A 230,686-nucleotide genomic window follows, 5' to 3' on the forward strand; every position below is an offset into this window, starting at 1 on the left:
GCGTCCGTAGCTCAGTTGGTTAGAGCACCACCTTGACATGGTGGGGGTCGGTAGTTCGAGTCTACTCGGACGCACCATTCAACGATGTTATTCACTGTTTCTCCCTTGTTTTCTTATCTGCTCCACCGTTTTTGTGACCACCTTCTCGTGTTGCGCAACAGCACCGATAAAATCTTCAATTATTTTGATCTGAAATATCTCTTCACTCAATTTTGCAAAATTTGATTTGTCTCACAGTTTTTTGTTGTCTATAATAATCGCACAAGCTGAAAGGTTTCATCAAAAATAAATCAGTAAGTTAGCTTTAGTGCATTAGGTTACAATCATAATAATTAGCATAAAAAATGTGATCTAATCCACAACATAATTGCATTGAACACCAGACTGTCGCCTATTCTTAATACAATGCGTTGCGCAACAAAACGTATTCATGAATCGACGACAATACCGATTTCCTTTATAACCTTTAGATAGACTGCCATGAAAAAAACGAAAATTGTTTGTACCATCGGTCCAAAAACCGAATCAGAAGAAAAATTGAACCAACTTCTTGATGCAGGCATGAATGTCATGCGTCTCAACTTCTCTCACGGCGACTATGAAGAGCATGGTCAACGTATCAAAAATCTACGTGCAGTCTGTGCGAGAACTGGCAAACAAGCCGCTATCCTGCTTGATACTAAAGGGCCTGAAATCCGCACTATGAAACTTGAGGGCGGTAACGATGTTTCTCTCGTTGCTGGTCAAACTTTTACATTCACTACAGATACCTCAGTTATCGGTAATAAAGACAGAGTTGCTGTAACTTATGCCGGTTTGACCGCAGATCTTAACGCGGGTGATACCGTTTTAGTCGACGACGGTTTAATTGGCATGAAAGTGAAAGATGTCACCGCGACAGAAGTGATCTGTGAAGTCTTGAATAATGGTGATTTAGGTGAGAAAAAAGGCGTTAACCTACCCGGCGTCTCTATTGGTTTACCTGCTCTCGCTGAAAAAGATAAAGAAGACCTGATTTTTGGTTGTGAGCAAGGCGTCGATTTTGTCGCCGCGTCGTTTATCCGTAAACGTTCTGATGTGGAAGAAATCCGTGCTCACCTGAAAAAACACGGTGGCGAAAATATTCAGATCATCTCCAAAATTGAAAACCAAGAAGGTTTGAATAACTTTGATGATATCCTAGAAGCGTCTGATGGTATCATGGTTGCCCGTGGTGACTTGGGTGTTGAGATCCCTGTAGAAGAAGTTATTTTCGCCCAAAAAATGATGATTGAGAAATGTGTTGCTGCACGTAAAGTCGTGATCACCGCAACGCAAATGTTAGATTCAATGATCAAAAACCCACGCCCTACTCGCGCTGAAGCAGGCGACGTGGCAAACGCCATCCTTGATGGTACGGATGCTGTGATGCTTTCAGGTGAAAGTGCTAAAGGCAAATACCCTGTTGAAGCCGTTACTATCATGGCAACGATTTGTGAGCGCACAGATCGCATCATGCCAACCCGTATTGATAACCAAAAACCAGGCCAACGCCTACGTGTCACCGAAGCGGTTTGCCGTGGCGCCGTTGAGATGTCTGAGAAGTTAGACGTTCCACTGATTGTCGTTGCTACTTTCGGCGGTAAATCAGCCAAATCAGTCCGTAAATACTTCCCTACCGCGCCTATTTTAGCGCTAACCACTAACGAAGAAACCGCTCGTCAGTTGTTATTGGTAAAAGGTGTAGTACCAATGATGGTTGGTGGTTTCACATCAACAGATGATTTTTACCGCGAAGGTAAACGTGCAGCTTTAAATAGCGGCTTGGCGAAAGAAGGTGATGCTATTGTGATGGTATCTGGTGCATTAGTTCCAAGCGGAACAACCAATACATCTTCCGTACACGTGCTGTAATTAGCAATAGCTTAAAATCCATAACGTCTTAAGACATCGTTTAGGGCGTAATTAAAACGGGGAGAACTTTGTTTTTCCCGTTTTTGTTTTTTTAAGTCATGTTTCAATAAATGAATGTTTGTCATTCTGCCTGAGCACAATAAATGGTTGCCATTTTCGCTCATCCAACACTTATACTATTAGTCGAATAAGGTAGGATGTTTTGTTTTAACATAAAATGCTTCCGGTAGAGAATATTTTGATTTATGGCGTTATTGCAATCTATTATTCATTTGCTATATTAGACTAATATCTCAAAGAGAGTTTGATTTGATTGAATAATAGCCTTGAGAGTTGAGAATACATTTTTTCTTATTTTTCCTACTGTCTGGCTAAAAGTATTTCTAGCAAAACTGGAAATTAAGTACTAGCATAAGAAAAAGTAAGTACCATTCCTGAACACATTGCGTTGTTCATATGGAATAAGTAGATGTAGAAACAATCTGATATCTATTTTACTGGTCGCTTACTTTGGTATTTTCAAGATAAATCTATCTAGAGGGTAAAATAATGATTCGTACTAAAATTGTTCTGGGCTCTATCGTTCTAGCTTCAGCATTACTGGCGGGTTGTTCTAACAGCACTGAAGTGCAAAAACTCTCTTCAGACGTGCAAACTCTGAATGGTAAAGTTGATCAACTGAGCAACGATGTCCAGACTATTCGCGCTGAAGTTCAAGCTGCACAACAAGAAGCAGCTCGTGCTAACCAACGTCTTGATAACCAAGTTCGTTCTTACAAAAAGTAAGTTTGAATTAGCAACGGTATAACAGTCTACTGTTTTATACCGCATAATCTTATATGTAGAGGGCCTAGATATTAGGCCCTTATTTTTTACCTGTTATTCGTTTTCAGATCCCTGATAGACAGGTTGAGGCTGTGAAATAGTAAACTCATCAATCGGATTCAACGCTGGATATTTACCCTGTTCATTGATGACTTCATCGGTTTGACTGCCACTCACGCTGTACTCCGGTTCATATTGCCTTTCAACCCCCTGCTCCTTGTTAACCCTCACAGGCAACCCTGAACGCCTTGCCAGCTCTTTTTCCACTAATGCTTTATCAATCTCTTCATTTTCAAGGAAACGTTTAAAATCATCAGAGAGCGGTATCGGCATTGTTTGTGGATCATCTGAGGCTTTCTTGGAAAGAGGTTGGTGTACTTCGATGTAATAGCTACCATCGGCTTCTTTTGAATATTTAACCGGTTGATTGATCACTTGCACTCGCGTTCCTTTAGGAACCGTTTTAAACAGAGCTTCAATATCATCTGGGCGTAGACGAATACAGCCTGAGCTAACACGCATACCAATACCAAAATCAGCATTCGTGCCGTGAATTAAATATTCACCTCTGCCATATGCTAAACGTAACGCATAAAGCCCCATTGGGTTGTCTGGTCCTGCGGGTACCACCGCAGGCAAAGTGATCCCTTCTTTGGCATAATTTTTACGAATATTCGCCGTTGGCGTCCATGTGGGATCTTTAATGGATTGGCTCACAGATGTCACCATTTCCGGTGTATCACGCCCTAATTGACCAATTCCGATAGGATAGACCACCACTTCTTTACTACCTTCAGGATAGTAATACAGTCTTAATTCGGCGAGGTTAATAATAATCCCCGTCCGAGGTGTTGCTGGCAATAACATTTGCGTCGGAATAATCAACTCTTTGCCAGCTTCGGGTAAATAAGGATCCGTACCGGGGTTCGCTTCTAGCATCGCCAGTAAACCAATTTGATATTCGCTGGCAATCATTTCTAATGAACGACCATCATTGGGAACAACATAGTGTGTATTTTCCCCGATAAGGCGCGTATTGCTATCTGGTAATGGATAATCCTTCGCTTGTACTGGCGATAGCAATACACTTGCCACAAACAAACTTGCCACAGTTAACGCTTTCTTCATACCGACTCCAGGGAATACCAAACTATGCTCTAATAACTTGAGGGGTAGCTAGGCAGCAAAAAAGCAGCCACGAGAAATTCAAATGGAGCTTAGCCACAACTCGACGATTCGAAGCGGATAGACATCGCTTCTCATTCAAGATGTACATAATAGCAACTATATTGCTTATCTTTAATACCCGTTGAATATTTTGTAAGTAGTAATCGTTATATCATTGATGAAACAATGAGTTAAGCTAAATCGAAGAGTTAATCATGAATACAAGGGATGGCTGCTCAGAACAGTTCAAAAAAACAAGCAGGGAAATAGTATTCCCCGCGAGATAATTATTGTAGCTGTGTTGCTCGGGAAAGGATTGTCCGGATCATCGCATTAAGGCCCTGAGTACGCGACGGCGTCAAATGCTGCTCCAAAGCAAGTTGAGCGAAAAATGATTTGACATCTACTGACAAGATCTGCTCAGCCGTTTTCCCCTGAAAAAGAATAATGACTATTGCAACTAACCCTTTCACGATCGCCGCGTCACTATCACCAGCAAAACAAATGCTACCATCTGGCTGTTTTTGCATATCTATCCAGACTTGGCTTTGACAACCTGCAATCAAGTTACTATCGCTACGTTGTTGCTCTGTTAATGGCGTTAAGCGCCCACCAAGCTCTATCATGTATAGATAACGCTCTTCCCAGTCTTGGCAACGTGCAAAATTCCGTAGCAATTTATGTTCATCGGGTAAAGCTGGCATACTTCTTTCCTTAATTAATCACAAATGTCTCTAAGGTTAGTCAACCTGATTCGTTTTCTCTGCTGATTAGCAAATCGTTCAGTTAATAGGAGCAGGGTTAATAAATGAAAAAGCCAATAACATATTGGCTTTTTCAGTCAATGATAACAAAAACAATCAGGCTTTAACGCCTAGCCTAACAATTTTTTAATGCGCTGTAATGCATTGAATAAGGAATCTATCTCTTCTTTGGTCGTATAGATACCTACCGAAGCGCGACACATTGCAGGAACATTATAGCGGTCCATCAATGGTAATGCACAATGGTGCCCAGTACGGATAGCAATACCATATTGATCTAAAAAAGAGCCAACATCGTAAGCATGATGTGTGCCGAGGTTAAATGCGATCACCCCTTCACGTTGATCGTTACCGTATAGGGTTAATGAGGGAATTTCTTTTAATTTTTTAGAAGCATAGGACATCACTTCCTTTTCATAAGCAAAGGCTTCTGCTCTCCCTAACGCATTGAGATAATCAAAGGCCGCCCCTAAGCCAATAATGGCGCTAACATTGGGGGTTCCTGCTTCAAAACGCCATGGCGCATCCGCATAAGTGATCCCGTTTTTAAGACTGACATGGCGGATCATTGCTCCCCCCCCTTCCCACGGAGGCATCTTATCTAAAAGTGATTTTTTGCCATACAGAATGCCAATCCCTGTCGGCCCATACAGTTTATGCCCTGAGAAAGTATAAAAATCACAGTCTAACTCTTGCACATCAACAACACTGTGCATCGCACCTTGAGCGCCATCGACTAGCACATACAACTCAGCCCCACAATTAGCCGCTAAAGCCCTCGCTTGCTGAATAATCTCTTTAACGGGGTTAACGGTGCCTAGCACATTAGAGATGTGAGTAAAGCTCAATAACCGTGTTTTGGCATCAATGAGTTCACCAAGTTGCGTTAACAGTAACCGCCCATCATCACTAACAGGAATGACCCGAATTTCAAAGCCTATAGATTCGGCTAATATGTACCAAGGTACGATGTTGGCGTGGTGTTCCATCTCAGTAATGACAATATTATCGCCTTTACCGATAAATGTTCGCCCGAAGGTATTGGCAACAAGGTTGATTGCTTCGGTTGTGCCTTTAACAAAAACTATTTCTTCTGCTGAAGAGGCATGAATAAAATCGGCCGCTTTTTGGCGTACCTCTTCCATCATGCTTGTCGCTTGCGCGCTGAGGGTATGTATCCCACGATGTACCGCAGCATATTGATGCAACGTAAACTCGCTCTCTTTTTCAATCACTTGCAGAGGCTTCTGTGCGCTTGCTGCACTATCAAGATAGACCAAAGGATGATTATTCACACTTTGGGATAAGGCAGGAAAATCCTGCCTAACTGCTGTTACGTTGTATGTCATACGCGTATTAGACCTCTGCTAAGCGTTGGCGAATATTCGCCATGACGGCTTGTTTGAGTTCTTCATTTTCAATCGACTCAGTCAACTCCGCTGCAAAAGCAATGATAATCATATGTTTTGCGGCTTTGCCATCAATCCCTCTGGAGCGCAGGTAAAATAACTGCTCATCATCAATACGGCCTACCGTTGCACCATGCCCACACTTCACATCATCAGCATAAATTTCTAGCTGAGGCTTAGTGTCAACTTCGGCTTTATCACCCAATAATAACGTGTGATTGCTCATTTGACCGTCTGTTTTTAAGGCATTTGGCGCCACTTTGATCATGCCATTGAACACGGCTTTACTTCCGTCCATGGCAATGACTTTATGTAATTGCCGGCTTTCACACTGACCTACATTGTGTTCAAGGTAAGTCCGAGTATCGACAATTTCACTGTCTTTTGGCAATAACAAGCTATTGAGTGAAAAATACCCATTTTCACCCATCAGTTGTGCGCTCGTATGATGGCGCGTTAGTGCTCCACCCAGCAAAAAGCTGCTGCTTAATACTTGGCTATCGCGACCAACCACGATGTCATTATGAGCAAAATGCTGAGCCACATTGTTTTCGTTATTCAGTTTGAAGTGCTGATATTGCGCATTATCCCCCACTTCAACTGTTAAACGGCCCCCAGTAAAATGGGCTTTATCGTTAAAACTGACAAAATGCTCGATCACTTGCGCTTTGCTGTTTGCATCTAACGTGATGTGATAGCGATATTGGCTAGTATTCACCGTATCGCCATCACTACCGCTGGATATATTCAGTAGATAAAGGGGCTTTTGTGCAATTTGATTTGCACCTAGGTGAATAACAATTGGCTGTTGAGCAAGACTTTCCGTTAAATGCAAAAAGATCTCACTATTAACCGCATCGGGCAGCATATCTTGGCTATCTAATAGCGCAACTTGAAATGGCCCCATATCGATAGAGCTAAGTGTTGAGCTATAGCGGCCATCAACAAGTACGATTCGATAGGCATCAATCGGAAGCGCTAAAGCTTCACACGCTTTTTCGTCAAGATCTTGTTCTGCAAAACGATAATGTGTATTCAATACCGAATGCAACGGCGTATAGTGCCAATCTTCATGACGAAAAACCGGTAAACCGACTTGTTTAGCTTTTTCCCAATGTGCCGCCGCATGATGCGATTTCGCCCCAGAGCGTTGCTCAAAAAGTGTTGCAAAACGCGCCATCGCTTGCTCATTTAATGCAGCTACCTGAGCACGTTTTCCTGCTCTTTCACTGTTGGTCAATAAGCCAGCCATAACCTTGCTCCTCCAGTTTTTTCGCCAAGCTGAAATCACCTGATTTGATGATTTTCCCCTGATACAGCACATGCACAAAATCAGGTTTGACGTAATCCAGAATGCGCTGGTAATGCGTCACAATGATAAATGAACGGTCTGGAGAGCGCAGTGAATTGACACCATTGGCAACGGTTTTCAGTGCATCAATATCTAACCCTGAGTCAGTTTCATCTAAGATGCAGAGTTCTGGCTCAAGAGCAGCCATTTGCAGAATATCATTACGTTTTTTTTCACCGCCGGAGAAGCCCACGTTAACAGAGCGTGTCAATAAATCTTGAGGCATCTCCAGTAAGTTAATTTTATCTTCAATAAAATCTTGGAAATCAAAACGATCTAAAGGTTCTTGCTGACGATATTCACGAACCGCATTGACGGCCGTTTGGAGGAAGAATTGGTTACTCACCCCTGGAATTTCTACTGGGTATTGGAAGGCTAAGAAGATACCCTCACCAGCTCGCTCTTCTGGGTCCAACTCTAGCAAATCTTTACCTTTGAAAATGACTTCGCCACTGTCGATGTCATACTCTTCACGACCAGCGAGTGTTGCAGATAACGTACTTTTACCTGAACCATTCGGACCCATAATGGCGTGAACCTCACCCGGTTTCACTTCCAATGATAAGCCCTTTAATATTTCATTGCCTTCTACACTTACATGTAAATTTTTAACACTTAACATATCAACATGCCTTTAGCGCTTTTGCGCATATAAACCTGATTGTGATCAGCCCACACTGTGCTCTAGGCTGATTGCCAGCAATTTCTGTGCTTCTACCGCAAACTCTAACGGAAGTTCCGAGAAAACGTCTTTACAGAAACCATTTACGATCATTGAAATCGCATCATCTTCACTAATTCCACGCTGTAAGCAGTAAAAAAGCTGATCTTCGCCAATGCGAGAAGTGGTCGCCTCATGTTCTAGCTGAGCGGTGTTATTTTTGACTTCAACGTAAGGGAATGTGTGTGCTCCACACTGAGTACCAATAAGCATCGAGTCACATTGAGTGAAATTGCGTGCATTATGTGCGCTTGGTAAGATTTTCACTAAGCCGCGATAGCTATTTTGGCTTTTACCCGCTGAGATACCTTTAGAGATGATCGTCGAACGCGTATTTTTACCAATATGGATCATTTTAGTGCCGGTATCGGCTTGCTGGTTACCGTTTGTCAGTGCCACAGAGAAAAACTCACCAACCGAGTTATCCCCTTTTAAGATAACACTTGGGTATTTCCAGGTGATCGCAGAACCCGTTTCAGATTGAGTCCATGACATTTTCGAATTCTCACCTTCGCACAGCGCACGCTTAGTCACAAAGTTAAGAATACCACCTGCTTCACTGTCGCCACCGGAGAACCAGTTTTGAACCGTTGAATATTTCACTTCTGCATCTTTATGGATGATGACTTCGACGACCGCAGCATGTAACTGATAGCTATCACGGACAGGTGCTGAACAGCCCTCAATGTAGCTGACATAGCTTCCTTCGTCGGCGATCAAAATCGTCCGTTCAAATTGCCCTGTTTTTGCAGCATTAATACGGAAGTAAGTGGAAAGCTCCATCGGACAACGTACCCCTTTCGGGATATACACAAAAGTGCCATCCGATGCCACCGCCGCATTGAGCGCAGCAAAGAAGTTATCGTGACTAGAAACGACAGTGCCAAGGTATTTTTGCACCAACTCAGGGTACTCTTGGATAGCTTCACTGAATGAACAGAAAATAATGCCGTGTTTAGCAAGATCATCACGATATGTTGTAGAAACAGATACTGAGTCAAAAATAGCATCGACCGCCACGGCCTTCCCTTCACGAACAGGAACACCGAGTTGGTTGAAGGCCTCTTCAACTTCAGCCGTTAGATAATTATTGGTTTCTGTAACACCAGTTCCTTGCTTCGCACCGGATTGTGACCCGCAACTGTCATCACAAGAACCACAAGATGGCGCTGAGTAATAGCTGTAGTCTTGATAATCTAAATTTGGATAATGGGCTTTTAACCAGTGTGGCTCTTCCATTCCTTTCCAGTGATGATAGGCATCAAGGCGGAATTTTAGCATCCACTCTGGCTCATTACGTTTTGCAGAAATCGCTCGGACAACATCTTCGTTGATCCCTTTAGCCATTTCATCTGTGGCGACATTCGTAAAAAAGCCTTCTTTATAACGCTGGTCATTTAGCCAGCTTTGAACTTCATCGCCAATTTCTACATTGCTCTGAGACATAATCTGACTTCACATATTAAACACCGAAGCTTTCACCACACCCACAGGCATGTTGCGCTTTCGGATTATTGAATTTAAATATCCGATTAAGCCCTTCTTGGACATAATCGACAACTGTACCATCGATAAATGGCATGGCTTCTTTAGGTACATACAGACGTGCACCATCATGTTCAAAGAGTAAATGATCCTCTGTTGGGTTCTCGATCATCTCGAAAACATAGCCAAAGCCAGCGCATCCAGACTGTTTAACACCCAGCGAAAGCCCTTTAGTTTCAGGATTTTGCTCCATCAATTTTTTGATTTGTTTCGCCGCGCTATCAGTTAGGCTGACACCTTGCCAATTCGTTTCGTCTATAGAAAAAGTTTCTACGCTGTCATTCACATTTGCAGTCATATTGACCCCACAATTCTCATGGCTTTTCAGCCAGTTATCAGGAGATTAACTCCGTTTATCCTATGGTAACGATAACCTTTGTCACTTCAACCATTTGTTTTGAAAGGTTATACCTATTCTAGCTCATTTTTTACGCATTTTGCGCTTATTTATACGCCATCGCGTGTAAAAATGTACACTAACTCATTAAAATATAACGATTAAAAAAAGTTACATTTTTTTTAATATTATGTACTCATCAATACACTTAAATGGCACAAATTAATAAAGATACATTTATTATACAACTTAATCGGCAAGACAAAAATTGAAATTCTGATGAAATTGTTGAAGGAACCTCAACCCTATTCGAGTTGAGGTTAATGGGTATCAATCGGAGAGTACCGCGGTCGTTAAACGAGAAGTACAACACAGTTGCCCTTTCTCATTGAAAATATCAATATTCCATACCTGCTGGCGGCGCCCTAGGTGAACAGGCTTACAAACGCCTTTCACTACACCTTGGGTTGCCGAACGAATGTGATTAGCATTAATTTCAAGGCCAACAACACGTTGTTCCCCTTCACTGCATAGGTAACCTGCTATTGAGCCTAATGATTCCGCCAGCACAACAGAAGCGCCCCCATGTAATAAACCAAATGGCTGTTTTGTTCGTTGGTCGACTGGCATAGTGCCTTCAAGGTAATCATCACCATACCCCGTGATCTCAATACCTAGATGGCCTAACATACAGCCTTTGGCCATTTCTGCCATGTGGTCAAGCGTAAATTTACGTCTCCAAATCATTCAACTATCTCCAATAACGCCTGTATAGGGTGTTTTATTTGTGTATTTTCCATACGTTTTACTTGGCTGCGACATGAATACCCTGTGCTTAAACAACGCTCTTTGGGTAATTTCTCTATCGCGGGTTTCCACGATAAATTATAGATACCTTTCGAGTTTTTGATATTCGCCACTTCATGACCATAAGTCCCAGCCATACCACAACACCCTACACTGATGTTTTTAAGCTCTTGACCATAACGTTTAAACAAATTTGCCCACTGAGTCGCACTATTTGGCAATGCGGTTGTTTCCGTGCAATGACCAAAGAAATACCATGGGGCAGACGACACCTGACGATGCTCGGTAGGCTCAGGCAATGTCACTAGCCACTCATGAGCAAGTTGTACGGTAAAACGGCACTGCTGCACCCCTAAAATCTCACGGTATTCATCGCGATAACACAACACTAATGCAGGATCGACACCAACCATAGGTAACTCTAATTTGGCGACCCGATTTAGAAAATCAGCGGTTTTCTGCGCTGTTTTGGCAAAGCGAGCAAGGAACCCTTTGACATGTTGCGCCTTACCATTCGGTGAAAATGGTAATAAAACAGGTTTAAAGCCCAATTTTTCGATTAATTTGACAAAATCCGCCACGACTTTTGCATCGTAATAACTGGTGAATGGGTCCTGTACTACCAACACATGGTTTTCACGTTGTGCAGGAGACATCGACTCTAACTGCTCCAGCGTCACTGTCATCGCCGCATGCCCTGATAGCTCTTGCTTTAAGGTAGGTTGAGAAAACAGCGGGAGATCGACCATTCCAATCGTCTGCTCACTTAATTTCTGTACCCATGGCTGACGTAAGAAAAAGTTAAATACACCCGGCGCTTTCGACATCAAGGGGGCGCTATTTTCCACTCCCGCCACAATATGATCCCGCACAGGCCTTAAATATCGGCTGTGATATAGCGCTAAAAATTTGGCTCTAAATGAAGGCACATCGATTTTGATCGGGCATTGTGTTGAGCAAGCTTTACAAGCTAAGCACCCAGACATCGCGGCTTTAACTTCATGAGAAAAGTCATAATCCCCTTTTTTCGCCTGCCATGTATTGCGTGTTTTCTCAATCAAGCCGCGTAGTGATGGACGGTTTTCTTGTATTCCTTTTTCTAAGCTTTCTGGCGTGACGCCTTGGTTAGAAAGAAGCCGTAACCATTCACGAACGAGGGTCGCACGCCCTTTTGGCGAATGGATCCGCTGTCCACTTATTTTCATTGATGGACACATAGGGCTTTTCACATCAAAGTTAAAACATAGCCCATTACCGTTACACTCCATCGCCCCACGGAACGTTTGGCGTACCTGTACAGGTATTTGGCGATCATAGGTGCCTCGCTTAACTGCATCCACCTGTTTCATTGGCGCATCAATACCGGCTGGCGGACAGATTTTACCTGGATTCAGACGGTTATCAGGGTCAAAAGCGGCTTTGATATTCCGTAACTCGTTATACAACACTTCACCGAAAAACGCCGGGCTATATTGAGCGCGGAACCCTTTACCGTGCTCCCCCCATAATAACCCGCCATATTTGGCAGTCAGCGCGACAATGTCATCTGAAATTTGCTTCATCAACACTTCTTGTTGCGGGTCACACATATCTAAAGCAGGACGTACGTGTAAAACCCCCGCATCCACATGCCCAAACATCCCGTAATTCAGATTGTGGCTATCCAGCAGTGCTCTAAACTCTACTATGTAATCCGCTAGGTGTTCAGGTGGTACGCAGGTATCTTCAACAAATGGGATCGGTTTAGCAGCCCCTTTACTATTTCCTAATAAACCAACCGCTTTTTTACGCATATTGTAAATACGGTTGATGTCATCCAAATCATGACAGACTTGATAGCCAATCACACCCGCTTGATGACTTGCCATTAACTCATCTAAACGCTGGCACAGGCTCGTGGTTAAGTGATTGATTTCGTCCTCATCATCCCCACTAAATTCAACAATATTAAGGCCCAGCATCTCTTTGTTTGGTACATCGGTGATTAATGCTTTCACGGAATGCCAAACGATATCTTCCCGTGCTAAATTCAGTACTTTTGAATCGACGGTTTCGACAGACAGAGCTTTTGCCTGCACCATAAACGGCGCATTACGTAGTGCAGATTCAAAAGAGTCATATTTAACGTTCACCAAACGGCGTACTTTTGGTAAAGGGGTGATATCCAACGTGGCTTCGGTAATAAAAGCCAGTGAACCTTCCGACCCCGTTAAAATACGCGTCAGGTCGAATTCACTAAGGTCATCATTAAACACATGACGTAAATCATAGCCCGTTAAAAAACGGTTCAATTTTGGAAACTTTTCTTCAATCAAAGGGCGCTGCTCTAAACAGCGTTCAAGTACGGTTTTGTAGATACGCCCTGTGACAGAATCCTCTGACGCAATCGTTTGGGCGAGTGCGATAGGCATAGCGCGTGTTTCAAGGCATTCCCCTCCCAGCAAAACCGCTTTAACACCCAGCACGTGATCTGAGGTTTTACCGTACACCAAAGAGCCTTGCCCCGATGCATCGGTATTGATCATCCCCCCTAATGTGGCTCGGTTACTGGTGGACAACTCAGGTGAGAAAAAATAGCCATAGGGTTTGAGAAATTGGTTTAGTTGATCTTTCACCACACCCGCTTCTACTTTAACCCAGCCCTGTTCAGGGTTAATTTCTAGAATGCGGTTCATATAACGTGACATATCAACCACAATCCCTTCGGTCAATGATTGACCATTCGTTCCTGTGCCACCACCTCGTGGGGTGAAGGTTAATTCTCTGAATTTTTCTAACCCGGCAACACGGGTTATAATTTGGACATCCGCACTCGAACGAGGAAATACCACCGCCTGAGGTAATAATTGATAAATGCTATTATCGGTCGCCATCGATAAGCGTTCCGCATAGCTAGTGCCATTATCGCCTGTAAAGCCATGTGCCTGTAGTTGGTGCAGAAATTCAATAACTAGTTTACTTAAATGAGGTGCTTCAGTTATACGCGGGATCATTATTAACGATGACTCTTGTTGTTTAGTGTTCGCATTACTCGTTATGTACTATCTTTATTTTAAGTAGCACAATAGTGCCTGATTGGTTTACGGAGCTTCCCCCTGCAAAACCCGTTTTCCTTAAAGAAGGTACAACCGCTGATGACATTGTCAGTGATGGAACCATATCACAATATTGTTTTTTTTGATCGTGAAAAAGAAATTACGTTATTTTCACCTGAAAAAATGGCTCACTTGCAGTGTTTTTATTTGTTAAGGATTAGGCATTAATGGAAAAATCGCAAAAACGTCTCGACTTACCCAAACTTATTTTTGGCTTCGCATTTATCATTTTAATGATAGCGGCCTGTTTTTGGGTACTGAACCCGTTTATTCTTGGTTTTGTATGGGCTGGTATGATGGTGATAGCAACATGGCCACTACTCCTACGCCTTGAAGCAAGGTTGTGGAACAAGCGTTGGTTGGCGGCTTTAGTCATGGTCTCCTTAATACTTTTACTATTCGTTATACCGCTGGGTATTCTTATTGGCAGTATTATTCAAAATAGCACTCCGCTAATTGAACTCGCTAAGTCACCTAACAGTTTGCGCTTGCCTGATCTAGAATGGCTTAACAGCGTCCCTTTCGTTGGTGAAAAAATTTATTACGCTTGGCATAGTTTGGTTGCCAGTGGCGGTAATGCACTGTTAGCCAAAGTCCAACCCTATTTAGGACAAGCTGCTGGTTGGTTCCTCGCACAAGCCATCAATGCCGGCCGTTTTATGTTCCATCTCGCCTTAATGTTGCTATTTAGCGGTTTACTCTACCTTAAAGGCGAATCTGTGATGTTAGGTATCCGTCATTTTGCCGTTCGATTAGCAGGGATACGTGGCGATGCAGCGGTAGTCTTAGCCGCACAGTCAATCCGCGCCGTTGCATTAGGTGTCGTCGTCACCGCCCTTATTCAAGCTATTGTTGGCGGTGTAGGGCTTGCCTTATCGGGTATCAGCTATGCGGCTATCTTAACCGTTCTCCTCTTTATCTGCTGCGTTGCTCAGCTTGGCCCGCTACTGATTATGGTACCATCCGTCATTTGGCTATTCTGGACAGGGGATACAACATGGGCAATCATCCTCGCTGTTTGGGCTGCTGTTGTCGCAACTATGGATGGCGTTTTACGTCCATGGCTGATCAAAATGGGGGCTGACTTGCCGATGGTGCTCATACTTGTTGGGGTTATCGGTGGTATCCTCTCCTTTGGTATGATTGGTTTGTTTATAGGTCCGGTCGTACTTGCGGTGTCATACAGTCTATTAAAAGCCTGGATGAATGAGGTCGCCATACCAAATGAAAACCTTGAAGAAACAGAAAAGTTTCTCGAAGAAGAGTTTATGAGTAAAAAATAAATTTACTTTAAACTAACCAACAGTATGCTCTCTATTAAGCATACTGTTGGATTATCGATTATGTTCATTAATATTTAGAAACAATATTTAACAGACTAATGTTAGTATTCAAGCTCATTTGTGATATTATCTTTTTCGTTGAAACGAATTCTCTTTATGATACAGCGACTAATAAATATATTAAGAGTGTTCTTAGTGATTATAATTTTTAATTAATTTATTATCTTCACATCGAATTACGTTTTGATTAATACGAATCTCAATATCATGCTTATTTAATTTAATGCGTGATTATCCCAATAGAATTGCTGTGTGTAGTCTTTGCCTGTCAGCCCATGATAGGCTTTTTTTTTTTATTTTTTTCTCAACATGAATTTTGTTCATCATCCTAGGCCTCGCCGGCTGGCCTGCAACTAAGGCAATGACTTCATCTTTTATTACTCCCATTTTGAGTAAGTAATATCACCTTATAATTCTTTATATAGTTATTTATATAGCATCACTTATTGATTTAACTCAAAATGATTAACACTAATGGATCGGTTTATTAACTTTCTAATATTACTTAATCCGTGTAAACACCTATTAATTCTCATCCAGTATTTAAATTTACTTATATTAGATATTAATTAATAACTGATAGCTTCTATTGAAGTTGACAATCGGTATATTCAATTTGATTTATAAAAAAAGCCGACAATTATAATTGTCGGCTTGAGACTCTCGTCTTAAATAATAGATTAATTCATTATGAATCAGCTAATTTTAACCAAGTTTGTACAACGGTATCTGGGTTAAGAGAAAGACTATCTATTCCCTCTTCAACTAACCATTGCGCAAAATCTTGATGATCCGATGGGCCTTGACCACAAATACCGACATATTTGTTTTGACGTTTAGCCGCTTGAATCGCCATCGATAACATGGCTTTTACGGCATCATTGCGTTCATCAAATAGTTCAGAAACGACTCCAGAATCCCTATCTAAACCTAAGGTCAATTGGGTCATATCGTTAGAACCAATAGAGAAGCCATCAAAATGTTCAAGGAATTGGTCTGCCAGTAATGCGTTTGATGGGATCTCACACATCATAATGACTTTCAAGCCGTTTTCACCACGTTTGAGGTCATGCTTCGCTAATTCAGCCACTACGGCTTCCGCCTGAGCGACAGTCCGCACAAATGGGATCATCACTTCAACGTTTGTTAGCCCCATCTCATTACGTACCCGCTTAACGGCTTCACACTCAAGAGCGAAACAATCTCGGAAGCTATCTGAGACATAGCGCCCTGCTCCACGGAAACCTAACATTGGGTTCTCTTCTTCCGGCTCATAAATATCCCCACCGACAAGGTTGGCATACTCATTAGATTTAAAGTCAGAAAGACGCACGATAACCCGTTTTGGCCAGAATGCTGCCGCTAACGTCGAAATCCCTTCAGTCAACTTACCAACATAGAATTCAATGGGATCATCATAACCTGCCATCATGGTGCGAATTTCATTTTGTAGCTCAGGAGTTTGTGAATCGAACTCCAGTAAAGCTCTTGGGTGAACACCAATCATTCGGTTAATAATGAATTCTAACCTCGCTAAGCCAACCCCTTCGTTTGGTAAACAGGCAAAATCAAATGCACGATCTGGGTTACCCACGTTCATCATGATCTTGACATCAAGCGCTGGCATTTCGTCAACGGCGGAGCTATGAATTTCAAATCCTAGCTCACCTTCATAGACAAACCCTGTATCCCCTTCAGCACAGGAAACAGTCACCTGACTATTTTCCAGCAGGCGCTCTGTCGCATCACCGCAACCGACCACAGCGGGGATACCCAATTCGCGGGCAATAATCGCCGCATGGCAGGTACGACCGCCACGATTGGTCACAATCGCAGCCGCTTTTTTCATGATAGGCTCCCAATCTGGGTCTGTCATATCAGTAACGAGTACGTCGCCAGCTTGGATCCTATCCATCTCATTTAAGTTATGGATCACTTTAACATGGCCTGAACCGATACGATGCCCGATAGCACGCCCTTCAACCAACACATTCCCTTGTTGTTTTAATTGGTAACGTTCCATCACTTGTTGATTCGAGCGAACGGTTTCTGGGCGAGCCTGAACAATGTACAGACGCCCATTATGACCATCTTTAGCCCATTCGATATCCATTGGGCGACCATAATGTTTTTCAATCTGTAATGCTTGGCGCGCCAGCTCTTCAACTTCGTGATCAGTCAAAGAGAAACGATTGCGTAGTGCTTCTGGCACATCTTCAATCTGTACTTGCTTACCGTGCTCTTGACTGTTCGCATAAACCATTTGTAATTTTTTCGAGCCAAGAGTACGACGCACAATAGCTGGACGATTATTCAGCAAGGTGGGTTTATGCACATAAAACTCATCTGGGTTTACTGCCCCTTGCACAACCATCTCGCCTAAGCCATAAGCTGAGGTGATGAAGACGACTTGGTCGAACCCTGATTCAGTATCAATGGTGAACATCACGCCAGAAGATGCTAAATCTGAGCGCACCATTCTTTGAACACCCGCGGAGAGTGCCACTCCACGGTGGTCATAGCCTTGGTGGACACGATATGAAATCGCGCGGTCATTAAATAAGGAAGCGAATACGTGTTTAATAGCAACCAATACAGCATCGATGCCTTGAACGTTCAAGAAAGTCTCTTGCTGCCCTGCGAATGAAGCATCAGGCATGTCCTCTGCTGTTGCAGATGAACGTACAGCAAACGAGGCATCTTTTTCACCTTCAGACAGTGTTTGGTATGCCGCACGAATATCACTTTCTAACTGTGGTGTAAAAGGGGTGTCGATAACCCATTGACGGATCTTTTCCCCCGCCGCAGCGAGTTGATTAACATCATCAATATCCGTTTCATCTAGCAGCTGATAAATGCGCTGATTCACGCCGCTCTGCTCAAGAAAATCATTAAACGCCTGTGCGGTTGTCGCAAATCCGTTAGGTACGGATACACCAAGATCGGACAGGTTGGTAATCATTTCACCGAGCGAGGCATTTTTGCCGCCAACACGGTCAACATCATTCATCCCTAATTGGTTATACCAAAGTACATTACACGGAGTGAGGCCATTTGTGGACATTGAAAGCGATCCTTTATCTTTATCTAGCAATTTAGTGACAAGGTACAAATCGTAAAAAATCTCATTGGCGATAATTCGCCTCACGAAATAGACTAGCACAGACAATATCTGAATATAGACTGGTGAATCGTTCCAACTAGCAAGAAAAAATTTTTGTTCTAAAAATTGTTCAAATATTGGCTATACTTTCCCCTATAAACTATTTTTTAAACTTTAATCAAATATAATATCTCTCTAAAACCAACGAAAAATACAACAAAAGACACTATATATGAGCGAAATAACCGCAACTAATCATAAAACAAACCTCACAGAACGAACTGTTTTTTTTATTTCAGATGGAACCGCAATAACCGCAGAAACGCTAGGACATGCTGTTTTGTCGCAATTTCCCTTAGTTTTCAATTCCTATACGCTACCTTTTGTCACCACAGAAGCACGTGCGCAGGAAATAAAACAGAAAATTGATACGATTTATCAAGAGACTCAAAACCGTCCACTGGTGTTCTATTCCATCATTTCCCCCTCCGTAAAAAAAATTATTACCGACAGCGCCGGTTTTTGTCAGGATATTGTGCAAACCTTGGTTGCCCCTATTCAGCAAGAAGTGGGGTTAGAGCCTGAGCCTAAACTCAACCGTACCCATGGCTTATCGCTACAGAATATCAATCAATATGATGCTCGCATTGCTGCTATCGAATACACATTAGCCCATGATGACGGTATTTCCTTGCGCAATCTAGACCAAGCACAAGTGATTTTGTTAGGCGTCTCCCGTTGTGGTAAAACCCCTACCAGCCTCTATTTAGCCATGCAATTTGGTATTCAAGCCGCTAACTATCCATTTACGGCAGACGATATGGATAACTTGCAGTTACCCGCTGCACTACGCCCTTATACGCATAAATTATTTGGTTTGACGATAAGCCCGGAAAGACTAGCCGCTATTCGTGAAGAGCGACGTGAAAACAGCCGCTATGCATCATTACGTCAATGCCGCATTGAAATTGCTGAGGTCGAGGCACTATTTAGACAAAACAAGATCAACTATCTCAATACAACCAATTACTCAGTAGAGGAAATTTCTGCCAAAGTCATTGACACGATGGGGCTAAAACGGCGTATCTTTTAGTCGAAATGTATTTTTTAAAAAATCTTTCATTCAATCTCACGTTGTAGGTTGAATTCGAGCCATTTTCGTTTATTGTGATCCTAATCACTGATACGGCTCTGCCTATTAAAGCTTTTGAGAAGAAAGAATGCAAAAAACTGACGAACTACGTACTCAGCGTGTGGATAGCTTAATTACCCCACAGACACTCGCTGACGAATTTCCTATTTCTGAGAAAGTGGCTGAAAACGTGACAGCGTCACGTAAACGGATAGAGAAAATTTTATCGGGGGAAGATCCCCGTTTATTGGTTATTGTTGGCCCATGCTCTATTCATGATATTGATGCGGCTCTGGAATATGCTAATCGGCTGAATGTCTTACGTGAACGCTATCAAGACCGTCTTGAAATCGTTATGCGTACCTACTTTGAAAAACCCCGTACCGTTGTAGGTTGGAAAGGCCTGATCTCCGATCCTAATTTAGATAACTCTTGCCAAGTCAATACGGGGATACGGCTCGCCCGCAAATTACTTATTGATGTCAATCAGCTTGGGCTACCTACCGCAACAGAATTTCTCGATATGGTCACAGGGCAATATATTGCTGATTTGATCAGTTGGGGAGCGATTGGCGCAAGAACAACAGAAAGCCAAATCCATCGAGAAATGGCATCGGCACTCTCTTGCCCTGTTGGTTTTAAAAATGGTACTGATGGCAATATCCGCATTGCTATCGATGCCATCCGCGCAGCCAGCGCCCAACATATGTTTTTATCGCCCGATAAAAGTGGCCAAATGACCATCTACCAAACCAGTGGTAACCCACATGGTCATATTATTATGCGTGGTGGAAAGCAGCCTAACTACTCTGCCGGAGATATTGCAGCGGCTTGTGATAAGCTACGTGAATTTGAATTAGCTGAACATTTAGTCGTTGATTTTAGCCATGGTAACTGCCAAAAAATCCACCGTCGCCAACTTGAAGTCGCCCGCGATATTGCCGAGCAAATCAAAGGCGGTTCGACCGCAATTAGTGGTGTAATGGCTGAAAGCTTCTTACTTGAAGGCACTCAAAAAATTATTGCAGGTCAACCTCTAACTTACGGGCAATCCATCACAGACCCCTGTTTAGGCTGGGATGATACCGAGCAACTCATTGATATCTTGGTCCAAGCAGTAGAAAGCCGCTTTAAATAAGCTGACATTTTATTCCCCCACCGACTCTTTCACTCTCTCTGATAGGAAAGAGTCGAGTTCCTTTCCGCATAAATATTCACCAAATATTGACCTAAATCGATAAGCAACTCATGCATTGTAGTGATTTTGTCATCTAAATGTAAAAACCCCTTGATGTTACTTAGCAACTTAAAGATAATGATTCTCACTCTTAGTTTTATTATCAATTGGGCCAAATATGACTGATAACATCACTAAACCACCTATTGAAAATATCGCCAACTCAACCCTTCCGCCCGTAAAAGTTGACGTTATAGATAGTCATCAATTATTAGGCTCTGAAGGTAAATTAGCGATCCAACATCGCGGCGAGATATACCAGTTAAGGCAGACTCGTGCTGGTAAACTGATTTTAACCAAATAGTTTTTATTCAAAATTTATTCACAGCAAGCCACCCAGATCTTGTATCAAGGCAGCCAGCGATATTCACCACATAAGGAAAGGATTTCCTATGGAGTTTAAACTGATGTCTGTTACACCCACCATATCGTTAAATGGATCAAAAATAACCGTTTCCGCACTTGCGACAACACTCGCTATTTCAGGATTTAGCGCGGTTGCAACAGCAAAAAAGACGATAGGTGATACTGTTCATGTTACGACCCACCCTTTTCATCACGAAAATATTGCGGTGGCCGAGCAAGTCGATGTCATTGATGCTCAATCCCCTGAATATCAATCAGTAAGCTCTGCCTTAGATTTATTAAAAGGCCAACCCGGTATTTTTGTTTCTGGTACTGGTGGAACCTACGGTCAAGAGGTTCATCTACGTGGCTATGATTCTCGTGGTGTAAAAATCACAGTGGATAACGTCACTCAAGATTTTAATTCTGGGTTATACAATGCGACATTTATTGACCCGTCACTGGTAAAAAAAGTCTTTGTCCATAAAGGTGCTTCATCCGTTGCTCATGGAAGTGGCGCGCTAGCGGGTGTCGTAGCGATGAAAACCGTGAATGCAAAGGATTTATTAAAGCAAGGGCAGGCATTAGGAGGCCGCGTTTTCAGTGGGGTCAACCGCAATGACCACAGCTACCTTGCCGGGGCATCGGTATATGGACATACTGGCCCTCTGGATATGCTATTAAGTTATAGCCAACGTAAAAAATATTCACTCGCATCTGCGGATTTTCCAACTCAAGATAATCATGAGAAAGTGCATAATTGGTTATTAAAAACCACTTGGTATGCACACCCTAATTATCATTTAGCCTTACAGCTACGTGATTATCGTAATGATGGGTTAGGTCTCAAACAACCTACAGTAAACAACTCCGCTGATACGCGTTTTAAAAACACGCCCCACGAGCGCGATAGCCACCAGCGGGATGTTTCAATTAGTCAATATATTACCTCAAACCGTTTCCCTAACTGGCAAGCAAATTGGGATCTGTACTATACCGACCTATCTTTGAGTCAATTAGATAGAGAAAAAGCTAAGGCTGATAATCAATATCAACGCGAAAAGCGTACGCAATATACCTATGGTACCAAATTGACTAATCACTTTATTGTTCCTATTGAGGGCTGGGTGAATAACCAAATAGAAAGTGGTATCGAGTATTATCAACAACAGCAAAAACCCAATAAACACGCGATCAGCTACCCCCCTGCTCGACTAGCTAATATTTCGGGCTGGGTTAACAATGATATGACGTTACACCACCTGCCTATTACACTCTCAGCAGGAACCCGTTTCACAAGCTATGAAGCTTCACGTCAAGGGTTTGCAAAGAATAGAGACACGAATTGGTCATCACGTTTTGCGGTCAGTATCACGCCGGCACATTGGTTAAACCTATACTCCTCTTACTCCGAAGGTTATCGGACGCCTCGTATGGCAGAGCTGTATAACAATTCTAATCACTTTTCGGTGATGGGCGGCTGGCTAACTTCCGATTTTAGACCTACGCCTGACTTACAACCTGAGACAAATAAAACAGTAGAAGTTGGTTTAAAAGCAAGTTTTGATGATCTGTTATCAAATGGCGATGAACTGCAATTTGGGTCAACGTATTTTGATACCAAAGCGAAAAACCATATTGCCGTTGAAGGTCGTTACACCAAAAAATACCATTTCATGAAAGGGCAATATCAATGGTTCCCTAATGAAATTTATTTTAGCAATGTTCCTTCCGCCACCATTCGAGGTATTGATAGCTTTATTCGCTACAAAACCCACTGGTTTGATTTAAATATCAGTCATAACAAAACAACAGGTAAAGAGGACGGCACAGGCTATTCTCTCTCTTCCATTCGCCCTGAAACGCTACTCATTCGCTTCAATGCCCCCATTGCAACTACTGGCCTTAGTCTTGGCTGGGTAGGTGAATTTGCGGCTAAAACACAGTTCCAAGGCAATGCTAAGTACCAATTAAAACAACATAAATCTCAGCATGGACTCGATCGTTACCATAAAGAAGTCATCCAGTATGCAGGCTATAGCCTTCATGACTTTTATGTGAACTATCAAGCTGACCAATTTATAAAAGGGTTGAATACGACATTAACGATGAAAAACGCCTTTGATCGTCAATATGTCTCTTCGATGGGGGTTCCCCAAGAAGGCCGTAATTTCTATTTCAATGTGAGTTATCAATGGTAACCATTTAATAATTATAAAATAAATAATACTCGCCGGTTTGTTTCCCTGCATACAGATTTAGGCAAAATCGAAACTTAGGGAGCAAACCGGTAACACTTTATGGAGTATAACAATATGTCTCATGTTTTACGTTTATCCGTTCTGACAAGCGCAATACTTTCCGTTATGGCAAGCGCTCATGCAGAAACAACACCATCAAATCGCAATGATGTGATGACCGTCTATGCAACAGGTACTGAAAGAGATAGCTTCGATGCCCCAATGATGGTCACTGTGATCAAAAATGACTCACCTGAAACAAAAACGGCAAGTACGGTCAACGATATCTTGCGTAAAATTCCGGGGATCGGTGTTACTGGTACTAGTCGCACTAATGGTCAAGATATCTACATGCGTGGTTTTGACCGTCGCGGTATTTTAACCCTCGTCGATAATGTACGCCAAGGTACTGATACTGGTCACGTTAACGGCACATTTATTGATCCTGCACTGATAAAACAAGTCGAAATTGTTCGTGGCCCTTCAGCTCTACTGTATGGTAGCGGCGCGATGGGAGGTGTGATCGCTTGGGAAACCGTAGATGCTAAAGATCTATTACGTGAGGGTCAAAACAGTGGCTTTCGTGTCTTTAGCCAAGCTGCTACAGGGGATCATAGCTTTGGTTTTGGCGGTACATCTTTTGGGCGTACTGAGCAATTTGATGGTTTGTTTAGTTTTGTTACCAAACAAGTCGGAGATGTTCGCTTAAGCAATGGCGATGATATGGAAAACAAAGAAACCATCTCAAACCTACTCGCCAAAGGGACATGGCAGTTTGATGATAAGCAAAAGCTATCAGGGCAACTGCGCTATTACAATAACAATGCATATGAACCCAAAGACCCACAACAAATCGATATTACTAAGGATAATCTAAAGGTTAACCGCACTACACGTCAACGTGATGCCCAAGCGACTTACCAGTTAAACCCAGAATCAAACGATTGGTTAAATCTTAAAGCAACCACTTACTATTCTGACGTTAATATTACCGCTAAAGGTAAAAATACTCACTATGAAGGCCGTACCCAAAAAACTTATGGTCTGAAAGTTGATAATAAAACACACTTGTATGATTTACCTATCGCAGCCCATAACTTTACTTATGGCGGCGAAACATACAAACAAAATCAAACACCTTACGCTTCAACAACGCAATTCCCTGATGCTGATATCACCTTTGCTTCAGGTTTCTTGCAAGATGAAATCGCCTTAAAAGATTTACCTGTATCGTTTATTGTTGGCACTCGCTATGACCATTATAAAGCAACCGCTAAAGATAATGAGGACGTGAAAGAAGGCAAATGGTCTTCTAAAGGCGCCGTTAGCATTACACCAACAGACTGGTCAATGCTATTTGCCTCTTATTCAGAAGCTTTCCGAGCACCTTCTATGATGGAAATGTATAACGATGAAATTCATTTCCAAATGGGCCCAATAGTAAATAAATGGCGACCAAATCCGAATCTCAAACCAGAGTCTACACGTACTGCTGAATATGGGGTTGGGCTACGGTTTGATGATCTATTCACTGAACGTGACAATCTACAATTTAAAGCAAGTTATTTTGACACTAAAGCAAAAGACTATATCAATACCTATGTGAACGTTGACTTTAGAAATCCTCAGAATAACTACACAACCTCCATCAATACAAAACGAGCTAAAATTTGGGGTTGGGATGCTTCAATGGACTATAAAAACGACTATTTGGGTTGGAATTTAGCTTATAACCACACCGAAGGTAAAGATGAATCAAATGGTAAATCAATTACCTCCATTAAACCTGACTCGATAACCAGCAACCTTAACGTACCAATTTCAGACAGTGGTTTTTCTGTGGGTTGGTTAGGTGAATTTACTCGTCATACCGATTTCAACGATGCATCCAAAGCACCGCGCCAAGCAGGCTACGCTGTTCATGATTTTTACGTTAGCTACCAAGGTGAAGGCCAATTAAAAGGCCTAGGAACCAGTGTCGTTTTAGGCAATGCCTTCGATAAAGAATACTACTCGTCACAAGGCGTCCCTCAGGATGGGCGTAATGCCAAGCTGCTCGTCAGCTTCCAATGGTAATTTATAGTTAATTAAGGAGATACACTGTGAGTTCAACACTTTTCGAGCGTTACCAACAAGCAAAAGCAGAAAACAAAGCAAAATACGCTCGTGATCTGGCTGCCTACCTTAATGTTTCAGAAGGTGAACTATTGCATTGTCGTGTAGGTCATGACAAAGCACAAAGACTGAATGTTGATGCCCCAACACTGCTGAAAGCGCTAGCATCTGTCGGTAAAGTTAAGGCCATCACCCGCAATGAGTATGTTGTTCATGAGCAAGTTGGTCGCTATGACAATGCAAAATTTAGCGACCATGCAGGGTTAATTTTAAATCCACGCGCCTTAGACTTACGCATGTTCTTCTCTCATTGGGATGCCATTTTCACGCTGACTGAAGATTCAAAAAATGGTGAACGCCATAGTATTCAATTTTTCGATAAACAAGGCGATGCGCTGCATAAAGTCTATACTACAGATGAGACTGATATGGCGGCATGGAACTCTCTCATTGCACAATATGCAACGTCAGACAATCCACCTCTTGCTATTGAAGCCGCTGTGCCATTCTCTGAGCAGCCAATCAGTGATGAATTGAAACAGCAGCTAGAACAAGAGTGGCGCAACATGACCGATGTCCACCAGTTCTTTATTTTATTGAAAAAAAATAATCTTAGTCGCCAACAAGTCTTCCGTGCCGTTAGTGATGATTTAGCATGGCAAGTTCCTGTTGATTCATTCAATCAATTAGTCAATACCGCGTTTAATGACCAAAATGAAATCATGATTTTTGTTGGTAATCGTGGCTGCGTGCAGATTTTTACTGGTCAATTAAAACGCCTTATGCCATACCAAGCAGAAGGTTCGGACATTAAATGGCTCAACATTTTTAATCCAGACTTTACGTTGCATATGATTGAAAACGGCGTTTCAGAGTGTTGGGTAACACGTAAACCTACTCAAGATGGTTTCGTCACAAGCCTTGAAGTCTTCGATAAAGACGGTAATCAAATCGTACAAATGTACGGGCAACGTACTGAAGGTACTCCAGAGCAAGAACAATGGCGTAATCAGGTTATGGCGCTACCGCACATTTAATCGTTAGGTAAATAAAAATGAAACAATGGCTTCTAATTGCAGTGACATTAATCATGAGCTTTTCCGCTCAATCAGCCGAACGGATCATCACGTTAGGTGGTGATGTTACGGAGATTGTTTTTGAACTTGATGCAGGCTCTCAAGTGGTTGCTCGAGATAGCACCAGCCTTCATCCTGCTCAAGCTGTTAAGCTACCCGATGTCGGTTATATGCGAATGCTCAACGCTGAAGGTGTGCTTTCTATGCGCCCAACGCTTGTGCTTGCCAGTGAACTAGCAAAACCCTCAATGGCACTTTCCCAGATAGAAAAAAGTGGTGTAAAAGTCATCAAGGTGACTGGTAAGCCTGCATTAGAAGCCATTCCAGAAAAAATTACAACGGTGGCTAATGCTGTCGGTAAAACAGAACAAGGTAAACGGTTAGTTGAGCAATTTAATCAACAGATTGCCAAAGTAAATACCTCACCCATAGATAAAAAAATTCTGTTTATCATGAGTCATGGTGGCGTAATGCCGCTTGCTGCGGGGCAGCAAACCGCTGCGGATAGTCTTATCAAAGCGGCGGGAGCTAAAAACGCCATGAACGGGTTTAATAGTTACCGCCCATTATCACAAGAAGGTGTGATTGCAAGTCAACCTGATTTGATTATCGTCACCCATGAAGGCATCAAATCATTAGGTGGTGAAGATAAAGTCTGGAAATTGCCAGGCCTGGCAATGACACCTGCCGCAAAAAATAAGGCACTAATCGTTGTTGATGATATGGGAATGCTTGGATTTAGCCTTGGTACCCCTAAAGTCATGCAACAGATACGCGAGGCATTAGAGAAGTTTCAATGAGTCGAATTAAATACCCTCTGTTCGCTATCATTGCGTTATTGTTCGTTTTGATGGCGATTGCCTTACTTGCCTCCAACGCTGGCGCAATGAATGTATCGTTTAAAACTCTGTGGCAGACGCCTGCCACAGACCCTCTTTGGCAGATCTGGCTCAATATCCGGCTACCACGTATTTTGCTAGCGATTTTAGTCGGTCTTGCTCTTGCTGTTTCAGGTGCCATCATGCAGGGGTTATTTCGTAACCCGCTTGCTGATCCCAGCTTATTAGGGATCAGCAGTGGCGCGGCCTTATGTGTCGCTGCATTTATTGTATTCTCTTTTTCATTACCTACCGCCCTACTTAACTATGGGCATATTGGCGCCGCTTTCGTCGGCAGCCTTATTGTTTCAATTATTATTTTTAGCTTAAATCGCTACTCAAATGGGAATTTAGCACGCTTACTTCTCGCTGGGATTGCGATCAATGCCTTGTGTATGTCATTCATCGGCGTACTAAGCTATATCAGCGATGACCAACAGCTGCGTACTTTTAGCTTATGGATGATGGGAACACTTGCGAATGTCGACTGGACTTCCTTAACGATTGCCGCCAGTGTTATCTTACCGACCTGCTTTGTCTGCCTTTGGCAAGGTAATAGACTTAATCTACTGCAACTAGGTGATGAAGACGCTCACTATCTCGGGTTAAATGTGGAGCGAACAAAATTTATTTTACTATTCCTTAGCGCCTTACTGGTAGGTTGTGCTGTTGCAATGAGTGGCGTGATTGGTTTCGTCGGCCTCGTGGTGCCCCATTTAATCCGTATGACGCTAGGCCCTGATCACCGCTGGCTAATACCTGGCTCTGCGATTGTTGGAGCGACCTTACTTTTAATTGCCGATACCATTGCTCGAACTGCGGTTTCTCCTGCTGAAATTCCTGTTGGATTACTAACAGGGCTCATTGGCGGGCCTTACTTTTTATGGCTAATTTTACGTCAACCAGCAGGGAGAGTTTAAACATCATGAATACACAAACTCTACTTGAAGCACGTAACCTCAGTTTTCACGTTGCCGATAAGGTATTAATAAAAGATATCAGTTTATCCATACAGCAACATGAAATGGTCGTCATTATTGGTCCAAACGGTGCAGGAAAATCCAGTTTATTAAAACTACTGACTGGTTTTCACTCTCCCACTCACGGGGAGTGTCTGTTAGAAGGTTTAGATTTACGCAAATGGCAACATAATGCATTGGCGAAAAAACGTGCGGTGATGAAGCAACAAAGTAGCTTATCATTTGCCTTTACTGTTGAAGATGTCGTGGCGATGGGGCGTAGCCCGTATGGCGCTGAGCATAAGCAACAAGCCATTGAAGAGGCGTTAGCACAAACAGATTGTTTGGAATTACGCCAACGCGATTTCCGTCAGCTTTCTGGTGGTGAACAACAACGCGTTCAGTTAGCACGAGTACTTGCTCAAGTCTGGCAACCCAACCATAGCCCTGCTTGTCTTTTTCTTGATGAACCAACTTCAGCTCTTGATCTTTACCATCAACAACATAGCCTACGGTTATTACACCAATTAACACGTGAGCGGCCTTTTGGCGTGTGTTGCGTCTTACACGATCTTAACCTTACCTCACTGTATGCTGATCGCGTGTACTTAATTCACCAAGGCCAACTTGCGGCGGCAGGTACGCCTGAAGAAGTTCTGACGACAGAAAATCTAACTCGTTGGTATAAAGCAGATTTAGATGTGATCTCACATCCTGAAACAGCCACCCCACACATCTACTTGCGTCGTTAATCACCTATTAGGTTTCTTGGGTCTTCTCAAGAAACCTAATAGTCTTCCCTTTGCATAATTTCATCTCCAGCTAACCTCTTTGCCAAAACAGGACATGAATGCCACACCATGTATTTCTTGCTTATACCATGTTGAGTCAAGTGATTTTTTTAAATTGTTAAAGATACGTTAAGTAAATTGACTTATTTGATAGTTCAACTAAAGTTAAACAATCAACCATTAGCATCAAAAATCACAGATTATTGAGCATTAACCCCCGTCACTATTACCTCGGTATTTCCTAAGTATTGATGGTAAAAATCAGCACACCTGTCACAACTTAAGTTAAATTAATTTTTCAATATTTTACTTGGTTAATAATTTCGAATACATCCAACAAAAAAATTGAACTTGATATATCCGACTGATTTTTTGATATATCAACCCCTACCATTTACACTCAGCTATTTGATTTTAATAGGTAAATAACATACACTCTTGTATGTATAAGTTTGAGTTATTAATAAAATCTATCGTATCAATAACTATTCTCATTAAAAAAAAGCACGTTATGCCTATCGATATATCGGAAAAATGGGAAGAATAGACAGTAATTTCTTTAGTTATTATTAGTTATTAATGAACAATAACCCATAGAAGTGGGAGGTAAATATGTCTGAGAGTGTAGTCAACGATATTGTTAAATGGCTGGAAAGTCAGTTACAGCGCAATGAAGGCATCAAAATCGACACAATTGCCGATAAAAGTGGTTATTCAAAGTGGCATTTACAGCGTGTTTTCAAAGAAATGAAAGGTTGCACGCTTGGCGAATACGTTCGTAAACGCCGTTTATTAGAAGCTGCTAAATCATTACGCAATGGTAACCTGCCAATTTTAGATATCGCTCTGCAATATGGTTTTAGCTCACAAGCCACTTTTACACGTATCTTTAAAAAACACTTTGACATTACCCCAGCAAAATTTCGTCAAAGTGGTCAGTTGCCTGAATGTAAAACATTTATGTCTTGCAACTGCAACAACTAAATAAATTTCAGTTGTATAGTTGAGTATTAATAGTCCCCTTAATTATTTTTTCATTCCCTAAACATTGAAGTCTATGTCCGAGCCGGTAAATACCGGCTCTTTTTTTGAAATTTGCCCATATCGCTAACAAGTTTATCCTCAATACCGCCTTATATAGCAACAAAAGAAAGCTATCTTCTCTTAAAAGATCATTTCAGAACGGATAATAGAGTGATGTCATGCCTTTAAAGCACACACGTCCAATGTGTATTTTTTTGACATTTATTGAAAAAAAACATAATCTGCGGCAACTCATTTATGAGTGTTATAGTTAAATTATTATTAATATTATTTTCTTATTGTTATAAAGGCTGTTTTTGTGGGACATTCCAGATTATTTGCATGGTATAAAAATAGAATGCAAAATAAAATCTTAAAAATAAAACACTATTTTGTATACATTATACCACTCATCATTCTTATCGTTTCATCAAAATTAATGTTGAAAGGTTCTGGGTATGCTCATCCAACTCCGAGAGACATTACGCTCGTCTGTGCTCTTTATATTATCCTTTACGCTTCAAAAAAAGCTTATTATTGGATAGGTGTACCAATAGCAATATTGTATGCTATTTATACGCCTATTGGACTGACCTTTGATAAACCAACCTACCAATATTTTGCTTCGGTTATTGCAACTGATGCTATTGAAGGCATTGAGTTTTTCACACAAATTCCATTTACTCATTATCTTTATGCCGTCCTCATTATTGTTGGAATATTCGCCTTCCAAAAATTATGTACAAAATTAAATATTAATTATTATCGAAACAAAACACTGATGATAATTCTGGTGATAATTGCCTTGATTAATCAATCGCCATTTGATTATTTCTACAATATTTATGAATCCGTATCTAAGGTTAAGGGTGAAGTTAGCGCACTACATGATTTTACCAAACCCAGCGAATGGGGAAAATCAACGTTAAATAACAACAGCCGTTATGATGACTATGTATTAGTGATCGGAGAGAGTGTTCGCCGTGATTATATGGGTGTCTATGGATACCCTATAAATAACACCCCCTTCTTAAGCCGTGTGAACAGTACCATTATTGATGGGTTAAACAGTGCTGGAAATAACACTATTGGCTCATTAAGATTAATGTTAACACAGTCAGATAAAGAAAAATTAGAACCTAATTATGGCTTAAATCTAGTTGGACTCGCCAAATCAGCCGGTTTCAAAACATACTGGATATCGAATCAAGGTTATATCGGTAAACACGACACTCCAATTACCTTTATAGCAAAGCATGCTGATGTGAAAAAATTCAATAAACTCGGTGCCTTCAATTCTAATGATGAAAGTGATTTTTCCCTTATTCCTATCTTTCAAAAAGAATTAAATGCCCCTATCCAAAAGAAACAGAAAAGATTATTTATTATACATCTTTATGGTTCACACCCGAACCCATGCGGTAGAATTCAGGATTATGAAAATCATTTTATTACCCAAGATAGGCAATATCATAATATCTCCTGCTATGTTGCAAGCATTAATAAAACAGATGAGATCCTTGAGTCAATTTATTCATTGTTAGAGACGCAATACCAACAAAAAGAACGTAAATTCTCAATGATTTACTTTGCTGATCATGGTCTTTCCCATCAAGAAGAGGGAGACCAAATAAAGCTCCTACACGGAAAAACAAAATATGCGTACCGTGTTCCATTAATCCAGCTCTCTTCCGATCACCAATCAACTCAATATATTGTTGCTAACAAATCTGGGATGATGTTTATTGATGGTATTGCTAATTGGTTAGGCGTTTCTAATCCACTTCTAAATGAAAATTATCATTTATTTAATTCAGAAAATTATATAGAAGATTTTGGTTTGAGTGAAAAAATAGAAGACAAACCGGATGACGCTATTAATATTCATGGTAAATAACGCTTAATGTTACCTACCCCTTACCTATTTTTATTTCGGGTTAGGTAACATTTAAGCAGCATAGAAACAAAGCGTATTTAGCTTAACTCATGCACTAGCCAGCTTTCAAGATCAGATAACTGTTCGGTTAATTCAGGCCATATTTGATGCATTTCTAATATTAATTTACGAATGGTTTCTGTTTGGTAAACTTGATCGGTAAGTTTCTGGCTTAACCATTCTAATGGGGATGGGTCAAGACTGTCCGTAAAAAATTGGCAACGTTTAATAACCCCTTTTTCGATATCAAAATGAAATTCGATACCTCCCCATGGGAAACGTGTATCACTATAATGGGTAAAAGCAGGTGCTTGACCGAAATTCCATTCCCAACTACTTTGCTTCGCAAAAGTTTCACGAAAATGCGGTAAGTCCGGTAATTTCTCAGGTGAGATAAATTCAGCCTCAACGGTTTCACCATAATAATCGAAAAAGCTTTTTACGATACCCTCGCACACTTTTTCATGACTGATATCTGATACCAGTTCACATAAATTCGTGACTCTTGAGCGAACTGAAGTGATCCCTTTAGCCTGTAATTTTTTAGGGTCAGGGTTAAGATAATCTGCAAGCCGATTTAAATCAGAATTGATAAGTAAAGTACCATGATGGAATCCTCTGTCACGGGTTTCTCGGTAAGCAGATCCTGATATTTTCCTTGGCCCATCATCGGTGTTTAATACCAAATCATTGCGACCAGAAACCTCAGCATTGATCCCCACCCTTGCTAAGCCATCCACAATAATTTTTGTCGAAATACTTTTATCATATTCTGGTTTGCCCGCCATGAAGGTAAAACACGTATTGCCGAGATCTTGAAAAACGGCACCGCCCCCGCTACTACGGCGAGCTAAGCGTACATTATCCTCTTCCATACGACGCGTATTACACTCTTTCCATGGGTTCTGTGCTCGCCCAATAACGACCGTGTCAGCGTTACGCCATAAAAACATAACACGTTGATCGGCGGGCATTTGACGAAAAATCGTCTCTTCAACCGCAAGGTTAAACCAAGGGTCGAAAGATTCTGAAATCAGTAAACGTAAGCGAGACATTAAGCTATCCTAGAAACAAAAGTTGCAACTAAGATAGCATAATTGAAGACAAAAATGAGGGGATCACACGGGAAATCAGATACGCCGCGCTTGCCAAAACACTTTTCGCCAATACACATTATCCATTGACGAACGGATCACACCCTTACTGGTCGATGCATGAATAAAGGTATTATCTGTATCATAAATTCCGACATGTAAACCATTTTCACCGGACCCCGTTTTAAAGAAGACGAGATCACCCGGCATCAGATCGGATTTATCAATACGCGTTCCCAATCGTGTTTGATCTATCGTTGTACGCGGCAATTGGATAGCAAAACGGTCGCTAAATGTACGGTAAACAAACCCAGAGCAATCAATACCGCTTTGACTCATCCCACCATAATTATATGGCGTACCATACCATTGTTCTAACTGTTCTTTAAGTTGTGCAATGGTCATTATAGGGTCAGATAATTGCGTTTTTAGTGGCGGTGGTGGCGTTCTTTTTACCGACGTGGAAGAGCAGCCAATCAACACTAATGAAAGCAATAATGGTAGGTGTTGCCATTTTATTATCATGTTGCACCCTTAAATAAACAATCGACACGCTTAATTTATTATCATAGTTGCTCAAATATGAAAAATAAATTATCACGCAACCAAATTATTCTACTTTTGAGATTGTCCTTTTGTTGGACGGCTAATTAACCAAACACCAAGGATAATAAATGCAACGCCCCCTGCTTTTAGCCAAGTCGCGGGTTCATGATACCAAGGTAAAATAACCGCCAATAGATAAACAAATACATAGCTTAAACTAATCAGCGGATAGGCTTTATTAAGCGGGATGGATTTTAGTGCAAACAACCAACATAACATTGATAAGGCATAGCAGACTAACCCCACAAACACTATGCTAAGATTTGCCAGATTTGCGAGTAGCCATTCAGATTGTAACCAATGCCATCCTAATGTAAACGAAGGCAACCCCACTACACCTGCTTTTAAGCTTAATTGTGCAATGGTGACTAATAGCGCACTTCCTATTACCCAAAAATAGCCTTTGTTCATCCGCTTATACTCATCAAGAAAATACCAAACATAATTGCCGCCACACCTAACCAATGATTAAGCCCTGTCTGCTCATGGTAGACAAACTGACCAATCAAAGTAACCAACACAAAATTAATACTAAGCATTGGATACGCAATGCTAAGCGGCATGCTTTCGAGCAATTTAAGCCAAAACAGCATACCTAACCCAAGCATTAGCAATGCCAGCACCAGCCAACGAATGGCTGATGCCGTTTTATTATGTTTATCACCCTGCCAGCATACCACCGCTTGCTTTTGCGCTATTTGCCCAAGGCAAGTGAGTACACTAACTAAAAGCAGTAATAATAATTGAGCAATCATTGTTTGTGATACACCACTATCGCAATTCGCGAATTACTGATCACCTCATCTGGCTTAGGAATATCCGGTAATCCTTCTTTACGTCCAAGTAAGAAAACCACTGTCACTTGGCCTTCTTGGCGAGCTTTTGCCAACCAAGCCGCAAATTGATCAGGCTTCACTAAACGGTGTTGGCTATCCGGGTATTCCAAACCATAAGTCAGCTCACCGCTGCTATTATACAGGTAGATATTAGCGTTTTTCGTTTCCCACGCTAACCCGGCTGCAATGCCCACATTACTCGCCATAAGATATTTGCTATCCATCAACAAGTCATGGTTTTGGTGGATAAAGCTCTGTGGCAGTTTGGAATTTATCGTGTTATTTGGCAATGCACTACCGATACACAGGCTCACCGCCAACGAGCAAGAGGCGGCCCATAGCCAATATTTGGCATTTAACACGGTACATAGGTAACCGATGATACCCCAAATCGAAAAAGCAACGATACCAAGAACCATTTTTGACCATTCGTCGGCTTCGTATAACGGACGCTTAATCACCGTACTGACAACAATGACAGCGATTACGGCGAGCACCCCAATCGCAACGTTGATCATGCCATTGGCCTTTAATGCTTTCATCTTCCCACTGCGTACACAATCCACCCCATATTTAGCCATGAGCAGTGCTAGTGGAGCCATAAATGGCAGCATATATGTTGGCAATTTGCCGCGTGAAATGCTGAAGAAGATCACGGGCACAATAAACCAACAGAGTAAGAAAAACATATCTGGACTTGATTTGCGCTCTCTCCAACCTTTCAGCAAAGAGCCAGGTAATAACCCAACCCAAGGTATACTGCCTAATAAAATAATCGGAATGTAATACCAAAAAGGAGCAATGTGTTGCGCATCATCGGCGGTAAAACGTTTAATGTGCTCTATCCAGAAGAAGTAATTCCAATAGTCAGGCTCCTGTTTAGCGATGGCTAGTGCCCAAGGTAAACTAATGATAACCGCTGATATAATCGCCAATGGCCCATACTTCACCATCTCAAGAAAGCGCTTTTGGTAGATTGTGATAGGTAACATTACAATCACAGGAATGGCAAGCGCAAGGAACCCTTTGGTCATAAAGGCCATCCCACACGCTAAACCAAGACATATCCATGCAGCAAGTTTTTCTTTTACGCCACGCGCCTTCATCGCCCATAGGCAACAATACATACTGGCTGCTATCCAGAGTGATAGCATAGGGTCAAGTACACTATAGGTGCCGACAGCAAATACCAAGAACATCGACACATAAATAAAACTTGCGACATAAGCGACATGGTTGTTACGCCACATCATTTTTGCCATTCGGTAAACAAGTAATGCACTGAGCAAAATACAAAATACCGAACCAAAACGAACTGCAAAGTTAGTATCGCCAAAAATCATTTGGCTAATATTGTTGATCCAATAGCCTGCTACTGGCTTTTCAAAATAGCGTATATCCAGCATATATGGCACGATCCAATCACCGCGTTGTAACATTTCACGGCTGATTTCTGCATATCGTGTTTCGTCAGGTTGCCAGAGTAAACGGCTATTTAACGGTAGCAGATAAGTTAAGATAAAAAAAAGAGCCAGCAGAGAGGCTCCTACTTTGCTCGCTCGATTATTCAACATGCTTATACTATCCCTCTTCTTGGCAGCCAAGCCAACCCTCACGCCCTGGGAATGGCGCTCTCACGACTTTCCCTTTAGGTAAAGTGCTAATGTCTTCTGGCAGCAAATCACTCAATGTACAGAATTGGATTTCTTCTTGGGCAATTCGTTCCAATAATTGTGAAAATTGTTCTGATTTAGACATACCTTCAACTTCAGTATGAATGGTGTAAACGGGAACACCTTGATCCTCTTTTATCGCTTGAAGGATAAAATCATTATAATTTTCATCACTGACAACGGTGCCAACGACTTCATCATAAGTCGGTAATGTGACTGGAATTTGTACCGTGCCTATTGAACCATCACGTAAAATGGGTCTAAATGGATACTTACCGCGACAATCGCTGTTGTAGTTAAAACCAAACTTTTGTTTAACCTCAAGCACACGTTCATCGCCTCGCCAGCCAGCAACTGCCGAACACGTAACAGGCTGACCGATGGCTTGCTGCAAAGCATCAACTCCCAATTTAACCTGCTCCGTTAATTGGGCTTCGCTCCATTTAGCCACTTTGGCTTGCCAACCTTGGTGATCCCAAGCATGCAACCCTACTTCATGACCTGCATCTAGCGTTTGTTTCATCAAATAGCCTAAATCTTTGGCTATTTTTTTACCTGGCCACGCTGTACCCGCCAATAAAATATCTAGCCCATATAGGGAGGCGGCATTTGACCTCAGCATTTTCCACAGGAATTTAGGACGCAAAAGGCGCCATAAATGGCGCCCCATGTTATCGGGTCCTACACTGAAGAAAAAGCTGGCCTGAATGTCATGCTGTTTCAGCACGTTGAGTAGTTGTGGTACACCTTCTAATGTGCCTCGATAGGTATCCACATCAATTCTCAAGCCAACTTTTTTCATTAGTTCTTACCTAATTCTTCTACCGCACCTTGCAAGAAGAAATCCAGTGTCTCTTCAATAGTATCTTTCATATCGATTGTTGGAACCCAATCAAGCAGACGACGTGCATTTTCCACACTTGGTTTACGGTGCTCAACATCTTGATAACCTTTACCATAGTAGCTGCTACTTTCGATTTCACGGAAACCTGCAAACGGAGGGAAATGGCCGCGTAGAGGGTGTTTTTCGAAACTTTCAAGTAACATTTCAGCTAATTGGCGAATGCTTGCTTCGTTTGTTGGGTTACCGATATTGATGATCTGACCGTCGCATTTGCCGTCTTTGTTTTCAATAATACGGAACAGTGCTTCGATACCATCTTTAATATCAGTGAAACAGCGTTTTTGCTCACCACCATCAACCAATTTAATTGGCGAACCTTCAACTAAATTCAAGATTAACTGAGTGATCGCACGAGAGCTACCAATACGTGCTGAGTTCAGGCTATCCAAACGTGGCCCCATCCAGTTAAACGGACGGAATAACGTAAATTTCAAGCCTTCTTTCGCGCCATATGCCCAAATTACTCGGTCTAACAGCTGTTTAGACACAGAGTAGATCCAGCGCTGTTTATTGATAGGACCAACAATCAAACGTGACTCATCTTCATCAAACTCTTTATCATCACACATACCATAAACTTCAGAAGTCGATGGGAAGATAATACGTTTGTTATATTTCACGCAGTAACGCACGATTTTCAGGTTTTCTTCAAAGTCTAATTCAAAGACACGCAGTGGGTTACGGGTATATTCGATTGGTGTTGCAATCGCCACTAATGGCAGAATAACGTCACATTTCTTAATGTGGTATTCGATCCATTCGGTATGAATACTGACGTCACCTTCGATAAAGTGGAAACGTGGGTTACCAATAAAGCGGTCAATCGCCGATGAGCTGATATCCATACCATAGATATCATAATTATCATCTTGCAATAAACGCTCTGTTAAATGGTTACCGATAAAACCGTTAACACCTAAGATCAGAACACGCTTACGACGTTTAATTTGTGCAGTCGGTTTTGGCCCTACACGAACATCAGTCACGATACCCATTTCATTTGCTAGACGGTTGCCTTGCATATATAAACCGGAGTCACCCTGACCACTAACAACTTCAATAGCCCCTTCGCCACAAGCAATACGCAGAGGGTCACTTGATAATACTGTACCCGCGCGTTTACCTTGATTATCATCGAGCACACGTGCACGCCAAATTACCATTTTACGCTCACCTAAATAGGTAAATGCGCCTGGGTATGGCTCAGTAACAGCACGAATTAAGCAATCAATTTCTTTTGCAGAACGGTTCCAGTCGATCAAGCCATCTTGAGCGGTACGACGACCGAAATAGCTTGCTTGGCTCTCATCTTGCGCCACTGTTTTATAGCTACCCGCTTCAATCAATGGCAGTGTTTTATCTAACAGTACTTCAGCCGCTTCACGAACTTTTGCGTGTAACGTTAATGCAGTATCAGTATCGGTGATTGTGACTTTTTCTTGTGCAACAATGTCACCAGCGTCGGCTTTAGTGACCATTTTGTGCAACGTCACGCCTGTTTCTTTCTCGCCGTTCAGCAATGCCCAGTTAATTGGCGCACGACCGCGGTATTTAGGCAGTAAAGAGCCATGCAGGTTAAATGCACCTTTAGGGGCCAATGCCAGCAATTCTTCACTGAGCATATCGCGGTAATAGAATGAGAAAATTACATCAGGTTTTAATTCGCGAATACGTTCAATCCATAGCGGATGGTTTACGTTTTCTGGCGCGTAAACAGGAAGTTCCATGTCCGCGCTGACACGCGCTACTGAAGAGAAAAAGTGGTTTTCGTTAGGATCATCAGTATGAGTAAATACTGCTTGAATATCGAAACCTGCTTTTTTTAGCGCTTTCAGCCCTACACAGCCAATATCATGATAGGCAAAAACAATAGCTTTCATTAGTTTTCTTCCTGGTTTTTGTCAGTCTTAGCCTTAGCACCGACGACTTTTTGAATAAAATAACGGGGTCTCGCGCGCACATCATTATAAATCCTGCCGATATATTCACCAAGCAAGCCCATAGCAACAAATTGTGCACCGATAAACATAAAGAGTATTGCAAACAGTGTGAATACGCCGTCAGCGGCCCATGTTGCACCAAAGAGCAAACGTAATACGATTAACAACACTGCAAGCAAGAAACCGCCTGCTGCAATAATACTCCCAACAACACTTAACAAACGCAAAGGTGCTGTTGTTAAACACGTCAACAGGTCATACATTAAATTAATCAGCTTCATAAAGCTGTATTTAGAATCGCCAAACTCACGTTCAGCATGCGCTACATCAATTTCAATGGTTCTACGAGCAAACGTGTTGGCTAAAATTGGAATAAATGTACTTCTTTCATGGCATTGTAACATCGCATCAATAATATGACGGCGATAAGCACGCAACATACAACCATAATCGCCCATAGAACGACCGGTCGCTTTTGTGATCATCGCATTAATCATTTTAGATGCCGTTTTACGGAACCAAGAATCTTGACGGTTAGCACGACGCGTGCCAACAACATCATAGCCTTGTGCCGCCGTTTGCACTAAGCGAGGGATCTCTTCTGGAGGGTTTTGTAAATCAGCATCCAGTGTAATCACCAAATCACCATCCGCTTGATTGAAACCAGCCATAATTGCAGAATGCTGCCCATAATTACGATTCAAAATAATCGCGATAACATGGTTATCAGGATTTTCTGCTGCCTCAGTCAACATTTTAGCGGAACGGTCACTACTCCCATCATCCACTAAAATCAACTCATACTCTTGCGTAAGTTGTTTACACGCTTTAATTGTACGCTCAAGTAACTGAGGTAGACTTTGCTCTTCATTATAAACAGGGATTACAACAGAGACTTTTTTTATCTCTTCAAATTCATCTACAAATGACACTATTTTGACTCCAAAAGGATTTCATTTATCGCTTTAACAACCCGATCAACATCTGCATCAGACATATCAGGGAAGAGAGGCAGGGAACAAAGGGTCGCGGTGTTCCATTCTGACTCTACGAGTGAGAGCTCTGGGTATTTCTCACGGTAATATTTCTGTGTATGTGCGGCACGGAAATGTAAACCTGTACCGATATCATACGCTTTTAGTTTTTCCATAAAGCTATCACGATCAATACCGCATACACTTTTATCGACACGCACCATAAATAAGTGGTTAGCATGCAAATGTGAATATTCAGGAACTGAAAGCATTTGTAATGGGGAGTCTTTCAGTGCGGCACGATAACGCGCTACCAATTGTGCACGACGTTGATTCATTTCTTCAACACGAGACAACTGAACAACAGCAATCGCTGCATGAATATCAGATAAATTATATTTTAAACCAGGTTCAACCACTTCTGCTTGTGGTTTTCGACCTTGCATTTGTCTATCAAAGGCGTCAACCCCGAGACCATGGAATTTTAAGGTACGAACGCGCTGTGCTAATTCATCATCATCAGTGACGACTAATCCACCTTCCGCACACGTCACATTTTTAATTGCATGAAAAGAGAAAATAGCGGTTCCCTGCTGACCAATCCATTCTTCTTTATAGCGTGTTCCCACCGCATGAGCCGCATCTTCAATCAACGCCACTCCCGCTTTTTGCGCGATAGCACGCAAAGCGTCAAGATCACAAGGAGCACCTGCGTAATGTACAGGAATTATCGCTTTCGTTTTCACAGTAAGCGCTTTTTCTACCGCATCGGGTTGTACCATTAATGTATCACGGTCGACATCAATCATAACGGGTGTCGCGCCTAATAACTCAATCATATTAATGGTGGATACCCATGTCTGCGACGGGGTGATCACCTCATCGCCTGGGCCGATACCCAATGCCATTAAAACAACATGCATACCCGCAGTGGCTGAACTTAGCGCTATTGCATGCTTACAACCATAACGTTCACAAAAATCTTGTTCCAACTGATGGTTCTGAGGCCCTGTCGTAATCCAGCCTGAACGTAGAACTTTCTCTACTGCCTTAACCTCTTCGTCACCGATTGCCGGTTTTGAAAACGGAAGGAAATTGCTCATATAATCTGTAGCCTAATTTTTTATTAAGAAGAGAGTATTCTAGTTAAAGTTACTTTAACCGAACATCAACACCTGAAAACATTTCTTATATCGTAAAGCATAATGAAACCGACGATTAAAACAATTTTTCTGCTACTCGTCAAAACTAATTACTTGCCAAGTTTTCGTTTCGCTATCTGTACTTGAAATAATTTTACTTGCAAATATCTCAGATAAATTAAAGTCAGTCATCACTTGCTCAGGTTTACCTGAAAAAATAATTTCACCTTTTTTTAACATCCATATACGACTTGCATGTCGATATGAATGACTCAAGTTATGCCCACTCATTATAACCGTTCCTTGGCAATCACAAAAATATTTCACCCATTTATCAAGCTTGGATTGTTGAATAATATCTAAATTGTTTGTTGGTTCATCAAATAGAATAAATTTTCCACTTAAATCTTGACGATCCCAAACTTGCAAAAAAGTTGCAATAATACGGACTCGCTGCCATTCACCACCCGAAAGTTGTGTAATAGGTTTCATTAACAAGCACGCTAATTGGAAATCTTCAGTTAATTGGTTAAATAACGCTATTTGATACTCATTTGATGAATAAAACAGCGCCAGATATTGAAAGACTTTTAAAATAGGTTGCGTTGATACTTGCTGAGGAAAATAGGCTCTCTGCTGACGCAAAGCTTGCACCCGATACTCGTTGAGCGCCCGACCATTAATATTTAATTGTCCTTGAAAAGCTAAAAAACCACTCATTCCACTGAACAAAGTACTTTTCCCCGCCCCATTTGCACCAAGTAAATGAATTTGCTCTCCCGCAAACACAGTTTCATTAATATTGATAAGTCGGCTATCAATGGAAAACTGAATTAGCTCAATGATAGGTTGTCTATTCATCATTTTATTTTATCGCCATTGATTGTTACGCGCTAATAGCCAAATAAAGATAGGTGCCCCTAATGTCGCGGTTATCACACCAATAGGTACCTCAGCATTAGCAATCAGTGTGCGTGAAAGCATATCGGCTAATAATAACCCTCCCGCTCCTGTGATAGCACACCCCGGCAATAATGTTCGGTGGTCGGTCAATCCTGCCAACCGTAAAATATGGGGAATGACTAACCCAACGAAACTAATAGCACCCGCAATAGCAACGCTCAAACCAATTAGCACCCCCGTCACGATAATCAGAGCAAGACGCCAGCGATGGTGAGAAAAACCGAGTTGATAAGCTTGCAATGATCCAAGTGATAAGTAATTGAGTGTATTACCTTGGCAAATTGCCCACAATAAAAAAGGAATACAAGCAATGACTAGAGCAAATTGACGCCAATCAATACCGCTAAAGCTTCCCATCATCCAATAGAGGAGTTGACGTAGGTCTAGGCTGCTACTCATATAGACCATCCAAGTCATTATCGCACCACAAATCACACCAAGCGCCACGCCAACTAGCAGTAAGCTCGTGTTATTAAAATGCTTTCGTTTGGCAAAAAACAGCAGTATCGCGGTTAATAATAATGCACCAACAATTGCACCTGAACTTATTAGCCAATACTGAGTTACCCCATGAGAGAGCAAAACAATCAGAACGACGGCGACACCAGCACCATTGCTGATCCCCAATAACCCAGGTTCAGCCAGTGGGTTTTCGAATAAGGCTTGCATGATAGCCCCTGTTACCGCAAGGGCTGCACCAATGGTAATGACTGCCAATAATCGAGGAAAACGAATTTGCCAAATAAATAATTGTGCCGATTCGCTCGCCCATTGGTTAGGCCATAACCCTATTTCGCCGACACTCAAAGCCAAGACACTGACAACGATTAAAAAACAGACCAATACACACAGTAGCCGTATATCGGCGTGCCTCTGACGTTTTTGAAGGGTAAGCAATTGATTATTCATTAAGTAGAAAATGTCTTAAATATTAACAGTATTGCCCAATTATAGCTTTTTGTGCAAGCGATACCAATGCAGCAAATTTATACTGCACATCCATTTTTATTTGAGCATTTGAAGGGACAATATGAAATCGACTTTATCAACATCAACGCCCGACTTCACTTCCACAACTAAAATAACCGATACACCCCTTAAGCCTATCAATCAACCCAAAACAAGCCTCTTTGCTGCATCAATCCAACGAGTGACTAATGTTTTAAAAAAATTTTTAGGGTTACCTTCGCAACACCAACATGAATCTATTGAAATAAAAAACAAAAATATTGATGTATTAAATTACAAAAAATTAAGCGATAGCGATCAAGAAAATGCGCTCCCCCCTTCTCAATACAAAACCCCGGCTGAATTAAACGCAATGCAAATGCGGATAGCGCAACAACAAACAGCAAAACTCATTGAAAAACAGAATATAGATGCTATCAATGAGTATATTGGTATCGCTTATGAAGATCGCCTTAAATACCAGCAAATTAATGAGATTGGTACTGCTATCTTATCTCATCCAAATTACTTACATGAAACAGGACCATTTCGAATATCAGGCAACAAACAGAGAGTTGAAATAATATTAGAGCATCTCGCTAGCAATAAATCTATTGATATCTTTTTTATTCAAAAAAATAACATTGACGTATCTGATCTAACATCAGCATATAAAAGATTAGTTGGCAACGTTTTAGATAGTTCATCGAGTGAACAAAAAACATTATCGACTCTCTTCACAAAATATCATGATGCAATCGGAAACAAAGCTACAGTGAAACGTGCTATTGAAACAAACCCAACATTGGCAACGAGCGAAAATAATATTTTAGCCGTTTCTGATACAAAAATTTTAGACTCACTGCCACCGCTAAAAAAACTGCCATTGATATTGCAAATAGCGGTGCCCCTACTTACCGAAATCAGCCGTCATGCAGAAAAACACCAGATGACCCCAGAAAATTTATCGATCGCCTTTGCCCCGACTCTCGATAGAACCGATTATTCTAAAACGGCGGGAAATCCTCTTGATCAACTCAAACAAATAGGACTTGCACAATTACCTATTAATTATTTTACCGCATTGTTGCAAAGATAAGCGACCGAATATAAATTTTTCCGCCTTAAAATCTATAGCTACCGATACCATAGGTAGCTATTTAAAATATCGATAAATACATCAGTGTGATCAATCCTCAATACCCTCTAAATATTTTCTAGCTGATAGTGTGGAAACCCTATTCTGCATCCAGATAGATAGCATAAAATATATTGAAATAATGCTGTGCCATGAAAAACAAAAGACCGCCTAAACGGCGGTCTTTTACTCGCAATGCAAGTCTACTATCACTCTTTTGGTGTCGCTTTTTCGACGCGGCTCTTCAATTTTTGGCCAGGACGGAAAGTGACAACACGGCGTGCAGTAATTGGAATATCTTCCCCAGTTTTTGGGTTACGACCGGGACGTTGATTTTTATCACGTAAATCAAAGTTACCGAATCCAGATAATTTCACTTGCTCACCATTTTCTAAGGAGAGGCGAACCTCCTCAAAGAAAGATTCCACAAGGTCTTTAGCATCACGTTTGCTAACACCCAGTTTTTCAAACAAATTTTCTGACATTTCAGCTTTAGTAAGCGCCATAGTTTTAGTCCCTCAAGGAGGCTTGGAATCGCTGTTTTAATGCAGCAATACACAGATCAACGGTCGCGGTTATCTCTTCTTCTTCCATGGTACGCGTTGTATCTTGGAAGACGAGACTGATAGCGAGACTCTTATAACCGTCTGCTATCCCTTCACCACAATACACATCAAACAAGTTTATGCCAACTATATGATTTATGCCAACTTTTTTACATTCTGCCAAAACATCTGCGGCGGCAACGTTTTCTGGCACAACAATCGCAATGTCGCGACGGTTCGATGGATAGCGTGAAATCGCCTTCGCATCAGGGATTGCACGGTGTGCTATCGCATCACAACGAACCTCAAATACCACAGTTCGACCATTTAAATCGAGTTTACGTTCTAGTTCTGGATGAACAACACCAATAATACCAATATGTTCATTTTCCAGATAAATCCCAGCACTTTGACCAGGGTGCAATGCCGGATGTACTTCAGGTTTAAATGTAATTTGATTCAGTTTGCCAGTCAATTCCAAAACAGCTTCAAGATCACCTTTTAAATCAAAGAAGTCCACAACTTGTTTATCTAATGACCAATGTTCATCGAATCGGTTACCCGCAATCACGCCAGCCAGCATGGTTTCCTGACGGATTTGATATTCTGCTTGATTATCAGGGATAAAGCGCAAACCTGTCTCAAATAATCGAATTCTATTTTGTTGACGATTTTGATTATAGACTACCGTAGTCAAAAGACCTGTTAAAAGTGACAAACGCATCGCCGACATATCAGCAGAAATTGGGTTTGGTAACACTAATGCTTCCTGCTCTGGGTGAAGCAAAGCTTGCACTTTCGGGTCGACAAAGCTGTAAGTAATTGCTTCTTGGTAGCCTTTATCAACTAACATCGCCTTAATACGCTTAAGCGGCAGATTAGCTTCTTTGTGCTTAGTCATGACTAAATCTGCACGCAGCGGTACATCTGGAATGTTGTTATAACCATAAACCCGTGCAACTTCTTCAACCAGATCTTCTTCGATCTGCATATCGAAACGCCAGCTTGGTGCAACCACATCCCAACGCCCTTCAGAAGCTTTCACTTGGCAACCTAAACGGGTCAAAATATCTGTCACAACATCATCCGCAATCGCATAACCAATCAATCGATCGAGTTTATTGCGAGTCAGAGTAATATGAGCGACTTTCGGTAAATGAGCTGAGCTTGTGACATCAATAATGTCACCAACTTCACCACCACAAATATCCAGAATCAATTGTGTCGCACGTTCAATGGCTTTGAACTGTAATTCAGGATCAACACCACGCTCAAAACGGTGAGAAGCATCAGTGTGCAAACCATAATTACGTGCACGGCCTGTAATCGCTAGTGGATTAAAAAACGCACATTCTAGAAGGATGTTTTTGGTTTCGCTGTTAACACCTGAATGCTCACCACCAAAAATACCCGCAATACCGAGTGGATTTTTCTCATCAGCAATCACTAGCGTATCAGCGTTCAGCGTCGCTTCGCTACCATCTAACAGAACCAGCTTTTCATCTTGTTTTGCCATACGCACCACGATAGCGCCATTTAGGCGATCGAGGTCATAGGCATGCTGAGGTTGACCCAGTTCAAGTAATACATAGTTTGTGATATCAACAACAGCATCGATTGAACGCACGCCACCACGGCGCAATTTCTCTTTCATCCACATTGGGGTTGGTGCAGAGACATCAATATTTTTGATAACTCGACCAAGAAAACGCGGACATGCTTCAGGTGCTTCAACGCGGATTGGGAAGGTATCGGTTGTAGTGGCTTTCACCGCCTCAATCTTAGGCGCTGTCAGTGCTTGTTTATTGATTACAGCCACATCACGTGCTACACCAAGAATGCTTAAACAGTCCGCACGGTTTGGCGTAATGCTAATTTCGATGATGCTGTCATCAAATTTCAAATAATCACGTAAATCAGTACCAATTGGCGCGTCTAATGGCAGCTCAATAATACCGCTATGATCATCAGAAATACCTAACTCAGAGAATGAACAAAGCATCCCTTCTGACGGCTCGCCACGGAGTTTTGCTGCTTTGATTTTAAAATCGCCGGGTAGAACTGCACCAACCGTTGCGACAGCTACTTTCAAGCCTTGACGGCAGTTAGGTGCCCCACACACGATATCAAGCAGGCGATCGCCGCCAACATTGACTTTTGTGACTCGTAGTTTATCTGCATTTGGATGCTGACCACATTCGACCACTTCACCAACGACAACACCTGTAAATTGCCCCGCCACCGGTTCAACACCATCAACTTCCAAACCGGCCATCGTGATTTGTTCGGATAATGCTTCACTGCTAATGGCTGGGTTCACCCATTCACGTAACCAAAGTTCACTGAATTTCATGAGAAAGTCCCGCCTTATTTAAACTGTTTGAGGAAACGAAGATCATTTTCGAAGAATGCGCGCAAATCAGAAACACCGTAGCGCAACATTGTAAGGCGCTCCATTCCCATGCCAAATGCAAAGCCTGAGTAGATTTCTGGATCAATACCCACATTGCGTAGTACATTTGGATGAACCATGCCGCAGCCTAACACTTCTAACCACTTACCATTTTTCCCCATAACATCCACTTCAGCAGAAGGCTCTGTGAATGGGAAATAAGATGGACGGAAGCGGACTTGGACTTCTTCTTCAAAGAAATTATTTAGGAAATCATGCAATGTGCCTTTTAGGTTAGTAAAGCTGATATCTTTATCAACAATCAACCCTTCTGTTTGATGGAACATTGGCGTGTGTGTTTGGTCGTAATCGTTACGGTAAACACGACCAGGTGCGATAATACGGATTGGCGGTTGTTGCCCATTCATGGTACGAATTTGCACACCGGAAGTTTGGGTACGCAGCAAACGCTTCGCATCAAACCAGAAAGTATCATGATCGGCACGAGCTGGGTGGTGGGCAGGAATATTTAATGCATCAAAGTTATGGTAGTCATCTTCGATTTCAGGCCCTGTCTCAACACTAAAGCCTAACTCACCAAAAAACTCTTCAATTCGCTGAATGGTACGGGTAACTGGGTGTAATCCCCCATTTTCCATACGACGCCCAGGTAATGAGACATCAATTTTCTCCGATGCTAAACGTGCATTCAGTATTTCAGCCTGCATGGCTGCTTTACGCATATTCAGTGCATCTTGAACCTGTACTTTGGCTTCATTAATCACAGCCCCTGCTGCTGGACGTTCATCAGCAGGCAGATCACGCAACGTTTTCATCTGTAGTGTGAAGTGGCCACTTTTGCCTAAATATTCAACACGAACTGACTCTAACGTAGCAACATCTTGGGCCTGTTCAATGGCTGCTTTTGCCTGTGCAACCAACTCAGCGAGATGTGGCATTATTTCCCCTTTATGACCTTACGGTCGTTTTGCTAGTTATTCACCGATTTATTAAGTTCTCACTTGCCATTTATTGAATGGATAAGCACTTAACTGATTTTACTGTATTTTTCTTCAATCAAAAACAAAAAAGCCTCCTGACGGAGGCTTTAGCGTAACTTTTCGTTTCTTTTCTTACGCGCGCAAGCCCCCGAAACTCAGGTGCTAAAGTAAAAGAAGAAACGAAAAGCGACGATTTGCATATAATTAATTCACTAAACAGACTGTATTACTTAAGTATTAACATAAAACCACATAAATGAAAAGAGGAAGTCTCCTTCCTCTTTTCAAGCAAACATTAAGCTAAAGCGCCTTTCGCTTTTTCAACTAAAGCAGTGAATGCTGCTTTGTCGAATACGGCGATGTCTGCCAGGATCTTACGGTCGATTTCAATTGAAGCTTTTTTCAAGCCATTGATGAAACGGCTGTAAGACAGACCGTTTTGGCGAGCCGCTGCGTTGATACGCGCGATCCACAGTTGACGGAACTGACGTTTACGTTGACGGCGGTCACGGTAAGCGTATTGACCAGCTTTGATTACCGCCTGAAACGCTACGCGGTAAACACGAGAACGTGCACCATAGTAACCTTTCGCCTGCTTCAGAATTTTTTTGTGACGTGCACGGGCGATTACACCACGTTTTGCGCGAGCCATAGCTATCTCCTATCGTCTTTAATCTTATTAACCAATGTTTACTTATGCGTAAGGCAGGCAGGCAACTACCAGACCCAGATCGCCCTTAGATACCATTCCTTTCGGACGTAAATGGCGTTTACGCTTAGTAGACTTTTTAGTCAGAATGTGACGAAGGTTTGCATGCTTGCGCTTAAAGCCACCGCCTGCAGTTTTTTTAAAGCGCTTTGCTGCGCCACGTACAGTTTTAATCTTTGGCATTTCTTTAATTTCCAACTTCGCATTGTGATAAACTACGAATTAATTAGGCGAATAGCATCTACATTACTGTAAACACAATTACTTGATGGCCTAATTATTTCTTCTTAGGTGCCAGCACCATGATCATCTGACGCCCTTCAATTTTTGAAGGGAATGACTCCACAGACGCCAGCTCATCCAAATCGGACTTAATACGGTTAAGTACATCCATACCGATTTGTTGGTGAGCCATTTCACGACCACGAAAACGCAGTGTAACTTTGGCTTTGTCACCATCTTCGAGAAAGCGAATCAGGTTGCGTAGTTTGACCTGATAATCACCTTCATCTGTACCAGGGCGGAATTTAATTTCCTTCACCTGAACAACTTTTTGCTTCTTCTTCTGTTCTTTTTGAGACTTGCTCTTCTCATAAAGGAATTTGCCGTAATCCATGATACGACAAACTGGCGGTTCGGCATTTGGGCTGATTTCAACAAGGTCTACCCCTGCTTCTTCGGCTTTTTCTAGTGCATCACGCAGGCTCATAATGCCGAGCTGTTCGCCGTCTAAACCGGTTAAACGGACTTCATTCACACGAATTTCATCGTTAATACGATTTGGACGTGCTGTTGGGATTCTTTTTCCGCCTTTAATACTTTATTCCTCCAACTGGATAAAGAGATTTGCTTATATTCTCTAAAGCATACACCCTAGTTACCGTTTAATCTAATAGATTCAATATGTTGATAACTAAAGTGCCATATTCTTTGCCTACGTCACCTCGGGTAATTACCGAATGATAAGGCGATTCGACCGCGGATTTTAATGCTTATTGCCCGATTACTCAAGTAGATAATCAATTTTTTCGCACAAACCCATGTCTTTTCATATTATCAAGCCTATATTCAGCGCATCCAATATAGGTTGTTAGATATTTTCAATGATTGGTTCAACAGGATATAGCACCCGCTTTTATGCGGGTGCTGTTCATAATGATAAACTTACTTTTTCTTTGGTGCTAAGACCATGATCATCTGGCGACCTTCAATTCTTGAAGGGAATGACTCCACAGACGCCAGTTCATCCAGATCGGCTTTAATGCGGTTAAGCACTTCCATACCGATCTGTTGGTGAGCCATTTCACGACCGCGAAAACGCAAGGTAACTTTGGCTTTATCACCATCTTCCAAAAAGCGAATCAGACTACGTAGTTTAACTTGATAGTCGCCTTCATCTGTTCCTGGACGGAATTTAATTTCCTTCACTTGAACAACTTTTTGTTTTTTCTTTTGCTCTTTCTGAGACTTACTCTTCTCATAAAGATATTTGCCGTAATCCATGATCCGGCAAACAGGTGGCTCAGCATTAGGGCTAATTTCAACTAGGTCAACACCAGCCTCTTCCGCTTTCGCAAGTGCTTCACGCACACTCATGACACCGAGTTGCTCACCGTCAAAACCGGTAACTCGAATTTCAGTTGCACGGATTTCTTCGTTAATACGATTTGGACGTGCTGTTGGGAGTTTTTTTCCGCCTTTAATACCTTATTCCTCCATCTGATTAAGCTGACGACTGCGAATTTCTTCTAGCAGTTTGTTTGTAAATTCATTGACATCTAGGCTGCCTAAATCTTTACCGCGACGGGTACGTACAGAGACTTTACCTGATTCAACTTCTTTATCGCCGCAAACTAACATGTAAGGAACACGACGCAAGGTGTGTTCGCGGATCTTAAAGCCGATTTTCTCGTTACGTAAGTCCGCTTTCGCACGAATGCCAACACTTTGTAGCTTGCTGACTAATTCTTGAACATAATCCGCCTGAGTATCAGTGATGTTCATCACAACCACTTGTTGTGGCGCCAACCATGTTGGGAAGAAGCCTGCATATTCTTCTGTCAAAATACCGATAAAGCGCTCAAGTGAACCTAATACCGCACGGTGGATCATCACAGGCACAATACGTTCGTTGTTTTCACCAACATAAGATGCATTGAGGCGGCCTGGCAAGAAGAAGTCTAACTGTACAGTACCACACTGCCATGCGCGGTCTAGACAGTCATACAGTGTAAATTCAATTTTAGGACCATAGAATGCCCCTTCGCCTGGCTGGTATTCAAACTCAATACCTTGATCTTTTAACGCCTGAGCCAGATCCGCTTCTGCGGTATCCCACATATCGTCAGTACCGATACGTTTTTCAGGACGTGTAGACAATTTAACAACAATTTTTTCAAAACCAAATGTTGCATAAACGTCATAAATCATTTTAATACAGTCGGTGACTTCACTTAAGATTTGATCTTCAGTACAGAAGATATGAGCATCATCTTGTGTAAAGCCACGTACACGCATTAAACCGTGTAACGCGCCGGATGGTTCATTACGATGGCAGCTACCAAACTCAGCCATTCTTAATGGCAGATCACGGTATGATTTCAAACCTTGGTTGAAAATTTGTACGTGACCTGGGCAGTTCATTGGTTTCACACAATATTCACGGTTCTCAGAAGACGTTGTGAACATCGCGTCTTTGTAGTTTTCCCAGTGCCCAGTTCTTTCCCAAAGTACCCGATCCATCATAAATGGACCTTTTACTTCTTGATAGTTATAGGCTTTCAGTTTAGTACGTACAAAAGTTTCTAATTCACGGAAGATTGTCCAGCCATCATTGTGCCAGAACGCCATACCCGGCGCTTCTTCCTGCATATGGTATAAATCTAATTGCTTACCAATTTTACGGTGGTCACGCTTAGCCGCCTCTTCAAGGCGTAATAGATAGGCATTTAGCTGCTTTTTATCTGCCCAAGCGGTACCGTAAATACGTTGCAGCATTTTATTATCGCTGTTACCACGCCAGTATGCGCCCGCCACTTTCTGTAATTTAAAGTGGTGACAGAAACGCATATTAGGTACGTGCGGACCGCGACACATATCAATATATTCTTGATGATGATATAAGCCTGGGCGGTCGTCTTGACTAATATTTTGATCAAGAATTTCAACTTTATAATCTTCGCCACGGGCAACAAAGGTTTCGCGAGCTTCGGCCCAAGAAACACGTTTTTTAATTACATCATAATCTGTTTTGGCAAGCTCAAGCATACGCTTTTCAAGCTTTTCCAAGTCTTCCTGCGTCAGCGCATAATCTAGGTCAATATCATAATAAAAACCATTATCGATAACTGGACCAATTGCCATTTTGGTGTTTGGCCACAATTGTTTGATTGCATGACCTAGCAAGTGAGCACAAGAGTGACGAATGATTTCTAACCCTTCATCATCTTTGCTGGTAATGATAGCCAAATTGGCATCATGCTCGATCAGTTCACAGGCATCAACCAATTCACCGTTTACACGGCCCGCAATACACGCTTTTGCGAGACCTGCTCCAATATCACGCGCAACATCCATCACAGAAACGGCATGGTCGAACTGACGCTGACTTCCATCAGGAAGAGTAATAACAGGCATTAATAAATCCTTATCAGCAGTGGTGACCCACACGAAAGATCACTTGCTTGATTATTCCAAGTTTATAAAACAATACGTTACGATTAATTCCTCACTTCACTATGCGAGATATGTACACAAATGACTAACTGACTATGCACATTAAAAGTAACTCATTGACAATGATAACACAGACTGATTTATTCGCGATAGATGAGTGGTTATTATCGCCGAATAGTTCAAGCTTGCTCAAATAGAGCGATGGACACAATTTGAATAGTGCAACATAGAAAATGGTGAGTTTATATGAAGTACCAATCAATACGAAAATGAGCGCAATAAAAATACTGAGTCTATTTTCTACAATTAAAACAAGATATGCCGCATTGCCACAACAATATAAATAGGTATAAATACTAAAATAATCAACCTTTGGCTTTGCTCAACTGGAAAAATATTTGGGTTGTCACCACAGGTTGCTAATAGCTGCTTCCCATTTAAGGCCGCCTATTTTTCAAAATGACGAGTGAAAAACTGAGCCTATATATTAGCGCAATGATAATCACAATTCAGTCAGCCCCCGTTTCACTAATGCTGACTTTCTATCCGATTTATTTAATCGTAGGTTTGCTCAATATTCATTCCCGTTTCGATTGGTTTAATTAACTCAATTGTGCGCGTGGAGGTATATAGCGGAATGTATAGCTGGTATGCGTCTTTCCACCAGCCTGCCTACACTCCCCATATACACCATAATGCTGTATATCCACTATCACTTATCCGATAACCCAATATTTCCCTTTTTGCCTTACTGTTGAGGCGATAAGATATTATTGGAATATCACTGATATCGCACTTGCCGCAAGCAATAGCCCCATAATTAAATTAAACTTTTTCAAAACATTAGGGTTCTTCAATCGTTCGCGCAACTCACTACCAAACATAGCCCAAATCGTGACAGATGGAAAATTAATTAGGCTAAAAATAACCGCCACAAGCAACATTGAGCTATAAGGGTTCGTTGAGTCTGTGTAGAGGGCCATACCCGATATCGCCATCATCCATGCTTTTGGGTTTACCCATTGAAACAGCGCTGCTTCTAACAACGTTAGCGGTTTTTCATTACTGTTTTTTGCTGATCCAACTGAACGGCTGATTGTCGTCTTCCAAGCTAGCCATAATAAATAGGCTATCCCTAGATACTTCAAAATATTATAAACGATCTCTGACGACTTAATTAAAGCCCCCACTCCCATTCCCACTGCAATTAACATCACCAAAAAGCCTATTGAGACCCCTAATGCGTGTGGCATAGTTCGCTTTAGTCCAAAATTCATCCCCGATGCAAGTAACATGATGTTATTGGGGCCTGGGGTAATGGACGTGACAAAAGAAAACATCGATAACGAAATGAAAGTTTCAATATTCATAGTGTGTGCATCTATTGAGCAAATGGTTAATAAAAAATAGCAATGGATTGTTTACTCAATGCATTGGCCTTCAGGCCGCTGAATACTGAGTGAAGAGCAGTGTAAAGTGATCTGAATTCACTTTTTTTATCTCTGCGTGCGCATGCCTCGTTTTACGTCATCAACCAGTAAATAGATACCTCTAGTCGTGATACGCTCCGCTGATAAATAAACAAGACAATATGATAAACAACGATATTTTGCGCTAGTTGTTAAGAACAAAATGCATATTTAACGGTTATTTTAAAATACACACCGTATTCTTAAGTTACAGCCAGCGTCGTGTTTGTTGGCTATAACGTTGCCACTCCTCTTGAAAACGTGCTGATAGGAACTTTTCTTCTTGAGGGATAGTATACAGATCGGTCACCAGCCAAAATACAAGGCCTGATACAAGAAAATACGGTGATTGGGTAAACAGTGCCAAACTGACACACAAGGATGTAAACGCCAAATAGAGTGGATTACGAGAGAATTTAAATGGCCCCTCCGTGATCAACGCTGTTGCCTGAACGATGGGATTAGGGGATGTCTTGTAACGATAAAAATAATATAAACTGGCGGCTATCCACCCAAAGCTTTCCAACGCAACCAGTATCGCCAATATTCCCATCCAACCAGAGAAATTCCAAGACAGGCTATTTTTCGTATCAAGATAATAGAAGGCGATGGCGTTGAAAATTAGCCAATTTAAGAAAGGAAGTCTAAATATGCGCATGATACGCTCCCTAAATCAACACGGCATACTTAGACTAACACAGATCATGTAAGATGTTTTAAATAACAAATTTTGCTTTCTATCCCTGCGATATTTTCTGCACTATTTTGATTAAGTTAACGCTAATTATTTCCCAAAAAGAACACACTTTTTAACCCTTCTAAGCGTGCATATTCTTGTTGGCAAACTAATTTCCGTACTTGTACTGGCATACTCTCAACCCGTGAGCGTATGGCATTCAATTGGTCGTCCAGTCCATTCATACCTTTAACGTTGACAACATCTTCATTTGTCTTTAAATATTCGGCAAAGGTTTGCAAATTACTTTCTAAACTGTCACATGCATTATAATCCGCACCCCAGCTTGGCATTAGCGCATTAATAGATTCAGGCAAAATACTTGCTACACTAGGATAGATGTCCTGCTTCCATTGCTGCGGAAAAACAATAAGCAGTGCAGCTATTGCGACTCCCATTAGCATGACGAATGCCGTCAGAGCCGTCATTACATTTTTCATTTACAACCCCAAAACTTACCTGTTTGACTTTAGTTAGCATAGTGCATAGGGCGTAAAGCAATATTTATAATAAAAAATAGTTTGTAAAGAAAACTCTAGCAATATTAATAGGCTAATAAAAGCAAGCAAATTAAGATGATACGTTTACGCTTAAGTGCTTATAGAAAATAGTTGTACTCTCAAACTCCTGTTGAGCATTCGATACAAAATGAGGAATTTCGCCCACCTCGATATAATCTTGTTGGCGATACAGATGTGCAGCAACATCACCTGTACGAGTATCTAATACAAGTAATGTTCGTTGATGGCTTAGCGCTACCTGCTCCACAGCGAGAAGTAACTGTTTAGCTATGCCTTGCTGACGAAAAGCTGTGTGTACCATGAGTTTTTCAACTTCTGCCCGATGGCGACCATTTGCCTTTGCGCAAAATGAAAGTTGAATTGCCCCAGCTAACTGTTTGTCGACTAATTTTACGAGTAATAAACGTTCACCGGTTTGCAAGCCTTGATCAACTGTTTGCCAATAATTGCGCGCTTCAACCTGTGTTATTGGAGCAATAAATCCAATCGAAGCCCCACTGTTCACACAGTCGATTAATAACCAATCTAATTGTTGTTCCAATCCACCAACAGTCGCTACACTTTGAATAGACATAATGTTTCCCTATAACTTTCACCTGTGTTATCACCTATTCGCCGCGGTGTATTGACTATGAATAAAATACCATTCCGTCGTACGGCTTTTTGCGGCAACTCTTTAATCTATCTATTAATGAACCAACATGAATTTCTAATTGATGACCATCTGGATCTAAAAAATAGAAGGAGTCACCTTCACTGCGGTTATCTTTCCAGACAGTCACGCCGGCTTGATGCAATTTTTCAACGATATCCGAAAAATCCTCAGCTAACACCGTAAAAGCATAATGGGTGTAATCACGACGCTTTGCAGCAGCAACCTCTTGTCTCATCGGATCATAAGAAAGGCATACCCATAGTGCACCACAGGTTAAATAAGCCCCTCGCTCCCAACTTGCATGTAACTGCATTCCTAATACCGTCTGATAAAAAGAAATACTTTTTTGTATGTCACTAACGGCTAGAGTTAAATGATTGATTCCAATTAGCATTTTTTCTCCCACGCTCACTAATAAATAATTGTACACGTATTCTTTTAATGAATTTACATAACCAGTAAGTAAATAACAAAATTAACGGTATAACTTAACCATATCGAAATTTTGACAACCTACTAATAGATGCCCTTTCCCTTTTTATGTCCCCCATAAAAAGGGTTTTTTTTATCTTAAAAATTGAACATTTTTTAGCTCACTGTTATATCTCACTGTTATAAAAAGAGTAAATCAACTTATTCACAATAGAATGCGAATGTTATCCACAGTTAATGTGTACAACTACTTCTTTTTAAATCTTAAAAAAATCATCGCAATAAGATTGGTAACTTTATCGCGTGATATATCAGAGATTGTGTAGCGAGATAAGCGGTTTTACGGGGCATCTGTGCATAATTTTTGCTATAGTGCCAATTCGCACTGAATTTTAACCTCCATTAAGAGCTTAATTTGCCTATTATGAATGATTTTCTTCAGCTATTTCAGGCCATCGGTATTGGATTGGTTTTAATACTTCCTCTTGCCAACCCATTGACAACAATTGCAGTGATGCTGAGTTTGTCTGGCAACATGACCAAAGAGCAGCGAAACCATCAATCACTTTTGGCTTCTATTTATATTTTCGCGATCATGACTATTGCCTTCTACGCAGGGCAATTAGTGATGAGTACATTTGGTATTTCGATTCCCGGATTACGCATTGCTGGTGGGTTAATTGTGGCATTTATTGGTTTTGGTATGCTATTCCCTAGCGGTGAGAATAACGATGATACCAGTGCCTTAACACCTGATGACACAACCGTCTCTAAAAAACGTCAAAAATCACCTAATATTGCGTTTGTTCCCCTTGCCATGCCGAGTACTGCCGGGCCAGGTACCATCGCTATTATCATTAGCTCAGCGGCCTCTTTACAAGGTGATGTTGGCTTTGCCCCTTGGGTATTAAAAGTCGCTCCGGTAATCACCTTTTTCATTGTTAGCTTAATTGTTTGGTTAGCATTACGAGGTGCCACTTCTATCATGAAATGGTTAGGTAATGGTGGAATTGATGCGATATCAAGGGTAATGGGGTTCTTATTAATTTGTATGGGAGTGCAGTTTGTTATCAACGGTATCGTTGAGATTGTCGCGCAACTCCCACATTTAGTGGCGGCACATCATTAATTCATGGCTAATGAATTATAGGCATTTTTGACTTTCCATAAATAACGCGGAGCTTGAGGCGCTGGGTGTTTCGTTTGAACGTGTTGATAAAACTCTTCAGGTGTCAATCGATTAATCATCGCGATAGCTCTGCCTTTATCATTATCAAATGTCCTTAACAAGGCGCCAGCACCATTGACGTAAGCCACGACAGTCGCATAGTACATCGTTTGGGGATTGTTAATCCCAGCAAGGTGTTGCTCTTTTAATATCCGAATATAAGCTGTGCCAATATCAATATTTTTTCTCGGATCTTTTAAATCTCGCGTTGAAGGCTCCCCTGATTTCCCTTGGTAACGATATGCATCACGCCCCGCAGTTGAAGCTTTGATTTGCATTAAACCAATCGCATTCGACTTACTGACGACATCCGGCCGGAAATTTGATTCAACCTCAATGATGGCCCGAATTAAGGTTTCATCGACATTATAACGACTCGCAGACTCTCGAATGAACTCATCAAATGGCGTACGAGGAAAGGAAATATTTTGCTGCACTGTTGATAAATTGCTACTTTTATTTAACATCCGTTGTGTTGATACTTGTTTTTCTGGTTCACTAGAGCAACCCGCTAGCAACAGAAATACCAATGCGCCACTGATATTTTTTTTCACCGAGATATCCTCTGCTAATAAAACTGACGGAAGAATAACTAATAGTAAGAAAAATAAAATAATTTTTACTTAACTTTTACTTCAAGACATGTTTTAGTCATTGAAAAAAGTAATCACAATAATAGAAAAATCACACACTTTTTGTCTTGACTTTATCCAATTGATATTGATAATCATTATCAATTGAATTTTGCTCCTGCTATTCTTTTTATGCGTAACAGGGTAATTAAAAAATCCACTAAGCCAATGATGTCAGGGTCTGAATAATGAAGAAAACACTATCTCTACTGTCTAAACCACTACTTTCTGCTGTCTTTGCTTTATCTACTATTTTACTAATCAGTCAACCTGCATTAGCTAAAAAGTTTAAGGTCGTCACAACTTTTACCATTATTCAAGATATCGCACAAAACGTCGCAGGGGATGCCGCCGTTGTGGAATCGATAACCAAGCCTGGCGCTGAAATCCACGGCTACCAACCAACACCAAAAGATATCATGAAGGCCTATGATGCCGACCTGATCTTATGGAATGGCTTAAACCTTGAAGTCTGGTTCCAACGCTTCTTTGAAAATTTCCAAAATGTTCCTGCTGTTGTCGTCACTGAGGGGATTGACCCTATGCCAATTCGTGAAGGCGAATATAAGGGGAATCCGAACCCACACGCATGGATGTCACCTGCAAACGCCCAAATTTATATCGAAAATATTCGCAAAGCATTGGTTAAGTATGATCCAGAAAACGCAGAAATCTACAACCAAAATGCGAAAAAATATGCTGAACAGATTGCACAACTTGATGCTCCACTGCGTGAGCGACTCAACCGTATCCCTGAAGAGAAACGTTGGTTAGTCTCAAGTGAAGGCGCTTTCAGCTACTTAACAAAAGATTATGGCTTTAAAGAAGCTTATCTCTGGCCAATTAATGCGGAAGAACAAGGAACGCCACAACAAGTTAAAAATGTGATTGATACTGTACGTAAATATAATATCCCTGTGGTATTTAGCGAAAGTACAATTTCAGACAAACCAGCACGCCAAGTTAGTAAAGAAACTGGGGCAAAATACGGTGGAGTCCTTTATGTAGATTCACTATCAACCGCAGATGGCCCAGTACCAACCTATATCGAACTGTTAAATACAACCGTTGACACTATAGCGAAAGGATTTGATCAGTAATATGAGTAACTCGAAACGCTTTGAACACCCTAATTTGGTTGTGGATGATGCCACTGTCACTTACAACAACGGTCACACTGCAATTTATGATGCAAGTTTTGATATTACAGGCGGATCAATATGTGCATTGGTTGGCGTCAACGGCAGTGGTAAATCCACCTTATTTAAAACGATCATGGGGTTAGTCACCCCATCATCTGGCAGTGTCACGCTCAATGGTGAGCCAATCAAAGAGGCTCTCAAAGAAAACATTATTGCCTACGTTCCTCAAACAGAGGAAGTGGATTGGAACTTTCCTGTGCTTGTCTCCGATGTGGTGATGATGGGGCGTTACGGCAAAATGGGCTTTTTTCGTATTCCTAAAAGTGAAGACAAAGAAGCGGTAAAAAAAGCACTTGAACGTGTAGATTTGGCAGGGTTAGAGCATCGCCAGATTGGCGAGCTTTCTGGCGGGCAGAAAAAACGCGTCTTTTTAGCTCGTGCGCTAGCCCAACAAGGTAAAGTGCTCCTACTTGATGAACCCTTTACAGGGGTCGATGTTAAAACAGAAAACGCCATTATTGACCTGTTACGTAGCCTACGTGATGAAGGCCACCTGATTTTGGTGTCTACTCACAACTTAGGGAGTGTGCCTGAGTTTTGTGACCAAGTCATTTTGATTAATCGCACCGTACTCGCAAGTGGTCCGACTGAAACCACATTTACCCAAAAGAATTTGCAAGTGGCTTTTGGTGGTGTGCTACGCCATATCAATCTTTCAGGTCAAGAGCTGCATGACGACGACGATCCACGCTCTGTCACGGTGATTACCGATGATGAACGCGCCGCCGTTTTCTATGGCCATGACCACAATGCCCCCGTTAGAACAAACCAGCCTAAGGATCCAGTATGATCGAGTTGTTACTGCAACCTTTCGAGTACAACTATATGGTTAAAGCCATTTGGGTAAGCGCTATTGTGGGTGCCGTTTGTGCATTTCTTTCAGCTTACCTAATGCTCAAAGGTTGGTCATTAATGGGCGATGCCCTCTCTCATTCCGTTGTACCGGGTGTTGCCGGAGCTTATGCGTTAGGCTTACCCTATGCCGCCGGCGCCTTTTTTACGGGGATCCTCGCGGCCCTAGCCATGACCTTTATTAAGCATATTACTCGGTTACGTGAAGATGCCGTTATCGGCTTTATCTTTTCAACTTTCTTTGCCGCGGGGCTATTAATCGTCTCTTTAAACCCAACCTCAGTGAATGTGCAAACCATCATTTTCGGTAATATTTTAGGTATCGCCGACGCCGATGTATTGCAGGTTGAAATTATTATCGCCATCTCCTTTATCGTGCTACTGGCTTTATGGAAGGATTTACTCGCCGTGTTCTTTGATGAAAGCCACGCTCGTTCAATTGGCTTGAATCCATTGCGCTTAAAAATTATCTTTTTTACTCTACTAAGTGCTTGTACGGTAGCTGCATTACAAACGGTTGGTGCAATCTTAGTTATTGCTATGGTGGTAACTCCCGGGGCAACAGCTTATCTACTCACTGACCAATTTAAGCGTTTATTAATCATTGCAGTCGCTATTGGTACTGCCACCAGCGCGATTGGTGCTTATGCCAGCTATTTCCTCAATGGGGCAACTGGCGGCTTAATTGTGACGCTTCAAACGGTTATTTTCTTGTTGGCATTCTTCTTTGCGCCAAAACACGGCATTTTTGCTTCTCGTCGTAAGGCAAAACAGGAAGTCGAGAACCTGCATAAAATAAAACAACAAGGAGCCTCTAATGAGTGATTTTATTGACTTACTAACGGCACCGTTTATTTTCCCGTTTATGCAGAAAGCGATTATTACGGCTATCGTGACAGGTGCAGTCTGTGCGATTTTATCTTGCTTTTTAGTGCTTAAAGGCTGGTCATTAATGGGGGATGCCATCTCCCATGCTGTATTACCGGGGATTGTTATTGCTTCTGTTGCGGGTATACCACTCGCTATTGGGGCATTTGTTTCGGGCCTGTTTTGTGCATTTGCCACCGGATACCTCAAAGAGAATAGTCGTATCAAAGAAGATACCGTGATGGGAATTGTCTTTTCAGGCATGTTCGCCGTCGGCTTAGTGATGTTTGCCAAAATCGATACCGAGCAGCATCTTACTCATATCCTATTTGGGGATATTCTTGGTATTACCGATGCCGAATTTAAGCAAAACCTATGGTTTGCAGGCATTACCATCGCTATTATCTTACTAAAACGTAAAGATTTTATGCTGTATTGCTTTGATCCTAATCAAGCGCGTGTGATTGGCCTGCCTGTGAAGTTGATCCATTATGGTCTGCTCTCATTGCTCGCCCTTACCATTGTCGCCTCGCTTCAAGCGGTTGGGATCATCTTAGTCATTGCGATGCTTATCTCCCCAGGCATCATCGCTTTTGTCCTGTGTCGAAGCTTTGGGTGGATGCTCTTTGTGGCCGTGATTGCCTCCGTCACCTCTAGTGTGATTGGAACCATTGTCAGTTTCCACATTGACGGTGCTACAGGCCCTTGTATTGTTATTACTCAAGCCATCTACTTCATCATTGCCCTGCTCTATAGCAAAATGGTCTTAGCGCGTAAAAAAGCGAAATTGCCGCAAGAAAAGTTACAGTCGGCCTAATGCGCTGTTAGCGATAATAAGCAAAATAAAAAGCCACCCAATCATCTAAGGGTGGCTTTTGTCTCTATGTCATCAAGAGATGGTGTTAAGACGCTACATCCACTTTTTCTAGTACCACTGGAATGTTTTTGTAAGCCGGAATACCACTTTGCGGGTCAAAATTATCCAACGCAATTAAGTTATTCGCTTCTGGAAAATAGGTCGCCACGCAGCGATCAGCCATATCATGGATAACCACTTTTAAGTTATCTAAGCGGCGATGAGTGCGCTTTTGTTCACTATCCAGTGCAATAATATTGACTCTATCGCCTGCGGCTAAGTTCTGTTTCTTAGCCTGTGCTTCGCTAATAAACATCACATCACGTTGGCCAAAAACACCGCGATAGCGGTCATTGAGTCCATAGATAGTGGTGTTATATTGGTCATGGCTACGTACTGTCGCCAAGACTAATTCACTATTCACCGCTGATTTAGGGTCTTCAATAACGCCTTGCGTCGTAATGAAGTTTGCTTTTCCTGATGACGTCAACCAGCGCCGCTCTGCAGCCGCATTGGTTAAGTGAAAACCACCGGGCACACGGATCCGCGCGTTATAATCTTCAAAACCCGGTAACACCGCCTCCATCGCGTCACGAATTTTATCGTAGTCATCGATAAACTCATCCCATTCCACTTTAGTATTTGGCAATGTAGCCTTAGCCATACCGGCTACGATGGCACACTCTGATTTCAAGTGAGGGCTAGCCGGTTTTAGCTTACCGTGCGAGGCATGTACCATCGACATAGAATCCTCAACGGTAATACTTTGTGGTCCGGTTTTTTGTTCATCCCGTTCAGTACGCCCTAATACGGGGAATAGGAATGTGTTTTTGGCTGTCAACAGATGGGAGCGATTAAGTTTAGTCGCTGCATGCACTGCTAAGTCTAATTTTTTCATACCGCTATAGCAGGCATCCTGATCCGGCATCGCAACCGCTAAATTACCGCCCATACAGATCAATGCACGCGCACTTCCTTGAGAAATAGCTTGCATACTCGCGACAGCGGCATGGCCAAATTTAGCTGGGGGTTTAAAACCAAACCGTTGTTCGATTTTATCGAGAAAAGCTTGGCTTGGTTTTTCGGTGATCCCAACAGTACGGTCTCCTTGTACATTGGAGTGCCCACGTAAAGGACAGATGCCGGCCCCTTCACGTCCAATGTTCCCTTTGAGCAGCAGCAGATTCACTAATTGCTGAATATTTTGTGTACCGTGCTGGTGCTGAGTGATCCCCATTCCATAACAAATAATCGTGCTATCCGCCTCAATATATAATTGGGCTATTTGTTCGATTTCATCACGAGTTAGACCGCTAACACGTAATATATCTTCCCAACGCGTCGACATCACATCATGTTTGAGTGCCTCAAAACCGGCAGTGTGAGACTGAATAAACTCATTATCTAATATAGGCGATTTACCTTGTGCGACCGCAGCCTCATGCTGCTCAATAACAACACGCATCACGCCTTTTATTAATGCGGTATCGCCACCGATGCGTACTTTATAATAGTGTTGAGCTAATTGAGTTGACTCTAAAGTCAGCATCTCAACAGGATCTTGTGGGTACTCAAACCGTTCCAACCCACGTTCTTTTAACGGATTGATCGCGATAATTTTTGCACCACGTTTTGACACTTCACGCAATGAGCTCAGCATTCTTGGGTGGTTAGTGCCGGGGTTATGACCAATACAGATCACTAAATCGGCTTTATCAAAGTCTTCCAATAACACAGTGCCCTTACCCACCCCAATAGATGCAGCAAGTCCAACACTCGTTGGTTCATGGCACATATTGGAACAATCAGGGAAATTATTCGTTCCGTACTCTCTTGCAAACAGTTGATATAAAAACGCAGCTTCGTTTGAGGTGCGCCCAGAGGTATAAAACTCGACCACATTAGGGTCGGCATAGCCAGATAAATGTTTACCTATTTGTGCAAAGGCTTCTTCCCATTCAATCACTTCATAATGGTCAGTTTGCGGATTATATTTCATTGGATGCGTTAAACGACCTTCATTTTCTAAATCGTAATCATCCCACTTTAATAATTCAGTTACTGAATGTTTTGCAAAAAATTCAGGTGTGGTTCTTTTCGATGTTGCTTCCCATGACATGGCTTTTGCGCCATTTTCACATATATCGAAGGAGGCATAATGTTTAGGATCAGGCCATGCACAACCAGGGCAATCAAACCCCTGAGGCTTATTCATTTCAAACATAGCAATCACATCATGACCAATTTCCATTTGGCCTCGAATAGCTTCAGCCACGGCTTTTACCGCGCCCCAGCCAGCGGCAGGACCAGTGTAATTTTCAATTTTCTCTTTCATTTTCATTACTCTTTTTAATTTAAATATTGCAAAAAATAAACATCGAATAATTACAATCTAATTATGTATAAAATTAATTTTATTATATTCATTAGAAAATATAGCAAATAATAGTCATTACAATAAGGCTTTATTTTTTAAAAAAGAAAAATAACATTTGAAATATATTCATAGTCTTATTTCAATATTTATTTATGACTAGTTATTAATTTAAAAACAATATATCGATAATAATGAATATCTAAAATAATCCATTCAACATAATGTTATAGTTGAGCCATTTCGTGATAGGCTCTTCTTTTTAAATAATTATTGCTGTTAATTCCTAAACTGTCGCTATAGAATCGTGTTAGTGAAGACCAAAGCAAAGCGAGGTGTATCATGTGGCAAGCAATGTACCGTTTATTAAGCGAACACTTAGGTGAAGCAGAACTTCATAACAAAGAAATACTTTCTGGGGGTGATATTCATCACACGATGAAAATCGATTACGGTGACCATACCATTTTCGTCAAACAGAATCTGCGTGAATTTCTGCCTTTATTTAAACAAGAAGCCGAACAGCTTGAAATGCTTGCCAAAAGCAAAACCATCACCGTGCCTAAAGTGTATGGTGTAGGGAGTAATAAACACCACAGCTTTCTGCTATTAGAATATTTTCCTTTAAAAAGTTTTGATGCAACTAACGCATGGCGTTTCGGCCAGCAATTAGCCCACCTACATCAATGGGAAGAGCAACCGAGCTATGGTTTTGACTTTGATACAATGTTAGGCACCATCACTCAGCCAAATGGTTGGGAAAAACGGTGGAACTCTTTCTTCGCCGAAAAACGTATTGGTTTGCAATTACAAATTGCCGCTGAGAAAGGAATGGTCTTTGGCGATATTCAGCAGATCGTTGATATTGTCAAAGAGCGCCTGACAGGACATCAACCGCAACCTTCCTTACTTCATGGGGATTTGTGGCCTGCCAACTGCGCTATGACACAAGAGCAGAATGGTATTTTATATGATCCCGCCTGCTATTGGGGGGATAGAGAATGTGATATGGCAATGTTGCCTTTATACCCAGAGTTACCCATCCAAATTATTGACGGATACCAAAGTGTGTGGCCTTTACCTTCGGGCTTCCTCGAAAGGCAACCTATTTATCAACTTTATTATCTACTTTGCCAATCCAATATTTTTGGCCTTGAAAAAAGCTATTTGCACGCACGTACCATTATCGATGAGTTAATTGGCGAGAAATAATGACGGTGTTGGCCCAGCGATGCCTGACTGGGCCAGATAATTACCAATTCAGCAACTTTAATGCCAAATAGATAACTATACCGAATGCGATTGGCGAAAAATAAAGAATAAAGAATTGGGTAAATATGGTGTGTCGAGGGATCGTCACTTTAGCCTCAAGCTCTTCTTTCGAGACTTCATTTCCTTTGGCTTTTTCCAATATCACGTGATCTTCGAGGCTTTCACGAATAAATTTAATTTGTCGATACATGCGTAAGCCAGAAGCGCTTAGTGCTAAGCCAACAAAGATAAAAAGAAAGATAATGATAAAGCCGATATTCGCGCCTGAAAAACCATTGGCAACTTGAGGTACTGGGGAGTTGTTCCAGAAGACATTAAGAAACGGTGTACTTTGGCGCGTCATTTCAGCCATTAATTTAATAAAATCATTGGCTACTGCATTAATACCCTCTCCTTCTAACCCTTTCATACCCGCCAATTTGACTAATGACGCTAAAGTGGAAATCAATGCTACAAGAAAAACAATCCAACCGATAATACGCTTGCCGATTGCGACATAACTTGCAGTCTGGTAATTCATTATTGACCCTCTAAAAATTTTTTTATAACTAATCATAACTGAATTTTTATAAAGCCACCAAATTTACCACAAGGAATAATACGGATACTCGCAATTTCAGATTATTTAACTTGCGCTTTCGTGACTGCCCATTGTCGTCAGTGGCAAAGCTGCCCACTTCTTAGACCGCAACCGCGATATGACGGATTTAGGGGGCTTGTCATTCCCATATTCCCGTGTGTCGGATATGGATTGCTGTGTTGATATCTCAGCCATGTTATCGAGCATTTTCAATCCATAACTGAATAGTTTCATAAAGATCCAACTTTTGGGGAACGTTCACACTCAAGATAAAGATGACCGTTTCGATATATATAATCAGTCAGTGACTTGCTACAATACTCATCGCAATAAAGGGCTATCAGTTTCAGATGATATGCAATACCTTGAATTGATACGGTGACAAATTAATTGGGTCAATCCTGTTACTGCATACAACACCTTGAAACATGGCAAGGTCACACATACATGAATGGAGTTTTGACATGTACCACAACTTATCCATCCAGTCTGTTATCTTTGATATGGATGGCTTGCTGATTGACTCTGAGCCTTTTTGGGCGCAAGGGGAGCGTGAAATTTTTACTCAATTAGGCATCGACCTATCCATCGCTGATAAACTACCCGATACACTAGGCTTACGAATCGACCATGTCGTAGAGCTTTGGTATCACGCTTCTCCGTGGCAAGGACATAGCCTAAAAGCAGTCGAACAGATGATTATTGATCGTGTTATTGGCTTAGTTGAAGAGCAGCGTCCCCTCCTTCCCGGTGTGCATCACGCATTAGAACTATGCCGTTCAATGGGATTGAATATCGCCCTTGCGTCTGCCTCGCCGCAATACATGTTAGAGAAAGTACTGAACTTATTTGAGATCCGTGATTATTTTTCGGCGGTTGTTTCGGCGGCTGATTTACCTCACAGTAAACCGCACCCTGAAGTTTATCTCAATGCAGCTGCTTTACTGGAGACAAAACCCATCCACTGCGTATCACTAGAAGACTCCTTTAACGGTATGATTGCTGCAAAAGCGGCAAGAATGCGCTCAATCGTTGTTCCTGACCAACAGCATTTTCATGATCCGCGTTGGGGATTAGCGGATGTTAAACTCGCATCACTTAATGAACTCACCGAAAAATATTTGCGTTAATTATCTATTGCCGCTTTTTTCGCCCGTCCCTATCACGTTTTGATAGGGATATTACATAAAAGTATAAAACTCTGATGTTATTTGCTAATAACTAAGAGTTTTTTGCATTTCTAGCCCTATCATATTCTTTTTAAACGCTTTATACTGCCCTCCTAACTGTATAGATAAACAGATGGTAATTTATCCACCATGACCGCTGAAGGGCACCTGCTATTTTCTGTCGCCTCATTAATAATGGCACATAAGCTAGAGATCACACCTGAGCTTGCTCAAGGTGATTGGCTGCATATGGTGCCAGGTGCGCTATTGGGGGCATTACTCCCCGATATCGACCACCCTTCATCGATACCCGGTCGGATGTTAAGGATCCTTTCCCTGCCGATTTCCAAATTATGTGGGCATCGAGGTTTTACACACAGTTTAATCGCATGGCTACTATTAGTGCTCGCCTGTTACCAATGGCTACCGGCCAACTGGCCTATTCCTAATGATTTGATCCAAGCATTTTTACTGGGTTATATGAGCCATTTAGTGGCTGATATACTCACCCCTTCAGGAGTTCCCTTCTTATGGCCTCTGCCTTTTCGCTTTTGTTTTCCGTTACTACGTAGCAAGTCAAATAAACGTGCAGAACGTTTTATCGCGATCGTTTTGGCTGTTTGTGCTTGCTTTATACCCGTTAGTTATAGCTTTGATTTTCATAGTCAATTTGAAAGCATAATAAAATATATTCATAATCAAATAGATATACGCATGTCTACATAGTCATCTATTTTGTAATATACTGTAAGCATCATTCATCATAAGTTATTACTTTTCAGTATAAGAATTGTCTTTTATCTGCTGATAACATATAACCAGTTGTTAGGATGAGCTAATTCCTTATAACCTTTAAGGTTTACAGCGCTAATAACATAATTCAAAAAACTGCGATTGGAGTTCGGAATGAATATTCCTTTAATTATTAATGTGCTTGTCTTTGTAGCACTGCTCATACTACTGGCAAAACTAGGGGCAAAAGGCTGGAGCCTGTCGAAAAAAGTTCTATTAGGTCTGGTTTTTGGTGTGGCATATGGCGTCGCTCTCCATTTGGTGTACGGTACTAATCACCAAACACTGAAAGACTCTATTCTCTGGTTTAATATCGTGGGTAATGGCTATGTACAGCTATTGCAAATGGTGATTATGCCATTAGTTTTCGCATCGATACTGAGCGCGGTCGCACGTCTGCACAAGGCATCATCGTTAGGTAAAATCAGTTTCTTAACTATCGGAACACTGTTATTAACCACTGCAATAGCCGCACTTATTGGTATTTTGATTGCGAATCTTTTTGGCTTAACTGCCGAAGGTTTGGTTCAAGGTCAACAAGAAACTGCTCGCCTTGATGCAATTCAAAATAATTATGCGGGCAAAGTGTCTGATCTAACTGTTCCACAACTTATTTTATCATTTATTCCTAAAAACCCATTTGCTGATCTGACGGGAGCTAGCCCAACATCTATTATCAGCGTGGTTATCTTTGCTGCCTTCTTGGGGGTTGCTGCTCTGCAATTACTCAAAGATGACCAACAACGTGGTGAAAAAGCGCTCGCGGCTATCGATGTGCTGCAAGCTTGGGCAATGAAACTCGTCCGTCTAGTTATGCGCTTAACACCTTATGGTGTCATGGCGTTGATGATCAAGGTTGTTGCAAGTTCTAACCTATCAGACATCATTAATCTAGGCACATTCGTGATAGCGTCGTACGTCGCACTAGCACTGATGTTTATCGTTCACGGTATTTTCATTGCGGTAACAGGCCTCAGTCCTATTAAGTTTTTCAAAAAAGCAGGCCCTGTATTAACATTCGCGTTCACAAGCCGTTCGAGTGCCGCCAGTATTCCTCTGAATATTGAAACTCAAACTCGTCGCTTTGGTGTTCCTGAATCTATCGCCAGCTTCTCGGCTTCATTTGGCGCGACAATCGGTCAAAACGGTTGTGCTGGTATCTATCCCGCTATGTTAGCTGTTATGGTTGCCCCCACCATGGGCATTAACCCATTTGATCCACTGTGGATTGCGACATTAGTTGGGATTGTTACTGTTAGCTCAGCAGGGGTTGCTGGTGTTGGTGGTGGTGCAACATTTGCCGCGCTGATTGTACTCCCTGCTATGGGGTTACCTGTCACACTGGTTGCCTTACTGATCTCCGTCGAACCTCTGATTGATATGGGTCGTACCGCCCTCAACGTCAGCGGCTCTATGACAGCGGGCACGGTCACTAGCCAATTAATGGGTGAAACTGACAAAACCATCTACAACCAAGAGGATGATGGTGAGCTAAAACACGTCTAATTTACATTAGCGTAATTTAAGATAAAATTATCCACTGACTGCACCCCAAAAGTTGCAACACGACTGATTAAGGTGCAGTTTTTGTTTTTTTTAAATTCTAATCGAATTTATTTATCGTATAGATAATGAGAAATATCAGTATGAAACACTGAAAAACCTTGCCAATCGGAAATAATACGTAAGATAATAGCGTTTGAGCAACGATTCTAGGCCTCCTGCCTATGTTGCGTCAGCCCGTTTTCTGCGGGTCATTATTTCCAAAATTTTTTAGTGATTTTATATATGACCAATATTACTCATATAATAAAAACTGATCCTGAAAATAATCCCTGTGTAAGTTGTGGTGCTTGTTGCGCTTATTTTCGCGTCTCATTTTATTGGGCAGAAAGCGAAAGTGGTGGTGGCACGGTTCCTCAAGATCTCACTGAGCAAATAACACCATTTATGAGTGCAATGAAGGGCACCAATCAAAAACACAATACACGCTGCACAGCATTAACCGGTACGGTTGGTGAATGTGTCTCTTGTGCTATCTATAGTCAAAGGCCTACCCCTTGCCGCGAATTCGAGCAATCATGGGTTGATGGCGTTCATAATGAAGCTTGTGACCGAGCTAGAGCGGCTCATGGTCTGCCCCCTCTTGAACCCCATCTGCCACAAATCGCTTGTTAGCCGTCTATGACCCAGATTATTCTGGGTTATCTCACTTATCCTCTAAAATAATAGCTAAATGCTACCACGTTGAACGTACTCTGCCATTTTGAGTCGCCCTCTAGCATTGGGAAAATAGGCCGATTCATTGTGTTCAATTGACAGAGCATCGTTTAAAAACCAGCGTCTTGAATGCAATCTAGCCGAACAGAGGAAGCTTGGGCCACAGGTCAATACCTCTCGTTATCGCCTGTAGCCCATAAAAATGCGGTAGTGTCGCTACCGCTATTCATAAGCGTTACTGCTCTCTCAGCGCCTGCATTGCTTGCATCGCTAATTCAAATGAATATAAGCGGGCTTGATGATCAAAAATTTGCCCATTAACCATGATTTCATCCGCTTGAGTTTGACGTAATACGGATGCTAGCCCATGGCGAATTTTGGCTTTATCCCCCACTAATGACATCCCGAGTGCTTGTTGCACGCCAAATTGTTCAGCAGGCGACCAAATTTTCCCCATATCTTCCACTGGAGGTGGTAATTGTGCAGGCTGACCTCTACGTAACATCACAAAAGCTTGCTGCATAGATGTAAATAAAAACTCCGCATCACGAACAGTATCAGCAGCAATAATATTAATACAAACTATTGCATATGGCTTAGCGAGCCTAGATGAGGGCGTAAAGTTTTCCCGATACGTCTGTAATGCCTGTAATAACAAATCAGGGGCAAAATGAGAGGCAAAGGCGAAAGGTAACCCCATTTGAGCTGCAAGTTGCGCACTGTATAAACTTGATCCTAGCAGCCACACAGGTATCTTTTCACCATAACCGGGAACTGGCCTGACAGGAGGATTAGGATCTGTTGCATCAAACCAATTCACCAACTCAGCCACATCGCGAGGGAAATTATCAATATCATGACTCATATGGCGACGTAACGCTTTCATGGTTTGTTGGTCACTCCCAGGCGCTCGACCGATCCCTAAATCAATTCGATTAGGATATAACGTATTCAATGTGCCAAACTGCTCAGCGATCACTAGCGGTGAATGATTGGGTAACATCACGCCCCCAGAGCCAAGATGCAGTGTTGTGGTATTGGCGGCAAGGTAACCAATCAACACCGAGGTGGCGGCACTGGCAATTCCCGTCATATTATGATGCTCTGCAAGCCAATAACGCTGGAAGCCAAGTTTCTCGGCCAATTGGGCTAAATCTAAAGAGTGAGAGAAAGCCTCCTTCGCAGAAGCGCCTTGTGGAATAGGTGCGAGATCTAATATTGAAAATGGAATTTGTATCTCAGACATAACGGCTCACTTTGTTGCTATTTTGTTATTTAACTACCATGCTAATCGATTATCATGCCGCCTTCCAGCCACTCAAGTAGACACCGCACAAGTGATGCTTTTTTATAGTCCTTGTCGATACGAGCGGGGCTAATTAAGTAGAAAATATGGAAAAAGTGCAGTAATTGTGAAGCTTCGGTCAAAGGAGGTAAAAGCGATTGCGGCAAAAAATGAATTAATTGATTATCTGAATCAATACAAATAAGAGGATATATCAATGAACAAACTAAATTCTGGTTTACTTGCTCTCATGTTAATGTCTGTTGGATTTGCCGCAGCAGCCAACGGCCCTGATAACCGCTCTTCACGCCCACATATGGGGAACCACCACAATGTGTTGTTTAGTGTTGCTCAACAAACAACGACACCGAATGAGACATTGAAAAAATTAGCGAATGACGCACCAAAAGCGGCTGATGGTAAACGTTACCTTGTTAAAATGAGTATTGTTGAAGTGCCTGAATATGTGCCAGCAAAACAGAAACCCACATCACAACCAACAAAGAGTGCACCAGCACCAGAGCCTGCTGCACAATAAACGCTAAAATAAAATATCTATAGATGCGACCTTTTAGATTAATATGCAGAATCAAATAGCATCTATTCTTCATATTCGTTATCTTAAACTAACAATAATTAGTTCTATTAATCCTACGATTGCCTCTATGTTATAGAGGCTTTTTTTTCAAATTAAATAGGCTCTGAAACTAGTAAATTTGCCTATTTATTTCTAATCTTAAGAGGCAATAGCGAGTATTGCGACATTCTGAGTGTCCACTTTATACCATTTTTGGAGTCAATCATGGGTTATTTTGAACTGAAAAAATCAACAAAAGACACCGCTCAGCCTTATTATTTTGTTCTTAAAGCGGCCAATCATGAGATTATCGCCAGTAGCGAGATGTATTCAACTAAACAAGCGGCATTAAAAGGGATTGCTTCTGTCCAAAAAAATGCAGCAACGGACGAAATCAAAGATCTTACCGTTTAATTTCCATCCTCTCGTTTTATCAAATTATTGTGAATTAAACGCCCTTGTCCGTTTGAACGGGGCGTTTTAAGCTAATATCAAAAAATTAAGCGCAGTAATGCGGTCACCACAGAAGCAGATAACACAATGACAATAAAAGGTTTTTGATACCAAGTAAGCAATCCGGCTACACACACACCAATTATTTTAGGTATATCCGAAAAATGGTCACCTTCAAATACTGTCGAAGTCATCGCAACTGAAAACAAGATCACAATAGCTGCTGCTGAAAACAGAGCCTTACTATTATCTGATAAAATAATTTTTCCTTTGAGCAAGGCACCCGATGAGCGCATTAGATAAGTGCCCACTGCCAGCAATAAAATTCCACTCAAAATCAGCCATGGGTTATCCATCATTATTAACCTCTCACATATATAACTAAGCTTAATAAGGCCAGTAATACGGGGATCCCTGCTGGTAAAAAGGGAGTAGCGATCACGGCAATCACAGCACCAACGATTGCCGCTAACCGCAATCGCTTATCTTTCAATGCGGGTAATGAAAGCGCCAATATAATTGCGGGGAACATCGCATCCATACCAAGTGTATGAGTATCTTGAATAAAGCTTCCTACACCTTCACCAATTAATACGCCTATTGGCCAACAAATTAATATCCCTAATCCGCATAACCAAAATGCCGCTCTTTTTTCTTTTTCAGTTTCCTGAGATAACCCAAATACCACACTTTCATCATTCATAATATGATAGCCCAATAGCGCTTTTGGGCCTTTCCCCGCTAACTCACTGACGGCAAAGCTAAATGGAATATGCCGTGAATTCACGAGTAACCCCGCCAAGGCAGCAGAAATAGGGCTTCCGCCTGAAAAAATGACCCCAATAAAAAGAAATTCTGACGCCCCTGCTAACACTAAAATAGAAAGAGTCAAAGGAACCCAAAAATCAAATCCTTGAGAATGCGCTAGTGCCCCATATGAGATGCCGACAATTAAATCCGCAAGACAAACCAGTGCAATGTTTTTTACCGTGCTATGATTAAGCGTTGAGGTTAGCATAATGAATCGTTCGATATATAATACGTTCGTTCATTATGTCGGTAGTTATCTAAAAGTGCAATCAAAATAGGAAACTAAAACTTGAGCTCCTTCACTCCACCTATTGAGTTAATCGCCAAAGCATTAGTCAGAGAACGACAAAAAAGTGGTCTGTCACTCTCCGAACTCTCTCGTCAGGCGGGCATTGCTAAATCGACACTCTCGCAACTAGAGGCCGGAAATGGCAATCCAAGTATTGAAACTCTATGGGCTATCTGTGTCGCTTTAGATGTGCCGTTTTCTCGATTAATTGAAGATAGACATGAGCCAGTCACCGTCATTCGCCATGGTGATGGTATTCAAGTCAGTGCTGAACATGCTAATTATCTCGCTTTTTTACTTTCAGCAGCACCCGCGAACTCACAACGTGATATCTATACTGTGGTTGCTGAGCCTGGGCGAGATCGTATTTCAGAACCTCATATGCGTGGTGTGAGTGAACACATTATTTTGATGAGCGGTCGTGCCATGGTTGGCCCTTTAGATAACCCAACAGAGTTGTTTCCCGGTGACTATATCCACTACCCCGGTGATGAGCCGCATATTATGCGAGCACTTGAGCCAAATACCATGGCTGTTATGATCATTGATAAACAAAATTAGATGTCTATCATTTGACGCATACTCAATAGATAGAGCCTCAGTTATCACATAAGGCTCTATCTGAGTTTTTATCTAATTAAACGCTAGCAAGCGCCTATTCCCAAAAATAGATATTTTTCTCTTGCCACCCTTTTCTTTTCATACAACTCATATATTCGCGATGGCGGCTATCTTTATTCACATCCAAAACATAACTTTCCGTCTTGGGAACTTTTTCCTCATAAGTTTTCTCTTTACCGCATTCATCGTTTTTCTTGCATTTTTTCGTAATTGTTTCATACACCGTTCTTTGGGCGACTTCGTTACGAACTGGAAATCGCTTAAAAGAATCAAATTCACATTGTGAATCTGCCTCTTGGTAAGTCCATTCCACAGGGCCTATTGGTTCCCATTTTGATGTACAAGCACACAGTAGAAAACACAGCAGTATAACGGTTAATTTCAATATCTTATTCCTATGCTAGATGTAATAAAAAATAAATCATCGACAGCCACAATAAATAATACTACCCACATTCCATGTGTTATAATTTTTAATCATGTCTATTGGAGATAGTTATGCAACACTACGACAATATTGTTAAACACGTTGACGCACTATTAGCAGAAAACTCAATCTCAAATATGAATATATTACTGGCACAGCTTTCTCACGACGCTCAATTAACACAAGAGCAACGTTTCGAGCAGCAACAACGTTTAAGAAAAGCGATATTTAAACATCATGAGTCTTAGCTTAATTGTGATGAGTTTCAATTATTGTTACTCATCACAATATAAGTAAAACTTCACCGAATTATATTAATGAAAACAAGCATGTCAATAAAACAGGCCACTTAAGTGAAATATACAATCATTTGTTTATATTTGACTATGCGTATTTTGGTAAAATATTTTAAACACTATATTAATAATTTATTTATTCGTCGCAAAATCACCATTTTTAATAGAATAAAAATAAAAACGTTCTCTCTCTTTATATTTATAGCTAAATTTTAATCTTAATACTTCACGTATTCTAAAAATTTTAAATTGCGTCTCTTTTAGGGGAGATGATATTTATGGCTAGATTTATTTTTGATGTTCACAATATCCATCAAGGTATCTTGTGATTTAACGATGAGATAAAACGATTCTATCGGCAGGTAAGAATACAAATAAAACCTTGCCGCGATTATCGCGACAAGGTGAACCATCAACTAGAAATTATCCTGTTGTAAATAGGACCATGCATATTGTGCATACAGTTCAGCTCCCGTTGCCATTGCGTCTTCATCAATATTAAAACGCCCATGATGGTGCGCCCACTGTGTATCTTTATCAGGGTTTCCTGAACCTAATAAAGCAAAACAACCTGGAATATTTTCGATATAAAAACTAAAGTCTTCGCCACCTGTCGTTGGTTTTTCAAACATCAACGCATCTTCACCAAATGCTTGTGTAATGACAGATTGCGCCAATAGCGCACTACGCTCTTCATTGATCACAGGCAGTGTTCCATACGTATAAATAACTTCTGCTGTAGCCCCATACATCGCTGCGGTATGTTCTGCATAACGTCTGATAGCCGCTTCAATACGATCCCGAGTTTCGATATTAAAACAACGTACCGTTCCGTCTAATACTGCATTCTCCGCAATAACATTAAAACGCGTTCCCACGTCCATTTTACCGATACTGACCACTGCAGACTCAAGTGCCGATGTTTCCCGTGAAATGACAGCTTGTAAGTTCATCACAAAAGAAGAAGCCACAACAGCCGCATCGACCGTTGCTTCAGGCATCGAACCATGGCCGCCACGTCCTTTAAACTTCACGACAAGTAAATCCGCCGACGCAAAGGTTCCCCCCACATTACAAGAGACTTTCCCAGAGGGGGTTGTAGACCAAATATGCATCCCAAAAACGTTATCAACATTGTCAATTGCACCTTGCTTGACCATTTCACGTGCACCTTGAGCAATCTCTTCCGCCGGTTGGAAAATCAACCTTACATTGCCTTTCAAATCCTCACGAATTTCATACAACGCTTTTGCCGCCGTCAGTAACATAGAGGTATGCGCATCATGACCACAAGCGTGCATTTTTCCTTGATTTTGAGACTTATAGTCTAATGCATCATTCAGCTCAAGTACGGGTAGCGCATCGATATCAGCTCGTAATGCAACGGTTTTTCCCGGTTTACCGCCCTTAATTTCCGCGATAATGCCTGTTGGCTCTGTTAAACGATATTCGATACCGATTTTACTTAACTCTTCCGCAATCCGTTTAGTGGTTCGTACTTCTTCCCATGGCAATTCAGGGTGTGAATGCAGGTCTCGACGAAATGCAATCATATCTGCGGTATGTTTTTTGATTGCTGCTGTAATTGTTGTGTTTACCATTTTTCTACCTTTACCTTCTTATGCACAGACGCCTTCATCTGCTTAATCACATAATACTTCTCTTCACTTTAACACTCTGTTAGCGAACGAACCGTCGCGAACATTACATCGGCCCCTAGCGCAATTTGTGCATAATCCGTCCATTCATCAGGGTGATGACTTAACCCATTACGGCTAGGCACAAAAATTAGCCCCGTGCGCGTAATACCGGCAAAAATCATCGTGTCATGTCCTGCACCACTGACCATAGTGCGATAACGCAAACCTTGCTTTTGTGCATGTTGTACCATCAATTGATGGATTTCAGGGGCTAATTCGGTAGGAGACACATAAAGAGGCTGAACGATATCACTTTGAATATTGCCTTTAGCACTCTCTTGTTTCACCAATGCAATGATCTGCTCGATGGTGTTACGCAAAGCGGATTCATTTCTTGAGCGAATGTCGACGCTAAAAGTCACTTCACTTGGGATCACATTTGCGCCATTTGGTAAGACGTTTAATCGCCCTACTGTTGCAACCGTATTATCCCCAGCGGCAGTAGCAATATCAGGAATTTGGCTAATGATACGGCTAGCGTTGACTAATGCGTCAGCGCGCATATCCATTGGTGTCGTTCCTGCATGTCCCGCCTTACCGCTTAGCTTTACTTCCAGTTGTGCAATACCAACAATAATATCTACAATTCCAATATCTTCATTGGCCTGCTCTAGCACTGGACCTTGTTCAATATGCAATTCTAAAAATGCTTTGACTGATGAAGGTGCCAGCACTGCCTCTGCCGCCTTATCTGCATTAAAGCCCGCATCTGCCATGCGTTGCGCTGCCGAAACACCCTGCCTATCTTTCAGTTGATATAGCGTTTGAGTTCCGATAAGCCCAGTAATAACACTTGATGCCATCAAGCCACGACCAAAACTCGTTCCTTCCTCTTCGACTAATGCGATCACTTCAAGAGGGTAACGGGGTTGCAATTGTTGTTCACGAATGCGCGCAACCACATCTAACCCTGTCACAATTCCTGCCGGGCCATCAAAAGCGCCGCCATGGGGAACAGAGTCAAAGTGTGAACCAATAATCACAGCAGGCAATCCCTCCTCTGAGCCTTCTAAACGACCATAAATATTACCGATGGCATCTTCTCGAACTTGCAAGCCAAGTGCTCGCATTTGCTGTTTTATATAATCACGTGCTTGCTTATCTTGCTCGCTATAGCTCATTCGTGTCGTTCCTTGACCCGGCGTTGCTGTAAATTCAGCCAATTGTTCTAAATGGCGTTGTATTCTTAATGTACTTGTTTCCATCATCATTTACCCTGCAAGCGGTGTAATAAAACCAACCATAATCCCAGCCAATACCACAGAAACCATGGTTACTGAGATAAATCCACCGACTAACATCGGCCCTAACATATGTCCGGTCAAAATTTGACGCTCTTTCTCATCTTTGGTCAGCGCATTGATGGCTTCATTCGTAATGATATAGTCGGCAGGGAAGCCATACAGTGCGGTTAACGACACGGCAAAGGCCATCTCTTTAGAGACACCCAGTATTTTTCCCACAATCCACGAAGCTAAATACATCCCAATAACGGCTGCAATGATCAGCACCAACATAGGGTAGACAAGCCTTAATAACATGTCTGGGGTTGCATGATTCAGAGTGTCAAAAATAAATAGCATTAACGCCATAATGGCAAAACCAAAACCATTCGCTTTTTGTAGCGGTTGTCTTTCCAAAAAGCCCAGTGACGATGCAATAACGCCAAATAGTAAACATAATACAAACGGGCTAATACTCACGATAGGTGCTGCCCATGTAGAAACTAAATAAGCAAAGTACCCCACCGCTGCTAAGCGCAAAAACTTGAAGTAACTGGTATTGTAGTGAGAAGGAATTTTTTTAAATAATCTCGGCATTTCATCTTCTGAAACGACCGTTTTCACTTCAACATTATCGGCCCCTTCAACCGATAATGACGCCTTCCACTGACCATGACGATATTGCTCAAGCACTCGACGCCCTTCACGTTTTAACATTACCGCTGTCAATGGATAACCCGCAAACCCCTGCATAACGTAAATAAGGATGGCAAAAACCGATAGGTCAATAAGACCCGCATCAGCAGCACCTTTAGACATGATCAAGGATGACACGATACCACCGACTAATGGAGGGATCGCCACTAATACCGTATTCAGGTCAAATAACACCATTCCGACAGCATAAATAAAAACAATGATGCCCAAGATCCCTGATAACGAAATTAAAATGGTTTTCCACTGCCGCAACAGCTCTTTGAGTGATAGCAGCGTTCCCATATTAGTAATTAACAGATACATCAACATCACCGCCACGACTTGCGGTATTCCGGCAATGCTGACGATATCTTTAGGGAAGAATGTCCAATAACCGAATAGGAATAAAACAGCACATACAAATACGGAAGGGATCCACGCTTTGGTTCTTACTGCAATAGCATCCCCAATGTATAAAATCAAAACGATAATAAACAGTGCTAACATCTGTGACATAACTTTTCCCCGTCAATATCTGTTTCTAATTCAATTTTCTTTAGATGATAAATTTTATTATTTATTTTTATACAAAATATGTTTTTAGTGATGGTGTGATATATAGCCAAAATTAAGATTATTTCGCTGCCATTAATAAAAAACAGCAGTAAAAATCATAATATCATCGAAAATCAATATGTATAGATAACGTTCTAGAAGAATGGGCGAATAGCAAAATAGAAGACTCATCCCCTTAGCAGTGACAAATGACACCATAGCGTCATATAACATTAGAATTAGTCTGTTTTTTAGCTAAAGAGCAGCGTTATCGTTCTAATTAAAGCTCATTAACAATGAATAACACTTTAGTTTATTTATTAATCAACGGGATTATATTCTGTTGTCAGATGGAGAGTTTGCAAAAAATATACTTATTATTTTTAGAAAAGAATAATTTTGTAGGCAAGTAAAAGCAGTTATTCCAAATAATCTACTTTATTACTAATTTGTTAAATTTAACCCTCGAAACGTGTTTTTTTACTCACAATAACCATAAAATGACGACTAACCATCACTAAGATCACATACTATCTGGTGATATTTTAGCCAAAAATAATGGGGGATTTATTGTCGAGATAGTCTTTAATAATATCATAGCTAAAGTGCGTTAGATTTCTTTAGTCATCCTTTTAGCCATAATGGAAAAATAACCACCTCAAAATACACCATCGTGGAACGACAGACTATTTATTGCTGTTGATCTCGATTTTACAGATCAATTGGGGAAATATTTTACGATTGCCGCTCTCAACACAGCAATATCAGAAGATGATTATCGAATGCCTAACAACCACATTTTTCACCTACATCTATCTACCCTACTCGTTGATTACGACTGAGTGAGCCAGTGGTGACTCATCATGCCTAAAAAAGTAAAAATGAGTGCGCCTATGACATGAATGGCGATTGTGCTCAATGCAACCATTAACTTCCCTTCTTGGATCAACGTTAATACTTCCAAAGAGAAAGTGGAAAATGTAGTAAACGCGCCACAAAAGCCGGTGACAATAAATAGTTTATAATTGGGGCTAATATTGGCATTGGCAAAATAAGAAATGGCAAAACCGATAACGAATCCCCCGACAAGATTGACAAAAACAGTTCCCATCGGAATATTTGGGTATAAGTTATTCAGCTTCAGCCCCACAAACCATCTTAGCCAGCCACCTAAAATTGAGCCTAATGCGATAGAAAAAAGTGATGCATACATACGAAGCCCCTTATCGCGCTTAAGGGGATAAATGAACGGGATCTCTCTCATTTATACCCCAAATATTCAGGGCACATAATACCTGTACCCTATCATTTAAAAAGGTGAACGTAGGCATCATCAGCCCTTTATTTGGACGGTTTTTAAACAGGAGGAATGCCATCTCCTTTTGTTAGAATATCTGCAATTAACAACAAGGTAAATAGCCCCAGCTTTAAGAATTTCTCTTGTTAAACACAATGTAACGTTAATTTCTTTGCACTACCATTAATGACATTCCTATTGCTACATATCGTTATTTGATTAAGCCATGTAATATGGTTTAAAAACCATCAATAGATGTATTTTCTTAATCCTAATCATCTTCTTTATTTGATCCCTGCTCCGCTTAATATGTCAATCTTAGCGTGAATGGCGCATAATATTTTGGATTACTATACAAGGTAAATTCCTTGTTCCGTTTCATGTCGCGAGCAAATCAATGATCAATTATAAAATTGCCTGCATGACGTCACATTAACTCTATGGGCTAAGCGTAAAAATGGATAAAAACCGCGGTTTATTGCAATTAGAAAATATTGGATATGTTATTGATAACAAAACAATACTAGATAAAGTTCAGTTTGATTTATCGGCTGGTGAATTTAAACTCATTACGGGGCCTTCGGGATGCGGTAAAAGCACGCTACTTAAGATCATCTCTTCATTACTTTCCCCTACCTCAGGGCAAATTATCTTCAATGGCAATGACTATTCAACCATCCCCCCTGAGGAATATCGCCAACAGGTTTCTTATTGCACTCAAACCCCCTCTTTATTTGGAGCCACTGTTTACGATAACTTATTTTTCCCTTATCAGATACGTAAGCTACCGTTTAATAAAGATAAAATTTATAAAGACCTTGGTTACTTTTCTTTACCCGATTCAATATTAGAAAAAGGCATTAATGAATTATCTGGTGGAGAAAAACAACGTATCTCGTTGATTCGCAACCTTCAGTTTCTACCAAAAATATTACTGTTAGATGAAATAACCAGCGCATTAGACGAAGCAAATAAAGTAAAAGTTAATGAGCTAATCCACCAGTTAGCGACACAACAAAATATCGCTATTCTTTGGGTGACTCATGATCAGGATGAAATTGCACATGCTGATGACATTATTACCCTTCCCGTCCATAATGCAGATAAATAGGAATGAGTCATGCACCAACCCACTATTACCAATGAATCTCTGGGCTTTTCTATTATGCTTGTTTTGGTCGCTATCTTTATCAGCCATAAAGAAAAACTGGCATTAGAAAAAGATATTATTTGGAGCACTCTACGCGCTATCATCCAGCTATTGATTGTTGGTTATATTCTAAAATACATTTTTAATGTCGATCATGAAGTTCTGACTATCGCGATGGTGATGTTTATCTGTTTTAATGCGGCTTGGAATGCCAAAAAGCGCAGTAAATATATTGATAAAATCTTTTTGACCGCTTTTATCGCCATTACCTCTGGAACACTCTTAACCCTATTAATACTGATCATCACAAAAGCAATAGCTTTTACCCCGATGCAAGTTATTCCAATCACAGGCATGATCGCAGGGAACGCCATGATTGCTGTCGGTCTGTGTTTCAATAATCTAGGCCAACGATTTAGTAGCCAACAACAACAAATACAAGAGATGCTAAGTTTAGGTGCAACACCTAAGGTGGCCTCTATCGCCATTATTCGAGACAGTATTCGCGCATCCTTGATCCCGACTGTAGATTCCGCAAAAACCGTCGGTATTGTCAGTTTACCCGGTATGATGTCTGGATTAATTTTTGCTGGGGTTGATCCATTAGAAGCAGTGAAATATCAAATCATGGTCACTTTTATGTTACTAGCAACAGCCAGCTTATCGACCATTTTGGCAGGTTATATGACCTACCTTAAGTTTTACAATAGCCGCCATCAGTTATTAATCAATACATTAAATAAATAACAATAAAGAAAACGCTTGATAATAGTGACGTTATCAAGCGTTAATCTTTATAGCCAGTTAATTTACAGCTTTGCTAATATTCAAGCCTTTCCTGTAGATACCTAATAATATTAAACAGTTATTACTTTACGTTTTAAATGTTAATAAAAAGTAAAATAAAATATCTATTTACTGACAATATCTTGTCCATAAAGATTCCATGACCGATAAAGGTAACAAATCATAATCACCTTCTACGAGCGGAATCGATAGTGCAATCCTGCCATCTTGATTTTTATACGTTTTTACGGCAAATCGCTTATAACCCTCGATTTTTGCATTTTTAACACGCAGTACTTCACCACAAACATAGCCGACCTCCCCTTTATCAGCCGTTGAGCGAATAAAATTATACTTAATATTCCTAAATGATGCGGATTCAGGATAAGACAAGTAATCTGCCACATTGTATTTGGCCAATTTAATCAGATCTGGGTTTGGCTTATAATTAACCATTACCCCTAATAAAAATGAACAACCAATAAGTAATACAGTAATGAGCAATTTAACCATATTCATACTTTTCGCTCTTGTATAACACAACGAGTAATTTGATAATAAAGACAGATCACTTGAACAGTAGGTATCTTAATCAAGTATTTCTAAATAATATGGATTGAGGTGCTATTTCTAATAGAGATATACATCCTATTAATTACTTAAAGTTACCTTACTATATAAATTAAAATGAACTCTCATCGATTAAAAAATCCTTACAATATAATAGATAGTAACAATTAAATGCTCGCCATTTCAGTCTTTACGCATTCCTTCACACAAACCGAGAGTAATCCTAACAGTAATAATGTTTAAAAATAAGAGTCAGCAATACAGCAAACTGTTACAATTTGTGTCTTCCTTCCAAAAAGAACTCTTGGGTATAACACTCAAAATAGTTATTTAATTTAAGTGTTAATCATATTTCATTTTCAAGCATGAATAAACATAAATAAATTATTCAATTAGATAATATGTATTACAGAGCATTAACCAACCCTAAATAGGAGTAAATTGATCATAAAAAAATAAAAACTGTCCTCTCAATTGCAATATATTCTGCAACCTATTCTGTTTTTTAGTGTTTATCACATGATGCTGTTGCTGATATTTGCTTGTATGTATCTTGTTTTCAAGATAACCGATATGAAGAAAATCCTCAGCTAAATGATCAGTTACCCTCTTTAGTTGTAGTGTGTTTCTTTATGTCTTTTTATACAAAGTACTCACCTGCATTCTGTCATTAACGTTCTCTATCAATTTTGAACGGGTACGATGATGCAACTTTCCTCTCTCGCGTGGAAACATGCTGTAGTACTACATGCCCATATCCATAAGCTAAATGTTACAATAGACACTAAACATAAAAATAATTTACATATAAACTCAAAAACCACTACTCTTATTGCGAGTATTCGTATTTCTTAATGCCATATTCATTATGAAAATTAATGATTTTGAGGGAGGTTAGCGACTAGTAAGAAAGGGACGATTAAATAAAGGCCATACCAGCAAACAACAGCAAATACAGAATATTCCTATAAATAGCCCTTTGATTGAAAAACTAAAATTTTACGGCTAATTTTGACAATAGATTTTATTTTAGTCCGGTAGCATCTACGTGTCTCTCTGATAGGGTGTACCATGACAAACATTCAATTGCTATTACTTGCAACCAACAATTTTAACGCAAGTGCTCCTCTCTCCCATACACATGCATCGTATGTATATCAATTTTATTACGCGCAGATTGCTCACAAGCAGTTAAAGCTTAATGATTTTATGAAGGGATTTATCGAACAAGTTGAACCTATATTGAAAAATAATAGCGATTTATACGATCGACGCGACGAAATCTACCAATTAATTCAAAGCTACTTGCAGCAAGCAGAAACGCGTTTTATTCAAAGAAAAATGCAAATTAATAAAGAATAATATTAAAAAGCGCCTCCTTAGTTTTCACTTAAGAGGCGCTCATCGAAAAAATGTGAGTTTCATTAAATAGACACAAATTCAAGTGCCGTAACTTCTTTTAACGATCCCCTCCGCTTTTGCATGGCACACAAGCTAACTGTTATTTAATCAATAAGTTAATCTTGTGCTTATTGTCACTCCTCAAACTGTGTGTCAATCACGACAGATTGCCGTTGAGTTTGCATCTCTCCATCAGCATCATATTTGGTCAAAATTTGACAATTTGTTGGTGCACCAAAATGATTATATTGACATTTTCTCTCAGAAATATAGCCCAAATCACCTAACATTTTCTGCTCTATTTGAATATCCGCATAACGGTTTATATCAGCTAATGGCTTGAAGAGAGTTTGCATATATAACTGATTTTTATCATAGTAATTCATTTCCTGTAACTCACCTAAATTACTATATACTACCTTATCAACGGTGCCGTTATCCTCTTTAGAATGGATACTCTTAATGTAGTTACGTTCATCATATTCAAAATACGTCGTACCATAAGAGTCTTTTTGGGATATAAAACGGCACTGTTCGTCTAAATCGATGATAATTTCCCCTTCATTGCTGCTGCCCTTCAGTTGGTTATTATCTCTTTTGAGTTGAATATGCTGCTGTATGCCATGAGAAATTGATTCAAAGCTTTCAATGCAACTCTTTTGATCCAATTTTAATTGGATATCCTGTGTCACCGTCTTATCTTCGGTATAAAAAGTCGCTTTTATCTCTTTCACTGGGCCTTTTACTAATACCCCACTAAACAATACATATATATTCTGTACTGCTGGTAAATATCCTTTCGCTATCGATGCCGCTGATACCGTTGATGTTGATAAACCCAATAATGTTAACAAAAAAACAACAAACTTCATCATTATGCGCTTTGCCTTGCTTCGAATTTATAGGGAAAAATAATTTCTTCTTGTTGATGCGGAGAACCACTATCAGGATCAGCTAACCATTTTTGTAATTTTTTCGCCGTTTCTTTCGCCATTTTATTGTAATCAATACGCACCGATGTTAACGACGGGTGAATATAATCACAATTAGACGACCCTTCAACACAAGCCACTGCCAACATAGAAGGCACTTTAATTAACCTTCTTTGGCATTCAAACAAAACACCTAGCGCAATCATTTCATGACTGCATATTACTGCATCTAATTCCGGCTGCCGAGTTAACATTTCACTAATCGCTTGACGACCAAAATCCATTGTCGCCACATACGGTGTCGTAATACTTTGCTCTGCGCTATGATAATGATTTAGCATCGCTTTAGTCCAACCACTCAGTTGTTGGCTCTGTATTTTGCTATCCATCTGAGCACCAATATAGCCTATTTTCCGATATCCCTTTTGCAACATGTAGTTGGTTAGAAAAAATACGGCTTCACCAATATTACTTCTTATATTTAATGAGAATAGATGACTCGACTCCCCCGCCACACCAATAACAGGAATATCAAGGTTTTTGAGATAACTAAATACGCTCTCTGAATTAATCCCACCAAAAATAACCACAGCAGCAGGGTTACTTTGCAGTAACGTAAAGAGGACTTCAGACTCTTTTTTCTGCTGATAGTTATGACTACCAATAACAACCTGATAGCTATTTTTATTGAGGACCTCTTGTAATGGTTGCAGAAATGCAGAGCTTGCGTAATCCCTTAATGAAGGCACCAATACAGCAACTGTACGACTTTGACCTGATGCCAATATACCTGCGGCTGAATTTGGTATATATCCTAGCTCAGTGATTGCTTCATTGATTTTTTCTCGCAGTTTATCTGAGACCAAATCAGGTGTACGCAACGCTCTAGATACAGTCATTGAACCAACGCCTGCATATTTAGCCACATCCTGTAGCGTAACTCGTCCTGTATTCTTTCTCTTGCGTATTTTTTCCATAAAAAATTATTTTTTGCTCTATTCACTCTTATCTCACTATAACTTACCACAGGTTAGTTTTGTTCATGAGTGGACTTTCGTGTTCTTGAGTTTTTATTGGCTTTATTTATGCGAAATGATAGCGCTATCACGAAAATGAATAATTCGACTAGATAGCGCTACCATTGATCACTACTATGCCCTTAGTTAGAAAAAAAGCTAAAAATAGTTTTACACCACCAGGAGCAAACTTAATGTTAACCACATTATTGACCCCCAACGTCATTCAGGTTGTTGAAAGTGCCACCGATTGGCGCGATGCGATCCAAATCGCTTGCGAACCACTCCTCAAAAACCACCGTATTCAACAATCTTATGTTGATGCCATCATTCATTCACATGAAAAGATTGGTCCTTACTATGTACTAGGCCCAGGCATTGCAATGCCACATGCTCGCCCTGAAGACGGCGTCAATCAGCTATCTCTTGGCCTTACCGTTATTAAACGCGGTGTCGAGTTTGGTGCCGATGGCAACGACCCCGTTAAGTTATTAATTGTTCTTGCCGCAACCGATAGCAACAGCCATATCGGCGCTATCGCTAAACTCGCTGAACTTTTTGATAACCAAGAAGATATTGACAACATCATGCAATCAGAAAACGTCGATGACATCCTCAACATCATCGCGCGTTATTAATTATTAAAAGGAAACAATATGAAAATTACAGTCGTATGCGGAAATGGTTTAGGCACTAGCCTAATGATGGAAATGAGTATCAAAAATATTTTAAAAGATCTTCAAGTCAGTGCCGAGGTTGACCACGTTGATCTTGGCTCAGCTAAAGGTACCGCCAGTGATATTTTTGTTGGCACCAAAGATATTGCCGAACAATTGGTTGCTCAACAAGTTGCTGGAGAAATTGTTGCTTTGGAAAATATGATAGACAAAGTGGCAATGAAAGAGCACTTAAGTGTGGCTTTACGTAATCTCGGCGCACTATAAGCGGAGGCTGTATGTCATTTTTTCGTTTTCTGATGCAAGATGTGTTATCTGAACCCGCTATTTTAGTGGGTTTGATAGCGCTTATCGGCCTTATCGCTCAAAAGAAACCCGCCACCGAATGTATTAAAGGCACCATCAAAACCATTATGGGTTTTGTGATCTTAGGAGCGGGTGCTGGCTTAGTTGTTAGTTCATTAGGCGATTTCTCCGCTATTTTCCAACACGCATTTGGTATTAATGGCGTCGTTCCAAATAACGAAGCGATTGTTTCTATCGCCCAGAAGAGTTTTGGCCGTGAAATGGCAATGATCATGTTCTTTGCCATGTTAATTAATATCTTAATTGCACGCCTCACCCCTTGGAAATTTATCTTTCTCACAGGGCATCACACACTCTTCATGTCGATGATGGTTGCCGTAATTTTAGCAACAGCGGGTATGGAAGGCACTCTGTTAGTGGTTGTTGGTTCATTAATCGTCGGCTTTTGTATGGTGTTCTTCCCAGCCATTGCACATCCATACATGAAAAAAATCACTGGCTCTGATGACGTTGCAATTGGTCACTTTTCAACGATATCGTATGTCCTTGCAGGTTTTATTGGCAGCAAATTTGGCAACAAAGAACATTCTACTGAAGATATGAATGTGCCAAAAAGTTTGCTTTTCCTACGAGACACGCCAGTTGCCATCTCATTCACTATGTTCATTATTTTCATTATTACCTGCTTATTTGCGGGAGGAGATTATGTTCGTGAAGTCAGCGGTGGCAAAAACTGGTTTATGTTCTCATTAATGCAATCCATTACATTTGCTGCGGGTGTTTACATTATTCTGCAAGGTGTACGTATGGTAATTGCGGAGATCGTACCCGCATTTAAAGGGATTTCGGATAAATTGGTTCCAAATGCTAAACCAGCGCTAGACTGCCCTGTTGTTTTCCCTTATGCACCAAATGCCGTGTTAGTCGGCTTTTTAAGCAGTTTTGCTGCGGGTATTATCGGTATGTTCATACTGTATGCGTTGAATATGACCGTCATTATCCCAGGTGTCGTGCCACACTTCTTTGTTGGTGCAGCGGCGGGAGTCTTTGGTAACGCAACAGGAGGTCGCCGAGGCGCTATTTTAGGTGCCTTTGCACAAGGTTTACTCATTACCTTCTTACCTGTCTTTTTATTACCTGTCCTTGGTGACATTGGTATCGCTAATACCACATTTAGTGATGCAGACTTTGGTGCTATTGGTATTCTTTTAGGCATTATTGTCCGCTAACCATAGTGCCCCGTAATACTTCCGTTACGGGGCATATTTATTTAATCAAGTTTCCCGACTAACGCCCCTTCTTTAAATAAGAATTCCTGTAATGATATTAAATCATCCGGCGTCACATGAATGACCCCCTCACCGGGAATATCAATTTCTGCGATCATAAATAGTGCCAGTGTTGTTAATGATGGCAATATGAGGATCAGCCAGTTTTTACCTTTAGTTCCTCGAATGTTATAACCAATTAAAACGTTAGAACAAATCGCAAAGAAAATTAATAAGAACCATGCTGCATTCGGTATTTGATGCCGCCAACTCGCCATCGTTTTTTGTTGTGAAAGATAAAGATCACTAAATGCAGTTAATACCGAGGCGATCACTGGATTTGGTGATTGATTTGCCTCTTTAACCGCAATTTCCCACAAGATAGCTTGTTTTTCTAATGAGACTCTCCGCCATTGATTATTTTCATCGCTGACACCTGATTTAAAAAATTCAATTCTCGCCTCTAGGTACTGCTGCAATAAATGGATTGCTTCACGTCTGTCACTGCTGTTTAATAATTGCGCTCGTTGGTAAGCATTCCCTATCGCAATCGCTTCATTCTCTTCTGTTTGCTGACGATTGTTGTAGCCACTGATCGAGATTGAGAGAACAAAACCAATCAATAAGCCTAATAAGGATAAGATAGCCCCTAATATAATTTTCGCTTCGTCATCAGCAATATCATCATTAAGCTTCTTACGCTTAAAGATAAATTTACCGATATAAGCTGAAATAATGAGCAAGAAAAATGTAATTATAAACAATAAGATAGAGTCAATTGGTGTATCATTAATAAACTCGGAAAAATTAAACATAAAACATGTCCAGACAAGTAATTTTCCGATGATATAACACATCCAGAATAAATTTTTCTAGCTTTTTCACTGGCAAAAATCAGTTTAGATTTTAACGCTAAAATGTCATCATCAAACGATAAAAACATGATAGTATTAACGATGCAATCATAAAAAACAGTCGCTTAACCTACTGTTTTTTAGTCACTTTTAGATATGTAATTTAACTTCAGTACAAGACAGATTTAAATGACAGCATCCTTCTATTTCTAGAAGGATAGAAGAGTGATTAGATACGGTGTTATTGAACTAAACCGAGTAACTTTTGATAAAGTATTGCGCCTAATGTGTTCTCATCATATTCAAGGCTCGATGCAAGCTCATCGACGGCAGCGTGCATACTGTGATACAGCATAGAGCTAACCAGCCCAATTGGCTCTGCTGACCAAACACCTTGCGCCTTTCCATGTAACAAGATTTTTTTCACTTGTGAAATTGCCCGCTGTTCATGTACGTTGCTACACGTATGAAAACTTTCATGAAATAGCATGTCATGAATACGTCTTTTTTCAACATAATATTGTACGCTGCTTTCACACCACTGGCTTAGCATCGCTTGACTGTCCACCTTCTCTTTCAGTGCATCATCAATTTTTCCCAAATACCATGTCATATAACGCTCGCGCAAAGCCTCTAAAATCTCATCCTTCGATTTAAAGTAGTGGTAAAAAGTACCTTTCGCCACATCGGCTTGGCTAACTATTTCACTCACTGTTGTCTCTAAAAAACCTTTCGTGAGAAATAAATGCTCAGCAGCATTCATTAAATCATCCAATCTCTCTTTTGCGGGTTTTGTTCTCGGCTTTTTCATTGGCTCCGTCATCAGCTTAAACCTTTTAAGTTAATTAGAGATAATGCAAAGAGTAATAGATTTTATGGTTTCACACAAACTTCCTACCGCTTTAAGCTAGCCAGAGAAATAACATGTTTAATAAACAAACAAAACACGAGATCTTACCCATCATTGCGGAACACCACAAGATTGTTCTCTTTTAGAGCATAAAATTAGCCATTATGGAGTTCATTAGCATTTGATTAATGATATCAATATACTTCTTCTTATATTGATACCGATGCAGTAAAAAATAAATAATTCTCTTATTGAAGGGATCAGAGATGATAGTTAGGTAATCATTAAATGGTAATTAAGATAGCAGTAGAATTATAATCGTTTTAAATAACAGTACCTCCTTAAGGTAGGTATCTCGATAAGCCTCATTTTGGGCTTATCGTACAACTTATTTCTGATAAGAATGATTTTTCTATACTTCAAAATATTATTCTTTATTTCTATAGCGTTTTTGAATTGCAATCAACATCGAATCAATAACCCAACTGAGCTTCTTTGTACCCAGGAAACCTATCATCGCACCACAAAACTCGGCAAGTGATGACCAAGCATCAGAATAATTTAAATAGACAAGTAACCATTGAAGCGCTCGAATAGCACTGACTGTAATAGCACCACATATTACAGCTTCTGCTAATGATTGCCATGTACTTTTACTCTCTCGCCACTCTCTAACAAATGCAATCAACGTTGCTAACATAACACCACTTAATAAAGGTAAATTGAGTTGAACCCAGCGGAAAACTTGCGCCCAAAAATCGATATTTTTTTCATGCATAATGGTACCTCCTAAATGGAGTGCTAGTTTATTGTCAATAAATGAAGCCCCCTTATTGTTTATATAAAACTATCGAAATAATGGGCATCACAATCATATGATATTAAATATTAATTATTTCAATAGTCATTAAAATTAATTTCACATTCTACTTATGTATCGTAATAATAAAAGAATAGTATTACAAACATTGTGAAAACCAAGCCAAATAAGATTAAAATAAAATCACAATCATTAATTGTTTACATATCTTAATTTATATTATCTAATATAAACTAGCATACAGAATGGATCCTTACACAAACTCTTCTCGACCTAAATATGCTATTTCTTTAGTCATTAATAATTATTACTCTTCAAATGACAACACAAAAAATATAACCCTACTGACAACAAAATATTACCTTTATGATTATCACTTTAATTATCTTTTTTATGTATTGATAAAACACGCCTAAAATAATCAATAGCAACCCTATCGATTGTAAGAGTAAATGATTTCCAGCCTGCCCGTTGATGATATCTAAGATAAAGCTTGATACGACTTGACCAATAATAGCGAAGCGACTGTTCAAGGAGTGGGAATTTCGCTGCTACCCTGCTTTATCGCCGCCCCTTATATTGAAAAAGGTATGCTAACCCCTTTACTGACGGATTACTCATTGCCAGAACACTCTATTTATGCGGTTTATCCTAATAGACACTATTTACCCCATAAAACAAGAATGGCTATCGATTTTCTGTTTGAAAGACTGAATCCCAAGAGCGAATATGGCCAGCGTTATGAAATTAATTATTATGCTTCGCGATAACAGTCTGAAAGCCGCACTCGCGGCTTTGCAGAGCCATCGTCAAATTTTAAAGATGATGTTTTGCGACAAATGCTTTTTCTTCATCGCGTAAAGTTAAGACTTCATAACCGGTTGCGGTCACTAAAACAGTATGTTCTGATTGGGCCGATAATTTTTTATCTCGCGTCACAACTGTCCAACCATCTTTTTTGGTCTTAATTTTCATACCACCTTGGTTGATCATCGGCTCTATTGTGAATGTCATCCCTTCTTTTAAGGTAACCCCTTGCCCACGTACACCATAATGTAGCACTTGTGGAGCTTCGTGCATTTCACGGCCTATACCATGACCACAATATTCACGAACCACGCTATAACCATTTTTTTCTGCATGGTGTTGGATTGCAGAACCAATATCCCCTAGTGTTGCCCCTGGTTTGACTTGTTTGATCCCTTCCCACATAGCCTCATAAGTATCCTTAACAAGTTTACGTGCTAATGGTGAGGCTTCGGGCATCACATACATCTTACTTGAGTCTGCAATAAAGCCATTTTTCTCTAATGTGATATCAACATTGATAATATCTCTGGCTTTCAAATGTTCATCAGCTTTCGGTACGCCATGGCACACCACTTCATTAAGGGAGGTATTTAATACATATTGATAACCATACTGGCCTTTGCTGGCTGGTCTCGCCTGCAATTCATTAACAATATAATCTTCAACCTTGTCATTAATTTCCATGGTCGTAATACCCGGCACAATAAAAGTATCTAACATCGCAAATACTTTGGCTAATAAACGGCCGGATTCACGCATCAATTCAATTTCTTCAGCTGTTTTGATTGTGATATTACTCATGGTACTTCCCTTTATGGTTAACAGATTCTTTTTCTAGCATTTCGCTGATAAGCGTTGTGAAGGTTTTATCGGGATTTAATTCGGCTTGGATACCTATTTTTATCCAAAATTCAGCCTGAGAATTGATCGAGCGTGACATCACTTGGCTAGCACGGCGCAAATAGTCATGCAGATCATCTGAAATTTTCACGATTCCCAAGACAGCACCTCATTAACATATAAAATATTACGATTTATATATAAACCATATAATAACTAAGATGAGAAAGATAGTCATTCAATGGGGAACCGCACAAATGAACTGTTTTTTCATCAAACCGTTTTAATTTTCTAACTTCAAGCCGCCGTCAAAGTATTGTTCGTTACAACGTTGTATTGTTATTGTTAGCTAACTCCATTTTTGTATTGGCTATAAGATGTTAAATTGATTAAATATTAAACTTATCTTTATTTTTACTGATTGTTTTTAGCGGATAGATTTTAAATAGGCTTGGATAATTGTTCGGAGAACAATATGTATAAAAAAATTTTAGTTCCTATTGATATTACAGAGAAAAATTTAGCAAACCTTGTACTTCCTCATATTCAATACCTTTCGGAGGAAGAAGGCGCTCATATTCATTTTTTAGCCGTTATTCCTACTATCCCTTTTTATACCTCTATGGGCTTTGGTTTTGCCGAAAAGGCAGATAGCGAACAAGATAAAGTAACAAATCAATTAGTTGATATTATTAAAGATTTTAATCTTCCTAAAGAAAAGTTTACCGCTCAGGTCGTCATGGGAACGCCTAGGGATGAAATTTTGCGTATTGCCGATGATATTCAAGCAGATTTGATTGTTATTGGTTCTAGACGCCCTGGAATGTCAACGTATTTCTTAGGATCAACAGCTTCGATGATCATCCAAAACTCTAAGATTTCTGTCTTAACAGTACGATAATTCACTAACCCACTTCGGTGGGTTTTAATTTAATTCTTAGTAACAAACTAAAAAATATAAACTTTTAAATCTCATTCCTTTCAATTTTCCTATTCCTTCTCTCTGAAGAAAATAAAAAAACGCCTTAATGGATAAAGGCTTTCTCATATCAGAAATAATTCTCACTCTTTGCTGTTATTTATTTTTTACCACTATAGTGGGTAATTTACCGTGAAATAATGATAATCCCTTATTTTATGATTTTATCCATCAAACGATAGTCACACTATTTTCAGCCCATTTTGTTTCTCATATGAAACTAAAAATGACCATAATCTCGACACACTGCACATTTCAAAACAAATGTTTTACATATGAGTAACATTCGATTGACTGTTTATCGCTCAGCCTATTAGGCTAGTTTTAAATAATAAACAATGTTTTATATATGAAACAACACTATTTTGCTGTGGAGGAAACAATATGAGTTGGGTCGCGATTTGTGATGTCTCGCAAGTACAAGAAGAATTTCCTTATTCAGCCCGAGTCAATGATACCGAGATCGGTGTTTTCTTAGTGGATGATCAATATTACGCCATGGAAGATGTTTGCCCTCATGCCTATGCCCTACTCAGTCAAGGGTTTGTTGAGGATGGCAAAGTGGAGTGCCCACTTCATGAGGCTGTATTTGATATCAAAACAGGAAAATGCCTACGTGAGCCAGGTGGTCGCGATCTCAAAACCTACCAGACTCGCATTAATAACAACCAAATCGAAATTAGCTTTATTGAGGAGTAGAAATGGAACCGATACAGAATTTCAACCCTTACTTACCTGCTAATCACCAAATTATACCGGCTCGTGAAGGCGGTAAAGGGCAAATCCAAGCACCGGGAACGGCGCCAAATATCGTTTGGCAAACTCGCTCACGTCTCCCTGATGACTACGAAACCGCTCTCATTGCCACATTGGAAATCTTATTTGATTCAGGTATTGAAACTCTCGAGCAAATTATTAGTGCACTCAATCAAAGACAACTCTTTGATAGACAAGGACAACCATGGAATGAAGCCAGTTTTCGCGAATTTCTCCAAGTAAACGGGTATTAATCTCCTGCCAGTGACGCAGAAATAATAATAACCAACGATACCCCACGACAACAGGAAGCAGATTATGACAACTCATGCACAACTTCAGAACTATCAAGATTATTTAGACGTTGGACTTAGAGGCCAGTGGTATCCCGTTTTATCCAGTTGGGAAGTCACTAGCAACCCAATCGGTATCACCCGCTTAGAAGAACAAATTGTGTTATGGCGTGATCAGCAAGGTCAAATTCATGCGCTTGAAGACCGCTGCCCTCACCGTGGTGCACGCTTATCAATGGGCTGGAACCTAGGTGAACGTATTGCCTGCTGGTATCACGGCGTTGAAGTTGGAGGCGATGGTATTGTCAAAGATGTTCCTGCTGTTAGCCAATGTCCATTAGAAGGTCAAAAGTGCCTAAAAACCTACCCAGTTCAAGAATATCATGGCGCAATCTTTCTTTATTTTGCCATTACTGATGAAGAGCCACCGACGCTAGCGTTCCCTGAAGAGCTGGCGGATAGTGAAAATCATAGCCATTTCTTATGTACAGCCACTTGGCATTGTAATTATCAATATGCACTCGAAAATGTCATGGATCCCATGCATGGCACTTATCTCCACTCTTCTTCGCATTCAATGGCGGACGGTGATAAGCAATCAGAGATGATTTTAGAACCGACTCAAAATGGGTTTATCTTCCGCAAAAATGACCAAATGGGGGTGAATTTTGATTGGGTTGAATTTGCCAGTACTGGCGCGAACTGGCTACGCCTATCCATCCCTTATCAAAAACGTTTCGGACCGGGTGGCCACTTCTGGATCATCGGAATGGTTGTGCCAGAAGATCGCTTCAATACCCGGGTCTTCTTTTGGCGTATCCGTAAAGTAAAAGATTGGCAACGTGATCTCTGGCGCTTTATGTACCGTAATCGCTTAGAGGGATTACATTGGGATGTTTTAGAGCAAGACCGTATTATCCTTGAAAATATGGCGCCTAATGCTCGCCAACATGAGTTCCTTTATCAGCATGATGTTGGGCTATCTCGCCTACGCCGTATTATGCAACGTGAAGCCAAAAAGCAATTTGACCAAATTTATAATAAGGAAACGTCAAATGCATAATTTACTGGCAGGCAAACGCATCGTCATTACGGGTGCAGCAAGAGGCTTAGGCTTTGAATTTGCGAAAGCGATCGCACAACAAGGTGCTCACGTCATCCTGTGCGACATATTAAGTGATCGCCTACAGCAAAGCATTACCCAGCTACGCCAAGCCGGTTTGACTGCCGATGGTTTTAACTTAGATATTGCCGACCCCGAGGCCATAGCGCATGTTTTTCAGCAGATTGGTCAACAAGGCAATATTGATGGCCTCGTTAATAATGCCGCCCTTGCCACTGGCGTTGGCGGCAAAACATTGGATGAGTATGACTTAAATCTATGGGATCGCGTCATGACCGTTAATGTAAGAGGCACATGGTTAGTGACAAAGGCGGCACTCCCATTTTTGCGCCAAAGTAGAAATGCCAAGATAGTGAATATTGCTTCTGATACAGCTCTATGGGGCGCCCCTAAGCTGATGGCTTACGTCGCGAGCAAAGGGGCAATTATTAGCATGACACGCTCAATGGCAAGGGAGCTTGGCACACACCGGATCTGTGTCAATGCTATCGCGCCTGGCCTAACTAAAGTCGAAGCCACCGAATATGTACCAGTTGAGCGCCACCAGCTTTATGAAAATGGGCGTGCTATTCAAGGGGAGCAAAAGCCCGAAGATGTGACCGGTACTGTCTTATATTTGCTTTCGCCAATGGCCGATTTTGTGACGGGCCAACTGATCCCCGTCAATGGTGGGTTTGTATTTAACTAAAGACGCCGCTTAATGCGGGGAGGTTAACGCTTTGAGTTCAACATGCAAATATTTGATCCCCGGTTTGGAAAAAGGATTGCAGCTTTTGTTACTCCTAGCACAGCAGCACCGAGAGCTAACCTTTGCTGAAATTTTACGTCTAATCGATATGCCGAAAGCGACGGCCTATCGTGCAATACAAACTTTGGTGCATTTAGACTTTATCGAACAACACCCAAGGACAGGGGCTTTTTCACTCGGTCGCAAAGTGCTTAGCTTAGGTTTAGGGTACATTGCTTCACTCGATCTAACACAGTTAGGCCAACCGATCATTGAACAATTACGCGACCGTAGCCAGTGCAATAGTCACCTCGTCATACGCGATGGGCGAGACATTATTTATATTGCTCGGGTTAGTGCTGCCGAATCAAAAATTAACCACGTGAGTGTTGGTACTCGGTTATTAGCTCACCGCACCTCAATTGGTCGAATGTTACTTAGTGGCTTAAGTCGAGAGGAGTTCGATACCCTCTATCCTGATGATGAGTTACCTGATGATGCGGGAAGTAAACAGGCATTTTGGACAATGATCCAAGCAGACCGGCTACGGGGTTATGTTATCGGAGAGTCTTTTTACCGTCGGGGTATCTCTTCCATTGTTTACCCTGTTTACAACCGAGACCACGGTGTCGAGGCGGCGATCAGTATTATGGTGCCAATGGATAGCATTCCCGCGCAAGAACGCCAACGATTACAAAATGAAGTGAGCAATGCAGCCCAAAAACTTACTGAGTTTATTGGCGGAATAACCTCCGCTAAAGCGGTATAGCGTTACCCATAAATAAAACTAAATATTAGGTTTATTGCCATAAGCCTCAGGCCTCTGCTTGCCCAAAAACAAGGTCGGCAATAAAAAACGATTATATAGAGGGTCAAATTATGTCAGTCATTGGTATTGAAAAATTAGAGTTTGGTGTTGATAACCTTGCCGCTTGTCAGCAATTCTTGCAGGATTTTGGACTGCAAACATCACCCAATAACCCTTCTTATTTTACAACACTGTCCGGTGCAAGCGTCGCCCTTTCATCGATTGATGATCCCCGCTTGCCTACACCTTTTGAATCAGGCTCCACCTTACGACGGATCACTTGGGGCGTAAAAGACCGCGTTACACTCGAACAGGTCATCAAACAGATTGAAGATTGTGCAGGCTTTCAACTCACCTCTGATGGGGCACAGTGCCTTGACCCAAACGGTATGACGGTGGCTTTTACGATTAGCCAACAACAAGATGTTACCGTCGATATTTCCCCTATCAACCAGTGGGGAGATATTCGTCGTATTGATGCGCCAAGCCCTGTTTATGACAAAGCAACCCCCATTAATATTGGTCATGTGGTCTTTTTTGTTGATGACCTACAGGCCACAGAAGCATTCTATTGCCAAAAACTGGGCTTCCAAGTGTCTGACCGTTATATCGACCGTGCGGTTTTTTTACGTACACAAATTAATGGTTGCCACCATAATTTATTCCTACTCAAGCTGCCTCATCGCGGGCGGGGCCTGAATCATGTGGCATTTACGGTTCGCGATATTCATGAGGTGATTGGCGGTGGCCTCGCCATGAACCGCCAAAAATGGAGTACTTTTATTGGCCCGGGTCGTCACCCTATTTCGTCTGCCTACTTCTGGTATGTCAATAGCCCAACGGGCGGTGCGTTTGAGTACTACACCAACGACGACTATCTAACCGAAAAATGGCAACCCCGTGAACTAGAGCACTCTCTCGTTTCCTTTACCGAATGGGCGGTTGAAGGTGGTATCGACCACGAAACACGCCGACAAGTGAAAAAAGACAAGGAGTGATGCCATGACACAACTTATTGATGGCGGTATTGTCATTATCGGCGGCGGGCAAGCCGGTGGCTGGGCCGCAAAAACATTACGAGATGAAGGCTACCAAGGCATTTTATCTGTTATTAGTGATGAGCCACATGATTTCTATGAACGACCGCCTTTATCAAAGGCAGCTTTGAAACAGGAGGGCACTCCTCTATCACGCCTATTTAGTGAAGATGAAACGGACTCTCTGAATTTGACTTGGTATCGCCCTGTTCGTGCGACCCATATTGATGCCAACAAAAAGCAGGTGCAGCTCAGTGATGGTCGCCATTTAGCTTTTGATAAATTATTAATTGCAACGGGAGGCCGGCCTCGTTTTCTCTCTTCTGCTTGGCAATCGCATCCACGCGTATTTGCACTGCGTACTTGGGATGATGGGCAACGTTTACGTGAAGCGCTGTTGTCCGCTAAAAAAATGGCCATTATTGGCGGTGGATGGATTGGCTTAGAAGTTGCGGCCTCTGCACGCCAAATGGGCATTGACGTTACCGTTTTTGAACGCCAAGAGCGCTTATGTCAGCGTAGTGTACCTGTATCTGTTTCAAACGCACTCGCGCAACGCCACCAGCAAGCGGGGGTAGAAATCATAACCGATTGTGGCGAAATTTTGCTCGATGAAAGTCACGATGATTTACGGATCAGTTGTGCTAAGCAGCCTAGCCAATCCTTTGATCTTGCTGTTATGGGGATCGGTGTTGAATTAAATCTTGAGCTAGCGGCAACAGCAGGCCTTGAAGTCACACAAGGTATTGTGATCAATGGACAAGGGCAAACATCTCACCCCGATATTTATGCTGCTGGCGATGTTGCTTGTCATCCCACATTATCCCTGTGTTTACAATCTTGGGCTTATGCACAAAACCAAGCCATTACCACCGCCAAAGCCATGCTTAATGTCCACAGTGAGGATTTTAATGACCCTGCATGGCTATGGTCAGATCAATATCAAGACAATATCCAGATTTTAGGGATCCCAACCCCACTAGCAACCCAACATATTCAACGCATCACACCAAATGCTGAAGTGCATTTTTCACTGAATGATGACAACGAATTAGTTCAGATGGTCGCATTTAATGACCCTCGTTCCATCAAGCTAGGCAAAAGGTGGATGCAAAACAGCCGCAAGTTATCCCCATCGGAACTTGCAGATCCTAATTTTTCACTGATGTCACTGAAGTAAATGTGCAGGTAGGAGAAATAATATGGCAAACCAACCGATACCCGTGCCCTCAGTGACACAAGAAAATGAAATGGCATCACCGCAAGAAAGCGTGAACTGGTTGATCCCAATCGCACTATTTTCCTGCGTACTGTTAGCCTTTTTCGACAAAATTAGTATTGCCGCCCTATTTTCTGATGAACAGTTCCAAAAAGCTCTAGGAATTGATTTTGATCCCACACGTCTTGGGCTATTGATGAGTGCATTCCTGTTTGCCTATGGCGTGTCATCCATGCTGCTCAGTGGGATTGGCGATAAATTTCACCCCACCAAAATGCTGCTATTTATGATCAGTAGCTGGTGTATTTTAATGATTTTTATGGGTTTTACTCACCATTACGCCACAATGGTTTTTCTTCGAGTATTACTAGGTATTGCTGAAGGGCCATTACTTGCCATTTCCTATGCCATCGTGCGCCGTACTTTTCCACAAAAAATGCAAGCAAGAGCGACAATGCTTTGGTTATTAGGCACGCCTATTGGTGCGGCTCTTGGTTTTCCAATTTCCTTGTACTTACTGAATAATTTTGGCTGGCAAAGCACCTTTTTCGTTATGGCGGCTTTCACTGTACCCGTATGGTGGCTAGTCGTTATCGGCATTCGCCACCCCAATTTAGTCAATAAGCAAACACAAAACGTGGATGGCAAAGTCTCTACCAAAGACATGGCAGAAGCTAAAATTCAACGTAATACCCTGTTACGCAATAGCCATTTTTGGATTATCTGTTTATTTAATATTGCCTTCTTAGTTTACCTCTGGGGCATGAACGGCTGGTTACCAAGCTATTTAATCAAAGGCAAATCAATCAATTTAGAGCACGCGGGGATCTTATCCTCACTCCCCTTTATCGCCATGTTATTTGGTGAAGCGATAGGAGCATGGATTTCTGACCGTTATGATCGTCGTGCCTTAGTCTGTTTTATCTCATTACTTGGCGCCGTAATCGGCCTTTTAGGTGTGCTATTTCTCACCAGTACCTACAGCATTATTTTAATGATGGCCTTTAGCATGTTTATGTGGGGGGCTGGTGCTCCAAATATATTTGCTCTTCTGGCCAAAGCGACACAAAAGCAAGTCAGTGCACTCGCTGGCGGTATTTTCAATGGATTAGGCAACCTTGCGGGTGCCGCCGCACCGTTGTTAATGGGGGTATTAATCACCCTCACCCACAATATGGATAGTGGCCTGTTATTTATTGTCATTATCGGTTTGATCGGCAGCGTATTACTTATCCCCCTTATAAAAAGATACTGATTTAACTACTCAATATCAGGAGATATCACTATGTCACAACAACTGAATCAAATAAAACCACAAGGCATCTCGATGGCGGATTGGGTTGAATCACGCATCGCCCGTTTTGAAGGCCGCAAATATGACTGGAATGCATTGAAATTTCAGGCGGATTTTGACCCTAAATACCGTCGGGCGCAGATGCGTTACATCGGTACGGGGGCGACAGGGGTTGCCAACGATGCCAATACCGTTCCCGCGGAAAACTTTACCTTCTCAACCATGGTACTGCCCTCAAAGTGTGAAGGACCGCTGCACCTGCACCCTGATGTTGAAGAAGTCTTTTTCATGCTCAAAGGAACCATCACCTTATTTATTAAAGATGGGGATGAGGAGTATGAAACCGTGCTCAAAGAGCGTGACCTAATTTCGGTTCCAGCTGGGATTTACCGTGGTTTATTTAATCATGGTGAAGAAGAAGCGTTGATGTGCGTAATGATCGGTACGCCTAAGCCTGCCATTCCGACTTACCCAGACGATCATCCATTATCAAAAGTCAAACGTAGTTAACAGGAGAATTCAGTGATGAAACTGCCTATTGAACATTTACCCACTATCCAAACCGCTGAATTCGGCTCATATCATTTGAATTGGCGTGAAGCCGGGAACGGTGAAACGGTGATCTTACTTCATGGTATTAGCTCAGGCTCTGCATCGTGGATTTATCAACTGACAGATTCATCACTGACCCAGCAATACCGCTTGCTGGCATGGGATGCACCAGGCTACCTCAATAGCCGAGCACTGACTACCGACACCCCAACCGCCAATGACTATGCAGAAGCATTAGCGGCCTTTATCGATGGCTTAGATCTTCCTCAAGTTGTATTGGTTGGTCATTCACTTGGTGCCATCATGGCCTGTGCGTTCGCTGCAAAATATCCACAAAAAATAAAAGGTTTATTTTTAGCTAATCCGGCGCAAGGCTACGCAACTAAACATAAAACTGAACAGAGACAGGTTTATGAACAACGACGAGAAATCGTCTTCAATTCAGGTATTGAATATTATGCACAACATCGTGCCGCCGCCCTACTAAGCCCATCTGCCAGTGAACCACAGATTGATTGGGTAAGGCAAACCATGCGTAAACTTAACCCTCGCGGTTTCTTAGCCGCAGCATGGATGTTGGCTCACGATGATATTAGCCGTTACCTCAATCTTTATTCAGGCCCCGTCCAAATGGTTGTTGGCCTTGATGACACCATTACGCCGCCTGAAAAAGTGCACATGCTCGCTCAGCAACACAGTTGCCCCCTTACCTATATTGAACGAGCAGGACATGCAAGTTATCTCGATGCATCTCAGCCATTTAACCATTACCTGAAGCAATTTTTGGCGACCTATGCCGTAGTAGAAGTTTGATTAAGGAAAGCGCTATGAATTTACAATTAGAAAATCGTGTCGCCGTCGTCACTGGAGGAAGTTCAGGAATTGGCCTAGCCACAGTCCGACTCCTGTTAGCCGAAGGATGTCATGTCGCCTTTTGTGGTCGAAACCAAGATAAACTGACCGAGGCACATCACGCATTACAGGCGGCCTATCCACACGCTAAGTTGCTCGCTGTCTGTTGCGATGTGCTGGATAAAACGCAAACTGAGGCATTTGCACAGCAAGTACAAACACATTTTGGGCAAGTCGATTTACTGATTAATAATGCAGGTCAAGGATATGTGGCTCACTACGCTGATACGCCTGAAGAAGCTTGGTTACAAGAAGCGCAACTTAAATTGTTTGGCGTTATCAATCCCGTTAATGCATTTATGCCCTTGTTAGAACAGTCAGATATCGCGTCAATTACCTGTGTCAACTCGCTATTAGCAAGACAACCAGAGCCTCATATGGTAGCGACCTCTGCCGCTCGCGCGGCTTTACTCAATCTCACGCTTAATCTATCGAAAACCCTTCTGCCGAAAGGCATTCGTGTCAATTCTATCTTGCTCGGCATGGTGGAGTCAGAGCAATGGCGTCGCCGCTTTGAGGCGCGTAGCGACAAAAGTCTTGATTGGCACAGTTGGATTGGTGAGATCGCCAAAAAACGCGGCATTCCAATGCAACGCTTAGGGAAACCAGAAGAGCCTGCTAGAGCATTGGTGTTTTTAGCTTCACCAATGGCTTCATTTACCTCTGGTGCGGCGTTAGATGTCTCCGGCGGTTTTTGCCACCACATTTAAGGGAACGATGATGAAAACACTGATGCTTATCGGATATGGTGCTATGGCGAATGAAGTGATCCAACGGCTTCCTGCTGGGATTGAGCTAGGCTGGATAGTGGCCCGCGAACATCACCACAATGATATCAAACAACGCTTTCAAAACCGTGTGATACCACTAAGCTGCCCGACGCACGCCTCACAAAAACCAGACTTAGTCTTGGAGTGTGCTAGTCAACATGCTGTCAAACAGTATGCCCCCATGGTTTTAGAAAAAGGCTGGACGCTAGCCGTGATTTCAACTGGCGCATTGGCGGATGCGCAATTAGCACAAACGCTAAGCCAAAAAGCTCAACAACACCACGCTATCTTTATCCCATTATCAGGGGCTGTTGCTGGTCTCGATGGACTACGTTGTGCAAAAGAAGCCGCAATCCGCCAAGTAACCTACCAATCACGTAAAAGTCCTGCCAGCTGGCGCAATGGTCCGGCTGAAAATTACATCGACCTAGATACGGTTACAGAGCCAACGGTTTTTTTCCACGGAACAGCACGCGAGGCGGCACTGAAATTCCCCGCAAATGCCAATGTGGCGGCGACGGTTGCCCTCTACGGTATCGGTATGGATAAAACAAAAGTCGAACTTATGGTCGACCCGACGACCAAGCAAAATAGTCATCGCATTGAGGTTACTGGTGATTTTGGCCATTTTTGTATCGAATTAAATGGTAACCCATTACCTTCAAATCCTAAAACATCCCTGCTATCTGCATTAAGTGCCGTCGAAATTTGCCGTCGCATTGCAGATCAAGATGCCATTATCTGACTGGAGAATTCCCATGAAAAAACTCAATATATTTGTCGGTGGACGATGGCAACAAGGGCGCGGTAATGAAATGTGCTCTCGCTTTCCGGGTGACCAACACATTATCGCCACGCTCAACAGCGCCAGTGTAAGTGATGTTGAAGAAGCGGTTCAGGCGGCAGAGCGTGCATGGCGAGCGCCAAGTTGGCGCAATATGCCCCCACATCAACGCGCGACTATTTTACACAACGTCAGTATGCTAATCGAAGAGCAAGCAGACGAGCTAACCCGCTTACAAACTCTCGACAATGGTAAACCTTGGGCAGAAGCTCGTGGGCTAGTCATGAGTGCTGCGGCAACAGCCCGTTATTTTGCCGCCGTATGCGAAGTCAGTGGCGGAGAGCTGCCTCCTCGTCGCCAGCCCGATATGATGACATTAAGTACATATCAACCCCTAGGTGTTATTGCCGCTATTACACCATGGAATTCACCGATTGCTAGCGATATGCAAAAAATTGCACCTGCACTAGCTGCGGGCAATGCTGTGATATTAAAACCCGCCGAGGCGACCCCGCTTATCTCATTGAAACTCGCGGAATTATTTGAGCAAGCGGGTCTACCGAGTGGCTTACTCAGCGTACTCCCCGGTAAAGGCTCTATCGTTGGTGATGCACTTGTCCGCCATCCTTTAGTGAAAAAAATATCCTTTACTGGCGGCACCAATACAGGCCGACAACTCGCACATATTGCGGCAGAAAAACTGATCACAACGTCACTAGAGCTTGGTGGCAAGTCTCCTACTATTGTCTTAGAAGATGCGGATCTCAACCTTGCGGCACATGGCGTTTGTTATGGTATTTTCAGTTCAATGGGGCAAGCTTGTATTGCAGGCTCTAGGCTGTTCGTCTCACGTGCTGTTTATGAACCTTTTATGGAAAAGCTCACTGCACTGACTCAACAACTCATTATCGGAGACCCTCGCCAAGAACGGGTTCATGTCGGCCCTTTGATATCCCCCGAACACCGAGAAAGTGTTATTCGCTACGTCAACCAAGCAATCGCTGAAGGTGGCACAATTCGCCTTGGCGGAGCTATCCCCCAAGACCCTAACTTACAAGCAGGGAATTATTATTTACCAACCATTATTGAAGGGCTGAATAACCAAGCTTCTGTCTGCCAAGAAGAAATCTTCGGGCCTGTGCTGGTCGTTATCCCTTTTGATAATGAAGCGCAACTCATAGAAGAAGCCAATGATTCTATTTATGGCCTTGCTGCGGGGATCTGGACGCAAGATTACACTCGCGCCTTTAAATTAGCAGATGCTTTAGATGTTGGTACTGTTTGGATCAATACCTACAAAGTTTTCTCCATTTCAACACCTTTTGGTGGGTTTAAAGAGAGTGGACTCGGTAGAGAAAAAGGCCTTGAAAGCCTCAAAGCTTATATGCAGCAAAAAAGTATTTTTCTGGCACTAAACCCACAACCAAACCGTTGGTGTGAATAAATGACCATGCATCCGTAAATATCTTCACGTTGCAAATTATTGGTTATCGAATTCTAAAGGAGAACACTATGTATGAGACAATCACGGTTGGCGAGGCGATCGCCAGAACATTAGAACAATACCAAGTCAGTACCGTCTATGGCGTTATCTCAATCCACAACCTGCCGATTGCAGATGCAATTGGTCGCCGTGGCATGATTGACTTCACCCCTAGCCGTGGGGAAGCGGGTGCCGTTACCATGGCTGATGCACATGGTCGCTTCACCGGACTTGGCGTCGCCTTAACCAGCACAGGAGCCGGCGCGGGTAATGCCGTGGGCTCAATGATTGAAGCCATGAATGCTTGCTCGCCAATTATCCATATTACAGGGCAAGTAGAAAAAGCGTATCTGGATATGGATGCCGGTTTTATTCACGAAACGCGCGATCAACTTGGCTTTTTAAAAGCCAGCTCTAAGCAAGCATTTCGTGTCCATAGCGCCGAACAAGCGGTTGCCGTCTTACATAAAGCCATTCAAGTTGCACAAACCGTTCCTTGTGGCCCCGTCTCTATCGAAATACCGATTGATATACAAAGCGCACAAGTTCCCTTATCGCTACTCAGCGCACCACTGACAGTTCAACCTTTACCAGAAGCAACGGCGGATCAAGTCGATGCGATTTGGCAAAAATTACAGCATGCACAACGCCCTTTATTATGGATTGGTGGTGGTGCGCTACACGCCTCTGATGCGATTAAAAAATTGGCAGATCAGGGGGTAGCCGTGATCAGTAGTACGCATGGGCGAGGTATTTTATCTGACGAACATCCATTTAGCTTACGCGCTTTCCATAACGCAGATGCTATTGATAAATTGATGCGTTCTTGCGATATCACACTCGTCGCTGGCTCTCGTTTACGCAGTAATGAAACCAAAACGTGGTCATTACCCTTGCCACAACCTTTAATTCAAATTGATATCGATCCGCTAGCGGCTAATCGAAACTATCGTGCAGATTTGGTGGTTACTGCCGATTGCCATAGTATTCTGAACGCATTAGCCAGCAAACTCGAGCAAGCTAAGCGAACAATTTCACCACAATGGCAACAACAAGTCCAAGAAGCCACTCAGCAAGCCGAAGCACAACTCAGAGCGCAATGTGGACCATACAGCCAATTAAGCGATGCGGTTGAGCAGGCACTGCCAGATCACGGTATATTTGTGCGAGATATCACCGTTTCAGGTAGCTTATGGGGAAGCCGCTTACTAAAAGCGACTCAGCCATTACACAATATTCACTCTTTGGCTGGTGCGATTGGATTAGGCTTAGCAATGGCTATCGGTAGCGCTAAAGCGAATCCTCAGACTCCCGTTATTGGCTTAGTTGGCGATGGTGGTTTAATGCTAGGTATTGGGGAGCTTGCTACCATGGCACAAGAGCAACTACCGATTGTGCTTCTTATTATGAATGACCATGGATATGGTGTTATGCGCGGGATCCAAGAGAAATATTTCGCTGATCGGCAATATTATAATGAGTTACTCACTCCTTCATTTACGCGATTAGCAGAATCAATGGGAATTAAAGCACTAACCGTTGATAAGGCAGAAGATTTTAAATCTACGTTACAACGTGCCGTCGAATTAAAACAGCCTGTCGTTGTAGAAGTCCTTATGGAAAATATTGGTAAAATGAATTTCTCAGGGCCTCCCCAGAAAAAACTATTTTAATTCACATTGCTAAATGCTTAATAGCGCATAGAGTGTCTATGCGCTATTTCATTAAGCTTATTTAGTTTGGCTTCTTGCCATATGTTGATTAATCACACGTTGTACAGCATACGATTGGCTATTTTCTGTGAAACTTAATGCCGTCGCGGCTTTTTCATGGGCATCCATATTTAAAAACGTTTTCGATAGACCATTAATCGTTGGCTTTTCAATATTGGCTTTTTCAGCATGCCTAGCCATCGCAATTTGGTTAGCTTGAGAGGTACTGTTTTCTGTAAAACTTAAAGCAATCAGCGCATTTTCATGCGTACGTACCTTATCGTGAGCCTGTGATTGTGCTACCGCTGAAGAACAAAAAAAATGTTGCTATAATAGAAAATAATACTTTATTCATAAAATAACCTTAGACTGATTAATATAAAATGATTGATAAAAACCCAGCAGTCGATAGGTTTTTATCCATAAATTAAAATGCTAATTAATAAAAATAAAATAAAACATATAGCGAGTTCAGATTTTAAAAACGCAATCATAAAATTATTAATAAGCATTAACTAAATTCAAACTGAATGGGGAATTAAGCGAATAATATTCGTTTGAAATTTTAGACTCTCACCATCGTGATTAATATGGCGAATAACAAACTCAAAAGAATATCAGCCTGAATAATTCTTCACCAACAGAAATAATTTACTGGCTACTGCATTTTTCCTTTATATCCTAAGGAATCAAACCTAATATACTTCGCTAGCGGATCACTGAACATTGATTCTTTATGCAAATAAACAATGCGTTTTATGCAATCTCCTTTGTACCCTATAAACAGGTAGTTTATTTATCCTATGCTGTAGCACCATACTGTTTGCCTTAAAAATTACTTTTGTTCTAGAGACACTTAATCACCGTTTTAATATTAGAGGTTACTTGCATATTTTATTTTACTGTAATTCAAGTTAAGTGCTATATTAGGCTCGATGGAAAAATACATATATCAACAACAAACCTGATATCTAAGGGATTACTATGAAAAAGTATTTGTTGCCAATTAGCCTTTTTGTAAATGTGGTATTGCTGATCACCATTATTGTCGTGGGAGCTCTGTTTTTTAACTTAAAAAGCAAAATTGACTCAACTGTCGAACAAATTAAAAATGGGCAATATGCTGAATTAGTTAAAGATAATACAGCAAACTTAATTCCCGAAGGGCTAAAAAATTTCAAGAAAATTGAACCCAATCAAAGTCAATGCGACTATTTCTATCAACAAATAGATTCACTGATAGGTTATTTAGAAGAGAACCCGACAATTGCAGGTTCAGAAAAATATGTTAAGCAGCTAAACAACCTTAAAAAATCAGCAGAAAAAACCCCTTCTACACTGAAAGAAACAGCCTGTGAAAAAGGGATTTCAACGATTAACTTTATTGGCGAAAAAATATCTACGGCAACTGAATGATGTGTGCCACCCACAATCGCTATTTAAATTCAATTTTAAAGGTGACTATGTGAGCAAAGCCGGAAGGTGGCTTCCCTACTGACTGGCTTTTTTCAACAGCAGCGAGCGCAGCGTTATCCAATAGTTCACTACCTGAACTACTCACAATACGCGCTGACGTTATTTCTCCCGTCTCCGTTAACCTAAATTGGACTTGAGCAACACCTTGTTTCTTCATACTTTTGGCGCGCCGAGGATAGCGTTTATGCCTTTCAACTTCTTGGCGTAATTTTTCCCTGTATGCATTGATTTGCTGAGTATCTGCTAGGTTTGACATCCCATTTTTAGGTTGCCCCACCTTCCCCATCGAAGGGGAAGATGCCGCCGTTTCCCCTTGTTGTGACTGCTGTGGTGTTATTGCCGACTTGGTTATTTTATTGGTAGATACTTTTTGCTGTTCAACCTCTTTTTTCTCGCTTAAACGCTTATTTGGCTCTTTGACCTTTTTTTTAGGTCGCTCAATTTTCTTCTCTTTTTTTGGTAGCACTACCTGTGCCGTCTCCACGACAACAGGCGGAACAATCTCCGCTTCAGGCTCAACCATGGGTGTCATATCTGAGTCTGTTGGCGCAGTTTCTTCAATAGCGTGTGTTAACGCAATCGACATCACTGGCGCATCCATTACCGCTTGATGCTGTTGATTTTTTTCTTCTTGAGCCAGATGAATAAAGCCCATAATAATGACAGCGTGCAGCAAAACAGACAGAGTAACAGTTAAAAAACGCGTCTTTTTCATGAGAATCTTAAGATGCCCTTCTTAGTACCACAAGAAGGGCATTTTGCTTTAAAAATGGCTTGTAAAATTCAATCGTAACGTTCTACCTGGAGCAGGCATCATGGTTCGAGTGAGTGGATCCACATAATATTCATCAAGAATATTTGTCGCTAACAATTCCATTTTGACGTTGTCTGAAATGCCATAACTGACGTAAGCATCGGCAACAAATACAGGCTCCCAGCGCATTGGGCTATTATTTAAAGGTGCGTAGTTGGCCGGATATTTATCCATCATTTTCTTTTCGTCATTATTTTCAGCACGGCTGTGATAACGCATGCGGCTACCAATTTCTAAACGCTCATCCAAAAAACGCATCCCTAAATTGGCATTAATACTGTATTTAGGTTGTAATTGTGTGCGTAAGAACCCACCAGGAAAGCCCGCATCAACACATTCAGACATATTAAACTTGTTAGTTGGATCTAAAGCAGCAATGGAGGCACTATCACACACCTCATTTTGCAAACGGTAATCAAGCCCAATATCCCCAAAATAATTACCATTGTCATAACGAGCTTGTAGCTCAATACCTGATGTTTTGTGCTTATCTACTTGTGTAAACTTGAGATAGATATCCCGTTCAAACGCGTTTTCAATGACCGTGTGATAATAATTAATACGCACGTCAGCAAAACGTTCTGCACCCAGTAGACTTTGTAAATTACGCACATAACCCACTTCCACTGTTTTACCGCGTTCAGGCTCAAACTTCTCGGTGAGTGACGCATAACCCCTTGAGCCAGAAAAACCTACCGTATCCTCAAAGATACTAGGCATACGTACCGTTTCCGTATAGCTCGCATAAACTCGGTCATTATCAGTTAAATAGGCAGAAGCGGAAAAGGAAGGCGCCCAAGCATGTGCTTTCTTTTTCCCCTGATGGCGGAATCGTTCTTCTTCGGATAAATAGCGAATATCTTCCTGTTCATCGCTAGAGCGAGATTGATTGGGAATATATTGATTAACCACTTTTCCTGTAAATGGATCGACAGTCTGTGCTTTTGTATCAATCGTACCATTATAAAAAGGGTTGGTTTCTCGGGTCAGTTTATTTTTTCCATCGGGTCGCCATTTAGCCTTATTTTTTTCATCTATGCGGAACTCCCCTTGCCCATTTGCAGATCTGAATCCCGCATAATCGAGAGAATGTTTTTGTAAATTTAGCGCTTCCTCAACAAACCTTTCTAAATAATAAGGCGAATCCATGACGTCATCTAATTTTTGCCCTTCAGCATTGGTAAAACGAGTCAATGTGTCATATTCATTTTGTGTAATTGTGCGTGAAATATCATAGTTTTTGGAGAGTAGTTGATGAGGTCTCGCAAAGTTAACATCTTTCGCATCGCGTCGTTTATCTAATAAATGATCTTTCGACCAATAACTCGTTTGTTGAGCACCAGCCGTCACATTCAACCAATCTGTTGGCCGCCATTCAAAATTAAATGCGAATGTATTCTCTTGCCTTTCCCCTTCTCTCGGTACAGCTCGGAAAATCGTCGATGTAGAACTCCCTGAATATTCAAAAATATCATCCTCTGTATCAACCGTTTCTTTGCTAAAACTCCCCATTAAAGTTAAATCAAGGCTATCTGTTAATGCCATTTGGTTAGATAAATTTAAGCCTTGTCGTTTGTTCGTTGAATTCAAGGATGCACCCGGTACTAACGTACCATCAATATTAGGGTTGCGAGGCATCCACCCATATTCAAACCCCATATCACGCTCTTTAGGCTCTCGAGGAAAACCGCCTGAAGTATTCGTATCACTCGTTGTTTTGGTCATCCAGTAACCAAGTTTCATATTTACGTATGGATTATCTTCAGGATTTAAATAATAGTCGGCATGAAAAGCTTGAATATTAAATTTCGCGAGTGTCCATTGCGGCACTTTTCCATCTAACTCCATGAAACTGATCCTTGATGGCATGATTTCCCCATAGTGGTTCGTCGTATGGGTATATCCTAATGACACCTTTTGTGAGTCAGATAAAAATAGATTCGTTTTCACTAAATAACTCTCCATTTCACTGGAGGTATTAGTTACCTCTTTACCTGGTGCAAACACGTTCGCAGCAAAAGGCAAATAGGGGTCAACCGGTTTAGATGGGTTCTTCGGGTCATAACTAAACACATCATCTTTATAGCGATTAGCTCCACGTTTACCCGCAAAGTAGTTTCCTTGGTCTCGATAACTATAAGCCGCCATGATATCGAAACGTGATTGCCGAGTTCCCACCGCGACCCTAACTGCATTATCTTTAAAATTAAAAAAGTTTGCGTCTCCACGAGATTTAGGCGTAACTAGCAGCCCTGGATCATTAAACAACATTCTTGCTTTGTTGCCATTTTTTATATTATCCATAATCGCAGGGTCATCTCGATAGTCATGCCCATAACCTAAATTAGGTACTCTTGGTTTTGTTGAATTACTGCTGGTTTCCAATTTTAAATCAAAACCAAACGTTTCATCTGGAGCAACGACATCATCAATATTAAGTGTCTTTATCGCAATGCCCCCACCAACCGATGTTTTCACATTAGGGTTTAAGGATGCACTTTTTTGAATCGTTATACTGCTGATCATATTTGGGTCAACATAATTACGATTATTGGCTCCGTTATATCCTCGCCACACTGTTTGGGCTTGCTCTGTGCCATCGACAGTGACTGGTACTCGCCCTTGACCTTGTATCCCCCGAATATTGGGATCTAATGCACCACTATTACGTGCATCTCCACTATACACCCCTACCGCACTATTGAGCACATCTGCTGGGTTAGTTCCTTTATAACGTTCAACAAGATCTTTTCCGAGGTAAATATTGGATTCATTTTTATCATACTGATCGTCATAACCTTTTTGATCGCGTTCCTTAATTGTTTCTGCGTTATCTTTAACAATAATAGTACCGAGGTCTTCTTGTTCTTTTGCTAACACTAAACCGGAAATTAAGGTAAGCGAAATCCCTGTCACAATATTCATTGTGATGATTTTTTTTATTTTCATTGTTAACACCTAAAATATTAAAAGCGTTTTTCTAATCTAATTTCAATTTCACTTTGTTGATATGAATACAGTGCATCAATATTACTTTTATTAACTCTATACCTATAAGAAATGGATGGTGTCATTGTGGCAATACTGTATTTAGGTAAACTTAACTTAGCCAAATACAGTTGTTCATCATCCATTCGATTTTGACTTCCCAACGCATATTGCGGAGCATTAAATCGAGTTTGCTTATAACTGGCGATCCCCAATAGATGATAATACTGACTAACGTCCTTAAATATTCCTCCTCTTATGCCATATTGTTTATAACTGTCACTATCATAAACCTTATTCACATACCCACTATCTACACCACCAAATATCACTGCATCTGAGCTAAGAGCATAAATCCCTGTGATATAAGCCTGACTCTTATTACCATCTTGGCTTTGATAAGGTGAACGATAGTTTATTTTTTGGTGGTCAATCACTGTACTCAGCGAAAACTGGGGTAAAAAACGATACTCCGCTTCCATTCCCACTCCAACACCATAATAGTGTCGCCGCTCTCCTACCCATTTAAATTCACTAATTGGGCCAATAGCGAATGATTTTTTTGCATCCTGATATTGATAATAAACCCGTATGTGGCTGGTATTTTCATTATACTCGGCAGCACCATCATACTTATTGCCATAGGTATATGCTTTAAACAGTAAACTGTGATGCTGGTAAAGTGAAAAGGTACGTTTAATATCACCATCATAGATAAATTTGGTGCCTTTATCCGCCAATCCAGCACCATAACAAAACTGCTGCACTGCATTTCTGTAGCAACGCTGTCTTTTATCCCCCGGTACTTGATTAATATTAGAGTTGTAACCGTAACCTACCGAAAAACTTCCTGACCAACTATTTCGTTTACTTAATTCCGTAGTAAATTGTGAAATTGTAGCTAATACACTTTGTGGTAACTGCTGCTGATACTTTTCCAATACCCGTTTAAACTGTGAAGATGCCTCATTATTTTGTTGATCTTCAAAATAAGTTCGAGCTAATTCAAGCTCGACACGCAAAAAATCAGGTTTTAGCGCTAAAATAGTTTGGTAGTGAAAAATAGCCTGAGCATAATCATGATTTGCACGTGCCATTTGTGCTTTAGCAAACTCAACAAGTAAAACGTCATATCCACTTAATTGTTGGTAATATGATAATAAACGTTCTACGTCATCGTATTGCCCACGATTTAAGGCAATATAAATAGCCATTCCCATCTCATTAAGCGTATTACTAACCTGATATTCTTTACCATCGAAATTAATTTTGATGTCATCTTTAATAAACGGTTTATTATTTTCAATAACGGGAGGTTTTCGACTAAATTCCGCTTTATCTTTTAATAAAAAGCGATAATTATCAATATCACTTATCTCTCCGATGGCGACACTACTATAAAGTAACAACCATAGGATACCCGCTCGAAATAACCCCATAAATCTCAACCAATGTTCTATTAAAGTAATCGTAATAGGTGGAAATCCTTTCCACCCGCAATATAAGTTATTGCACTTTTGAACCGCCAAACGAAGTGTCTTTTGTATGGTCACTATCAAAGGTGGTTATACCCGCGACAACATCCGCATTTTTGCCAAAAAACTGCCCTGAGCTTTTACCCTGAATTGAACCATTTGCTATTGCACTACCAGAAAATTGCCCTTTGTCTTGAATGTTACCATTCATAGTAATATTAAGAGATTGACCATTTAGAGCGCCTGTATATTTTTTCGAACCAAAATCAGCATTAAATACACCGCTTAATTTACCTGGACCATCAAATTGATTGATACCAGCAATGGTATATTCCGCCTGCCCCGCGGTTGGTACCGACTCTGTGGCTTCTTTACCTGAGAAGAAAGCAGTATGAGTTTGGTCACCTACACTCCCCGTTTTAGACCAGTCGCCAAAATAGACTTCTGCATTAGCAACTTGTGTAAAATGAAACTCCCCCATCGCCCCTCCATGACCACCACTTGATGCAGGTAATACATTGACACCTTGCTCATTCTCTGGTGCTAATGATTTAAAACCAGAAAAACCAATTCTTGTACCGTTAGCGATGGTTTTCAAACCGACACCAGGATCACCAATAACCCCACTATGGGTGCCTTGTGCAAACTGTGTTTTTCCAACATTCACCTCAACTCCATTGGAATCATACGCTTGGCTCTGTCCTGAAACCGTCTCTCCACTAGTACTAAACGCGACACTCGATAAAACAATTGTTAATGCTGTTAATGATAGGTTTTTCATAATATTCCTTGCCATATAAATGATAAATGCATATTAAATATAACTATCTACTCACAACAGATTCATTAAAATAAATGATCGATTTGGAGTATATATCAACCCCACTCAATTGCAAATAGTTATTATTATCATTACCATTTATGGGTATTTTACTTCTTTTTACGCTATAACCATGGTCAAATCGAATAAAAAAATAACAAATATCATTAAAAAACAGACGATTAAACAATTATCCTAACTTAGGATAAATTTAGGCCTATAGAATGGAAAAATAGCAAAATTAAGACTATTATATTGCCTATATAAATTTCAATTACCTTTCATATAATAACCACAATGAAAACATAAGAATTTATTATGTGATCTGCATCATAAAGCCTCATACATTGATTCTTTCCCCCACTCCATTTCCTTTTTTTTAAGCACAATGACTGCATAAAAATTCATCAAATAAACATACAACATTGCAGATGCGCTCCCCTATCAGTAACTGTTATTTGCAATAACTTTCAATATTATTTTTGATGGCATAGCAACACTTTGAACATCAGTAAATAACAGTAAAAATAATGAGTTGATTATCACTCAAATAAGGATTCAAATTTACAGAATAAAATATCTATGTTAATTTTCATTTTTATAAAAATTTTCCTGCCTGCTATTTATTGTGAAGACCATTATTTAATAATATAAATAATTTTAAAAACGTAATAAATATAACAGCTTCACTCCATTAGCTATAAAAAGGATTTTTAATATTTATAGAATTAACCCAACCTAATTATTCTTAATCTCCCCCGTATTAAGAGACTATTTCTGCATAGCCATTAATAACCCCTGAATCATCACCACACCTGTTTAAATCAGAGTATATAACAACCTAGAATAGACTCTCAAATAGAAATCATTATCATTAACATTGATAATTTATTTTATGAAATTTAAATAAAAAGATATACTTTAACAATAAAGCCTAAAAAAACTTCAACCTTAAAATCAATCAATTACCACATAAACCCCATATTTAAAAATAATTAAAGAGTATATTTACATGGCGAACAATACATAAAACCAATAATACCACGCATCTAATTATCCATTCGATTTATATAAACCGGTAAAAAACAGATAAGCGCTTATTCGAAATTTTTGATATAGATCACTATTATAAAGAATCGTTATTTCATTTTATCATACCACTATTTTTAGACTCACTGCGTCTCTCTCAATTAAATGAGTTAAGTATAAAAATCAATTTATATGTAAAATAAGTTAAATCTGTTATTACCCCATTGACCTTAACCTTAGGGGAAGCTTTATCGTCAACCTAACTTAATCCCCTTTTAATAAGGTATTTATCATGAAAAAAATGCTTCCTATCGCTGCAATTTTAACCATTAGCATCGCCTCCTTTAGTTCTTTTGCTAATTCAAATCATTCTATGCATGCTCAAGCTCCTGCCAGCAACGAAATGCAAAAAGAGTTAAACCAATCTATGGATAAAATGCATGCAGATATGGCCAAAGGTATGAATGAAGAGAATGCAGATATTGCATTTGCGCAAGGTATGATCGCTCATCACCTAGGGGCAATTGATATGGCAAAAATTGAATTAAAATATGGCACCGACCCTGAAATGAGAAAGCTTGCAGAAGAGATTATTAACGCCCAAGGTCCAGAAATAGAGCAAATGCAAAAATGGTTAGAAAAGAATAAAACGAAATAATAATCCCTTTGATTGCATAGCCCTCAAAAAATTGAGGGCTAATGGGATAACGTTTATCAAATGAACGGTCTTTTTCAATTTAACAGGTATATATTACTTAATGGCTTCAATACACATTACTAAGATCAGTCAAATACATTATTAATAATCGAAGTGACTACCGCTGTACTTAATGCAATAAGTACTAAGTCATTACCAACAATACTCCATTCATAGCCTGGATAATGAGGTAATTGTACAAGCATAGAAGGTGGAACAACTTTTTTAGCTATCCCTGGCGGCAATGGTTTCCCCCTAGCTAAGTTTTTGGCAATACCGGGTGGTAACGCGTGATAGCCTGTAATACCACTGTCTAAAGCGAGTGCTCTTGCTTCATTGTAAGTTAATGATACTGATATTGAATTACTCTTATTTAAGGATAAATGATCTGCTTTTTCTTTTCCGTTACCATTATGACCTTTGTTAGGCTTATTTTTTTGATGCTCTTTTCCTTGCCCATGACCATGACCATGACCGCCATTGGGATCTGCATAGGAAGATAAAGAGACCATTGAGAAGCTTGCAGTTAATAGCAATAGGTTGCACATTCGAAAAAGCTTATTCATATAAATACCTCCACCGAGCTGGTATTTTCAAAATACACATCAACACCCCTCCTCACCATAGGTAATATTCCTATAATAATCTCCCTGTACAAAATATCATAAGCCTTATTCTGACTTCGCATCAAGGCTAACAGTCTTTTATTCTGCATGATAAGTGAAAATCACTAAATCTTATTAAGGGTGTGCTAGAAAGGATAAGGTAGAAATTTTAAGTTATATTAAAACGTATTTTTAAGCTGCCTATATGGCAGTGAACATATCAGGCTCTAAAAGGTATTAATAGAAATATTTCTAAGCTGCCTATACGGCAGTGAACAGTAATGTGAATCCCGTCGTTTGTTCTTATTTTTTCTAAGCTGCCTATACGGCAGTGAACAGTATGAGAAGTGAAACATATCGGCACGAAATTTTCTAAGCTGCCTATACGGCAGTGAACTAGCATCGAAATATCAATAATGATGCCTTGAATTTCTAAGCTGCCTATACGGCAGTGAACATGTGTGCTTTAACATGTCCTTGACAGTTTCATTTCTAAGCTGCCTATACGGCAGTGAACAGCCCTAAAACTATTGGTAAGCGCCCTGATGTTTTTCTAAGCTGCCTATACGGCAGTGAACTATAAATTATCAGTAAAAAAACTTTATGCAACAGTAAATTATAACAATTTCTCCTTAAATACCTTCTTTTTTATCAGGTAACATAACCTATTGTTTTAAAAGGATATAAAAACCTTAAAAATTTAAAGGGTAAAAAACAAGGAAAATCACTTGCTGATTAGACGAAAAAATTAACCCAACCTTTTATACATTAAATACTATTAAAATAAATATTTCACACACACCTAACAGATAGTTTGATGGCCCTATAAAATCATTAGTTAAGCTGAAAGTCGCTTTTTACCTTTTAGAAAAAATAAAATCCCGGTTAACCAAATAAGTAAAGTTAAACATACCTATTGACCAATTATCCCCTAGTCCTTTCTGCATCACCATTAAAAATAAAATAACCATCAGCTATACACTAATGGCATTAAAATAGAGTTACCCTAATGATTTTTATCGAAAAGAAATTCTATAGTGTTTATATTTTAGCTAGAGCGTCATCCATAAATATAAAAGAAGGCTCTTTTCGCTGATATTGATTAATCATGGGAACAAGGCGTTGAAAATGTTCGCTCTTACAATGTGCATCTAAGGCTGCTTGATCAGGCCACTCTTCGATAAAAATAAAATGCCCCCTATCTTTTTGGTCAACATATAAATCATAAGCAATACAGAGAGGCTCACGCTTAGTCGCTTCAACTAATTCACGGTAAAGTGGGAGTACGATATTTATAGCCTCAAGCTGGATAAAATCTTCTGCAATTACTTTTAACATATTATTACCCCTAAGTTACGTCAAAAATGACAACATAATCATAACTCAGTACATAATAAATCTATACTGGTGTATCTACTTCCCTTATTAGCAACATCATGGTTAATTTTGCAAATGTGCGACTGCTCACACTAAAAGTAAATATAGAAACAGCTTTGTATACCCATTAATAGAAGATGACCCTATTATTCCCAAGTTTATTGAGCCCATCGACAATCCTGCAAAGAAAAAACTGATTGTTGTTCATTTAATTGGTAGCCACTCTCCATTTTGTAAAAGGATCTCAAATAAGTATGATGAATTTTATAAAAGCAAAGACTTATCTTGCTATGTTCAAAGTATAAAAAATACTGATTTACAGTTATCTCTATTACATGACATATTATCAAAGTCTAAAAACTCATAGTCTATGTTATATTTTTCAGATCATGGGCTTTCTTTTATTGATAATCAACAAGATCTAATCCATGGTGATAAACATCGTCAAAATTTTGAAACGCCTCTTTTTATTACTTCTTCAGATTCAAATACGAGAGAGATAATATCAGCGCAAAGGAGTGGACTGAATTTATTTCATTTATTAGCTGAATGGTTAGGCATCCATGAAAAAAACATACAATCTTCCTGTAAAATGATATCTAATAATGAGTGTAAAGATCAAAATATAGCTATTGATTTTGACCAAAAAATCATTTATTTCAATGAATTATTAGATGACAGTATTAAATAATGATTGAATGGCGAACCTTTTAGTAGGTTCGCCTAATTTATTGTTAATTATTTGAATCATTTAAATACCTTTATCTCTCCATACTAACACATCACGTTATACACAATATCAGTTACACCATAATCAATAAAATATTTTAATGATTACGCCATAACAACCTTAACCTATAAATTACCCATATAGTAAAATATCATCTCTTATTTTTAAGAGCATTAAATCAATCACTTAAATAAAAGATGATTTAAGAGACACCCATCACATTAAGTAATGGAATATGAACTTCGCCTACATAATTAAAATAAAGTAGTCATGATTATCAAATAGAAGGAAATAATCATGAAAAAACTATTATTTATTATTTCAATTCTTTGTTCATCGGCTTACGCGACTAACACTGTTACTTGGTGCTCACCTGAACCAAATCCTGTTACAGGCAAACCAGATTGCATAACTTATACACCAGGAATGGGAGGGATTGATTCAGGCGGCGAAGGCCCCTAATGCTGATTGAATAATGCTATTGGTTCTAACCCTCTTTTCCTTTGGAGGGTTAGGATAATACCACTCTACCCTATTTCAACTTCTCATACCCTTAAATCTCATTAAATAATACTTAGATTTAACTAATTAGATGATTAATCAGCAAAGATGACGCAAAATTTAATAAATAAAGAACTAAATTATTCAATTTTGCTGAAAGTCAGTATGATAAAAATATTATTACTGAAACGATGAATGAGTTCTCTGACACATCATTCAATAATCGTTCAGTAAATATTCTTTATCTTTATGTCCGAGGTGATTATGAAAAATCTAATCATACCATTAATATATCCAAGTATATTAGGCACTGTATTAACGTTATTTTCATTCTACGCGAGCGCCCATGGCTATATAAGGATGCCAGAAAGTCGCGCTTATCTATGTAGCTTTAACGACTATCTTAAGGAGCCAAAAACACCATTAAACAATGATTGTGGATTAGGGCCTGAATATGAACCTCAGAGCATTGAAACTCAAAAAGGCTTTCCAGAATCTGGGCCTCCTGATGGATTAATAGCTAGCGGAGGTGGTATAGAACGTTTCAGTCCTCTTGATGTGCAAACGCCTACCCGTTGGCATAAAATTGATATGAAAACGGGTCTCAATACCTTCACTTGGTATCTAACTATGGCTCATGCAACCGATAATTGGCGGTTTTTTATTACAAAAAATGGCTGGGACCAATCAGCACCATTAACTCGTTCAGCTTTTGAGTTAACGCCATTTTGCCAAAGAGATGATCATGGAGCAATGCCATTGATCGAAGTGGATATCAACTTTATATGTGATGTGCCCGCTGATCATGAAGGTTACCATGTTATTCTTGCAACATGGGATGTTGATAATACCCAAAATGCTTTTTATCAAGTTATCGATGTGAATTTAAGTAATTAACATTCAATTTGTTGAGAATAACACATGAATGACGTTTATAGATGAGAGCCCATATTTTGGGCTCTTATTAGCACTCTATACTCAAATAGTGAAAATACCTCTTAGCTCAGTTAATTTAACTAGCTATTAAGTTTTCCTATCATGTATCTTACTAATAGGATGTATAAAAAACCTACTTCGCCCTGATTTTAACATTAGATGGTGATTATACCGATGCCTATCCGTAGTAAATTTAGTTGCTATTGTTTATAAAATGCAAATTTCTCATATACTTTTTATTAAAGTTGTCATCTAGGAACAATGCAATAAGGAGAAATAACAATATGATGTCTATTTTGGCTGATTATAATCAGATTTTTCTTAACATATCCTAGCTAGGTATGAATAAATGAATCATTCACGACAAAAAATCATATTAAATACACTAATCCAGCTCACACAAGGAACTAATAATGAGGTTAAACTCACTGCGATATCCATCCTTGGTGATTACAAATACGCAATTCAAAATGAAGAAACCTTAAACCGATTAATAGAGCTTTGCTTTGATCCTAATAAAGAGGTCGCAATTACCGCGCTTAAATCACTCGGAAAATTGTCAATTCATTTTCAATAGTTATATTTTTTTAACTATCTGATTTTAATGTAATTCTGAAAATATCATGTTTGCTAATTTTATCAGCGATCATTTATCTAAAGCATCAATAACTTTTTCAATTGCCGCAAACCAAATGAAATGATGCCCCATTGCTAATACCTTCGGATAGTTTCTAGCTGAGGCACCTGAGATTGATATGCACTCTATATAAAACAGAATAAACATACTGTTCTGTAAAGGATTTAAATAGGGTTTAAAGATTCTTCGCTAAAAGAATTTTTCCGTTAAATTGTTTAAGTGGTGTTTATTTCAATCAATATACTCTATTTCGCATTAATATATTGATAAATTTAAATAGTTAAATTGATAATGATACCGTTATATTTATCATAAAATTCAATAGATGATGTGATACAGATAACGCTCTAAATATTTCATAACATGCAGCCTGACAAATTGAATACAATTATATATTCAGGAGTTTAGTACGTATTCGTTAATAGCTCCATTCATCATTCAAACATCTGTCTATAAACAGGTATTTAAAACAAAATGAGATAGTGGATACCTTAAAACTATCATGATATTTAATTATTTCTCATTCTCTAATAAAGTAATAAAAGCCATAGCTAACGTGTTATTTAATGTACCTAAGCATCGTGCGTGTAAAGGGATTAATGTTGGCTTTTCTAACTCCAATACTATGTGAGAATAATTCCCACCTCTCTTTATGGGATCTTGGCTTCGAACAGTCGCATTACCAATGACATCCTGACAAGCAAATGCCAATACCGTTCCATCAGTGATGATAGTATTATCACTTGCTTCTTCCTTTGTAAACACATAGGCATAACTATGTATTTCAGTCATTAACGTGTTAGGCTCTGGACTAAATTTAGCCATAATATTTTTTTGTAACTGAAATTTTTCTGGAAAATCTCTTTCCCAATCATAATAAGCCCCTGTTATTTGGATTTCATACAGATCCAATAATTCGTTAACTTCCTTAACAACAAGTGTCATTAGCTTCTTAAAGTCATCATCATTAAGCATCTCTTTTGGTAAATGCTTACCATGATAATAAACTTGGACAGAATTATGACCTGATTGCCTTGCTATTAAGATGGATTCTCTAAGATTTTGAGTTGGTCCATCCGCCATGTTAATAACCAAAATAATACTGTCTTGATTAAATGCTTGTTTAACCTGCTGAATGAGTGAGTCATTCTTTCCATGAGTTACAAATGTTGCCCCTTCTAGCTCCTTAACTAAGGTATGCCTATAATCATCGCCAAGGATCATCACTGAGTTTTCAGCTGAGAATGCAAAAGATGAAAACAGCAACCCCAGTAATAAATATATTGCCTTCATTGACACGCATTTCCTCTTACTCTAATACATTAATGGTAATCTTTTCATACTAGTGTATTTTAATCAAAGATTATCTCACTTGACTAAGCAATAAATACAATGAGTCGTACCCAATATCATGGGTTAAGCGCCTCAAAAATTAGCCATCCCCAGTGTGGAAAAAATAATGACCATTTACTAAAGAGATTAATTGATAAGATATCCATGAGCAAGTTTGATTTGTAAGCCTATAAGCCTGTGTTTACGTCAATTCAGTGTGTTTTTATTTAACATACTGTTATATTTATCACTCTAGGTAATTTTAAGATATTTATGATGTTTTTATCTAACATTATGTATTATTAATATTGGCGATAATCTTATTCTAAATCCAGAATTATGAGGTCAATATTAAATGTCTAAGTTTCAATGTAGCTGCGGTCATATAATTAGGGATAATACAGATTATCTTAGTTATAAGGCTTATTACATCTCTGATCAAGACTTCTATGATTTTCTTGATGAACTAGAAGGGGAGTCTAGAGATAATTTTGCTTCTGTAGCATACAAGTATGTAAGAGATATCTATCAATGTACTAAATGCAATAATATTTTTATCTTTAGAGGTGATTTTTTTCATGAATTTCAAGCAACACAGCCTGATAGCCACTCTCTGTTGATATCTAACATGCGTGATAAATGGCCTGGATTTTTAAGAGGATACTTCATAAAAGGAAAAGGTGAGATTTATTGGGAAACAAATCAACAAAGTGATTACCTCACAGGCCTTACCCGTGAACAGGTAGAGTCGACGTATTATCATAAGTTAAATGAGTTTCAATCATTGGGAATACTAAGAGATGCCTTTTTGCATGTTGATGGTGTAATGCTTCACGAATATAATCGATAAACTTTGCTGTTTTAGGTTATGTCAAATATATGGTTCCCGCATAATTTGTTTTACTTTCACTATTTGTTTTGGTTTTACAATTTCCTCTGGTGTTGCCAGCGATAGCGGGAGTTGCATCCGGAGTACACCAGAAAATCATCCATGAGTGCGATATCGCCAATTTCTAAGCTGCCTATACGGCAGTACACTTGGATTATTTTTGTTTCATCTCCACAGTCGTTTTCTAAGCTGCCTATGCGGCAGTACACAGCGTTTTTTGGCGTTCAATCCCTCCGAACTTTTTCTAAGCTGCCTATGCGGCAGTACACTTCGAACTGTTTAAAAAGTCATATGATTATACTTTCTAAGCTGCCTATGCGGCAGTACACTGTCGATTGTCATGACTGTACCTGCAATCGTGTTTCTAAGCTGCCTATGCGGCAGTACACTCTCGATGTGGTCAGCAAAGAGTTTTACAATCTTTCTAAGCTGCCTATGCGGCAGTACACAACACCCTCAGACTCATCGTTAGTCTCGATGTTTTCTAAGCTGCCTATGCGGCAGTACACCCTCAAGTGACCGACGGGCACTATCTTCCTATTTTCTAAGCTGCCTATGCGGCAGTACACTATAAATTATCAGGAAAAAATCTTAGCGCAACAATAAATTACAACGATTTTATGCAAAATACCTTCATTTCTACGACAGAATATAACTTATTATTTTTAAAGGGAAATTTTTTGAGCAAAAAATAAAGGGTAAAAAAGATAAAAATATCGTACCTTCAGTCACTCATCACAAACGAATAGCAGGTTGCCCTATTTCATTTTTCTACGATACTTTATGTTTTCAGTTTTATGCCATACTGCCAATTACTTAACCAAAACATAATGTTCAACACTGCAAAGAACCGGAGTTTTGTGATGAATATTGGTTGCATGGTATAGGTCACAAGTGATATCTACCTTTTTACCTTGGATCTCTTTTAGCTGATTAAATTGATCTGAACTTCTTGGTGCTAAATGCAAAGCACCTATCCCCCATTCAGTGGGCTCTCCCTCACTATCTTCCGGCTCTTTTGATGAGACAGAAATTATATTATCTGTTCTTAATGTTAAGAACCCATCTGGTTTTTCTAATCTAATAACGCCTCTTAACTTCACTGGCGAATTATAATAATAATTAAATTCAGATATATCTTGCTCATCTACTGGTTGGCTATCAGCAATATTTCTATAAATAATCGTTGAGCGATGATACCAATCTAGCAAGCACGACTTTGTATCGCAATTTTTAACCCGCAACTCCCAATTCTTTTTAACTAACCTCTTAAATTCATCGCTGTTTCCAGTTACTAACTTTGCTTGCAGATAATCAACATATAATTCATCATCTGCTTTAGATAGCTCAGGAGTATTGCATATTAGTTTTTCCACATTACTCTGAGCCTTAGCACAATCAAAACTTGCAGCGTATGTGATTGAAGGGAACACAAATATTAAAAATAGAAATAATCTAATCATTTAAATTCTCTATCGCATTTTCATCGGTAGAATGATTCTAGCATTTTAACTAAAAGCGAAATACTCTATTTTTCTATCACGACTCACCACTGAAATCTCTAATTTTAGAATTTTGTTGTAATATCTTTGGCATCCCCCATAGAATAGACAATAAAGACCAAAGCAGATAATATTCCACTTATAAACAATCATTATCATTTATAAAATAAACACTAGCTATTTCGCTGTAACCAATAATACTAGCAGAATTACCTATTTTATTTTCTTGCACGGCTCACTTGATACGTCGTTTCTAGTCTCTTGCGAACCCCTGCTAATTTTTCACCATTATCAGATTATGGTTCATCTATCCATTTCACAAAGCTAATCGTCACTCGCTTCATAAGTGAAAACCGCGGCATGATACTGACAATAAATATCATCAATATAAATTGGAATAATAGCTATAAATAATATGTAACAATTACTGTCATAATTTATTTACTCTTTAGTGAGTCATTTGAAGATAGCCATTGCTATAAATACGCCTCCACTAATCTGAAAAATTATACATCTAAGAGCAAAACATTCTTTTTTGAAAGCATCCTATATTTTCCAGTCAGCTTGAATTTAATTTATTATTGGCAGGAAAAGGTTTCACCTTACCCTCGTTAAAAAAACGCATTATATCTTTACGCCCACCAATATTGGCGCGTGTGGAATTAATCTTACCTAAAATAACGAGGTTACTATGAGCTCAGATAACATTATCAATACACAAGTCGTAGATGACGCAGCCGCCATGCCGGATATCTCTAATAAAAAAATTATGATGGGTTTTTGGCACAATTGGGCCGCGGGTGCCAGTGATGGCTATCAGCAGGGGCAATGTGCCAATATGAATCTGACAGACATTCCTGAAGAATATAACGTGGTGGCCGTGGCCTTTATGAAAGGCGAAGGTATTCCAACCTTCAAGCCATACAATCTGTCGGATGCCGAGTTCCGCCGTCAAGTCGGAGTATTAAACAGCCAAGGTCGCGCAGTACTCATTTCCCTAGGTGGTGCCGATGCGCATATCCAATTGAAAACTGGCGACGAAGACAAGCTAACTAATGAAATTATCCGTTTGGTGGAAACCTACGGCTTTGATGGCTTAGATATCGATTTAGAGCAAACAGCCATTAGTTCAGCTAATAATAAAACAGTTTTACCTGCCGCATTGAAAAAAGTAAAAGAACATTACGCCGCCGAAGGGAAAAACTTTATTATCAGTATGGCGCCAGAATTCCCATATTTACGTATCAACGGTGCTTATCTAGATTATATCAATGCCCTCGAAGGATATTATGATTTTATTGCTCCGCAATATTATAATCAGGGTGGCGATGGTATTTGGGTTGATGAAACCACGAGCGGTAAAGGTGCTTGGCTCACCCAAAATAGTGACGCAATGAAAGAAGACTTTTTGTATTACCTGACTGAAAGTCTAGTTACTGGTACCCGCGGTTATACAAAAATTCCACCCTCTAAATTTGTTATCGGTTTGCCTGCCAACAATGATGCTGCTGGCTCTGGTTATGTGATTGATAAACAAGCTGTCTATAATGCTTTTGCGCGTCTTGATGCCAAAAACTTGTCGATTAAAGGCCTAATGACTTGGTCGGTGAATTGGGATAATGGCAAGAGCAAGGCTGGTGTGGCCTATAACTGGGAATTTAAAACTCGTTATGCCGCACTACTCTAAAGGAAGCTACCTTGCAGCCGCTGTCACTACAATGTCATTGGCACTGACGGCCTTACTAGCTGGCAGATATAAATGGCCATTTGTGTACGTGAAATGACAATATAAAGAGCCAATGTAAATAGGGTTAGTTATGTTTAAATATTTGGATAAGTATCTAACTTATGTATCTATATTAGGAATTATCATCCCATTTTTATTAATATTTTTCCTGAGAAATCCAAAATCCGTAAGCTTTTTTAGACATTCAATCCTTTTATTGCTAACCCTGATATTGGTACTTTCAGCAATATTCTTTATTCATTTACCGTGTATAGGATCTTTAGTGTTTCTTTAGCAAAGCGCATATACATAAGCCTCACTTCGGTGAGGCTTTATTTTGATGTTTTTGGTTAGTTGAGGGATCACTCAAATACTAATAATCACTGTAGCACATTGTTATATTAATCATCAGCTATGCGCAGTGATAAAAGGGGGTTGATAATAATGCTATCAAAACAGTAATACACCCGATAATATTAAAATAAGCCTTATCAAGGTCATTCATTGAGCAATATGTATAATTAAACACTCACCACGCGGCACCATTTTTTTCTATCAGCCCTGACGTTGTTCATCTATAACTGAACAATTCTGTTTTTGATTTTTCATCAATATTCAAGGTAAAAAATGACATATTTAATAAGAATAGCGATGCTATAGCACAAAACATAACCACCCGCTGAGCAGATGGTTCAGACTATTGCGCAATCCATTTCGCATTTAAAAACCAATAAAACTTATTGTAATTTAGTGTTGGGCTTCTGTAATTGCATTAACAATAATTTGTTCATATAACTCGTGTTGGTTTGCAGGTAATATCTGACGATGCATTTGTCGACGTTTGTCACTATCAAAAAGTTTTTCAGCTATCCACCCCGTTAAATATAAGGCGGATAAACAACCCCCTGCTGTACCGATATTACCACGAATAACCAGAGGCTTATCTTCAACGTCTGCTCCCATATTAATAAACGCATTTCTTGCATCGGGATGTGTCGTTGCTTGAATGTCATTCAATAATCCAAGCTTATGTAAGATAAAGGAGCCTGCGCAAATAGAACCAATGATTTGTTGCTGACTGTTAAGTTTAAAGGACTGCATAAAACTTTTATCGGCAAGTGCATTTGGCACACCTTGCTGACCGCTGCTGAATAAAACGACATCAGCTTGATTTGCAAGTGAGACGTGACCATCGGTTTCGACCTTTTGCCCAAGAGTAGATGTGTGAAAGGGTTTAGTGCCCAACACGCTAACATTCCAATCCTCACGGCAGCGACCAAAAATATCACGCATCAAAAAGTAATCGATATCAGTAAATTCATCAAAAATAATAATAGCAACATTAAACATTTTTATTCCTTATTAAATAAACCGCTATTTCCATGATAAATATTTATGTTGTTAAAGGAAGCGATTGCTGAGAGGGAAGCATTTACGGATAAATTTATATCCGCACCTAAAATACCTTTGTGTATTTGCCTTGCATTTAAGATAGTCATCTATGCTGTCACTAAGCTCAATAATAAAGCGATGCATCGCCTGCCTTCGGCTTCAAATTGACATACGCCACTGTTTAGAGGCTGACTTGGTAGCGTGATAAATTACTTTACAGACAGAATCATTGGCAGGAAATTTCACTAAATACAGTGTACAGATAGGCAATTATCTTACTGAATATTTTAAATCCTTCAAAAAACGATTTGTCATGAAGTGACCGCATTTTGAACGACTATCCAAACACAGTCATGAGTCAATATCGTTCTTTTCTTCAGAAATAATTCAAGAGCTAAACGAACCATAGATCATTATGAACGCCTACTGCTGACAGAAACCTGATCTTCTGTTTTGTCCTCAAAAATTGGAGAGCCAGTTGCTAGGGATCATTCACTATGACGGGTTATAAATATATAGTTATTTAAACCCTGAATTGCTAAAAGGCTTATAAATGAAGAATAAACACACCACTCAAGACTATATGCAGAAATTTATGATAAAACAAAATGAGGTGATAGTCCCTTACTTAAGGCAAGTGATTCATCCTACCGAATTAAAATCAGTATTTTGTATTTATGAGATGATTGAACAAGGTGAAAATATTTATACCTACTTAGTTAATGGAGAGATGGTTGTTATATTTGAAATTTCTCGAATCGACCACTCTATCACTCATGACCGAACCCTCCCTATTCGTGAATACGCTCAAGAAATAAAGGGAAGGCAATGGCATAGATATATCAGGGAATTACAAGCATTCGCTGAGCAAGAAGACTCTCAAGTCAATTAAAATATCACACAATGTATTTATTTGGTGAACATTGTTAGTTAGCGTCATTAAAGAAAGAGGGGCATGCAGTATCGGTTGCACCCTCCTTTGCTCAAGATGATGGCATCCCCCTTTTCTTTATATCTGCATACGTGTAGCGATGTTGCTTTTTGTTGACTTGTTATTTTAACTATTGCTGTTCCCGTATGGCTAGTTAATATAAATCCTATTAAAACTTAAATAAGATTTATATTTTTATATTTGAACGCAATCAACATACGGGAAAGATTTTTGATATAATCGTATATATTTTAGTGATATACCTCTTGTTAACATTATTCTTTATATCTTTTCAATACTGGATACCTTCCCTTTTTAATCAGTATCACTTATTTGCTATTCAAATAAACACTTCTGTCTTACATAATTCTGCGACCTTAAAATCATGTGCTATCTGAATAACCAATAATTTTGTTAGCGAAATGAGCAGGTTGGTCGATGATGGTATTATCTATAGCTGAGGTGATAACACCTTCGACTTTTTTATGCCTAGGAAAATCGCCACAGTGAACTAGTCTATCTTTATCTTGATGATTGAGATGGCTGCTATCTCCGTTTACTCACACAATTGTCTTAAGTCAAAAGGCCTAAATCAGAAACTTAACCAACCATCTCACTCAATAAGCGAATATTCTTTGGTCGCCATTCCATTAGCCATCTCTATGACCTCATTCTTTGGGGTAGTTAACTCATAACCGTTAAGCAGTAGATAAACACAACTCGCCATCATAGCGGTTCATTTATTCGCATTAGTAACCGGGTGGTTTCTTATCCAGCTTTTAATTAAAGATGAAACAAGAACAAACATATCATCTGTTTGCTGGTAATAGTTCACATGACTTGAACTTGATTGGGATAAACTAAGATCATTGAAGTTCAATACTTCTACTTCTATTGGCTCATTAAGAGTTTGCAGCACTATCAATACGCTGTTGATACTTTTTAAGTCATCAACTGACAGATAAGTAATTCCTGCAACAAATTTCTCTGAGATATTCAGCACTCACTTTACCTTAGCTAATTTTCCATGTTTTTTTCGTGGCAAGCAAAACCAAGGTCAAATGCATTTTTAATTTACTCATCCTGAGTGGATTCTTGCTCGTGGCTAGCCTTGGTATTGCGATTTTACTTTTATTACGAGCAGGTATATTTACTTTTGCAGTGCGTGCCCCACATCAACATCATTGTAAGCCTACGAGCTATACACCATATCTAGATATATGATAGCTATTACTCCAGATAAGAGTGAAAGTTAACTTTTATTAAGCTAATAGCATTGTTTTACATTATCATACGTATCATTCTCGCTCTGGGAGATTAGCACCGCCTCATTACAGACGACGATATTTTGTTAGTGCGTTACTGATAAACCGTTTAGCCCATTCTTCCTGCCAAGGAAAGAGCAGTAAATGGAATATACGAGGGTAAGCCACGCTCAGGATTACGTGGGTCGTTAATCATCCCCCAATCAATGATAAATTGGGCTGGATTGTCTTTGTCACATGCTCATCATGCAGGAAATAGCTCAGTATTTTTAAATCAAATGGGAAGGAGTTGGCTTAGTCAATTCCTTACATTTAGGGGCTATTTAATATAATCCACTTAAGCGCTTCGACAATGGCAAATGAAACAAAACCAATATTTTTTGGTTTTTTATTGGTAATACATTAAAATCAACGTTTATAAACAACAAAACAATGTGGATAATAATGATATCTATGGACAGAGTTCTACACAGCTTGGTCTGCGTCAGTTTTTTTGTAGGTTGGTACTTAATTCAGTATGCCTTACTGGCATTTCCTGGAATAACCACCTATAACGATGCCTTAGCCGCTTGGCCCCTATTTACGATTCTATTTATCTTACCTTATTCCCTGTTCTCTCGAGCATATTACCAGAAACAAACCGGGCTAATGCCTTTCGGCACAGTACGATTTTCAGATCTCAGGCTTCCAATAATAGCAATGGTCATATTATCTGTTGCAACTATGTTTTACGGAGAAGATGAAACATCGATACTTGAGATGCTCGCCCTATCACCATTGCATCAGTTTATTCTGGTCGTGTCAGTCGTTTTCGCAGCGCCAATTATTGAAGAAATTATTTTCAGAGGCTTTTTACTGAATGCCGGAATGGGCTACGGCCCAAATGGCAAGCATGTGATGATTATTATCACCTCTGTACTATTTGCAATGATACACCATCAATATAATTCACCTGCCACATTTATTATGATTTTTGTGATGTCCGTTATTTTTTGCCATGTCAGAATTCAGACTAATTCGCTTATGGCACCAATTATTTTGCATATGATTAATAACGCCGTGGCAATGCTTTTATTGTTTCTTTTAAACGACACCCCCTAAGGGGCATCCTGCCCCCCACTTAAATGTGACTAACACATTTTTATTTAAAATAATGGTGCTTACCCCTACGGAAAACAGGTTCAATTTAGTTTCTGCAGATAAGCACCATTTATCTAAATTACTCCTTAAAAATGCATAAATTCTCAGTGAATAAAACGTACGTAAAATAGGTGTTTTTGCATAACCTATTTTTTCGCTCAAACGGCTATTTCCAGTAATTAACCCATTAGTTTTTTATAAGCGTCAGCAACCTCTTGTGAAGTCATGTTTGCAATTTCAGTTTTAATAGGTTCGCCGCCTTTACTGGTTAATTCAGTTCGGGTTTTCACCATCCCTAAATGTTGTGTGGCCATTTTAAGCGCATCACCTTAATAGCGAGTGATCACCTCAACGCCAAACTTCCCCTCCTTCCCTCCACAAATAACTGGCAAGATGCACCGGCTAAAGTCCTCCAATCCGGTTTAGCCATCGTGTTTATCTTCTTCGCTGATTAAAAAGCCTACTCATAAAAATAGATTTTTGATTGTCCCACTGTCACGTCATTTCTTCTATCCACAGCAAACGCTACTGTGATATGCCAGAAAAACAACCTAAACGGTGGTATTCATTGTGTTTGATTCTCAGTATGCGCTCACTACATAAGGAATATAGATAACACATGAGGCAGCAACAATGCGCCGCACTCCTCTTATTTAACATGACTGTTTCCATAAATGAAAAAACCACTAGCGATTAGCTGATGGCTATAAATATTTAACTTATGTATACTGGCAACTTCGATTGAACAGGAACTTATCTATTATGGCTGACTTAGGAGCTGCTCTTTTTACTGCATTCATTGTTTCGTTTATTTCATTCACAGCCATAGCCCTTTATATGGATCATAAATATAAAGGTGATACTTCTATGTCTGGGTGCCTTTACTCATTTTTTGCTTCATTTTTTATTCCATTAATTATTTTTGTTACCGTATTTTTGTATAATTTCTCCTTATGAAACCTGTATCGCAAGATTAGGAATACATTATGGCTTTAGTCCCCATTATCTTAGGTATTACTACGCTCATTCTAGGTCCCGTGTTGCTCTTGATTATTTGGCTGTCGTTTAAAGGGATAAGTTCCAAGCCAATCAACAAAAATGACAACAAATCTAGCATTGCCATTGATCTGCTTAATATGTTTCGTGTATTAGTTGGTCTATCTGCCATTTTTTTACTGATTTTTATTATCTTTTTCTTGATTACTTCATTGAATTATTAATTAAGCACTTCGTTCTAGTGTGATCTTGCAACCCTTTAATCATTCGCTCTCTGAGTAACCAATGATTTCGGATAGCAGAGTCAAGTAGGTCGGGCGGTTGCCCATCATTCAATCCGGAGACGGTAACACTTTTGTATATAGAAAAAAGACCGCACTGAGAGGCCTCTTAAAATCAGTCACTTGGAATATCAAAAAATTAATCTTATTTAGTTTTATGTGCAGAAATATCTAATCTATTTCTGGATCAAATATTTCACATCCTGTACGCCAGATAGCGAAGTCCTCACCTTTATAATGATAGCTTTCTCGTAGCACTTTTTTTTCTTCGAAATAACTAATACCACGCTCAATATTACTTTCGTTTTTGCTATAAGCCTGCATTATTCTATACCCTTTCACACGCGGAACATTATCATCAATAAAATAGGTGTATTCACTTCCCCAAGGGTCCGTCCATGTTATAGAGCCTGATTCTATTACGAATGTCTTTTTATCATCAACCTCAGAGGTTGCATTGTCGAAATCCAGCGACCATAATCTTTCTTTCTTATTTACTTCTACATCAGGAACCTTCTGTGATCTTTCACATTCAATTTTGATTGGTTTTGCATATGATGAAACTGAAAAAATAACCGCGAATATCATTGATAGCTTGATAGTATTGTTAATCACTAAGTAGTTCCTTATTTTTAATTTTCCAGTCTGTTCAAATTGCTTAGTTTCTAAGTCAGCTCTAATCATTTTAACGACCATTGCTATTGATAATATACTTCATAATATACATAGATACATATGTACAACAGTAGCAGTACGCTTTATTTAACGATTTTGTGGTAAACCACAGCTGTTAGGTCTTTATTATCTTCCATTGAAAATGTTGCATGTTTAATTCAAGGTCCAGCTTTTTCATTTGTATCTTCGTGTATTTCATCCAACCATACGTTCCAATTATCATTGGAAGCAGCTTCATTACGCCTAGAAACAACAAGAATAAATAATTCCTTTATTTTGTCCTAATCTGTAATGTTCGTTTTAGCCAATATTTTACTTATATTAGTCAAAACTACATACAAACGCTACTCGAAAATATTGAGTATTAATGAAAGAACTGTACTCTTTCATTTAAATAACGCAATTAAAAAATTTGCGCATAAATCCGCCAATATACGCTAGTAAAAGGGATCTTGGGCAACATCATCCGACCCCAAATCTATCAAGATACTTCGCTCTAAGAATTTATCATGCATAAAATTTATATTCTGAATGGGCATCTGAAAATATCATGAAGCATGATTTTCATCGCAAATAAATTCATTTGGTCATTTAATAATAAAGGTTATTTTTATTGCCAACGCGGGGACTAGCAATTTGATATAATTAATTTTTAATTATTTTAAAAGATAGATTGAATGCCCCTTTTTATTCCCTACATACATTTTTCTGGCTATCTTGTGAGCACGATTATCATTCTATTATGCTATGATAGGGTTTATTACGAATGTTGCATAAGTATCATCAATAATCAATTTATTGCAGATACTGAAACGCCAAGCAAAGATAATCTTAACCGTGTAATACACTAGCCCCATTTTCCGTTCTGTAGAACAACTCTATACCCATCACAATCACTGAATGTCACTCCCTCAATATCCCAATATGGATTAAATGATCTCACTCTATTAAATCCTGCATTATCCATTTTCAAACAAACATCAAGCCACTCTTCTCGATTTGGGATATACAGCACCAATAAATCCTCATTTGTAGGGGATGGTGATACGGGGTGCTCATGGCATTCCGTAAATTCAATATGCCAACCCAGCTCTACTTTTCCTAACATGCACCCACTAAAACCATCATGATTTGAAAATGAGCCAATTATTTCTAGCCCTAGCCCACCGCAATACATTTCACGACTTTTTGTTAAATTGCTCACTGGCCTAGCTATTCGAAAATGCTGAAAATTCATGATTACCACCTTCGTTTAGAGTTTTACGCTAACCTAATTATTCATTAACAACAGTAGCGCCTTGTCAAATATTGAACTATTAACCCAAAAATAGTTTTCATCTGATAGGTGTAACTATTAATGAGTTTTATCTACTAACGGTCAATTTGACCACCTGAAACCTTAATGTAGCACTAGGGTAATTTTATGATAACGTATTGATGTATATCCTGAGTGCTTATTTGCACTGTGGTTATTCAATTTTTTCACCTCACAATTAAGTCTTTCGTATCTAGCTGGATATTTAATTCTTCTGCTATTTCGATGAAGGAATTATATTCATCATGAGTAATCACTACATCGTATTCTTCGATATAATCACGTAACGTTTCTAAAGCTAAAGGACTTTCACAATAATTAACATATTCGACCGCGAACATAACTCGCTCTAGTGGCAGTCTATCTTTAAGCTTTTCACCCAATTCCATTATCTTTTTGTTAGTTTTCATTTTTGGCCTATCATTTATTTTAAATTTGTCCATCAGTACGAGTTTCCAATTTCAGCATCTCCTAATGTTACAATAACTCATGTTGAATTTATTAGGGTTAATTTATGTCACACAATAGTTCGAGGTCAAAAGCCCTCAACTCTGAATTACCTTTAAATCAAAGAGCATCCCATGTTAGAAGCTGCGCTAATCATGTTTCTGCTAGACTTGGTATAACACGGGAAGAGCTATTTAAAATCACAATGAAAGCGACAGGCGTAGATTTGAATAAGCCAGAAAGTGAAAGTGATCTCATGAAAGCCTTTATCTATTTTGAACAACTTTGATGTACCACTATTTGCCCTATTCTTTCCTGATACAAGGGATAGAAGGAGAACTCTTGAGTATGTGTGATACACAACTGGATACGTGCCTGCGGATACACGGCATGGGGGCCTTTCCGCCCGTCAACGCGCAATGGGGATATCATTCAGACCACGTTTTTTCAGCTCTGTCAGCATATTAAGCCAGAACTTTGCACCTTCATTTTCGGTCTGCCACATATTTAATAGCTCTTTCTGGCCTTCGATATTGATACCCAGTGCTAGAAATGCGAATTTGTTAATGACGAGGCTGTTCTGCTGTGCTTTTAGGAAAATACAGTCAAGGTAAACAATGGGATAGACAGTATCAATTGACCAATTCTGCCATTTAACAACCTATTCCATCGCAGCATCAGTGACCTTTGAGGCCATCTCCGGCGAAACATCGGCGCTATAGCGCTCTTTGAAGGCAACAGCAACCTCACGGGTGGTCATACCTTTGGGCACAGCAACAGGATCTGGTTATCCATATCGATCTATTTTTCACCAATTGCGGTTCGAAGGAGTCGTTACAATCGCGGAAAGTGCGCACCATCGCCAGTAGAAACTGTCTTTGTCGAATAGCTGTTGCGGGCACTGACGCTTACTCTAGACTGGTTTTTATCATAGCCGATGTAGTAAGTCATTTCAGCATTGAGCGCTGCTTCAATACTGATTTTTTCAGCAGGCGATCGAACTGGTTGAGATCTTCAAGGGTTTTGAGATTTTCGACCAATTCGTTAGCCAGAGCCTATAATTGTTTTTCGTCCATAAAACAACCTGCTTTTGATGTTAGATTGAACATATCAAAATCAGGCAAATACACAAATTTCTAAACAAGCTCATATTACCTTGGCTTATGCTTTGACGGTCTTTTTATTTGGATTTATGGCTAGCCATCTGCTCCCTAACAAACTGATATAACTCTTGAAATTCACCATCTGCTAGAGCACTCGCTGGGATAACGGCTCCTTCACCATCAAAAGCAAAAATAAACATGTATTCTTCCTTGATATAGCATTCTTCTATATTTTGCCAAAATACCCTTATTAGAGTACCTTTCATAATACTGTCTATATATTTCCTATTAATTTTAATCTTAACTAGTCTGTCAGGATTACTTTGTTCTTTTTTCTCGTTTTTTTCTATGTAACGCTGCTCTATGCGAAATGTTATATACAGACATATCAATGAGATAATCAAGCCACAAAAGGAAAAAAAACCTAAGTCTTTAAGAACAGAAAATTCATCCAAAACTGAATAAGCCTCATATCCAATTATTAATAATACGCCCCCTAATGCAATCGATATCATTGAAAATATATTCCATAGCCTAGTGAATAACCTGTATGGCATTTTTTCTTTATCTATAACAACAGGCTGTTGTATTAGCTTTTGTATTTTCTCTACTTCCAATCTCGATAGTGAAAATTGAATCTGATAACGGCTTTTCATCAACCTTAGTTCCTTAATTAATCATGGAAAGTAAGCACCGGAATCAACAACGTGACTTGATGCTTAAATGCAATTTATTATTTATTGTTCCATTCCGCCAGCTTTTCTCTGCTACTATTTAGGGGTTGAAATATCTTGTCGGGAGTTGGTTGTCGCTGACAGTGAGGCATCAACTAAAGTGGGTCGTTCAAGGAAAGCGGCTTCATCCACAATATAAAAACTGGCACGATCCCCTCGCCCAATACCATCACCACACTCACCTGATATGATTGAGTCAGTATGAGGAAATTTTATTCTCATGTGGGGTGCATCTTTGGTTCTATCCCAACCGAAACGAAATTCAGCCGGTAGATAAGACATAAAGATACGGGCTTTTTCTAGCAACGATTTAGGCACGCCAATTTTATCGACGTACTCTTCTTTACGGCTACCGATACCTACGCTGATTCCGCGATTAAAATTACATACCGTACAAGCCAGACCAACTGTTAACCAACTCATTCCCATATCACGTTTTTTTTCCGTAACGCCTGGCTCCTGTGATTTCCATCGCTCCATTCGCCATTCAAACACCTACGTATAGCCAGGATTTTTAAAATCAAATGGAAATGGGATTGGCATAGTAAATTTCTTATCGTCATTACGCACTGCAAATCAAGCACCCATAATTAGTTAAAATCGATTGATAAGCTTAAAAATATCACTTAAGTTAGATAGAATAAATATAATCTTATAAGGAAATAAATTACGATGAACAAACTCGCTCTTTCGCTAATAATATCATATTGTTTTACCATTCCGTTCGCTCACTCCAAACCATTCAACTACGATGGGACTTATGGATCCGGCCTCGTCGCATTTACAGTTGTTAGCTTGCAAACTGCTATTGAAGGAACACCGGAATCTTACTACTTGCTCGGTGGCGCTTATGAATTTGGTATCGGGACAAATGTTAATATGACCGCAGCAATTAAAGCATTTGAAAAAGCCGCAGATTTGGGTTCTCTAAAAGCATTAGAGAAGCTTGGTTATATATACCACTACAGTAAGAACTACCCACATGACTACCAAAAAGCTTTTAATTATTACGAACTAGCAATCAAGAGAAACTCAGCTGAAGCATACTATGGTTTAGGCACTCTTTTCTTACATGGTAAAGGTGTTGATCAAGACGCTATCATAGCAGAACGTTACATTCGCAAGTCTGCTGAGGCTGGCTTTCCTGAAGCACAACTGGCTTTATCAATATTTTATGACCGAGGTTTTGTGGTTCCCAAAGATAAAAAGATGGCAAAATATTGGTCTAATGAAGCAGAAAAACAAGGCGTCTCTTTTTCTACAAGGCAAATGGAATATTCTATTCAAAAGTAACTAATTTGACATAATGGGTCTTATCTACACCCAAAATGTAAGAGCCATTATGTTAAATAGAATGATAATTGACATAATTATCCTGCTTATAGCCCAGGATATAATTGGCCCTCGTCAGCTAAATAAACCTGCGTTAAATACCACCGACCATCCTGAAAAATTAAATGATATTCATGAATAGGTGAATAACCATCTGGTACTAGATATTGCGTTGTGACAACGGCAATATTGTTAGTGTTCTTTACTGACAATATTTTCTCTTTGTTGGGGTCATGGCTTGATTCAGAGCCAAATGCAATAGGCTCTCCTACAAAATCAGGTAATGTATATTTAGTTAATAGTGTACGCCACGCTTTACCCGCTAAATCCATATACTCGTTAGGCTTAGAGTCTCTAAGACTAAATGCCTGATCATTCCATTCCATGTAATCCTGTTGAAACTGTCTAACCAAAATTTCAGGTGACTCATTAAACTTGGCAACAGATTGATTCATAAATAACCCACCCAAAAAAAGAACAGAAAATAAATACAATGCATAAAATCGATATTTAGACATGTTCCCTACCTGCTCAATCCAATATTTAACTATGCCTTTATATCATAATGCCAAAAATCTTACTGCTTTGACTTTGCTCTCAATTGCATAAGTTGCTCAAAACTCAAGTGACTTAAATCGATACCTGTTGATTGAATAGGCCCACCATCAGCACCGGTTATCTCAGTCTTGTTCTTAACCATTCCTAAATGCTGTGCAACCATTTTAAGCGCATCATCTTGATTACGAGTGATCACCTCAACACCAAACTTACCCTCTTTCACACCCGCAAATAAACGACGAGCTGAGCCGGTTAAGTCTCGCGTATCATGAAAATGCGCACGGCCAATACCAAAACCGTTGCATCGAGGGCAATCGGGATTAGGATCAAGCGAATTGTCATAACCGTAACCGCCATTGTCATTTGGTATCTTTTTCTTTTTAGCCCTAGCCTCAGTAACAGCGTCTCCAAACTCTATCACATCGCGCCACTGATAATTAAATCCAAAACCCCAACAATGACGACAACACAATCGACGATATTCAGTTAGTTCATTAACGTCTGCGGTCGCAATATCCCACCACATTTTTAATACAGCATCTTGGGTTATCTCGGTTCTGCGTTCTCGCTCTGCTAGCGCGTCCGCGATTGCTCTTGAAACCTTAGCATTTCTTAGCATTCGAGTAGCATTTACATAAGCTGTATTGCCTTCGCCTTTATAACCGGCTCGCTTATATGCAGCAGCTCGATTTAAGTCGATAAGATACTCGTTAACGAATTTGACTTGTGAGTCATTAAGCCCGTAGTTGCGCACATCAAAGGTATTTTCATCATCGTGCGCACTATCATGTTCTCTACTCTGCGCAGTTGGTATTGCGCTATTACATATAGACTCTTTTGCGCATTCTTTTTCGTGCGCAGTGCGCAATTTCTTTTGCGCAGATTGCGCAGCTGGCCTTTTAATATATCGCCTTGCTGTTGCGTAATTAAGTCCCTGGTCTTCACTCCACTCTTTAGGGGGTATTCCTGATTTAGCATGCTCGGTGAGGAACTGTTGCTGTAGCGTCCCCCAATCCGGTTTAGCCATCGTGTTTATCTCCTTAGCTCATTAAAAAGCCTATCAATACAAATAGACTTTGTGATGGGTTATATTGAAAACTGGAAAATCAATTAAATAGAAGGAAGGAATAATGGATACAACTACCGATCTATATAAAAAAGTGAAGGTTGTGAGTAAACGAACAAGTGCTTTTATTGCAACTCTTGCCTGTTATGCCGTCGCTAATGGTTTAGTGTGGTTTCTTGGGATACGAGTTTCATGTAAATATCCAGACCTTACAAATGTAGCTGAACAGGCTTGTGCTTTTTTTATTGCCATATTGTATATAGCGTTTATGTTAGATTTTTGCACTAATTATATCTCATTGAAATATTTAAAATTAGAAAAGAAAAATATAATCCCAATTATCTTATATATTCTAACTATTGCCGCTATTATTCTTGCGTCATGGGCATATATTGCATCTATATACCAACCACTATTTTCCTTTTCAAAAGAAATTTACCAGTGCACTCGATAGCATTAATGCTAAAGACATTGTTTTTTGATGTAATCCTGCAACCCCTTAATCATTTGCTCTGACTCTGCAATTCGCTCTCTGAGTAACCAATAATTTCGGATAGCGGTGTCAGTAGGTCTGGCGGTGATTGCATCATCCAAGCCGGTGGCGGTAGTGCCCTCGGCTTTTTTACAACTGGCTTTGATGTACACCCGCTCAGGATTGCGCTCAGCAGCAATACGCAACTTATCAATTTCAGCTTTTGCATTTGTTAGCTCTTGGGTATGTTTAGTGTCGAGTTCGTGAAGGGAGTTAATGCGCTTTTCGTAGTTTTGAATACTATCAATAAGCTCTGAATTTTCTTTTTTCAGTAGCTTGTTGCTATCGTGAACAGTAACAACCCACCAGCCTAATATCACTACCATGATAAATAGCCAAAATGACTTATCGAATTTCATAATGACCTCTGTAAGCATTAAGCCGGATATGATTTATGTGTTAATTGGAAATGAGGACCATCTTTAAAGCTTTTCCAGTTTCCGCCCCACTCCAGATCGACATTAAGCTCTTTGGCAGCTTGCAACATTGCATCAGCAACTAACTTGAACTTAGACCAATCGTTCCACGGAATTTCACGATTAACCAACGGTGCGCAGTCAACAGCGTGTCCAGTTAAGTGGCGACTATTCATAGTCTGGCTAGCGCCATTTTTCACTAATTGTCGTTGGCGAGCTTCAGTTCGCTTACCTTCGATAACCATAAAATCAATATTGGTTAACTCGATCGCTCGACGGGTCACTTTAACTAAGTCCGGATGAACACCACGTAAATTCTCTTCACTGCGTTTACTGAATTTAAATTTACTCACCTGATACCTTCCTTAAAAAACGCTTTTCAATTGTTTTAATGAGTTCAGCACCAGACCAGCCAGCAAAGCCAGCTGCTCCTCCAGCTATTTCAGGAACCCATTGATAGTAACTAGATGCAAGAAATACAATTGCGCCAGCAAATACCGCAACAATTGCTTGTAAGATAAAAGTCCGCCAGCTGAACCTCTCTCCGTTTAAAACCTTATATGCATAGCTGGCAGCCACGCCGAGCATGGTCATCAATAAGATAAGCACCTCGCGGAACCAGCTATAGTTATTTGGATCTCTATGTGGCATACGCATATCCACCCCCGATGGAGTGTTCCATGATTTAGTTAATAGGTAGCCAACCGCAACGTCATTGCAGTAATTAAACGTGTTAATAGTGATTTGCGGTGGCTGTATACGAAAAAGGCCGCACTAGGCGACCTCTTGGTTAGATGTTTTGCACTATAATAATGAAAGGGTTAGTCTATGCCCCATTGCAATAATAGCTTGATTAATAGTGTCAATTTTAGTTGAGTGTTGAAGATTAAAAAGCCGGGTGATTTCCTGCTTTTTAACTCCCATCTCTCTCGCTAGATCTGACTGTGTTAATTTTGAATCAACCAATCAATCAATCAAAGATACTCACTTAAATACAAAAAACACATTCCATTAAATATTTTAATATTAATTAGCTTTTGTTGCTTTAATTAACTACAGTTAAATTGAATTTCAAAAACTTAGTCTATTAATAAAATTTAAGCGAGGTTTTTATGGAAAGGCGCCGTTATATAGTTTTCAATGTTAAAGGGTTTTCTAGTATATATAATGACTTTGCGGGGGAGGATATTCCTTTTAGGTTAATGCTAGAAAGAGCTAGCGGAGGGACAGAGGTGGTTAATTTAAATCTACACTCAAAACTTGACATGATGTTCTACCAAACACTGCTCTCATATTGCTATGGATCGCCATCTTTTTCAAACCCTAATAATTTATTAGGCCCTAAGTATCTAAGGGCTGGAATTTCGTTAGATGATAGCGGCCTGATTGGCTTTGATATGTCAAACAACATTATACCAGACAATGATGTATATGACGATAATTAATAATTAACAATAAATAATCAACTTTCGATATTTAAGCCATTTGATACTGAATGGCTTTTTTCTTTAATTCATCTAATTACTAACTTTAATCATATAGATATGCTTAATTCAGCAATAAGCCACTTAACAATATCAATAAATTAAACCCACTCGAACTCATCAAACCCCTCAAAATCATCAAACATATATAAACCTCTATAGTGCGAAAAACCCCGCGATTGCGAGGCCTTTAATTGGTTTAATGCGACTAGGTATAGAAAGTCCATTATCAGGAGATAATAAGCCAATTTTATGCAAAAATCAAATTTCTCTGTCTATTTGGTTACTTTGCTAAATGCTTGCTCCGCTATACTTTCCTCAATAAGGCACTTGCGGGATAATTTGTCATAGAAAGGCTTCCAATTGCGTGACCACGATGATTGAGTCAAATCAGGTACTAAGTGCTTTATCGCATTATACGCCACAGACGACGGTACACGGTTGAACCCCTTACCAGCGCAACGAGGGCAATCTTTAAATACAGGCACGCCCTGCAGCTTAGTTTGAATGTCATCTAATACCTTACCTCGCCCTTTGCAGCGGCAACGGTGCGCTATTTGCCCCTTTCCATTGCAAGAAACACATAACTCATCCACCTTTTCATTTTCAATCCATGGCTCAATAACCACTGTTCCGTCTAGTCTCGTTATACCAGGATGTTTGACTACGTCCTTACGCTTATAAATAAGGCCCTTACCGCTACATGCTGAACATGGAAAAACTGAACCTGCTGAACGGGCATAATCTTCAAATGCCATCTTGGCCAGAATAATTAAGCAACAACCCAATTCCTTACCCGCGGCTTTACGAACTAGTTTAGGTGCTACTTTAAGTGCATATTGGGTCAGCGCCTCTACTGTAGAAAATTTATCTTCTTCGCTGATATCATTCTTCGCTAGAAAAGCCGTCATACCGAACTTAGCTTGTGATTCAGTCATCCCCATAGCTGCCATGATATCTGTTCCCGTTATTCGGTCAGGAGATGTACAACCTGCTACATTACCGAATGTAGGTGACTTAGGGTGAAAGTTTTTAAGTGTATTTTCGAGTTTCATTGGTTCACTGCCTATTACATATCAACAATATTTTTTATATGGTCATCAAGTGCGACAAGCACGCAGCTCCATCACTTCTTTTTGGGTTTGCTCGAGTAGTTCTGCTTCTGTGCCGTGAATTTATTGTCACGTCTTGGGTGCTGCATGAAAACCAGTATCGTAGCTAGCACGGTGGTGAGGTGGACATAACGGCAAAACATCTTTGTGGCTAGCTCGTTGAGCCATACCCTGCCCTGTTCGTGTATGATGGATTTCCGCAGGAGTTGCCCCATATCCCATATTGCGGCAGCAAACACAGCCAAGTTCGGCTACATCTGATAACCACTGCTTCTCTTCTTTGGTCTTTGTTTTTGGGTCATTGGTCTTGCCTCTAGGTAAAATCCAATAGTTGGCCAGCTGCATTTTCAGCAGCTTGTTGGGTGGGAAATTTACGGAATAGAATGAAGTTCCAAAGCACATCGAGTGTGGCTTTGTAGAGTTCGCCAAAAGCTAGGCCATCCATTCTTGCAAAGCTGATTGATTTAGCGACACGGCGTAGGCTACCGTCTAGCATTTCAAAAGTTTCATAACGACCAGATTGCTCTACTACCCAATAGCGGAAAGCATCAAAGGATTTGGTTGCTGGGATATTGTGAGCGCGTTTTTGTGCTACATCGTCTAAATAAACATCTGTAGCTGACTGAAGGGCATCATCATTATCGGTGTAGTAAGCAAGGAATTTAACGTAACCACGCACTGCTATCTGTTTCTAAGCTGCCTATACGGCAGTGAACATCAGCAGAACAACAAGCCAACATGTATATATTTTCTAAGCTGCCTATACGGCAGTGAACGAAAACATGATCCAGCAGGTGTAGTACATAAATTTCTAAGCTGCCTATACGGCAGTGAACTGGCGATGTCTTAAATATATTGTTCGCATTTTTTTCTAAGCTGCCTATACGGCAGTGAACTCCCAATCGCAATTTAACGAGTCGTCTTTTTCTTTTTAAGCTGCCTATACGGCAGTGAACTATAAATTATCATGAAAAAAACCATGTTCAACAATAAATTACATCTGATTTTATGAAAAATACCTTCTATATTTCAGTGATTCTTAACACATTGATTTTTAATCAATAAATTTCAAGTGAAAAAATAAAGGGTAAAAAAGAGGAAAACAGTGCATCTTCTATACCCATCAAAATTAATAGTGACACGTTAAATTTGAACTATCTGTGAGACTTTGTGACATCAATTTTAGCCCGTGTCACCCATGAGTTACCCAGCATTTATGAGCCTCACTTAAATAACTATCAGTAGCTGATCATTACCTCCCTTACACATTTTTTATTCAGCGCTACCGAGCGGACACAATGAACAGCCATCAATGCTCACATAAAAAGATAGTTGGCTACGTTGTACTGCTCCCTGCCTGACCTACATATTACGCAATTTCTTGGGAGAATCTCTAATCCCTGTTCACCAAGAAATAGCTCTATCTTAGTCACACCTAATTCCTTTTGTCGTTTGCGTTTTTCTATTTTACGTTATGCGGCTTTTGCCATTAGTCCCGTTTCTTCATTTTAACTACACTAATGCACGGAACAAAAACGTTCAATAGATAGCTCATCGACCCTAGCGCCACCTAAATTTGCCAAAAATGCTATTGTTGAAAGCACATCTTTTTCGCTTGTTGCGACAAAAAGAGTTATGAAAGATTGTTGGTTCCATAAACCACTTGCTTTATAAACCGATTTTTTCATTTTCACTCCAACTAACTACATTCAATAACCTGATGACAAAACGGCTTTATATCCTCTACAAGGTACATAGTTATATGATGGGAGCGATTTTATTTTTTCCAAGTATGTCAGTTTCATACTTTCATTACTCACAAATATTTTAGTCTGCCTCTGAAAAACGCCCAATGTACCTCAGGTGCCTTTTTAATCTTACCAGCACTCGCTCTCTGTCTATTTTCTATTTTGATGCAGTCCTCGTCAGCAAGACGTCTTGTCGCTGAAAAAGATCAACTCATGAAAGCAGGTATTTATATTAAGCAAGCTAAAAACAGGTAAAAGCTAAAGAGGAAGCTGTAAAAAAATTTCCTTATTTAGATTTTAATTTTACGTTTCATGATTTGAAGGCAAGGGAATATCTGATCTGGAAGGAACGCTGAGTGAGAAGCAAAATATTTCTGGCCATAAAACACCTTCACAGACTGCACGATATGCTCGAAAAGTGGTAATCGCTCCAACGGTCGGTGGACAGAAAAAATCAGGGGGAAGGTAAAAATATAGTGAAGATATATAGTGAAAATATAGTGAAGCGTGATTTCAGTCACAAAAAAAGCCACCTAAAAGGTGGCTTCTTTCTTTCCCTAACTCGTTGATATTCAACTGAGTTTTTATTTGGTGCCCAGGGCGGGACTTGAACCCGCACAGCCTAAAGGCCGAGGGATTTTAAATTCATATACATTATATTATAAAACAACAACATATGATTTTTTTCATAATATAACGCAAATATAACGGCTAGATAAAACAATATATTACAGTAAAAGAAATGGTGTTATTATGAAGTTCTAACAAAAAATTTTTGCATGCAAAATACTTGATGTGATGAGAAACCGCAGCCATAAACTGCCGCTTTGTAGTGATGGGGGTTAGGCCAATCAATATCTTGTGCTAATCGCTGATTGTAGATAGAGTTACTTGAGATTACATCTTCTTTCAATATAATGATTTATATTTATTAACAGAAGGGACTCTCATGAGGAATGTAGCTGTCGATAACGCAAAATTTTTCTTGATCATGCTTGTCGTTTTCGGTCACTTGTTAGAAACAAAAATATCATCAAGCCAAGTGTTAACTGACATATTTAAGACAATTTACTCTTTCCATATGCCTGCATTTATAATGTTATCAGGGTTATTTTTTAATACAAAAAATAATGTAAAGAAAACATACAACAACATAATTGTTCCTTTCATCTTCTATAACTTGCTGTATGAGCTGATTTTGTTTACATCAGCCAAGACTTTATCTTATTACACTCTAGTATTATCTCCAGCGTGGATAATGTGGTTTTTGTATAGCTTAGCAATTTGGAGACTTATAACCCCTATATTTTTAAAAATCAAATATCCTTTCGTTATTTCTGTCTTTATATCTCTCATTGCTTGTAATTTTAACTTTATCGGCTACCCTTTAGGGTTATCTAGAACACTGACTTTCTTTCCTGTTTTTCTATTTTCAGTTCTATACAAGGACGTCATCTTCAAGTCATTTAATTTTAAATATAAAGCTTTGTCACTAATCGCTTTTATCCTTTTGCTTTCTGGTGTCTACTTTAGTGATATTGATTATAGAATCTGGTTTGGAAGTCGTAGTATGTCAACGCTAGGATATGGTGCAATTAGTGGGACTTTGCTCAAACTAGCAACTCTGCTAATATCAATATTGTTGTCAATTTTGTTATTTACACTCATATCAAGAAAAAATATATCAACTACAAACTTTGGTGAAAACACATTACATGTCTATCTAGCACATGGAGTTATAATAAAATTACTTTCATTTGCAGGTATATTTACTCTACTTTTTGATAAATTTGGTGAGGTTTATTTTTCAATCGTAATGGCAGTATTCGCAGTTGTTATATCTATAACTCTGTCTATGCGTTTTATAAAAAATATAAACGAATATATTTTCAAATTTATTCAATTAAAGCAATAAGCGCCTTTCGGCGCTATTTAGTTGATTAAGCTTGTAATAAAAAAAGCCAGAGATTCATTTAGCTGTGATATGTCAACTACACTGCTATCAGAATTTTTTACCAGATTTATTGAAATCATTTCATCATTTACGCCAAATGTTGCGTACACCCTGTATTTCATACTACCCACATCATTTGTCATCTGAGTCGAGATTATTGGTCTAAACCCAACAGAAAGTTGATAACCTGATGAAAGTAATTTATCCGTTTTTATATATAATGTTTTTTTGTCTTCAGATAAAGAAAAACCGCGAATACCTACTTTTGAATAATCACTGCTTAACGATCCGCCTGAATTACTCACAACAACAAGCCCCATAGCGTGGATTCTAGGAGTTGGTATGCCATTTTCTTCAATTAATAAAGGGTTTTTAAGTATAATTTCTCCTTCAGTCCCTCCCGTTATAATTCCAGCTGATATTTTCATTACAGATTTCTTCCAGTTTTCTCCAGTATTTGAATGCGTTGGAACAGTAAATGATATCTTGTATAATTTCCAATCACGATGATTAAATTTATATTGCTGAAAGTTGGATTCATGCGGGTAGTCAATATAAATACCACCAGTAATAGATTCTGAATTTATTTTTGCTTCGATACTGAATGTGTAAGTTGCTCCAGGCCGAACAGGAAACGATTTAGTTAAATATGCCCTATCTGTATTTGATGAGCCTACTTTTTTAATTACTGCCGCATCTCCATTCTCTGAATATGAAACTATACTTCCTGAGCTTCTTTCAAAAACCATATCTTGTATATTACGCAATACAATTGATGTCATGTTGTTTTCTCATTTTGTTTTTAGTGAAACATCTGAAACAATACGGTTACACCCTTGCTTCATGACTTGTGCAGCTTCTGTGCTATTCATTACCCCCCATACAGCAAGTCCAACATTTGCAGTTCGACACTTTTTAGCTATAGATGAATCACTAAGAAAAGATTTCATTTCCATCAGGAACATAGCTGGAGCATTCGCTTGCAAAGTGGGAATGAGAGACTCATAGTCAGCTGCGGTAGGTCGTAAAAATCCCAGTTCCAAGTTTTTATTATGCTGGCGAAGAAATAATAGCTTATCGTTGTTAAAGCACTGTGTTGTTACGTTATTTTCTGCATCGTAATATGTAATAAGCCTTATATACTCGAGAATATTCTCCTCTGTCATGTGATCACTAAATTCAGCGTAGATTTTTAAGCCTCGCTCCTTGACTAAATCTAAAACATCTTTAAATCTAGGAATATGCATATCTGAGTAGATTGTTCCCTCTAAATTTTTATATCTTAGCTGATCAATCTCTGCGGAACTTTTTTCCCTAAAGAGCCCAGTTCCGTTAGTCAGTGCACTTACGTCTAAATCGTGAAATACATATAACACACCGTCGGTTGATGCTTGCACATCACATTCCAATGAAGTTGCACCCGCTTCAGCTGCCATGCTAAATGCAAGTATCGTGTTTTGTGGAAACTGGCGTGCGAAACCACGGTGAGCGATTAACTCAAGTTGAGAGTTATTCAATATGTTATTATTTGTAATTGTTGTCCTTTGCGTGGATAAAACATCCTTTTGTAAGGGCTGGATAGCCACTGGCGCTAACGCTAAGTTATCAGCATTACTGATTTTGGTACTTAGCATTACCTTTCCTTTTATTTCTTCCGTCGCATCTGGAACATTAACTTGACTGTCAGAAATAGCATCAGTTACCGCTTTTTGACTCATGACACTTTTTTCTGATGCTCCTATATTTTGTACGATTTCAGGGGCTACATCACTTGCTATTTTTACTATTGCTGTAGCTAACTGATCATCTTTATCTGGGTTTTGTACAACCCCAGCCTTGATTAAAACATTAATAATTTCTCTTTGTACGGCCGTAAGCCATGGTCCTTCTAATATTGTTGGCGGAGTTCCTGTTGAAATATTGCCATTAGTAAACTCACCGTTTTTATCGGCTGTGTTGGTGACGTCACCAATTTTTTTCATGACATATCCTCACTCAATTAAAGTGATAAAAGTAAATTAATTAATAAATTAGTTATTCAGAATAACCAATTTGAACAATAGTATGAGGGGGAGATATTTGATTGAATTTACATTTAAGATATCGGTCACCCCATGATCTAAGGGGATCACCGCAATAACTGATACCAGCTTTAGCTGCTGTCACTTCTGTATCACCTGCATTAACTCGCCATGTGTATAACCAATCCCCCGTATACAATGAGTCGCCACATGCTGATATTCCTGCCCGTAGCGCCCGAAATTCTGTAATGGTAATTTGGTATCCCAATTCATCAGCTAAATGAATAAAGAAGGGTTTAGATTGTCCTCCAGTTGAAATTAGCCTTGAAACAACAGCACCTTGCCTTTTAGGTAAACTATCCATTTCACCGATTGCACAATCGTCAGGTAATCCTAATGTTTTTTCCCACTCAGCTAACATCACTGTTGCAGTTTTTGGAAATGAACCATTCAGCAATTGAATAGAGTCAATATCAGAAATATGATAATTCCATGCTAACCCTTTAAGAACTGAATACATTGTACTGTCGGGCTTCCAATTCCATGCTAAACCATGAGGGGCTAAACTGATTAGTGCCTTTGTATAATCCTCTACGCTATAGGCAATCATGAATAAATGACCTCCCCCCGTATTGGAATTTCACCGATCCCCAATTCAATTTCATCGGGGGGCATAATCAACTTATATCCCACCAATCCTAACGCTGCAAAAATGGCGCGATCAATATCTGCGGGGTTAATCGTATTTAATTCAGATGGGTCACTATTGATATAGAAAAAACCATCAATGGCCCCTTCTAATTTTCGTCTTGTTTCTTGGTCAATATGCGACAACCCGCTAAACTCAAAATCAATTTTCTTTTCAACTGGAGAGCAAACCCACACTAATGCGGTAACGGATTGGAGGTCGTAAAGATAGTCAGCAACGCGCAACTGATCTCCAGTCGCATGGACTTGATAGACTTCTTTTGTTGCTGGACCATCAGTGCCAATCGGAAACCCACCGTTAGCATTATTGTCACACATGATATAAATACCAACTGATCCCGCGCCTAAAGCTCGACGCCTAATCCATGCTCGCGTTACTCCTGGTACTTCTTTTGCCCATCCTACATAATCATTAGCATTTCCACCTTGTGATGGATTCTGATAGGCCTCTAATATACGGCTTCTGAATAGTTCTTCCTGTTCAATATCTGCGCCGCCAACAATAGGCTCAATGGCAACTAACTCTGAAGAAACACCGGGGATGCTAATATCTAAAGCTAATTTAGTTCCGGATGGGCTATTACCGAATGAACCGTCACTGTCTTGAGTGGTATTGATATCAGGTAAAATTGCGACTATTGACAGTAAGGTTTCGCCAGAAGGTTCGATAAAACCTTCCTCTGTCGTTTCATATTGATAACCATCTCCGCGATTGAGTTTACTCCCTTTTCTAATCACACTCCCCGGAAGTCCAACCGCTTTTACAGAGTTGCATTTAGCCTTTTGCGGGGCTTTTCGATAAATCCGTTTTAATGCCCCCCATCCTGCTAACCATTCATCTGTTGCTGTAAAGGGGGTTGTTTGCTTTGCAATATAGTCTAAATAACCATAATGCATATGTGACATCCCTGCAGTCATATCTGCTAATATCTTCATATTAGAGAAACGCAATAATGCCCCTGGTTCTTTTAACTCTGAACGAATGAATTGCTCGCCCTGCTCCCGTAATTCTGAAAGTGTTTTTCTTTTAAATGGCATGGTTATGCCTCCCAAACCCAATAAAATCGTAAGTCACCTTTATCACCCGGTCTGTGATAGCGAATAATCATATTCAGCCTATTTGGGTAAACAATTTGCGTGGCACCTCAAAAAAAGAAACCACACCATCGTCAACAAGCCATTTAAGTGACTCTTTGGCATAATCTTCCGCCTTACTTGCAACAGATTTAGTGAGTTTTTCTCTATCCAGTAACCATAGACGAGAACCAATGTTGTAATTATTTCCTAAATCCCCCCACCAGCCTCTGCGATAACTTTCATCTAATTGATCATCAGGTTTAGCAACACCATCCGTAAATAAACTAATCATGATGGCCGTTTGTAAATCGTCTCCTGCCAATAAATCACCAGAACCTTGCAACCAATCCGCTTTATTTGAATTAACTTGCCACCACGTTGAAATATCTGACATTAGACTTTCTCCTTGATAGCTTCGCTAGTGATATTGCTACCGCCTGATTGGACATTTTTGACATCATGATTATGTTTGTTATAGCTGTCTCGTAACGCTTTTAACGTCGATTTATTACCTTCGCAATTATCAATAATATCCCCCGTTACTTTTAGTATTGGGGTATTGAGTAATACTTCAGTTGACGCATTCACCGTGACTTTTTTAGCATTATTTACCGTTACGGCTTTATCTTTTGCCTCAATCACAATGCCTTCTTCGGTCATTAAAATATGCAGGCCCCATTGGTTATAAAGCACACTTTCACCTGATTTCAGGTTTTGATGCCTTGATGAAGGGTGGTTACTGGCAAAGATGATTGCATTTGAGCGATTACCATTAAGGTAAGCAATTAAGACATCAGACCCTGCTGGAAGTGAGGAAGAAAAGCCAAAATCGGTATAACGAATTGTACCGTCTCTCACTTCCATATTATTGTGGTATTGGACTTTTTGAGTGTTACCGCCATCTTCTGACAATGTAGTTTTGCCGAAGCCAATCATCATTGCTATACGCGTTTTGATGTCTCTTAAAATCTGGCTCATCATCACATCCTAATCGTTTGATAGAATTCGTATGGCTCAACAATAAAGGCTTCTGGAGGCATTAACGTTAAAATCGCCTTGGTTCCATCACTGCCCCGAATAAAAACAACTTCAGACAACAACCATTGTTTATCTTCAAGGCCAAATATCGGGATATTGATAGGAATTAGTGTGTTGGGTCGCCATAATTGATCATCAACATCGCGCCAGCTATCAATGACAACACGTAACTCCTTAGATCGACCATAACGACGGTTCATTTCCCAATTAATCGCTTCCTGCTCTCGTCTTGCCGTAATAAGGTTACTTTCAACAATTGTGATGTAATTACGGTACCGCATTTTATCGGCTTCGGGATCTCGTGCTCTGGCGTTCTCAACCGATGAATAGTCACCGTTCATTGGTGATATCGATAGTGAAACACCAATATATTCAGAATATCGATTACTCATGGAATCAGAGTAATTAGCTTCTTCAATATTTTGACATTGAGAAATACCACTAGCGGCTACTTCTGTTCCAGCTCGAGATAAAAATAAACTCCCATCAGGGAGTTCATAATAAAGCAGTGCAGACCAACGGCATGTTCGCTCAATGACTTGCTGTGAGGACTCCCCCCAATTAAGCGTAAACTGGGGAATGTTCTGAAGTTGGCTCTCTGGAATATCGCTAATGACATCAATGTCATACCAAGTAGCGAGTTTTTTTGCTATTTGTAATGCATTAGATTGACTAATAACATTATTTTCCCAATTCGCTGAACAATCGACCAAATCTTGACACTTACCACGCCCTGAAACACGGATCTGATGTTGCGTCTTATTAATAGCAGGGTTCCAACTATCGATATAGCCAGTAACAACCCTATCTTCACCTATCATCACTTCACAAGGATCACCCGCTTTCACTAATTGTTTTTCATCCGTCGCTGGATAATAGTCCATCAATGACAATTCAAAGTCGCTGGGGAACCGTTCAATGCCACGCGTGATTCGAATACTATCCCACCCCATAATGCGTTTGCCATTTATGAGTAATGAAACTTCATCGTTATTTTTATCACTCATTTTTTCAATGCCTTAAAATTTATGGGCATAAATGCCGGATGGCGAGGTGAAACCTCCATTACCAATTCATCACTACGGCTTGCATCCTGGTAAATTCGATTAGAAACATGTAAAACACTTAACGTTTCAGGTAATGAGTACTGAGTTAAACGCCCTTTTTCTGAGCCCTTATAAATATACTGAGTTACAACGGCTGCACGCATTTCATAAAGTAATTGATATGCATCATCCATCCCGAGATCACCTATTTGGGTTAATGCATTATCAAGAATATGGCAAATGTCTCTTTGTTGGTTTGCTGCATCATTACTGCTACTAGGTAATGTTTGTGTCGAAAGTGTGGCAACTGCCGCTGAAGTGATAACTGATAAATAAGCAACTGTCAGTATTGTAATCCGCTTACTTTGTGCATCTTCTTGGTATTCTGGATATTCAAACAACGATAACTGCGAAAGTAAGTGAATTCTACGGTCAATTGAACTGGCCAACTCCATCATTTTCGCTATAGTGTCTTGGGTATATTGGCAAAATTGTTCGGGGTCTTTCGCTTGCTGAACTAACTCAAGTTGCTGAGATAGATTCTCACGATCTATTGTAATAGCTGTTAATTGCTTATCTACAATTGTTGATTCATCTCCATTTAATTCAGTAATAAACTTTTTACCTGTAGCCCCCGAAACTGAACCGCCCAATTTACCACTCTGATAACGGCCATACTGATCTGAACCAAACACACTGCCCAATGAATCACTCAAGTTTGTGGCTTCATTAACTGTTTTTTCAGCAATCATGACCCAAAAACTTGCCGTTCGTTTTATCGTTTCTAGTGTCTGAGTAACCGCTCTCATCTCGCCCTTGATAAGAGAAATATATTTAGCCGCCATTGTTGTGGCTGTTTTTAACCAATTTTTAGAAGTTAAAACGCCTGAATTTTCTGATTCTGTTATTGCGAAAACTTTTAACCCTGATTCAATAACAAATAGCTCAAACTCAAATACTCGCCCATTTTCAGCATTTTCATTAATTCGTAAGCCACTTTCAGTCACACTTACCGTTAACTCGCCTAATGTGGGGTGAATTAACGTTCCTGAATTTCCTTCTTCACAAGCAGCTATCAAGTTATCACGCTGGGTGAAAACATCAGGTGCGTCATAAACCAAGCTATCTTGAATTAAAAAGCCTTTTATTGTGAACCGTCGAGTGCTACGACCGAGATCCTCAACCCATGCCTGATCTCGGTATGGGTATTCATGTACCGCAACACGACGACCAAATACGCCCTCGCCCGACATAACGCCAAACGGAACACCACGAAATGAAGCCTGACGCAAATGTTCAGCCCATGACCATGAGCTATCCTCTCCCAATAAAGAAGATAATGCGTTTTTAATTAATGCCATGGGAACTCCAGAGATAAAAATCTAAATAATGATTTTGTTAACATTTAATTATGCATACTATTGCTCATTACATAGATTTAATTAAAGTAACATACAACTTATATAAAGGTGATTTCTGATGAAATATATAAAAATACTTACTGCATTGTCAGTATTAGTCCCTGTAATATCATTCTCTGCAACCCCAATTATTTGTGAAAACCAAACTTCGGGAGAGAAAGGTACTTCTATTTGGCCATCTTTTTATTTGTCTGGCCAAGACACTCTTTGTTTTGATGTCAAAGGGTGGCCTGAATACTCAGGAAATAACTGCGTAAAAAATGGAAAAACAGCAAACTGGACTGGTTTAGTCATTGTTTGGGAGGATGGTGAATCTCAAGGTCGTGATTCTACTAATTTCCGAGTTATCTCCCCCGTAATAAATAGCGACACTATAAACTATAACATTGAATGGTCACGAGGTGATGAGTGGCGAACAATGCAGCATGTTTCAGTAAATAGACTAACTGGGGGTGCTGTTAGTTATTTTGTAACTGAACATGGTGGCGAAAGCTACCAATGTAGAGCATCACAAAAAGCATTTTAATTAAATGGATATCAATTATGCCCCTTATTAAGGGGCATCCATAGGGATAGTAATTCTTCCGTTTGATTTGGGTGTTAAGTACTGTGTTGTTTTCTTATCACCACTCACGACAGTAATTTCTAGTCTAGCGTTTTGTTGTAATGCCTCTGATAAAGCATTTGTGATCATATCGACGGCTTGAGTTGTTTGGTTGCCAGCATTTATTGATGGCATTTCCTGAGTTCGTTGTTCAGTTTTTTTCTGCTCTTCACGCAAAGAAATCATATCACGTTGTTCCATAACTTTAGTTGGATCTCTAAGTCCTTTCCAACGATCATCCATAATAGAGTCCATAACACCTTCCATGATCTGGTCATAGCTAAATGGCTGTGCTCCATTTTCCACTTTTATCATTGCATTCATTAACTTGGCTAAAACTTCGGGATCATGCATATCAAGATATTCATATGCGCCATATCCAGTCCAATTTGATACCATACTGATATATTCTTGTGTTTTGTTTTCATTTGATGGCGCGTACTTTTCAATATAATCAGCAATGCGATTTTTACCCCTTTCAGCATCCAGCATCAACTGTCTAGACATTGCAGCTAACCCATCTCGATCAGATGCAAAAATAGCAAACTGGTCACCTTCAGGGCCTTGAAGGCCAATTTTGTTATTTGCATCTCTTAGGTTGCCGGGGTTTTTATTTCTAAAACCTCTCGTTGTTGGGTCATATTTTGAATCTTGAATCCAATTGTCAGGAATTTTACTGTATTCTTGCGTGGGCTCTTCATGTTTCTGAGGAGTGTGCTCTTTTTGCCATTTATCATATTCTTTCTGAACATTATCAGTCATAAAGCCAAGGCTAACTGCAACCTGATCACTCCAATCTAACTTGTCATAAAATTCAGGGGTTTCATACGTCCAACGTAATATTTTAGATTGCTCACCATTGATTATGCCAAGGGTTCTGTTAATTGCTGCGCTATCGGGTCCATGAGTTAGGATTTCTTGTATGCCACCAAGCCCATCAATGACAGAATCATCAGATAGGACATCATTAACCTTATCCGAACCTTTGGTTTTTAGTCCTTCCCATGCAGCGCCGAGCTCATTTAAGGCGGCATCTAACTTACTCAATTTTTCAACGACTTCGGTATGACGAGTTAATCCAAGCTGATCTGATTTTTCTAGTCGTTCGTCAAGTTTACCTTCACGCATTAACCCTAACATATTGTTATCAAGGCCAACTTTAGCCTGTAATTCCCAGTTACGACTTTCTGGCATTTTAGCAATGGCTTTTTCTAGGCTCTGTAATGTCCTAGTAACATCCACTGAACCATCTTTTTTCTGATAAATATCTGCTCCAATTTGACGAATTGATGCAAGCAACTCATTATTTTCACCTTTTATCGCTTTAGACAATTCAACATAGTAGCCAGACATAGATTGGCGAGCGTCAGACTCATCCACACCGCGCTGCTGAAGTGTGCCTGTTAATCGTGTTTCTTCTTCAACAGACATTCCCATGCTTTTTGCACTGGTTGAGATATCGGTGGCTTTTTTACCCTCATCACGAATCTGAGAAGCTATTTGATACCCTGCATAGCCAATAGCACCAATCCCTCCAATTTTTGTTGCCATGCCGAGATATTTACTCGATAATTCACCAAAATTTTTTAATGGTGGGATCATATCACCGATATTTTGTGCACCTTTACTTGCTACATCACCAATACCCCGTAATTTGTCGCCAATTGCCCCAAGACCTGATTCGGTATCGCTACCACCAAGATTCAAATCTTCTTTCACATCACGAACACTGGGGCGTAAGCGACTTAACTCACTTTCAATCTGACGAATAACCCCACTTGCTTTATCATCAGCAACCAACTCAAAATCAAATGTGTTACTCGCCATGTTTACCTCTATTAATTATTCGATTTGCATTATCTACCCACCACAGCAACCGACTTTTAGTGAGTGACCACGCTTCGTGTGGCCCCCATTTATAAAAATACGTTGCTTCAGCTGCTAGCTGTTGCCACTCGCTGAGGGATTGAATGCCAAAAAACTTTGTAAATAATCCCGGCAAACCGCAAAGTCTGTAATAGACATTTTTTTAATGATTGGATCAGGAATACCGCTAACAAGTACAATAAGTAATCGCATCGCAGGTAATGAACTCGGTGACTTGGCCTGCTCTGCGTAGAATTGTTCAACTTGAAAAAGTACAGGCTCTTTTAAATTAATAGTTTCATAACGAGTACTACCATCATTTGATTCAATGGGAGTATTCAGCGTAAATGTTTTCGATTTTTCAATTTCCACGATTAATTCTCCGTTACCGAGCGGCCTTCCCAGCGCACTTCAAATTCTGCATCTTCACTTTTGACTTCCTGCGTGTTAACCGTCCACAGCCCTTCCCCAATGATAGTTTTTCCATTGGCTAATTCCGCAACAATATTCACGTCGGTTTGATTGTTAAAATCAGCAACGGTGGTACCACCAGAATCACGCACACGCATGGAGATAAAACCTGGTGTTGGTTTCTCTTTGTATCCATGCACCGAGTCCATTCCTGATAGCGTTTCACGCTTTACCCTTGATGGGCTATAGGTAAAATCCCCCACGACCATAATTGAAATACCATTGACGGTGACGTATGCCGTCCCCGCCAAACGGTTAGCTGTGTTTGACATAGTCTCCCCTTAAATTGTTGGTTGTAAGCGGAACTGGTTAAGTAACGCAAACACACGAAGTTGATTAATTAAGGTTCCCGTCCATAAAACATCTAGACGATTTGGGTTCTGGCTATTGCGCTCAACAAGCAAGCCTTTAATAAAAGCATCAGAATCTTGCACATGGCCATTAAATTCTAATGACTTGTATTGCGCGATTAATTCAGCACGAACCACATTAGGCGTAACAATCGCAGCACCAGGAGCAAATCGAGTACCGTCATTAGCCAGCTTCATACGCCCAAATTTACTTGTTATTTGAGTTCGCATGAAACGAGAAACAAACATCAACAAAAACAAGGTTTCTACTTGAAGGTAACTATCGTCATTATCGCCATAAGCATTTTTCTGATAGGTCGTAATGATGTTTTCAACACGCACGGTACCATCGTCATCAACTGTAAATGTCGATACACCACTATGTAATAGGCTATTACGCTCAATAAGACCGAGTTGCTGAGTTACATCAGGCGCTAAAACACCATTAATAGGTAATGTTTGTAGCGGTCGCCCCGGGTCATTGCGTAAACTTTGAGCAATAGCACCAACATAAGCAGCGGCCCATTGGTAAATGGGAGATGGTGATTTAGGAACCCCCAGCAAAGAATTATGCTGATCGTTACGCTTTTCACCGAAATCAGCTAATTGTCCATATGTTCCTGTAATTGCGGTAAAACTATGCCCATAAAGTTGCTGATCCCATGACCAACGACCACCATTATCGGACAAGAAGTCCTTAATAGCATCAAGTGAGGAGGTATCACTATATGGGTTTACAATGAAATCAAACGAGCGATCATTAAGATTAGATAACCCATCCAACAAATCAGGTGCGCCACTCCCACCAGCCATGTCAGTAATGATAAGCTCTAGACCTGAAGGTGTAGTCTCTCCCCCTGATAAGCCGCGATAATTGAGTTGAATATCAATGCTATTTCCTAAAGCACCTTTATTTTTCGCAGTTAATGTCAATGTATCGTTTTCAGCTTTAGCCGTTACTGGCATTTCTGATAATCGATTAATCGCAGTACCTAAACTTGAAGCGATAATTTCTACGGTATCTGTTGCTACAACAGTAACTTGAACGCGAATACCACCAACATAAAGTGAAATAACACCTGTAGCATTTGCAGGGCTGTTAACCTTGATTGAACCTATGGCAGCAGTCATTGACTCAGTATCGTTATGAGGCAAGACCCAAACCTCGGCAGCAGTATCGTTACCAATATATGCCTTAACCATACTATGCAAAATTGAACCACTACCAAATCGTTCTGCAGCTTGCGATGCTGAGGGAATTCGCTCAGGAATGGCATTCTGCGCGTCTGCTCCTGTTAACATTTGGCCTACAATCAGAGTGCGCTGAGTCGCCGTTGCACTGTTGGCCATCGAATTATCAAATTCAATGTAGAAAAGTGGCGCACGTAGATTGTTCGGAACTCGTGAGAATGGCACTGTCATGCTTTTTTCTCCTTGGATTGTTGTATGACAAGCTCAACATCACCATTGTTAAGCCGCGCACGCCAATAAACATTATTGGGTACTTCTTGCCCTGTTTCAGGCAAAGGAGAACCCTTGACCGGACAGCGAACGCTGCGGCCCTTAATTGGTTTTACATACATAGAAACTCCTGATTAGGTCAGGTCAATATTGATGTGGTGCTGAGGTGTACCATCCGGTTGTTGAACAGAGATATCGATACCCGTTAACGGATCCGCCTCAATAGGATAAAACTCTTCGGGGCCTTGGTAGTATTCGATGTCTAAATCCACCAATAACTGTGCAAGATGGCCTTCACCAACTGCACTGATATCGATTTGAGAACGAATTTCAATAAACTGCTGAATTTGGCGCGTCAATTCATAACTATTAATGACAGCACGCTCAATTTCTTCCCGTAGCGCTTCCAATGCTAGCTCAGCTTTCATGGCTCCATCGAGGTCACCACCATCAAACTCTTCTAGTCGCCCCGTCACACGTACTGTCGTGATGGTATTGAATTGAGGTACGTTACGGCCCAGTGATTTTTTTTGATCAAACGGTGTTTGAACAATAATACAAGGATAATCCGCATTTACTGTTGACCAATCCATCGGTGAATAAACACGGTTTTCTGCGGCTGTTTTTCCTTTTAGGGAGTTAACAACTAATTCACGGATCTGCGCTGCATTCATGATGCCACCACCTTATTTAAGATCAGATGTGTTCCACCATGACTGTCAGGCTGGACATCCCCAACAACGAATAATGTGCTCACACTATAGATAAATACCTTGTCACCTTTAACTGGGGCAGTTTTGAAAATAGCATCGCGCACACCTAAAATCGGGCGAGTGGTGTTAATTCCACTCTCCCCATCGAGGGATTCATAGTTTTGGGCATAGGCTCTATCAAATATTCCCTCAATATCATAATGCTCCCCTGTTTTAGGTCGCCAGTTCGCCTTTTCAGCAAAAACATTATGAAGTGGATTTAATAGATGCTTATCCCAATCAACCCCCACTGATTGTTACCGTGCCAGTAGGGTTGGCTTGAACCAGTTTTTCACGCACAGAGGCCAATGACATAACAACACCGAGAGTAACAAGTCGTTCGGCATCGCTATCTTCCAATTCAATTTGTTGGCTTTCGGTATAGAGAACACCGTTGTGCTGAACTGAGCGACCTTTTACAACGACATAAATATCATCCGTTTCATCATCGTTATCTGATTTTGGCTCAGGGTCTGGTTTTGAAACTGGTTCAACATGCGGTTTATCATTTAATTCATCTGTTGGAGCAACACTTTGTTGAGTATTACCATCAACCTGTAACTCAGGGGGTAATCCCCCCAAGTCATCAGTTTTATCCTGCTGCTCTTGGGGTTTCTTCGCCATAATGCCTCCGTTAGACTACCGTTGCACACAATGCCGCATTCACACGGCTAGGAATAACCAGCGGTGAAGATTGCATCATTAAGAAACGCTGCGCGGGATCATGCTCTAACCATGATTTTGGTGCAAATGCCAGTGGACCATAGTCAAATGCAGGGTCAATAATGGCACCGAATGCGCGAGTTCCCATTAAATCAGCCCCCGACATAATTACTGAGCCATCGGGGATCATTGGTTTTTCAATGTTATCAATTGGGTCAATGAACCAATCATTGTAAAGCCACAAATCATAGTTACCCCAACGCCCTTTATATACCGCCCCTTTTTGAACTTGTGTACCTGCATTAATTTGGTTACCGAACGGGCTTAATGCAGGGAAAGTAATCGCATTGTCTTTAATCGTGGTATCCAAACGAAATGCTTTCCACGATTTAGTGGTAAACACGATATCAGTAGCAGTCGCACCTGAATTTTTCAGAATACGCTGCCCCCAATCTTCAATATCGTCAGAAGGCTGAGTATTGGTTTTTCCTGCATCAACTTTCAGTGGCCACTTGTCGGTGCCAGATAATGTGATGGTCAATTCAGCGGCACGACCAAAATCAACAACTTTCGTGTCGTAACCCTCACCCGCCACCGTGACAGTACCTGAAACCAATGCGCTGGATGCCATCCACTCTAAGCGGCGGTTGATCATATCGATTTGGTCGGCCATTTCGAACTGGAGGTTTAGCATTTCTCGCTCTGCTGCAGACAACTGTCCACCAATGCGTTCGCCGATTTGACGACGGATAGGCTTACGTAAATCAGGTGCACGTTTGTCTTTGATGTACGCAGGTTTAAAGCTGTTGGTTTGGAACTTACGAGCCTCGACCAGTTTACCTTCCACTAATGGCGAAACAAATGGAGCCATACGACGTAAGCCCACATCTACATCGATAGAAACTTCTTCAGTATCAGACTCAACCACGCTTGGAAAGAATTTATCTAATAACCAGTTTTGGCTAGTCATTAGGTTTGGCACGACTTGAACTAAAACATTCGTATCGAAAATATTCATACTTTTTCTCATTTAAAAGACGTCAAAAGCCCTACTATTTCTAGCATTCAACGTCTAAGTGAATTAATGGGGGATTAAGCTTGTACGCTATCGCGAAGGAAAATAGAGAATTGACGCAATTCGTCAGTCAGTTCAGGGATAGTCCAAGTCGCATCATACGTTGTTTTATGATGATTAAACTCGCCCATGAGATATACACCACCTAAAACGCTATCTTCCGTTGTGTTGACATCATCAACTAAAATAGCACAGGGTTTTTCACTGCCGTCTGCCGCATCTTTTTTACATAAAACGTACTCACGAGAAGCGGTAACTTTACCAAGGATGGTACCACGTTTTAAAATACCTGCTTTCGCAATAGTTACCGTATCAGTCACAACTTGAAGCGGCCCTGAGATTAACTGGTCAGGATTAAAAACCGCTTGGCGCACACCAGGCTGAAATGGGTTTTGTGAAATCTGATCCATTATTTGCCCCCTTTATTACTGTTGTACAGGCTTGTCATTTTGTTAACAATAGATGCTGCAGAACCTGCTGGCGCCACTTCCGCATCTTGACCTAAACGCACTTGCTCTTCTTCACGCATACGAGCATCAAGAGAACGACGATTGCTTTTCGGCGCTGAAACCCCGCCCATGGCTTTCAGAGTGCTAATTGCTTCACTCGATGACAAATTAGTATTAAATGCCAAATGAGCAGCCATATCAGGACGCGCAGCAGCAGCTTTACTGCCAAAAATACGAGCACAACGCTTACGTTCGGCACGACGGCCTTTTTTCACGTCTTTGTTGTCTTCATCATCTTCGGCATCTTCGTCGTCACCTTCTGCATTTTCATCATCTTCTGCATCAGGGTCTTCGTCATCATCATCTTCGGCTTTTTTGCTTTTTGCCTTCTTCGCTTTACGACCTTCTTTTTCTTCGTCTTGATCTTCCGATTCAGGATCATCATTTTCAGCATTTTCTTCTTCATCGTCATCTTCTACACGACGACCTTTCGCTTTGCGTGTTTTTTCATCATCTTCTTCAGTAGTTTTAGCCTTGCGACCAATAAGATGAGCAAATGTAAATTTAGACATATTATTTAACTCCAGAAACTTTCATCAGTTCGTGAAATGCGACATCAGGACTGGCAACAACATCCGCAAGCCCAATTTGTACGCCCTCATCAGCCAGAAAACAGGCCGCTTGTGTGTTGCGGATTATCTTTTCAGATAGCCCACGGTTACGGGAAACAGTGCTCACAAACAGACGCCCCATTTCATCAACATCGTGCTGGATAGCCGCTTTCGCTTCATCACTAAGCGCTATATACGGGTTACTCTCTGCTTTACGGTCGCCATAGGTAATGATGGAAACCTTTAACCCGTCCTCTTTTATGCGCTGTGACCAATCACAATGAATAACAATCACCCCAACTGAGCCAACGCCACCTGTACGTGGCACATAAATTTTGTCGGCTGCACTGGCAATGGCATAAGCCGCTGAATACGCATTTTCAGAGAGAATGGCATAAATCGGTTTTTTACCTCGTAATTCATAAATCAAATCAACAAGATCAAAACACCCTGCCACCTCACCACCAGGTGAGTCGATATCGAGACAGATACCTTTGACTTCAGGGTCATGAATGGCTGACAAAAATACCTGTCGTATGCCGTCATAACCTGTCATGCCACTGTAAGGTCGCAATGAACCAAGCTTTTGTACTAGCGTTCCCTGTATGGATATCAGCGCGATCCCTTCTAAAATGTCGTACCCTGCATCGGCCTTTTTCTTGCGCGAAAAGCGATCATCATCGTAATAATCATCCTCCATCATCGTGCTACGAATTTGCGTAATACCAAATCGTTCCATGACGGCACTTATCACGACTTCTGCTTTTTGTGGATGAATGGCCAGAGGGGTATTAAATAGCTTTTGCGCTAAGTGGGGTAAATTCACTTGGCCTCCGGTTGTTCTATTTTATCCGGTGAGAATTGTTCAGCTTGTGCCCATTTAGGCGGCTCCAATCCTCGTTCTTTGAACGTTTGTAATTCATAGGCACGCTGGTCCACGAGTTCCTCCCAATCTTCACCAACGTTTTCAGCGGCTTCCATTTCAAGGGTAGATAAACCCGCTTCCATACCTAAGATAGCGCCTTTTTTCTCTGCAACAGGATCAACCCAACCACGCCCCGGTCCCATCCACCATGCTCGGCAATAAGCTGTTTTAGCCTCTAAAAAATCTGGAGCATTACTAGGCATGGGAAGGTTTTCAATATCGTGAATTTCCTCAATAAAAGCACTTGCAATTGGATCGGCAAAACCTGCTGCAAAATCATCGCGACGACGAGTTAGCGTTTTCCATGCCTCCAACATTGCTGCACGTGCCGAAGAGTAGTTAACTTTTGACCAATCCTGAGTTAATTGCTGTGCCGAAAGACCCGTTGCGGCGGCAATATTACGGAGTGCTGCACTTTCGAACCCTTCAAAATTACTATTTGGGCGTGTCGCATTCACAGTATCAATACTTTCACCGGGGTAAAGGGTTGGAATTCTCGCGCCATTATTTAAGCTAATACGACGGTCGTTGTGAAACTCCATCCTACCTTCCTGATAAGCACCTACCTCAGTATCATCAAAAGTTTCTCCCATAGCAGACTCAACCATTTTAGGATCATAAGGTGAGGTGATATATGCGCTGAATATGGCATTTAAAATCGCCGCTTCTAACTCTGACTGATCATACTTAATCAGCATTTTTAGTCGCTGAACTACAGGTGTTAAAATCCCTATGCCCCTGTGTTGTGAACCTCGTTCCATATCAAAGTCATGAACAACAATAGGCCGCCCCCATGAAGTTTCACGGGCTATCCGCCTCCACGTCATGGTTTTTTGCGCAGCCCACCAATCCCCCATGTGAGCTTCTCTAATATGATAAGCAATAGGAGCACCATCATCGTCAATTTCAACACCACCGCGAATATTGGCCATATCAAAATTTTGTTGAGGGTTGCTTAATCTATCTGGATCTACTATCTGAATTGTTGTTGCATAATTAGCTTTACCGGCTCCCAACCTATCGGGCCGATACTGTAAAATTGCTAAAGCATCACCATCGAGTAATTTATGCCGAAAGCCAAGGCGTAACATTTGTGATACCGTTTGCTTACGCTCAACATCACAATATCGACCTTTATCATTAGCCCAAGAACGCCAGTGTGCAGTTAAGACACGGCTATATTCAGCAGCCCAAACAGCATCAAACGCTTTATTTCCTGAGATGAAATGCAACAAACGATAATCAGGCTTAAACACTGGCCGATAACTCGCACCCACGGCATTATCAAGTACTCGAGTAATAGTCCCTGATGCCCATCCATCATTACGCGCCAAATCTCGTACACGGGAGACAATCTTGTCACGGTAAATATTGATTTCATTATCAGGTGACCACAGTGCCGGTTGCCAATTTGCAAGCTGGTCGCTGTAGGAATTACCAGCATCATAAGGAACACGGCTACCACCTACCAGAGAATGAGGTTTAGACCTTTGAACTGATTGATATGGCTTACCGTACCTATCAAGTATTTGAACTGTCATCAGAATTTAAACCTTACAGGTCGCCTAGCGCGAGGAATTAAACCAAGCTCCGCTTGTAACATCTGTATTAATGCTAACAAGTGTGAGAGTTCTGTTTTTTGGTAACTCACAGATCGAGTTCCATCACCTTGGGAATAAGAAAAAGAAACCCCTTTCGTGCCCGAAGCTAAATCTAAATAAGCTTGTTGGGCTGTATTTAGAGCAGCCTTTAGCTGGTCTCGGCTCATTCCCATGAGTAAACCTGTTTTGTGATACATAGGGATCCCTTATGCTAATTTGCTGGAGATACGTTTACGCTTAGGCTGTTCCTGTTCTTCAGGAAGAATTGCGCCCGGTAAGCGCAGGTCTAGTTTTTCTTCTGGCTCAGAAGATGGGGGTAATAAACGGTCAGGGTTATTATCAATAGCAATTGCCAAAGCATTTAGTTTCAATCCTAAATGAAATAATCCCGCTAATGCTGCATAAGCATAAACACGACAATCTAATGCTTCATTTGCCTTGCCATGAGGAAGCTCCCAAACACTATAACGTTGCCCAGCAGCCTCTTTCATTATTAATCTTTCTGATGTTAATTGGCTGAAATACCCCATATCCCTATCGACAGGGAAATGCATATATCCTGGTCCTCTTTCTTCAATATGTAGGCGAGATCTAATGGAGTCTTTTGCTGAGTTAACACCGATGATAATGGGTTTAAATTGAGATCTATTCTTGGGTGTTGGTCGCTTATTAGGCCAAATGGGGGAACGTTTGCCATTAGTCGCTGATTCACCTTTGATAGCCCAAATACGTCTACCTAATCGTTCTTTAGCAAATTCATAAACTTTTTGGCTATGGTTACCGCCAGAGTCATGACAAGCCGCCATAATAGTAAATCCGCGACCATCGGCTCGTCGCCATATTTGTTTAAGATAAGCATCTAACCTAGACCATGGCTCAGCAGTTTCTAAATCACCCTCAATAACATCAAATGAAATAGACCAACTTTCCTCATCTTTCCCCCAGCCAACAACTTCAATTTCAAGCCTATCATTTTGGGTATCGATTCCTGCTGTTAATACCGCTACTCCCATTGGTATTTCTGCATCATAAACTTCTCTTCTAGCCAGTAGTGCATCAATAGGCAGTTTCTTACCATAATTGGGGCGATGAGGTAATCCCATTTGGGTATTCCACCATGCTAGCTCTCTATCTGGATCTCCCTTTGCCTTTAAATATTTTTGTGCAATATCAGAAGGTTTATCTTTTTGCCATGGGCTAAACAGTTTAGATGCTTGATAACCTGCATGAATATTACTAACCCCAAGTCCTCCGCAGTCTGGGCAAATAGCTCTATAAACAGCATGTCGTTCAGACTCTGACCATTCCCACACTTTATCTACTGCGGTTTCATCATCGTTATGCCATGCTTGATCATAATCATTTAATGGTGAATGTCGGCTACCACAACATTCAAAAGGTTTGGTTTGATGCCATCTTATAGTTCGTAAAGCCCTTAGCCTTTCTCCTTCAGACCAACCAGCCCCACAACTTTCACAATATATTAAGGCTAGGTGTGGTTGATGTTTCTCACCTTCTTTAGGCCAATGAACATGCTTAAAAAAATCAGGAAATTGACGATGCCCACAATGAGGACAAGCTAAGGATGCTCTACGCTGATCCGAATCCTCATAACTTGCCGCAATACGGCTTTCATCTTCAACAGTTGGGGAGCATGCTCTTACTGATAACCAATTAAGGCCATATGTTGCCGTTCGTTCCTCAGCTAACGTGATAGGGTCACCTTCTCGCGTAATGGGATATTTATCAACTTCATCAGCTAGTAATACACGAATTGGTCGGCGAGCTAAGTTATCAGGGCTACCAGCCCCAGCCAACGCTAAAAAGCCCCCGGGAAATGATTTATATAGCAACGTTTCTTTTGATGTTTTTTGTTTATTCGCACCAACAATTTTTCTTAATACAGGGGTAACCCGAATCAATGGTGTAATTCGTTCTTTTGAAAATTGTTCAGCTGCATCCTCTTTTGGTTGCAACAATAACATAGGGCATGGATCTAAATGAGCAAAATAGCCAAACACATTTTCAAGTAAAGCTGTTTTCATCAACTGAGTACAGCACATAACAGTAATCGTATGGACACCAGATTCAGTAACGGAAAGCATTGGACCTCGCGCAATTTCCACCGTATCGGTCTGCCATGATCCCGATGTACTCCCCGCTTCTTTTGCTAACTTTCTATAACGGTCAGCCCAGTCAGGAACACTAATACGAGGAGGTGGCGTCCATCCTTTTTTAACACTAGCTAATAACCTATCACGCTTCGTCTGTGTTGAATTCAGGCTCCCCGAGGCCAGTAATATGTTTGTGGACATGTTCGATTAACACCTCAGTCATCCTGTCAGCTGGAACGCCCAAGTCAGCAGCCATAATTGGTGCAACACGAGATGGCCAATTCATCCAAGCATCACGTTGCTCTCTGAATTCAGCAAACAAGATTGATTCTGCAACTGAAAGCTCAATCAGTTGTCCGTCCTCTTTTTCGTATTCCAGCTTAGTAAGTAGCGCAAGGAAGTTTTCTTTTATTCTTCTAGCTTCATCAAAAGACATGTCCGCGCCAATTTCACGAATTAGCCTTTCAGCCGTTTGTGTTGGTGATTCATCCGTTAATTCATTATTGGCCTGTTTTTTTTCTTTTTTAGGTTTAGTTTTATTTGCTGATGTTGAGGGAGATTTTCGGTATCGCTCTATATTTTCATTTGAGGCATGAACATCAATTTCGTCACCATCCATGACTAACCATCCACGAGACTTCCACATCGTAATAGTTTTACGACTGACGCCATGCAGTTTTGCAAAATCTGACTGATTCATGTTGTTACCTTAAATGTTACCTTAAGTTGTTACCCACTCTGTTACCTATTGGCTAAGGTAACAGGGTGGGTAACATAAAAAATGAAACAAAAAAATAAATATTTATTTTTAAATTCATAAAGATAAGCGTAACCTCAGAAATACCGATGTGTTACCTGTTACCCAAATTTCAAAATTTTTTAGCTAGTGAAACTACACGGCGCGCAATGCCCGTGAAATAGAAAAGTGCTAGGAAGGACCCAAAAAATTCTATAGATGATCCACTATGAATACTGACATTCTGCCCAGATTTTCCAATCGAAATCACATTCACATTTCCCATTACTATCTTGATATTCAGCATCTAGCCCACAATCAGGACAGCAAGGTATTTCTACAGTTATTTTTGTTCCTACAGGCCAGCGGTTTGCGTGAATAGCTAATTCATCAGTTGTATCTGACTCCATATCACCATCACAAAGAACTTCAATAAATGGCTTGTGCTCATCACAATTATCACCAGCATATATGTCAGTTTTAACTTCACCCCACATAGCTGTTTTAAAGTTCATACTCACTTTGCTGTCCTCATCGCTTCTTCAAGTGCCCGGCTTATTTCCTGTGGTAATAAAGCCTGTGCCATTCGTTGTGCCCTATCCTGGTATCCAAGTACAGGCTGAACAGGTAACGCATCACCAAACCGAATAAGTAACTTAGGTGCTGGTTGTTTTTGCCTATCCCGACGAGTGCCATTAGGTGAGCGTTTTAATCGTTTTTTACCCTTACGGCCTTTCTTAGTTTTTTTACGCTGAAACACGCCATTGACACCATTTAACTCACCAATGAAAGTATTATCTTTAGCTTTCAGACTGCTTAACTTATTTCTTGGTAAGTTACCGTATTTATTCAACTTGATGCTTTTAGGGTTAAGCAATGCGGAGCCATTTAACTTATGAACACCGCCATCTTCAAATGGTGTTAAGTATTCAGCTGCGATATTCATCACAAACACTTTGGCCCGTAGATCACTTTTACGTGCCCCACGGCTTTTAATACTCTTAACAGTGAAAGGTGTTGGGCTTTCTAAATTACGTTGTAATGCAACCTTTTGTGCATTTTCTATTTTACGTACAGTGCTAGTCAGTGCTTGCGCTGTCGCGAAAGGGATTTGCTTACGAATAGTTCTAAGTTGATTAGCTAAATCAGTTAAATTAGCCATAATTTACCTCAGAAAATAGCAACCAATTAAAGCTCTATCAACGCCACTCAAAGAATGACGTTTGTAGAGGTTTAAAGCTAATTGTCTAATTTTAATTCGACTGGCGATAACTCACCTTCTTCAAACCATGCATTCACCGCTCGGCCATCAGCAGATAAATAATGAACATAATACTGATTTGTATCATTTTGATACTCGGCACGGCCTTTAATATGACCTTCTTCACCGCTGATGGTTACTTGTACAACCTGACCTAATTCATGTTTAAACATAGTATTTTCCTGTAGATATGAAAAAGCCCGCTATTGCGAAGCTCGTTGTTATTCAATTTCACGTATTGCTTTCTTGTCGGCTATCGCTTGAGTTTTTCAATCTCTTCACGGTCAGGGTGACGGTAATTGAGGATGTAATCAGGTAATTTTGCCAACTTACCATCACTATCACGCCCAACCACTGAAACTGAATCGACTACCGATGATGTATCAAAAGTTTCATCATACTCATGCAATAAAGCCGCCATTTTGTCTTGCCACTCGGCGGGCATTTCATGCATAAGCACCCGCGGAACAGTTAAGAATGACGCGTACGACAGCCCAAACCAGTCCCACAGATTACCGCTATTTTTTGGTTGTGTTGTTTCTTTCATATTCAATTTCCCGTATCGCCTCAAGCTGCTCATTCGCCTTTTCTATCGTTCCTAGCAATAATCTATTCCACAATACAGACGCTTCTGGCGATAGCGTTTTTCCATCACTATCAGGCGGTAGTGGAGGCACCACTAAATTAGTTAGCGTGGCTGGAATTGGCACGCATTGCGCGGGAACGTAATTCGTTTGTGTACTCGAACAAGCCATCAGCAACAGGCTGAGGCACAAGAGCATCACAATAAAACTCTTTTTGGAGTATTGTTTTATATTCAATGACTTTCTCCTGAGCCTTTGCATCGGCTTGAATACCATTGCGGTGTGCTGAAGTTGCTATGAGATTAAAGCTATTAAACTGCAGTGACTGTTTAGCAATGACTTCACTTTGCCTGACATTATCTTGTTTGAGATTGTCATTATCTTTTCGTACTAAAACATTGCTGTCATAAAGCGTTGTAGCCCACCAACTCACAGCAAATAGCGCCAAAAATAACCAGAATGAATTATCTATTTTCATAAGTTCACCTGCTTACCTCGGTAGTGATCGAGGGCTTTTTGGCACCGCTTTTCTAAGCTTATCTTGTCAGTACCACAGGTATCGTCTCTGAGTACATGTACGCCAGCTGCCAAGTAGAAGGGGATTCCGATAATGAAAGCGGATATGCATAAGCGAACTCGCCAAGGCATACGGCTTTTTCTACTTCTCGTCTTGTCATTAACCCTTTCCATTTGACGCCCCCAGCATATATCCAGCGTTTAAGTTCATTGCATGCGCCAACTTGGTCACCAGCATTGAGTTTTTTAAGTAGCGTAGAACGTGAAAAAGCACCTGTTCCTACGTTATATGTAAATGAGTAAAGTGCAGCCCTGGTGTAATCAGGAATATTAACCTTAATTAAAGGGTTCACAGCCTTAGCGACAATGGCTAAGTCCTTTTCTAATAGCGCTTTACACTCGGCTTTCGTGTAGGTTTTTGTAGGAATAATGTCAGGTCCTGTATGCCCATAACATACGGTAAGCACTCCCACCACATCACGGTAAGGTTTGGGCTCATATCCCTCAAACTCTGTAACCATTGCAACAGTTAAGGTCATCAGTCCACCAGCTGCAGCGGCCATTTTTATTTTATTTGGTATCTTTGGCATGAGCCGCCTCTTTGCGCTTATCTTCTTTTCGTTTGAAATATAAATTTGTCAGAAATGTCGCTACACCTAAAAGCAGGCTTCCTAATACCCCAATTGCTGCCCACTGCTCAGATGAGAAACCATCTAATAATTGTTTTAGCCAATAGAATGTTGAGCCTGTCGAAGCAGCATAGGAGGCGCCAGTCGTTAATTTATCCATACGCATATACCACCCCCTACGGAGTGCCCGATATTTAGTTAATAGGTAGCCACCAGCAACAGCAGCCAGATTTAGATTAATGAATTTAATCAATATTTGAGGTAAGTTAGAGGCTCACAAATAAAATTTATTTAGTGTTAGTAAAATAGCTTAGAAGCCTTACCTATGCATGGAGATAAAATGGAAGATTTAAAACCAGAAATTCCTAAAGTATTCATATCATATAGTTGGTCAGGTCATCAGCATCAATCAATGGTAAAAGATTGGGCGGACCGTCTTTTAGCTGATGGTGTTGACGTTAAAATTGATATTTATGATCTAAAAGAAGGTGATGATAAATATGCATTTATGGAAAGCATGGTAACTGATGATACTGTTTCACACGTTCTGATTATTTGTGATTCTAAGTACAAGGAAAAAGCAGACGCTCGGCACAAAGGAGTGGGAACTGAAACGCAAATAATATCAGGAGAACTATATAGAAAAGTACAGCAAAGCAAATTCATCCCAATTTTTTGCGAACTTGATGAATCAAATGAGCCTATTTTGCCGGCTTTCGCTTCAGCAAGAATAGGAATAGACTTTTCATCACCAGAGAAAGCCAACAAGAATTGGGAGCAACTTTTAAGACTCTTATATAATAAGCCCAGATTCACAAAACCAATAAGGGGGAAAACCCCATCCTTCTTAAACGAAGAGGGAGATATGCCATCAGGAGAAATAAGGGCTAAATATGAGCTTCTTAAACAATCTATCCTTAATGATAATAAAAATATAAAACTATTTCGTAATGATTTTATATCATCATGCCTTGAATTTGCGGATGTTTTGCGCGTAAGAGAGCAGCCAAATCCTGAAACATTCCCTGAAGACATCCTAAATACTGTTAACAAATTGAAAGTTGTCCGTAATTTTTTAAGTGATTGGCTGCTATTAGAGTCAGAAGTAAACTACTCTGCTGAATTTACAGAATCTCTTATCAATCTCTTGGAGCAGTTGCGAGTCTTAAAATCTAGGCCTCCTGAACTAAACAGTTGGAATGATGGCTGGTTTGAAGCTCATTCAGTTTTTGTTTATGAGGTTTTTTTATACATTATCGCATCATTAATGAAAGCGGAGCGATACGACTTACTGCATGAAATATACACGTCAAACTATTTAAATCCTAAGACTGAAAGCTATAACGGTTATGATTATGACCGATTCGGCGTGTTTTATGGGCATGCCGAGCATGTAGCTCCCGCCTTAAGTAAAGATATGAAGTTTATTTCAAACGCAGCCGAGATAATTAAAAGGCAAGCTGACAGAAGTGATTTAACTTTTGAGCATATTGTTGAGGCCGAAACAATTACCTATATGATGGCTGTTATAAATTTATTTAACTGGCACCCTGGAACTCTTGGCTACTTAAGTTACATGCACCGCAGCCCATTTTTTATAAGAGCTGCTCAACATAAAAATTTCCAAAAACTTGCTGTAATTACAGGAATTCAAACAACTGAAGAGTTAAAGAAAATAATCCAAACGAACAGTGAAAGTTATTTGTTTAATTACTCAAGTAGAAGCTTCGGTAGATCACCTGTACTTAAAGATATTTTAAACCTAGATAAGTTAGACTCCATTAAATAAAGAAAGGCCCCGCGATTGCGAGGCCTTAAATTCCTTTCCTGCCTTGCGTGTATAGCTTCGCGCAGCATATACGAAAACTATAACTATTTCGGCAGAATAGTCAAGGTTTATTCATTGTAGTGATATTTTCTATCAAATTCATCGCACATTGGGCGATACAACATAAACTCAGCAACACTGAGCCATGCTTTGACTCTATCTTGATAAGTGCGTAAACAGTAACGCCCCTCTTTCTCACATAGCTCTAATGCGATTTCATGCTTCGATTTTTTATAAACGTAATGCTCTTTTAGAATATTTTTCAAACCCTCATCATCACTCATAATTGCACAGATGACTTTATCCATCTTGCCGCCTTCAATATCACTACAGAACCACATATTACTAAGTATTTTTTTCTCCTGGTATTCATCCAAAAATAGACGAAGTGTTTCCTCTGATAACCCCTCTTTCTTCATTCTTCGCATTGCATCTTTAAGGGCTTTCTTTGTGATTTTTGGGTCTGATAATAATCGCTGAAAAATACCAGCCGCTTGCGGCGATTTACTAAATGCAGCCCAGCGGCCCCACATTGTTAAACGTCCACGGATCCACGTACTTTCTAATGTGCGTAGCCTTAAATACTCACCACTCTTGCCGCTCGTCTCTGGATAGATCATGTTAACCCCTCAACTTCTTTATTTATCAATATTGTTAGACGCGACAAGCGCGTAATGCCATTACTTCTCTTTTGGTTTGCTCAAGCAATTCCGCTTCGGTACCGTGAATTTGCTGCCATGTTTTTGGGGCCGCATGAAAGCCGGTGTCATAGCTAGCGCGGTGGTGAGGTGGGCATAACGGCAATACATCTTTATGACTAGCACGCTGCGCTATTCCCTGCCCTGTTCGTGTATGATGGATTTCCGCAGGAGTTGCCCCATACCCCATGTTTCTACAACAAATACAGCCGAGTTCTGCTACATCTGATAACCACTGTTTCTCTTCTTTGGTCTTTGATTTTTTGGTCATTGGTCTTGCCTCTAGGTAAAATCTAATAACTGGGCCGCCGCATTTTCAGCAGCTTCTTGAGTAGGAAATTTACGGAATAGAATGAAGTTCCAAAGCACATCGAGGGTTGCTTTGTAGAGTTCGCCAAAGGCTAGGTCATCCATTTTGGCAAAGCTAATTGATTTAGAGACGCGGCGTAAGCTACCGTCTGGCATTTCAAAGGTTTCATAATGGCCAGATTGCTCGACTACCCAGTAGCGGAAAGCATCAAAGGATTTAGTCGCTGAAATATTGTGAGTGCGTTTCTGTGCTATCTCATCGAGATAAACATCAGCAGCAGATTGGAGGGCGTCATCGTTATCAGTGTAGTAAGCGAGGAATTTAACGTAACCGCGTACTAGCTCTTTTTCTTCAGGCGAAACCGTACCACCGGTTGGTTCCCAGTATTCATACCCTAGATTGAGTAAAGCGAAGTATTTACGGTGAAAACGTGGGTTGCGAGCTTTCTTGAAATCAGCCGAAAGCACATCACCACACTTGATTTTTGAATGCAGGAAATCTCTCGCAGCGGGATTAGCCGGTACAAGAGTGTCGTTAGACATTTTGATAAAGCTATGCTGTGCCATACTTTTTCTCTCAGTAGACACAGCAAGTGTTATGATTGGGTGTTCAGACCAATAAGTAAATTATACAGTAAGCATGGTTATATAACCAGTTAATGCTATCAAACATTACTTCTAAGCTGCCTATGCGGCAGTGAACGTGAGAATGACTTTCAGTTCGTCGGTGGTCTTCTTCTAAGCTGCCTATGCGGCAGTGAACTATAACTTATCATGAAAAAAACCATATTCAACAATAAATTACACCTAATTTTATGAGAAATACCTTCCATATTTCAGCATGGTGTAATACATTGATTTTTAACAAATAATTTCTAGGTGGAAAAATGAAGGGTAAAAAAGAGGAAAACAGCACATCTTCTATACCCATCAAAATTAATAGCGACACTCTAAATTTGAGTTATCTGTGATGCTTTGTTACATCAACTTTAATTCATGCCATCCATGAGTTACCCAGCATTTATGATCACCACTTAAACAACATTCAGATACCGGCAACTGCTCATTGCACTTTTTACAGCGCCTTTTATTTAGTTCTGTAACCAAAGATATCGCTGAACGGTCATCAATTCTAATCAACATGGAGAGATATTCAGCGATATCATATGGCTCTCTTCCTGGTCTACGTAATGCACAGTTCCTTGTGAGCATCTCCATTTCTTGTTTATCAAGTAATAATTCAACTTTAACTAAGCCCTGCTGTTTTTGTCTCTCGCGCTGCTTAGCCTTACGTTCTGACGCGGTCATTTTCATTGCTCACCTCCGGAAGAAACATCCACTCAATTACTTCAACATCAATTAAAGGATCAATACCTCCACCAAATGCATCTTTAACATATTGCGCACTTTCATAAAAATCACCATGGCTATCCAAATAGCCTACAACCATGCATTCATGAGTTTTAAGCAGTACACCAACATCTTGCGGTGGTAACTGTTCTTTGCATTTAGTCCATGCTTGAGGGGAATTATCTCGTGATGCTCTCCATACTAACCACATGGCATATTCAGCCATTTTACTAGCTTCTGGATGATTATCTTTAACCCAGTTTTCAAATTGTTGTCTTGATTGTTCTATTTGCTTACTCATACCTTCATCACCTCACGCCAATGATTTAACCTATCTCTAAAAAATTCCCGATGTACCTCTGGTGCTTTTTCAATTTCAACCAGTACTCGCTCTCTGTAGATTTTGCGATTTTTAAGCTGTCGTATTAGCCGGCTAGCCAATAAATCAAGCTGCTCCAGTTCGCGATACTTGCCTGGCCACAAAGCACGGTTATGAGGAAGTCCATCAGGCAAGTAACTTGATTGCCCTGACATGACTACCTCTTTTGTGGTTTTAACTCAGGTTGATATGGAGCCTTAGTTCTCGCTCGTGCAGCTGCGTGAAGGCGATCGATATGACATTGCGAATAGTCGCAACCATCATCAGGGAAAATAGGTTTGTTATCACGCACGAGTGATTCGTGTGTGATGGGGTCTTTGATTATCATGGTCTGCCTCTTTTGGTCTTTTAAAACGCTTTCTCTGCATAGCGGCGAGTTTTACCGCCCTGCGATTGCTGTTGCATTCTGGACACTTCCGCTGCAGTAATTTGGTCGGTTGGCAGGTAGTGGCCGTTCTTGAATTCTTGGTAAATCGTACCCGTTTCACCGTGGCGGTTTTTATCTACGATAACCTCAGCATAATTTTTCGCGGGGCTATTCGGGTTATAAACCACATCACGATAGGTGAATAAAATATAATCGGCATCTTGTTCTAAGCTACCAGAGTCGCGCAAATCAGCAGCTACCGGTCGACGTTGGTTTAACGGTCGCTTATCTACATCTCGTGATAGCTGGCTCAACGCAATAGTCGGCGTATGCAGTCGCTTAGCAAGCCCTTTTAGCCCAGCTGAAATTGCCGCTATCGCGAGGTCATTACGCTCAGCTTTTGGTTTTTTAATTAAACCTAAATAATCGACAAAAACGCCTTTTAAATTCGGATATTGTCGTTTATGGTTTTCGCTAATCGCGCATATTTGCTCAACCGTTAAATTGTTTGCATCGATGATGTGAATATCCCGATCCACTAAGTGGCCTAGCCCAGACTCTAATCTCGCCCAATCCTCATCATATAGTTTCCCTTTCCTCAGGGTTGATACTGATAACTGAGATGAACCCGCGATCATACGCTCAGCAATTTGCTGATTCGCCATCTCCATAGAAAACAACAATGCCCCACCACCATCACGAGTCATTCCCTCAATCATGGTTAGTGCTAGTTCAGTTTTACCCATTCCTGGTCTACCACCGATAAACACCAAATCAGTCGGGTTGAAGCCCCCTATTTTGTCATCTAAGGCCTCTATACCTGTTTTGATCATACCGCCAACATCTTCACCTAAATTTCTTCGCTCGAGGACTTCAACATATCCCTCAATGAGTGTATTTAGATGGACGGGTAACAGGTTTTGATTACCCGTAGTCAGTTGACTAATTCTATTGGCAAACTGACTAATAAACTCTTCGGCTTGCTCGTGATTGCCCGCTTCTGTGATTGCTGTTTGATACTTGCTTATCAACTGAACGGCTTGGCGTACACGAAAGTAACTGTGTACTTTTGAAGCGTAACCTTTTAAATTTGCTTTCCAAATTGGCGAATTTGCAAGCTCAAGTAAGTTAGCTAAATCACCTTTATCCCCGAGTGCGTCAGCAATAAAAAACGGATCTATCAGCGAACTGGATAATGCCTGTTTTTTGATTTCATGATAAATACGGCGGTAATAACCTGAACTAAACGCCTCCTCAGGTAATGTGGCTAATACTTCATAAGCATCTTGAGAGGCTCCACCGGCTAAAAAGCCACTGATCACCGCACCTTCAAGGTCTCGTTCATTCATCATGAGTGATTACCTCTACGGTACGTGGGCCAATTGAACGTTAGCACCGTACCTCCTTGTAATAATCGGTCTACTGCGCGTTCACCAAGCATTTCAGAAAGCTCACCCATCGGTAAATTACTCACTAAAATCGTCGGTAATAAATCCTCATAGCGATTATTAATGACTTCAAACAAAATATTACGCTCAGAGTCAGTACCGTACTGAACGCCAATCTCATCGATGATCAATAAATCCTGTTCACAATATTTTGCTAAGACATCCAATTCGCTAAATTCAGAATGGCTATCCCACGCTCTGCGAAATGCACGGATGATCCTTGCCGCTGTGGTGATAAATACGGATTGCTGATATTCCTCAACCACTGCTCGCGCTATCGATACCGCTAAATGCGTTTTGCCTGTGCCTGGTGTTCCACATAGCAACAAACCCTCACCTGCATTTTTACGATCTTCCCATGTCGCAACGTATTGCTTGCACACGGTGAGGTTATGTTTAACCGGCTGTGTGGCTGCCTTGAATGTCTCAAATGTTGCGTTAGCAAAGCGTGGAGGAATATTTACGCTATCGAGTAAGTTATGTTCAATCATTTTCGCCACCTACAAGCCAATGCGGAGTTTCTTGAGCACCGTAGTGCTTACCAGAAAAACCTGCATGTGAATTCGGTTTCTTAGTTTGAGCCATTCGCTCAGGGAATATCCCCTGCCAGCCATTAGCAATTGAATTACACAACACGGCATCAGCATCACTACAACCGGATAGCTTTTTAGCCAATTGTTTACAGGTTGTTTCTGTCAATGGCTTCCTGATCTCTTTTCGAAAATTCACCCAGTCTTGCCAAACTTCCTCGCTCACATTTTCAGGTTTAGCTGGTAATGGATCGAATTTTACTTTTTTCTCCCCCTTTTCCCCTTTGGGGGTAAGGGGGGATTTATTAGGTTCTATGATAGGTTCATTGACTGGTTCAATAGAGTGACTGGTTCTGGTGCCATCTGACGGCATAGGGGGTCTGTCATCTGACGGCATAGCTATGCTTTTTGGTGGCATAGGGCTATCACCACCTGATATAGCTATGTTTTTTGGCAGCACAGGGGCTATGCTTTCTGATGACACAGGGGTAGTTAAATCTAAATAGTAAATATTTGATGTATTACCTTTACCATTATTAACCCCTAATCGATTTTCTTTTACCAAGAAACCCATGTCGATTAAAGCCTCAATATGGCTACGTACTGCACTTTTACTACATTCGCAGTGATCAGCGATATGTTGATATGAAGGCCAACATTCCCCTTTATCATTCGCATTATCAGCTAGTTTGATAAGTACTAGTTTTCGCAACGGATTCCCCACCCGAATTGACATGGCTTTAGCCATTAAGGTCATGCTCATTTCACACCCCCAGCGTTTTGGTACTGCTCAGGCGTGAGCTTTTCTAAAAATAGCTTTTGTTTTTGTTGCTCGTACTGCTCCCAAACACTAAGTGCAGCTACTCTCTTGCCTTCAAAAACTTCTTCAATCTGAACCTTATCCGCAGGTTGGCCATTCAACAAAAAGCCATTGCGATAAGTGATTTTTTCAATTGTTCTTAGCATTGGTCTTGCCTCTTAATGTACGCTGGTCGGGCGTGGGATAGCGTTTAATGCATTAACTGCGTTATTGATGTGGTGTGACATGTCACGCCCCTCTAATAAAATTTCACTGATCGCATCAGCAAAAAGTTGTATCGCCACTGATGCTAAATAATTTTTGGTATCACCGCGAAGCCTAGCTAATCGTGATGCTGGCAATGCCATTTCAATTGCCGGCATTAGCTCTGCAATTTTTCGCAATGACGCACTAGAATCACCGCGCAACCATCTGAAAATTTGCTGCCGGTTGTTGTTGATCGCCTTCCAATCCGCCCTACCGTTCTCATCTTCAATCACATGTAAACGCCCCTGCGATTTATCTCGCACTATTCGGGAGTATGCACGGCTGATCTCAATCGCTACATGCTCTTGCCCTTGTTCGGTCGCCCAGCTCTCTAATTCAGAACGGACAATATCGATATCAAAATTCATCTACTCGCGTCTCCTGTCGCAAAATTGATTATTAAGAATCAGTTTTTTAAACGATCTACAGTTACATTAGCTTTAAGCGTTCCTTGAGTGATTTTTTCAATTAATAACGCGTATTTCCATGGAATCTCAGACTTCCAAATGCTTACGGTTGATTTAGAAATGCCTAGAGCCTTTGCAGTTGCAGTGACTCCACCAAAGAAATTAATTACATCGTTTTTTAGCATGGGTTACATCCTCTGTTGAACTTGATAAACTAGTTTATAATCGTAAACACTAAAGATCAATATAATAAACATTTTTTGTTTAGATAGGTGAACATGAAACCACTTAGCATACACGACCGTATAAGCATGTGCATGAGCCAGTTGCACTTAAAAAATCGTCATATTGTAGAGGCTACTGGAGCATCTAAAGGTGCAGTTAGCCAATGGATAAATGGGAAGTCAGAGCCTTCATCTAAGTACATCCCAAGCCTAGCGAGGATATTGCGTGTGTCGGAAAATTGGCTGCTTGAGGGGGGACCAGTAAATGAGATACCTCCCAATGTAGCAAACACCTACCATCTGAAAATTCATGAGATCCCATTGATTTCATTTGAGCAGGCTGCGGAGTGGCATGAATTAATGCACGGTCCTGATGTTGAGGCCATATCATGGTTAGAAGTGCTTGAGTTCGTTTCCCCGTATGCTTTTGCTCTTAAAATGGAAAACAATTCAATGATGAATATATCTGGGCAAGGCTTATCCATTCCCGTTGGAGCAACCTTAATAGTTGATGTAGGACCACAAATAAAATCAGGAGCTATTGTCGTTGCCAAAGTTACTCCTAACGATAAACAAGCCATAGTAAAGCAATACGTGACTGATGGGCCTAATAAATATTTAATGTCTTTAAACTCTAATTACGAACGAATACAAGTAACCGATGAAACTCTGATTATTGGTGTGTGCTTAAAAATGCAACTATCTCTTTACTAATTTTCGTCACATTATATTAAAACCAGCAAATGCTGGTTTTTTTATACCCATCATAATTTTGTTCACATTTCTAAACTTTATCGTTGACAAAGAAAGTTCACGATCATAAACTTCATTCCGTTAGTTCAGAAACGTAAACTATATAAGTAACAATCTGAATTGATATTTTTGATTAAACCACGGCAAGTGTTTTGATAGGTGTTCAAACCAAATTTAGTTTTGCTGTTATGTCGGAGGAGAACCAAAGCTCTCATCACGACCTTTCATGATTACCACGGCGTAACGGCAATTTTTTAGCAGTACCAGGGAAAACTTTTAGACCAAAGCTAGGCAAGACCATCGACCACGATCGAGGCAAGACCAGACCTGACAGCTCGGAAAGACGGGCAACATCATAAATGACAGGAGACGATTATGTATGTAGCTAAGAATGAAATGAAGAATATTAAATTAGACAGAATCATCGCTTTATTCGAAGCATTTCCAGAAACAATCATTAATTGTTGTGGTGATAATAAAACAGCAACGCTTGAATTTGATACAGACGTAAAAAAACCCACCGAGGTGGGCTCTTTTACCCGGGTCGCCGACCAAAGCTAACCGGAAGTTCTTAGCGGAGACCAATCCGCTTAAGAGGCAAGACCAATGATAAGAATCACTGATCAGACTATATTTTAAAGGAGTTGCTATGAAAGCACAACCTAAAACCCCCCTAAATGTCACACTATACATTCATGCACAGAAGCAATTTGACGGTTCATATCGATACCGCCCTTCTACATTCAAATACGATATCGATTCTGGCTTAGGCTTTGTCATTGCTGAGCATACTGTCGACATTCCATTTACTGCACCGTCAAGCACTGAGCTAGTTCAATTAGAGATTGACGCGCTCAAAGCTGAGCAAAACAAAATTCTTGCTGATGCGCAAGTGAAATCAAGTTTACTTGAAGATCAAATTCAAATGCTTCTCTGCTTAGAGGGTAAGCCAATATCTAAAATTGATGAAGAGCTCCCTTATTAATGGTGAATATGATGGATGCTATTAATCTAGCTATTGATGCTGTATTAGATGCGGAGCTATCTGTTATTGAACATGAAAATAACAGTGAGATAGTTTCTGGTACTCAACACATTTCTATTATCGGCGGCACACGACAAGTTGAATATTACCCATCAACTGGTACTGCTTATTCAAATCCAGTAAAGGGAAAATATAAGCAAATCACTATTAAAAAAGCGGGAATTAAACGCGCGATCAAACTCGCCAAATCTGGACATTAATTCAAGAGGCAAGACCAAAATGAAAACTTTTATCTGTGTATTCGAGCCGACTATCGACGCTCGGACGAACGGTGCTGTACCTTTAACAATTGCATTGAATTCTACAAATGCAAAATTAGCTTCTGCTGCTGCAATGATCAAGCTGTCTGAAGCTTATCCAGAAGCTATGGATAATTTTAATACTGATGAGCCGATTGTCTGTGAAGATAGTGTCGGTTCCCCTCGCCCTGCTCTCGATAAGTTCGACGAGAAGTTTGCGCTTGAAAATGAATTCGATGGTGAAAAATGGGTACCTGTTCAATATGAAGATTTTAACAAAATAAATGTCGTTATTCGTATCGCTGCTATTTTGTTATTCAATAAAACGCAATTCACCCGTTCTGATGTCAGTAAAGCGGTAAGCTTTGTTAACGAAAGCAAAGAGCAACCTAAAATTCGCAATATCGCAGAAGGTTTAGGAAAAATAAAACAGCTAGATTCGATGGATGCAGAGCAAACATATGAAATTGCTAATGCTGTTTTTGAGTTTGCTGATGATGATATTTCCGTTATTGATGCGATCGGGTTAGGTAACAATTGGTTAATTGAAGAGCCCAAATCAGAAGTTGAAACGGCACATGAAGAACAGGTGATAAAACGCGATTACGCGATGCTTGATACTGAAATCGCGCTCGCACTGTTAAGTAATGTTGATATCGATGACGTGAAAGGTTCTGATGTTCGCAGAGCTAAAGAACTGATCAGCAACGATGACAACGCATGGAAACGCTGGTCAATGAGTTTGCGTATCTATCCCGACATTCTCGACATTCCTCGTGAGAAAATTTTTTCACTCATCACAGAAGCTCGCGAACGAACTGAATTACTAAGTGATGCAAATGCACGTAAAGCGTTTATTGATTCGAAACTCGGTACCAATCAACCCAAAGTAACAGCACTCGGTAACGGCCGTTTTTCAGTTGATAATTTAATTCAGCAACCGGCTAATGATGAACAATCATCAACGACAGTTGAAGAAAAGCACTCTGTTGTTGAAGAAAAACCAAAACGCACACGCAAGAAAAAGGAGCCAGCTAAAGTCGAAGAAAGCACAGCTACCGAAACTGCCACTGAACAAACAAAAGAGCCTGATGCGGTCGTAATTAAAACAACTCAATCAGCAGTACAGCATGACGATTTCGAACAACGTGCGGCAATCATTGATGATGTACTCAAAGATAACAACGATCATCTTAATATTTGGAAGCGCGTACAGCGCACAGACGCTCGCTTTACTAAGCCGTTAGAAGGTGTGGGTTTTATAGGAACAAGCATAAACAGTACCTACATGTTTATGCGAGCGACTGAGATATTCGGCCCCATTGGCGAAGGTTGGGGTTATGAAGTTATTGAAGATAAATTTATCGATGGTAAGCCACTTGTTGAACCCATCCTCGATGAACGAAACAAACAGGTTGCAACTCGCTTTTTACGTGATGGGGATGGATCTTTATTCTGCGAACAAAACCACTCACTCAAAATTAAATTCTGGTACATCATCGAGGGCGAAATACGTGGTGAGTTTGAAAGTTATGGCGCCACGCCTTACCGTTACCAAACCAATTATGGCATTAAAGTCGATGGCGAAGTCATTAAAAAATCACTCACAGATGCAATCAAAAAAGCCCTTTCTATGCTTGGCTTTAGCTCTGATGTGTTCATGGGCATGCATGATAACCCTGAATATGTAGCAAGTAATAAGCTCGAGTACGAAATCAAAGCCGCAACAGATAGCGCAGAAGATGTGACTCGCGTTCGTAAAGAGCTGGATGAGAAATTTACTAAGCATACTGAAACCATGCGCAGCGCTGTTACACAAAATGAATTACGCGGTATTGCATCTACCCTTACTCGTGAAATATCAACACACATTAAGTTAGCACAAGATCGCGGTGACAAAGAGTACGCAAAATATTTATCAGGCAGGTTACGTCGATTAAATGAAATTGAAAAAGAGTGTATAGATCTACTTAAACAGAAAGAAGAGGCAATCTAATGACCAAGACTACTGCTATTGCACTTGCTGCAAGCTATGAAAAGCTACAGCAGCTTGTTGAAGTTGGTAATTTTTCCCCTGAAGAAATCGCTGACACATTAGAAGGTATTGAGGGCGAGCTAGGCGATAAGTTAGATGCAATCATGGTTCATGTTCGCAATATTGAAGGGCAAGCAAAAACACTAGAGGAAGAATCTAAGCGCTTATCTGAACGTAAAAAATCATTCGAAAATCAGGCTAAAAACTTAAAAAAATATGCTTTAACCTGCTTGTTGGCAGCGGGGTTAGACAATCTAAAAACCCTTAAAAATACGTTTACTGCACGTAAAGGATCAACCTCTGTTGTCATTGATAACGAGGATTTACTTCCTAATGACTTGGTTCAAGTTCAAGTGGTAACTACACCGGACAAAAAAGCCATTAAAGAAGCAATTGAAAAAGGCAAAAAAGTGGCTGGCGCACATCTCGAAATCGGTGAGCGTACTTTGCAAGTTCGTTAATAGCTTTTAGCGCTCAGAAATGGGCGCATTATAGGAAATAATATTATGGCCATGAAATTAGAAATCATCATCAACCACGACAAAGACAGTAATAAATCAAGCATCGAATGGTCCACAGCGTCAACGGAAGATGTCACAAAACAAGAGCGTCAAATGCTGTCACAGGTACAAAAAGCATTATTACTACAGCTAAACGCGCCAACCAGTTCAACAGTTTTACACTAGTGTGACATGTCACGGAGTATTGATTATGAAGAATAATTTAGAAGATTTGCACAACCATTTATTCGCTCAGCTTGAAAGGCTCTCTGATGAAGACCTTAAAGGAGACGAATTGAAGCATGAAATCAATAGAGCTAAGGCTGTTACTGAGGTTGCTGCTTCAATTGTTGAAAATGGCAAGTTGGCCATCGCAGTAAAACGTATGACTGATGAAGGTCGAATTCGGGATACACCTAAATATCTGGAAGTAAAAAAATGACCCGCTTTATTCATACTGATGCTATGTGTGATTGGATGCGTCAAAACTATTTACTGCCATTAGATAAATTAACATTGGCTTTCAATAAAGAATTTAATTGCTCACGATCTAAGGATGCAATGAATAGTTTTAGAAAGCGACTAAAGCTTAAAACAGGCAGATCTGGCGCGTTTCCAAAAGGTCACATTCCAGTAAACAAAGGTAAAAAAGGTTTAACCACTGCAAATTCAAGATCATTTAAAAAGAACAATATACCTCATAATTACCAACCTATTGGTACCGAGGTTATTACTACTGATGGATACATCAAAGTCAAAATAGCGCATCCTAGAACATGGAAACATAAACATATTCTAGTATGGGAAAAACATAATGGTCCTGTCCCTAAAGGACATGTTATTAAGTTTATCGATTGCAATCCTCTGAATTGTGATATTGAAAACTTAATGAGCATTACAAAATCTGAACACGGCGTTATTAATCGTTTCTATGCCAACGCCCCAGAAGAATATAAAGATGCAGTTTTGCAGTTGGCAAGACTGAAGATTGCAATTAGAAGCAAAGAAACCAAGAGGCAAGACCAATGCTAAGACACCAACATCAAAAAGACCAAGAAGTAAAAATCACCCTACCCGATGGATCGTACGGTTTTATTTCAACGGACAGACGCTGCACAGTTTCTTATGACTTCCCTGCGTATATCAAAATTGAAATTCAACCTACGGCCGTGCAGCAACAGAGGGGTAAACAATAATGTTTGGTTTATTCCTGATGATTTGCAGCGCTATTAATTGTGAATTTGAACCCTATGGCTATATCTACCCTGATGAGATCAACTGTTTAGTAGATAGAGAATTGTTAGTTAGTGAAGGTAAGGTTGCTGAATGCTATCCCGTCGAGGCTATTATCCGAGCCAATAATTGATTAAGCGTAATCAGTTTTATTTTTTATTTCTAACTAGCATGGTGTTTTCTCAACGACCAAACGAGTTAACACCATGCAATTACAACCTTGGAAACCCGAAGAGCAGTTATTAACGGATTTCGATATTAAATTAGGAAGATTGGCAGCAAGCGTTAAAAACAAGCAATTAACCGAAGCGGATATAAAACGCGCTTGTGATACCGCTGATTTACTAATTTTATTGATGATGAGGCAAGACCAAAATGAAAAGCGATCATGACATTATCACTCATGAGGAAATGATTGAATTAACAGGTTATCAGCGACCATCCCAACAATGCAAAGCTTTAGAACATGCGGGTATTTTCTTTATTAAGCGCCCTGATGGTCACCCTAGAACAACATGGGGACACTTTCAAAACCCGTTATCTAAGCGGTCGCAAGCACAAACTCAAGAAGAACCAAATTTCGGGGCTATGTAATGTCAAGAACAAGAAAGAACCCCGAAGATAATTGCTATCCAAAACGTGTTTATAGAGGGCGTTCAGCCTTTGAATTCAAGCCTATAAATGGTGGTACTGTAAGATTATGTTCACTTGAAAGTAGTGTCGCCGAAGTTTGGGCACACTATGAAAAGTATATTAACGATGAAAAAAATACAGATAACTTTAATTCTCTTGTTGAGCAATTTTTAAAATCTGCTGATTTCATCGAATTATCACAAGAAACACAAAAGGACTATCACAAATATTCAAATAAAGTATTACCTGTATTTGGGAAAATGAATCCAAACAACATTAAGCCGGAACATATCCGTAAATATATGGATAGGCGGGGTTTAAAAAGCCGAATTCAGGCCAATAGAGAAAAAACGTTTATGTCTCGTGTATTCCGTTGGGGTTATGAACGAGGAATGGTAAAGCTAAATCCATGCCAAGGTGTTAAGCAATTCAAAGAAAAAGCGAGAGAACGTTACATCACAGATAGAGAATATGACGCGTTATACCAATCTGCGCCATTATTAGTACAAGTTGCTATGGAACTCGCTTATTTGTGTTGCGCTCGGCAGCAAGACGTTTTATCACTAAAAAAAGATCAGCTCATGGAAGCGGGTATTTATATTAAGCAAGGTAAAACTGGTAAGAGTCAAATTAAAGGCTGGTCTGATAGGTTGAGAGCGGTTATCACAATGGCAACTGGCCTTCCCCTTGATGATGGTGTATCCAGTTTATTTATTGTTCATCAACAAAATGGCCGCGCCTATTCACGTGATGGATTTAATAGTCGATGGAGAAAAGCAAAAGAACAAGCAGCCATTAATAATCCTGAACTATCTTTTGACTTTACCTTTCATGATTTGAAAGCTAAAGGGATCTCTGACCTCGATGGCACATTGCAAGAGAAGCAAAAAATATCAGGACATAAGAATATAGGGCAAACGGCTCGATATGATAGAAAAGTAGAAATTGTACCCGTGGTAGGTAATCAGAAATAATGCATAAAAATTCTGAGTGTGAAATTTATATTCTGAAAGGATATTCTGAAAGTATTATGAAGTGTGATTTAGAGCACAAAAAAAGCGACCTTAAAGGTCGCTCTTTTCTTTCCCTAACCCGTTGTTATTCAACGCGGTTTTTATTTGGTGCCCAGGGCGGGACTTGAACCCGCACAGCCTAAAGGCCGAGGGATTTTAAATCCCTTGTGTCTACCGATTTCACCACCTGGGCTGAATTTTGGAGGCGCGTCCCGGAGTCGAACCGAGCTACACGGATTTGCAATCCGGTGCATAACCGCTTTGCTAACGCGCCTTCTTCTCAATCTCTTACTGAGATTTGGAGCGGGAAACGAGACTCGAACTCGCGACCCCGACCTTGGCAAGGTCGTGCTCTACCAACTGAGCTATTCCCGCCTTTCAGCTTTCGCTTTTCAAACTGGCTGATTTACTTATTTTTTTTCGTAAACCTCGTTGCCGTTCGATGCGTTGCATTCTACTGATTTCACATTTTGAGTCAACACAAATATTTAAAAAAATCACTCAAAACCGTTCGTTCGCTGTTTTTTCAATCATTTCGATCAAGCTTCGCTCAAATCTGACCATGCTGCCTTCAAATATTGATACATTGACCAGAACGTTAAGATAGCTGCAACATACAATAATGCGATAGCAAGATTCTCAATAAGCAAATTTGGACGCCACAATAACCCAACTAAAGAGATCATTTGGGCTGTTGTCTTAAATTTACCAATCCATGACACGGCAACACTACTTCTTTTGCCTATCTCAGCCATCCATTCTCTTAACGAAGAAATAATAATTTCACGAGCGATCATCGTCGCGGCGGGTAAAGTGACATACCAAACATCAAAACTTTCCGTAACAAGCACTAATGCTGTTGCCACCATCACCTTATCGGCAACAGGATCTAGGAATGCCCCAAACTTGGTTGTTTGCTTCCATAACCTTGCTAAATAGCCATCAAACCAATCTGTTACTGCCGCAATAACGAAAATTAATGCGCAAACAAAAGGCCCCCAACTGACTGGTAAATAAAAAGCCAGCACAAAAAACGGTATCAGAATGACTCGGAACAGGGTCAACCACGTAGGAATATTTAATTTCATCATGCTCAGTAACTTTTTGACCAAATTGGATTTAATAAGTATGGTGCCTTAAGACACCTACTGTTTCAATGCATTATAAATCTTTTCTGCCAACGCGTATGAGATCGAGGGCACTTTTGCTATCTCTTCTATACTTGCATTTTTCAGCGGCTGTAAGCCCCCCATATATTTTAGTAGCATTTGACGACGTTTGGGTCCTACACCTTCAATAGATTCGAGCGCGCTGGTATTTTTAACCTTTGCTCTACGCTGGCGGTGGCCTGTAATCGCATGATTATGTGATTCGTCTCGTATATGTTGGATCACATGCAGTGCAGGTGAATCAGGCGGCAACGCAACCCCTTCCCCTTCTGGCTTAAAAAATAGCGTCTCTAACCCTGCTTTACGGTCACTCCCTTTTGCAACCCCAATTAACAATGGTCGATTTTTATCCCAATCCACATCCAGAGAATTAAACACATCTTTTGCTTGGCCTAATTGCCCTTTCCCCCCATCAATAAAAATAATGTCAGGCACTTTACTCTCATCAATATGCTTGCCATAGCGGCGAGTAAGAACCTGATGCATCGCAGCATAATCGTCACCTGGGGTGATCCCCGTAATGTTATAGCGCCGATACTCCGACTTCACTGGACCATTTTTATCGAAAACAACACAAGATGCGACGGTTTGTTCCCCCATCGTATGGGAAATATCAAAGCACTCCATTCGAGCGATTGAATCCAACCCAACTGTTTTCGCTAATGATGACATCCGTTGATGGATTGTGGACTGCTGTGCAAGCTTGGTTAATAACGCGGTTGATGCATTCGTCCGTGCCAGTTTCAGATAACGCGCCCTTGCACCACGAGGTTGAGTTTGAATTTGAATTTTACGCCCAGCGATGTGCGATAGTGAGTCAGCCAGCAATGTTTTCTCAGGTAACGCAAAATCTAACAGGATCTCTCCGGGCAATGTTCGATTTTCACTTCCTTGTAAATAGAACTGCCCAAGAAAAGTTTGCACCACTTCTTCAAGTAATGTGTCAGCCGGTATTTTAGGATAATAACTCCGGCTTCCTAACACTTTCCCCTGCCGTATAAACAACACATGAATACAAGCAAACCCTGCCTCGAAGGCTACACCAATCACATCAAGGTCATCGCTATCACCTGAAACAAATTGTTGCTCTGTTACCGCCCTCACCGCTTGAATTTGATCGCGAAACCGTGCCGCTTCTTCAAAACGTAACGCTTGACTGGCCTTTTCCATCCGTTCAATCAAGCCAGTTAATACTTGCTGATCTTTACCTGTTAAAAATAAACGAACGTAATTAACTTGTTGTTCATACTCTTCATCGCTCACTAATCCCTTAACACAAGGGCCTAAACAACGCCCGATTTGGTATTGTAGGCACGGCCTTGAACGATTTTTGTAGACGCTATCTTCACATTGTCGGATAGGAAATAGCTTTTGCATCAAAGCCAATGTTTCCCTTACTGCATAAGAGTTAGGAAATGGCCCAAAATATTCACCTTTCGCATGCTTAGCACCACGGTGCATCGATAATCTTGGATGCGTTTCTTTACTCAGAAAGATATAAGGATAGGATTTGTCATCACGCAGTAAGACGTTATAGCGAGGCTGATAAAGCTTGATATAGTTGTGTTCGAGTAATAGCGCCTCTGTTTCTGTGTGTGTAACCGTGACGTCAATGGAGGCGATATTTTTCACTAACTGTTCAGTTTTTCGGCTGCTGACGTTAGTACGGAAATAACTGGAAAGTCGTTTTTTTAAATCTTTTGCTTTACCGACATAAATAACCGTTCCCCCAGCATCATACATTCGATAGACGCCGGGTTGGTTGGTCACTGTCTTTAAGAAAGCTTTTGGTTCAAACTGTTCTGACACCCTAATAAACCCTGTTTGGCTACAATTAACCCATAGCTAATGGCAATATGGGTTAATTCTACATCACTACGGATATTAAGTTTACCAAACATTCGATATCGATAGGTATTTACTGTTTTAGGGCTTAAATTTAGCACCTGTGCTATCTGTTTTGTGGGGATCCCTTGGGTGATAAGCAACATGATTTCTAACTCACGCGTTGACAATAACTCATAGAGATCGGTCTGTTCATGCTGATTAATACGTTTTAAAGCAATAGATTGCGCAATGTCTGGTGAGATAATTTTGCTGCGCGCATTGACCACCTGTATAGCTTCTAAGAATTCATTTACTTCAATTTTGGCACTTAGTATACCTTGGATCCCAAGATCGAGCGCTTTGAGTAAGAATGAATAATGAGCGTGGATATTATAAATAATAATACCAACATCAGGCTGTGTTCGTCTTAGCGTTTGTAGCGCCTTTAATGATTCAAATTGGCAGTTATCGTTATTAATTAAGATAATGCTGGCTTTTTGTTGCCGATTCCATGAGATGGCTTGTTCGATTAAAGGAAATGAAGCCACAATATGACATCGTTTGTGTCGGCTAAAAATAGCCTCAAGCCCACGAATTAATATATTATTATTATCAATAATTATAATATTAATCATCTTTCTCTCTATATTTTATGACGACTCACCCATATAAACCTCCATAAATAGCAATTTTACAAAATAAAATATAGTCTTTTCGTTTCGTGATTAACTGATTGCTTTATTATTCTACGAATCAATACATGCTAAAAATAACGTCAAAAAAGCGATATCCTTTTAAAATAAAATAGCCATGCAAATACATGGCTATGACATTATTATAAATAGAAACTAATTGGTTATTTCTGACCGACTAAACGGCAGATACTCTCTGATACCAAATAGCTTTTCTCAAACGAGCTGAGAGGCAAGAATTCAAATCGCGAGTGGAAATTTAATGCGCCTGTAAAGTAATTCGGCGTTAAAATTCCTCTAGCAGAGAGTGCAGAACCATCTGTGCCCCCTCGCATAGGGATCACTTTAGGCTCAACATTTTGAATTTTTAATGCTTCAAAAATTAAGTCGATAGCCGTACGGTCATCACCGAGCGAATCACTGATATTGCTGTACACATCTTCGATTTTAAAATCAATTTTTGCTCTCGGATGGCGCGTTCGGATCAATTCAATCGCTTCACCGATATAACGTTTACGAGCTTCATAGCTGTTTCGGTCAAAATCGCGGATCGCCATTTTGATTTTTGCATTATCGGGATTTGCGACTAAATCAGTCACATAGAAATAACCTTCGCGCTGCTCGGTATGTTCAGGAGTATCAAAACGGTCAAAACAGCCGATAAAATCATGTGCGACACGAATAGGATTCAATAGTACATTTTTTGCCGACATAGGATGAGCCGTCACCCCTTTAATTGTCACCTCAATTGACGCTGCATTAAAGGTTTCATACACCACTTCCCCGAGGTCACAACAGTCAATGGTGTAGGCAAAATCTACTTTGAAGCGAGATAGGTCCATGATTTTTGAGCCACGTAACCCTATTTCTTCATCAGGAACAAAGGCAACATAGATATCACCGCAATCAAAATCTGCCTGTTGCAGCTTATCCATTAACTCCATAACCACGGTAACCGCGGCCTTGTTGTCCGCACCGAGTACGCTCGTTCCGTCACTAAAGATAATCTCTTCACCGATATAAGGGGCCGCTTCTGGGTGCTCTGACGCTTTAAACCAAATATCTTCTTGGGCATTCAAACACAGATCTTTGCCTTCATATTTAAGTGTTTGAGGCTTAATAACTGGCGATAGACCAACATCGACTGTATCTAAATGGGTGACAAAACCGATTTTAGGTGCTGAAGGTTTATTGCCCGGACGTACAGCATAAAGAATTGCATGTTCATCGATATAAATCTCTTTTAGGCCATAACTTTCTAGCTCTTTTGCCAGCAATTTCGCTAAATCACGTTGCCCTTCTGTACTCGGCACAACCGTTGCCGCTGCATCACTTTGACTTTCGATTGCAAGATAGCGAAAAAAACGTTGTTCGAGCTGTTTACCTAATTTATTCATTTTTTTTGTTCCTTTTACTCAATCCAACAACTGACTTATGGTGTTGGCTGCCATGTATAACCACTGTCAAATCCAATTGGAATATCGAATGCCCAGAAGAGGTATAGCGTTGCGGTCAATGTGATCAACAGACCCACCGTAAACGGTATCATCATGGAGCAAAGAGTACCAATTCCTGCATTTTTGTAATATTTCTGACAATACATCAGGATCAACGGATAGAATGGGAACATGGGGGTACTGACGTTCATTGCCGAATCACTGACTCGGAAGGCCGCTTGGGTAAGTTCCGGAGAGATGCCGACCGCCATCAACATTGGCACAAGTACAGGAGCCATGATCGCCCACTTAGACGTGGCTGAGGTGATCATAATATTTAATATTGCAGTCAGTAGAATGACACCAAAAACAGTCAATCCTGAAGGCATATCAAGGGTACGCAGTAATTCCGCACCAGATAACGCTAATAATGTACCTAGATTCGAATGTTGGAACGAATATAAGAATTGCGCGGCAAAGAAAGCGAAGACAATAAAGGGGATCAGTGACTTAGTAATATTTTCCATCGCTTTCACCACATCTTTCGTAGAGGTGAAAGATTTAGTCATATAGCCGTACACGATGCCGGGCAACGCAAAGAAAATAAACAGCAGTGGCACAACGATTTGCATGATAGGCGCTTTCGGGCTAGTCAAGCTGCCATCTGGGCCACGTAATAATGAGTTTTCCGGCCATAATAAGGCAAACAGACCCGCTGCCAAAGCCAGCACGACAAGACCCGATACACGAAACGCTCTATTTTCTAATGGCGTGATCTTACCGAGATCCTGATCGGCATCGGTATCCACATCTTTGGTGGTAATTGGGCAGTTTTTATTTAACCATGGCTCAACAATTTTTTCGGTAATAAACCAGCAAGTAAAAATAACACCAAATGTGCCACCAAGGCTAAAGAAGTAATTACACAGTACGTTAACACTATAGCCAGGAGCCATCATTTGCGCAGCATCTTGTGTGAAGCTTTGCATAATAGGATCGATGATAGAAGGCGTATAACTTGCAGTAAATCCGCCCGCTAATCCTGCGAATGCAGCCGCAATACCCGCTAATGGATGGCGACCACTCGCGTAAAACATCATTGCAGCGACAGGCATCAAAATGACGTAAGCAGAGTCAGAAGCAATATGGGAAACAATCCCCACGAACACTACCGTTGGCGTCAACATTTTCGGAGTGATAAACGAGAGCATTTTTTTCAGCGCAGTATTGATAAAACCGCTGCTTTCAGCAATCCCTATCCCCAATGTTGCAACTATTGTTATTCCAAGAGGAGGGAAATTAATAAAATTTTTCACTGCCGCTGTGATGAATAATATGATTTCCTCATAGTTAAACATATTAATGACAGTGATTTTTTCTTTCGACACTGGATGGTAATAATTAAAATCTACAAATGAAAGTAAATAAGATAAAAACCAACAGATTATCAAGGCATAAATAAACAGCATTGTAACGTCAGGCATCACGTTACCGATACGTTCAACACGGTTTAAGAAGCCCTTTTTTTTAGGGAGTGTATTTGTTGTCATATTTGCAAGTACTTAAGTTATTAGAGTAATAAACTTTTACACACTAAATAACGATTTATGAAAAGTAAAATACTTTCTTTCGATTATTTAACAGGATAAACCAGTTGTGATGACTTGCATTAAGATAATTTATCATTATAAATTATCTTAATTATTTAAACTCAGCAGGAATATGCTTTTGTTAGGGATAACTTCTCAGATTTCGCAAATTAACGATTATTTTTTATTAATCAAAAGATAAGAAAAAGGAATGAATAACATTCCTTTTTTACCATTAATTTTTTTTGAAATATTCTACTCTCGTTTTAGTTTTTCGGTATTGGCGATATAAAGGGCAACCACTAAGACTAAAATTGCAGCAGAATGAAGTAGTGTTGTCAGTGGATCGCTGTGATCAACAATAATTAAACGTATTACAGCCGTAATGCCGATATAGATAAAATACCTTAATGGAAAATGGTAACCAGACAAAAAATACTTAGTAATCAGTGCAATAAACTCGAAATAGAGGAAGTAAATCACAATTCTTTCTAATAGTTCATATGCTGTTGCTTCCTTTTGCCCACTAAACATTAAGGAGGCCATGGTGTACGTTTCTTTTGCTAAAAAGAAAACCAGTACAATCGCTAATGCGATCAAGCCAATATTTAATACCCATTGCAAAACCCACGCAATATTACTGGCGTGCCGCATATTTCTCATACTATTCATTCGTTATATTCCCTAGATAGTGATGCATATTGATATGGTAAGCTTGCGTGCACTTCCCCACATCAAATGCACAGAATTAAATCGCCTTCTATAAAAGGTTATAAGTCTTTTAGGTTATTGTAATTCATATTTAGGGTATTAACATTATGGAAGCAAAATAAAATAGATTAAATTTAACTAAGCCAGCAACGGCTGGCTCTCAAACCTTTTATTTAGCCATTAGCTTCATAATATCTTGTTCTGTCAGCATGGGTGTTTTTTCAATAAAGTTGTAGTACTTAGGTTTACTCTCAACAAATATTTGCATGGCCATCTCTGCATGCTGACTTTCTTCAAATAAAGCCGCAGAAACATAGTAAGAAGACGGTGAATGCAGATGATAAAATAGATGCGTTCCGCACCGTTGGCAAAATGCGCGTTCACCCCATTGTGATGAGGCAAAACGCGTCACCGCCTCTTCCCCTTCAATAACGACATCATCATGGCAATCAACACTAAAGCCAGGGCCACCATTCCAACGTTGACACATACTGCAATGACAAACACTTATTTTATCGATAGGCTGATGGGTACTAATTTTTACAGCGCCGCAGAGGCATTGCCCTTGATACATGGTATTTCCTTTTGATGATTCACGTTAGTTTAGTGCTCACTATAAGATGAGACACGATAAAAATACAAGGTGATCATTGCTTGTCACCAATTCGGAATTGGCGACCATTAAAGCGGCGATCTGTTGTTGTTTCAGTCAGCTCTACACGCCTTACCTCGGCTTGCTCACGCATTGATTCTATATCACCAAGATCTTGCATCTTATTTTGTTTCAATGGATGTTCTATTTTCACATTAACCTGCTCGTATGAAGTGACCGTTTCTGCCGCCTCAGCAAATAATGACGCGCTGGTTAGCAATGCGATAGCAATAAATAACTTTGAAAAAAAACGTGTTCTCATTGAAATTCCCTCCTGCTCAACCTTCGTTTTAGCGCAATACCATGTCAAAAAATAGTACCGACAAGTAATCATTTGGGGAATTTTGTAAATTTTTTAATAGCAAAATATGCCTTTTCTATAAAGGCGCTGTACGGTCGCTTATCACAATAGGGAGAACGTTTTCCCCCTATTAGCGATAAGGATTTTCGAAAGGAAGTTAATTTATTCTGATGACTTTGCATTCACTTCTTTTAATAGATACCAGCAGAAATACAGCAATACGATGATCCCTACCCCAAGTAGCACCCATAACGTGATAGTCATCCAGTCAAACTCATTTATCACAAAGTCATTTGATGTTAATTGCTCTTCACCACCCAGCTCAATAATCTCTTCTGGCACATACAATTTAGGATAACGATGCATTAATTCATCGATTGTTAGTGGTTGACCAAGTAACTCTTGGTAGCTGATATTATCAATACCGGCAAGCTGGCTCCCCCAAACTAATAGATAAGGCGATGCTCCTTGTACGTTGAACATTAAATTAACGGCATCGCGTTTCCCTTCAATATATGGTGGTTTATCATCCCAGCTGCCTTTTAATGCAGTAATTCTGAGTTTTTTAACCATTAAATCATTTAATACCAACTCCGGATTGCGGATTTCTTGGCCATTTTGTATTTGGTTATAGGCCACTATATTTGTTAGTGGTAGCCATTCTTCTCCAGAAGTAGAGGTATATTCAATGTGTAAAGGCAACACGCGGTTTGCTTGCCGCAATTGGATCACAATCGCACTTAAAGGCTGTGGCGAGGGTAAACGATATATTAATTGGTTTAGTGACACCCCTTCATTATTGGTAATAAAGTGGCAGGTCTCTTGCCGCCTTGTTGAATGAACAACCATAGAGGTCCCTTGCGCCATTGTTAAATCAGGGATCTTCGTCTCTTTAGCTGCCACAATAATGACCATCAAATAAGGGGCTCTTAGCGCAACGTAATGCCCTTCTAATAACTTAATTGTATTGCTATAAATCCCCCCAGAGTTTGAATTCAAACTCATGACAGGCTGATAAGCAGAAATATTCACCCAATCCTGTTTATTATCGCTAGCATAAATAAACACTTTCCCTTGCCAATCTTGTTGATTATTCATCCACTGCAAAGAAAGTGTCTGAATCGGAAAATCTTCTTGATTATTATTTTGTCGCGTTAATAGATAAGATTGATATACCGCATCTTTGGCTTGCTGCATTGCGGGCAATTCTATGCGTGTTAGCTTACTTGGTTGCGTTTCAATCAAAAGATATTGTTGATCGTCGTGAGTTTCTTCTTTCGAATTGACTTGGTCTGCACGAATAATTAGTCGCTGCAAAGCAAAGCTAACTTGTGAGATTTTACGCCTCTCTTCTGTATCATAAAATAAAGCCGATGGAACCTCCTGACCTGTTCCATTAAACACTCTGACATCTTGTAATGTTTGAGGATATGCAGAGTTGATATAGGCTTCAGAAGGAAGCTCAAGCCAAGCAAACGAACTATTATCGCTAGAATATTTCAATTCTATGCCCTGATAAAAGTCATAGGGCGTTAATGCTTTTTGCTCTTGTGCATGCACGAAGCTAGACAATAAAAATGAAAAAGAAAGATAAACGAAAGTCAGCCACTTCCCTTTGCTTTTAGTTAGCTTCATCTTCAACCTCATTAGTTCCTTTATGTTGGGCTGTTTTTGGTGGCAGTGGTGAAAAATACCCCACCACTAAAATCAACACCGCGACAACAATAAAGCTTATTGCACGAGATAAGCCATCCTGCCCATAAATATCGACTAAGAATAATTTAGCAATAACACAAGCAAATATTCCTGCCCCCAAGAACCAGCTCATACGGTTTTGTTTAATGCTGGCAAAAATCATAAAGCCTAAAGCGACTAGTGACCAACTAATAGAGAGGACAGTTTGGACTAATCGAGAATTAAAGAGCGCATCGACATTCCAATTAATTTCAGCAAAATCGGAGATGATCCTGATGATTATGCCATTAAACCATACCCCACTCAGAACGATAGCCGAAAAGCCTAGTCCCCTAATGATCCAAAGGTCAAATTCCCTAATTTTCTTTAATTTTTGTATTAGCCCACGACGCATTAATAATAACGAAGCAATGCTAAATAAACCGGCTTCATCCAATGGGTTGATCAGTGGAACATAATTCCAGAATGTCAGTTTCCCATCTTCAAAATTAGCAATAAATGAGAGGCCGATTAAAACAACAATAACAGGTAAAAAACTATACCAATAAATTATACCGTTGCGTTTCATTGGCGGCATTTTTTGGCTTTGCAACCAATACATCACTAAAATTGTTAGGGTTATCGCCATCACATAGATAAAGTAACCAAGCTCATTCATTCCCCAAGGTAAAATGGCGACAAACCAATTCACTTGTGTCGCAATAAACGCCAAGATCAGCCAAAACGTTGCACCGTGTAATATACGTTGCAGCCAAATATTACGCGCTTTCTGAGCATGTATCACAAATAAAATCGAACTACCTAACATCACTGGCCAAATCAGAGAGCCATCTCCTCTCCCCATTGGGTTTTGGTCATTAATAAAATCCAAGGCCAGATAGTAATAGCCAATTAGCCAAATAAACGATTGGCATAACAATAAAGGCACCCAATCAGTCTTAATGGCTAACATGCGCCATAGCCAAGCGGAAATAATGACTAATGCCATGATGATGAAGCTTTCAGACTCACCGCTCCAAGATAATATGTCGGTGATAACAGGGAGCCATACAATCCAAATCATCAAGCCAAGAATTAAGAAAGCATAGCTAAGCACTTTGTAATTTTCTGATGTGCCACGTTTTACGTGAAATATCGCACCGGCACTGAAACAAGCCGCCAATAAGACAGGCACCAAATAAGTACTTGTACGGCTCCATATATTGAAGGAAAAACCAGCTAATAAGATCAAGGCACTCACTGAAATAAGCCATGGCCCAATTACGATTAGTTTTTTATTTTGCTGAGAGAAGCCATAGTACAGTAATAATAACCCTTCGACAGACCAAAGAATTGATGTCCATTCATAGGTGAGCGCCAGTGGTATTGCCAACGTAACGAACCCAATACCAATGATAATATTGCCTAATGCTAAATTTTTCCCCACCACAGCATAGCGTTTATGGATCCTTAACCCAGCGAGTAAATAAAGTAAACCGAGTAATAGTGCCGAAAATGCTGGCGCAAAGCTGATTTGCCAAGAAATTGCACACTGCATTGCCATACTAATAAAAGGTGGAACAAGCAGTAATGTATAGTCGACAACTAATTGCTTCTCGTGTGGGTAACGTAATGCAAATAATTGTGTTAACACATTAAACACAATTAAGTTAGCAATCAGAAACAGTTGGCTAGAAACATAATAGTCAATTTGATAATACTGTACTCCCCATAATAGTGCGACTGCATAGGTCATGAACATGCCAACTAAATTAAGTGGGCGCCATGCTTGCCATACACTAATCACTAAAATGGCGATTGATAACATTAAATAGTAGGAAAAGAGCAGAATATGATTTCCGCCACCAGTAGATAGCAAAATAGGCGCTAAATACCCGCCTAACGAGGCTAAAACAGCCAAACTGATCGCTCGTTGTAACAATGCAAGCAAAATACTGGCTGCACAAATCAAGATCATTGCAACGAATGCCATACTATAAGGTAGCATTGTATACAGTTTAAAAGCGGCAAAAACGGTAATGTAAAAACAGCCTATTGAGCCACCTTGTAAGATCAAGGCAAATAAAGACTTTTTATGGCGTAAATACCACCCCACACCAAGTAAAGCTAAACAAGCTACTGCACTCGCTATCAGGCGTACTTGTGGTGATAGCATGTTGTTTTGAATACTGAATTTCAGTAAATAAGCGATACCAAAAAACAGCAAAAGAATACCAATTTTTGCTAGTGGGTTCCCTTTCCAAATCCAACTAAAAAAGTGACTAAATAGAGGGACTACCTCATTATTTTGGCCACTCACTTTATTGTTTGAAGGATGACCAACGTTGTTTGAAGATTGAGCAACACGATTAACATCCACTGTTGGTTGGAATTGCCGTTGAGGTACTTCTTCTGTTACTTGGGAGTTTAAGACGGGTGGAGCCGTAGGCAAAGGCTCCAACTCATTAGAATAATGAGAGAGCTCTTCCGAGGCGCTTTGATATTGTTGTGGTTTTTCAGAGGCAACAATCGTTTCTGGAGGGCTCAGCTCCGTTTGCTGATTAATCTCCCTATCTTGATAGCGCTTTAGCGTTTGCTCTAATGATAGAATACGTTGATTTTGCTGGAATAATTGGTATTTCACTCGCTGGACAAAAACTATTGCGATAATCGCAAGTATAGGTGAAACAGCTGCTAAAATAGCAATTATTAACCCTATCAGTATCAAGCCATCCACAAATAGCTTTCCCTCATCTTTAAACCTACGATTAAAAAATTTGCAAAAAAAGCGTATTCCTCTCTTCGCCTAGTGTAGATAGCATTCTAGCTATTGCCAAGCTGCTGTAATAAATTATTACAAATTAAAGTGCTCGCTAGGTTATGCCTAAAAACGGTAACTCAAAAAGAGTTTGTCCTACAAGCCAACACGCTATTACTCTTATTAAGAGGAACCATAAAATAGCCTTTTTTGCTAATGTAATATGCTTATTGACTATTTTTTATCTCTCTTGATTCTCTGTAACTCTTTTTTTTGTTTTCATTGATGTTATTTAATAAAAACTCATCTTTTTTTCGCCTTTCTTTATAAATTTATGTTATTTATATGTTTACATTATTAAAAAATAAATACGCATTAATAATGTAAGAAAGAGTATCAATAAAAGAAGTATATACAAAATAATTTAGATTGCATATAAATAGTTTTATTTCGATACTCAAATTAGGATTAATCGATTCCATCAATCGCAGCTTAAATATGCTGGAAATATTTTTATTTCATATTATGAGGACATTATGCTGTTACATATAATAATGGCTGCACTTGGACCAATCATCCTCGGTTTAGCGGTCGGGTGGCTATCCGGGAAATATGGTTTTATAAAACGTGAGTATTCACAAGCGTTTGCAGACTTTGTGGTTAAAATTGCGCTACCTTTTGCTTTATTTCTTGCCGCTGCACAAGCGCCACCTTCCGTACTGCTAAATATTGATTATCTATTAGCGTTGGCGGTTGGTTTAATCGCTTCTTATATTATTGGCTTCGTGGTTGGTAAGTTATTCTTTCGTCATAATAAGAAAGATGCAGCAATGCAAGCCTTATCGGTTTCCTTCCCTGATATGGCTTACTGTGGACCACCTGTTTTATTAGCAACGGTCGGGTCGTCCGGTCTTATTGCGATGGTGTTGGGAAATTTAATTTATACCATTATTATTATTCCTTTTACCCTGTTGCTTATTAGTGGCAGACAACAGAATAATGGTATTTTTAAATCGATCGGCAAAGCGATTGCACAGCCATTAGTTTTCTTACCTATATTAGGGGCGCTATTAGCCATATTTGGCGTTAAATTACCTGAAATTTTGCAAAATTCGGTCAACGAATTAGGTAAAACCGCTGGTGGTGTCGCGCTGTTTTTCCTTGGCTTATTACTTTCAGGTATTAAGCTGAAAATCAGTGTTGAGATTGTGTTCAACGTCTTTGTGAAAAACTTTTTGCAAGCCGCATTAATACTAGGAACGGGTATTGCATTGGGGCTACAGGGCGATATGTTAAAATCAGCCTTTATTATCGGTATTTTACCAACAGCAACGGCGGTACCGGCACTGGCTATCAGTAATAAGGCTTACACGGACACCTCCGCTGGCACAGTTTTACTCAGTACATTAGCCTCCCTCATCTCAATTATTGGCGGTATTACTATCGTCGAAATGCTCTAACCTACTCAGCAGGCTAGCATTAGCCTGCTTTTCCTTCCTGATTTTGTTCACCGATTATTTGCCATAGAGATCACAAAAAAAGTATCATATCTATATATGATTTCTTTTCGCATTCAGGGAATAAATAATGAAAATTAGCGATGAATTAGCTTATGCAATCGCTTCCGTTACAGAGGTTGCGGCATTAGCCGCGCATAATTGGGTAGGTAAACAAGATAAAAACGCAGCAGATAAAGCCGCCGTTGAAGCCATGCGTAACCGCCTAAATGAATTAGATTTTCACGGTCAAGTCGTGATCGGTGAAGGTGAAATTGACGATGCGCCCATGCTATATATTGGGGAGCAAGTGGGTAATCCCTCAGCGAAACAGAAATTAGATATCGCTGTTGATCCTATTGATGGTACTCGTATGGTCGCCTGTAATGAGCACAATGCCATTGCGGTTTTAGCCGCAGCGCCAACGGGTACCCTGTTACAGGCTCCAGATATGTATATGGAAAAATTGGTTGTCGGTTACGAAGCCAAAGGTACAGTACATCTCAATAATCCATTAGAAAAAAATCTTGAAAACCTCTCCTCAGCACTGAATAAACCAATAGCTCATTTATCAATTGCTATGCTTGATAAGCCACGCCATCAACATATCATGCAAACAATTCGCAATTTTGGTGCGAATGTCATTGCAATCCCTGATGGCGATGTTTTAGCTTCCTTATTAGCTATCTTACCTGAGCATCCTATTGATATGATGTATGGTATTGGCGGTGCACCTGAAGGTATTATTAGTGCCGCCATTGCACGTGCTTTAGGTGGTGATATGCAAGCTCGTTTAGTCTCTCGTACTCAAGCTAAAGGAGATAATGCACAAAATAGACTCTTAGCTGAACAAGAGGCAGCGCGCTGCCGCCAAATGGGCGTGAATATTGGGGAAATTCTCACATTAGACTCAATGGTGAGTAGTAATGATGTCATGTTTGCAGCAACAGCCATTACCCCCACAGTGTTAATGGATGGCATCGCGCATCATTCCCACAGTTACACCTCGAATACGCTGCTAATTAATGGTCATAACCGTTCGTTAAAGATTATTAATAACCGACATTTCCATTAATCTCATCTGATCGAACTGGTATTAAACCTACCAGTTCTTTTTCAAAGCGCCTTTGTAAATCTACTTAGTTCGACGACATAATTGGCAATAATTTTCACCTTCACATTTTGACATTATTCTTCTAGGTTATAGAAGGATATTTTTTAATCATCTGTATCATGATCTAATAATGGAGTATTTATGAAATTGAAACTTTTTATCGCCACAGCCGTCGCTCTGTCAACCCTGTCTGCTTTTACAGCTCAAGCTAACTCAAATGCTAACGCTAGCACTACGTTTTCAGCGTCTGTCGCGAAAAAACTCAATAGCTATGAGGATATCATGGTAGGTAAAGTCTGGGTAACCACAGAAGCGCTTGATCAAGATAACAAGCAAGTTGACCCCGCCAATGAACAAGTTGCCAATTTCTTTGGACTTGCCGAATACTTTCCAGATGGCACATTTAAAATGATGACGCCAGAAGGTAAGCCAAAAATGCAGGGTGACTGGTCATTTAGTGACGATGGTAAAAGCCGCTCAATTACCGCGAAAAATGATAAAGGTGAAGTGCTATTTACCCGCGTAGTTGAAAACATCACCGTGACGCCGGAAGAATATACTTATCGTATTTATCCAACACCGGATGATAAATCAAAATACGTTGATATTGTGCATAAAGTGAAAAACTAATTGCCCCAATATGCGGTTGTTCCCTTGCATGGTATTACAACAACATATTCCTGACCCCATCATAGTAAAAAGGATGGTGACATAGTAAAAAGGCCATAGACAGCTCACCGTCTATGGCCTTTTATATAGGTTAAACTGCGTTATTTATCTTGTGCCAATGTCATACGGTTCAACATTGGAGCAGTAATCACCATCAAAATCGCAATCACACCCGTTACAATACCAATTTTCAAGAAGACATCACTGTAAACGGATAGTGATTCAAGTGAACTTGTCACCTTCCCTTCTGGTACAGCGGCCAAGGATGCTACGTAACCGGCAATAAATGCAGCAGCAGAGTTAGTTAAGAACCATGCTCCCATGATAAAGCCCATCAAACGCTGAGGAACCAATTGCGCTACCATCGCGAGGCCGAGACCTGAGATCATCAGTTCACCAATACTTTGGAAACCGTAACAAATTATGAGCCAGCCAGCAGACACTATCCCCGCCTCGTTGGCAAATTTCGCACCTAATGGCAACACCAAGAAGGCTGCCGAGCATAGCAACATACCGATAGCAAACTTGTGTGGCATCGGTAAGTGATCGCCCATTTTATTGTAGATTGCCGCCAGAATTGGGCTACCAATAATAATCCAGAATGGGTTTAATGCTTGATATTGTGCTGGTTCAACAGAGAATATTCCAAATATTTCATGCTCAACGTTGTGTAACGCAAAGAAGTTAAGCGAGGTTGGCATCTGACTGTACAGAACAAAGAAGACGATAGCTTCTAACATCAGAATAAGTGCAACAATCATGCGACGACGTGCAGAGCCATTTAGCGCTAAGGTTTCTTTAATAAAGATAACAATAATCCCTAGCGAAATGATACCCAATGCTGCACGAGCGATCTCCAAATTGTGCAGTAACCATGTAGAAATCACGATCAGAGCCACAACCCCTACAATAGTCACTAGCAATTTAGAAATCACTATTGGAGCAAAGTCAGGTTTAGAACCATGATCGGCAACCCATTTCTTACACATAAAGAAGTTAATCAATGTGATAACGAGGCCGACAACACTGAGGGAAAAGGCAATATCCCAACCATAATGTTTTGCCAACCAAGGCGTTGCTAACATCGAGAAAAGAGAGCCGATGTTAACGGACATATAGTACATGGTGAATGCACCATCCAAACGCGGGTCATCTTTTTCATAACAAGTGGATAGTAACGATGATGGGTTAGCCTTAAATAAACCATTACCAACAGCAATCGTTGCTAGCCCGATATACACCATGGAGACATCGTGCCCTGAATATGCGACGAAAGCATAACCAGCAATTAACACTAACGTACCGAGAACGATAACGCGTTTTGTGCCGAGAATTTTATCGCCTAACCATCCCCCAATAGCAACAAAGCCATAAACTAATGCAGCAAAAGCAGAAAACAAAGTAATTGACTCTGTTTCTGACATGCCCAGCACTTGGCTTAGGTAGAGAGGGAGGATCCCTTGGAGACCGTAATAACCAAAACGTTCCCAAAGTTCAATAGAAAAGATGAGATAGAACGAGCGAGGTTGCTTAAACGCGTTAAGACTGACTTCCTCTTTGTTGTTAGTTGTGGACACTAGTTACCTCTATGACAACCTGTACATAAGCAAAAAAAGCTAAATGGGGTACTGTTTATACCCTCAGCATTGTTATTGTCTCAAGAATTCCAGTTTAAAAATCCAAAGTTGTCCGGTTAAACGCGTTAAATTCACTAACTTCCCGCCGATACATTAACCTTCAAATTCGACATCACTGTGTGTAATAGGATGCTTATGAATCACAAACATAAAATTCAATGAGTTAAAGCAGATTTGATTATTTATTCAACATTGATAGTGATAAATACCGCTAGAAATGCGAAAATCAATTAAGCAATATACGCTATTTATGCACCAAAAATAAAGATTTAGCTAGTACTAATTACCCCATAAATAGTTCGATATCGTGAATAAGGTCACTTTTATAGCTAATTTACACAGTTAATGCTGGATATTAATTAACCAATTGATACGTAAATGTTAAACATTTTGTGCTAATTTTAAAACTAAGATAATTAAATTTACCTTAAGCTCATTTCAATTAATAACCTTATATCTTTCCCTCGGTAGATTGTTATATGACAGTGCCGTCCGACTAAAAAATCTATTATTGGATACTCTATTTGGGATGAGTTGTTTGATATTTAATCACGCGATGGGAGTCGTATGGAACCACACTCCATCTATCTATTCACAGAACTAATCAGGTGGGATTTGAAGGAAGTTAGATAAAAAAAAGCCCAGCAAATCGGCTGGGCATAATGCATTCTACTTAAGGATCTTAGTTACTTCGAGTAAAACTACCATTTCATAGCTGCATTATTGCATTACTTCATGTAAAGAAATGAATGTTGAGGGTAAATATATGAATGTTTACGCAAGCAAACAGAATATACTTATTACTAAGACCACCAGCTCATACAAAAGGTTCATAATTTTTTATTTTTTTATCACCAGAAATTCCTTTTGCAGCACAAATAGCTATTTTGCGATAACCACCTGAAAGAGATTGTTTATTGCGCTAGGGAAAACAGCGAGTTAACCTTATGGTAGATACGTTAATAAAAGGATCTTCAGTGAAAAAATTTTTGTTGTCACTGTTCGTTATTTGCAGTGCCTTTGCGCTTAACAGTTATGCAGCACCTTTGTCTCCCCCTCAAGACAAACAACTGTTGCTCAAAAGTGCGCAGGACGGACAAGCCGAAGCTCAGTTTAACCTTGCTATGCTGCTTCAATCCGAAAAACAGTTAACGGAGGCCGCTAAGTGGTATCGTTTGTCGGCTCAGCAAGGGTTTACAAAAGCGCAAATTAACCTTGCGTTGCTGTATCAACAAGGCAATGGTGTCGATAAGAGCCCAGAACAAATGCTGTTTTGGATGAAAAAAGCGGCTGAAGCAGGCGACCCTCTAGGCCAATTAAATATGGCTGAATATACTCTGAGCGGCGTTGATAAATTATTGCCTAAAAATAAACAACAAGCCGAAGCTTGGTTGGTTAAGGCGGCAGCACAACATTTTCAACCCGCAGAATTAATGCTAGCTTACTGGTATGAAAAAGGCATTGCCGTTACTGAAGACCCCCAAAAAGCACAACAAATCTACCAGTCGCTAGCAAAGCAAAATAATCCCCAAGCTCTTTATTTATTGGGTTATCAAGCCGCCACTGGCATGTATGATAAAGCCGATTATCAGCAAGCCTATCAATACTTTTCACGCTCAGCTCAACTGGGCTTTTCACCCGCACAAAATAGCTTAGGTATGCTCTATTTGCATGGTCAGGGGGTGAAAAAAGAGGTGAAATCCGCGATTAAATGGCTAACACTGGCCTCCGAACAAGGTGAAATTTCTGCTCAATTTAATTTAGCATTAATTTATGCGAGGGGTGATGGTGTGCCTGCTGACCAAGCAAAAGCCTGTCACTGGTTTATTCGCGCAGCCCAACACGGTAATAATGACGCACAATATGCCACGGGAGCATGCTACCAATACGGTATGGGCGTCAAACAGGATGATAGAAAAGCACTTTACTGGTATAAGCTCGCCGCCTCTCAGGGAAATGAAAGAGCAGAAAAGAAAGTGTTGATCCTCGAAAATAACCTTAAAAAATAATCCTGCTTGTCTGCATAAAAACGGTTTGCTGTTTGTTTATGCAGACTTCATGATGTTATTAACCGCTATTTTTGAACGGCACGGTAGATTCGTTGAGGCCGCCCTACTTTGCCGTACTCAATTTCCGCTTCGATTTTATGTTGAGCTAAGCAGTACTCTAAATAACGGCGTGCCGTTGTACGGCTCAGTTTAATTGTTTCTGCAATTGTCTCGGCGGTATATTCCGCATCGGGTTGTGCAAAAAGTGAGAGCACTTTTTCGAGTGTCAACGCATCAATGCCTGTTGGTAGTTCCTCTTTGGCCTCCCCCCGCGCATAAGTATTAAACATATCGTCGATTTGGCTTTGATTCGTTTTGCTCCCTGCCTGTAACACTGATTTACGTTGAATATAGCGATCGAGTGTTTGCCCTAAGCGCTCATAAGCAATAGGCTTCACCAAATAATCGAACACACCTAAGCGGATAGCTTCTGAGACAGTTTCCATATCGCTCGCCGCCGTGGTAAATACGATATCGGCGTTGTTTCTTTCTTGGATCAATTCATGAACCAGATCAATGCCTTTACCGTCAGGCAAATAGTTATCGAGTAAGATGAGATCAGGCTTCATATATTCAATCATTTTTCTGGCCTGAGCCAAATCACCTGCAACCCAAACTTTATCGCAAGCGGGATAGGATTTTATATACTCACCGTGCATTTCTGCTAATAAGAGTTCATCTTCCACAATGAGGATTTTTATCTTAATCATTTTGCATCTTCACTTTCGGAATAAAAATTGAGAATAGAGTACCATGTGGTTGATTATCTTCAATTATAACCACACCATCACACCTTTTGACATACGAAGCCACAAGATACAAGCCAATGCCGTGCCCATCGACTGACTCCGTTTTTGTTGTCATACCTCTTTCAAACCACCTTTCTTTCATTTCAGCAGGGAAACCACAGCCCTGATCCGCGACTTCGATCACAAACTCGCTCCCTTCATCAGAAAGGTACAACTCAACCTGCTTATTACCCTCATTATTTTTCAAGCTTGCTTCAAACGCATTGTCCAGAAGATTCCCCAAAATGGCACAAAATTCTGTACTGCTAAGTAACGGCGGTAACGAACTCAATTGGCACCCTTCTATAAATACCAATTGCACCCCAAGCTCTCTGGCACGGTGATATTTACCAAACAGTAACCCAGCGACTTGCTTATCGGCAAATTGCTTGCGTAATGAATCAATCAACTGCTGTTGTGACTCAGATTCCCCTTTGATCATCGCTAGTGCTTGATCATATTCCTTCATTTGTAGAAGGCCGCTCAGCGTTGACATCCAATTAAGGTGTTCATGACGCAAAGAGCGCAAATTCTCAACGTATTGACGTACTTGTGTCAATTGGGAATTGAGAGATTCAATATCATTTTGGCTACGAAAGCTAATGACCGCACCAATTAAGTGATTTTCATCGTGTAATGCAATGCGGTTTGCAATCACATTTAACCCATTGAAGGAACAAATGACATCATGTTGTGTGGTAGAGATATCATTAATAAAAAATGTTGCCGGCGTCACTAACTCACTGATAGCGCGCCCAACCAAATGGTTAGATGGTTCACTTAGGGAGAGCATTTTGCGTGCGTTGTGATTGATATTAATGATGCGCCCTTCACAATCAACGGCAATCACCCCTTCGAAAACGGCTTCAAAGATCCCTTTTTGCATAACCACCATTTGCGCGATCTGCTCAGGCTCCATCCCCAGCATTTGCCGTTGGATCAACCGAGTAAAGGCCCATGACAAAAAAAGCAAGATGACCAAAACCCCAAAAAAGGTGGCACCCGTTTGTACAAATAATTCACTACGGGAAGTTTCAATTTTATTGGTGAGGTACCCGATAGACACCACCCCAATCACCTTATTATTTTCATCAAATATCGGCGTTTTTGCGCGTACAGCATTCCCTATAGACCCTTCACCGTCAATAAAATAGCTTTCACCTCGTTCCAACGCACCGGGTTTATTCCACTGCATTTTAAAGCCAACCTTTTCTTGGTTTGGGTGATATAAGCGCATCGAATTTTCATCCCCTATCACCACATAATCATAATCTGAATCTTGATTTAGTTGATCTGCAATCACTTTGAGGCTTTGAATGTCTTTGGTTTTGACGGATTGGACGATACCTTCCATCGATGCAATCAGCTTCGCCTGACTCATGGCAAGAGAGCGAATATTGGCCATTAAACGGTTTTCTGCCGTGTCGGTGAAATACTTGCCTAGGCTAAAAGTCAATACAACAGAAACGAGTAATAGCAAAAAGAACACCCGTACTGAAAAGGATATCGATTTATTTTTTCTAAATAGAGAACGTTGATGCTCTTTTGCCATGAGATACCCTATGTTACCTACTGAAAAGTAAAAATATTGTTACACGAAAAGCAAGCCAATAACACACACTAGACTCGATTTAGCGAGCAAATAAACACCATATTAATAATTAAATCCATTAAAACCAAGCAATAAAAAACATATCCCATAATAAAGTGCATAAAAACCATTAAACAAATACAAACTCCTTTTAGAAACATGAAACAGGTCAAATATAATAATGCTATAAGCATTAATATTAATATCGAAAAGGATAATTAAATAAAAAGCTAATGAGTTATTTATTAAATTAATATTAAGAGTTTTATTTAATTAACTTTAACATTAGTAACAACTTAAAAACATCTCTATATGAGATGCAGGATACTAATATGTTCGAAAACATAACGTTTCACCAAGTAAAACGTCATGAGAACAGGAAACTAGCTGAAATTGCTCAGTTTTTAAAAGAGAACGACCTCGATATTGATTCAAGCATTGACGTTTTTATTACAATTACGCGCAATGATAAATTAATTGCATGTGGTGGCCTCGCTAAAAATGTTATTAAATGTGTGGCTATCAGTGATCATGTTCGTGGTGAAGGTCTTGCATTAAAATTAGCCACTGAATTAGTTAACCTTGCCTACGAAAATAATACAACCCATCTCTTCATTTATACTAAAACTCAAAACGAAAGTTTATTTCAACAATGTGGATTCCATACTTTGGCTACTGTGCCAAATATCATGGTATTAATGGAAAATAGTTGTTGTTACTTAAAACGCTATATTAAAAACTTAAAAAACTACCGTAAAGAAGGCAAAAAAATAGGTGCTATCGTGATGAATGCCAATCCATTCACTCTGGGTCACCGCTATTTAATCGAAAAAGCCGCTCAATCTTGTGATTGGCTACATTTATTTGTCGTCAAAGAAGATACCTCACGGTTCCCTTATAGCGTTCGCTTAGCACTGATTGAGGCTGGCACCAAAGGAATTGAAAATCTCACTATCCACAAAGGCTCTGAATACATCATCTCAAGAGCGACTTTTCCCTGCTATTTCATCAAGGACAAAGCCGTTGTTGATAATTGTTATACCGAAATCGATATCAAAATTTTCCGTCAATATATTGCACCAGCACTGGGGATCACACACCGTTTTGTGGGCACTGAGCCTTTTTGCAAAGTCACTAATCAATATAACGAAGACATGCGCTATTGGCTCGAAACTCGCACGCTTAGTTATCCACCTATTGAGCTGGTTGAATTTCCGCGAATGGTCTATGACGGCACGGCGGTATCCGCCTCACAAGTTCGTAGACTGCTTGCTAAAAAAGATCTTGCGGCGATCAAGCCGATTGTTCCCGAGGCAACCTATCGCTATTTAGAGGATATGTTAGCTTCCCGTTCAACATCGGCCCCTCACCGTATCGAAAATTCTGAATTAGTCACAGGTGAACTATGAAAATACTCCACGCAGCCGTTGCAGGCACGCTTGAATCAAGCGATGTCATGGTACGAATAGAACCCTTAGAAGACACGCAGGAAGTTTCAATACAAATCAGCAGTAGTGTTGAGAAACAGTTTGGTGATGCGATTGAAAAAATTGTCCTTGAATTGATTGAACAACATGAAATTGAAGGCGCTCAAATCATTATTGATGATAAGGGTGCCCTTGAATGTGTTCTTAGAGCGCGCCTAGAAGCCTTGCTTGCAAGAGCATGTGATATCACTGCATTGCCTTGGGAGGACAAATAATGACACCGGAAAGAAAAACTCGGACGCGTAGAAGCATGCTGTTTGTCCCCGGCTCTAATGCCGCAATGCTGAGTAACTCATTTATTTACAAAGCCGATGCGTTGATGTTCGACCTTGAAGACTCCGTCGCCTTGCGCGAAAAAGATACGGCTCGTCGTTTGGTCTATCATGCGCTACAACACCCTTTATATCAGGATGTTGAAACCATTGTTCGTGTCAATGCACTGGATTCCGCTTTCGGCGTCGCAGACTTAGAAGCCGTTGTTCGCGGTGGTGCTGATATTGTGCGTTTACCCAAAACAGATACAGCACAAGATGTTATTGATATCGAAAATGAAATTTTACGTATTGAGAAAAGCTGTGGTCGCGAACCTGGTAGCACCGGTTTGCTTGCTGCTATTGAATCACCGATGGGGATCACACAGGCAGTCAACATTGCTCACTCATCACCCCGACTTATTGGCATCGCATTAGGTGCCGAGGACTATGTCCGCAATTTGCGTACCGAGCGGTCTCCAGACGGTATTGAACTCCTCTATGCTCGGTGCGCCATTTTACAAGCTGCACGCTCAGCCGGTATTCAAGCATTTGATACCGTATACTCTGACGCCAATAATGAAGAAGGTTTCTTAAAAGAAGCCGCACACATTAAGCAACTTGGTTTTGATGGCAAATCCTTAATTAATCCTCGTCAAATCGAACTCCTTCATAACCTTTATGCGCCGACACAAAAAGAAGTGGATCACGCCCAACGCGTTGTTGATGCCGCCAATGCCGCGGAACAAGAAGGCCGTGGTGTGGTTTCACTGAACGGAAAAATGGTTGATGGCCCTGTCATTGACCGAGCACGCTTAGTGCTTTCACGAGCGGCATTATCAGGTATTCGAGAAGAGTGAGGCATTGAAAATGACAACGATAACACAGCGCCAGGCACGCGTATCAGCCTATTTTGACCATATAACTGACGATGCCCCTCGTCAATTTAAAGATATTGGCAAAGTACAACAACAAGTTCAAAAACCCCGCAATCGCAAACTGTGTGATGATTTGCAAGTCGCCATCCGCCGTTCAGGTTTAAAAGATGGCATGACCATTTCATTCCACCATGCTTTTCGTGGCGGTGATTTGACCATCAACCTTGTCATGCAAGTGATTGCAGAGATGGGATTCCGTAATCTCACTCTGGCTTCTAGCTCGTTGAGTGCTTGCCATTCCCCATTAGTAGAACATATTCGCCATGGTGTTATCCGCAAAATTTACACATCCGGTATTCGTGGGCCATTAGCAGAAGCCATTTCCCGTGGTGAATTAGCTGAACCAGTACAGATTCACTCGCATGGTGGGCGAGCTAACCTGATCCATAGCGGCGAACTGAATATCGATGTGGCTTTTATTGGTGTTCCATCTTGTGATGAATACGGTAATGCCAATGGCTATACCGGTGAAGCTTGTTGCGGTTCATTAGGTTATGCAAAAATTGATGCCGAAACGGCAAATAAAGTCGTGATGCTAACCGAAGAGTTACTCCCTTATCCACATAACCCTGCTAGCATCAAACAAGATGAAGTCGATTATATCGTCAAAGTAGCGCGTGTGGGGGATGCCGACAAAATCGGTGCCGATGCAACTCGTATGACCTCTAATCCGCGTGAATTACTGATTGCGCGAACAGCAGCAGACGTCATCGAAAAATCAGGCTATTTTAAAGAAGGTTTTTCACTACAAACGGGGACTGGCGGTGCTTCACTTGCCGTCACTCGTTTCCTTGAAGACAAAATGCGTCGCCATAACATCTGTGCAGGTTTTGCATTAGGGGGTATCACATCCACGATTGTTGATCTGCATGAAAAAGGCTTTATTCGCAAGTTAATTGATGTGCAGAGTTTTGACCGCGCTGCGGCAATGTCACTCGCCCGCAACCCGAATCACATCGAAATCAGCGCCAATCAATACGCTTGCTTTGACTCGAAAGGGGCCTCTGTTGATATGCTTGACGTTGTTGTACTCAGCGCCCTCGAAATAGATACACGCTTTAATGTCAACGTGTTAACTGGTTCAGATGGCGTGATCCGCGGTGCATCTGGCGGACACAGTGATACCGCGGTTGCATCAAAACTGTCAATCATTGTTGCACCTTTAGTACGTGGTCGCATTCCAACTTTAGTCGATGAAGTGATCACTTGTGTTACCCCCGGCTCTAGCGTCGATATTCTCGTCACTGACCATGGTATTGCCGTCAACCCTGCCCGTCCTGAGCTAAAACAGCAATTGGAAAGTCAGGGCATAAAAACGGTCTCCATTGATTGGTTACGCGAACGTGCTGAACTGTTAACGGGTAAACCTAATCCGATTGAATTTACAGACAAAGTCGTGGCAGTAGTTCGTTATCGCGATGGCTCTATAATTGATGTCGTGCATCAGGTTAAGGAGTAACACCATGTTTTACCCACTGCCTGATACGATAGAGCAACCTGAAATTTCTTTATCTGAATTGTTGGCAAGCCGTGATGTTCGTCAGGCTCGGCAACAACAATGGATTGGTCTCCATCAGGTAACCCTGATTTCGTTTACTGTCGTTTTTCCTGGACCTGTTAAAGATAATCATCTTGTCAGGCAAATCTTTAATCAGGGATTAAATGCGCTTAAACAGGTGGCTCAATGCAGGCAGTGGGTACTTTTAGCACAACAATCTTTCGCTTTACCAACAGGCCCTGAATGTTTCGTGGCAGTCGATGCCGATGCCATTGAGGTTAAAACTGCCTTAATTGAAGCAGAAGAGTTATCAGCGGTCGGTCGCCTGTGGGATTTTGATGTCTTTGATGCACAAGGACGGCAATATTCGCGCTCTGAGCTGCAACTTCCTCCTAGACGCTGCTTAATCTGCGAAAAAGAAGCTAAGATCTGTGCGCGAGAGCGTGCTCATTCATTAAGTGAAATTATTCATCAGATAGAGGTGCTAGCCAATGCGTCCAATCACGATTGAGCAAACAGAGCAACTCACACAAGAGATCGTGCACTACTACAGCCAACTCGGCTGGCAAGCCATGATGGCAGAAGTCAATTTAACCCCTAAACCAGGGTTAGTTGATAAATTCAATACTGGCGCTCATAAAGACATGGCGCTGACCGATTTTCATCTTAGTGCTCATGCTATTGCACAACATTTTCCTGACTTTTTACTGGCAGGCGCCAAATATAAGCAGTACCCCATCGAGCAAGTTTTGACGCTTATTCGCCCTATTGGTATAGCTTGTGAAAAGTCGATGTTCCAATCCACCAAAGGGGTTAATACCCATAAAGGATCAATATTTTCTCTTGGATTACTACTAACCGTTATTGGTCGCCAATTAGCACTGCATGAACCCGTTTCAGCCATGAGTATCAGTAATGGGGTATCACAAATGTGCCGAGGCATTACCGCGGAACTAAAACATAAAACGATCCGTCCTACAGCAGGCCAGCGGTTATATCAATCTTTCGGTTTGACAGGCGCGCGCGGTGAAGCTGAAAGTGGTTATCAATTAGTCGTCAATTTATCGCTCCCCTACTATTTAAAACAACTTGTTGAAGGTAAACCACAAGAACTCGCATTACTTGAAACGTTAATCCTATTAATGGCGAACAATGATGATACCAATGTTGCCAATCGTGGTGGATTGGAAGGGTTAGCATGGTTAAAAACACAAGCGCAAACTTTACTCGACCAAGGTGGATTAACAACCTCTGCTGATTTAGAAAAAATTAAATCATTCGATAATCAATGTATCGCAAAAAATTTAAGTCCTGGAGGAAGTGCTGATTTACTTATTTTAACGTGGTTTTTATCTCGGTTACCTTATTCAAAAGACAGGATCCATTTTACTCATTAATAAAAAAATAAATTTAAATCAACATAGGAAAATTAAAAATCATTTTAATAAAGATATGTTAATTAAATATTGATTATTAGTTTAACGAATTTATAACTTATTTGGTATTGAAGAAGAGATTGACACTCTTCAACGAATCTCTGCATGCCAAATTTGTCATTAAACAAATTCATAATATTAAAGTTCATAAAATTTAATATTAATTAAGTTTAGTATTAATATTAAGGAAACTGGCCTATGCAAAAAGATAAAATATGGAAGCTATTTATTCTAATAGCGATTCCCATAATCATATCGCTTATTCCCACGCCGGAGGGGCTACCCCATATTGCTTGGTTACTATTTGGTCTCTACTTAGCCGCTATCGTCGGGCTGGTACTAAAACCTTATTCTGAACCTGTAATATTGTTAGCCACCATTGCTGCAAGTGCGACGATCATCGGTGTGACTGGCACTAAAGATGTCAAAGTGAGCGAGGTCTTAAGTGGTTATGCTTCGGGTACAACATGGTTAGTCTTTGCAGCGTTTACACTCAGTGCTGCTTTCGTGATCACTGGGTTAGGTAAACGACTTTCCTATGTTTTAATTGGTAAATTAGGTAGTACGACATTAGGTCTTGGCTATGTAACTGCCATCCTTGACTTAATTATCGCGCCTGCAACCCCCTCCAATACCGCGCGTGCTGGTGGGATTGTTTTCCCTATCATTAACAGTGTGGCTGTGGCTCTGGGTTCAGATCCCGAAAAAAGCCCTCGAAAAGCAGGTCACTACCTTTTAGTGAACGTTTATATGGTGACAAAAACCACCAGCTATATGTTCCTAACAGCTATGGCTCCAAATGCGTTAGCACTGGCGATGATGAGCGATATTATGGGCATTAGTTTGAGTTGGGGAGGCTGGGCGCTTGCAGCCGCAGTTCCGGGTCTTATCATGCTCATTTTAACGCCATTCATTATCTATAAGCTTTATCCACCTGAGTTAAAAAAGGTCAACAACAAAGAGATCGCCGCAAAAGGTTTAGAAGAGCTTGGCCCCATGACGGTAAGAGAAAAGCTGCTGAGTATTGTGTTCCTATTAGCTTTAGCGGGTTGGATCTTTGCCGATAAAATTGGTGTCAGTGCTTCCACTGTTGCGATTTGTGTTATGGCTTTGACATTAATTCTGGGCGTTGTGACTTGGGATGATGTGCTAAAAAATAAAGGTGGCTGGAATACCTTGATTTGGTACGGCGGTATCATCGGGATGTCTGGTGTACTGACAAAAGCTGGCTTTTTCGAATGGTTAGCCAATGTTATGGGTCAACACCTCTCATTCGGTGATCAAACCATGCTCGCCTTCTTTGTGATTATGTTTATCAGTGTTGCGATACGTTACCTCTTCGCGTCTGGCGGTGCTTATGTCGCTGCAATGGTGCCTGTGTTTGCAACTGTCGGTATGGTTGCGGGTGCACCACCAATGCTGCTAGCCCTCGGTCTACTCTTCTCGAATGCTTACGGTGGCAGCTTAACCCACTACGGAGGCGCGGCAGCACCAATCGTCTTCGGTGCTGGCTACAACGATATTCGTTCTTGGTGGATTATAGGTGGTATCGTTGCATTCTTAAGTTTACTGGTACATATGACAATTGGTTTAGGCTGGTGGGAAATATTAATCAGCTCCGGTTTAATTTAGAAAATAATAATCTGAATACAAATTAAATTAACAATGGGATCTGAGCTTATGAGATCCCATTTAAATATTAAATGCCCTCTTCCTATTATTTTGCTGTGCTACCGGCAGCGATTGTTTTTATTTCATGCCATCAACAGCATAAATAATAAATGAGCAATACTCTAAATAGGAAAATACATGAAAAAAATACCTTGTATGTTGATGCGTGGCGGCACATCTAAAGGCGTATTTTTATTAGCAGATGACCTACCAAAGAATATCCAAGAGCGCGATGAACTCATATTAGCTATTATGGGATCGGGCCACGCACTGCAAATTGATGGTATTGGTGGTGGTAGCCCTCAAACCAGTAAAGTGGCAATCATTAGCCGCTCCCTCCACCCTGATGCCGACATTGATTATTTATTTGCTCAAGTTTCAGTGACGGAACGTATTGTTGATACCGCGCCTAATTGTGGCAATATTCTCTGTGCCGTTGGCGCTTACGCCATCGAAAAAGGGTTAATGCCTATAACAGGTGATGAAACAACAATCCGAATTCGTAATATCAATACGAATACTTTCGTCAACGCCACAGTACAAACACCAAATGGTCATATTGTTTATGAAGGTGATACCACCATTGCAAGCGTTCCTGGTCATGCTGCCCCTATCGCCCTCACATTTTTAAATGCGTGTGGTACAAAAACTGGAAAACTACTCCCCACGGGCCATGCCATTGATACTTTCGATGGCGTCGAAGTCAGTTGTATCGATATGGCGATGCCAGTTGTGCTCATTGACGCCCCTCAATTAAACAAAACGGGTTATGAGAGCGCGGCTCAACTTGAAGCGGATAAGGCGTTTATGCTGCGCCTAGAGAGCATCCGCCGCCAAGCTGGCCTTGCGATGGGATTAGGTGATGTCAGCCAAAAAGTGATCCCCAAGCCTGTTCTGGTTTCCCCTGCAATTCATGGTGGAACGGTTAACGTTCGCTATTTTATGCCTCATAAGTGTCACGGTGCATTAGCTGTTACAGGCGCTATTGCAATAGCGACAGGCACCATCTTAGAAAATAGCGTCATCAAGCGTTATTTAACAAAAAATGTCGATATGCAACATATCTCGATTGAACACCTCAGTGGTCATTTTGATGTTTCGCTCAATCAGCAAGGCGACTTCCCAGAAGGGTTACAAGCTTCCATTATTCGAACGGCGCGAAAGCTATTTTCCGGGGATGTGTATGTTCCTTAATCGGTTATCTCTCTGACACATGACGCCTATCTATTATAGGCGTCACCTTTCTCTAACTAGTGTGACTGAAATTCCCCTTGGATCACATAAGAAACTTGATGAGCCTCATCGGGTGTTGGCAATTCTAATTTACTTGCCATACGCTCCATTACCTTTTCTGGCACGGCGTAGTCACGTTGACGATTTTGTTGTTGCCACTGCTTGTAGGGAACTTCCAAATAAATAAGGTGGATTTTCGCCTGATAGCGGGCAAACAAACCGATCATACTGGCTCTTAATGACGCACTCAGTGAAGTTGCATTCCAAATAAAGTCCTTTTTTGCACGTAACAAGACTTTCGCCTGCTCCTTCGCTTGTTGAGCGACCCAACCTTGCGCATTTTTATCGGCAGGATCGATTTTATGCGCGCGACGAATTTCATCAAGGCAGACCACTTCCCATTGCGGATAATGCTGAGCAATAAAGTGATCTTTTCCCATTCCCGGCAAGCCACACAGCATAACCACTTCACTTCCTTGCTCCTCAAAAGGCTCGTAATCCGTAGTGCCACGCTGGTGATGAAAATAGTGGAAACGCCCAGCCGCCGAAGCAAAAGCTTTTGGTTGCGTCCAACACCCCTGTTCGCGACAAAATAGCTCAAATATTTCAATGCGAGACAAGAGTTCCGACTGATCTTGGCATATGCGCCCCAATACGTCCGCCTTTGCTAATAAACACAGCAGTGACATATCAACACGTAAAGAAGCAGCAAATAGCGCCCGCTCAGGGTCGACTTTTTCCATCAACCATAAAGGTAAGCCATGATAGCGAACTAAAGCGGCGACTTGTTCACGTATCGCAAACGGGGTTTCAACCTCTCGATAAAGAATGCGTCGAGCAGATAATTCACCTTTTTTCGCATGACCAGGGGAGATAATACGCCCGTTTTCATCTTCTCGTGTTGTCGTACGCTTTTCAACATCATGCAGCAGTGCTGCTGCCCAAACGATATTTTGCTGTAAAACAGGGAGTTGTTGGTATTCAGGTAATGCTTCGAGTGCTGCTAAAACCATTTGTGTATGTGTTGCCACATCACCTTCGGCATGATGCAGCGCATCTTGCGGTACGCCTCGCATATCACGCACAAAATCAAATTGCGCCTCTAGCTGTGACCATGCGCGTTGTTCAGTCAATTGCCAACTCATACTTCCCCCTTTTGGCGTTCGAACGCTAACTTCGCTCGCTGCCAATGTCTTTTCCAATGAATATCGGTTTTAACATGGTTTTTTCGCACATATTTAAAGACATGCTGCATAAAATCAGCGACCAAAAAACGGCGGCTATCGCGAGTCACAATGCCTTCCATACTACAAGGTTGCTGAGTAAACGTATCACAAGCCCCAAAAAGGCTATCTTGTGAAGCGGCCTCACTAAGCTGAGCCGCATAAGCCTGTGGCCCAAGTTGCCTATCAATCTTGAGGGTTAGCTCCGGCACTGTTGGAAAATCAAATAGAGCGGCATAAAACTTCACCTCTTCCCAGCTAAGCCAATAGTCACCTTGTCGCACGGCAAAAACATAGAAGTAATCTTCAATATGTTGATATTCAATAGAGTGTATCGCATAGAGGTTTTCGCCAAACAGTTCGATATCCCCTAAATCGTTTTTAATTAACTGCCAGCGCTGGCGGATCTGTTGGCTCCATGCTGACTGTGTTGGCGCAGCATGCGAGCGAGCAAAAACCCCATATTGGCTTAAGCAATTATTTTCACCATCGAGTTTTTCGGTATGTACCAGTTGTTCAATATTCTGGATGTGCGACCACCAATCGCTATTGATACGATCATCACTGGTGGTGCCAGGTGAGAACGGATAGTGATACGTTCTACCATACTTTCTTGATTGCATATTCATCATGCTTTCTCTACAGAAATAGGAAAAACAACAAATCCTTTAGCAAGATTTGCCTCTGTGTTGTGTGAGAAATCAAGAGTTGGTATTACATATCTCTTCCGCGGAACGGCCTCGTTATGGGGTGTTACTTATTCAAAAGTAACAAATTCATTTAAAAACAGGCCGATTCTAGCCTAACTGTCAAGTAAAAGGCTATCAATTTAATCTGAATCTATGACGGTAATGGAGTGGCTTTCATCGCGTATCAGCCCACTTTCACTTTTACTGTGTCGCGCTGTTCAGCCCCTTTCCCTCAATTTTAAACGTTAAAAATGACAATGTGCCCCTTATCTTAAGGGGCACACCGATGCATTAAAGGGCTAACCTGTGGCTTAATATAAGCCGAGTACAGCACCTACCGCTAAGGTGAAGAAGCTAAACAGCCAAATCCAACCGAATGAATAGCGCAGATGGCGCCCCATATCAATTCCAGCAAGCCCCATTGCCAACCATGCAGCTGGTGAGAATGGGCTAACAAATGTTCCGGCGTTATTACCAATTGCCATTGCATATACGACCGAAGAGGGGTCTACACCAGCCGTTTCAGCGATTTGCTGAATAATAGGTAGCAGAGCAAAGTAATACGCATCGGTACTGGTGAAAATATCCATCGGTACGCCGAGGATGCCAACAAAGATATGGATTTTAGAGACCCATTCTGTTGGTAATATTGCTGTTAAATCTTCAGCGATCGATTTTAGCATTCCCCCATCCGACAAAATACCGAGGAAAGCACCCGCAGCGAGAATAATCGCGACCATGCCTAACGCTTGTGGGGCATGTTCAGAGAGAACCTTCATTTGATCTTTCGGATTAGGAAAATTAACCAGTAAGGCGATTGATAACGCAATCATAAACACATAAGGCGCCGATAACAGTCCAAATGCCAGACAAATAATAGAAGCGACAATTAACCCACCGTTAATCCATGGCTTTTGTGGCTTGTTTATTTGTTCATTCACATCCGCTATTTGCTCATTAGCAGGCAATAAAGAGTCCATCAGATACGGACTTGTGCCTTTAAGTGCAGCAGCGGCAATACGGCGTTTCTCACGTAACCCCATAATTACTGCGAATACCACAGCACCAGCCATACCGATGATCTGCACAGGGATCAAGCTTTGCCATAACGTTGCGGCATCAATGCCTGTCACCGCAGAAGCACGGCCTAATGGGCCACCCCATGGCACCATGTTCATAATCCCCATACTGGCGCACATCAATAACAACATTAAATAAGGGCTCATGCCGAGCTGGCGATATAAAGGCAGCAGTGCTGGAATAATAATCAGGAATGTCGCGGCACCAGAGCCATCTAAATGCACGACACCCGCAATTAGTGTGGTCATCACACACACAATGATCACATTGCCTCGCGTCATTTTGACCATCAAACGGATAAGAGGATCAAAAATATGCAAATCTTTCATCAAACTAAAGAATAAAATAGCGAACAGGAACATCGCCGCCACTTTAGAGACTTTATTGATACCGCTTTCAAAAAAAGCTGAAATTTCAGGGATTGAATACCCTGCAATCAGGGCGCCAATAAAAGGAATACAAGACATTGCAATGATAGGGCTAACTTTTCCCATCATAAGCAAGGTGACGATGGAAAGAATGATCAATATACCGATAATTGTTAACACATTGAGTTCCTTATTAGAATTATATTTTTAAGGTGAAAATTAAATACACTTAAACGAGTATTAATTTATTCCATTGTATATTTTCAATGTTGCGATATGCATTTTGAATATACGGTAAATACACATCTATCTCCCTGACCTTATATAAATCAAAATTAATTTTCGCAAGAGCTAGATCATTTTTTTGCTGAATAACAACCTAAAAATTAGCCATAAAAATCAGCGTTTAAGATAAAAATTTAGAGCAAAACGCTATTAGCACCATTAAAACCATTAATTAAAATTAATACCAATATTAATTGTTTTTTATTTACTTAATTGCTAAGCTGGCGATTATAAGAGGGTAATTATTTTTAATTATCAAACTAGTTTATGTTTTCTATTTTTTTTTAGTGTTTTATTTTCACAATGAGGAGAAACAGACAGAAAATTATACTTTTTCACATAGTTCTCAAATTTATACTTATCTACTTGCATTATTCTGTGACTAATAGAATTGAGCTTTAACTGTAAAAAACCACATGAACAGCACAAAATGATACTGAACTTACTTGTATCATGGATAAATTAATCATGATCACTAAGGAACAAGACAGATGAGCTTCCTATTTTCCCCCGCAGCTTTGGGGCAAATTTCCCTAAAAAACAGGATCATTGTTCCACCGATGTGCCAATATTCCGCCATCGACGGCATGCCAACCGCTTGGCATCATTCACACTATATGAATCTCGCGCTTTCAGGGGCGTCGTTAGTTATTGTCGAAGCTAGCGCAGTCACCCCCGCTGGGCGTATCACCTATAAAGATCTCGGTATCTGGAATGATGAACAGGCAACCGCCCTAAAAAACATGTTAGCAGATATCAGGCAATTTGCTGATGCACGCTTAGGTATTCAAATCGCTCATGCAGGTAGAAAAGCCTCAACAGATCTCCCTTGGCTGGGTGGTCAGAGCCTCTCTAAACAAGAACAAAATGGCTGGGAAACGGTCTCTGCGTCAAACTTGCCTTTTGGTCATTCACACCCGCCAAGAGAACTGAGCAAACAAGAGATCCACGACATCCAACAACAATTTGTCGATGCGGCTAAACGTGCAGAATATGCGGGATTTGATGTTATTGAAATCCATGCAGCCCACGGTTATTTATTGCATCAATTTTTATCGCCAATCGCGAACCAGCGCCAAGATGAATATGGGGGCAATTTTAAAAACCGCAGTCGTCTATTAATCGATGTATTTCGTGCGGTTAGAGATGCAGTTAATCCCAATATTGCTGTTGGCGTTCGAATTTCTGCAACCGACTGGGTCAGTGGTGGATGGGGGGTTCCTGAATCCATTGAACTTACTGAACAACTCGAAGAACTAGGCTGTGATTATATACACGTCTCGTCAGGGGGGTTATCGTCTGAGCAGCAGATCCCTATTAGCCCCAATTACCAAGTGCCACTCGCTCAAGCTATTCATGAGCATACAATGATGCCGGTGATTGCCGTCGGCCTTATTACTGAGCCTAATCAAGCCGAAGCGATAATCGCTACTGGGCAAGCGGATTTTGTATCAATCGGTCGAGGGATACTCTTCAACCCTCGTTGGCCTTGGCATGCGGCAGCGCAACTAGGGCAAAATATCAGTGTTGCACCACAATATTTACGCAGTGCGCCTTATCAATATAAAAAGTTATTTAGCGCATAATAATAGTCACAGCGGTAACAAGACACTTACCGCTGTGATATATCTTAATTAACGCTCAGCTTTTGTACACTGATTAACAAATTCAACCATTGATTTTTGAAAATCAGCTTCTGCTGTTGCTGATTTCGCTAATTCACCTTCAATACGTTTATATTCTTTCAAACCGTATTTTTCGATTGTTTTGTCATATGCACAGGCACAAATTGCGCTAATAGCATCTGCGGTTTCACCGGCTGGACTCCCAGACGCTTTCACACAATCACTCACAAAAACTTTTTTAGATTCAGCGATTTCGGCTTTATCGTCCGAGCATGCTGCTAATAATGTCATAATGCCTGCCATACCCAAAATTAATGCGATCTTTTTCATCTTTAGCCTATTATAAATTTAGTTTGCATTACTATTAATCTAAAAAATTTAAATAAGAGAGTCATATTTAGATTAATTACCCATACCTTTCTCATGTAAATAATAATAGCTGCTTTAATTTAAAAAATCTCTATTATAAGGACTATTTTTAGTAAAAGTCTTATTTTGATAATGCACGAAAAGAGCGCCATCGATAATAAAAGAGAGCACTTAAAATAAGAATACAACCTATTATTTGGATCATTGGCATCCGTTCATGATACCAAATGGCAGCAACAAACACGGTCATCACCGGTTCTAAAATCATAATAATGGCAGCGTTCGCGGCAGTGGTATTTTTTTGCCCAATCAACTGCAAAATAAAACGTAAGCTGGTTGCTATCACCACACTGGCAATAAACCACATCAATATCGATGGCGCTAACGTGGTTGGCCACTCCTCTAATAAAAGAGATAACGTCAAACCAACCACGCCCGTACAAGCCAACTGAATAGCCGTTAAAGGTAAAACAGGAACACTACGCGCATAGACGCTGGTATAGCAGAAATAAATGGCTTGAACGATTGCGGCAGCTAAAAACCAAAGTTGACTACTCTTAAACTGAACTTGCCCCTTAAACAGGGTTAAACACGCTAAGCCTAATACTGCAACAGGTAACGCTTGCCAAAAATAACGTGTCGGCCGTATTTTTAAAAGCACCCAACCCACTAACGGCACAAACAGCATGGCTAGGCTCATGATAAACGCGCCCTCACCTAGCGAGTCTGTTGTAGCAACGGCATAAATCCATAAAACGAGGTTGAGGGCCATCCATCCCCCCGTCATCAAAATACTCGGTAGTTGTTGCAAGCGAATATGATGGCGTTTCCCCCAACAAAAAGGGGCTAGAATGATCGCCGCCAATAAGAAACGACTACCTAAAAAAGCAAATATTGGCATGCCTTGTACAGCTTCACGAGAAAAAATCCATCCCCATGCGGCAATAAAAGTGGTCAGCACTAAAAATAGTTCGGCTTTCCTTTGCGACTGCATATTTTATTTTACCTATCAATCACGACATTATTGTCATCATCATACTGTCTATACCATTTATGCCAATCTCTATTTTGCCTCTTGATTAAATAGGGCTTTGAAAACCTCTTCATTTCCTCTTAACACGCCAATGACATTAATAAAATACAGTTATCAATCACTATTCCTTCCTATTGACTGTTTTCTCATCGAATAAATGGGGAAATATGCCATTAAACTGGTCAATTTTTCTGAAATTTTGGGGTGACATAATGCAAATAGATAATTAATCAATGGCTTGATGCAGTGAGCACATTACGCATCAGCTCAAAAAGGTAGGTCGATATGTCAATCACACATAAACATCCATATAACGATTCAGAGAAAATTAGTCAGATAAAAAGCGCTATTAATACACGCAAATATGCTCATCCTGCTGAAATTAGCTTGTTATGGAAAAATGCCATGAACTCATCGTTCAATCTCAGTTGGTCTAAAGTGATGTTAGCGGCGTGTATCTCTACCGCTATTGTATTACTGTTGACATCCTACTAAACAAAAAAATGGCCGGGATCTTCTCCGGCCATTGCGGTTTTTGTTTGAGTAATGAATTACCAGAAACCTAAGACTTTCCACCAAATACTGCCTAAACCAATCCAGATAATAAGGTTGACGACACTCATCACAAATCCGGCTTTCCACCATTCGCCGAGTGTTACGTAGCCTGAACCGAAAATAATGGGGGCAGTTCCTGTGCCGTAATGGGTCAGAGACATCATCAAAGAAGAGGAGAATGCTAAGGTTAAGCCGAGTAACATCGGTGGAGCGCCAAGCGCTAAACCAGCCGCAAAGAAAGCAGCAAACATCGCGGTAATGTGGGCGGTTGTACTCGCAAAGAAGTAGTGTGAGTAGACATAGATAAGCACAAGGATTAATGCTCCCCAAACCCAACTCAATCCCATATTATCGATTGAAGTCCCTACTGAGATGGACATCCATTTAATTAAACCTAGCTTACCTAAGAAACTTGCCATCATCACCAAAGCAGCAAACCAAACAACGGTATCCCAAGCCCCTTTGTTTTTTAATACATCATCCCAATTGATGACGCCCGTGGCTAATAAAATACCCAGTCCAATAAATGCGGCCGTTGTTGCGTTAATCTTATAAGCAGGTCCAAATACGTGTTCGGGTACTCCTGCCCACATCACCAGTAATAGCACAAACACGCCAAGCGTAATAACTTCTGGTAATGAAATTGGGCCCAATTGTTGTAAACGCTGTTTTGCAAAATTAGGCGCATCAGGGGTTGACGTAATTTCAGGTTTATACATGAAATAGATAACTAACGGCATCAAAATTAACGACACCAAAGCAGGTGCAAATGCTGCTAGCGCCCACATTGACCAAGTTAATTCATTTGCTCCTCCAGCTTCGCTGACAATCAAACTGACAATTAAAGGGTTTGGCGCCGTCGCGGTAATAAACATCGCTGAAGTAATTGGGTTAATATTATAGTTAACCAAAGAGAGATAACGCCCTATTTTACCGGCAGTACCATCATCGGCCTTAGAGCCAAAACTATCCGCAATGGAGCGCATAATAGGGTGAATGATCCCCCCGCCACGCGCAGTATTACTTGGGGTCACTGGCGCAAGTACTGTTTCTGCAATCGCCAGTGAATAAGCAATACCTAATGTTTTTTTACCAAATAAGGAAATAACATAATAGCCAATCCTCGCGCCTAATCCGGTTTTATTTAGGCTCATTGAAACCATAATAGAAATACCGATTAACCAAATCAGGTCATTTGAGAAACCACTTAACGCATCCGCTATCGCATCCTTTGTGGAGTTTGGATTAGTCACTCCCGTTGCAGCCACTAAAGCAATGGCAATAATGGAAACACCGCCAATAGGAAGGGCTTTACCAATAATTGCGGCGATCGTTCCAACAAAGAGTGCTAATAGATGCCAAGCATCGGGATTAACACCTTCGGGAACAGGGATTAGGAACCAAATAATAAGTGTGATTGCAACTGCTATCAATGTAGGTATAGGTTTTAATGGGGTCAGTTTATTCATATCGGGCATCCATACATGTTTTTAAGATGGAAATAAAAAATTCTTAGCAATATATTTTTTATCATTACAAATATGTTAACTAAATATCTTTGGCAGACATTGATCGTTATCATTGACATAGCTATTTTTACATATAAAAAACGATTTAAATTTAGTAACAAAGAGTAATTAGTAATTACAACAATTTACCAATAGTATTTAACAAGGAACCATCATAATATTAACTTTTATTTTATAAACGACAACGACAATGTATAACATTCATATAAAAAGCACGTTTATTGCCTTAAATAATTAACCATACAAAAAACATTGTTTATTTAATTTAAAATAGACGTTGAAACATCAACAATATACAAAACCCAATGATTTATTTATATTACAATAGGTAAAAATGCAGGCTGAATCGAATTATTCATACAAATAATCTTAATTTTGCTAAATAGCATTAAATAACAAATTCAAAAATTTCGAGTTAAATGTACAAATAACACGCTATTCATCAATACGTACTTAGATGTTTTAATAACCTTATATCTTATTAGATAGTCTAGTAGGAAACTATTTACCACTACATTACAATTATCACTTGATTAAACTTCATACATATTGTGGTTATTTAATCTAATCTTAATCATGGACACTCTGAATTAGATAACTATTCTAAGGAAATATAGATGATAAAGCATGATGTAAATTGTTATAAAGAGCACCAACCTTGCATTATTTTATGTACAACAAACAGCCAAAATAATGCGGTCAAGATTGCTCAACAGTTATTAGATAGACGCTTAGCGGCCTGTGTTTCATTACTGCCTGAGATAACCTCCATTTATCAATGGAAGAACGAGATCGCACAAGATAAAGAGGTACTGTTACTCATTAAATCTACTAATAAAAACCAAGCTGAATTGTTTTCTGCTATCAAGGAAATCCACCCATACGAAACTCCTGAATTGATTAGCCTCGATTTGGATCAGGTCGACAGTGGATATTTGGCGTGGTTAGTTAAATCAGTCAAATAAGCGTCATCATGGTGTTAAATAGTGAGGTTGTTCTCAATATTCCACTCTCCATGGCGTTACCGATGGATTCGCTAACTGGTCTGCTATGGTAAGTAAAAAATAAATGCTATACAGAAGTTCTCGTTTTCGCTTTATTTGCCCTCTTTATTGAGGGCTTTTTTAGATGATTTTTTTTGGTCGGTCGAAAAAATGACCCCTTCGCTGGCTGGGGCCATTGATAGATTAATGCAACTATAGCTGGCGAACAGGGGCATCCCCTGCAACATAATAATCAGCCTGACTTGCCGGTAAGGGTTCACGCCCACGGATTTTATCCGCCATCTTTTCGGCGATCATAATTGTCGTTGCATTCAAGTTACCTGTAATAATCAAAGGCATGATTGAAGCGTCAATCACTCTTAGATTTTCAAGGCCATGTACACGACCTGCACCATCAACGACCGCCATTTCATCGTATCCCATCTTACAAGAGCCACAAGGATGGAATGCCGTTTCAGCGCGCTCGCGGACAAAAGCATCAAGCTCGTCGTCTGATTGGACATGTTTACCGGGGCTAATTTCCTCACCTCGGTACGGATCTAATGCTGGTTGAGCCATAATTTCGCGGGTAATGCGAATGGCGGCACGGAACTCTTCCCAATCCTGCTCACTCGACATGTAATTAAACAAAATACTCGGGTGTTGGTAAGGATCCGTTGACTTTATCCTCACACGCCCTCGACTCGGCGAACGCATAGAGCCTACGTGAGCTTGGAAACCATGTACATTTACTGCATTACTGCCGTTGTAATTAATTGCAACAGGCAAAAAGTGGAACTGGATATTTGGCCATGCAAACTTATCACTTGTCCTGATAAATCCGCCCGCCTCAAATTGGTTACTAGCACCGATACCCGTTCCTTTAAACAACCACTCCGCACCGATAGCGGGTTGGTTATACCATTTTAATGCTGGATAGAGCGAAACGGGCTGCTTACACTCATATTGCAAATACATCTCAAGGTGATCTTGCAAATTTTGCCCTACCCCAGGCAACACATGCACCGCGGGGATATTAAACTCTTTGAGCACATCTTCTGGCCCTACACCTGAGCGCTGCAATATTTGAGGTGAAGCAATGGCGCCAGCACACAAAAGCACCTCTTTACGGGCTTTGGCATGCACGGCAGTTTTACTGCTCCCTTGGTAGAATTTCACGCCAACCGCTTTTTTCGATTCAAATTCAATAACATCTGTAGTGGCGTGGGTAATAATGGTCAGATTTTTACGTTTTCTAGCCTGATCGAGATAACCTCGAGCCGTACTCGCACGACGCCCTTTTGGTGTTACCGTTCTATCCATTGGACCAAAGCCCTCTTGTTGATAACCATTTAGGTCATCTGTTCTTGGATAGCCAGCCTGAACCCCCGCTTCAACCATGGCATGAAACAAGACGTTATTACCATTTTTAGGCGTAGTCACACTGACAGGACCATCGCCACCATGATAATCATTTGCACCGATATCCCGCGTTTCCGCTTTGCGAAAATAAGGTAAACAATTGAGGTAACTCCAGTCTTCTAAACCTGGAGTTTGCGCCCACCCGTCAAAATCCAATGCGTTACCTCGGATATAACACATACCATTGATCAGCGATGACCCCCCAAGCCCTTTTCCGCGCCCACACTCCATACGGCGGTTGTTCATGTAAGGTTCAGGATCAGTTTCATAGGCCCAATTATAGCGTCGACCTTGTAATGGATATGCTAATGCCGCTGGCATTTGTGTACGAAAATCGAACCTGTAGTCCGGTCCTCCAGCTTCAAGGAGCAGCACAGTAACATCAGAATCTTCTGTCAGGCGGGTAGCAAGAACGTTACCGGCTGAACCAGCACCGATAATAATGTAGTCATAGACCATTGTTATCTCCTCTGTTTCAGTCAAATTAAAAATAAGAAATTAAAATACGGATGCAAACTCCCCAAGTTCGACTTGTATTGATTTGATTTGAGTATAATTTTGTAGTGTGACTAAGCCATTTTCACGGCCAACCCCTGAGTGCTTATAGCCCCCGACAGGCATTTGCGCGGGTGATTCACCCCATGTATTAATCCAACAAATTCCGGCTTCTAATTGATGAATGACACGATGCGCGCGGGATAAATCACAAGTCACGATCCCCGCTGCCAAGCCATATAGCGAGTTATTCGCGCGTTCAATCACCTCATCTTCAGATTGGTAACTGAGAATGCTCATCACAGGGCCAAAAATCTCTTCTTGAGTGATTTGCATATCATCAGAACAGTCGGTAAATACCGTAGGTAATACATACGCGCCTTGAGCAAACTCACCTTCTGTGAGGCGTTCACCTCCACAAAGCAGTTTCGCCCCTTGTTGTTTACCAATTTCGATATAACGCAACACATTTTCCATATGAGCAAAACTCACTAGCGGGCCAAAATTGGTTTCATCATCAATAGGCGAGCCTATTTTGATACGTGCAACACGTTGTTGGATCTTCTCTTCGAATTGCGTTTTTAAATGTTCTGGAACAAAGACCCGCGTACCATTAGTACAAACTTGCCCCGAACTGTAAAAATTAGCCATCATGGCAATATCAGCAGCCTTATCCAGATCTGCATCATCAAAAATAATCAGTGGTGATTTCCCCCCCAACTCCATCGTGACATCTTTTAGAGTTGACCCAGAGGCATTTGCCATCACTTTTTTACCTGTAGGCACGCCACCTGTGAAGGAAATTTTGGCAATGCCCGGATGCTCCGTCAGCCATAGGCCCACATCAGCGCCTCCTCCTGTCACCA

General features: G+C 40.4%; 239 protein-coding genes, 4 tRNA genes, 8 pseudogenes, 3 CRISPR repeat arrays, 1 riboswitch and 1 other annotated feature (1 of these 256 cut by a window edge). Of the genes and pseudogenes, 100 read left to right on the forward strand and 151 right to left on the reverse strand.

The features are described 5' to 3' along the window. The 3 genes from PR675_RS02595 (at nt 1) to PR675_RS02605 (ending at nt 2,679) form a co-directional block, all read left to right on the forward strand. Nucleotides 1–77: transfer RNA gene (locus PR675_RS02595), tRNA-Val, on the forward strand. A gap of 403 nt (nt 78–480) precedes the next feature. Beyond that, nucleotides 481–1,893: a pyruvate kinase PykF gene (pykF, locus tag PR675_RS02600; protein WP_004919173.1), complete on the forward strand. Its 1,413-nt coding sequence runs from the start codon at nt 481–483 to the stop codon at nt 1,891–1,893. A 549-nt stretch (nt 1,894–2,442) separates the two neighbouring features. Then, the gene (locus tag PR675_RS02605) at nt 2,443–2,679 is read left to right on the forward strand and encodes a major outer membrane lipoprotein (RefSeq protein WP_004919171.1); all 237 of its coding nucleotides are present in this window, start codon (nt 2,443–2,445) and stop codon (nt 2,677–2,679) included. 93 nt (nt 2,680–2,772) lie between these two features. Here PR675_RS02605 and PR675_RS02610 read toward each other — a convergent pair whose 3' ends face one another. From PR675_RS02610 to ydiJ, 9 genes are all read right to left on the reverse strand, one after another. Further along, nucleotides 2,773–3,846, reverse strand: a complete 1,074-nt coding sequence (locus tag PR675_RS02610) for a L,D-transpeptidase family protein (RefSeq protein ID WP_014658217.1) — start codon at nt 3,844–3,846, stop codon at nt 2,773–2,775. A gap of 326 nt (nt 3,847–4,172) precedes the next feature. Next, entirely contained in the window at nt 4,173–4,589 is a 417-nt protein-coding gene (gene sufE, locus PR675_RS02615; protein WP_004919167.1) for a cysteine desulfuration protein SufE, read from the reverse strand. A 170-nt stretch (nt 4,590–4,759) separates the two neighbouring features. Further along, nucleotides 4,760–5,998: a cysteine desulfurase SufS gene (gene sufS, locus PR675_RS02620; RefSeq protein ID WP_014658216.1), complete on the reverse strand. Its 1,239-nt coding sequence runs from the start codon at nt 5,996–5,998 to the stop codon at nt 4,760–4,762. A gap of 7 nt (nt 5,999–6,005) precedes the next feature. Beyond that, nucleotides 6,006–7,310, reverse strand: coding sequence for a Fe-S cluster assembly protein SufD (gene sufD, locus PR675_RS02625; RefSeq protein ID WP_060561306.1), 1,305 nt, complete (start codon nt 7,308–7,310; stop codon nt 6,006–6,008). Further along, a complete protein-coding gene (sufC, locus tag PR675_RS02630; RefSeq protein WP_004919160.1) occupies nt 7,285–8,031 on the reverse strand; it encodes a Fe-S cluster assembly ATPase SufC in 747 nt (248 codons plus the stop codon). The genes sufD and sufC overlap by 26 nt, the downstream gene beginning before the upstream one ends. Nucleotides 8,032–8,076: 45 nt before the next feature. Then, the gene (sufB, locus tag PR675_RS02635) at nt 8,077–9,576 is read right to left on the reverse strand and encodes a Fe-S cluster assembly protein SufB (protein ID WP_004919158.1); all 1,500 of its coding nucleotides are present in this window, start codon (nt 9,574–9,576) and stop codon (nt 8,077–8,079) included. Between the two features lie 16 nt (nt 9,577–9,592). Further along, nucleotides 9,593–9,973, reverse strand: a complete 381-nt coding sequence (sufA, locus tag PR675_RS02640) for a Fe-S cluster assembly scaffold SufA (protein ID WP_004919156.1) — start codon at nt 9,971–9,973, stop codon at nt 9,593–9,595. Nucleotides 9,974–10,342: 369 nt separating this feature from the next. Further along, nucleotides 10,343–10,759 carry a 1,4-dihydroxy-2-naphthoyl-CoA hydrolase gene (menI, locus tag PR675_RS02645; RefSeq protein ID WP_004919152.1) on the reverse strand — a complete coding sequence of 139 codons (417 nt, stop codon included), beginning with the start codon at nt 10,757–10,759 and terminating at the stop codon, nt 10,343–10,345. Beyond that, nucleotides 10,756–13,812 (reverse strand): D-2-hydroxyglutarate dehydrogenase YdiJ, encoded by a 3,057-nt coding sequence (gene ydiJ / locus PR675_RS02650; protein WP_060561307.1) that lies wholly within the window; start codon nt 13,810–13,812, stop codon nt 10,756–10,758. Before ydiJ ends, menI begins: the two co-directional genes overlap by 4 nt. Nucleotides 13,813–14,081: 269 nt before the next feature. Here ydiJ and ydiK point away from each other — a divergent pair, with 269 nt between their 5' ends. After that, the gene (gene ydiK, locus PR675_RS02655; RefSeq protein WP_004919146.1) at nt 14,082–15,197 is read left to right on the forward strand and encodes an AI-2E family transporter YdiK; all 1,116 of its coding nucleotides are present in this window, start codon (nt 14,082–14,084) and stop codon (nt 15,195–15,197) included. 748 nt (nt 15,198–15,945) lie between these two features. Here the strand turns inward: ydiK and ppsA are convergent. Further along, a complete protein-coding gene (gene ppsA, locus PR675_RS02660; protein ID WP_014658213.1) occupies nt 15,946–18,321 on the reverse strand; it encodes a phosphoenolpyruvate synthase in 2,376 nt (791 codons plus the stop codon). A 271-nt stretch (nt 18,322–18,592) separates the two neighbouring features. Between ppsA and ppsR the strand changes: the two genes are divergently transcribed. The 11 genes from ppsR (at nt 18,593) to PR675_RS02715 (ending at nt 32,053) form a co-directional block, all read left to right on the forward strand. Continuing rightward, a complete protein-coding gene (gene ppsR, locus PR675_RS02665; RefSeq protein WP_004919142.1) occupies nt 18,593–19,453 on the forward strand; it encodes a posphoenolpyruvate synthetase regulatory kinase/phosphorylase PpsR in 861 nt (286 codons plus the stop codon). Nucleotides 19,454–19,580: 127 nt separating this feature from the next. Further along, a complete protein-coding gene (locus PR675_RS02670) occupies nt 19,581–20,630 on the forward strand; it encodes a 3-deoxy-7-phosphoheptulonate synthase (protein WP_014658212.1) in 1,050 nt (349 codons plus the stop codon). A 217-nt stretch (nt 20,631–20,847) separates the two neighbouring features. Further along, nucleotides 20,848–21,033, forward strand: a complete 186-nt coding sequence (hemP, locus tag PR675_RS02675) for a hemin uptake protein HemP (protein ID WP_004919137.1) — start codon at nt 20,848–20,850, stop codon at nt 21,031–21,033. A gap of 88 nt (nt 21,034–21,121) precedes the next feature. Then, nucleotides 21,122–23,275: a TonB-dependent receptor domain-containing protein gene (locus PR675_RS02680; protein WP_060561308.1), complete on the forward strand. Its 2,154-nt coding sequence runs from the start codon at nt 21,122–21,124 to the stop codon at nt 23,273–23,275. 114 nt (nt 23,276–23,389) lie between these two features. Continuing rightward, nucleotides 23,390–25,390 carry a TonB-dependent hemoglobin/transferrin/lactoferrin family receptor gene (locus PR675_RS02685; protein ID WP_060561309.1) on the forward strand — a complete coding sequence of 667 codons (2,001 nt, stop codon included), beginning with the start codon at nt 23,390–23,392 and terminating at the stop codon, nt 25,388–25,390. Between the two features lie 26 nt (nt 25,391–25,416). After that, complete coding sequence (locus PR675_RS02690; protein ID WP_004919129.1) at nt 25,417–26,466, forward strand: hemin-degrading factor; 1,050 nt, start codon at nt 25,417–25,419, stop codon at nt 26,464–26,466. Nucleotides 26,467–26,483: 17 nt separating this feature from the next. Continuing rightward, nucleotides 26,484–27,305, forward strand: a complete 822-nt coding sequence (locus PR675_RS02695; RefSeq protein ID WP_036939993.1) for a heme/hemin ABC transporter substrate-binding protein — start codon at nt 26,484–26,486, stop codon at nt 27,303–27,305. Then, nucleotides 27,302–28,303, forward strand: coding sequence for a FecCD family ABC transporter permease (locus PR675_RS02700; RefSeq protein WP_004919125.1), 1,002 nt, complete (start codon nt 27,302–27,304; stop codon nt 28,301–28,303). The genes PR675_RS02695 and PR675_RS02700 overlap by 4 nt, the downstream gene beginning before the upstream one ends. Before the next feature lie 5 nt (nt 28,304–28,308). After that, on the forward strand, nt 28,309–29,094 hold the full coding sequence (locus tag PR675_RS02705; RefSeq protein WP_004919124.1) for a heme ABC transporter ATP-binding protein: 786 nt from the start codon (nt 28,309–28,311) through the stop codon (nt 29,092–29,094). 651 nt (nt 29,095–29,745) lie between these two features. Then, nucleotides 29,746–30,117, forward strand: coding sequence for a helix-turn-helix domain-containing protein (locus PR675_RS02710; protein ID WP_014658208.1), 372 nt, complete (start codon nt 29,746–29,748; stop codon nt 30,115–30,117). A gap of 397 nt (nt 30,118–30,514) precedes the next feature. Then, nucleotides 30,515–32,053 carry a sulfatase-like hydrolase/transferase gene (locus PR675_RS02715; RefSeq protein WP_060561310.1) on the forward strand — a complete coding sequence of 513 codons (1,539 nt, stop codon included), beginning with the start codon at nt 30,515–30,517 and terminating at the stop codon, nt 32,051–32,053. 77 nt (nt 32,054–32,130) lie between these two features. Here PR675_RS02715 and PR675_RS02720 read toward each other — a convergent pair whose 3' ends face one another. From PR675_RS02720 to btuC, 11 genes are all read right to left on the reverse strand, one after another. Beyond that, on the reverse strand, nt 32,131–33,147 hold the full coding sequence (locus PR675_RS02720) for a lipoate--protein ligase (protein ID WP_004919115.1): 1,017 nt from the start codon (nt 33,145–33,147) through the stop codon (nt 32,131–32,133). Nucleotides 33,148–33,222: 75 nt separating this feature from the next. Next, nucleotides 33,223–33,711, reverse strand: coding sequence for a C40 family peptidase (locus PR675_RS02725; RefSeq protein WP_014658203.1), 489 nt, complete (start codon nt 33,709–33,711; stop codon nt 33,223–33,225). Between the two features lie 90 nt (nt 33,712–33,801). Continuing rightward, on the reverse strand, nt 33,802–34,203 hold the full coding sequence (gene arnF / locus PR675_RS02730; RefSeq protein WP_004919107.1) for a 4-amino-4-deoxy-L-arabinose-phosphoundecaprenol flippase subunit ArnF: 402 nt from the start codon (nt 34,201–34,203) through the stop codon (nt 33,802–33,804). Then, nucleotides 34,200–34,547 (reverse strand): 4-amino-4-deoxy-L-arabinose-phosphoundecaprenol flippase subunit ArnE, encoded by a 348-nt coding sequence (arnE, locus tag PR675_RS02735; protein ID WP_004919105.1) that lies wholly within the window; start codon nt 34,545–34,547, stop codon nt 34,200–34,202. The genes arnF and arnE overlap by 4 nt, the downstream gene beginning before the upstream one ends. Continuing rightward, nucleotides 34,544–36,202 carry a lipid IV(A) 4-amino-4-deoxy-L-arabinosyltransferase gene (gene arnT / locus PR675_RS02740; RefSeq protein WP_004919103.1) on the reverse strand — a complete coding sequence of 553 codons (1,659 nt, stop codon included), beginning with the start codon at nt 36,200–36,202 and terminating at the stop codon, nt 34,544–34,546. Before arnT ends, arnE begins: the two co-directional genes overlap by 4 nt. A 7-nt stretch (nt 36,203–36,209) precedes the next feature. Then, the gene (arnD, locus tag PR675_RS02745; protein ID WP_060561311.1) at nt 36,210–37,103 is read right to left on the reverse strand and encodes a 4-deoxy-4-formamido-L-arabinose-phosphoundecaprenol deformylase; all 894 of its coding nucleotides are present in this window, start codon (nt 37,101–37,103) and stop codon (nt 36,210–36,212) included. Beyond that, complete coding sequence (arnA, locus tag PR675_RS02750; RefSeq protein WP_004919101.1) at nt 37,103–39,085, reverse strand: bifunctional UDP-4-amino-4-deoxy-L-arabinose formyltransferase/UDP-glucuronic acid oxidase ArnA; 1,983 nt, start codon at nt 39,083–39,085, stop codon at nt 37,103–37,105. Before arnA ends, arnD begins: the two co-directional genes overlap by 1 nt. Continuing rightward, nucleotides 39,085–40,077, reverse strand: a complete 993-nt coding sequence (gene arnC / locus PR675_RS02755; RefSeq protein ID WP_004919099.1) for an undecaprenyl-phosphate 4-deoxy-4-formamido-L-arabinose transferase — start codon at nt 40,075–40,077, stop codon at nt 39,085–39,087. Before arnC ends, arnA begins: the two co-directional genes overlap by 1 nt. Next, entirely contained in the window at nt 40,077–41,222 is a 1,146-nt protein-coding gene (arnB, locus tag PR675_RS02760) for a UDP-4-amino-4-deoxy-L-arabinose aminotransferase (protein WP_060561312.1), read from the reverse strand. The genes arnC and arnB overlap by 1 nt, the downstream gene beginning before the upstream one ends. A 132-nt stretch (nt 41,223–41,354) precedes the next feature. Further along, nucleotides 41,355–42,125 (reverse strand): vitamin B12 ABC transporter ATP-binding protein BtuD, encoded by a 771-nt coding sequence (locus PR675_RS02765; protein WP_040133060.1) that lies wholly within the window; start codon nt 42,123–42,125, stop codon nt 41,355–41,357. Nucleotides 42,126–42,131: 6 nt separating this feature from the next. Beyond that, the gene (gene btuC, locus PR675_RS02770; RefSeq protein WP_060561313.1) at nt 42,132–43,133 is read right to left on the reverse strand and encodes a vitamin B12 ABC transporter permease BtuC; all 1,002 of its coding nucleotides are present in this window, start codon (nt 43,131–43,133) and stop codon (nt 42,132–42,134) included. Nucleotides 43,134–43,254: 121 nt separating this feature from the next. On the opposite strand from btuC, the gene PR675_RS02775 reads away from it, so the two are divergent. After that, nucleotides 43,255–44,271, forward strand: a complete 1,017-nt coding sequence (locus tag PR675_RS02775; RefSeq protein WP_060561314.1) for a RhoGAP domain-containing protein — start codon at nt 43,255–43,257, stop codon at nt 44,269–44,271. A gap of 248 nt (nt 44,272–44,519) precedes the next feature. Here PR675_RS02775 and ihfA read toward each other — a convergent pair whose 3' ends face one another. From ihfA to fos, 14 genes are all read right to left on the reverse strand, one after another. After that, nucleotides 44,520–44,816 (reverse strand): integration host factor subunit alpha, encoded by a 297-nt coding sequence (gene ihfA / locus PR675_RS02780; RefSeq protein WP_004919089.1) that lies wholly within the window; start codon nt 44,814–44,816, stop codon nt 44,520–44,522. 4 nt (nt 44,817–44,820) lie between these two features. Further along, nucleotides 44,821–47,208 carry a phenylalanine--tRNA ligase subunit beta gene (gene pheT, locus PR675_RS02785; RefSeq protein ID WP_004919087.1) on the reverse strand — a complete coding sequence of 796 codons (2,388 nt, stop codon included), beginning with the start codon at nt 47,206–47,208 and terminating at the stop codon, nt 44,821–44,823. A gap of 14 nt (nt 47,209–47,222) precedes the next feature. After that, a complete protein-coding gene (gene pheS / locus PR675_RS02790; protein ID WP_014658197.1) occupies nt 47,223–48,206 on the reverse strand; it encodes a phenylalanine--tRNA ligase subunit alpha in 984 nt (327 codons plus the stop codon). A gap of 123 nt (nt 48,207–48,329) precedes the next feature. Further along, nucleotides 48,330–48,454: a sequence feature (Phe leader region), on the reverse strand. After that, nucleotides 48,404–48,448 (reverse strand): pheST operon leader peptide PheM, encoded by a 45-nt coding sequence (gene pheM, locus PR675_RS20970; RefSeq protein ID WP_120752679.1) that lies wholly within the window; start codon nt 48,446–48,448, stop codon nt 48,404–48,406. It overlaps the preceding feature by 45 nt. A gap of 89 nt (nt 48,455–48,543) precedes the next feature. Beyond that, on the reverse strand, nt 48,544–48,900 hold the full coding sequence (gene rplT / locus PR675_RS02795; protein ID WP_004263714.1) for a 50S ribosomal protein L20: 357 nt from the start codon (nt 48,898–48,900) through the stop codon (nt 48,544–48,546). A gap of 42 nt (nt 48,901–48,942) precedes the next feature. After that, entirely contained in the window at nt 48,943–49,140 is a 198-nt protein-coding gene (rpmI, locus tag PR675_RS02800) for a 50S ribosomal protein L35 (protein ID WP_004263702.1), read from the reverse strand. Between the two features lie 94 nt (nt 49,141–49,234). Continuing rightward, complete coding sequence (gene infC, locus PR675_RS02805) at nt 49,235–49,774, reverse strand: translation initiation factor IF-3 (protein ID WP_036943861.1); 540 nt, start codon at nt 49,772–49,774, stop codon at nt 49,235–49,237. Between the two features lie 347 nt (nt 49,775–50,121). Further along, nucleotides 50,122–50,661: a translation initiation factor IF-3 gene (infC, locus tag PR675_RS02810; RefSeq protein ID WP_071599650.1), complete on the reverse strand. Its 540-nt coding sequence runs from the start codon at nt 50,659–50,661 to the stop codon at nt 50,122–50,124. 3 nt (nt 50,662–50,664) lie between these two features. Further along, nucleotides 50,665–52,593, reverse strand: coding sequence for a threonine--tRNA ligase (thrS, locus tag PR675_RS02815; protein WP_014658195.1), 1,929 nt, complete (start codon nt 52,591–52,593; stop codon nt 50,665–50,667). A gap of 809 nt (nt 52,594–53,402) precedes the next feature. Then, the gene (locus tag PR675_RS02820; RefSeq protein WP_014658194.1) at nt 53,403–54,002 is read right to left on the reverse strand and encodes a LysE family translocator; all 600 of its coding nucleotides are present in this window, start codon (nt 54,000–54,002) and stop codon (nt 53,403–53,405) included. Nucleotides 54,003–54,309: 307 nt separating this feature from the next. After that, nucleotides 54,310–54,759 carry a methyltransferase family protein gene (locus PR675_RS02825; protein ID WP_004919071.1) on the reverse strand — a complete coding sequence of 150 codons (450 nt, stop codon included), beginning with the start codon at nt 54,757–54,759 and terminating at the stop codon, nt 54,310–54,312. 122 nt (nt 54,760–54,881) lie between these two features. Then, entirely contained in the window at nt 54,882–55,277 is a 396-nt protein-coding gene (locus tag PR675_RS02830; RefSeq protein ID WP_004919070.1) for a hypothetical protein, read from the reverse strand. Between the two features lie 130 nt (nt 55,278–55,407). Beyond that, on the reverse strand, nt 55,408–55,932 hold the full coding sequence (locus PR675_RS02835) for a GNAT family N-acetyltransferase (RefSeq protein ID WP_004919069.1): 525 nt from the start codon (nt 55,930–55,932) through the stop codon (nt 55,408–55,410). Nucleotides 55,933–55,987: 55 nt separating this feature from the next. Further along, nucleotides 55,988–56,407, reverse strand: a complete 420-nt coding sequence (fos, locus tag PR675_RS02840) for a fosfomycin resistance glutathione transferase (protein WP_014658192.1) — start codon at nt 56,405–56,407, stop codon at nt 55,988–55,990. Nucleotides 56,408–56,869: 462 nt separating this feature from the next. On the opposite strand from fos, the gene PR675_RS02845 reads away from it, so the two are divergent. Beyond that, nucleotides 56,870–57,574 carry a MarC family NAAT transporter gene (locus PR675_RS02845; protein ID WP_060561315.1) on the forward strand — a complete coding sequence of 235 codons (705 nt, stop codon included), beginning with the start codon at nt 56,870–56,872 and terminating at the stop codon, nt 57,572–57,574. Here the strand turns inward: PR675_RS02845 and PR675_RS02850 are convergent. Continuing rightward, a complete protein-coding gene (locus PR675_RS02850; RefSeq protein ID WP_004919061.1) occupies nt 57,571–58,227 on the reverse strand; it encodes a transglycosylase SLT domain-containing protein in 657 nt (218 codons plus the stop codon). The two genes, PR675_RS02845 and PR675_RS02850, sit on opposite strands and share 4 nt — an antisense overlap. A gap of 266 nt (nt 58,228–58,493) precedes the next feature. On the opposite strand from PR675_RS02850, the gene PR675_RS02855 reads away from it, so the two are divergent. The 4 genes from PR675_RS02855 to PR675_RS02870 are packed head-to-tail and all read left to right on the forward strand — an operon-like array spanning nt 58,494 to nt 62,043. Next, entirely contained in the window at nt 58,494–59,405 is a 912-nt protein-coding gene (locus tag PR675_RS02855; protein ID WP_004919060.1) for a metal ABC transporter substrate-binding protein, read from the forward strand. Nucleotide 59,406: 1 nt separating this feature from the next. Further along, entirely contained in the window at nt 59,407–60,297 is an 891-nt protein-coding gene (locus tag PR675_RS02860) for a manganese/iron ABC transporter ATP-binding protein (RefSeq protein WP_014658190.1), read from the forward strand. After that, nucleotides 60,294–61,184 (forward strand): metal ABC transporter permease, encoded by an 891-nt coding sequence (locus PR675_RS02865; protein WP_004919054.1) that lies wholly within the window; start codon nt 60,294–60,296, stop codon nt 61,182–61,184. The genes PR675_RS02860 and PR675_RS02865 overlap by 4 nt, the downstream gene beginning before the upstream one ends. Beyond that, a complete protein-coding gene (locus tag PR675_RS02870; RefSeq protein ID WP_004919051.1) occupies nt 61,177–62,043 on the forward strand; it encodes a metal ABC transporter permease in 867 nt (288 codons plus the stop codon). Before PR675_RS02865 ends, PR675_RS02870 begins: the two co-directional genes overlap by 8 nt. Nucleotides 62,044–62,128: 85 nt before the next feature. Here PR675_RS02870 and PR675_RS02875 read toward each other — a convergent pair whose 3' ends face one another. Further along, entirely contained in the window at nt 62,129–64,417 is a 2,289-nt protein-coding gene (locus tag PR675_RS02875) for an FdhF/YdeP family oxidoreductase (RefSeq protein WP_014658189.1), read from the reverse strand. A gap of 381 nt (nt 64,418–64,798) precedes the next feature. Here PR675_RS02875 and PR675_RS02880 point away from each other — a divergent pair, with 381 nt between their 5' ends. Next, nucleotides 64,799–65,668, forward strand: a complete 870-nt coding sequence (locus tag PR675_RS02880; RefSeq protein ID WP_004919048.1) for a fructosamine kinase family protein — start codon at nt 64,799–64,801, stop codon at nt 65,666–65,668. Nucleotides 65,669–65,708: 40 nt separating this feature from the next. Here PR675_RS02880 and PR675_RS02885 read toward each other — a convergent pair whose 3' ends face one another. Further along, entirely contained in the window at nt 65,709–66,248 is a 540-nt protein-coding gene (locus tag PR675_RS02885) for a YniB family protein (RefSeq protein WP_014658188.1), read from the reverse strand. A 524-nt stretch (nt 66,249–66,772) separates the two neighbouring features. Between PR675_RS02885 and hxpB the strand changes: the two genes are divergently transcribed. The 4 genes from hxpB (at nt 66,773) to PR675_RS02905 (ending at nt 70,447) form a co-directional block, all read left to right on the forward strand. Further along, entirely contained in the window at nt 66,773–67,438 is a 666-nt protein-coding gene (gene hxpB, locus PR675_RS02890) for a hexitol phosphatase HxpB (RefSeq protein ID WP_060561316.1), read from the forward strand. 189 nt (nt 67,439–67,627) lie between these two features. Beyond that, on the forward strand, nt 67,628–68,203 hold the full coding sequence (locus tag PR675_RS02895; protein WP_004919040.1) for a metal-dependent hydrolase: 576 nt from the start codon (nt 67,628–67,630) through the stop codon (nt 68,201–68,203). A 180-nt stretch (nt 68,204–68,383) separates the two neighbouring features. Continuing rightward, nucleotides 68,384–69,775 carry an L-cystine transporter gene (locus tag PR675_RS02900; protein ID WP_004919037.1) on the forward strand — a complete coding sequence of 464 codons (1,392 nt, stop codon included), beginning with the start codon at nt 68,384–68,386 and terminating at the stop codon, nt 69,773–69,775. 282 nt (nt 69,776–70,057) lie between these two features. Further along, nucleotides 70,058–70,447: a YkgJ family cysteine cluster protein gene (locus PR675_RS02905; protein ID WP_004919036.1), complete on the forward strand. Its 390-nt coding sequence runs from the start codon at nt 70,058–70,060 to the stop codon at nt 70,445–70,447. A 277-nt stretch (nt 70,448–70,724) separates the two neighbouring features. Here PR675_RS02905 and PR675_RS02910 read toward each other — a convergent pair whose 3' ends face one another. Then, on the reverse strand, nt 70,725–71,735 hold the full coding sequence (locus PR675_RS02910) for a luciferase-like monooxygenase (protein WP_060561317.1): 1,011 nt from the start codon (nt 71,733–71,735) through the stop codon (nt 70,725–70,727). 256 nt (nt 71,736–71,991) lie between these two features. Here PR675_RS02910 and PR675_RS02915 point away from each other — a divergent pair, with 256 nt between their 5' ends. Further along, nucleotides 71,992–72,312, forward strand: a complete 321-nt coding sequence (locus PR675_RS02915; RefSeq protein ID WP_004919034.1) for a hypothetical protein — start codon at nt 71,992–71,994, stop codon at nt 72,310–72,312. A gap of 264 nt (nt 72,313–72,576) precedes the next feature. Next, nucleotides 72,577–72,765: a YegP family protein gene (locus PR675_RS02920; protein WP_004919033.1), complete on the forward strand. Its 189-nt coding sequence runs from the start codon at nt 72,577–72,579 to the stop codon at nt 72,763–72,765. A 77-nt stretch (nt 72,766–72,842) separates the two neighbouring features. On the opposite strand, the gene PR675_RS02925 is transcribed toward PR675_RS02920, so the two are convergent. Beyond that, nucleotides 72,843–73,163: an AzlD domain-containing protein gene (locus PR675_RS02925; protein WP_004919032.1), complete on the reverse strand. Its 321-nt coding sequence runs from the start codon at nt 73,161–73,163 to the stop codon at nt 72,843–72,845. A 2-nt stretch (nt 73,164–73,165) separates the two neighbouring features. Continuing rightward, nucleotides 73,166–73,822, reverse strand: a complete 657-nt coding sequence (locus PR675_RS02930) for an AzlC family ABC transporter permease (protein WP_014658184.1) — start codon at nt 73,820–73,822, stop codon at nt 73,166–73,168. Between the two features lie 81 nt (nt 73,823–73,903). Between PR675_RS02930 and PR675_RS02935 the strand changes: the two genes are divergently transcribed. Then, entirely contained in the window at nt 73,904–74,464 is a 561-nt protein-coding gene (locus PR675_RS02935; protein WP_004919030.1) for a helix-turn-helix domain-containing protein, read from the forward strand. Nucleotides 74,465–74,558: 94 nt separating this feature from the next. Here the strand turns inward: PR675_RS02935 and PR675_RS02940 are convergent, their stop codons facing one another. Continuing rightward, entirely contained in the window at nt 74,559–74,909 is a 351-nt protein-coding gene (locus PR675_RS02940) for a hypothetical protein (RefSeq protein ID WP_014658181.1), read from the reverse strand. A 113-nt stretch (nt 74,910–75,022) separates the two neighbouring features. Between PR675_RS02940 and PR675_RS02945 the strand changes: the two genes are divergently transcribed. Beyond that, nucleotides 75,023–75,199, forward strand: coding sequence for a DUF2526 family protein (locus PR675_RS02945; RefSeq protein ID WP_004919027.1), 177 nt, complete (start codon nt 75,023–75,025; stop codon nt 75,197–75,199). A 464-nt stretch (nt 75,200–75,663) separates the two neighbouring features. Here PR675_RS02945 and PR675_RS02950 read toward each other — a convergent pair whose 3' ends face one another. The 4 genes from PR675_RS02950 to crcB form a co-directional block, all read right to left on the reverse strand. Then, entirely contained in the window at nt 75,664–76,848 is a 1,185-nt protein-coding gene (locus tag PR675_RS02950) for a M20 family metallopeptidase (protein ID WP_004919023.1), read from the reverse strand. A gap of 68 nt (nt 76,849–76,916) precedes the next feature. Further along, nucleotides 76,917–78,155, reverse strand: a complete 1,239-nt coding sequence (locus PR675_RS02955) for a Zn-dependent hydrolase (RefSeq protein WP_223854756.1) — start codon at nt 78,153–78,155, stop codon at nt 76,917–76,919. A 3-nt stretch (nt 78,156–78,158) separates the two neighbouring features. Beyond that, nucleotides 78,159–79,382, reverse strand: coding sequence for a hypothetical protein (locus PR675_RS02960; RefSeq protein WP_060561318.1), 1,224 nt, complete (start codon nt 79,380–79,382; stop codon nt 78,159–78,161). A gap of 871 nt (nt 79,383–80,253) precedes the next feature. Continuing rightward, nucleotides 80,254–80,634, reverse strand: coding sequence for a fluoride efflux transporter CrcB (gene crcB / locus PR675_RS02965; protein ID WP_014658179.1), 381 nt, complete (start codon nt 80,632–80,634; stop codon nt 80,254–80,256). 104 nt (nt 80,635–80,738) lie between these two features. Beyond that, nucleotides 80,739–80,810, reverse strand: a riboswitch (Fluoride riboswitch). A gap of 365 nt (nt 80,811–81,175) precedes the next feature. Here crcB and fetA point away from each other — a divergent pair. Both fetA and fetB read left to right on the forward strand, forming a co-directional pair. Further along, a complete protein-coding gene (fetA, locus tag PR675_RS02970; protein ID WP_004919017.1) occupies nt 81,176–81,829 on the forward strand; it encodes an iron efflux ABC transporter ATP-binding subunit FetA in 654 nt (217 codons plus the stop codon). Nucleotides 81,830–81,838: 9 nt separating this feature from the next. Beyond that, nucleotides 81,839–82,615 (forward strand): iron efflux ABC transporter permease subunit FetB, encoded by a 777-nt coding sequence (fetB, locus tag PR675_RS02975; RefSeq protein WP_004919013.1) that lies wholly within the window; start codon nt 81,839–81,841, stop codon nt 82,613–82,615. Nucleotides 82,616–82,783: 168 nt separating this feature from the next. Here the strand turns inward: fetB and PR675_RS02980 are convergent, their stop codons facing one another. Further along, nucleotides 82,784–83,173: a hypothetical protein gene (locus PR675_RS02980; RefSeq protein WP_004919010.1), complete on the reverse strand. Its 390-nt coding sequence runs from the start codon at nt 83,171–83,173 to the stop codon at nt 82,784–82,786. A gap of 1,122 nt (nt 83,174–84,295) precedes the next feature. On the opposite strand from PR675_RS02980, the gene PR675_RS02985 reads away from it, so the two are divergent. Continuing rightward, complete coding sequence (locus tag PR675_RS02985) at nt 84,296–84,586, forward strand: hypothetical protein (RefSeq protein WP_004919006.1); 291 nt, start codon at nt 84,296–84,298, stop codon at nt 84,584–84,586. Nucleotides 84,587–84,759: 173 nt separating this feature from the next. On the opposite strand, the gene PR675_RS02990 is transcribed toward PR675_RS02985, so the two are convergent. Then, complete coding sequence (locus PR675_RS02990; RefSeq protein WP_060561319.1) at nt 84,760–85,500, reverse strand: YnfC family lipoprotein; 741 nt, start codon at nt 85,498–85,500, stop codon at nt 84,760–84,762. After that, nucleotides 85,500–86,534 (reverse strand): LacI family DNA-binding transcriptional regulator, encoded by a 1,035-nt coding sequence (locus PR675_RS02995; RefSeq protein WP_004919002.1) that lies wholly within the window; start codon nt 86,532–86,534, stop codon nt 85,500–85,502. The genes PR675_RS02990 and PR675_RS02995 overlap by 1 nt, the downstream gene beginning before the upstream one ends. A gap of 233 nt (nt 86,535–86,767) precedes the next feature. Between PR675_RS02995 and PR675_RS03000 the strand changes: the two genes are divergently transcribed. The 3 genes from PR675_RS03000 to PR675_RS03010 are packed head-to-tail and all read left to right on the forward strand — an operon-like array spanning nt 86,768 to nt 88,785. Beyond that, a complete protein-coding gene (locus PR675_RS03000) occupies nt 86,768–87,211 on the forward strand; it encodes a PTS sugar transporter subunit IIA (protein ID WP_014658177.1) in 444 nt (147 codons plus the stop codon). A gap of 18 nt (nt 87,212–87,229) precedes the next feature. Continuing rightward, nucleotides 87,230–87,517, forward strand: a complete 288-nt coding sequence (locus tag PR675_RS03005; protein ID WP_004918996.1) for a PTS sugar transporter subunit IIB — start codon at nt 87,230–87,232, stop codon at nt 87,515–87,517. An 11-nt stretch (nt 87,518–87,528) separates the two neighbouring features. Next, a complete protein-coding gene (locus PR675_RS03010) occupies nt 87,529–88,785 on the forward strand; it encodes a PTS ascorbate transporter subunit IIC (protein WP_014658176.1) in 1,257 nt (418 codons plus the stop codon). Between the two features lie 41 nt (nt 88,786–88,826). Here PR675_RS03010 and PR675_RS03015 read toward each other — a convergent pair whose 3' ends face one another. From PR675_RS03015 to PR675_RS03025, 3 genes are all read right to left on the reverse strand, one after another. After that, on the reverse strand, nt 88,827–89,639 hold the full coding sequence (locus PR675_RS03015) for a bestrophin-like domain (protein ID WP_060561320.1): 813 nt from the start codon (nt 89,637–89,639) through the stop codon (nt 88,827–88,829). Between the two features lie 280 nt (nt 89,640–89,919). Further along, complete coding sequence (locus tag PR675_RS03020) at nt 89,920–90,489, reverse strand: TetR/AcrR family transcriptional regulator (protein WP_225829579.1); 570 nt, start codon at nt 90,487–90,489, stop codon at nt 89,920–89,922. A 466-nt stretch (nt 90,490–90,955) separates the two neighbouring features. Next, on the reverse strand, nt 90,956–91,306 hold the full coding sequence (locus PR675_RS03025; protein ID WP_004918982.1) for a phage holin family protein: 351 nt from the start codon (nt 91,304–91,306) through the stop codon (nt 90,956–90,958). A gap of 545 nt (nt 91,307–91,851) precedes the next feature. On the opposite strand from PR675_RS03025, the gene PR675_RS03030 reads away from it, so the two are divergent. After that, nucleotides 91,852–92,118, forward strand: coding sequence for a LysR substrate-binding domain-containing protein (locus PR675_RS03030; RefSeq protein WP_004918980.1), 267 nt, complete (start codon nt 91,852–91,854; stop codon nt 92,116–92,118). Between the two features lie 46 nt (nt 92,119–92,164). On the opposite strand, the gene map is transcribed toward PR675_RS03030, so the two are convergent. Continuing rightward, on the reverse strand, nt 92,165–92,959 hold the full coding sequence (gene map, locus PR675_RS03035) for a type I methionyl aminopeptidase (RefSeq protein ID WP_004918978.1): 795 nt from the start codon (nt 92,957–92,959) through the stop codon (nt 92,165–92,167). Next, nucleotides 92,952–93,158: a ParD-like family protein gene (locus PR675_RS03040; protein WP_014658170.1), complete on the reverse strand. Its 207-nt coding sequence runs from the start codon at nt 93,156–93,158 to the stop codon at nt 92,952–92,954. Before PR675_RS03040 ends, map begins: the two co-directional genes overlap by 8 nt. Before the next feature lie 315 nt (nt 93,159–93,473). On the opposite strand from PR675_RS03040, the gene PR675_RS03045 reads away from it, so the two are divergent. From PR675_RS03045 to PR675_RS03115, 16 genes and pseudogenes are all read left to right on the forward strand, one after another. Further along, nucleotides 93,474–93,899: a universal stress protein gene (locus PR675_RS03045; RefSeq protein WP_004918975.1), complete on the forward strand. Its 426-nt coding sequence runs from the start codon at nt 93,474–93,476 to the stop codon at nt 93,897–93,899. A 462-nt stretch (nt 93,900–94,361) separates the two neighbouring features. After that, nucleotides 94,362–94,676 (forward strand): nitrite reductase small subunit NirD, encoded by a 315-nt coding sequence (nirD, locus tag PR675_RS03050; RefSeq protein WP_004918973.1) that lies wholly within the window; start codon nt 94,362–94,364, stop codon nt 94,674–94,676. A gap of 2 nt (nt 94,677–94,678) precedes the next feature. Further along, nucleotides 94,679–94,987 (forward strand): recombinase-like helix-turn-helix domain-containing protein, encoded by a 309-nt coding sequence (locus tag PR675_RS03055; RefSeq protein WP_004918964.1) that lies wholly within the window; start codon nt 94,679–94,681, stop codon nt 94,985–94,987. A gap of 64 nt (nt 94,988–95,051) precedes the next feature. Next, nucleotides 95,052–96,089: an aromatic ring-hydroxylating oxygenase subunit alpha gene (locus PR675_RS03060; RefSeq protein ID WP_004918962.1), complete on the forward strand. Its 1,038-nt coding sequence runs from the start codon at nt 95,052–95,054 to the stop codon at nt 96,087–96,089. After that, nucleotides 96,082–96,837 carry an SDR family oxidoreductase gene (locus PR675_RS03065; protein ID WP_004918960.1) on the forward strand — a complete coding sequence of 252 codons (756 nt, stop codon included), beginning with the start codon at nt 96,082–96,084 and terminating at the stop codon, nt 96,835–96,837. The genes PR675_RS03060 and PR675_RS03065 overlap by 8 nt, the downstream gene beginning before the upstream one ends. A gap of 31 nt (nt 96,838–96,868) precedes the next feature. Then, on the forward strand, nt 96,869–97,645 hold the full coding sequence (locus tag PR675_RS03070) for an IclR family transcriptional regulator (RefSeq protein ID WP_060561321.1): 777 nt from the start codon (nt 96,869–96,871) through the stop codon (nt 97,643–97,645). Nucleotides 97,646–97,755: 110 nt separating this feature from the next. Beyond that, the gene (locus PR675_RS03075) at nt 97,756–98,682 is read left to right on the forward strand and encodes a VOC family protein (RefSeq protein WP_060561322.1); all 927 of its coding nucleotides are present in this window, start codon (nt 97,756–97,758) and stop codon (nt 98,680–98,682) included. A gap of 4 nt (nt 98,683–98,686) precedes the next feature. Further along, a pseudogene (locus PR675_RS03080) lies at nt 98,687–99,574 on the forward strand (NAD(P)/FAD-dependent oxidoreductase); the annotation flags it as partial. A 30-nt stretch (nt 99,575–99,604) separates the two neighbouring features. Beyond that, complete coding sequence (locus PR675_RS20975) at nt 99,605–99,901, forward strand: oxidoreductase C-terminal domain-containing protein (RefSeq protein ID WP_400494673.1); 297 nt, start codon at nt 99,605–99,607, stop codon at nt 99,899–99,901. A gap of 70 nt (nt 99,902–99,971) precedes the next feature. After that, complete coding sequence (locus tag PR675_RS03085) at nt 99,972–101,195, forward strand: MFS transporter (protein ID WP_400494675.1); 1,224 nt, start codon at nt 99,972–99,974, stop codon at nt 101,193–101,195. Between the two features lie 30 nt (nt 101,196–101,225). Beyond that, nucleotides 101,226–101,744, forward strand: coding sequence for a cupin domain-containing protein (locus PR675_RS03090; RefSeq protein WP_004918950.1), 519 nt, complete (start codon nt 101,226–101,228; stop codon nt 101,742–101,744). 15 nt (nt 101,745–101,759) lie between these two features. Next, nucleotides 101,760–102,599 (forward strand): alpha/beta fold hydrolase, encoded by an 840-nt coding sequence (locus PR675_RS03095; RefSeq protein WP_004918949.1) that lies wholly within the window; start codon nt 101,760–101,762, stop codon nt 102,597–102,599. Between the two features lie 14 nt (nt 102,600–102,613). Further along, nucleotides 102,614–103,408: an SDR family oxidoreductase gene (locus PR675_RS03100; protein WP_014658164.1), complete on the forward strand. Its 795-nt coding sequence runs from the start codon at nt 102,614–102,616 to the stop codon at nt 103,406–103,408. A gap of 10 nt (nt 103,409–103,418) precedes the next feature. Next, nucleotides 103,419–104,213: an aspartate dehydrogenase gene (locus PR675_RS03105; RefSeq protein WP_014658163.1), complete on the forward strand. Its 795-nt coding sequence runs from the start codon at nt 103,419–103,421 to the stop codon at nt 104,211–104,213. A gap of 13 nt (nt 104,214–104,226) precedes the next feature. Beyond that, nucleotides 104,227–105,696: an aldehyde dehydrogenase gene (locus PR675_RS03110; RefSeq protein ID WP_060561325.1), complete on the forward strand. Its 1,470-nt coding sequence runs from the start codon at nt 104,227–104,229 to the stop codon at nt 105,694–105,696. 68 nt (nt 105,697–105,764) lie between these two features. Beyond that, nucleotides 105,765–107,408, forward strand: a complete 1,644-nt coding sequence (locus PR675_RS03115; RefSeq protein WP_060561326.1) for a thiamine pyrophosphate-binding protein — start codon at nt 105,765–105,767, stop codon at nt 107,406–107,408. 57 nt (nt 107,409–107,465) lie between these two features. On the opposite strand, the gene PR675_RS03120 is transcribed toward PR675_RS03115, so the two are convergent. Beyond that, nucleotides 107,466–107,648: a hypothetical protein gene (locus PR675_RS03120; RefSeq protein ID WP_223854754.1), complete on the reverse strand. Its 183-nt coding sequence runs from the start codon at nt 107,646–107,648 to the stop codon at nt 107,466–107,468. A 783-nt stretch (nt 107,649–108,431) separates the two neighbouring features. Between PR675_RS03120 and PR675_RS03125 the strand changes: the two genes are divergently transcribed. Beyond that, nucleotides 108,432–108,863: a hypothetical protein gene (locus tag PR675_RS03125; protein WP_004918937.1), complete on the forward strand. Its 432-nt coding sequence runs from the start codon at nt 108,432–108,434 to the stop codon at nt 108,861–108,863. A 19-nt stretch (nt 108,864–108,882) separates the two neighbouring features. Here PR675_RS03125 and PR675_RS03130 read toward each other — a convergent pair whose 3' ends face one another. From PR675_RS03130 to PR675_RS03145, 4 genes are all read right to left on the reverse strand, one after another. Next, nucleotides 108,883–109,638: an energy transducer TonB gene (locus PR675_RS03130; protein WP_004918928.1), complete on the reverse strand. Its 756-nt coding sequence runs from the start codon at nt 109,636–109,638 to the stop codon at nt 108,883–108,885. A 48-nt stretch (nt 109,639–109,686) separates the two neighbouring features. After that, nucleotides 109,687–112,686: a TonB-dependent receptor domain-containing protein gene (locus tag PR675_RS03135; RefSeq protein ID WP_060561327.1), complete on the reverse strand. Its 3,000-nt coding sequence runs from the start codon at nt 112,684–112,686 to the stop codon at nt 109,687–109,689. Between the two features lie 17 nt (nt 112,687–112,703). After that, nucleotides 112,704–114,164, reverse strand: a complete 1,461-nt coding sequence (locus tag PR675_RS03140) for a porin family protein (RefSeq protein ID WP_036943818.1) — start codon at nt 114,162–114,164, stop codon at nt 112,704–112,706. A gap of 67 nt (nt 114,165–114,231) precedes the next feature. Beyond that, nucleotides 114,232–114,981 carry a Slam-dependent surface lipoprotein gene (locus tag PR675_RS03145; RefSeq protein ID WP_036943816.1) on the reverse strand — a complete coding sequence of 250 codons (750 nt, stop codon included), beginning with the start codon at nt 114,979–114,981 and terminating at the stop codon, nt 114,232–114,234. A gap of 1,360 nt (nt 114,982–116,341) precedes the next feature. Between PR675_RS03145 and copM the strand changes: the two genes are divergently transcribed. Further along, complete coding sequence (copM, locus tag PR675_RS03150; protein WP_004918913.1) at nt 116,342–116,707, forward strand: CopM family metallochaperone; 366 nt, start codon at nt 116,342–116,344, stop codon at nt 116,705–116,707. Nucleotides 116,708–116,832: 125 nt separating this feature from the next. On the opposite strand, the gene PR675_RS03155 is transcribed toward copM, so the two are convergent. Next, complete coding sequence (locus PR675_RS03155) at nt 116,833–117,312, reverse strand: anti-virulence regulator CigR family protein (protein WP_060561328.1); 480 nt, start codon at nt 117,310–117,312, stop codon at nt 116,833–116,835. 228 nt (nt 117,313–117,540) lie between these two features. Continuing rightward, nucleotides 117,541–117,929: direct repeats of the CRISPR family, unit length 28 nt; unit sequence TTTCTAAGCTGCCTATACGGCAGTGAAC. 463 nt (nt 117,930–118,392) lie between these two features. Beyond that, nucleotides 118,393–118,689, reverse strand: a complete 297-nt coding sequence (locus PR675_RS03160) for a putative quinol monooxygenase (RefSeq protein ID WP_004918910.1) — start codon at nt 118,687–118,689, stop codon at nt 118,393–118,395. 145 nt (nt 118,690–118,834) lie between these two features. On the opposite strand from PR675_RS03160, the pseudogene PR675_RS03165 reads away from it, so the two are divergent. The 4 genes and pseudogenes from PR675_RS03165 to PR675_RS03180 form a co-directional block, all read left to right on the forward strand. Beyond that, nucleotides 118,835–119,419, forward strand: a pseudogene (locus tag PR675_RS03165) (sulfatase-like hydrolase/transferase); the annotation flags it as partial. Between the two features lie 336 nt (nt 119,420–119,755). Further along, the gene (locus PR675_RS03170) at nt 119,756–119,920 is read left to right on the forward strand and encodes a hypothetical protein (RefSeq protein ID WP_004918906.1); all 165 of its coding nucleotides are present in this window, start codon (nt 119,756–119,758) and stop codon (nt 119,918–119,920) included. A 303-nt stretch (nt 119,921–120,223) separates the two neighbouring features. Then, nucleotides 120,224–120,856: a lytic polysaccharide monooxygenase gene (locus PR675_RS03175; RefSeq protein ID WP_040133041.1), complete on the forward strand. Its 633-nt coding sequence runs from the start codon at nt 120,224–120,226 to the stop codon at nt 120,854–120,856. A gap of 388 nt (nt 120,857–121,244) precedes the next feature. Continuing rightward, a complete protein-coding gene (locus PR675_RS03180; protein WP_004918896.1) occupies nt 121,245–121,472 on the forward strand; it encodes a HEAT repeat domain-containing protein in 228 nt (75 codons plus the stop codon). Nucleotides 121,473–122,045: 573 nt separating this feature from the next. Here PR675_RS03180 and PR675_RS03185 read toward each other — a convergent pair. Then, the gene (locus tag PR675_RS03185) at nt 122,046–122,825 is read right to left on the reverse strand and encodes an elongation factor Tu-B (RefSeq protein WP_014658151.1); all 780 of its coding nucleotides are present in this window, start codon (nt 122,823–122,825) and stop codon (nt 122,046–122,048) included. A 394-nt stretch (nt 122,826–123,219) separates the two neighbouring features. On the opposite strand from PR675_RS03185, the gene PR675_RS03190 reads away from it, so the two are divergent. Then, nucleotides 123,220–123,714, forward strand: coding sequence for a hypothetical protein (locus tag PR675_RS03190; RefSeq protein ID WP_004918885.1), 495 nt, complete (start codon nt 123,220–123,222; stop codon nt 123,712–123,714). 160 nt (nt 123,715–123,874) lie between these two features. Next, nucleotides 123,875–124,322: direct repeats of the CRISPR family, unit length 28 nt; unit sequence TTTCTAAGCTGCCTATGCGGCAGTACAC. Between the two features lie 243 nt (nt 124,323–124,565). On the opposite strand, the gene PR675_RS03195 is transcribed toward PR675_RS03190, so the two are convergent. Beyond that, entirely contained in the window at nt 124,566–125,216 is a 651-nt protein-coding gene (locus PR675_RS03195) for a DUF4431 domain-containing protein (protein ID WP_060561330.1), read from the reverse strand. Nucleotides 125,217–125,946: 730 nt separating this feature from the next. Here PR675_RS03195 and PR675_RS03200 point away from each other — a divergent pair. Continuing rightward, nucleotides 125,947–126,939, forward strand: a pseudogene (locus tag PR675_RS03200) (chitinase); the annotation flags it as partial. Between the two features lie 789 nt (nt 126,940–127,728). Here PR675_RS03200 and PR675_RS03205 read toward each other — a convergent pair. Next, nucleotides 127,729–128,331: a DJ-1/PfpI family protein gene (locus PR675_RS03205; RefSeq protein WP_014658147.1), complete on the reverse strand. Its 603-nt coding sequence runs from the start codon at nt 128,329–128,331 to the stop codon at nt 127,729–127,731. A 595-nt stretch (nt 128,332–128,926) separates the two neighbouring features. On the opposite strand from PR675_RS03205, the gene PR675_RS03210 reads away from it, so the two are divergent. After that, on the forward strand, nt 128,927–129,265 hold the full coding sequence (locus tag PR675_RS03210) for a hypothetical protein (RefSeq protein ID WP_014658146.1): 339 nt from the start codon (nt 128,927–128,929) through the stop codon (nt 129,263–129,265). Between the two features lie 775 nt (nt 129,266–130,040). Here the strand turns inward: PR675_RS03210 and PR675_RS20980 are convergent. Next, a complete protein-coding gene (locus tag PR675_RS20980; RefSeq protein ID WP_072197223.1) occupies nt 130,041–130,307 on the reverse strand; it encodes a death-on-curing family protein in 267 nt (88 codons plus the stop codon). Nucleotides 130,308–131,013: 706 nt separating this feature from the next. On the opposite strand from PR675_RS20980, the gene PR675_RS03220 reads away from it, so the two are divergent. Next, nucleotides 131,014–131,670, forward strand: coding sequence for a CPBP family intramembrane glutamic endopeptidase (locus tag PR675_RS03220; RefSeq protein WP_060561331.1), 657 nt, complete (start codon nt 131,014–131,016; stop codon nt 131,668–131,670). A 218-nt stretch (nt 131,671–131,888) separates the two neighbouring features. Here the strand turns inward: PR675_RS03220 and PR675_RS03225 are convergent, their stop codons facing one another. The 4 genes from PR675_RS03225 to PR675_RS03240 form a co-directional block, all read right to left on the reverse strand. Continuing rightward, nucleotides 131,889–132,023 carry a hypothetical protein gene (locus tag PR675_RS03225; RefSeq protein ID WP_272582662.1) on the reverse strand — a complete coding sequence of 45 codons (135 nt, stop codon included), beginning with the start codon at nt 132,021–132,023 and terminating at the stop codon, nt 131,889–131,891. A gap of 1,134 nt (nt 132,024–133,157) precedes the next feature. Further along, nucleotides 133,158–133,670, reverse strand: a complete 513-nt coding sequence (locus tag PR675_RS03230; protein WP_053110725.1) for a hypothetical protein — start codon at nt 133,668–133,670, stop codon at nt 133,158–133,160. Nucleotides 133,671–134,508: 838 nt separating this feature from the next. After that, entirely contained in the window at nt 134,509–134,898 is a 390-nt protein-coding gene (locus PR675_RS03235) for a VOC family protein (protein WP_014658143.1), read from the reverse strand. A gap of 245 nt (nt 134,899–135,143) precedes the next feature. Beyond that, nucleotides 135,144–135,419: a MafI family immunity protein gene (locus PR675_RS03240; RefSeq protein ID WP_004918836.1), complete on the reverse strand. Its 276-nt coding sequence runs from the start codon at nt 135,417–135,419 to the stop codon at nt 135,144–135,146. A gap of 71 nt (nt 135,420–135,490) precedes the next feature. On the opposite strand from PR675_RS03240, the gene PR675_RS03245 reads away from it, so the two are divergent. After that, the gene (locus PR675_RS03245) at nt 135,491–135,712 is read left to right on the forward strand and encodes a hypothetical protein (protein WP_014658141.1); all 222 of its coding nucleotides are present in this window, start codon (nt 135,491–135,493) and stop codon (nt 135,710–135,712) included. Nucleotides 135,713–135,771: 59 nt separating this feature from the next. Here the strand turns inward: PR675_RS03245 and PR675_RS03250 are convergent. From PR675_RS03250 to PR675_RS03260, 3 genes and pseudogenes are all read right to left on the reverse strand, one after another. Beyond that, nucleotides 135,772–136,475: pseudogene (locus tag PR675_RS03250) on the reverse strand (IS256 family transposase); the annotation flags it as partial. Nucleotides 136,476–136,603: 128 nt separating this feature from the next. After that, nucleotides 136,604–137,182 carry a YcxB family protein gene (locus PR675_RS03255; RefSeq protein ID WP_060561333.1) on the reverse strand — a complete coding sequence of 193 codons (579 nt, stop codon included), beginning with the start codon at nt 137,180–137,182 and terminating at the stop codon, nt 136,604–136,606. Between the two features lie 114 nt (nt 137,183–137,296). Continuing rightward, entirely contained in the window at nt 137,297–137,740 is a 444-nt protein-coding gene (locus tag PR675_RS03260) for a hypothetical protein (protein ID WP_400494665.1), read from the reverse strand. 192 nt (nt 137,741–137,932) lie between these two features. On the opposite strand from PR675_RS03260, the gene PR675_RS03265 reads away from it, so the two are divergent. Then, nucleotides 137,933–138,553: a tetratricopeptide repeat protein gene (locus tag PR675_RS03265; RefSeq protein ID WP_053110726.1), complete on the forward strand. Its 621-nt coding sequence runs from the start codon at nt 137,933–137,935 to the stop codon at nt 138,551–138,553. Between the two features lie 86 nt (nt 138,554–138,639). Here PR675_RS03265 and PR675_RS03270 read toward each other — a convergent pair whose 3' ends face one another. Both PR675_RS03270 and PR675_RS03275 read right to left on the reverse strand, forming a co-directional pair. Next, on the reverse strand, nt 138,640–139,047 hold the full coding sequence (locus PR675_RS03270) for a hypothetical protein (protein WP_071243406.1): 408 nt from the start codon (nt 139,045–139,047) through the stop codon (nt 138,640–138,642). A 122-nt stretch (nt 139,048–139,169) separates the two neighbouring features. Further along, a complete protein-coding gene (locus tag PR675_RS03275; RefSeq protein WP_060561334.1) occupies nt 139,170–140,177 on the reverse strand; it encodes a terminase small subunit in 1,008 nt (335 codons plus the stop codon). Between the two features lie 103 nt (nt 140,178–140,280). Here PR675_RS03275 and PR675_RS03280 point away from each other — a divergent pair, with 103 nt between their 5' ends. After that, on the forward strand, nt 140,281–140,670 hold the full coding sequence (locus PR675_RS03280; RefSeq protein ID WP_060561335.1) for a hypothetical protein: 390 nt from the start codon (nt 140,281–140,283) through the stop codon (nt 140,668–140,670). 8 nt (nt 140,671–140,678) lie between these two features. Here PR675_RS03280 and PR675_RS03285 read toward each other — a convergent pair whose 3' ends face one another. The 4 genes from PR675_RS03285 to PR675_RS03300 form a co-directional block, all read right to left on the reverse strand. Then, nucleotides 140,679–141,107 carry a lysis protein gene (locus PR675_RS03285; protein WP_060561336.1) on the reverse strand — a complete coding sequence of 143 codons (429 nt, stop codon included), beginning with the start codon at nt 141,105–141,107 and terminating at the stop codon, nt 140,679–140,681. 17 nt (nt 141,108–141,124) lie between these two features. Further along, the gene (locus PR675_RS03290) at nt 141,125–141,517 is read right to left on the reverse strand and encodes a M15 family metallopeptidase (protein ID WP_014658135.1); all 393 of its coding nucleotides are present in this window, start codon (nt 141,515–141,517) and stop codon (nt 141,125–141,127) included. Further along, nucleotides 141,510–141,821 carry a phage holin family protein gene (locus tag PR675_RS03295; protein ID WP_167537612.1) on the reverse strand — a complete coding sequence of 104 codons (312 nt, stop codon included), beginning with the start codon at nt 141,819–141,821 and terminating at the stop codon, nt 141,510–141,512. Before PR675_RS03295 ends, PR675_RS03290 begins: the two co-directional genes overlap by 8 nt. A gap of 147 nt (nt 141,822–141,968) precedes the next feature. Next, a complete protein-coding gene (locus PR675_RS03300) occupies nt 141,969–142,130 on the reverse strand; it encodes a helix-turn-helix domain-containing protein (RefSeq protein ID WP_163767551.1) in 162 nt (53 codons plus the stop codon). Between the two features lie 146 nt (nt 142,131–142,276). Here PR675_RS03300 and PR675_RS03305 point away from each other — a divergent pair, with 146 nt between their 5' ends. Then, complete coding sequence (locus PR675_RS03305) at nt 142,277–142,609, forward strand: hypothetical protein (protein ID WP_014658133.1); 333 nt, start codon at nt 142,277–142,279, stop codon at nt 142,607–142,609. Nucleotides 142,610–142,923: 314 nt separating this feature from the next. Here the strand turns inward: PR675_RS03305 and PR675_RS03310 are convergent, their stop codons facing one another. From PR675_RS03310 to PR675_RS03325, 4 genes and pseudogenes are all read right to left on the reverse strand, one after another. Continuing rightward, entirely contained in the window at nt 142,924–143,703 is a 780-nt protein-coding gene (locus PR675_RS03310) for an antitermination protein Q (RefSeq protein ID WP_060561337.1), read from the reverse strand. Nucleotides 143,704–143,748: 45 nt separating this feature from the next. Continuing rightward, nucleotides 143,749–144,105: pseudogene (locus PR675_RS03315) on the reverse strand (Ref family recombination enhancement nuclease). Then, a pseudogene (locus PR675_RS03320) lies at nt 144,074–144,439 on the reverse strand (DUF1367 family protein); the annotation flags it as partial. The pseudogenes PR675_RS03320 and PR675_RS03315, both read right to left, overlap by 32 nt. 9 nt (nt 144,440–144,448) lie before the next feature. Then, nucleotides 144,449–144,716: direct repeats of the CRISPR family, unit length 28 nt; unit sequence TTTCTAAGCTGCCTATACGGCAGTGAAC. Nucleotides 144,717–145,277: 561 nt separating this feature from the next. Next, the gene (locus PR675_RS03325; protein ID WP_004918798.1) at nt 145,278–145,448 is read right to left on the reverse strand and encodes a hypothetical protein; all 171 of its coding nucleotides are present in this window, start codon (nt 145,446–145,448) and stop codon (nt 145,278–145,280) included. 314 nt (nt 145,449–145,762) lie between these two features. Here PR675_RS03325 and PR675_RS03330 point away from each other — a divergent pair. Together PR675_RS03330 and PR675_RS03335 are read left to right on the forward strand one after the other, a co-directional pair. Then, nucleotides 145,763–145,977 (forward strand): annotated as a pseudogene (locus PR675_RS03330) (integrase); the annotation flags it as partial. A 480-nt stretch (nt 145,978–146,457) separates the two neighbouring features. After that, nucleotides 146,458–147,423: an acyltransferase family protein gene (locus tag PR675_RS03335; RefSeq protein WP_193450775.1), complete on the forward strand. Its 966-nt coding sequence runs from the start codon at nt 146,458–146,460 to the stop codon at nt 147,421–147,423. A gap of 17 nt (nt 147,424–147,440) precedes the next feature. Here the strand turns inward: PR675_RS03335 and PR675_RS03340 are convergent, their stop codons facing one another. From PR675_RS03340 to PR675_RS03375, 8 genes and pseudogenes are all read right to left on the reverse strand, one after another. Continuing rightward, nucleotides 147,441–148,244 carry a hypothetical protein gene (locus PR675_RS03340; RefSeq protein WP_272582663.1) on the reverse strand — a complete coding sequence of 268 codons (804 nt, stop codon included), beginning with the start codon at nt 148,242–148,244 and terminating at the stop codon, nt 147,441–147,443. A gap of 9 nt (nt 148,245–148,253) precedes the next feature. Continuing rightward, nucleotides 148,254–149,444: a glycerophosphodiester phosphodiesterase gene (locus PR675_RS03345; RefSeq protein WP_193450777.1), complete on the reverse strand. Its 1,191-nt coding sequence runs from the start codon at nt 149,442–149,444 to the stop codon at nt 148,254–148,256. Between the two features lie 52 nt (nt 149,445–149,496). After that, nucleotides 149,497–150,093: a YmfQ family protein gene (locus PR675_RS03350; RefSeq protein WP_193450778.1), complete on the reverse strand. Its 597-nt coding sequence runs from the start codon at nt 150,091–150,093 to the stop codon at nt 149,497–149,499. Continuing rightward, nucleotides 150,090–151,229, reverse strand: a complete 1,140-nt coding sequence (locus PR675_RS03355; RefSeq protein WP_193450779.1) for a baseplate J/gp47 family protein — start codon at nt 151,227–151,229, stop codon at nt 150,090–150,092. The genes PR675_RS03350 and PR675_RS03355 overlap by 4 nt, the downstream gene beginning before the upstream one ends. A 2-nt stretch (nt 151,230–151,231) precedes the next feature. Then, nucleotides 151,232–151,662: pseudogene (locus PR675_RS03360) on the reverse strand (phage GP46 family protein). Beyond that, nucleotides 151,662–152,246: a phage baseplate assembly protein domain-containing protein gene (locus tag PR675_RS03365; protein ID WP_193450822.1), complete on the reverse strand. Its 585-nt coding sequence runs from the start codon at nt 152,244–152,246 to the stop codon at nt 151,662–151,664. The pseudogene PR675_RS03360 and the gene PR675_RS03365 overlap by 1 nt, the downstream one beginning before the upstream one ends. Before the next feature lie 2 nt (nt 152,247–152,248). Further along, a complete protein-coding gene (locus PR675_RS03370) occupies nt 152,249–153,313 on the reverse strand; it encodes a phage baseplate assembly protein (RefSeq protein WP_193450781.1) in 1,065 nt (354 codons plus the stop codon). Beyond that, a complete protein-coding gene (locus PR675_RS03375) occupies nt 153,310–154,713 on the reverse strand; it encodes a DNA circularization protein (protein ID WP_193450782.1) in 1,404 nt (467 codons plus the stop codon). Before PR675_RS03375 ends, PR675_RS03370 begins: the two co-directional genes overlap by 4 nt. A gap of 118 nt (nt 154,714–154,831) precedes the next feature. On the opposite strand from PR675_RS03375, the gene PR675_RS03380 reads away from it, so the two are divergent. Further along, nucleotides 154,832–155,299, forward strand: a complete 468-nt coding sequence (locus PR675_RS03380; RefSeq protein WP_193450783.1) for a hypothetical protein — start codon at nt 154,832–154,834, stop codon at nt 155,297–155,299. Nucleotides 155,300–155,326: 27 nt separating this feature from the next. Here the strand turns inward: PR675_RS03380 and PR675_RS03385 are convergent, their stop codons facing one another. The 24 genes from PR675_RS03385 to PR675_RS03500 all read right to left on the reverse strand — a co-directional run bounded on the left by PR675_RS03385 (nt 155,327) and on the right by PR675_RS03500 (nt 171,607). After that, nucleotides 155,327–157,204, reverse strand: a complete 1,878-nt coding sequence (locus tag PR675_RS03385; protein ID WP_272582664.1) for a hypothetical protein — start codon at nt 157,202–157,204, stop codon at nt 155,327–155,329. Nucleotides 157,205–157,318: 114 nt separating this feature from the next. Next, nucleotides 157,319–157,615: a phage tail assembly protein gene (locus tag PR675_RS03390; RefSeq protein ID WP_413788534.1), complete on the reverse strand. Its 297-nt coding sequence runs from the start codon at nt 157,613–157,615 to the stop codon at nt 157,319–157,321. Nucleotides 157,616–157,617: 2 nt separating this feature from the next. Then, nucleotides 157,618–157,986 carry a phage tail tube protein gene (locus tag PR675_RS03395; protein ID WP_193450785.1) on the reverse strand — a complete coding sequence of 123 codons (369 nt, stop codon included), beginning with the start codon at nt 157,984–157,986 and terminating at the stop codon, nt 157,618–157,620. Between the two features lie 9 nt (nt 157,987–157,995). After that, nucleotides 157,996–159,486: a phage tail sheath subtilisin-like domain-containing protein gene (locus PR675_RS03400; protein WP_193450786.1), complete on the reverse strand. Its 1,491-nt coding sequence runs from the start codon at nt 159,484–159,486 to the stop codon at nt 157,996–157,998. Then, nucleotides 159,483–159,647, reverse strand: coding sequence for a DUF2635 domain-containing protein (locus tag PR675_RS03405; RefSeq protein WP_193450787.1), 165 nt, complete (start codon nt 159,645–159,647; stop codon nt 159,483–159,485). The genes PR675_RS03400 and PR675_RS03405 overlap by 4 nt, the downstream gene beginning before the upstream one ends. Before the next feature lie 12 nt (nt 159,648–159,659). Next, nucleotides 159,660–160,199, reverse strand: a complete 540-nt coding sequence (locus PR675_RS03410; protein WP_193450788.1) for an ATP-binding protein — start codon at nt 160,197–160,199, stop codon at nt 159,660–159,662. Then, entirely contained in the window at nt 160,196–160,528 is a 333-nt protein-coding gene (locus tag PR675_RS03415) for a head-tail joining protein (RefSeq protein WP_193450789.1), read from the reverse strand. Before PR675_RS03415 ends, PR675_RS03410 begins: the two co-directional genes overlap by 4 nt. Beyond that, the gene (locus PR675_RS03420) at nt 160,518–160,901 is read right to left on the reverse strand and encodes a hypothetical protein (RefSeq protein ID WP_193450790.1); all 384 of its coding nucleotides are present in this window, start codon (nt 160,899–160,901) and stop codon (nt 160,518–160,520) included. Before PR675_RS03420 ends, PR675_RS03415 begins: the two co-directional genes overlap by 11 nt. A 10-nt stretch (nt 160,902–160,911) precedes the next feature. Continuing rightward, a complete protein-coding gene (locus PR675_RS03425; RefSeq protein ID WP_193450791.1) occupies nt 160,912–161,958 on the reverse strand; it encodes a major capsid protein in 1,047 nt (348 codons plus the stop codon). A 74-nt stretch (nt 161,959–162,032) separates the two neighbouring features. Beyond that, on the reverse strand, nt 162,033–162,425 hold the full coding sequence (locus PR675_RS03430) for a head decoration protein (RefSeq protein ID WP_112307729.1): 393 nt from the start codon (nt 162,423–162,425) through the stop codon (nt 162,033–162,035). After that, nucleotides 162,425–163,036, reverse strand: coding sequence for a hypothetical protein (locus PR675_RS03435; protein WP_193450792.1), 612 nt, complete (start codon nt 163,034–163,036; stop codon nt 162,425–162,427). The genes PR675_RS03430 and PR675_RS03435 overlap by 1 nt, the downstream gene beginning before the upstream one ends. Before the next feature lies 1 nt (nt 163,037). Beyond that, on the reverse strand, nt 163,038–163,901 hold the full coding sequence (locus PR675_RS03440; protein WP_112307731.1) for a S49 family peptidase: 864 nt from the start codon (nt 163,899–163,901) through the stop codon (nt 163,038–163,040). Beyond that, on the reverse strand, nt 163,898–165,541 hold the full coding sequence (locus PR675_RS03445) for a phage portal protein (RefSeq protein WP_193450793.1): 1,644 nt from the start codon (nt 165,539–165,541) through the stop codon (nt 163,898–163,900). Before PR675_RS03445 ends, PR675_RS03440 begins: the two co-directional genes overlap by 4 nt. Next, complete coding sequence (gene gpW / locus PR675_RS03450; protein ID WP_048608684.1) at nt 165,541–165,798, reverse strand: gpW family head-tail joining protein; 258 nt, start codon at nt 165,796–165,798, stop codon at nt 165,541–165,543. The genes PR675_RS03445 and gpW overlap by 1 nt, the downstream gene beginning before the upstream one ends. 9 nt (nt 165,799–165,807) lie before the next feature. After that, complete coding sequence (locus PR675_RS03455) at nt 165,808–167,916, reverse strand: phage terminase large subunit family protein (protein ID WP_193450794.1); 2,109 nt, start codon at nt 167,914–167,916, stop codon at nt 165,808–165,810. Continuing rightward, the gene (locus PR675_RS03460; RefSeq protein WP_193450795.1) at nt 167,858–168,415 is read right to left on the reverse strand and encodes a hypothetical protein; all 558 of its coding nucleotides are present in this window, start codon (nt 168,413–168,415) and stop codon (nt 167,858–167,860) included. The genes PR675_RS03455 and PR675_RS03460 overlap by 59 nt, the downstream gene beginning before the upstream one ends. A 263-nt stretch (nt 168,416–168,678) precedes the next feature. After that, complete coding sequence (locus PR675_RS03465; RefSeq protein ID WP_210850562.1) at nt 168,679–168,972, reverse strand: hypothetical protein; 294 nt, start codon at nt 168,970–168,972, stop codon at nt 168,679–168,681. Beyond that, the gene (locus PR675_RS03470) at nt 168,969–169,613 is read right to left on the reverse strand and encodes a hypothetical protein (RefSeq protein WP_210850561.1); all 645 of its coding nucleotides are present in this window, start codon (nt 169,611–169,613) and stop codon (nt 168,969–168,971) included. Before PR675_RS03470 ends, PR675_RS03465 begins: the two co-directional genes overlap by 4 nt. Before the next feature lie 77 nt (nt 169,614–169,690). Further along, nucleotides 169,691–169,885: a hypothetical protein gene (locus PR675_RS03475; RefSeq protein ID WP_272582665.1), complete on the reverse strand. Its 195-nt coding sequence runs from the start codon at nt 169,883–169,885 to the stop codon at nt 169,691–169,693. Between the two features lie 80 nt (nt 169,886–169,965). Further along, complete coding sequence (locus PR675_RS03480; protein WP_210850559.1) at nt 169,966–170,259, reverse strand: hypothetical protein; 294 nt, start codon at nt 170,257–170,259, stop codon at nt 169,966–169,968. After that, nucleotides 170,231–170,422: a hypothetical protein gene (locus PR675_RS03485; RefSeq protein WP_272582666.1), complete on the reverse strand. Its 192-nt coding sequence runs from the start codon at nt 170,420–170,422 to the stop codon at nt 170,231–170,233. The genes PR675_RS03480 and PR675_RS03485 overlap by 29 nt, the downstream gene beginning before the upstream one ends. Next, the gene (locus PR675_RS03490) at nt 170,397–170,774 is read right to left on the reverse strand and encodes a hypothetical protein (RefSeq protein WP_272582667.1); all 378 of its coding nucleotides are present in this window, start codon (nt 170,772–170,774) and stop codon (nt 170,397–170,399) included. Before PR675_RS03490 ends, PR675_RS03485 begins: the two co-directional genes overlap by 26 nt. 58 nt (nt 170,775–170,832) lie before the next feature. Next, on the reverse strand, nt 170,833–171,402 hold the full coding sequence (locus PR675_RS03495) for a lysozyme (RefSeq protein ID WP_272582668.1): 570 nt from the start codon (nt 171,400–171,402) through the stop codon (nt 170,833–170,835). Then, the gene (locus tag PR675_RS03500) at nt 171,383–171,607 is read right to left on the reverse strand and encodes a class II holin family protein (protein ID WP_004911666.1); all 225 of its coding nucleotides are present in this window, start codon (nt 171,605–171,607) and stop codon (nt 171,383–171,385) included. Before PR675_RS03500 ends, PR675_RS03495 begins: the two co-directional genes overlap by 20 nt. 174 nt (nt 171,608–171,781) lie before the next feature. On the opposite strand from PR675_RS03500, the gene PR675_RS03505 reads away from it, so the two are divergent. Continuing rightward, the gene (locus PR675_RS03505; protein WP_193450802.1) at nt 171,782–173,230 is read left to right on the forward strand and encodes an SEFIR domain-containing protein; all 1,449 of its coding nucleotides are present in this window, start codon (nt 171,782–171,784) and stop codon (nt 173,228–173,230) included. A 107-nt stretch (nt 173,231–173,337) separates the two neighbouring features. On the opposite strand, the gene PR675_RS03510 is transcribed toward PR675_RS03505, so the two are convergent. The 13 genes from PR675_RS03510 to PR675_RS03570 form a co-directional block, all read right to left on the reverse strand. After that, entirely contained in the window at nt 173,338–173,889 is a 552-nt protein-coding gene (locus PR675_RS03510; RefSeq protein ID WP_272582669.1) for a DUF1133 family protein, read from the reverse strand. A gap of 34 nt (nt 173,890–173,923) precedes the next feature. Continuing rightward, the gene (locus PR675_RS03515) at nt 173,924–174,238 is read right to left on the reverse strand and encodes a Ref family recombination enhancement nuclease (RefSeq protein WP_193450804.1); all 315 of its coding nucleotides are present in this window, start codon (nt 174,236–174,238) and stop codon (nt 173,924–173,926) included. A gap of 11 nt (nt 174,239–174,249) precedes the next feature. After that, the gene (locus PR675_RS03520; RefSeq protein WP_193450805.1) at nt 174,250–174,843 is read right to left on the reverse strand and encodes a DUF1367 family protein; all 594 of its coding nucleotides are present in this window, start codon (nt 174,841–174,843) and stop codon (nt 174,250–174,252) included. Nucleotides 174,844–175,254: 411 nt separating this feature from the next. Then, nucleotides 175,255–175,590 (reverse strand): hypothetical protein, encoded by a 336-nt coding sequence (locus PR675_RS03525; RefSeq protein ID WP_193450806.1) that lies wholly within the window; start codon nt 175,588–175,590, stop codon nt 175,255–175,257. Continuing rightward, on the reverse strand, nt 175,565–175,927 hold the full coding sequence (locus PR675_RS03530) for a hypothetical protein (RefSeq protein ID WP_193450807.1): 363 nt from the start codon (nt 175,925–175,927) through the stop codon (nt 175,565–175,567). Before PR675_RS03530 ends, PR675_RS03525 begins: the two co-directional genes overlap by 26 nt. Beyond that, the gene (locus PR675_RS03535; protein WP_193450808.1) at nt 175,924–176,160 is read right to left on the reverse strand and encodes a hypothetical protein; all 237 of its coding nucleotides are present in this window, start codon (nt 176,158–176,160) and stop codon (nt 175,924–175,926) included. The genes PR675_RS03530 and PR675_RS03535 overlap by 4 nt, the downstream gene beginning before the upstream one ends. Nucleotides 176,161–176,162: 2 nt before the next feature. After that, nucleotides 176,163–176,333, reverse strand: a complete 171-nt coding sequence (locus PR675_RS03540) for a palmdelphin (protein ID WP_272582670.1) — start codon at nt 176,331–176,333, stop codon at nt 176,163–176,165. Nucleotides 176,334–176,353: 20 nt separating this feature from the next. Beyond that, nucleotides 176,354–177,724, reverse strand: coding sequence for a replicative DNA helicase (locus PR675_RS03545; RefSeq protein WP_272582671.1), 1,371 nt, complete (start codon nt 177,722–177,724; stop codon nt 176,354–176,356). After that, complete coding sequence (locus PR675_RS03550) at nt 177,721–178,311, reverse strand: ATP-binding protein (protein ID WP_213537329.1); 591 nt, start codon at nt 178,309–178,311, stop codon at nt 177,721–177,723. Before PR675_RS03550 ends, PR675_RS03545 begins: the two co-directional genes overlap by 4 nt. Next, nucleotides 178,304–179,113: a helix-turn-helix domain-containing protein gene (locus PR675_RS03555; protein ID WP_272582672.1), complete on the reverse strand. Its 810-nt coding sequence runs from the start codon at nt 179,111–179,113 to the stop codon at nt 178,304–178,306. The genes PR675_RS03550 and PR675_RS03555 overlap by 8 nt, the downstream gene beginning before the upstream one ends. Further along, nucleotides 179,110–179,316, reverse strand: a complete 207-nt coding sequence (locus tag PR675_RS03560) for a hypothetical protein (RefSeq protein WP_272582673.1) — start codon at nt 179,314–179,316, stop codon at nt 179,110–179,112. Before PR675_RS03560 ends, PR675_RS03555 begins: the two co-directional genes overlap by 4 nt. 12 nt (nt 179,317–179,328) lie before the next feature. Continuing rightward, nucleotides 179,329–179,784: a toxin YdaT family protein gene (locus PR675_RS03565; protein WP_272582674.1), complete on the reverse strand. Its 456-nt coding sequence runs from the start codon at nt 179,782–179,784 to the stop codon at nt 179,329–179,331. A 38-nt stretch (nt 179,785–179,822) separates the two neighbouring features. After that, complete coding sequence (locus tag PR675_RS03570; RefSeq protein WP_272582675.1) at nt 179,823–180,008, reverse strand: Cro/CI family transcriptional regulator; 186 nt, start codon at nt 180,006–180,008, stop codon at nt 179,823–179,825. 132 nt (nt 180,009–180,140) lie between these two features. On the opposite strand from PR675_RS03570, the gene PR675_RS03575 reads away from it, so the two are divergent. The 14 genes from PR675_RS03575 (at nt 180,141) to PR675_RS03640 (ending at nt 187,459) form a co-directional block, all read left to right on the forward strand. Further along, nucleotides 180,141–180,761, forward strand: coding sequence for a LexA family protein (locus tag PR675_RS03575; RefSeq protein WP_272582676.1), 621 nt, complete (start codon nt 180,141–180,143; stop codon nt 180,759–180,761). 414 nt (nt 180,762–181,175) lie between these two features. Beyond that, nucleotides 181,176–181,361: a hypothetical protein gene (locus PR675_RS03580; RefSeq protein ID WP_272582677.1), complete on the forward strand. Its 186-nt coding sequence runs from the start codon at nt 181,176–181,178 to the stop codon at nt 181,359–181,361. Nucleotides 181,362–181,449: 88 nt separating this feature from the next. Then, nucleotides 181,450–181,785: a hypothetical protein gene (locus PR675_RS03585; protein ID WP_272582678.1), complete on the forward strand. Its 336-nt coding sequence runs from the start codon at nt 181,450–181,452 to the stop codon at nt 181,783–181,785. Nucleotides 181,786–181,796: 11 nt separating this feature from the next. After that, nucleotides 181,797–182,045, forward strand: a complete 249-nt coding sequence (locus tag PR675_RS03590) for a hypothetical protein (RefSeq protein ID WP_272582679.1) — start codon at nt 181,797–181,799, stop codon at nt 182,043–182,045. 19 nt (nt 182,046–182,064) lie between these two features. After that, complete coding sequence (locus PR675_RS03595; RefSeq protein WP_272582680.1) at nt 182,065–184,080, forward strand: hypothetical protein; 2,016 nt, start codon at nt 182,065–182,067, stop codon at nt 184,078–184,080. Beyond that, entirely contained in the window at nt 184,080–184,580 is a 501-nt protein-coding gene (locus PR675_RS03600) for a siphovirus Gp157 family protein (RefSeq protein ID WP_196993028.1), read from the forward strand. The genes PR675_RS03595 and PR675_RS03600 overlap by 1 nt, the downstream gene beginning before the upstream one ends. A gap of 45 nt (nt 184,581–184,625) precedes the next feature. Further along, nucleotides 184,626–184,805 (forward strand): hypothetical protein, encoded by a 180-nt coding sequence (locus PR675_RS03605; RefSeq protein ID WP_196993029.1) that lies wholly within the window; start codon nt 184,626–184,628, stop codon nt 184,803–184,805. Nucleotides 184,806–184,830: 25 nt separating this feature from the next. After that, nucleotides 184,831–185,061, forward strand: a complete 231-nt coding sequence (locus PR675_RS03610) for a hypothetical protein (RefSeq protein WP_196993030.1) — start codon at nt 184,831–184,833, stop codon at nt 185,059–185,061. Further along, nucleotides 185,058–185,651 carry an HNH endonuclease signature motif containing protein gene (locus PR675_RS03615; protein WP_196993031.1) on the forward strand — a complete coding sequence of 198 codons (594 nt, stop codon included), beginning with the start codon at nt 185,058–185,060 and terminating at the stop codon, nt 185,649–185,651. The genes PR675_RS03610 and PR675_RS03615 overlap by 4 nt, the downstream gene beginning before the upstream one ends. Continuing rightward, nucleotides 185,645–185,815: a hypothetical protein gene (locus tag PR675_RS03620; protein WP_196993032.1), complete on the forward strand. Its 171-nt coding sequence runs from the start codon at nt 185,645–185,647 to the stop codon at nt 185,813–185,815. The genes PR675_RS03615 and PR675_RS03620 overlap by 7 nt, the downstream gene beginning before the upstream one ends. Next, nucleotides 185,815–185,985, forward strand: coding sequence for a hypothetical protein (locus tag PR675_RS03625; RefSeq protein ID WP_196993033.1), 171 nt, complete (start codon nt 185,815–185,817; stop codon nt 185,983–185,985). Before PR675_RS03620 ends, PR675_RS03625 begins: the two co-directional genes overlap by 1 nt. 73 nt (nt 185,986–186,058) lie before the next feature. Then, on the forward strand, nt 186,059–186,244 hold the full coding sequence (locus PR675_RS03630; RefSeq protein ID WP_014658109.1) for a hypothetical protein: 186 nt from the start codon (nt 186,059–186,061) through the stop codon (nt 186,242–186,244). Next, nucleotides 186,228–186,446, forward strand: a complete 219-nt coding sequence (locus PR675_RS03635; RefSeq protein ID WP_196993034.1) for a DUF4224 domain-containing protein — start codon at nt 186,228–186,230, stop codon at nt 186,444–186,446. Before PR675_RS03630 ends, PR675_RS03635 begins: the two co-directional genes overlap by 17 nt. Continuing rightward, entirely contained in the window at nt 186,446–187,459 is a 1,014-nt protein-coding gene (locus PR675_RS03640) for a tyrosine-type recombinase/integrase (RefSeq protein WP_140186858.1), read from the forward strand. Before PR675_RS03635 ends, PR675_RS03640 begins: the two co-directional genes overlap by 1 nt. A 145-nt stretch (nt 187,460–187,604) precedes the next feature. On the opposite strand, the gene PR675_RS03645 is transcribed toward PR675_RS03640, so the two are convergent. The 13 genes from PR675_RS03645 to PR675_RS03705 form a co-directional block, all read right to left on the reverse strand. After that, nucleotides 187,605–187,691: transfer RNA gene (locus tag PR675_RS03645), tRNA-Leu, on the reverse strand. Nucleotides 187,692–187,698: 7 nt separating this feature from the next. After that, a tRNA-Cys gene (locus tag PR675_RS03650) sits at nt 187,699–187,772 on the reverse strand. A gap of 25 nt (nt 187,773–187,797) precedes the next feature. Next, nucleotides 187,798–187,873, reverse strand: a tRNA-Gly gene (locus PR675_RS03655). Nucleotides 187,874–188,037: 164 nt separating this feature from the next. Continuing rightward, entirely contained in the window at nt 188,038–188,586 is a 549-nt protein-coding gene (gene pgsA, locus PR675_RS03660; protein WP_014658106.1) for a CDP-diacylglycerol--glycerol-3-phosphate 3-phosphatidyltransferase, read from the reverse strand. A gap of 57 nt (nt 188,587–188,643) precedes the next feature. Then, the gene (gene uvrC / locus PR675_RS03665; protein ID WP_060561338.1) at nt 188,644–190,476 is read right to left on the reverse strand and encodes an excinuclease ABC subunit UvrC; all 1,833 of its coding nucleotides are present in this window, start codon (nt 190,474–190,476) and stop codon (nt 188,644–188,646) included. Continuing rightward, complete coding sequence (locus tag PR675_RS03670; protein ID WP_004918792.1) at nt 190,443–191,129, reverse strand: LuxR C-terminal-related transcriptional regulator; 687 nt, start codon at nt 191,127–191,129, stop codon at nt 190,443–190,445. Before PR675_RS03670 ends, uvrC begins: the two co-directional genes overlap by 34 nt. Before the next feature lie 221 nt (nt 191,130–191,350). Beyond that, on the reverse strand, nt 191,351–192,583 hold the full coding sequence (pepT, locus tag PR675_RS03675; RefSeq protein WP_060561339.1) for a peptidase T: 1,233 nt from the start codon (nt 192,581–192,583) through the stop codon (nt 191,351–191,353). Between the two features lie 35 nt (nt 192,584–192,618). Then, on the reverse strand, nt 192,619–194,172 hold the full coding sequence (locus tag PR675_RS03680) for an AbgT family transporter (RefSeq protein WP_014658104.1): 1,554 nt from the start codon (nt 194,170–194,172) through the stop codon (nt 192,619–192,621). 294 nt (nt 194,173–194,466) lie between these two features. Continuing rightward, nucleotides 194,467–194,883: a phosphate-starvation-inducible protein PsiE gene (gene psiE / locus PR675_RS03685; RefSeq protein ID WP_272582681.1), complete on the reverse strand. Its 417-nt coding sequence runs from the start codon at nt 194,881–194,883 to the stop codon at nt 194,467–194,469. A gap of 208 nt (nt 194,884–195,091) precedes the next feature. Continuing rightward, the gene (locus PR675_RS03690) at nt 195,092–195,496 is read right to left on the reverse strand and encodes a GFA family protein (protein ID WP_060561340.1); all 405 of its coding nucleotides are present in this window, start codon (nt 195,494–195,496) and stop codon (nt 195,092–195,094) included. A gap of 73 nt (nt 195,497–195,569) precedes the next feature. Next, nucleotides 195,570–195,836: a hypothetical protein gene (locus PR675_RS03695; protein ID WP_014658102.1), complete on the reverse strand. Its 267-nt coding sequence runs from the start codon at nt 195,834–195,836 to the stop codon at nt 195,570–195,572. Nucleotides 195,837–196,037: 201 nt separating this feature from the next. Further along, nucleotides 196,038–197,510, reverse strand: coding sequence for a DUF3999 family protein (locus tag PR675_RS03700; protein WP_004918779.1), 1,473 nt, complete (start codon nt 197,508–197,510; stop codon nt 196,038–196,040). Then, nucleotides 197,497–200,286: a DUF2339 domain-containing protein gene (locus PR675_RS03705; protein ID WP_014658101.1), complete on the reverse strand. Its 2,790-nt coding sequence runs from the start codon at nt 200,284–200,286 to the stop codon at nt 197,497–197,499. The genes PR675_RS03700 and PR675_RS03705 overlap by 14 nt, the downstream gene beginning before the upstream one ends. Before the next feature lie 557 nt (nt 200,287–200,843). Here PR675_RS03705 and PR675_RS03710 point away from each other — a divergent pair. The 3 genes from PR675_RS03710 to PR675_RS03720 all read left to right on the forward strand — a co-directional run bounded on the left by PR675_RS03710 (nt 200,844) and on the right by PR675_RS03720 (nt 203,547). Then, nucleotides 200,844–201,767, forward strand: coding sequence for an AEC family transporter (locus PR675_RS03710; RefSeq protein ID WP_040133024.1), 924 nt, complete (start codon nt 200,844–200,846; stop codon nt 201,765–201,767). 127 nt (nt 201,768–201,894) lie between these two features. After that, on the forward strand, nt 201,895–202,878 hold the full coding sequence (glpX, locus tag PR675_RS03715; RefSeq protein WP_004918770.1) for a class II fructose-bisphosphatase: 984 nt from the start codon (nt 201,895–201,897) through the stop codon (nt 202,876–202,878). A 180-nt stretch (nt 202,879–203,058) separates the two neighbouring features. Beyond that, nucleotides 203,059–203,547 carry a DUF4822 domain-containing protein gene (locus tag PR675_RS03720; protein ID WP_014658099.1) on the forward strand — a complete coding sequence of 163 codons (489 nt, stop codon included), beginning with the start codon at nt 203,059–203,061 and terminating at the stop codon, nt 203,545–203,547. A 140-nt stretch (nt 203,548–203,687) separates the two neighbouring features. On the opposite strand, the gene dtpA is transcribed toward PR675_RS03720, so the two are convergent. After that, the gene (gene dtpA, locus PR675_RS03725) at nt 203,688–205,163 is read right to left on the reverse strand and encodes a dipeptide/tripeptide permease DtpA (protein WP_004918766.1); all 1,476 of its coding nucleotides are present in this window, start codon (nt 205,161–205,163) and stop codon (nt 203,688–203,690) included. Nucleotides 205,164–206,200: 1,037 nt separating this feature from the next. On the opposite strand from dtpA, the gene PR675_RS03730 reads away from it, so the two are divergent. Then, the gene (locus tag PR675_RS03730; RefSeq protein WP_040133023.1) at nt 206,201–207,232 is read left to right on the forward strand and encodes an SEL1-like repeat protein; all 1,032 of its coding nucleotides are present in this window, start codon (nt 206,201–206,203) and stop codon (nt 207,230–207,232) included. Between the two features lie 65 nt (nt 207,233–207,297). Here the strand turns inward: PR675_RS03730 and dpiA are convergent, their stop codons facing one another. Both dpiA and dpiB read right to left on the reverse strand, forming a co-directional pair. Next, nucleotides 207,298–207,981: a two-component response regulator DpiA gene (gene dpiA, locus PR675_RS03735; RefSeq protein WP_004918761.1), complete on the reverse strand. Its 684-nt coding sequence runs from the start codon at nt 207,979–207,981 to the stop codon at nt 207,298–207,300. Then, nucleotides 207,974–209,611: a sensor histidine kinase DpiB gene (gene dpiB, locus PR675_RS03740; protein ID WP_014658097.1), complete on the reverse strand. Its 1,638-nt coding sequence runs from the start codon at nt 209,609–209,611 to the stop codon at nt 207,974–207,976. Before dpiB ends, dpiA begins: the two co-directional genes overlap by 8 nt. Nucleotides 209,612–209,982: 371 nt before the next feature. Between dpiB and citC the strand changes: the two genes are divergently transcribed. The 8 genes from citC (at nt 209,983) to PR675_RS03780 (ending at nt 218,125) form a co-directional block, all read left to right on the forward strand. Continuing rightward, entirely contained in the window at nt 209,983–211,059 is a 1,077-nt protein-coding gene (gene citC, locus PR675_RS03745) for a [citrate (pro-3S)-lyase] ligase (protein ID WP_036943776.1), read from the forward strand. Beyond that, a complete protein-coding gene (gene citD / locus PR675_RS03750) occupies nt 211,056–211,352 on the forward strand; it encodes a citrate lyase acyl carrier protein (protein WP_004918755.1) in 297 nt (98 codons plus the stop codon). The genes citC and citD overlap by 4 nt, the downstream gene beginning before the upstream one ends. Then, on the forward strand, nt 211,352–212,248 hold the full coding sequence (gene citE, locus PR675_RS03755; RefSeq protein ID WP_004918754.1) for a citrate (pro-3S)-lyase subunit beta: 897 nt from the start codon (nt 211,352–211,354) through the stop codon (nt 212,246–212,248). The genes citD and citE overlap by 1 nt, the downstream gene beginning before the upstream one ends. Before the next feature lie 10 nt (nt 212,249–212,258). Beyond that, a complete protein-coding gene (citF, locus tag PR675_RS03760; protein WP_060561342.1) occupies nt 212,259–213,785 on the forward strand; it encodes a citrate lyase subunit alpha in 1,527 nt (508 codons plus the stop codon). Nucleotides 213,786–213,789: 4 nt separating this feature from the next. Continuing rightward, on the forward strand, nt 213,790–214,335 hold the full coding sequence (gene citX / locus PR675_RS03765) for a citrate lyase holo-[acyl-carrier protein] synthase (RefSeq protein WP_004918752.1): 546 nt from the start codon (nt 213,790–213,792) through the stop codon (nt 214,333–214,335). After that, the gene (gene citG / locus PR675_RS03770) at nt 214,316–215,221 is read left to right on the forward strand and encodes a triphosphoribosyl-dephospho-CoA synthase CitG (RefSeq protein ID WP_040133022.1); all 906 of its coding nucleotides are present in this window, start codon (nt 214,316–214,318) and stop codon (nt 215,219–215,221) included. The genes citX and citG overlap by 20 nt, the downstream gene beginning before the upstream one ends. A gap of 237 nt (nt 215,222–215,458) precedes the next feature. After that, nucleotides 215,459–216,892 carry an anion permease gene (locus tag PR675_RS03775; protein WP_004918749.1) on the forward strand — a complete coding sequence of 478 codons (1,434 nt, stop codon included), beginning with the start codon at nt 215,459–215,461 and terminating at the stop codon, nt 216,890–216,892. Nucleotides 216,893–217,069: 177 nt separating this feature from the next. Further along, the gene (locus PR675_RS03780) at nt 217,070–218,125 is read left to right on the forward strand and encodes a 4-oxalomesaconate tautomerase (RefSeq protein ID WP_060561343.1); all 1,056 of its coding nucleotides are present in this window, start codon (nt 217,070–217,072) and stop codon (nt 218,123–218,125) included. A gap of 56 nt (nt 218,126–218,181) precedes the next feature. Here PR675_RS03780 and PR675_RS03785 read toward each other — a convergent pair whose 3' ends face one another. The 3 genes from PR675_RS03785 to PR675_RS03795 all read right to left on the reverse strand — a co-directional run bounded on the left by PR675_RS03785 (nt 218,182) and on the right by PR675_RS03795 (nt 221,704). Continuing rightward, nucleotides 218,182–219,309: an AAA family ATPase gene (locus PR675_RS03785; protein WP_036943767.1), complete on the reverse strand. Its 1,128-nt coding sequence runs from the start codon at nt 219,307–219,309 to the stop codon at nt 218,182–218,184. Next, nucleotides 219,306–220,016 (reverse strand): RNA ligase family protein, encoded by a 711-nt coding sequence (locus PR675_RS03790; RefSeq protein ID WP_014658091.1) that lies wholly within the window; start codon nt 220,014–220,016, stop codon nt 219,306–219,308. The genes PR675_RS03785 and PR675_RS03790 overlap by 4 nt, the downstream gene beginning before the upstream one ends. Nucleotides 220,017–220,387: 371 nt before the next feature. After that, the gene (locus PR675_RS03795; protein ID WP_014658090.1) at nt 220,388–221,704 is read right to left on the reverse strand and encodes a CitMHS family transporter; all 1,317 of its coding nucleotides are present in this window, start codon (nt 221,702–221,704) and stop codon (nt 220,388–220,390) included. Nucleotides 221,705–222,300: 596 nt separating this feature from the next. Between PR675_RS03795 and PR675_RS03800 the strand changes: the two genes are divergently transcribed. Then, nucleotides 222,301–223,395 (forward strand): NADH:flavin oxidoreductase/NADH oxidase, encoded by a 1,095-nt coding sequence (locus PR675_RS03800; RefSeq protein WP_040133020.1) that lies wholly within the window; start codon nt 222,301–222,303, stop codon nt 223,393–223,395. Nucleotides 223,396–223,443: 48 nt separating this feature from the next. Here the strand turns inward: PR675_RS03800 and PR675_RS03805 are convergent, their stop codons facing one another. Both PR675_RS03805 and PR675_RS03810 read right to left on the reverse strand, forming a co-directional pair. Then, nucleotides 223,444–223,764 carry a hypothetical protein gene (locus tag PR675_RS03805; RefSeq protein WP_004918736.1) on the reverse strand — a complete coding sequence of 107 codons (321 nt, stop codon included), beginning with the start codon at nt 223,762–223,764 and terminating at the stop codon, nt 223,444–223,446. A 160-nt stretch (nt 223,765–223,924) separates the two neighbouring features. Beyond that, entirely contained in the window at nt 223,925–224,797 is an 873-nt protein-coding gene (locus PR675_RS03810) for a DMT family transporter (RefSeq protein WP_004918734.1), read from the reverse strand. 324 nt (nt 224,798–225,121) lie between these two features. On the opposite strand from PR675_RS03810, the gene PR675_RS03815 reads away from it, so the two are divergent. Continuing rightward, a complete protein-coding gene (locus PR675_RS03815) occupies nt 225,122–225,331 on the forward strand; it encodes a hypothetical protein (RefSeq protein WP_004918732.1) in 210 nt (69 codons plus the stop codon). A 56-nt stretch (nt 225,332–225,387) separates the two neighbouring features. Here PR675_RS03815 and PR675_RS03820 read toward each other — a convergent pair whose 3' ends face one another. Further along, complete coding sequence (locus tag PR675_RS03820) at nt 225,388–226,860, reverse strand: DASS family sodium-coupled anion symporter (RefSeq protein WP_014658088.1); 1,473 nt, start codon at nt 226,858–226,860, stop codon at nt 225,388–225,390. 677 nt (nt 226,861–227,537) lie between these two features. On the opposite strand from PR675_RS03820, the gene cutA reads away from it, so the two are divergent. Continuing rightward, nucleotides 227,538–227,885: a divalent-cation tolerance protein CutA gene (gene cutA, locus PR675_RS03825; protein ID WP_004918729.1), complete on the forward strand. Its 348-nt coding sequence runs from the start codon at nt 227,538–227,540 to the stop codon at nt 227,883–227,885. A gap of 231 nt (nt 227,886–228,116) precedes the next feature. On the opposite strand, the gene betA is transcribed toward cutA, so the two are convergent. Both betA and betB read right to left on the reverse strand, forming a co-directional pair. Continuing rightward, nucleotides 228,117–229,784, reverse strand: a complete 1,668-nt coding sequence (betA, locus tag PR675_RS03830) for a choline dehydrogenase (RefSeq protein WP_004918727.1) — start codon at nt 229,782–229,784, stop codon at nt 228,117–228,119. A 39-nt stretch (nt 229,785–229,823) separates the two neighbouring features. Further along, on the reverse strand, nt 229,824–230,686 hold the 3' portion of the coding sequence (gene betB / locus PR675_RS03835; protein WP_004918726.1) for a betaine-aldehyde dehydrogenase. It continues 616 nt past the right edge of the window; 863 of the gene's 1,479 nt are visible here — the last part of the coding sequence; its start codon lies beyond the right edge, outside the window — the gene reads right to left on this strand; it ends in the stop codon at nt 229,824–229,826.

Source organism: Providencia sp. PROV261 (genome assembly GCF_028477945.1).
GTDB lineage: Bacteria > Pseudomonadota > Gammaproteobacteria > Enterobacterales > Enterobacteriaceae > Providencia > Providencia stuartii.

Excerpts from the sequence above, each read along its gene's own strand:
- pykF (WP_004919173.1), top strand. The coding sequence starts at position 481 with ATGAAAAAAACGAAAATTGTTTGTACCATCGGTCCAAAAACCGAATCA.
- PR675_RS02605 (WP_004919171.1), top strand. The coding sequence starts at position 2,443 with ATGATTCGTACTAAAATTGTTCTGGGCTCTATCGTTCTAGCTTCAGCA.
- PR675_RS02610 (WP_014658217.1), bottom strand. The coding sequence starts at position 3,846 with ATGAAGAAAGCGTTAACTGTGGCAAGTTTGTTTGTGGCAAGTGTATTG.
- sufE (WP_004919167.1), bottom strand. The coding sequence starts at position 4,589 with ATGCCAGCTTTACCCGATGAACATAAATTGCTACGGAATTTTGCACGT.
- sufS (WP_014658216.1), bottom strand. The coding sequence starts at position 5,998 with ATGACATACAACGTAACAGCAGTTAGGCAGGATTTTCCTGCCTTATCC.
- sufD (WP_060561306.1), bottom strand. The coding sequence starts at position 7,310 with ATGGCTGGCTTATTGACCAACAGTGAAAGAGCAGGAAAACGTGCTCAG.
- sufC (WP_004919160.1), bottom strand. The coding sequence starts at position 8,031 with ATGTTAAGTGTTAAAAATTTACATGTAAGTGTAGAAGGCAATGAAATA.
- sufB (WP_004919158.1), bottom strand. The coding sequence starts at position 9,576 with ATGTCTCAGAGCAATGTAGAAATTGGCGATGAAGTTCAAAGCTGGCTA.
- sufA (WP_004919156.1), bottom strand. The coding sequence starts at position 9,973 with ATGACTGCAAATGTGAATGACAGCGTAGAAACTTTTTCTATAGACGAA.
- menI (WP_004919152.1), bottom strand. The coding sequence starts at position 10,759 with ATGATTTGGAGACGTAAATTTACGCTTGACCACATGGCAGAAATGGCC.
- ydiJ (WP_060561307.1), bottom strand. The coding sequence starts at position 13,812 with ATGATCCCGCGTATAACTGAAGCACCTCATTTAAGTAAACTAGTTATT.
- ydiK (WP_004919146.1), top strand. The coding sequence starts at position 14,082 with ATGGAAAAATCGCAAAAACGTCTCGACTTACCCAAACTTATTTTTGGC.
- ppsA (WP_014658213.1), bottom strand. The coding sequence starts at position 18,321 with ATGTCCACAAATGGCCTCACTCCGTGTAATGTACTTTGGTATAACCAA.
- ppsR (WP_004919142.1), top strand. The coding sequence starts at position 18,593 with ATGAGCGAAATAACCGCAACTAATCATAAAACAAACCTCACAGAACGA.
- PR675_RS02670 (WP_014658212.1), top strand. The coding sequence starts at position 19,581 with ATGCAAAAAACTGACGAACTACGTACTCAGCGTGTGGATAGCTTAATT.
- hemP (WP_004919137.1), top strand. The coding sequence starts at position 20,848 with ATGACTGATAACATCACTAAACCACCTATTGAAAATATCGCCAACTCA.
- PR675_RS02680 (WP_060561308.1), top strand. The coding sequence starts at position 21,122 with ATGGAGTTTAAACTGATGTCTGTTACACCCACCATATCGTTAAATGGA.
- PR675_RS02685 (WP_060561309.1), top strand. The coding sequence starts at position 23,390 with ATGTCTCATGTTTTACGTTTATCCGTTCTGACAAGCGCAATACTTTCC.
- PR675_RS02695 (WP_036939993.1), top strand. The coding sequence starts at position 26,484 with ATGAAACAATGGCTTCTAATTGCAGTGACATTAATCATGAGCTTTTCC.
- PR675_RS02700 (WP_004919125.1), top strand. The coding sequence starts at position 27,302 with ATGAGTCGAATTAAATACCCTCTGTTCGCTATCATTGCGTTATTGTTC.
- PR675_RS02705 (WP_004919124.1), top strand. The coding sequence starts at position 28,309 with ATGAATACACAAACTCTACTTGAAGCACGTAACCTCAGTTTTCACGTT.
- PR675_RS02710 (WP_014658208.1), top strand. The coding sequence starts at position 29,746 with ATGTCTGAGAGTGTAGTCAACGATATTGTTAAATGGCTGGAAAGTCAG.
- PR675_RS02715 (WP_060561310.1), top strand. The coding sequence starts at position 30,515 with ATGCAAAATAAAATCTTAAAAATAAAACACTATTTTGTATACATTATA.
- PR675_RS02720 (WP_004919115.1), bottom strand. The coding sequence starts at position 33,147 with ATGTCTCGCTTACGTTTACTGATTTCAGAATCTTTCGACCCTTGGTTT.
- PR675_RS02725 (WP_014658203.1), bottom strand. The coding sequence starts at position 33,711 with ATGATAATAAAATGGCAACACCTACCATTATTGCTTTCATTAGTGTTG.
- arnF (WP_004919107.1), bottom strand. The coding sequence starts at position 34,203 with ATGAACAAAGGCTATTTTTGGGTAATAGGAAGTGCGCTATTAGTCACC.
- arnE (WP_004919105.1), bottom strand. The coding sequence starts at position 34,547 with ATGATTGCTCAATTATTATTACTGCTTTTAGTTAGTGTACTCACTTGC.
- arnT (WP_004919103.1), bottom strand. The coding sequence starts at position 36,202 with ATGTTGAATAATCGAGCGAGCAAAGTAGGAGCCTCTCTGCTGGCTCTT.
- arnD (WP_060561311.1), bottom strand. The coding sequence starts at position 37,103 with ATGAAAAAAGTTGGCTTGAGAATTGATGTGGATACCTATCGAGGCACA.
- arnA (WP_004919101.1), bottom strand. The coding sequence starts at position 39,085 with ATGAAAGCTATTGTTTTTGCCTATCATGATATTGGCTGTGTAGGGCTG.
- arnB (WP_060561312.1), bottom strand. The coding sequence starts at position 41,222 with ATGAGCAATTTCCTTCCGTTTTCAAAACCGGCAATCGGTGACGAAGAG.
- PR675_RS02765 (WP_040133060.1), bottom strand. The coding sequence starts at position 42,125 with ATGATGAATAGACAACCTATCATTGAGCTAATTCAGTTTTCCATTGAT.
- btuC (WP_060561313.1), bottom strand. The coding sequence starts at position 43,133 with ATGAATAATCAATTGCTTACCCTTCAAAAACGTCAGAGGCACGCCGAT.
- PR675_RS02775 (WP_060561314.1), top strand. The coding sequence starts at position 43,255 with ATGAAATCGACTTTATCAACATCAACGCCCGACTTCACTTCCACAACT.
- ihfA (WP_004919089.1), bottom strand. The coding sequence starts at position 44,816 with ATGGCGCTTACTAAAGCTGAAATGTCAGAAAATTTGTTTGAAAAACTG.
- pheT (WP_004919087.1), bottom strand. The coding sequence starts at position 47,208 with ATGAAATTCAGTGAACTTTGGTTACGTGAATGGGTGAACCCAGCCATT.
- pheS (WP_014658197.1), bottom strand. The coding sequence starts at position 48,206 with ATGCCACATCTCGCTGAGTTGGTTGCACAGGCAAAAGCAGCCATTGAA.
- rplT (WP_004263714.1), bottom strand. The coding sequence starts at position 48,900 with ATGGCTCGCGCAAAACGTGGTGTAATCGCCCGTGCACGTCACAAAAAA.
- rpmI (WP_004263702.1), bottom strand. The coding sequence starts at position 49,140 with ATGCCAAAGATTAAAACTGTACGTGGCGCAGCAAAGCGCTTTAAAAAA.
- thrS (WP_014658195.1), bottom strand. The coding sequence starts at position 52,593 with ATGCCTGTTATTACTCTTCCTGATGGAAGTCAGCGTCAGTTCGACCAT.
- PR675_RS02820 (WP_014658194.1), bottom strand. The coding sequence starts at position 54,002 with ATGAATATTGAAACTTTCATTTCGTTATCGATGTTTTCTTTTGTCACG.
- PR675_RS02825 (WP_004919071.1), bottom strand. The coding sequence starts at position 54,759 with ATGCGCATATTTAGACTTCCTTTCTTAAATTGGCTAATTTTCAACGCC.
- PR675_RS02830 (WP_004919070.1), bottom strand. The coding sequence starts at position 55,277 with ATGAAAAATGTAATGACGGCTCTGACGGCATTCGTCATGCTAATGGGA.
- PR675_RS02835 (WP_004919069.1), bottom strand. The coding sequence starts at position 55,932 with ATGTCTATTCAAAGTGTAGCGACTGTTGGTGGATTGGAACAACAATTA.
- fos (WP_014658192.1), bottom strand. The coding sequence starts at position 56,407 with ATGCTAATTGGAATCAATCATTTAACTCTAGCCGTTAGTGACATACAA.
- PR675_RS02845 (WP_060561315.1), top strand. The coding sequence starts at position 56,870 with ATGAATGATTTTCTTCAGCTATTTCAGGCCATCGGTATTGGATTGGTT.
- PR675_RS02855 (WP_004919060.1), top strand. The coding sequence starts at position 58,494 with ATGAAGAAAACACTATCTCTACTGTCTAAACCACTACTTTCTGCTGTC.
- PR675_RS02860 (WP_014658190.1), top strand. The coding sequence starts at position 59,407 with ATGAGTAACTCGAAACGCTTTGAACACCCTAATTTGGTTGTGGATGAT.
- PR675_RS02865 (WP_004919054.1), top strand. The coding sequence starts at position 60,294 with ATGATCGAGTTGTTACTGCAACCTTTCGAGTACAACTATATGGTTAAA.
- PR675_RS02870 (WP_004919051.1), top strand. The coding sequence starts at position 61,177 with ATGAGTGATTTTATTGACTTACTAACGGCACCGTTTATTTTCCCGTTT.
- PR675_RS02875 (WP_014658189.1), bottom strand. The coding sequence starts at position 64,417 with ATGAAAGAGAAAATTGAAAATTACACTGGTCCTGCCGCTGGCTGGGGC.
- PR675_RS02880 (WP_004919048.1), top strand. The coding sequence starts at position 64,799 with ATGTGGCAAGCAATGTACCGTTTATTAAGCGAACACTTAGGTGAAGCA.
- PR675_RS02885 (WP_014658188.1), bottom strand. The coding sequence starts at position 66,248 with ATGAATTACCAGACTGCAAGTTATGTCGCAATCGGCAAGCGTATTATC.
- hxpB (WP_060561316.1), top strand. The coding sequence starts at position 66,773 with ATGTACCACAACTTATCCATCCAGTCTGTTATCTTTGATATGGATGGC.
- PR675_RS02895 (WP_004919040.1), top strand. The coding sequence starts at position 67,628 with ATGACCGCTGAAGGGCACCTGCTATTTTCTGTCGCCTCATTAATAATG.
- PR675_RS02900 (WP_004919037.1), top strand. The coding sequence starts at position 68,384 with ATGAATATTCCTTTAATTATTAATGTGCTTGTCTTTGTAGCACTGCTC.
- PR675_RS02905 (WP_004919036.1), top strand. The coding sequence starts at position 70,058 with ATGACCAATATTACTCATATAATAAAAACTGATCCTGAAAATAATCCC.
- PR675_RS02910 (WP_060561317.1), bottom strand. The coding sequence starts at position 71,735 with ATGTCTGAGATACAAATTCCATTTTCAATATTAGATCTCGCACCTATT.
- PR675_RS02915 (WP_004919034.1), top strand. The coding sequence starts at position 71,992 with ATGAACAAACTAAATTCTGGTTTACTTGCTCTCATGTTAATGTCTGTT.
- PR675_RS02920 (WP_004919033.1), top strand. The coding sequence starts at position 72,577 with ATGGGTTATTTTGAACTGAAAAAATCAACAAAAGACACCGCTCAGCCT.
- PR675_RS02925 (WP_004919032.1), bottom strand. The coding sequence starts at position 73,163 with ATGATGGATAACCCATGGCTGATTTTGAGTGGAATTTTATTGCTGGCA.
- PR675_RS02930 (WP_014658184.1), bottom strand. The coding sequence starts at position 73,822 with ATGCTAACCTCAACGCTTAATCATAGCACGGTAAAAAACATTGCACTG.
- PR675_RS02945 (WP_004919027.1), top strand. The coding sequence starts at position 75,023 with ATGCAACACTACGACAATATTGTTAAACACGTTGACGCACTATTAGCA.
- PR675_RS02950 (WP_004919023.1), bottom strand. The coding sequence starts at position 76,848 with ATGGTAAACACAACAATTACAGCAGCAATCAAAAAACATACCGCAGAT.
- PR675_RS02955 (WP_223854756.1), bottom strand. The coding sequence starts at position 78,155 with ATGATGGAAACAAGTACATTAAGAATACAACGCCATTTAGAACAATTG.
- PR675_RS02960 (WP_060561318.1), bottom strand. The coding sequence starts at position 79,382 with ATGTCACAGATGTTAGCACTGTTTATTATCGTTTTGATTTTATACATT.
- crcB (WP_014658179.1), bottom strand. The coding sequence starts at position 80,634 with ATGTATGCATCACTTTTTTCTATCGCATTAGGCTCAATTTTAGGTGGC.
- fetA (WP_004919017.1), top strand. The coding sequence starts at position 81,176 with ATGGATAAAAACCGCGGTTTATTGCAATTAGAAAATATTGGATATGTT.
- fetB (WP_004919013.1), top strand. The coding sequence starts at position 81,839 with ATGCACCAACCCACTATTACCAATGAATCTCTGGGCTTTTCTATTATG.
- PR675_RS02980 (WP_004919010.1), bottom strand. The coding sequence starts at position 83,173 with ATGAATATGGTTAAATTGCTCATTACTGTATTACTTATTGGTTGTTCA.
- PR675_RS02985 (WP_004919006.1), top strand. The coding sequence starts at position 84,296 with ATGACAAACATTCAATTGCTATTACTTGCAACCAACAATTTTAACGCA.
- PR675_RS02990 (WP_060561319.1), bottom strand. The coding sequence starts at position 85,500 with ATGATGAAGTTTGTTGTTTTTTTGTTAACATTATTGGGTTTATCAACA.
- PR675_RS02995 (WP_004919002.1), bottom strand. The coding sequence starts at position 86,534 with ATGGAAAAAATACGCAAGAGAAAGAATACAGGACGAGTTACGCTACAG.
- PR675_RS03000 (WP_014658177.1), top strand. The coding sequence starts at position 86,768 with ATGTTAACCACATTATTGACCCCCAACGTCATTCAGGTTGTTGAAAGT.
- PR675_RS03005 (WP_004918996.1), top strand. The coding sequence starts at position 87,230 with ATGAAAATTACAGTCGTATGCGGAAATGGTTTAGGCACTAGCCTAATG.
- PR675_RS03010 (WP_014658176.1), top strand. The coding sequence starts at position 87,529 with ATGTCATTTTTTCGTTTTCTGATGCAAGATGTGTTATCTGAACCCGCT.
- PR675_RS03015 (WP_060561320.1), bottom strand. The coding sequence starts at position 89,639 with ATGTTTAATTTTTCCGAGTTTATTAATGATACACCAATTGACTCTATC.
- PR675_RS03020 (WP_225829579.1), bottom strand. The coding sequence starts at position 90,489 with ATGAAAAAGCCGAGAACAAAACCCGCAAAAGAGAGATTGGATGATTTA.
- PR675_RS03025 (WP_004918982.1), bottom strand. The coding sequence starts at position 91,306 with ATGCATGAAAAAAATATCGATTTTTGGGCGCAAGTTTTCCGCTGGGTT.
- map (WP_004918978.1), bottom strand. The coding sequence starts at position 92,959 with ATGAGTAATATCACAATCAAAACAGCTGAAGAAATTGAATTGATGCGT.
- PR675_RS03045 (WP_004918975.1), top strand. The coding sequence starts at position 93,474 with ATGTATAAAAAAATTTTAGTTCCTATTGATATTACAGAGAAAAATTTA.
- nirD (WP_004918973.1), top strand. The coding sequence starts at position 94,362 with ATGAGTTGGGTCGCGATTTGTGATGTCTCGCAAGTACAAGAAGAATTT.
- PR675_RS03055 (WP_004918964.1), top strand. The coding sequence starts at position 94,679 with ATGGAACCGATACAGAATTTCAACCCTTACTTACCTGCTAATCACCAA.
- PR675_RS03060 (WP_004918962.1), top strand. The coding sequence starts at position 95,052 with ATGACAACTCATGCACAACTTCAGAACTATCAAGATTATTTAGACGTT.
- PR675_RS03065 (WP_004918960.1), top strand. The coding sequence starts at position 96,082 with ATGCATAATTTACTGGCAGGCAAACGCATCGTCATTACGGGTGCAGCA.
- PR675_RS03075 (WP_060561322.1), top strand. The coding sequence starts at position 97,756 with ATGTCAGTCATTGGTATTGAAAAATTAGAGTTTGGTGTTGATAACCTT.
- PR675_RS20975 (WP_400494673.1), top strand. The coding sequence starts at position 99,605 with ATGCTTAATGTCCACAGTGAGGATTTTAATGACCCTGCATGGCTATGG.
- PR675_RS03085 (WP_400494675.1), top strand. The coding sequence starts at position 99,972 with ATGGCATCACCGCAAGAAAGCGTGAACTGGTTGATCCCAATCGCACTA.
- PR675_RS03090 (WP_004918950.1), top strand. The coding sequence starts at position 101,226 with ATGTCACAACAACTGAATCAAATAAAACCACAAGGCATCTCGATGGCG.
- PR675_RS03095 (WP_004918949.1), top strand. The coding sequence starts at position 101,760 with ATGAAACTGCCTATTGAACATTTACCCACTATCCAAACCGCTGAATTC.
- PR675_RS03100 (WP_014658164.1), top strand. The coding sequence starts at position 102,614 with ATGAATTTACAATTAGAAAATCGTGTCGCCGTCGTCACTGGAGGAAGT.
- PR675_RS03105 (WP_014658163.1), top strand. The coding sequence starts at position 103,419 with ATGAAAACACTGATGCTTATCGGATATGGTGCTATGGCGAATGAAGTG.
- PR675_RS03110 (WP_060561325.1), top strand. The coding sequence starts at position 104,227 with ATGAAAAAACTCAATATATTTGTCGGTGGACGATGGCAACAAGGGCGC.
- PR675_RS03115 (WP_060561326.1), top strand. The coding sequence starts at position 105,765 with ATGTATGAGACAATCACGGTTGGCGAGGCGATCGCCAGAACATTAGAA.
- PR675_RS03120 (WP_223854754.1), bottom strand. The coding sequence starts at position 107,648 with ATGGCTAGGCATGCTGAAAAAGCCAATATTGAAAAGCCAACGATTAAT.
- PR675_RS03125 (WP_004918937.1), top strand. The coding sequence starts at position 108,432 with ATGAAAAAGTATTTGTTGCCAATTAGCCTTTTTGTAAATGTGGTATTG.
- PR675_RS03130 (WP_004918928.1), bottom strand. The coding sequence starts at position 109,638 with ATGAAAAAGACGCGTTTTTTAACTGTTACTCTGTCTGTTTTGCTGCAC.
- PR675_RS03135 (WP_060561327.1), bottom strand. The coding sequence starts at position 112,686 with ATGAAAATAAAAAAAATCATCACAATGAATATTGTGACAGGGATTTCG.
- PR675_RS03140 (WP_036943818.1), bottom strand. The coding sequence starts at position 114,164 with ATGGGGTTATTTCGAGCGGGTATCCTATGGTTGTTACTTTATAGTAGT.
- PR675_RS03145 (WP_036943816.1), bottom strand. The coding sequence starts at position 114,981 with ATGAAAAACCTATCATTAACAGCATTAACAATTGTTTTATCGAGTGTC.
- copM (WP_004918913.1), top strand. The coding sequence starts at position 116,342 with ATGAAAAAAATGCTTCCTATCGCTGCAATTTTAACCATTAGCATCGCC.
- PR675_RS03155 (WP_060561328.1), bottom strand. The coding sequence starts at position 117,312 with ATGAATAAGCTTTTTCGAATGTGCAACCTATTGCTATTAACTGCAAGC.
- PR675_RS03160 (WP_004918910.1), bottom strand. The coding sequence starts at position 118,689 with ATGTTAAAAGTAATTGCAGAAGATTTTATCCAGCTTGAGGCTATAAAT.
- PR675_RS03170 (WP_004918906.1), top strand. The coding sequence starts at position 119,756 with ATGAAAAAACTATTATTTATTATTTCAATTCTTTGTTCATCGGCTTAC.
- PR675_RS03175 (WP_040133041.1), top strand. The coding sequence starts at position 120,224 with ATGAAAAATCTAATCATACCATTAATATATCCAAGTATATTAGGCACT.
- PR675_RS03180 (WP_004918896.1), top strand. The coding sequence starts at position 121,245 with ATGAATCATTCACGACAAAAAATCATATTAAATACACTAATCCAGCTC.
- PR675_RS03185 (WP_014658151.1), bottom strand. The coding sequence starts at position 122,825 with ATGAAGGCAATATATTTATTACTGGGGTTGCTGTTTTCATCTTTTGCA.
- PR675_RS03190 (WP_004918885.1), top strand. The coding sequence starts at position 123,220 with ATGTCTAAGTTTCAATGTAGCTGCGGTCATATAATTAGGGATAATACA.
- PR675_RS03195 (WP_060561330.1), bottom strand. The coding sequence starts at position 125,216 with ATGATTAGATTATTTCTATTTTTAATATTTGTGTTCCCTTCAATCACA.
- PR675_RS03205 (WP_014658147.1), bottom strand. The coding sequence starts at position 128,331 with ATGTTTAATGTTGCTATTATTATTTTTGATGAATTTACTGATATCGAT.
- PR675_RS03210 (WP_014658146.1), top strand. The coding sequence starts at position 128,927 with ATGAAGAATAAACACACCACTCAAGACTATATGCAGAAATTTATGATA.
- PR675_RS03220 (WP_060561331.1), top strand. The coding sequence starts at position 131,014 with ATGATATCTATGGACAGAGTTCTACACAGCTTGGTCTGCGTCAGTTTT.
- PR675_RS03225 (WP_272582662.1), bottom strand. The coding sequence starts at position 132,023 with ATGGCCACACAACATTTAGGGATGGTGAAAACCCGAACTGAATTAACC.
- PR675_RS03230 (WP_053110725.1), bottom strand. The coding sequence starts at position 133,670 with ATGATTAGAGCTGACTTAGAAACTAAGCAATTTGAACAGACTGGAAAA.
- PR675_RS03235 (WP_014658143.1), bottom strand. The coding sequence starts at position 134,898 with ATGAATTTTCAGCATTTTCGAATAGCTAGGCCAGTGAGCAATTTAACA.
- PR675_RS03240 (WP_004918836.1), bottom strand. The coding sequence starts at position 135,419 with ATGGACAAATTTAAAATAAATGATAGGCCAAAAATGAAAACTAACAAA.
- PR675_RS03245 (WP_014658141.1), top strand. The coding sequence starts at position 135,491 with ATGTCACACAATAGTTCGAGGTCAAAAGCCCTCAACTCTGAATTACCT.
- PR675_RS03255 (WP_060561333.1), bottom strand. The coding sequence starts at position 137,182 with ATGAAAAGCCGTTATCAGATTCAATTTTCACTATCGAGATTGGAAGTA.
- PR675_RS03260 (WP_400494665.1), bottom strand. The coding sequence starts at position 137,740 with ATGGAGCGATGGAAATCACAGGAGCCAGGCGTTACGGAAAAAAAACGT.
- PR675_RS03265 (WP_053110726.1), top strand. The coding sequence starts at position 137,933 with ATGAACAAACTCGCTCTTTCGCTAATAATATCATATTGTTTTACCATT.
- PR675_RS03270 (WP_071243406.1), bottom strand. The coding sequence starts at position 139,047 with ATGAATCAATCTGTTGCCAAGTTTAATGAGTCACCTGAAATTTTGGTT.
- PR675_RS03275 (WP_060561334.1), bottom strand. The coding sequence starts at position 140,177 with ATGGCTAAACCGGATTGGGGGACGCTACAGCAACAGTTCCTCACCGAG.
- PR675_RS03280 (WP_060561335.1), top strand. The coding sequence starts at position 140,281 with ATGGATACAACTACCGATCTATATAAAAAAGTGAAGGTTGTGAGTAAA.
- PR675_RS03285 (WP_060561336.1), bottom strand. The coding sequence starts at position 141,107 with ATGAAATTCGATAAGTCATTTTGGCTATTTATCATGGTAGTGATATTA.
- PR675_RS03295 (WP_167537612.1), bottom strand. The coding sequence starts at position 141,821 with ATGCGTATGCCACATAGAGATCCAAATAACTATAGCTGGTTCCGCGAG.
- PR675_RS03305 (WP_014658133.1), top strand. The coding sequence starts at position 142,277 with ATGGAAAGGCGCCGTTATATAGTTTTCAATGTTAAAGGGTTTTCTAGT.
- PR675_RS03310 (WP_060561337.1), bottom strand. The coding sequence starts at position 143,703 with ATGAAACTCGAAAATACACTTAAAAACTTTCACCCTAAGTCACCTACA.
- PR675_RS03325 (WP_004918798.1), bottom strand. The coding sequence starts at position 145,448 with ATGAAAAAATCGGTTTATAAAGCAAGTGGTTTATGGAACCAACAATCT.
- PR675_RS03335 (WP_193450775.1), top strand. The coding sequence starts at position 146,458 with ATGAGGAATGTAGCTGTCGATAACGCAAAATTTTTCTTGATCATGCTT.
- PR675_RS03340 (WP_272582663.1), bottom strand. The coding sequence starts at position 148,244 with ATGACATCAATTGTATTGCGTAATATACAAGATATGGTTTTTGAAAGA.
- PR675_RS03345 (WP_193450777.1), bottom strand. The coding sequence starts at position 149,444 with ATGAAAAAAATTGGTGACGTCACCAACACAGCCGATAAAAACGGTGAG.
- PR675_RS03350 (WP_193450778.1), bottom strand. The coding sequence starts at position 150,093 with ATGATTGCCTATAGCGTAGAGGATTATACAAAGGCACTAATCAGTTTA.
- PR675_RS03355 (WP_193450779.1), bottom strand. The coding sequence starts at position 151,229 with ATGCCATTTAAAAGAAAAACACTTTCAGAATTACGGGAGCAGGGCGAG.
- PR675_RS03365 (WP_193450822.1), bottom strand. The coding sequence starts at position 152,246 with ATGAGCCAGATTTTAAGAGACATCAAAACGCGTATAGCAATGATGATT.
- PR675_RS03370 (WP_193450781.1), bottom strand. The coding sequence starts at position 153,313 with ATGAGTGATAAAAATAACGATGAAGTTTCATTACTCATAAATGGCAAA.
- PR675_RS03375 (WP_193450782.1), bottom strand. The coding sequence starts at position 154,713 with ATGGCATTAATTAAAAACGCATTATCTTCTTTATTGGGAGAGGATAGC.
- PR675_RS03380 (WP_193450783.1), top strand. The coding sequence starts at position 154,832 with ATGAAATATATAAAAATACTTACTGCATTGTCAGTATTAGTCCCTGTA.
- PR675_RS03385 (WP_272582664.1), bottom strand. The coding sequence starts at position 157,204 with ATGGCGAGTAACACATTTGATTTTGAGTTGGTTGCTGATGATAAAGCA.
- PR675_RS03395 (WP_193450785.1), bottom strand. The coding sequence starts at position 157,986 with ATGTCAAACACAGCTAACCGTTTGGCGGGGACGGCATACGTCACCGTC.
- PR675_RS03400 (WP_193450786.1), bottom strand. The coding sequence starts at position 159,486 with ATGACAGTGCCATTCTCACGAGTTCCGAACAATCTACGTGCGCCACTT.
- PR675_RS03405 (WP_193450787.1), bottom strand. The coding sequence starts at position 159,647 with ATGTATGTAAAACCAATTAAGGGCCGCAGCGTTCGCTGTCCGGTCAAG.
- PR675_RS03410 (WP_193450788.1), bottom strand. The coding sequence starts at position 160,199 with ATGAATGCAGCGCAGATCCGTGAATTAGTTGTTAACTCCCTAAAAGGA.
- PR675_RS03420 (WP_193450790.1), bottom strand. The coding sequence starts at position 160,901 with ATGGCGAAGAAACCCCAAGAGCAGCAGGATAAAACTGATGACTTGGGG.
- PR675_RS03425 (WP_193450791.1), bottom strand. The coding sequence starts at position 161,958 with ATGAATATTTTCGATACGAATGTTTTAGTTCAAGTCGTGCCAAACCTA.
- PR675_RS03430 (WP_112307729.1), bottom strand. The coding sequence starts at position 162,425 with ATGGATCAGATTTCACAAAACCCATTTCAGCCTGGTGTGCGCCAAGCG.
- PR675_RS03435 (WP_193450792.1), bottom strand. The coding sequence starts at position 163,036 with ATGTCTAAATTTACATTTGCTCATCTTATTGGTCGCAAGGCTAAAACT.
- PR675_RS03445 (WP_193450793.1), bottom strand. The coding sequence starts at position 165,541 with ATGACAGTTCAAATACTTGATAGGTACGGTAAGCCATATCAATCAGTT.
- gpW (WP_048608684.1), bottom strand. The coding sequence starts at position 165,798 with ATGTATCACAAAACAGGTTTACTCATGGGAATGAGCCGAGACCAGCTA.
- PR675_RS03455 (WP_193450794.1), bottom strand. The coding sequence starts at position 167,916 with ATGTCCACAAACATATTACTGGCCTCGGGGAGCCTGAATTCAACACAG.
- PR675_RS03460 (WP_193450795.1), bottom strand. The coding sequence starts at position 168,415 with ATGAATCAGTCAGATTTTGCAAAACTGCATGGCGTCAGTCGTAAAACT.
- PR675_RS03470 (WP_210850561.1), bottom strand. The coding sequence starts at position 169,613 with ATGGCTAATTTAACTGATTTAGCTAATCAACTTAGAACTATTCGTAAG.
- PR675_RS03475 (WP_272582665.1), bottom strand. The coding sequence starts at position 169,885 with ATGTTTAAACATGAATTAGGTCAGGTTGTACAAGTAACCATCAGCGGT.
- PR675_RS03480 (WP_210850559.1), bottom strand. The coding sequence starts at position 170,259 with ATGAAAGAAACAACACAACCAAAAAATAGCGGTAATCTGTGGGACTGG.
- PR675_RS03490 (WP_272582667.1), bottom strand. The coding sequence starts at position 170,774 with ATGAAAATAGATAATTCATTCTGGTTATTTTTGGCGCTATTTGCTGTG.
- PR675_RS03495 (WP_272582668.1), bottom strand. The coding sequence starts at position 171,402 with ATGCCAAAGATACCAAATAAAATAAAAATGGCCGCTGCAGCTGGTGGA.
- PR675_RS03500 (WP_004911666.1), bottom strand. The coding sequence starts at position 171,607 with ATGCGTATGGATAAATTAACGACTGGCGCCTCCTATGCTGCTTCGACA.
- PR675_RS03505 (WP_193450802.1), top strand. The coding sequence starts at position 171,782 with ATGGAAGATTTAAAACCAGAAATTCCTAAAGTATTCATATCATATAGT.
- PR675_RS03510 (WP_272582669.1), bottom strand. The coding sequence starts at position 173,889 with ATGATCTATCCAGAGACGAGCGGCAAGAGTGGTGAGTATTTAAGGCTA.
- PR675_RS03515 (WP_193450804.1), bottom strand. The coding sequence starts at position 174,238 with ATGACCAAAAAATCAAAGACCAAAGAAGAGAAACAGTGGTTATCAGAT.
- PR675_RS03520 (WP_193450805.1), bottom strand. The coding sequence starts at position 174,843 with ATGGCACAGCATAGCTTTATCAAAATGTCTAACGACACTCTTGTACCG.
- PR675_RS03525 (WP_193450806.1), bottom strand. The coding sequence starts at position 175,590 with ATGAAAATGACCGCGTCAGAACGTAAGGCTAAGCAGCGCGAGAGACAA.
- PR675_RS03530 (WP_193450807.1), bottom strand. The coding sequence starts at position 175,927 with ATGAGTAAGCAAATAGAACAATCAAGACAACAATTTGAAAACTGGGTT.
- PR675_RS03535 (WP_193450808.1), bottom strand. The coding sequence starts at position 176,160 with ATGTCAGGGCAATCAAGTTACTTGCCTGATGGACTTCCTCATAACCGT.
- PR675_RS03540 (WP_272582670.1), bottom strand. The coding sequence starts at position 176,333 with ATGATAATCAAAGACCCCATCACACACGAATCACTCGTGCGTGATAAC.
- PR675_RS03545 (WP_272582671.1), bottom strand. The coding sequence starts at position 177,724 with ATGATGAATGAACGAGACCTTGAAGGTGCGGTGATCAGTGGCTTTTTA.
- PR675_RS03550 (WP_213537329.1), bottom strand. The coding sequence starts at position 178,311 with ATGATTGAACATAACTTACTCGATAGCGTAAATATTCCTCCACGCTTT.
- PR675_RS03555 (WP_272582672.1), bottom strand. The coding sequence starts at position 179,113 with ATGAGCATGACCTTAATGGCTAAAGCCATGTCAATTCGGGTGGGGAAT.
- PR675_RS03560 (WP_272582673.1), bottom strand. The coding sequence starts at position 179,316 with ATGCTAAGAACAATTGAAAAAATCACTTATCGCAATGGCTTTTTGTTG.
- PR675_RS03565 (WP_272582674.1), bottom strand. The coding sequence starts at position 179,784 with ATGAATTTTGATATCGATATTGTCCGTTCTGAATTAGAGAGCTGGGCG.
- PR675_RS03570 (WP_272582675.1), bottom strand. The coding sequence starts at position 180,008 with ATGCTAAAAAACGATGTAATTAATTTCTTTGGTGGAGTCACTGCAACT.
- PR675_RS03575 (WP_272582676.1), top strand. The coding sequence starts at position 180,141 with ATGAGCCAGTTGCACTTAAAAAATCGTCATATTGTAGAGGCTACTGGA.
- PR675_RS03580 (WP_272582677.1), top strand. The coding sequence starts at position 181,176 with ATGTATGTAGCTAAGAATGAAATGAAGAATATTAAATTAGACAGAATC.
- PR675_RS03585 (WP_272582678.1), top strand. The coding sequence starts at position 181,450 with ATGAAAGCACAACCTAAAACCCCCCTAAATGTCACACTATACATTCAT.
- PR675_RS03590 (WP_272582679.1), top strand. The coding sequence starts at position 181,797 with ATGGATGCTATTAATCTAGCTATTGATGCTGTATTAGATGCGGAGCTA.
- PR675_RS03595 (WP_272582680.1), top strand. The coding sequence starts at position 182,065 with ATGAAAACTTTTATCTGTGTATTCGAGCCGACTATCGACGCTCGGACG.
- PR675_RS03600 (WP_196993028.1), top strand. The coding sequence starts at position 184,080 with ATGACCAAGACTACTGCTATTGCACTTGCTGCAAGCTATGAAAAGCTA.
- PR675_RS03605 (WP_196993029.1), top strand. The coding sequence starts at position 184,626 with ATGGCCATGAAATTAGAAATCATCATCAACCACGACAAAGACAGTAAT.
- PR675_RS03610 (WP_196993030.1), top strand. The coding sequence starts at position 184,831 with ATGAAGAATAATTTAGAAGATTTGCACAACCATTTATTCGCTCAGCTT.
- PR675_RS03615 (WP_196993031.1), top strand. The coding sequence starts at position 185,058 with ATGACCCGCTTTATTCATACTGATGCTATGTGTGATTGGATGCGTCAA.
- PR675_RS03620 (WP_196993032.1), top strand. The coding sequence starts at position 185,645 with ATGCTAAGACACCAACATCAAAAAGACCAAGAAGTAAAAATCACCCTA.
- PR675_RS03625 (WP_196993033.1), top strand. The coding sequence starts at position 185,815 with ATGTTTGGTTTATTCCTGATGATTTGCAGCGCTATTAATTGTGAATTT.
- PR675_RS03630 (WP_014658109.1), top strand. The coding sequence starts at position 186,059 with ATGCAATTACAACCTTGGAAACCCGAAGAGCAGTTATTAACGGATTTC.
- PR675_RS03635 (WP_196993034.1), top strand. The coding sequence starts at position 186,228 with ATGAAAAGCGATCATGACATTATCACTCATGAGGAAATGATTGAATTA.
- PR675_RS03640 (WP_140186858.1), top strand. The coding sequence starts at position 186,446 with ATGTCAAGAACAAGAAAGAACCCCGAAGATAATTGCTATCCAAAACGT.
- pgsA (WP_014658106.1), bottom strand. The coding sequence starts at position 188,586 with ATGAAATTAAATATTCCTACGTGGTTGACCCTGTTCCGAGTCATTCTG.
- PR675_RS03670 (WP_004918792.1), bottom strand. The coding sequence starts at position 191,129 with ATGATTAATATTATAATTATTGATAATAATAATATATTAATTCGTGGG.
- pepT (WP_060561339.1), bottom strand. The coding sequence starts at position 192,583 with ATGAATAAATTAGGTAAACAGCTCGAACAACGTTTTTTTCGCTATCTT.
- PR675_RS03680 (WP_014658104.1), bottom strand. The coding sequence starts at position 194,172 with ATGACAACAAATACACTCCCTAAAAAAAAGGGCTTCTTAAACCGTGTT.
- psiE (WP_272582681.1), bottom strand. The coding sequence starts at position 194,883 with ATGAATAGTATGAGAAATATGCGGCACGCCAGTAATATTGCGTGGGTT.
- PR675_RS03690 (WP_060561340.1), bottom strand. The coding sequence starts at position 195,496 with ATGTATCAAGGGCAATGCCTCTGCGGCGCTGTAAAAATTAGTACCCAT.
- PR675_RS03695 (WP_014658102.1), bottom strand. The coding sequence starts at position 195,836 with ATGAGAACACGTTTTTTTTCAAAGTTATTTATTGCTATCGCATTGCTA.
- PR675_RS03700 (WP_004918779.1), bottom strand. The coding sequence starts at position 197,510 with ATGAAGCTAACTAAAAGCAAAGGGAAGTGGCTGACTTTCGTTTATCTT.
- PR675_RS03710 (WP_040133024.1), top strand. The coding sequence starts at position 200,844 with ATGCTGTTACATATAATAATGGCTGCACTTGGACCAATCATCCTCGGT.
- glpX (WP_004918770.1), top strand. The coding sequence starts at position 201,895 with ATGAAAATTAGCGATGAATTAGCTTATGCAATCGCTTCCGTTACAGAG.
- PR675_RS03720 (WP_014658099.1), top strand. The coding sequence starts at position 203,059 with ATGAAATTGAAACTTTTTATCGCCACAGCCGTCGCTCTGTCAACCCTG.
- dpiA (WP_004918761.1), bottom strand. The coding sequence starts at position 207,981 with ATGATTAAGATAAAAATCCTCATTGTGGAAGATGAACTCTTATTAGCA.
- dpiB (WP_014658097.1), bottom strand. The coding sequence starts at position 209,611 with ATGGCAAAAGAGCATCAACGTTCTCTATTTAGAAAAAATAAATCGATA.
- citC (WP_036943776.1), top strand. The coding sequence starts at position 209,983 with ATGTTCGAAAACATAACGTTTCACCAAGTAAAACGTCATGAGAACAGG.
- citD (WP_004918755.1), top strand. The coding sequence starts at position 211,056 with ATGAAAATACTCCACGCAGCCGTTGCAGGCACGCTTGAATCAAGCGAT.
- citE (WP_004918754.1), top strand. The coding sequence starts at position 211,352 with ATGACACCGGAAAGAAAAACTCGGACGCGTAGAAGCATGCTGTTTGTC.
- citF (WP_060561342.1), top strand. The coding sequence starts at position 212,259 with ATGACAACGATAACACAGCGCCAGGCACGCGTATCAGCCTATTTTGAC.
- citX (WP_004918752.1), top strand. The coding sequence starts at position 213,790 with ATGTTTTACCCACTGCCTGATACGATAGAGCAACCTGAAATTTCTTTA.
- citG (WP_040133022.1), top strand. The coding sequence starts at position 214,316 with ATGCGTCCAATCACGATTGAGCAAACAGAGCAACTCACACAAGAGATC.
- PR675_RS03775 (WP_004918749.1), top strand. The coding sequence starts at position 215,459 with ATGCAAAAAGATAAAATATGGAAGCTATTTATTCTAATAGCGATTCCC.
- PR675_RS03780 (WP_060561343.1), top strand. The coding sequence starts at position 217,070 with ATGAAAAAAATACCTTGTATGTTGATGCGTGGCGGCACATCTAAAGGC.
- PR675_RS03785 (WP_036943767.1), bottom strand. The coding sequence starts at position 219,309 with ATGAGTTGGCAATTGACTGAACAACGCGCATGGTCACAGCTAGAGGCG.
- PR675_RS03790 (WP_014658091.1), bottom strand. The coding sequence starts at position 220,016 with ATGAATATGCAATCAAGAAAGTATGGTAGAACGTATCACTATCCGTTC.
- PR675_RS03800 (WP_040133020.1), top strand. The coding sequence starts at position 222,301 with ATGAGCTTCCTATTTTCCCCCGCAGCTTTGGGGCAAATTTCCCTAAAA.
- PR675_RS03805 (WP_004918736.1), bottom strand. The coding sequence starts at position 223,764 with ATGAAAAAGATCGCATTAATTTTGGGTATGGCAGGCATTATGACATTA.
- PR675_RS03810 (WP_004918734.1), bottom strand. The coding sequence starts at position 224,797 with ATGCAGTCGCAAAGGAAAGCCGAACTATTTTTAGTGCTGACCACTTTT.
- PR675_RS03815 (WP_004918732.1), top strand. The coding sequence starts at position 225,122 with ATGTCAATCACACATAAACATCCATATAACGATTCAGAGAAAATTAGT.
- PR675_RS03820 (WP_014658088.1), bottom strand. The coding sequence starts at position 226,860 with ATGAATAAACTGACCCCATTAAAACCTATACCTACATTGATAGCAGTT.
- cutA (WP_004918729.1), top strand. The coding sequence starts at position 227,538 with ATGATAAAGCATGATGTAAATTGTTATAAAGAGCACCAACCTTGCATT.
- betA (WP_004918727.1), bottom strand. The coding sequence starts at position 229,784 with ATGGTCTATGACTACATTATTATCGGTGCTGGTTCAGCCGGTAACGTT.